The organism is Brevundimonas sp. 1080 (assembly GCF_040545985.1).
In the GTDB taxonomy this organism is placed as follows: Bacteria; Pseudomonadota; Alphaproteobacteria; order Caulobacterales; family Caulobacteraceae; genus Brevundimonas.
Genome location: NZ_JBEPMW010000001.1, coordinates 164,979 through 388,964 on the forward strand (window position 1 = coordinate 164,979; position 223,986 = coordinate 388,964).

The 223,986-nt window shown below is 66.8% G+C and carries 224 protein-coding genes, 3 tRNA genes, 1 other RNA gene, 1 pseudogene and 2 riboswitches (2 of these 231 running past the window's edge); of the genes and pseudogenes, 106 read left to right on the forward strand and 123 right to left on the reverse strand.

The genetic code is table 11. The features are described 5' to 3' along the window. On the forward strand, window positions 1–90 hold the final stretch of the coding sequence (locus ABIC32_RS00850) for an Hsp33 family molecular chaperone (protein WP_055755007.1). The gene continues 834 nt to the left of window position 1, outside the view; the window shows 90 of its 924 coding nt (coding positions 835–924); its start codon lies off the left edge, out of view; it ends in the stop codon at window positions 88–90. A gap of 37 nt (window positions 91–127) precedes the next feature. Here ABIC32_RS00850 and phoB read toward each other — a convergent pair whose 3' ends face one another. The 6 genes from phoB to ABIC32_RS00880 form a co-directional block, all read right to left on the reverse strand. Continuing rightward, complete coding sequence (gene phoB, locus ABIC32_RS00855) at window positions 128–820, reverse strand: phosphate regulon transcriptional regulator PhoB (RefSeq protein ID WP_017505977.1); 693 nt, start codon at window positions 818–820, stop codon at window positions 128–130. A gap of 20 nt (window positions 821–840) precedes the next feature. Beyond that, window positions 841–1,566: a phosphate signaling complex protein PhoU gene (phoU, locus tag ABIC32_RS00860; RefSeq protein ID WP_017505976.1), complete on the reverse strand. Its 726-nt coding sequence runs from the start codon at window positions 1,564–1,566 to the stop codon at window positions 841–843. A gap of 4 nt (window positions 1,567–1,570) precedes the next feature. Beyond that, window positions 1,571–2,371: a phosphate ABC transporter ATP-binding protein PstB gene (gene pstB / locus ABIC32_RS00865; protein ID WP_502909306.1), complete on the reverse strand. Its 801-nt coding sequence runs from the start codon at window positions 2,369–2,371 to the stop codon at window positions 1,571–1,573. A gap of 151 nt (window positions 2,372–2,522) precedes the next feature. Further along, on the reverse strand, window positions 2,523–3,827 hold the full coding sequence (gene pstA, locus ABIC32_RS00870; protein WP_284877948.1) for a phosphate ABC transporter permease PstA: 1,305 nt from the start codon (window positions 3,825–3,827) through the stop codon (window positions 2,523–2,525). Further along, window positions 3,820–5,250: a phosphate ABC transporter permease subunit PstC gene (pstC, locus tag ABIC32_RS00875; RefSeq protein WP_055755010.1), complete on the reverse strand. Its 1,431-nt coding sequence runs from the start codon at window positions 5,248–5,250 to the stop codon at window positions 3,820–3,822. The genes pstA and pstC overlap by 8 nt, the downstream gene beginning before the upstream one ends. Before the next feature lie 140 nt (window positions 5,251–5,390). Further along, complete coding sequence (locus ABIC32_RS00880; RefSeq protein WP_354071680.1) at window positions 5,391–6,788, reverse strand: ATP-binding protein; 1,398 nt, start codon at window positions 6,786–6,788, stop codon at window positions 5,391–5,393. A 144-nt stretch (window positions 6,789–6,932) separates the two neighbouring features. On the opposite strand from ABIC32_RS00880, the gene ABIC32_RS00885 reads away from it, so the two are divergent. The 8 genes from ABIC32_RS00885 (at window position 6,933) to ychF (ending at window position 16,294) form a co-directional block, all read left to right on the forward strand. Next, on the forward strand, window positions 6,933–9,221 hold the full coding sequence (locus ABIC32_RS00885; RefSeq protein ID WP_354071682.1) for an ATP-binding protein: 2,289 nt from the start codon (window positions 6,933–6,935) through the stop codon (window positions 9,219–9,221). Between the two features lie 134 nt (window positions 9,222–9,355). Next, entirely contained in the window at window positions 9,356–9,988 is a 633-nt protein-coding gene (locus ABIC32_RS00890; protein ID WP_354071684.1) for a 50S ribosomal protein L25/general stress protein Ctc, read from the forward strand. A gap of 86 nt (window positions 9,989–10,074) precedes the next feature. Next, window positions 10,075–10,683: an aminoacyl-tRNA hydrolase gene (gene pth / locus ABIC32_RS00895; RefSeq protein WP_354071686.1), complete on the forward strand. Its 609-nt coding sequence runs from the start codon at window positions 10,075–10,077 to the stop codon at window positions 10,681–10,683. Window positions 10,684–10,732: 49 nt separating this feature from the next. Then, on the forward strand, window positions 10,733–11,119 hold the full coding sequence (locus ABIC32_RS00900) for a hypothetical protein (RefSeq protein ID WP_307511985.1): 387 nt from the start codon (window positions 10,733–10,735) through the stop codon (window positions 11,117–11,119). 68 nt (window positions 11,120–11,187) lie between these two features. Further along, a complete protein-coding gene (locus ABIC32_RS00905; protein ID WP_354071688.1) occupies window positions 11,188–13,269 on the forward strand; it encodes a TonB-dependent receptor family protein in 2,082 nt (693 codons plus the stop codon). Then, a complete protein-coding gene (locus ABIC32_RS00910; protein ID WP_354071690.1) occupies window positions 13,269–14,624 on the forward strand; it encodes a PepSY-associated TM helix domain-containing protein in 1,356 nt (451 codons plus the stop codon). The genes ABIC32_RS00905 and ABIC32_RS00910 overlap by 1 nt, the downstream gene beginning before the upstream one ends. A 13-nt stretch (window positions 14,625–14,637) precedes the next feature. Further along, on the forward strand, window positions 14,638–15,129 hold the full coding sequence (locus tag ABIC32_RS00915) for a copper chaperone PCu(A)C (RefSeq protein WP_354071692.1): 492 nt from the start codon (window positions 14,638–14,640) through the stop codon (window positions 15,127–15,129). Between the two features lie 70 nt (window positions 15,130–15,199). Beyond that, complete coding sequence (gene ychF / locus ABIC32_RS00920; RefSeq protein WP_112861596.1) at window positions 15,200–16,294, forward strand: redox-regulated ATPase YchF; 1,095 nt, start codon at window positions 15,200–15,202, stop codon at window positions 16,292–16,294. Here ychF and ABIC32_RS00925 read toward each other — a convergent pair. From ABIC32_RS00925 to ABIC32_RS00935, 3 genes are all read right to left on the reverse strand, one after another. Then, window positions 16,287–16,820: a hypothetical protein gene (locus ABIC32_RS00925; protein ID WP_199061274.1), complete on the reverse strand. Its 534-nt coding sequence runs from the start codon at window positions 16,818–16,820 to the stop codon at window positions 16,287–16,289. The two genes, ychF and ABIC32_RS00925, sit on opposite strands and share 8 nt — an antisense overlap. A 68-nt stretch (window positions 16,821–16,888) precedes the next feature. Beyond that, a complete protein-coding gene (locus ABIC32_RS00930; RefSeq protein WP_354071695.1) occupies window positions 16,889–18,322 on the reverse strand; it encodes a hypothetical protein in 1,434 nt (477 codons plus the stop codon). A gap of 72 nt (window positions 18,323–18,394) precedes the next feature. Then, entirely contained in the window at window positions 18,395–19,384 is a 990-nt protein-coding gene (locus ABIC32_RS00935) for a helix-turn-helix transcriptional regulator (protein WP_199061270.1), read from the reverse strand. Between the two features lie 91 nt (window positions 19,385–19,475). On the opposite strand from ABIC32_RS00935, the gene ABIC32_RS00940 reads away from it, so the two are divergent. Then, complete coding sequence (locus ABIC32_RS00940; RefSeq protein ID WP_055755021.1) at window positions 19,476–19,700, forward strand: hypothetical protein; 225 nt, start codon at window positions 19,476–19,478, stop codon at window positions 19,698–19,700. Window positions 19,701–19,702: 2 nt separating this feature from the next. Here ABIC32_RS00940 and ABIC32_RS00945 read toward each other — a convergent pair whose 3' ends face one another. The 8 genes from ABIC32_RS00945 to ABIC32_RS00980 form a co-directional block, all read right to left on the reverse strand. Continuing rightward, complete coding sequence (locus ABIC32_RS00945) at window positions 19,703–20,809, reverse strand: acyltransferase family protein (protein ID WP_354071697.1); 1,107 nt, start codon at window positions 20,807–20,809, stop codon at window positions 19,703–19,705. A 51-nt stretch (window positions 20,810–20,860) separates the two neighbouring features. Further along, window positions 20,861–21,214: a DUF1801 domain-containing protein gene (locus tag ABIC32_RS00950; RefSeq protein ID WP_354071699.1), complete on the reverse strand. Its 354-nt coding sequence runs from the start codon at window positions 21,212–21,214 to the stop codon at window positions 20,861–20,863. 54 nt (window positions 21,215–21,268) lie between these two features. Further along, a complete protein-coding gene (locus ABIC32_RS00955; protein ID WP_354071701.1) occupies window positions 21,269–22,690 on the reverse strand; it encodes an NAD(P)(+) transhydrogenase (Re/Si-specific) subunit beta in 1,422 nt (473 codons plus the stop codon). 13 nt (window positions 22,691–22,703) lie between these two features. After that, the gene (locus ABIC32_RS00960) at window positions 22,704–22,970 is read right to left on the reverse strand and encodes a hypothetical protein (protein WP_292078562.1); all 267 of its coding nucleotides are present in this window, start codon (window positions 22,968–22,970) and stop codon (window positions 22,704–22,706) included. After that, window positions 22,967–23,314 carry an NAD(P) transhydrogenase subunit alpha part 2 gene (locus tag ABIC32_RS00965; RefSeq protein WP_292078559.1) on the reverse strand — a complete coding sequence of 116 codons (348 nt, stop codon included), beginning with the start codon at window positions 23,312–23,314 and terminating at the stop codon, window positions 22,967–22,969. The genes ABIC32_RS00960 and ABIC32_RS00965 overlap by 4 nt, the downstream gene beginning before the upstream one ends. After that, a complete protein-coding gene (locus ABIC32_RS00970; protein WP_354071704.1) occupies window positions 23,314–24,453 on the reverse strand; it encodes a Re/Si-specific NAD(P)(+) transhydrogenase subunit alpha in 1,140 nt (379 codons plus the stop codon). Before ABIC32_RS00970 ends, ABIC32_RS00965 begins: the two co-directional genes overlap by 1 nt. Before the next feature lie 130 nt (window positions 24,454–24,583). Next, entirely contained in the window at window positions 24,584–24,856 is a 273-nt protein-coding gene (locus ABIC32_RS00975) for an aa3-type cytochrome c oxidase subunit IV (protein ID WP_354071706.1), read from the reverse strand. Window positions 24,857–24,931: 75 nt separating this feature from the next. Next, window positions 24,932–26,725: a M3 family oligoendopeptidase gene (locus ABIC32_RS00980; protein ID WP_354071708.1), complete on the reverse strand. Its 1,794-nt coding sequence runs from the start codon at window positions 26,723–26,725 to the stop codon at window positions 24,932–24,934. Window positions 26,726–26,821: 96 nt separating this feature from the next. Here ABIC32_RS00980 and ABIC32_RS00985 point away from each other — a divergent pair, with 96 nt between their 5' ends. Next, window positions 26,822–28,591 (forward strand): DUF4153 domain-containing protein, encoded by a 1,770-nt coding sequence (locus ABIC32_RS00985; RefSeq protein ID WP_354071710.1) that lies wholly within the window; start codon window positions 26,822–26,824, stop codon window positions 28,589–28,591. 106 nt (window positions 28,592–28,697) lie between these two features. After that, window positions 28,698–30,149 carry a sigma-54-dependent transcriptional regulator gene (locus tag ABIC32_RS00990; protein WP_354071712.1) on the forward strand — a complete coding sequence of 484 codons (1,452 nt, stop codon included), beginning with the start codon at window positions 28,698–28,700 and terminating at the stop codon, window positions 30,147–30,149. 149 nt (window positions 30,150–30,298) lie between these two features. Here the strand turns inward: ABIC32_RS00990 and ABIC32_RS00995 are convergent, their stop codons facing one another. The 4 genes from ABIC32_RS00995 to ABIC32_RS01010 form a co-directional block, all read right to left on the reverse strand. Further along, the gene (locus ABIC32_RS00995) at window positions 30,299–30,640 is read right to left on the reverse strand and encodes a hypothetical protein (protein ID WP_373427536.1); all 342 of its coding nucleotides are present in this window, start codon (window positions 30,638–30,640) and stop codon (window positions 30,299–30,301) included. A 126-nt stretch (window positions 30,641–30,766) separates the two neighbouring features. Further along, window positions 30,767–31,042 carry a nucleoid-associated protein GapR gene (gapR, locus tag ABIC32_RS01000; RefSeq protein ID WP_017505946.1) on the reverse strand — a complete coding sequence of 92 codons (276 nt, stop codon included), beginning with the start codon at window positions 31,040–31,042 and terminating at the stop codon, window positions 30,767–30,769. A 195-nt stretch (window positions 31,043–31,237) separates the two neighbouring features. Continuing rightward, the gene (ykgO, locus tag ABIC32_RS01005) at window positions 31,238–31,363 is read right to left on the reverse strand and encodes a type B 50S ribosomal protein L36 (RefSeq protein ID WP_008263184.1); all 126 of its coding nucleotides are present in this window, start codon (window positions 31,361–31,363) and stop codon (window positions 31,238–31,240) included. A gap of 203 nt (window positions 31,364–31,566) precedes the next feature. After that, a tRNA-Ala gene (locus tag ABIC32_RS01010) sits at window positions 31,567–31,643 on the reverse strand. Between the two features lie 192 nt (window positions 31,644–31,835). Here ABIC32_RS01010 and ABIC32_RS01015 point away from each other — a divergent pair. Further along, the gene (locus tag ABIC32_RS01015) at window positions 31,836–33,119 is read left to right on the forward strand and encodes a lytic murein transglycosylase (protein ID WP_354071714.1); all 1,284 of its coding nucleotides are present in this window, start codon (window positions 31,836–31,838) and stop codon (window positions 33,117–33,119) included. Between the two features lie 49 nt (window positions 33,120–33,168). On the opposite strand, the gene cysS is transcribed toward ABIC32_RS01015, so the two are convergent. Next, window positions 33,169–34,620, reverse strand: a complete 1,452-nt coding sequence (gene cysS, locus ABIC32_RS01020; protein ID WP_354071716.1) for a cysteine--tRNA ligase — start codon at window positions 34,618–34,620, stop codon at window positions 33,169–33,171. A gap of 128 nt (window positions 34,621–34,748) precedes the next feature. Between cysS and folE the strand changes: the two genes are divergently transcribed. The 14 genes from folE to ABIC32_RS01090 all read left to right on the forward strand — a co-directional run bounded on the left by folE (window position 34,749) and on the right by ABIC32_RS01090 (window position 47,197). Beyond that, entirely contained in the window at window positions 34,749–35,363 is a 615-nt protein-coding gene (gene folE, locus ABIC32_RS01025; protein WP_354071718.1) for a GTP cyclohydrolase I FolE, read from the forward strand. 169 nt (window positions 35,364–35,532) lie between these two features. Then, window positions 35,533–35,967 carry a biopolymer transporter ExbD gene (locus ABIC32_RS01030; RefSeq protein WP_017505348.1) on the forward strand — a complete coding sequence of 145 codons (435 nt, stop codon included), beginning with the start codon at window positions 35,533–35,535 and terminating at the stop codon, window positions 35,965–35,967. A 127-nt stretch (window positions 35,968–36,094) separates the two neighbouring features. Next, window positions 36,095–37,924 carry a gamma-glutamyltransferase family protein gene (locus tag ABIC32_RS01035; protein WP_354071720.1) on the forward strand — a complete coding sequence of 610 codons (1,830 nt, stop codon included), beginning with the start codon at window positions 36,095–36,097 and terminating at the stop codon, window positions 37,922–37,924. A gap of 26 nt (window positions 37,925–37,950) precedes the next feature. Next, window positions 37,951–38,313 carry an MmcQ/YjbR family DNA-binding protein gene (locus tag ABIC32_RS01040; protein ID WP_354071722.1) on the forward strand — a complete coding sequence of 121 codons (363 nt, stop codon included), beginning with the start codon at window positions 37,951–37,953 and terminating at the stop codon, window positions 38,311–38,313. Window positions 38,314–38,351: 38 nt separating this feature from the next. Continuing rightward, a complete protein-coding gene (locus ABIC32_RS01045) occupies window positions 38,352–39,194 on the forward strand; it encodes an aldo/keto reductase (RefSeq protein ID WP_354071724.1) in 843 nt (280 codons plus the stop codon). Between the two features lie 18 nt (window positions 39,195–39,212). After that, window positions 39,213–39,875, forward strand: coding sequence for a Pr6Pr family membrane protein (locus ABIC32_RS01050; protein ID WP_354071726.1), 663 nt, complete (start codon window positions 39,213–39,215; stop codon window positions 39,873–39,875). A 10-nt stretch (window positions 39,876–39,885) separates the two neighbouring features. Next, window positions 39,886–41,415: a UbiD family decarboxylase gene (locus ABIC32_RS01055; RefSeq protein ID WP_354071728.1), complete on the forward strand. Its 1,530-nt coding sequence runs from the start codon at window positions 39,886–39,888 to the stop codon at window positions 41,413–41,415. Between the two features lie 30 nt (window positions 41,416–41,445). After that, window positions 41,446–42,078 carry a hypothetical protein gene (locus ABIC32_RS01060; RefSeq protein ID WP_295194641.1) on the forward strand — a complete coding sequence of 211 codons (633 nt, stop codon included), beginning with the start codon at window positions 41,446–41,448 and terminating at the stop codon, window positions 42,076–42,078. Window positions 42,079–42,179: 101 nt separating this feature from the next. Next, entirely contained in the window at window positions 42,180–43,949 is a 1,770-nt protein-coding gene (locus tag ABIC32_RS01065; RefSeq protein ID WP_295194644.1) for a M14 family metallopeptidase, read from the forward strand. Between the two features lie 3 nt (window positions 43,950–43,952). After that, the gene (locus ABIC32_RS01070; protein ID WP_055753303.1) at window positions 43,953–44,360 is read left to right on the forward strand and encodes an MAPEG family protein; all 408 of its coding nucleotides are present in this window, start codon (window positions 43,953–43,955) and stop codon (window positions 44,358–44,360) included. A 39-nt stretch (window positions 44,361–44,399) separates the two neighbouring features. Further along, window positions 44,400–45,755 carry a TldD/PmbA family protein gene (locus ABIC32_RS01075; RefSeq protein ID WP_354071731.1) on the forward strand — a complete coding sequence of 452 codons (1,356 nt, stop codon included), beginning with the start codon at window positions 44,400–44,402 and terminating at the stop codon, window positions 45,753–45,755. Continuing rightward, entirely contained in the window at window positions 45,752–46,549 is a 798-nt protein-coding gene (locus ABIC32_RS01080) for a 3'(2'),5'-bisphosphate nucleotidase CysQ (protein WP_354071733.1), read from the forward strand. Before ABIC32_RS01075 ends, ABIC32_RS01080 begins: the two co-directional genes overlap by 4 nt. Window positions 46,550–46,661: 112 nt before the next feature. After that, window positions 46,662–46,907, forward strand: coding sequence for a DUF4170 domain-containing protein (locus ABIC32_RS01085; RefSeq protein ID WP_045810318.1), 246 nt, complete (start codon window positions 46,662–46,664; stop codon window positions 46,905–46,907). A 77-nt stretch (window positions 46,908–46,984) separates the two neighbouring features. Then, window positions 46,985–47,197 (forward strand): hypothetical protein, encoded by a 213-nt coding sequence (locus ABIC32_RS01090; protein WP_295194652.1) that lies wholly within the window; start codon window positions 46,985–46,987, stop codon window positions 47,195–47,197. A 6-nt stretch (window positions 47,198–47,203) separates the two neighbouring features. Here ABIC32_RS01090 and ABIC32_RS01095 read toward each other — a convergent pair whose 3' ends face one another. Next, the gene (locus tag ABIC32_RS01095) at window positions 47,204–47,869 is read right to left on the reverse strand and encodes a fused DSP-PTPase phosphatase/NAD kinase-like protein (protein ID WP_295209729.1); all 666 of its coding nucleotides are present in this window, start codon (window positions 47,867–47,869) and stop codon (window positions 47,204–47,206) included. Between the two features lie 88 nt (window positions 47,870–47,957). Here ABIC32_RS01095 and ABIC32_RS01100 point away from each other — a divergent pair, with 88 nt between their 5' ends. From ABIC32_RS01100 to lpxK, 5 genes are read left to right on the forward strand one after another with little or no spacing between them, the layout of a single operon-like run. Further along, window positions 47,958–48,482 carry a COG3650 family protein gene (locus ABIC32_RS01100; protein WP_354071735.1) on the forward strand — a complete coding sequence of 175 codons (525 nt, stop codon included), beginning with the start codon at window positions 47,958–47,960 and terminating at the stop codon, window positions 48,480–48,482. Window positions 48,483–48,513: 31 nt separating this feature from the next. Continuing rightward, the gene (locus ABIC32_RS01105; RefSeq protein WP_354071737.1) at window positions 48,514–50,343 is read left to right on the forward strand and encodes an ABC transporter ATP-binding protein; all 1,830 of its coding nucleotides are present in this window, start codon (window positions 48,514–48,516) and stop codon (window positions 50,341–50,343) included. After that, on the forward strand, window positions 50,340–51,023 hold the full coding sequence (locus ABIC32_RS01110) for a lysophospholipid acyltransferase family protein (protein ID WP_292080538.1): 684 nt from the start codon (window positions 50,340–50,342) through the stop codon (window positions 51,021–51,023). Before ABIC32_RS01105 ends, ABIC32_RS01110 begins: the two co-directional genes overlap by 4 nt. Window positions 51,024–51,033: 10 nt before the next feature. Further along, window positions 51,034–52,326 (forward strand): 3-deoxy-D-manno-octulosonic acid transferase, encoded by a 1,293-nt coding sequence (locus ABIC32_RS01115; protein WP_354071740.1) that lies wholly within the window; start codon window positions 51,034–51,036, stop codon window positions 52,324–52,326. Further along, the gene (gene lpxK / locus ABIC32_RS01120; RefSeq protein WP_354072919.1) at window positions 52,323–53,339 is read left to right on the forward strand and encodes a tetraacyldisaccharide 4'-kinase; all 1,017 of its coding nucleotides are present in this window, start codon (window positions 52,323–52,325) and stop codon (window positions 53,337–53,339) included. The genes ABIC32_RS01115 and lpxK overlap by 4 nt, the downstream gene beginning before the upstream one ends. On the opposite strand, the gene ABIC32_RS01125 is transcribed toward lpxK, so the two are convergent. Beyond that, on the reverse strand, window positions 53,324–54,649 hold the full coding sequence (locus tag ABIC32_RS01125; protein ID WP_354071742.1) for a metal-dependent hydrolase family protein: 1,326 nt from the start codon (window positions 54,647–54,649) through the stop codon (window positions 53,324–53,326). The genes lpxK and ABIC32_RS01125 overlap by 16 nt on opposite strands. Window positions 54,650–54,763: 114 nt before the next feature. On the opposite strand from ABIC32_RS01125, the gene ABIC32_RS01130 reads away from it, so the two are divergent. Further along, entirely contained in the window at window positions 54,764–55,456 is a 693-nt protein-coding gene (locus ABIC32_RS01130) for a murein L,D-transpeptidase catalytic domain family protein (RefSeq protein WP_354071744.1), read from the forward strand. Between the two features lie 3 nt (window positions 55,457–55,459). Here the strand turns inward: ABIC32_RS01130 and purD are convergent, their stop codons facing one another. The 3 genes from purD to ABIC32_RS01145 form a co-directional block, all read right to left on the reverse strand. Then, window positions 55,460–56,734, reverse strand: coding sequence for a phosphoribosylamine--glycine ligase (gene purD, locus ABIC32_RS01135; protein ID WP_354071746.1), 1,275 nt, complete (start codon window positions 56,732–56,734; stop codon window positions 55,460–55,462). A 73-nt stretch (window positions 56,735–56,807) separates the two neighbouring features. Then, window positions 56,808–57,239: a hypothetical protein gene (locus ABIC32_RS01140; protein WP_354071748.1), complete on the reverse strand. Its 432-nt coding sequence runs from the start codon at window positions 57,237–57,239 to the stop codon at window positions 56,808–56,810. A 16-nt stretch (window positions 57,240–57,255) separates the two neighbouring features. Continuing rightward, window positions 57,256–57,417 (reverse strand): hypothetical protein, encoded by a 162-nt coding sequence (locus ABIC32_RS01145; protein ID WP_165115848.1) that lies wholly within the window; start codon window positions 57,415–57,417, stop codon window positions 57,256–57,258. Window positions 57,418–57,481: 64 nt separating this feature from the next. On the opposite strand from ABIC32_RS01145, the gene xseA reads away from it, so the two are divergent. The 9 genes from xseA to ABIC32_RS01190 all read left to right on the forward strand — a co-directional run bounded on the left by xseA (window position 57,482) and on the right by ABIC32_RS01190 (window position 66,381). Beyond that, the gene (gene xseA, locus ABIC32_RS01150; RefSeq protein ID WP_354071751.1) at window positions 57,482–59,077 is read left to right on the forward strand and encodes an exodeoxyribonuclease VII large subunit; all 1,596 of its coding nucleotides are present in this window, start codon (window positions 57,482–57,484) and stop codon (window positions 59,075–59,077) included. Between the two features lie 64 nt (window positions 59,078–59,141). Next, on the forward strand, window positions 59,142–59,627 hold the full coding sequence (gene lspA, locus ABIC32_RS01155) for a signal peptidase II (RefSeq protein WP_284877903.1): 486 nt from the start codon (window positions 59,142–59,144) through the stop codon (window positions 59,625–59,627). Window positions 59,628–59,796: 169 nt separating this feature from the next. After that, window positions 59,797–60,363 carry a DUF3035 domain-containing protein gene (locus ABIC32_RS01160; RefSeq protein WP_153922976.1) on the forward strand — a complete coding sequence of 189 codons (567 nt, stop codon included), beginning with the start codon at window positions 59,797–59,799 and terminating at the stop codon, window positions 60,361–60,363. 74 nt (window positions 60,364–60,437) lie between these two features. Beyond that, entirely contained in the window at window positions 60,438–60,881 is a 444-nt protein-coding gene (locus tag ABIC32_RS01165; protein ID WP_354071754.1) for a PaaI family thioesterase, read from the forward strand. 108 nt (window positions 60,882–60,989) lie between these two features. Then, window positions 60,990–61,676: a Tat pathway signal sequence domain protein gene (locus ABIC32_RS01170; RefSeq protein WP_295226189.1), complete on the forward strand. Its 687-nt coding sequence runs from the start codon at window positions 60,990–60,992 to the stop codon at window positions 61,674–61,676. Then, the gene (gene argS, locus ABIC32_RS01175; RefSeq protein ID WP_354071756.1) at window positions 61,676–63,478 is read left to right on the forward strand and encodes an arginine--tRNA ligase; all 1,803 of its coding nucleotides are present in this window, start codon (window positions 61,676–61,678) and stop codon (window positions 63,476–63,478) included. Before ABIC32_RS01170 ends, argS begins: the two co-directional genes overlap by 1 nt. A 220-nt stretch (window positions 63,479–63,698) precedes the next feature. Then, the gene (locus tag ABIC32_RS01180; protein WP_354071758.1) at window positions 63,699–64,709 is read left to right on the forward strand and encodes an adenosine deaminase; all 1,011 of its coding nucleotides are present in this window, start codon (window positions 63,699–63,701) and stop codon (window positions 64,707–64,709) included. Next, the gene (locus ABIC32_RS01185) at window positions 64,706–65,026 is read left to right on the forward strand and encodes a hypothetical protein (protein WP_354071760.1); all 321 of its coding nucleotides are present in this window, start codon (window positions 64,706–64,708) and stop codon (window positions 65,024–65,026) included. Before ABIC32_RS01180 ends, ABIC32_RS01185 begins: the two co-directional genes overlap by 4 nt. A 65-nt stretch (window positions 65,027–65,091) precedes the next feature. Further along, a complete protein-coding gene (locus tag ABIC32_RS01190; protein ID WP_354071762.1) occupies window positions 65,092–66,381 on the forward strand; it encodes a Y-family DNA polymerase in 1,290 nt (429 codons plus the stop codon). A gap of 7 nt (window positions 66,382–66,388) precedes the next feature. Here ABIC32_RS01190 and ABIC32_RS01195 read toward each other — a convergent pair whose 3' ends face one another. The 3 genes from ABIC32_RS01195 to ABIC32_RS01205 form a co-directional block, all read right to left on the reverse strand. Beyond that, window positions 66,389–67,009: a nicotinamidase gene (locus ABIC32_RS01195; protein WP_354071764.1), complete on the reverse strand. Its 621-nt coding sequence runs from the start codon at window positions 67,007–67,009 to the stop codon at window positions 66,389–66,391. Further along, entirely contained in the window at window positions 67,009–67,974 is a 966-nt protein-coding gene (locus ABIC32_RS01200; RefSeq protein ID WP_354071766.1) for a class 1 fructose-bisphosphatase, read from the reverse strand. Before ABIC32_RS01200 ends, ABIC32_RS01195 begins: the two co-directional genes overlap by 1 nt. Before the next feature lie 131 nt (window positions 67,975–68,105). Beyond that, on the reverse strand, window positions 68,106–69,143 hold the full coding sequence (locus ABIC32_RS01205) for an alpha/beta hydrolase (RefSeq protein ID WP_354071768.1): 1,038 nt from the start codon (window positions 69,141–69,143) through the stop codon (window positions 68,106–68,108). 105 nt (window positions 69,144–69,248) lie between these two features. Further along, a riboswitch (glycine riboswitch) is annotated at window positions 69,249–69,346 on the forward strand. Window positions 69,347–69,349: 3 nt separating this feature from the next. After that, a riboswitch (glycine riboswitch) is annotated at window positions 69,350–69,434 on the forward strand. A gap of 55 nt (window positions 69,435–69,489) precedes the next feature. Here ABIC32_RS01205 and gcvT point away from each other — a divergent pair. The 7 genes from gcvT (at window position 69,490) to ABIC32_RS01240 (ending at window position 76,245) form a co-directional block, all read left to right on the forward strand. Continuing rightward, window positions 69,490–70,602, forward strand: a complete 1,113-nt coding sequence (gcvT, locus tag ABIC32_RS01210; protein WP_354071770.1) for a glycine cleavage system aminomethyltransferase GcvT — start codon at window positions 69,490–69,492, stop codon at window positions 70,600–70,602. A gap of 11 nt (window positions 70,603–70,613) precedes the next feature. Beyond that, window positions 70,614–70,979: a glycine cleavage system protein GcvH gene (gcvH, locus tag ABIC32_RS01215; RefSeq protein WP_354071772.1), complete on the forward strand. Its 366-nt coding sequence runs from the start codon at window positions 70,614–70,616 to the stop codon at window positions 70,977–70,979. 135 nt (window positions 70,980–71,114) lie between these two features. Next, window positions 71,115–72,461 (forward strand): aminomethyl-transferring glycine dehydrogenase subunit GcvPA, encoded by a 1,347-nt coding sequence (gcvPA, locus tag ABIC32_RS01220; protein ID WP_295245494.1) that lies wholly within the window; start codon window positions 71,115–71,117, stop codon window positions 72,459–72,461. Between the two features lie 12 nt (window positions 72,462–72,473). Continuing rightward, entirely contained in the window at window positions 72,474–74,042 is a 1,569-nt protein-coding gene (gene gcvPB / locus ABIC32_RS01225) for an aminomethyl-transferring glycine dehydrogenase subunit GcvPB (protein WP_373427510.1), read from the forward strand. 66 nt (window positions 74,043–74,108) lie between these two features. Further along, window positions 74,109–75,026 carry an SDR family oxidoreductase gene (locus tag ABIC32_RS01230; protein ID WP_354071774.1) on the forward strand — a complete coding sequence of 306 codons (918 nt, stop codon included), beginning with the start codon at window positions 74,109–74,111 and terminating at the stop codon, window positions 75,024–75,026. A gap of 211 nt (window positions 75,027–75,237) precedes the next feature. Further along, complete coding sequence (locus ABIC32_RS01235; RefSeq protein WP_340190207.1) at window positions 75,238–75,642, forward strand: hypothetical protein; 405 nt, start codon at window positions 75,238–75,240, stop codon at window positions 75,640–75,642. Window positions 75,643–75,774: 132 nt separating this feature from the next. Further along, window positions 75,775–76,245 (forward strand): DUF6789 family protein, encoded by a 471-nt coding sequence (locus ABIC32_RS01240; RefSeq protein WP_354071777.1) that lies wholly within the window; start codon window positions 75,775–75,777, stop codon window positions 76,243–76,245. Between the two features lie 79 nt (window positions 76,246–76,324). On the opposite strand, the gene ABIC32_RS01245 is transcribed toward ABIC32_RS01240, so the two are convergent. The 5 genes from ABIC32_RS01245 to ABIC32_RS01265 form a co-directional block, all read right to left on the reverse strand. After that, window positions 76,325–76,840, reverse strand: a complete 516-nt coding sequence (locus ABIC32_RS01245) for a F0F1 ATP synthase subunit B (protein WP_017505300.1) — start codon at window positions 76,838–76,840, stop codon at window positions 76,325–76,327. Then, a complete protein-coding gene (locus tag ABIC32_RS01250; RefSeq protein WP_017505299.1) occupies window positions 76,840–77,412 on the reverse strand; it encodes a F0F1 ATP synthase subunit B family protein in 573 nt (190 codons plus the stop codon). The genes ABIC32_RS01245 and ABIC32_RS01250 overlap by 1 nt, the downstream gene beginning before the upstream one ends. Before the next feature lie 68 nt (window positions 77,413–77,480). Next, complete coding sequence (locus ABIC32_RS01255; RefSeq protein WP_017505298.1) at window positions 77,481–77,705, reverse strand: F0F1 ATP synthase subunit C; 225 nt, start codon at window positions 77,703–77,705, stop codon at window positions 77,481–77,483. A gap of 58 nt (window positions 77,706–77,763) precedes the next feature. Next, window positions 77,764–78,555: a F0F1 ATP synthase subunit A gene (locus ABIC32_RS01260; protein ID WP_354071779.1), complete on the reverse strand. Its 792-nt coding sequence runs from the start codon at window positions 78,553–78,555 to the stop codon at window positions 77,764–77,766. 6 nt (window positions 78,556–78,561) lie between these two features. Continuing rightward, window positions 78,562–78,921 (reverse strand): AtpZ/AtpI family protein, encoded by a 360-nt coding sequence (locus tag ABIC32_RS01265; protein WP_295207834.1) that lies wholly within the window; start codon window positions 78,919–78,921, stop codon window positions 78,562–78,564. Window positions 78,922–79,172: 251 nt separating this feature from the next. On the opposite strand from ABIC32_RS01265, the gene ispH reads away from it, so the two are divergent. After that, on the forward strand, window positions 79,173–80,144 hold the full coding sequence (ispH, locus tag ABIC32_RS01270; RefSeq protein ID WP_354071781.1) for a 4-hydroxy-3-methylbut-2-enyl diphosphate reductase: 972 nt from the start codon (window positions 79,173–79,175) through the stop codon (window positions 80,142–80,144). Here the strand turns inward: ispH and ABIC32_RS01275 are convergent. The 6 genes from ABIC32_RS01275 to ABIC32_RS01300 form a co-directional block, all read right to left on the reverse strand. Then, window positions 80,141–81,688 carry a sensor histidine kinase gene (locus tag ABIC32_RS01275; protein WP_354071783.1) on the reverse strand — a complete coding sequence of 516 codons (1,548 nt, stop codon included), beginning with the start codon at window positions 81,686–81,688 and terminating at the stop codon, window positions 80,141–80,143. The genes ispH and ABIC32_RS01275 overlap by 4 nt on opposite strands. Before the next feature lie 108 nt (window positions 81,689–81,796). Further along, a complete protein-coding gene (gene scpB, locus ABIC32_RS01280; RefSeq protein WP_354071785.1) occupies window positions 81,797–82,468 on the reverse strand; it encodes an SMC-Scp complex subunit ScpB in 672 nt (223 codons plus the stop codon). After that, a complete protein-coding gene (locus tag ABIC32_RS01285; protein WP_354071787.1) occupies window positions 82,465–83,283 on the reverse strand; it encodes a segregation and condensation protein A in 819 nt (272 codons plus the stop codon). Before ABIC32_RS01285 ends, scpB begins: the two co-directional genes overlap by 4 nt. Window positions 83,284–83,289: 6 nt before the next feature. After that, window positions 83,290–84,339, reverse strand: coding sequence for a beta-N-acetylhexosaminidase (gene nagZ / locus ABIC32_RS01290; RefSeq protein WP_354071789.1), 1,050 nt, complete (start codon window positions 84,337–84,339; stop codon window positions 83,290–83,292). Further along, window positions 84,336–85,118: an SPOR domain-containing protein gene (locus ABIC32_RS01295; protein WP_354071791.1), complete on the reverse strand. Its 783-nt coding sequence runs from the start codon at window positions 85,116–85,118 to the stop codon at window positions 84,336–84,338. Before ABIC32_RS01295 ends, nagZ begins: the two co-directional genes overlap by 4 nt. Before the next feature lie 76 nt (window positions 85,119–85,194). Further along, window positions 85,195–86,385, reverse strand: coding sequence for a deoxyguanosinetriphosphate triphosphohydrolase (locus ABIC32_RS01300; protein WP_354040489.1), 1,191 nt, complete (start codon window positions 86,383–86,385; stop codon window positions 85,195–85,197). 130 nt (window positions 86,386–86,515) lie between these two features. Between ABIC32_RS01300 and erpA the strand changes: the two genes are divergently transcribed. Next, on the forward strand, window positions 86,516–86,833 hold the full coding sequence (gene erpA, locus ABIC32_RS01305; RefSeq protein WP_295208609.1) for an iron-sulfur cluster insertion protein ErpA: 318 nt from the start codon (window positions 86,516–86,518) through the stop codon (window positions 86,831–86,833). Here erpA and ABIC32_RS01310 read toward each other — a convergent pair. The 3 genes and pseudogenes from ABIC32_RS01310 to ABIC32_RS01320 form a co-directional block, all read right to left on the reverse strand. Further along, window positions 86,817–87,014 (reverse strand): hypothetical protein, encoded by a 198-nt coding sequence (locus ABIC32_RS01310; RefSeq protein ID WP_354071793.1) that lies wholly within the window; start codon window positions 87,012–87,014, stop codon window positions 86,817–86,819. The genes erpA and ABIC32_RS01310 overlap by 17 nt on opposite strands. Further along, window positions 87,011–88,203: pseudogene (locus ABIC32_RS01315) on the reverse strand (PepSY-associated TM helix domain-containing protein). Before ABIC32_RS01315 ends, ABIC32_RS01310 begins: the two are co-directional and overlap by 4 nt. Beyond that, a complete protein-coding gene (locus ABIC32_RS01320; protein WP_502909301.1) occupies window positions 88,113–90,299 on the reverse strand; it encodes a TonB-dependent receptor in 2,187 nt (728 codons plus the stop codon). The pseudogene ABIC32_RS01315 and the gene ABIC32_RS01320 overlap by 91 nt, the downstream one beginning before the upstream one ends. Before the next feature lie 118 nt (window positions 90,300–90,417). Here ABIC32_RS01320 and ABIC32_RS01325 point away from each other — a divergent pair, with 118 nt between their 5' ends. Beyond that, window positions 90,418–91,359, forward strand: coding sequence for an alpha/beta hydrolase (locus ABIC32_RS01325; RefSeq protein WP_354071795.1), 942 nt, complete (start codon window positions 90,418–90,420; stop codon window positions 91,357–91,359). 77 nt (window positions 91,360–91,436) lie between these two features. On the opposite strand, the gene ABIC32_RS01330 is transcribed toward ABIC32_RS01325, so the two are convergent. The 4 genes from ABIC32_RS01330 to ABIC32_RS01345 form a co-directional block, all read right to left on the reverse strand. Continuing rightward, on the reverse strand, window positions 91,437–91,994 hold the full coding sequence (locus ABIC32_RS01330; protein WP_199061372.1) for a dihydrofolate reductase family protein: 558 nt from the start codon (window positions 91,992–91,994) through the stop codon (window positions 91,437–91,439). A gap of 41 nt (window positions 91,995–92,035) precedes the next feature. Next, window positions 92,036–92,764 (reverse strand): prephenate dehydrogenase/arogenate dehydrogenase family protein, encoded by a 729-nt coding sequence (locus ABIC32_RS01335; protein WP_354071798.1) that lies wholly within the window; start codon window positions 92,762–92,764, stop codon window positions 92,036–92,038. Beyond that, window positions 92,761–94,092 (reverse strand): dihydroorotase, encoded by a 1,332-nt coding sequence (locus ABIC32_RS01340; protein WP_354071800.1) that lies wholly within the window; start codon window positions 94,090–94,092, stop codon window positions 92,761–92,763. Before ABIC32_RS01340 ends, ABIC32_RS01335 begins: the two co-directional genes overlap by 4 nt. Window positions 94,093–94,270: 178 nt before the next feature. Next, window positions 94,271–95,236: a glycosyltransferase family 9 protein gene (locus ABIC32_RS01345; RefSeq protein WP_354071802.1), complete on the reverse strand. Its 966-nt coding sequence runs from the start codon at window positions 95,234–95,236 to the stop codon at window positions 94,271–94,273. A gap of 86 nt (window positions 95,237–95,322) precedes the next feature. Between ABIC32_RS01345 and ABIC32_RS01350 the strand changes: the two genes are divergently transcribed. The 7 genes from ABIC32_RS01350 (at window position 95,323) to rnhB (ending at window position 100,924) form a co-directional block, all read left to right on the forward strand. Then, a complete protein-coding gene (locus tag ABIC32_RS01350; RefSeq protein ID WP_039245466.1) occupies window positions 95,323–95,541 on the forward strand; it encodes a hypothetical protein in 219 nt (72 codons plus the stop codon). Then, the gene (locus ABIC32_RS01355; RefSeq protein ID WP_354071804.1) at window positions 95,538–96,104 is read left to right on the forward strand and encodes a hypothetical protein; all 567 of its coding nucleotides are present in this window, start codon (window positions 95,538–95,540) and stop codon (window positions 96,102–96,104) included. The genes ABIC32_RS01350 and ABIC32_RS01355 overlap by 4 nt, the downstream gene beginning before the upstream one ends. A 68-nt stretch (window positions 96,105–96,172) precedes the next feature. Continuing rightward, a complete protein-coding gene (locus tag ABIC32_RS01360) occupies window positions 96,173–97,567 on the forward strand; it encodes a response regulator (RefSeq protein WP_354071806.1) in 1,395 nt (464 codons plus the stop codon). A 50-nt stretch (window positions 97,568–97,617) separates the two neighbouring features. After that, window positions 97,618–98,421 (forward strand): CAF17-like 4Fe-4S cluster assembly/insertion protein YgfZ, encoded by an 804-nt coding sequence (gene ygfZ / locus ABIC32_RS01365; RefSeq protein ID WP_354071808.1) that lies wholly within the window; start codon window positions 97,618–97,620, stop codon window positions 98,419–98,421. Between the two features lie 7 nt (window positions 98,422–98,428). Beyond that, window positions 98,429–99,187 carry a 3-oxoacyl-ACP reductase gene (locus tag ABIC32_RS01370; protein ID WP_354071810.1) on the forward strand — a complete coding sequence of 253 codons (759 nt, stop codon included), beginning with the start codon at window positions 98,429–98,431 and terminating at the stop codon, window positions 99,185–99,187. A gap of 494 nt (window positions 99,188–99,681) precedes the next feature. After that, a complete protein-coding gene (locus ABIC32_RS01375; RefSeq protein WP_354071812.1) occupies window positions 99,682–100,290 on the forward strand; it encodes a DNA-3-methyladenine glycosylase I in 609 nt (202 codons plus the stop codon). After that, complete coding sequence (gene rnhB, locus ABIC32_RS01380; protein ID WP_354071814.1) at window positions 100,283–100,924, forward strand: ribonuclease HII; 642 nt, start codon at window positions 100,283–100,285, stop codon at window positions 100,922–100,924. The genes ABIC32_RS01375 and rnhB overlap by 8 nt, the downstream gene beginning before the upstream one ends. A 7-nt stretch (window positions 100,925–100,931) precedes the next feature. On the opposite strand, the gene ABIC32_RS01385 is transcribed toward rnhB, so the two are convergent. The 9 genes from ABIC32_RS01385 to ABIC32_RS01425 all read right to left on the reverse strand — a co-directional run bounded on the left by ABIC32_RS01385 (window position 100,932) and on the right by ABIC32_RS01425 (window position 107,807). Continuing rightward, entirely contained in the window at window positions 100,932–101,210 is a 279-nt protein-coding gene (locus tag ABIC32_RS01385) for a hypothetical protein (RefSeq protein ID WP_055803953.1), read from the reverse strand. A gap of 62 nt (window positions 101,211–101,272) precedes the next feature. Beyond that, the gene (locus ABIC32_RS01390) at window positions 101,273–102,310 is read right to left on the reverse strand and encodes a DNA adenine methylase (RefSeq protein ID WP_354071816.1); all 1,038 of its coding nucleotides are present in this window, start codon (window positions 102,308–102,310) and stop codon (window positions 101,273–101,275) included. A gap of 62 nt (window positions 102,311–102,372) precedes the next feature. Further along, window positions 102,373–102,459: transfer RNA gene (locus ABIC32_RS01395), tRNA-Leu, on the reverse strand. 58 nt (window positions 102,460–102,517) lie between these two features. Next, complete coding sequence (locus ABIC32_RS01400; protein WP_354071818.1) at window positions 102,518–103,963, reverse strand: M20/M25/M40 family metallo-hydrolase; 1,446 nt, start codon at window positions 103,961–103,963, stop codon at window positions 102,518–102,520. Window positions 103,964–104,006: 43 nt separating this feature from the next. Continuing rightward, window positions 104,007–104,246 (reverse strand): DUF3297 family protein, encoded by a 240-nt coding sequence (locus tag ABIC32_RS01405; RefSeq protein ID WP_045810378.1) that lies wholly within the window; start codon window positions 104,244–104,246, stop codon window positions 104,007–104,009. A 324-nt stretch (window positions 104,247–104,570) separates the two neighbouring features. Beyond that, complete coding sequence (locus ABIC32_RS01410) at window positions 104,571–105,491, reverse strand: MotE family protein (protein ID WP_354071821.1); 921 nt, start codon at window positions 105,489–105,491, stop codon at window positions 104,571–104,573. A gap of 17 nt (window positions 105,492–105,508) precedes the next feature. Beyond that, a complete protein-coding gene (locus ABIC32_RS01415) occupies window positions 105,509–106,090 on the reverse strand; it encodes a DUF6468 domain-containing protein (protein WP_354071823.1) in 582 nt (193 codons plus the stop codon). Next, window positions 106,090–107,133 (reverse strand): flagellar motor switch protein FliM, encoded by a 1,044-nt coding sequence (gene fliM / locus ABIC32_RS01420; RefSeq protein ID WP_017504455.1) that lies wholly within the window; start codon window positions 107,131–107,133, stop codon window positions 106,090–106,092. Before fliM ends, ABIC32_RS01415 begins: the two co-directional genes overlap by 1 nt. Before the next feature lie 2 nt (window positions 107,134–107,135). Beyond that, entirely contained in the window at window positions 107,136–107,807 is a 672-nt protein-coding gene (locus ABIC32_RS01425) for a flagellar basal body-associated FliL family protein (protein ID WP_174085938.1), read from the reverse strand. 179 nt (window positions 107,808–107,986) lie between these two features. Here ABIC32_RS01425 and flgF point away from each other — a divergent pair, with 179 nt between their 5' ends. The 7 genes from flgF (at window position 107,987) to ABIC32_RS01460 (ending at window position 113,804) form a co-directional block, all read left to right on the forward strand. Then, window positions 107,987–108,727 (forward strand): flagellar basal-body rod protein FlgF, encoded by a 741-nt coding sequence (flgF, locus tag ABIC32_RS01430; protein ID WP_055754136.1) that lies wholly within the window; start codon window positions 107,987–107,989, stop codon window positions 108,725–108,727. 14 nt (window positions 108,728–108,741) lie between these two features. Continuing rightward, window positions 108,742–109,530, forward strand: a complete 789-nt coding sequence (gene flgG / locus ABIC32_RS01435; RefSeq protein ID WP_174085936.1) for a flagellar basal-body rod protein FlgG — start codon at window positions 108,742–108,744, stop codon at window positions 109,528–109,530. A gap of 10 nt (window positions 109,531–109,540) precedes the next feature. Beyond that, complete coding sequence (locus ABIC32_RS01440) at window positions 109,541–110,149, forward strand: flagella basal body P-ring formation protein FlgA (protein ID WP_199061070.1); 609 nt, start codon at window positions 109,541–109,543, stop codon at window positions 110,147–110,149. A 12-nt stretch (window positions 110,150–110,161) separates the two neighbouring features. Then, window positions 110,162–110,884 (forward strand): flagellar basal body L-ring protein FlgH, encoded by a 723-nt coding sequence (flgH, locus tag ABIC32_RS01445; RefSeq protein ID WP_045810385.1) that lies wholly within the window; start codon window positions 110,162–110,164, stop codon window positions 110,882–110,884. 142 nt (window positions 110,885–111,026) lie between these two features. Further along, complete coding sequence (locus ABIC32_RS01450; protein WP_354071827.1) at window positions 111,027–111,455, forward strand: hypothetical protein; 429 nt, start codon at window positions 111,027–111,029, stop codon at window positions 111,453–111,455. Window positions 111,456–111,466: 11 nt separating this feature from the next. Then, entirely contained in the window at window positions 111,467–111,967 is a 501-nt protein-coding gene (locus ABIC32_RS01455; RefSeq protein ID WP_199061068.1) for a hypothetical protein, read from the forward strand. A gap of 49 nt (window positions 111,968–112,016) precedes the next feature. Beyond that, the gene (locus ABIC32_RS01460; RefSeq protein ID WP_354071829.1) at window positions 112,017–113,804 is read left to right on the forward strand and encodes a DUF885 domain-containing protein; all 1,788 of its coding nucleotides are present in this window, start codon (window positions 112,017–112,019) and stop codon (window positions 113,802–113,804) included. A gap of 161 nt (window positions 113,805–113,965) precedes the next feature. Here the strand turns inward: ABIC32_RS01460 and ABIC32_RS01465 are convergent, their stop codons facing one another. The 5 genes from ABIC32_RS01465 to cysG are packed head-to-tail and all read right to left on the reverse strand — an operon-like array spanning window position 113,966 to window position 119,385. Then, window positions 113,966–114,964, reverse strand: coding sequence for a cysteine synthase A (locus ABIC32_RS01465; protein ID WP_354071831.1), 999 nt, complete (start codon window positions 114,962–114,964; stop codon window positions 113,966–113,968). Window positions 114,965–115,000: 36 nt separating this feature from the next. Continuing rightward, window positions 115,001–116,077 carry a phosphoadenylyl-sulfate reductase gene (locus ABIC32_RS01470; RefSeq protein ID WP_354071833.1) on the reverse strand — a complete coding sequence of 359 codons (1,077 nt, stop codon included), beginning with the start codon at window positions 116,075–116,077 and terminating at the stop codon, window positions 115,001–115,003. Then, on the reverse strand, window positions 116,064–117,731 hold the full coding sequence (locus ABIC32_RS01475; protein ID WP_354071835.1) for a nitrite/sulfite reductase: 1,668 nt from the start codon (window positions 117,729–117,731) through the stop codon (window positions 116,064–116,066). The genes ABIC32_RS01470 and ABIC32_RS01475 overlap by 14 nt, the downstream gene beginning before the upstream one ends. Continuing rightward, window positions 117,731–118,006 (reverse strand): DUF2849 domain-containing protein, encoded by a 276-nt coding sequence (locus tag ABIC32_RS01480; RefSeq protein WP_354071837.1) that lies wholly within the window; start codon window positions 118,004–118,006, stop codon window positions 117,731–117,733. Before ABIC32_RS01480 ends, ABIC32_RS01475 begins: the two co-directional genes overlap by 1 nt. Beyond that, window positions 118,003–119,385 (reverse strand): siroheme synthase CysG, encoded by a 1,383-nt coding sequence (gene cysG / locus ABIC32_RS01485; protein WP_354071839.1) that lies wholly within the window; start codon window positions 119,383–119,385, stop codon window positions 118,003–118,005. Before cysG ends, ABIC32_RS01480 begins: the two co-directional genes overlap by 4 nt. A 124-nt stretch (window positions 119,386–119,509) precedes the next feature. Between cysG and gcvA the strand changes: the two genes are divergently transcribed. Both gcvA and ABIC32_RS01495 read left to right on the forward strand, forming a co-directional pair. Beyond that, a complete protein-coding gene (gene gcvA / locus ABIC32_RS01490; RefSeq protein WP_354071841.1) occupies window positions 119,510–120,439 on the forward strand; it encodes a transcriptional regulator GcvA in 930 nt (309 codons plus the stop codon). A 45-nt stretch (window positions 120,440–120,484) separates the two neighbouring features. Beyond that, window positions 120,485–121,216 carry an NYN domain-containing protein gene (locus tag ABIC32_RS01495; RefSeq protein WP_055754124.1) on the forward strand — a complete coding sequence of 244 codons (732 nt, stop codon included), beginning with the start codon at window positions 120,485–120,487 and terminating at the stop codon, window positions 121,214–121,216. 5 nt (window positions 121,217–121,221) lie between these two features. On the opposite strand, the gene dxs is transcribed toward ABIC32_RS01495, so the two are convergent. The 5 genes from dxs to ABIC32_RS01520 form a co-directional block, all read right to left on the reverse strand. Then, complete coding sequence (dxs, locus tag ABIC32_RS01500) at window positions 121,222–123,135, reverse strand: 1-deoxy-D-xylulose-5-phosphate synthase (protein ID WP_354072924.1); 1,914 nt, start codon at window positions 123,133–123,135, stop codon at window positions 121,222–121,224. 57 nt (window positions 123,136–123,192) lie between these two features. Further along, entirely contained in the window at window positions 123,193–124,068 is an 876-nt protein-coding gene (locus tag ABIC32_RS01505) for a polyprenyl synthetase family protein (protein WP_038293630.1), read from the reverse strand. A gap of 79 nt (window positions 124,069–124,147) precedes the next feature. After that, on the reverse strand, window positions 124,148–124,399 hold the full coding sequence (locus ABIC32_RS01510) for an exodeoxyribonuclease VII small subunit (protein WP_017504472.1): 252 nt from the start codon (window positions 124,397–124,399) through the stop codon (window positions 124,148–124,150). A 48-nt stretch (window positions 124,400–124,447) separates the two neighbouring features. After that, window positions 124,448–125,110: a histidine phosphatase family protein gene (locus ABIC32_RS01515; RefSeq protein WP_017504473.1), complete on the reverse strand. Its 663-nt coding sequence runs from the start codon at window positions 125,108–125,110 to the stop codon at window positions 124,448–124,450. Between the two features lie 41 nt (window positions 125,111–125,151). Continuing rightward, a complete protein-coding gene (locus tag ABIC32_RS01520) occupies window positions 125,152–126,072 on the reverse strand; it encodes a histone deacetylase family protein (protein ID WP_354071844.1) in 921 nt (306 codons plus the stop codon). A gap of 73 nt (window positions 126,073–126,145) precedes the next feature. Between ABIC32_RS01520 and ABIC32_RS01525 the strand changes: the two genes are divergently transcribed. From ABIC32_RS01525 to ABIC32_RS01535, 3 genes are read left to right on the forward strand one after another with little or no spacing between them, the layout of a single operon-like run. After that, window positions 126,146–126,673, forward strand: coding sequence for a GNAT family N-acetyltransferase (locus ABIC32_RS01525; protein WP_354071846.1), 528 nt, complete (start codon window positions 126,146–126,148; stop codon window positions 126,671–126,673). Between the two features lie 20 nt (window positions 126,674–126,693). Beyond that, the gene (locus tag ABIC32_RS01530; protein WP_354071848.1) at window positions 126,694–127,872 is read left to right on the forward strand and encodes a vWA domain-containing protein; all 1,179 of its coding nucleotides are present in this window, start codon (window positions 126,694–126,696) and stop codon (window positions 127,870–127,872) included. 44 nt (window positions 127,873–127,916) lie between these two features. Beyond that, window positions 127,917–128,414, forward strand: a complete 498-nt coding sequence (locus ABIC32_RS01535; protein ID WP_354071850.1) for a hypothetical protein — start codon at window positions 127,917–127,919, stop codon at window positions 128,412–128,414. A gap of 66 nt (window positions 128,415–128,480) precedes the next feature. Here ABIC32_RS01535 and ABIC32_RS01540 read toward each other — a convergent pair whose 3' ends face one another. The 3 genes from ABIC32_RS01540 to ABIC32_RS01550 all read right to left on the reverse strand — a co-directional run bounded on the left by ABIC32_RS01540 (window position 128,481) and on the right by ABIC32_RS01550 (window position 130,165). Beyond that, window positions 128,481–128,660 (reverse strand): CsbD family protein, encoded by a 180-nt coding sequence (locus ABIC32_RS01540; protein WP_055803844.1) that lies wholly within the window; start codon window positions 128,658–128,660, stop codon window positions 128,481–128,483. An 84-nt stretch (window positions 128,661–128,744) separates the two neighbouring features. Further along, entirely contained in the window at window positions 128,745–129,188 is a 444-nt protein-coding gene (locus ABIC32_RS01545; protein WP_066552285.1) for an NUDIX domain-containing protein, read from the reverse strand. Window positions 129,189–129,202: 14 nt separating this feature from the next. Further along, complete coding sequence (locus ABIC32_RS01550) at window positions 129,203–130,165, reverse strand: histidine kinase dimerization/phosphoacceptor domain -containing protein (protein WP_244878370.1); 963 nt, start codon at window positions 130,163–130,165, stop codon at window positions 129,203–129,205. On the opposite strand from ABIC32_RS01550, the gene ABIC32_RS01555 reads away from it, so the two are divergent. Continuing rightward, a complete protein-coding gene (locus tag ABIC32_RS01555) occupies window positions 130,067–130,288 on the forward strand; it encodes a hypothetical protein (protein WP_354071853.1) in 222 nt (73 codons plus the stop codon). The two genes, ABIC32_RS01550 and ABIC32_RS01555, sit on opposite strands and share 99 nt — an antisense overlap. Here ABIC32_RS01555 and ABIC32_RS01560 read toward each other — a convergent pair. From ABIC32_RS01560 to ABIC32_RS01615, 12 genes are all read right to left on the reverse strand, one after another. Beyond that, complete coding sequence (locus ABIC32_RS01560; RefSeq protein WP_231868686.1) at window positions 130,243–130,665, reverse strand: response regulator; 423 nt, start codon at window positions 130,663–130,665, stop codon at window positions 130,243–130,245. The genes ABIC32_RS01555 and ABIC32_RS01560 overlap by 46 nt on opposite strands. After that, a complete protein-coding gene (locus tag ABIC32_RS01565; RefSeq protein WP_354071855.1) occupies window positions 130,662–132,188 on the reverse strand; it encodes a sensor histidine kinase in 1,527 nt (508 codons plus the stop codon). The genes ABIC32_RS01560 and ABIC32_RS01565 overlap by 4 nt, the downstream gene beginning before the upstream one ends. A 62-nt stretch (window positions 132,189–132,250) precedes the next feature. After that, window positions 132,251–134,347 carry a flagellar biosynthesis protein FlhA gene (gene flhA, locus ABIC32_RS01570; protein ID WP_153922626.1) on the reverse strand — a complete coding sequence of 699 codons (2,097 nt, stop codon included), beginning with the start codon at window positions 134,345–134,347 and terminating at the stop codon, window positions 132,251–132,253. A 13-nt stretch (window positions 134,348–134,360) separates the two neighbouring features. Then, a complete protein-coding gene (gene bla / locus ABIC32_RS01575) occupies window positions 134,361–135,176 on the reverse strand; it encodes a class A beta-lactamase (protein ID WP_354071857.1) in 816 nt (271 codons plus the stop codon). A 94-nt stretch (window positions 135,177–135,270) separates the two neighbouring features. Then, the gene (gene flbD, locus ABIC32_RS01580; protein ID WP_055803826.1) at window positions 135,271–136,683 is read right to left on the reverse strand and encodes a sigma-54-dependent transcriptional regulator FlbD; all 1,413 of its coding nucleotides are present in this window, start codon (window positions 136,681–136,683) and stop codon (window positions 135,271–135,273) included. Between the two features lie 36 nt (window positions 136,684–136,719). Next, window positions 136,720–137,052 (reverse strand): flagellar motor switch protein FliN, encoded by a 333-nt coding sequence (gene fliN, locus ABIC32_RS01585; RefSeq protein ID WP_039246916.1) that lies wholly within the window; start codon window positions 137,050–137,052, stop codon window positions 136,720–136,722. Further along, window positions 137,052–137,714: a FliH/SctL family protein gene (locus ABIC32_RS01590; protein ID WP_295174347.1), complete on the reverse strand. Its 663-nt coding sequence runs from the start codon at window positions 137,712–137,714 to the stop codon at window positions 137,052–137,054. The genes fliN and ABIC32_RS01590 overlap by 1 nt, the downstream gene beginning before the upstream one ends. Before the next feature lies 1 nt (window position 137,715). Next, the gene (gene fliG, locus ABIC32_RS01595; protein WP_039246914.1) at window positions 137,716–138,750 is read right to left on the reverse strand and encodes a flagellar motor switch protein FliG; all 1,035 of its coding nucleotides are present in this window, start codon (window positions 138,748–138,750) and stop codon (window positions 137,716–137,718) included. Further along, the gene (gene fliF / locus ABIC32_RS01600) at window positions 138,750–140,390 is read right to left on the reverse strand and encodes a flagellar basal-body MS-ring/collar protein FliF (RefSeq protein ID WP_354071860.1); all 1,641 of its coding nucleotides are present in this window, start codon (window positions 140,388–140,390) and stop codon (window positions 138,750–138,752) included. The genes fliG and fliF overlap by 1 nt, the downstream gene beginning before the upstream one ends. 88 nt (window positions 140,391–140,478) lie before the next feature. Next, window positions 140,479–141,504: an alpha/beta fold hydrolase gene (locus ABIC32_RS01605; RefSeq protein WP_354071862.1), complete on the reverse strand. Its 1,026-nt coding sequence runs from the start codon at window positions 141,502–141,504 to the stop codon at window positions 140,479–140,481. Between the two features lie 16 nt (window positions 141,505–141,520). Then, window positions 141,521–142,162: a uracil-DNA glycosylase family protein gene (locus ABIC32_RS01610; protein WP_354071864.1), complete on the reverse strand. Its 642-nt coding sequence runs from the start codon at window positions 142,160–142,162 to the stop codon at window positions 141,521–141,523. Continuing rightward, window positions 142,152–142,454, reverse strand: a complete 303-nt coding sequence (locus ABIC32_RS01615; protein WP_354071866.1) for a DUF3253 domain-containing protein — start codon at window positions 142,452–142,454, stop codon at window positions 142,152–142,154. Before ABIC32_RS01615 ends, ABIC32_RS01610 begins: the two co-directional genes overlap by 11 nt. 47 nt (window positions 142,455–142,501) lie before the next feature. On the opposite strand from ABIC32_RS01615, the gene ABIC32_RS01620 reads away from it, so the two are divergent. Beyond that, window positions 142,502–142,933: a PaaI family thioesterase gene (locus tag ABIC32_RS01620; protein WP_354071868.1), complete on the forward strand. Its 432-nt coding sequence runs from the start codon at window positions 142,502–142,504 to the stop codon at window positions 142,931–142,933. A 7-nt stretch (window positions 142,934–142,940) separates the two neighbouring features. On the opposite strand, the gene ABIC32_RS01625 is transcribed toward ABIC32_RS01620, so the two are convergent. Both ABIC32_RS01625 and ABIC32_RS01630 read right to left on the reverse strand, forming a co-directional pair. Next, complete coding sequence (locus tag ABIC32_RS01625; protein WP_354071870.1) at window positions 142,941–144,212, reverse strand: NupC/NupG family nucleoside CNT transporter; 1,272 nt, start codon at window positions 144,210–144,212, stop codon at window positions 142,941–142,943. Window positions 144,213–144,345: 133 nt separating this feature from the next. Further along, on the reverse strand, window positions 144,346–145,224 hold the full coding sequence (locus ABIC32_RS01630; protein WP_045810405.1) for a branched-chain amino acid aminotransferase: 879 nt from the start codon (window positions 145,222–145,224) through the stop codon (window positions 144,346–144,348). Window positions 145,225–145,312: 88 nt separating this feature from the next. Between ABIC32_RS01630 and ABIC32_RS01635 the strand changes: the two genes are divergently transcribed. The 3 genes from ABIC32_RS01635 (at window position 145,313) to ABIC32_RS01645 (ending at window position 147,978) form a co-directional block, all read left to right on the forward strand. Next, complete coding sequence (locus ABIC32_RS01635) at window positions 145,313–146,044, forward strand: response regulator (RefSeq protein ID WP_369814635.1); 732 nt, start codon at window positions 145,313–145,315, stop codon at window positions 146,042–146,044. A 4-nt stretch (window positions 146,045–146,048) separates the two neighbouring features. Then, window positions 146,049–147,416 (forward strand): sensor histidine kinase, encoded by a 1,368-nt coding sequence (locus ABIC32_RS01640; protein ID WP_354071873.1) that lies wholly within the window; start codon window positions 146,049–146,051, stop codon window positions 147,414–147,416. Between the two features lie 85 nt (window positions 147,417–147,501). Next, the gene (locus ABIC32_RS01645) at window positions 147,502–147,978 is read left to right on the forward strand and encodes a hypothetical protein (RefSeq protein ID WP_354071875.1); all 477 of its coding nucleotides are present in this window, start codon (window positions 147,502–147,504) and stop codon (window positions 147,976–147,978) included. Here ABIC32_RS01645 and ABIC32_RS01650 read toward each other — a convergent pair. The 3 genes from ABIC32_RS01650 to ABIC32_RS01660 all read right to left on the reverse strand — a co-directional run bounded on the left by ABIC32_RS01650 (window position 147,975) and on the right by ABIC32_RS01660 (window position 149,645). Continuing rightward, window positions 147,975–148,763, reverse strand: coding sequence for a pyrroline-5-carboxylate reductase family protein (locus tag ABIC32_RS01650; RefSeq protein ID WP_354071877.1), 789 nt, complete (start codon window positions 148,761–148,763; stop codon window positions 147,975–147,977). The two genes, ABIC32_RS01645 and ABIC32_RS01650, sit on opposite strands and share 4 nt — an antisense overlap. A 17-nt stretch (window positions 148,764–148,780) precedes the next feature. Continuing rightward, complete coding sequence (locus tag ABIC32_RS01655; RefSeq protein ID WP_017504503.1) at window positions 148,781–149,284, reverse strand: type III secretion system chaperone family protein; 504 nt, start codon at window positions 149,282–149,284, stop codon at window positions 148,781–148,783. 73 nt (window positions 149,285–149,357) lie between these two features. Beyond that, on the reverse strand, window positions 149,358–149,645 hold the full coding sequence (locus tag ABIC32_RS01660; protein ID WP_017504504.1) for an accessory factor UbiK family protein: 288 nt from the start codon (window positions 149,643–149,645) through the stop codon (window positions 149,358–149,360). Window positions 149,646–149,818: 173 nt separating this feature from the next. Here ABIC32_RS01660 and lgt point away from each other — a divergent pair, with 173 nt between their 5' ends. The 3 genes from lgt to pgeF are packed head-to-tail and all read left to right on the forward strand — an operon-like array spanning window position 149,819 to window position 152,560. Next, window positions 149,819–150,694 carry a prolipoprotein diacylglyceryl transferase gene (gene lgt / locus ABIC32_RS01665; protein ID WP_039246902.1) on the forward strand — a complete coding sequence of 292 codons (876 nt, stop codon included), beginning with the start codon at window positions 149,819–149,821 and terminating at the stop codon, window positions 150,692–150,694. Further along, window positions 150,691–151,776, forward strand: a complete 1,086-nt coding sequence (locus tag ABIC32_RS01670) for a class I SAM-dependent methyltransferase (protein WP_354071880.1) — start codon at window positions 150,691–150,693, stop codon at window positions 151,774–151,776. The genes lgt and ABIC32_RS01670 overlap by 4 nt, the downstream gene beginning before the upstream one ends. 13 nt (window positions 151,777–151,789) lie before the next feature. Continuing rightward, window positions 151,790–152,560: a peptidoglycan editing factor PgeF gene (gene pgeF, locus ABIC32_RS01675; protein ID WP_354071882.1), complete on the forward strand. Its 771-nt coding sequence runs from the start codon at window positions 151,790–151,792 to the stop codon at window positions 152,558–152,560. Here the strand turns inward: pgeF and lpxC are convergent. From lpxC to ABIC32_RS01690, 3 genes are all read right to left on the reverse strand, one after another. After that, window positions 152,557–153,456 (reverse strand): UDP-3-O-acyl-N-acetylglucosamine deacetylase, encoded by a 900-nt coding sequence (gene lpxC, locus ABIC32_RS01680; RefSeq protein ID WP_354071884.1) that lies wholly within the window; start codon window positions 153,454–153,456, stop codon window positions 152,557–152,559. The two genes, pgeF and lpxC, sit on opposite strands and share 4 nt — an antisense overlap. Window positions 153,457–153,642: 186 nt before the next feature. Further along, entirely contained in the window at window positions 153,643–155,229 is a 1,587-nt protein-coding gene (gene ftsZ / locus ABIC32_RS01685) for a cell division protein FtsZ (protein ID WP_354071886.1), read from the reverse strand. Window positions 155,230–155,456: 227 nt separating this feature from the next. Then, complete coding sequence (locus ABIC32_RS01690; protein ID WP_199061583.1) at window positions 155,457–157,511, reverse strand: alpha/beta hydrolase family protein; 2,055 nt, start codon at window positions 157,509–157,511, stop codon at window positions 155,457–155,459. Between the two features lie 331 nt (window positions 157,512–157,842). Here ABIC32_RS01690 and ABIC32_RS01695 point away from each other — a divergent pair, with 331 nt between their 5' ends. Then, complete coding sequence (locus tag ABIC32_RS01695) at window positions 157,843–160,950, forward strand: TonB-dependent receptor plug domain-containing protein (RefSeq protein ID WP_199061585.1); 3,108 nt, start codon at window positions 157,843–157,845, stop codon at window positions 160,948–160,950. 158 nt (window positions 160,951–161,108) lie between these two features. On the opposite strand, the gene ftsA is transcribed toward ABIC32_RS01695, so the two are convergent. The 5 genes from ftsA to murC form a co-directional block, all read right to left on the reverse strand. After that, window positions 161,109–162,401, reverse strand: coding sequence for a cell division protein FtsA (ftsA, locus tag ABIC32_RS01700; protein WP_354072928.1), 1,293 nt, complete (start codon window positions 162,399–162,401; stop codon window positions 161,109–161,111). Between the two features lie 55 nt (window positions 162,402–162,456). Beyond that, window positions 162,457–163,344: a cell division protein FtsQ/DivIB gene (locus tag ABIC32_RS01705; RefSeq protein ID WP_354071889.1), complete on the reverse strand. Its 888-nt coding sequence runs from the start codon at window positions 163,342–163,344 to the stop codon at window positions 162,457–162,459. Continuing rightward, window positions 163,332–164,273, reverse strand: coding sequence for a D-alanine--D-alanine ligase (locus ABIC32_RS01710; RefSeq protein ID WP_354071891.1), 942 nt, complete (start codon window positions 164,271–164,273; stop codon window positions 163,332–163,334). The genes ABIC32_RS01705 and ABIC32_RS01710 overlap by 13 nt, the downstream gene beginning before the upstream one ends. A gap of 77 nt (window positions 164,274–164,350) precedes the next feature. Then, entirely contained in the window at window positions 164,351–165,253 is a 903-nt protein-coding gene (murB, locus tag ABIC32_RS01715; RefSeq protein ID WP_354071893.1) for a UDP-N-acetylmuramate dehydrogenase, read from the reverse strand. Continuing rightward, window positions 165,250–166,662, reverse strand: a complete 1,413-nt coding sequence (gene murC / locus ABIC32_RS01720; RefSeq protein ID WP_354071895.1) for a UDP-N-acetylmuramate--L-alanine ligase — start codon at window positions 166,660–166,662, stop codon at window positions 165,250–165,252. Before murC ends, murB begins: the two co-directional genes overlap by 4 nt. 182 nt (window positions 166,663–166,844) lie before the next feature. Between murC and ABIC32_RS01725 the strand changes: the two genes are divergently transcribed. The 5 genes from ABIC32_RS01725 (at window position 166,845) to ABIC32_RS01745 (ending at window position 175,275) form a co-directional block, all read left to right on the forward strand. Beyond that, window positions 166,845–168,932 (forward strand): catalase, encoded by a 2,088-nt coding sequence (locus ABIC32_RS01725; RefSeq protein ID WP_354071897.1) that lies wholly within the window; start codon window positions 166,845–166,847, stop codon window positions 168,930–168,932. 97 nt (window positions 168,933–169,029) lie between these two features. Next, window positions 169,030–170,121 (forward strand): site-specific DNA-methyltransferase, encoded by a 1,092-nt coding sequence (locus ABIC32_RS01730; RefSeq protein ID WP_354071899.1) that lies wholly within the window; start codon window positions 169,030–169,032, stop codon window positions 170,119–170,121. 210 nt (window positions 170,122–170,331) lie between these two features. Further along, window positions 170,332–171,444, forward strand: a complete 1,113-nt coding sequence (locus ABIC32_RS01735) for a glycosyltransferase family 4 protein (RefSeq protein ID WP_354072930.1) — start codon at window positions 170,332–170,334, stop codon at window positions 171,442–171,444. A gap of 119 nt (window positions 171,445–171,563) precedes the next feature. After that, entirely contained in the window at window positions 171,564–172,979 is a 1,416-nt protein-coding gene (locus ABIC32_RS01740; protein WP_354071901.1) for a pilus assembly protein TadG-related protein, read from the forward strand. Between the two features lie 148 nt (window positions 172,980–173,127). Next, window positions 173,128–175,275 (forward strand): amylo-alpha-1,6-glucosidase, encoded by a 2,148-nt coding sequence (locus ABIC32_RS01745; RefSeq protein WP_137722200.1) that lies wholly within the window; start codon window positions 173,128–173,130, stop codon window positions 175,273–175,275. A gap of 3 nt (window positions 175,276–175,278) precedes the next feature. Here the strand turns inward: ABIC32_RS01745 and mutY are convergent, their stop codons facing one another. After that, window positions 175,279–176,328 carry an A/G-specific adenine glycosylase gene (mutY, locus tag ABIC32_RS01750; protein ID WP_199059024.1) on the reverse strand — a complete coding sequence of 350 codons (1,050 nt, stop codon included), beginning with the start codon at window positions 176,326–176,328 and terminating at the stop codon, window positions 175,279–175,281. A 20-nt stretch (window positions 176,329–176,348) separates the two neighbouring features. Between mutY and ABIC32_RS01755 the strand changes: the two genes are divergently transcribed. From ABIC32_RS01755 to ABIC32_RS01785, 7 genes are all read left to right on the forward strand, one after another. Then, complete coding sequence (locus ABIC32_RS01755) at window positions 176,349–176,903, forward strand: DUF721 domain-containing protein (protein ID WP_199059025.1); 555 nt, start codon at window positions 176,349–176,351, stop codon at window positions 176,901–176,903. A 107-nt stretch (window positions 176,904–177,010) separates the two neighbouring features. Beyond that, a complete protein-coding gene (locus ABIC32_RS01760; RefSeq protein ID WP_354071904.1) occupies window positions 177,011–178,105 on the forward strand; it encodes a PAS domain-containing protein in 1,095 nt (364 codons plus the stop codon). After that, window positions 178,106–178,561, forward strand: coding sequence for a response regulator (locus ABIC32_RS01765; RefSeq protein WP_292078309.1), 456 nt, complete (start codon window positions 178,106–178,108; stop codon window positions 178,559–178,561). It abuts the gene before it with no gap. A gap of 107 nt (window positions 178,562–178,668) precedes the next feature. After that, a complete protein-coding gene (locus tag ABIC32_RS01770; protein ID WP_039246870.1) occupies window positions 178,669–179,313 on the forward strand; it encodes a DsbA family protein in 645 nt (214 codons plus the stop codon). A 15-nt stretch (window positions 179,314–179,328) separates the two neighbouring features. Further along, entirely contained in the window at window positions 179,329–179,940 is a 612-nt protein-coding gene (locus ABIC32_RS01775) for a thioredoxin domain-containing protein (RefSeq protein WP_153922537.1), read from the forward strand. Window positions 179,941–179,952: 12 nt separating this feature from the next. Continuing rightward, on the forward strand, window positions 179,953–183,390 hold the full coding sequence (gene smc / locus ABIC32_RS01780; RefSeq protein WP_354071907.1) for a chromosome segregation protein SMC: 3,438 nt from the start codon (window positions 179,953–179,955) through the stop codon (window positions 183,388–183,390). Continuing rightward, on the forward strand, window positions 183,387–183,800 hold the full coding sequence (locus ABIC32_RS01785) for a surface-adhesin E family protein (RefSeq protein WP_055805826.1): 414 nt from the start codon (window positions 183,387–183,389) through the stop codon (window positions 183,798–183,800). Before smc ends, ABIC32_RS01785 begins: the two co-directional genes overlap by 4 nt. Here ABIC32_RS01785 and ABIC32_RS01790 read toward each other — a convergent pair. The 15 genes from ABIC32_RS01790 to sppA all read right to left on the reverse strand — a co-directional run bounded on the left by ABIC32_RS01790 (window position 183,769) and on the right by sppA (window position 200,513). Beyond that, a complete protein-coding gene (locus ABIC32_RS01790) occupies window positions 183,769–184,914 on the reverse strand; it encodes a mechanosensitive ion channel family protein (protein ID WP_153922532.1) in 1,146 nt (381 codons plus the stop codon). The genes ABIC32_RS01785 and ABIC32_RS01790 overlap by 32 nt on opposite strands. Window positions 184,915–185,078: 164 nt before the next feature. After that, window positions 185,079–186,170: an undecaprenyldiphospho-muramoylpentapeptide beta-N-acetylglucosaminyltransferase gene (gene murG, locus ABIC32_RS01795; protein WP_354071910.1), complete on the reverse strand. Its 1,092-nt coding sequence runs from the start codon at window positions 186,168–186,170 to the stop codon at window positions 185,079–185,081. Window positions 186,171–186,455: 285 nt separating this feature from the next. After that, a complete protein-coding gene (locus tag ABIC32_RS01800; RefSeq protein WP_055805836.1) occupies window positions 186,456–187,631 on the reverse strand; it encodes a peptidoglycan glycosyltransferase FtsW in 1,176 nt (391 codons plus the stop codon). After that, complete coding sequence (gene murD, locus ABIC32_RS01805; RefSeq protein WP_354071912.1) at window positions 187,628–189,013, reverse strand: UDP-N-acetylmuramoyl-L-alanine--D-glutamate ligase; 1,386 nt, start codon at window positions 189,011–189,013, stop codon at window positions 187,628–187,630. Before murD ends, ABIC32_RS01800 begins: the two co-directional genes overlap by 4 nt. A 4-nt stretch (window positions 189,014–189,017) precedes the next feature. Then, window positions 189,018–190,127, reverse strand: a complete 1,110-nt coding sequence (gene mraY, locus ABIC32_RS01810) for a phospho-N-acetylmuramoyl-pentapeptide-transferase (protein ID WP_017504532.1) — start codon at window positions 190,125–190,127, stop codon at window positions 189,018–189,020. A 9-nt stretch (window positions 190,128–190,136) separates the two neighbouring features. Then, window positions 190,137–191,576 carry a UDP-N-acetylmuramoyl-tripeptide--D-alanyl-D-alanine ligase gene (locus tag ABIC32_RS01815; protein ID WP_354071915.1) on the reverse strand — a complete coding sequence of 480 codons (1,440 nt, stop codon included), beginning with the start codon at window positions 191,574–191,576 and terminating at the stop codon, window positions 190,137–190,139. After that, on the reverse strand, window positions 191,569–193,029 hold the full coding sequence (locus tag ABIC32_RS01820) for a UDP-N-acetylmuramoyl-L-alanyl-D-glutamate--2,6-diaminopimelate ligase (protein WP_354071917.1): 1,461 nt from the start codon (window positions 193,027–193,029) through the stop codon (window positions 191,569–191,571). Before ABIC32_RS01820 ends, ABIC32_RS01815 begins: the two co-directional genes overlap by 8 nt. After that, on the reverse strand, window positions 193,026–194,810 hold the full coding sequence (locus tag ABIC32_RS01825; RefSeq protein ID WP_354071919.1) for a peptidoglycan D,D-transpeptidase FtsI family protein: 1,785 nt from the start codon (window positions 194,808–194,810) through the stop codon (window positions 193,026–193,028). Before ABIC32_RS01825 ends, ABIC32_RS01820 begins: the two co-directional genes overlap by 4 nt. Continuing rightward, entirely contained in the window at window positions 194,807–195,256 is a 450-nt protein-coding gene (gene ftsL / locus ABIC32_RS01830) for a cell division protein FtsL (RefSeq protein ID WP_306003192.1), read from the reverse strand. Before ftsL ends, ABIC32_RS01825 begins: the two co-directional genes overlap by 4 nt. Continuing rightward, window positions 195,253–196,233: a 16S rRNA (cytosine(1402)-N(4))-methyltransferase RsmH gene (gene rsmH, locus ABIC32_RS01835; protein WP_354071922.1), complete on the reverse strand. Its 981-nt coding sequence runs from the start codon at window positions 196,231–196,233 to the stop codon at window positions 195,253–195,255. Before rsmH ends, ftsL begins: the two co-directional genes overlap by 4 nt. Continuing rightward, the gene (locus ABIC32_RS15240; RefSeq protein WP_017504538.1) at window positions 196,230–196,706 is read right to left on the reverse strand and encodes a division/cell wall cluster transcriptional repressor MraZ; all 477 of its coding nucleotides are present in this window, start codon (window positions 196,704–196,706) and stop codon (window positions 196,230–196,232) included. The genes rsmH and ABIC32_RS15240 overlap by 4 nt, the downstream gene beginning before the upstream one ends. A gap of 403 nt (window positions 196,707–197,109) precedes the next feature. Next, window positions 197,110–197,498, reverse strand: an RNA gene (gene rnpB / locus ABIC32_RS01850) — RNase P RNA component class A. Between the two features lie 32 nt (window positions 197,499–197,530). Next, complete coding sequence (locus tag ABIC32_RS01855; RefSeq protein WP_354071924.1) at window positions 197,531–198,292, reverse strand: N-acetylmuramoyl-L-alanine amidase; 762 nt, start codon at window positions 198,290–198,292, stop codon at window positions 197,531–197,533. Window positions 198,293–198,305: 13 nt separating this feature from the next. Beyond that, the gene (locus ABIC32_RS01860; RefSeq protein ID WP_017504540.1) at window positions 198,306–198,629 is read right to left on the reverse strand and encodes a hypothetical protein; all 324 of its coding nucleotides are present in this window, start codon (window positions 198,627–198,629) and stop codon (window positions 198,306–198,308) included. Window positions 198,630–198,734: 105 nt separating this feature from the next. Continuing rightward, the gene (gene sppA / locus ABIC32_RS01865; RefSeq protein ID WP_354071926.1) at window positions 198,735–200,513 is read right to left on the reverse strand and encodes a signal peptide peptidase SppA; all 1,779 of its coding nucleotides are present in this window, start codon (window positions 200,511–200,513) and stop codon (window positions 198,735–198,737) included. A gap of 227 nt (window positions 200,514–200,740) precedes the next feature. On the opposite strand from sppA, the gene panD reads away from it, so the two are divergent. Continuing rightward, window positions 200,741–201,097 (forward strand): aspartate 1-decarboxylase, encoded by a 357-nt coding sequence (gene panD, locus ABIC32_RS01870; protein WP_039246844.1) that lies wholly within the window; start codon window positions 200,741–200,743, stop codon window positions 201,095–201,097. Window positions 201,098–201,169: 72 nt separating this feature from the next. Here the strand turns inward: panD and ABIC32_RS01875 are convergent, their stop codons facing one another. Beyond that, window positions 201,170–201,961 carry an SIMPL domain-containing protein gene (locus ABIC32_RS01875; RefSeq protein ID WP_354071929.1) on the reverse strand — a complete coding sequence of 264 codons (792 nt, stop codon included), beginning with the start codon at window positions 201,959–201,961 and terminating at the stop codon, window positions 201,170–201,172. Window positions 201,962–202,173: 212 nt separating this feature from the next. Between ABIC32_RS01875 and ABIC32_RS01880 the strand changes: the two genes are divergently transcribed. Continuing rightward, window positions 202,174–202,249: transfer RNA gene (locus tag ABIC32_RS01880), tRNA-Ile, on the forward strand. Between the two features lie 64 nt (window positions 202,250–202,313). Here the strand turns inward: ABIC32_RS01880 and ABIC32_RS01885 are convergent. Both ABIC32_RS01885 and ABIC32_RS01890 read right to left on the reverse strand, forming a co-directional pair. Further along, window positions 202,314–202,955 carry an NrsF family protein gene (locus ABIC32_RS01885; RefSeq protein ID WP_354071931.1) on the reverse strand — a complete coding sequence of 214 codons (642 nt, stop codon included), beginning with the start codon at window positions 202,953–202,955 and terminating at the stop codon, window positions 202,314–202,316. Beyond that, a complete protein-coding gene (locus tag ABIC32_RS01890; protein ID WP_373427513.1) occupies window positions 202,945–203,472 on the reverse strand; it encodes a sigma-70 family RNA polymerase sigma factor in 528 nt (175 codons plus the stop codon). The genes ABIC32_RS01885 and ABIC32_RS01890 overlap by 11 nt, the downstream gene beginning before the upstream one ends. A 197-nt stretch (window positions 203,473–203,669) precedes the next feature. On the opposite strand from ABIC32_RS01890, the gene ABIC32_RS01895 reads away from it, so the two are divergent. From ABIC32_RS01895 to ABIC32_RS01910, 4 genes are read left to right on the forward strand one after another with little or no spacing between them, the layout of a single operon-like run. After that, the gene (locus tag ABIC32_RS01895) at window positions 203,670–203,960 is read left to right on the forward strand and encodes a BufA1 family periplasmic bufferin-type metallophore (RefSeq protein ID WP_066623386.1); all 291 of its coding nucleotides are present in this window, start codon (window positions 203,670–203,672) and stop codon (window positions 203,958–203,960) included. A 14-nt stretch (window positions 203,961–203,974) separates the two neighbouring features. Then, on the forward strand, window positions 203,975–204,838 hold the full coding sequence (gene bufB / locus ABIC32_RS01900) for an MNIO family bufferin maturase (RefSeq protein ID WP_354071934.1): 864 nt from the start codon (window positions 203,975–203,977) through the stop codon (window positions 204,836–204,838). Beyond that, window positions 204,819–205,604, forward strand: a complete 786-nt coding sequence (locus ABIC32_RS01905; RefSeq protein ID WP_354071936.1) for an HvfC/BufC N-terminal domain-containing protein — start codon at window positions 204,819–204,821, stop codon at window positions 205,602–205,604. Before bufB ends, ABIC32_RS01905 begins: the two co-directional genes overlap by 20 nt. Then, complete coding sequence (locus ABIC32_RS01910; protein ID WP_354071938.1) at window positions 205,601–206,062, forward strand: DoxX family protein; 462 nt, start codon at window positions 205,601–205,603, stop codon at window positions 206,060–206,062. Before ABIC32_RS01905 ends, ABIC32_RS01910 begins: the two co-directional genes overlap by 4 nt. Before the next feature lie 197 nt (window positions 206,063–206,259). Here ABIC32_RS01910 and ABIC32_RS01915 read toward each other — a convergent pair whose 3' ends face one another. The 3 genes from ABIC32_RS01915 to ABIC32_RS01925 form a co-directional block, all read right to left on the reverse strand. Further along, window positions 206,260–206,520, reverse strand: a complete 261-nt coding sequence (locus ABIC32_RS01915; protein ID WP_137722168.1) for a hypothetical protein — start codon at window positions 206,518–206,520, stop codon at window positions 206,260–206,262. Window positions 206,521–206,522: 2 nt separating this feature from the next. After that, window positions 206,523–208,133, reverse strand: coding sequence for a methyl-accepting chemotaxis protein (locus ABIC32_RS01920; protein ID WP_354071941.1), 1,611 nt, complete (start codon window positions 208,131–208,133; stop codon window positions 206,523–206,525). Between the two features lie 114 nt (window positions 208,134–208,247). Further along, the gene (locus ABIC32_RS01925) at window positions 208,248–208,706 is read right to left on the reverse strand and encodes a MarR family winged helix-turn-helix transcriptional regulator (RefSeq protein WP_055752987.1); all 459 of its coding nucleotides are present in this window, start codon (window positions 208,704–208,706) and stop codon (window positions 208,248–208,250) included. 250 nt (window positions 208,707–208,956) lie between these two features. On the opposite strand from ABIC32_RS01925, the gene ABIC32_RS01930 reads away from it, so the two are divergent. Beyond that, entirely contained in the window at window positions 208,957–210,507 is a 1,551-nt protein-coding gene (locus tag ABIC32_RS01930) for a PAS domain-containing hybrid sensor histidine kinase/response regulator (protein ID WP_354071944.1), read from the forward strand. A gap of 28 nt (window positions 210,508–210,535) precedes the next feature. On the opposite strand, the gene ABIC32_RS01935 is transcribed toward ABIC32_RS01930, so the two are convergent. After that, window positions 210,536–211,033, reverse strand: a complete 498-nt coding sequence (locus tag ABIC32_RS01935; protein WP_354071946.1) for a hypothetical protein — start codon at window positions 211,031–211,033, stop codon at window positions 210,536–210,538. A 143-nt stretch (window positions 211,034–211,176) separates the two neighbouring features. On the opposite strand from ABIC32_RS01935, the gene msrC reads away from it, so the two are divergent. The 5 genes from msrC to ABIC32_RS01960 all read left to right on the forward strand — a co-directional run bounded on the left by msrC (window position 211,177) and on the right by ABIC32_RS01960 (window position 216,583). Beyond that, window positions 211,177–211,674, forward strand: a complete 498-nt coding sequence (gene msrC, locus ABIC32_RS01940) for a free L-methionine (R)-S-oxide reductase MsrC (RefSeq protein WP_295241276.1) — start codon at window positions 211,177–211,179, stop codon at window positions 211,672–211,674. 60 nt (window positions 211,675–211,734) lie between these two features. After that, window positions 211,735–212,412: an SDR family NAD(P)-dependent oxidoreductase gene (locus ABIC32_RS01945; RefSeq protein ID WP_295241275.1), complete on the forward strand. Its 678-nt coding sequence runs from the start codon at window positions 211,735–211,737 to the stop codon at window positions 212,410–212,412. After that, a complete protein-coding gene (locus tag ABIC32_RS01950; RefSeq protein WP_354071949.1) occupies window positions 212,412–213,248 on the forward strand; it encodes an HpcH/HpaI aldolase/citrate lyase family protein in 837 nt (278 codons plus the stop codon). The genes ABIC32_RS01945 and ABIC32_RS01950 overlap by 1 nt, the downstream gene beginning before the upstream one ends. Before the next feature lie 52 nt (window positions 213,249–213,300). Beyond that, window positions 213,301–215,355, forward strand: coding sequence for a capsule polysaccharide biogenesis protein (locus ABIC32_RS01955; protein WP_354071951.1), 2,055 nt, complete (start codon window positions 213,301–213,303; stop codon window positions 215,353–215,355). A gap of 73 nt (window positions 215,356–215,428) precedes the next feature. Then, window positions 215,429–216,583, forward strand: a complete 1,155-nt coding sequence (locus ABIC32_RS01960; RefSeq protein WP_354071953.1) for a beta-ketoacyl-ACP synthase III — start codon at window positions 215,429–215,431, stop codon at window positions 216,581–216,583. A 4-nt stretch (window positions 216,584–216,587) separates the two neighbouring features. On the opposite strand, the gene ABIC32_RS01965 is transcribed toward ABIC32_RS01960, so the two are convergent. Continuing rightward, window positions 216,588–217,049, reverse strand: coding sequence for a DoxX family protein (locus ABIC32_RS01965; protein WP_055805915.1), 462 nt, complete (start codon window positions 217,047–217,049; stop codon window positions 216,588–216,590). A gap of 41 nt (window positions 217,050–217,090) precedes the next feature. Then, window positions 217,091–218,296 (reverse strand): M48 family metallopeptidase, encoded by a 1,206-nt coding sequence (locus tag ABIC32_RS01970; protein ID WP_354071955.1) that lies wholly within the window; start codon window positions 218,294–218,296, stop codon window positions 217,091–217,093. Between the two features lie 136 nt (window positions 218,297–218,432). Here ABIC32_RS01970 and ABIC32_RS01975 point away from each other — a divergent pair, with 136 nt between their 5' ends. Further along, window positions 218,433–218,702 (forward strand): hypothetical protein, encoded by a 270-nt coding sequence (locus ABIC32_RS01975; protein WP_017504786.1) that lies wholly within the window; start codon window positions 218,433–218,435, stop codon window positions 218,700–218,702. Window positions 218,703–218,774: 72 nt separating this feature from the next. Here the strand turns inward: ABIC32_RS01975 and ABIC32_RS01980 are convergent, their stop codons facing one another. Further along, on the reverse strand, window positions 218,775–219,302 hold the full coding sequence (locus ABIC32_RS01980) for a porin family protein (protein WP_354071957.1): 528 nt from the start codon (window positions 219,300–219,302) through the stop codon (window positions 218,775–218,777). 231 nt (window positions 219,303–219,533) lie between these two features. Continuing rightward, window positions 219,534–222,215 (reverse strand): pyruvate, phosphate dikinase, encoded by a 2,682-nt coding sequence (gene ppdK, locus ABIC32_RS01985; RefSeq protein ID WP_088582332.1) that lies wholly within the window; start codon window positions 222,213–222,215, stop codon window positions 219,534–219,536. Between the two features lie 209 nt (window positions 222,216–222,424). On the opposite strand from ppdK, the gene ABIC32_RS01990 reads away from it, so the two are divergent. After that, complete coding sequence (locus tag ABIC32_RS01990) at window positions 222,425–222,778, forward strand: endonuclease domain-containing protein (RefSeq protein ID WP_354071960.1); 354 nt, start codon at window positions 222,425–222,427, stop codon at window positions 222,776–222,778. A gap of 129 nt (window positions 222,779–222,907) precedes the next feature. Here the strand turns inward: ABIC32_RS01990 and glyS are convergent, their stop codons facing one another. Then, on the reverse strand, window positions 222,908–223,986 hold the 3' portion of the coding sequence (gene glyS / locus ABIC32_RS01995; RefSeq protein ID WP_354071962.1) for a glycine--tRNA ligase subunit beta. It continues 994 nt past the right edge of the window; 1,079 of the gene's 2,073 nt are visible here — the last part of the coding sequence; its start codon lies off the right edge, out of view; its stop codon occupies window positions 222,908–222,910.

The window sequence follows — 223,986 nt, forward strand, 5'->3', positions numbered from 1 at the left end:
GAGGACGACGGCAAGATTCGCGTCACCTGCGAATACTGCGCCACGGTCTATGCGCTGGACCCCGACGAAGTGGTCGCAGAGCAGATTTGAATTGCAAAGGGCGGCTCCGAGAGCCGCCCTTCTTCTTTTAGCCTTCCAGATCCAGCGAATAGCCAGCCGAGCGGACCGTGCGGATGGGATTGGCGCTTTCGTCGGCGATGGCAAGGGCCTTACGCAGCCGCCCGACGTGGACGTCGACGGTGCGCGCCTCGACATAGACGTCCGAGCCCCAAACCGCGTCCAGCAGCTGCTCGCGGCTGAACACCCGTCCGGGGTGCTGCATGAAGTGGTCCAGAAGGCGGAACTCGGTCGGGCCCAGATGGACCTCCTTGCCGTTGCGCTTCACCCGGTGCGAGACGCGATCGACAACGATGTCGCCGTGGTTCAAACGGTCGTCGGCCAGGCCTGGACGAATGCGGCGCAGGACGGCGCGGATGCGCGCGATCAGCTCGACCATCGAAAAGGGCTTGGTCAGATAGTCGTCGGCGCCGGTGTCCAGACCGCGAACCCGGTCGCTCTCTTCGCCACGCGCCGTCAGCATGATGATCGGCAGGTTGCGGGTCTCGGCCTTGCCGCGAATGCGACGGCAGACCTCGATGCCCGACAGCTTGGGCAGCATCCAGTCCAGCAACACCAGATCGGGCAGACGCTCGTCGATCTGGAGCATGCCCTCCTCGCCGTCGGCGGCGACGGCGACGTCGTAGCCTTCCTTTTCGAGATTGTACTGAAGAAGGGTCGCCAGCGCGTCCTCGTCTTCCATCACAAGGATATAGGGCTGCACGTCGGGTCTCCGGTCTCGGGTCAGTGCGTCGAAAGGTTGGGCGTCGGATCGGAATCTTCAGCCGTAGGCTGGGCGCGCGGGCGTTCGCCCACGATGTCTTCGCCCGTGATCTCGTAGTGGACGGTTTCGGCGATATTGGTCGCGTGGTCGCCGATCCGCTCCAGGTTCTTGGCCATGAACAGCAGATGGGTGCAGGCGCCGATCGTGCGCGGATCGCCCATCATGTAGGTCAGCAGTTCGCGGAACAGGGCGTTGTAGTGCTCGTCGACCTCGTCGTCGGTCTGCCAGACGGCGACAGCGCGATCGAGTTCCGAGGCCGTATAGGCGTCCAGCACATCGCGCAGGCGGGTCGAGACCAGCCGGCCCATCCGCTCGATCGAACGGGTCAGGGGCTGCATCGGCTGGGCTTCGGCCAGGATCAGCGCGCGCTTGGCGATGTTCTTGGCCAGGTCGCCTGTGCGCTCCAGATCGGTGGCGATTTTCATGGCGCCCAGGGTGCGGCGAAGGTCGCTGGCGACCGGCTGGCGCAGGGCGATCAGGCGGATCGCCTTCTTCTCGATATCGCGGTGCAGGGCATCCAGCTTCAGATCGCGTTCCACCACGGCGCGGGCCAGGGCGATGTCGCGCCGGGCGACGGAGTCGATGGCGTCCGCGACCTGGGCCTCGGCAAGGCCGCCCATGCGGGCGATCTCGGCCGTGATCTGGTTCAGTTCGTCGCCATAGGCTTTGACGGTGTGCTGGTTCATCGGATTAGCCGAAGCGTCCCGTGATGTAGTCGAGCGTGCGCCGTTCGCGCGGATTCTGGAAGATGTCTTCCGTATCCCCGGTCTCGACCAGACGGCCCATGTGGAAGAAGGCGGTGCGTTGCGACACGCGCGCGGCCTGGGCCATCGAGTGGGTGACGATGACGATGCAGAACCGCTCGCGCAGTTCGTCGATCAGCTCCTCGATCCGCGCCGTGGCGATGGGGTCCAGCGCCGAACAGGGCTCGTCCATCAGGATGACTTCGGGGTTTACGGCGATGGCGCGGGCGATGACCAGACGCTGCTGCTGACCGCCCGAAAGTCCCATGGCCGACGATTGCAGGCGGTCGGCCACCTCTTCCCACAGGCCGGCGCGCTTCAGCGCCTTTTCAACGACCTCGTCCATCTCGGCCTTGGACGACACCAGGCCGTGGATCTTGGGTCCGTAGGCGACGTTTTCGTAGATCGATTTCGGGAAGGGGTTCGGACGTTGGAACACCATGCCGACGCGGGCGCGCAGAAGCACCGGGTCGATGGAGCGGTCGTTAATGTCCTCGCCGTCCATAGCGATACGGCCCGTGACCTTGGCCCCGGCGATGGTGTCGTTCATGCGGTTCATGGTCCGCAGGAAGGTGGACTTGCCGCAGCCCGACGGGCCGATCAGAGCCGTGACGGTCTTGTCCGGAATATCCAACGAGACGTCGTAGAGCGCCTGTTTGCCCTCATAGAAGACCGAGACGTCGCGCGCGGCGATCTTGATCGGACCGACGGACGGGCTGTCGACCACGGCGGGGCCCGACCGGGGCATAGCGTCCTCGACACGCGGTTCGGCGGCTGCGCCCTTGGACGGGGCGATCTCGGGCAGGACCTGACCGCCCATGCGCGGCGCTTCGGTCGGATCGACCGAGCCGGCGCCGGTCTGGTCCTCGGCGGAGCGGAAAATACGGAATTTCATTCTCTTACCACCGACGCTCGAAGCGCCGCCTCAGGATAATGGCCGCCGCGTTCATGATGATCATGAAGACCAGCAGGACGATGATCGCCGCAGCGGTGCGTTCGTGGAAGGCCCGCTCCGAGGCGTTCTCCCAGATGTAGATCAGCGAGGGCAGCGCGCCGACAGGCTGGTCGATGGCGTGCGGCACGCCCGGCACGAAGCTGACCATGCCGATCAGCAGCAGCGGGGCGGTCTCGCCCAGGGCGTGAGCCATCGAGATGATGGCGCCGGTCATGACGCCGGGCATGGCCAGCGGCAGGACGTGGCTGAACACCGTCTGGGTCTTGGATGCGCCCATAGCCAGGGCGGCTTCGCGGATCGACGGGGGCACGGCCTTCAGCGCCGAACGGGTGGCGATGACCAGGGTCGGCAGGGCCATCAGCGCCAGGACCAGACCGCCGACGATGGGGCTGGCGCGCGGCAGATGCATCCAGTTGATGAACAGGGCCAGACCCAAGAGGCCGTAGACGATCGACGGCACGGCCGCGAGGTTGTTGATGTTGACCTCAATGATGTCGGTCAGCTTGTTCTTGGGTGCGAACTCTTCCAGCCAGATGGCCGCGCCGACGCCCAGCGGAATGGCGATCAGGGCCGTGACCATCAGCATCAGGGCCGAACCGACCACGGCGCCCAAGACGCCCGCCAGCTCCGGCTGCGTCGAATCGCCGTTGGTGAACAGGGCGGTGTTGAAGTGCGAGCCGATCACGCCCTCGGTCTGCATCCGATCCAGCCAGGCGATCTGCTGGTCGGTCAGGCGGCGCTGATCCTCGGGCGTGTCCCTGGAGATTTCGCCTTTCAGATACAGATCGGCGTCGTCGGACAGCGGCACGGCCAGGGGCACGGTCTCGCCGATGACTTCGCTGCGCTTGGCCACCAGATCGGCGGCGACGAACTTTAGCTCCGACGAGAACAACCGCTTCATCTGCGCGGCTTTGGTCCCGGCCGCGTCGTCCGCAATGCCCATGCGGGCCAGCTGCTGCTCGGCGGCCAGTTGCTCGAAATTGGAGCCCTGCGGGTAGGCGCGGTCCACACGCGCCGGGTCCATGAAGACCGGCACGGTGACGGTGTGGGTGTAGAAGGCGGTGTGGCCCTGCTCGACGATGCGGACCAGCAGCACGGCCAGGAACAACATGGCGGCCGCGATGGCCAGGCGGCCATACCATTTGAAGCGCGTTTCCTTGGCGTGGCGACGCTTCAGACCGGCCCGCAGGCGGTCGAGACGTCCCTTGGCGGCCGCGCCGTCGATCTGATCGGGGGTCGCGTCAGTCATATTGTTCCCGATAGGTCTGCACGATCCGGTGGGCGATGATGTTCAGCATCAGGGTCACAAGGAACAGGGTCAGGCCCAGGCCAAAGGCCGACAGGGTCTTGGCGCTGTTGAACTCCTGGTCGCCGGTCAGCAGGGTCACGATCTGCACGGTGACGGTGGTGACGGTGTCCAGCGGGTTGAAGGTCAGGTTGGCGGCCAGGCCCGCGGCCATGGTCACGATCATGGTCTCGCCGATGGCGCGCGACACCGCCAGCAGCAGGGCGCCGGCGATGCCCGGCAGCGCGGCGGGCAGAAGAACCCGCTTCACCGTCTCGGACTTGGTCGCGCCCATGGCGAACGAGCCGTCACGCAGCGACTGAGGCACGGCGTTCAGAATGTCGTCGGACAGGGACGACACGAACGGGATCAGCATGATGCCCATCACGGCGCCGGCCGTCAGGGCCATCTGGTTCTGAACCAGGGCCAGGTATTGACCCAGCCCGTCCAGCGGTCCGCCGATCAGGAAGAGGCCGATCTCGTTGAAGAAGACCCGCAGCAACGGCCCGACGGTCAGGGCGGCGAAGAAGCCGTAAACGACGGTCGGCACGCCGGCGAGAATCTCCAGCAGCGGCTTGATCACCGCGCGGGTCGTGCGGCCGGCGTATTCCGACAGATAGATAGCCGACAGCAGGCCGATGGGCGCAGCGACGCACATGGCGATGACCATGATTAGCAGGGTGCCGGCGAACAGCGGCACGGCCCCGAAGGCGCCCGACGACCCGACCTGATCGGCGCGGATAGCGATCTGCGGGCTCCATTGGGTGCCGAACAGGAAGTCGAGAACCGGCACCTTCTGGAAGAATCGGAAGCTGTCGAAGGCCAGGGAGGCGATGATGCCTAGGGTCGTCAGGACGGCGATGGCCGAGCAGACGAACAGGGCGCCGTAGATCCAGCCCTCGACCCGGTTGCGGGCGCGCGTCTGAGGCTTGATCTGCGTCAGGGCGAACAGGCCGCCTAGGATGGCGGCCAGGATGGCGGCGACACCGCCGCCCCACGACAGGGTGCGTTCGATGCGAACCATGCGGCGCGCCTCGACCGGCAGCTGTTCGGCCAGCGGGCGTTCCCAAATCTGGAGCGCGGCCTCTCCGCGACCCACGCGGTGGGCGTCGGCGAAGAAGGCGTCGCGGCGGAACGGCTCCAGCGCCGCGACCGCATCAGGCGTACCGACCGCGGTCAACTGACGCTGAAGCGGGGCGGCGAAGACCGAGGCCAGGATCAAGACCAGAAGAGCCGGCGCGGCGACCCAGATCAGCGCATAGGCGCCGTGCTGGCCGGGGCGGGAATGGGGTTTTGCGCCGATCGCACGACGACGCGCCAACGTGCGTCCGCCCAAGAAGGCGGCCGCACTCAAGGCGACGAGGATCAGCAGATAAATCCAGATCATTCAGAAGTCCGAAGCGCCGTGCGCGAATCGACGACGGTCCTGAACATCGGGACCAACGCGGCGCGACTACTGCCTGCGAATGGTCAGCGGATTACGACGGGTCGATGACAGTTGGGTGACAGCGACCGTCCGTCGCGGCCTCAGCGTCGCTCTACCGGCTGGGGAAACCAGGCGGTGAAGGCGGCGCCCATGCCCGGTGCGCTTTCGACCACCAGACCGCCTTGGTGACGGTTGATGATGTGTTTGACGATGGCCAGCCCCAGCCCCGTCCCCTGCCGCTCGCCGCTCTTTTGACCCTCGACCCGATAGAAGCGCTCGGTCAGGCGGGGCAGATGTTCGCGCGCCATGCCGGGCCCATGATCGCGCACCGTGACCGCAGCATAGGAGACGCCTGCTGTGCGATCCGGCGTGACCAGCGGCAGTCGTGTGGCGCCAGGCATGCGCGAGGCCCAGGCCTCATCGAACGACAGGTCCGAACGGACCGAGATTTCGACCGTGCCGTTGCGTGACGAATATTTGACGGCGTTGTCGAGCAGGTTCTGAACCACTTGCAGAATCTCGTCGCGATCGCCGCTGATCGACGCCCTCGCCTCCCCTTGATCCAGGGCGATGGCGATCTCCTTTTCGCGCGTCAGAACGCTGATGGCGTCGACCACGTCAGAGGCGGCGCGGTCCAGATCGACGCGGCCGGACGGCGGAATATGCTCGTTCAGTTCGATCCGGCTGAGCGACAGCAGATCCGCGACCAGCCGCCCCATCCGGTCCGCCTGGGCCGACATGATGTCCAGGAAGCGGTCCCGCGCGACCACGTCCTCACGGGCATGGCCCTTCAGGGTCTCGATGAAACCGCTGAGCGAGGCCAGGGGCGTGCGCAATTCGTGGCTGGCGTTGGCCAGGAAATCGACGCGCATCATTTCGATACGGCGCGAGTCCGTTTCGTCGCGCAGGATCAGCAGGGCCAGCTCCGACCCGGCCTTGCCTGACTCTTCGAGTGAGAGCGGACGGGTCCAGGCGCGCCAGCGTCGGTCGCGCTGACCGCCCGTCGCATAATCCGTTGTGCGCGCCGTCCCGCCGAACAGGGCCTCGTCCACCGCCTCCAGCACGCCCGGTTCGCGGATCACCTGAACCAGCAAGGCGCCTTGGCGCTGGATGCGAAGAAGTTCGCGCGCCGCCGCGTTCGCCATGACAATGCGTCGCCCAGCGATGTCGTCCGGCTCGCCGCCGCTGACCACCAGCACCGGATCGTCCAGCGCCTCGAACACCCGGTCGAGAAGATCGCCCGTCACCATGTCGATGGCGGGCTCGGTCGCAGCGCCTTGACTGGCCGCCGGCTCAGCCCTGGCCGCCTCGTTCATGTTCAACAGCCAGGCCGAGGCCGCCACGATCAGCGCCCCGCCGACCAGCCAGTTGGCCAGTTCGGGATGCAGGATCGCCAGCACCAGCAAGGTCACGATGGCGATGCCGATGCTGGCGCCGACCGTCCACAGCCGCGAGGTGGAGACCGGCGCGACGGGCGATGGCGAGACTTCGTAAGGCATGGGTCCAGGCGACCTCGAACTGAAGAACGATTCCGATCCTTGCACGGATTCTGTGACGGCGTGCCGACAGCCTGCGGCGCCCATAAGCTTCGCCGCACGGTTTCTTTAGAATTGTCGTCTATCGTACGCTCAAGGGGAGGCCTCGTGGACCGCATAATCCATTGTATTGCGCACGATCACGACTGGCGGATCACGCTGTTCGCTGCGCTGATCTGCATGGCCGGTCTGGGCGTCTCCACCCACGTCATGCAACGGATGGGTCGGCGCGATCCCGGGCGACGCCGCCGTTCGGTCCTGCTGGCCGTCATGATCGGCGCCCTGTCCATCTGGGCGACCCATTTCGTGGCCATGCAAGGGTTCGTGGCCGGTGTGCCGGTGCGTTACAATCCGTTCCTGACGGTCGCCTCTCTTGGGATCGCGCTGGCCATGATCGGCCTGACGATCGGCTCGACGTTGATGGGCAAGGGCCGGATGTGGCGCGTGCTTGCCGCAGTGATCGCGGTCGCCGGCGTCGGCGCCATGCATTATCTGGGTATGGCCGCCATAAGAGCGCCGGCGCACATCAGCTGGGATCCCGGCCTAGTCGCCCTGTCCATCATCGCGGCCCTGGCGATCGGCGGCGCGACGGCCTTCTTCTATCGTCGGGGCGGCCTGCTGCGCCTGCTGGCGACCACGACGGGACTGTCCGCGACCGTTATCGTTCTTCACTTCATCGGCATGTCCGCCATCACGGTGACGCCGGACACGACCGTCGCCGCCGACCAAGGGCTGTCCAGCGAGGCGATGCGACTGCTGCTGGCCGCCATTCTGCTGATGATCTGCACGGCCGCCGCCGTCCTGGGCATGATGGCCTATATTTCGCGCGCCACCGCGTTGCGCCGTATCCGCGAGGCGGTGGACGCCATGCCCGATGGTCTGGGCTTCTATGATTCCAAGGACCGGCTGGTGCTTTGGAATGCGCGCTATGCCGAGGTGAACCCCGAGCTTGAGCCGCATCTGGTCGTCGGCCTGACCTTCCGCGAAGCTCTTCGCATCGGCATCGACGAGGGCCGTTATCAGGAGGCGGCGGGCCGCGAAGAAGAATGGCTGAACGAGCGCATGCAGGCGCGTCGTCAGCTGTCATCGAACAGCGAGCAGCAGGTCGCCGGCGGGCGTTGGCTGCGTATCCAGGATCGCCGTACGTCCGAGGGCGGGACGGTCACGGTCTGCAACGACATCACCGATCTGAAGCGCGACGCCGAGGCCCTGTCCGAAGCGCGTGACGCGGCGGAGGCCGCCAATGTCGCCAAGAGCCAGTTTCTGGCGAACATGAGCCATGAGATTCGCACGCCGTTGAACGGCGTGATCGGCCTGTCCCAGGCCCTGGCGAAGACCGATCTGACATCTGAACAGCGTGAGATGCTGGATCTGATGCAGGCGTCTGGAAAGACGCTGCAAAGCCTGCTGAGCGACATCCTGGATCTGGCGCGCGTCGAATCGGGCAAGCTGGAGCTGACCGAAGACGCCTTCGAACTGGCGACGGTCGTGCGCGAGGCGGCTCAGCTCTATGCCGAGAACGCGCGTGAGAAGCATCTCGACTTCCATGTGGATATCGATCTTGAGGACGACGTCTGGATCCTGGGCGATGCGGTGCGCCTGAAGCAGGTGCTGACCAATCTGATCTCGAACGCCGTCAAGTTCACCAGCAAGGGCTTTGTCGGCCTGATCGTGCAGCGTGGCGCGGACCGCGAGGGCTCGCCCGTGCTGCGCTTCACCGTCGAGGACAGCGGCATCGGCTTCGACGCCGCGACGCGGGCGCGCCTGTTCAGTCGCTTCGAACAGGCCGACGGCGGCATCACACGCAAGTTCGGCGGTTCGGGCCTGGGCCTGTCCATCTGTCGTCAGCTGGCCGAGATGATGGGCGGCGACCTGGGCTGTGAGAGCGAACCCGGTGGCGGCGCGGCCTTTATCCTGACGTTGCCGCTGAGACAGACCCAGGCCCCGTCGCGCAAAGAACCGGCGCCGGCCCAACCCGCCGTCGTGGAGCAGGCGAGGACGATCCGCGTGCTGGTCGCCGACGACCATCCGACCAACCGCCGCGTCATCGAACTGATTCTGGCGCAGACGCCGACGCAGATCGTGATCGCCGAGAACGGCGCCCAGGCGGTGGAAAGCTTCCGGGCCGACACCTTCGACTTGGTGTTGATGGACATGCAGATGCCCATCATGGACGGGCTGACCGCGACGCAGGAGATTCGCCTGCACGAGGCGACGATGGGTCTGGATCGCACGCCGATCGTCATGCTGACCGCCAACGCCATGCCCGAACACATAGCAGCCGGACGCGCGGCTGGGGCCGACCATCACCTGGCCAAGCCTTTCAACGCCGCAGAACTGCTGGGCATCGTCGCAGCGCCGACCTCGCTGCTGAAGGATCGCGCGCGGGCGGCGTGAAGCGGAACCTTTGACGGTTGCGCCTTGGACCTGATGCGTGTAATAGCCCGCGCTCTTGAATTCGAGGGTTCATCACCCCCGCCGCGAGAGCCCCGGGTTGGCGCGGCGTTTCCGTTGTTGTTGAGGCGAGCCACATGGCCGAGATCATTCTGAACGTGGACGTCCGCGATGGCGTCGGCACCGGCGGCGCTCGCGCTGCGCGTCGCGCCGGTTTCGTGCCGGGCGTCCTTTACGGCGGCGAGCAAGCCCCCGTCGCCATTTCGGTGAACGAGAAGGACTTCCGCAAGTCGCTCTACACCGGCAAGCTGCTGGGCCACCTGGTGACCCTGAAGTACGGCGACGAGACCCAGCCGGTCATCGCCAAGGACGTGCAGTTCGACCCCGTTTCGGACCGCCCCCTGCACTTCGACCTGATGCGCGTCGACAAGAAGGCTCCGGTCAAGATCGAAGTGCCGGTGCACTTCCTGAACGCCGATGAAGCGCCCTACTCGCGTCAGGGCGGCTCGCTGGAGATCGTCCGTCACGCCGTCGAGATCCTGGTCCGCGCCGACCAGATCCCGGAAGAGCTGGTTGTCGACCTGGCCAAGGCCGAAATCGGCGACACCATCCGCATCTCGGACATCAAGCTGCCCAAGGGCGCGGAAGCCACCATCACCGACCGCGACTTCGTGATCGCCACGGTCAAGATTTCGTCGGCCGCCCTGTCGGAAGCCGCTGACGAAGCCGCCGAAGCCGAGGCCGCTCCGGCCGAGAAGACCGAAGACTGACCCTTCGTCGCTTCGACAAGATCAGGCCCCGCACGGTTCGCCGTGCGGGGCTTTTCTTTGCCTGACGTAAACGGCAAGAGGACGCCATGATCATCATCGCGGGGCTCGGCAATCCGGGCGGGAAATACGAAAAGAACCGGCACAACATCGGCTTCATGGCCGCCGACGAGATTGCGCGCCGCTGGCGCTTCGGTCCTGAACGCGCCAAGTTCCAGTCGATCGTCAGCGAGGGTCTGGTCGACGGGACCAAGGTCCTGCTGATGAAGCCCCAGACCTATATGAACGAAAGCGGTCGGGCGGTCGGCGAGGCGGCGCGGTTCTATAAGATCAAGCTGAGCGAAATCATCGTCTTCCACGACGAGATCGACCTGGCCCCCGGGCGGTTTCGTATGAAGACCGGCGGCGGCGCGGCCGGACAGAACGGCATCCGGTCGCTTATCAGTCATCTGGGCGCCGATTTCCGACGCGCGCGCATGGGCATCGGCCATCCGGGCGAAAAGGAATTGGTCATGCCGCATGTTCTGGGCGACTTCCACAAGGCCGAACAGCCCTGGCTGGACACCATGCTTCAAGCCTGCGCCGACGCCCTGCCCTTCGCGATCGCCGGCGACGACGAACGCTATCAGGGCGAGGTCATGCGCCTGGCCCCCGCGCCCAAGTTCAGCCCCCGCCAGGCGGCGCGTGGCGAGCTTTAGGACAAACCGCCGCCTTTCACGCCGTTACAAAACGCCGTAGAGGCCAGACGTGACCCGCGCCCAGGCCGACAATTGGTCGATCTCGCAATCGCTCGCCTTCCTGGCGGCGGTGTTCGCGCTCGTGCTCGGCACCCTGTTGCCGTTCGCGGCCCTAGCGGCGGTTCAGCCGGGCCACCCGCTGGTCATCTGTTCGGCGGAAGGCCCCCTGACGATCCAGACCGGCGGCACGGACGGCCCGGTCAACAAGCACGTCGGGGCCAAATGCGCCGCCTGCGTCATGCCGTTGGCCGCCGCCCTGCCCTGCCCGCCTGCGCCCGAGCCGGCGCCGGTGGTCCGCACCGTCGAGCGCGTCATCTATGTCGCCGCCAGCGTCAGCCCCCCGCCGCCCGCGCGCGCGCCGCCGCGCCCGCCGTCCACCGCGCCACCCCACGCCTGAACCAGACCCCAAGCCCGCGCCGGCCCCAGCGCCCGCGCGCCGTCTCGTTCTGATTTCAGGTTCAATCCATGTCCTTCAAGACCACCGCAGCGCCGTGCGCGCTGCTGCTCGCCGCCCTCTCCAACGCCGGTTGGACGAGCCCCGTCCTGGCCCAGCATACGCCCGAACCGGCTTTGCTGGACAGCGTCATCGTCACCGGCCGCCGCAACGCCGAGGATCCGCCCATCGTCGCAGACGCGCGACAGCGGCTGTCACGCACGCCGGGCGCCGTCGCTGTCATTTCAGCCGAATCCTATGCCGACCGGTATGCGACCAACCTCGCCGACGTGCTTCGCGATGCGCCCGGCGTCTATGCCCAGAAGAAGTGGGGCGGCGACATTCGCCTGTCGATTCGCGGATCGGGCATAGGAAATGCGGTTCACAATCGCGGCGTTCTGCTGGCTCAGGACGGCGTGCCGTTCAATGAGGCCGACGGGTTCGGTGACTTCCAGCTCATCGACCCGCTGATCGCCCGCTACACCGAGGTCTACAAGGGCGGGAATGCGCTGCGGTTCGGCGGAGCCCTGCTGGGCGGGGCGGTCAATCTGGTTACGCCGACGGGGCGCACGGCCTCGTCCAACCTGAACCTGCGCCTGGACGGCGGCTCCTATGGAACCGTGCGCGCCCATGCCGAGGTCGCGGGCGTTCGCGGCGATTGGGACGGTTTCGCCGCCGTAACGGGCCAGAGCGTCGATGGCTGGCGTCAACAGAGCGAAGGCAAGGCGCTGAACCTGTCGGGCAACATCGGGCGCAGCTTTGGTCAGGATCGCGAAGTTCGCCTGTTGGCGTCGTGGGGCGACATCCATCAGGAAATTCCGGGCAGCGTCAGTCTGTCCGACGCCCTGACAAATCCCGAGGCGGCCAATCCCGCCAATATCGCCCTCAACTATCAGCGCAATATGCGCTCGCTTCGCACCACTTTGCAGACCCGCTGGAGGCTGGACGACGCGACGGTGTTCGAGGGCGCCCTCTATGGAACCTGGAAGGATCTGGACCATCCCATCTTCCAGGTCATCGACCAGCAAAGCCGCAACTACGGCGCCTTCGGCCGGTTCGATTGGCAGGGCCGGATCGGCGGGATGCGCGCCGACGCCTTCTACGGCGCCTGGTATCGACAGGGTGATCTGGACGCCAAACAGTGGATCAATGTCGGCGGACAGCAGAACGGTTTACGCGCCCGCAGCTTCCAGAACGGCAAGGGGCTGGATGTCTTCGGCGAGGGGCGGCTGTTCGTGACCGATCGCCTGGCGCTGGTCGCGGGAGGAACCTGGGGGCGCGCCGAGCGCGAGTATCAGAGCTATGTCGTTCCCGGCGTCGTCGGCACGATCGACCTGACCACCGACAAGACCTTCGACTGGTTCGCGCCTCGCGCCGGCCTGTTGTGGGAGAGCGAGGACGGCGCCCAGGTCTTCGCCAACGTCACCCGCTCGATCGAGCCGCCCAACTTCTCGGCCCTGTCGCCGACCGCCGGCGGCTATCAGCCCCTCGTGCCGCAAGAGGCCGTGACCTGGGAAGTCGGCACGCGGGGTCGGCGGGGACCGCTGACCTGGGACGTGACCGCCTATCGCGCCGATCTGAAGCACGAACTGCTGAACTTCGCTGTAAACGCCGCCCTGGGCATACCGGCCGCGACCTTCAACGCGGGACCGACCATCCACCAGGGGATCGAGGCAGGGCTGGATTGGCGGATCGCGCCGGAATGGCGGCTACGCCAGACCTACGCCTTCTCCGACTTCTATTTCGACGGGGACAAGGTCTATGGAGACGGCCATCTGCCGGTCGTGCCGCCGCACCTGTACCGCGCGGAGCTTCGCTACGACGATCCGGCCGGCTGGTTCATCGCGCCCAGCGTGGAATGGTCGATCAAGGACGCCTGGGTCGATTACGCCAACACTCTGAAGTCGCCTTCCTACGCCGTCGCGAACCTGAACATGGGCTGGACCGTCAATCGCCGACTGACGGTGTTCGCCGATGTCCGCAACCTGTTCGACGAAGCCTATGTGTCGAACTTCGGCGCGGTCACGGACGCCCGCGTGGCCACCGTGTCCAAGGCCGTCTTCTTCCCCGGCGAAGGCCGTTCGGCCTATGTCGGCGTCAGGATGAGCTACTGATGGCGCGCAATCTCGACAAGACGACGCCGGACGACCTGTCCGGCGCCTATCGGGCGGTCTGGCGTTGGCACTTCTATGCCGGCGTCTTCGTCATGCCGGTGCTGATGCTGCTGGCCCTGACGGGGGGGCTTTATCTGTTCAAGGACGAGATCGACGGCTTTCTGTATCGCGACATGATCCGCGTACCAGCGGTTCAGGCCCAAGCGGCGCCGGATGCGTGGGTGGCTTCGGCCGCCCAGGCCGCAGGCGGGGGGCGCGTCGCCAATCTGGTCATGCCTGGGCGCGACGATCAGGCGATCCGGCTGCGGGTAGATCGGCCCGATGGCGTGCAGAAGACGGTCTTCGTCGATCCGCACACCGGCCGGGCCACCGGCGTCATTCCGGCTGGCGGATTCATGGAACTGGTCAAGAAAACGCACAGTCTGACCCTGCTGGGGCGGCCGTTTAACATTCTTGTCGAGATCGTCGCCGGCTGGACGATCATCCTGTTCGCCACAGGGCTTTATCTATGGTGGCCGCGCGGGCGGGGCGTGGCGACCTTTGCGCCGCAGACGACCGACGGCCGCCGCCGTCCGTTCTGGCGCGACCTGCATGCGTTGACGGGTGTCTATGTCGGCGGGGTCGTGCTGTTTCTGGCCGTGACCGGCATGCCGTGGTCGGCGGTCTGGGGCGATAAGGTCATGGGGGCGGTCAAGGAAACGGGGCTCGGTCGGCCGCCCGCACCCGTCGCCGGCGCCTGGCAGAGGGCGCAGCACCACGATGCGCCGGTCGGGGCCGGCTGGACCATGGAGGGGATGGTGATGACCCACGACCACGCCGGCCATGGCGGCCTGGCGCAGGTTCTGCGAGTCGCGGATCAGGCCGGTCTGGCGCGCCCCTATACGGTGAACATCCCCAAGGCCGATGACACCGCCTATACGCTGACGACCCAGGCGACACGGGTTCAGGACAGCCGGTCGCTCTATGTCGATGCGGCCTCCGGGCGGCTGCTGGGCGACATCGGCTATGACCAGTTCGGAGCCGGCGCAAAGGCCATCGAGTTCGGCATCTATACGCACCAGGGCACGCAGTTCGGACAGGCGAATCGCATCGTCATGCTGCTGGGCTGCATCGGCGTTTGGCTGCTGGCGATCAGCGGCCTCGTCATGTGGTGGAAGCGCCGCCCGCCCAATCTGTCGCGCCGGCGCCTGGGCGCGCCGCCCGCCCCGCCGGGACCGCGAGCGCGCGCCGCTGTCGTCGGCATCGTCCTGCCCCTGGCCATCCTCTATCCCCTGACAGGACTGAGCCTGATTGCGGCCGTATTGCTCGACCGAGCCCTGCGTCCGATGATCCGGCGCTGTTCCGCCGCCTCGTGAAAGACCTGACGCCATGAAGATCAAACTCGCCCTCGCCGCCGCCGCCCTGTCGCTGGCGGCCTGCAATCCGTCCGAGCCGGCCAAGGCGCCGACGGCTAAGACGCCGACGGCGACCGCCACCGTGACCGCGACCGACGCCTGGTGCCGCCCGTCGCCGCACGGGGCCAAGGCCGGCGGCTGCTACGTCACCCTGACCGCTGCGACCGACGACCGACTGACGGGCGGATCGACGCCGCGCGCCGCATCGCTTCAGGTGCACGAGATGAAGACCGAGAACGGCATGATGAAGATGGCCGAGCTGACGGCGGGCCTGCCCCTGCCCGCCGGTCAGGCCGTGGCCTTGGCGCCGGGCGGCAACCATCTGATGCTGATCGGCCTGACCGCACCTCTGGTCGCCGGCGAGACCGTGCCGCTGACCTTCCAGTTCGCCTCGGCGCCGGCGATCACGGTTCAGGCGCAGGTTCGCCAACCGGCCATGGACGGCATGGATCACGCCGCCCACTGACCTCAGTTGAAGCGCGAGCCTGACAAACGGCTCTGAACCCGCTAAAGGCTCGCGCCTCACGAGGAATACCATGGCTCTTAAAGTCGCGATCGTCGGCTTGCCCAACGTCGGCAAGTCCACCCTGTTCAACGCCCTGACCAAGACGGCGGCGGCCCAGGCGGCCAACTATCCGTTCTGCACCATCGAGCCGAACACCGGCGACGTGGCGGTGCCCGAGGCGCGTCTGAACGCCCTGGCCGAGATCGCCGGATCCAAGGAGATCATTCCGGCCCGCATCACCTTCGTCGACGTCGCCGGTCTAGTGCGCGGCGCGTCCAAGGGCGAGGGCCTGGGCAACCAGTTCCTGGCCAACATCCGCGACTGCGACGCCGTGGCCTTCGTCGCGCGCTGCTTCGTGGATGACGACATCACCCACGTCGAGGACCGCATCGATCCTATCGCCGACCTGGAGATCATCGAGACCGAACTGATGCTGGCCGACATGGAGAGCCTGGAGCGTCGCCGGCCGCAGCTCGAGAAGCGCGCCAAGGGCGGCGACAAGGAATCGGCCCTGACGCTGAAGCTGGTCGATCTGGCCCTGGCCCAGCTGAACGCCGGCAAGCCCGCCCGCACCGCCGAGGTGTCCAAGGAGGACATCAAGGCCTGGCACATGCTGCAACTGCTGACCGCGCTTCCCGCCCTCTATGTCTCCAACGTCGAGGAAGGCTCGGCCGACAAGGGCAACGACCTGTCCGACAAGGTCGCGGCCCGCGCCGCCCAGGACAACGCCAACTCGGTCGTCATCTCGGCCCAGATCGAGTCCGAGATCGCCGTGCTGGACGACGAGGAACAGAAGGAGTTCCTGGAGACCCTGGGTCTGGAAGAGCCCGGCCTGAACCGTCTGATCCGCGAGGCCTATAAGCTGCTGGGCCTGCAGACCTATTTCACGGTCGGGCCCAAGGAAGCCCGCGCCTGGACCATCAATGTCGGCGACACGGCGCCCCAGGCGGCCGGCGTGATCCACACCGACTTCGAAAAGGGCTTCATTCGCGCCGAGACCATCGCTTTCGACGACTTTGTCGCTCTGCGTGGCGAAGCCAAGGCGCGCGAGGCCGGCAAGCTTCGCGCCGAAGGCAAGTCCTATGTCGTCAAGGACGGCGACGTGATGAACTTTCTGTTCAACTAGGCGGCGCGGCAGGCGGGGTTTCGGCCCCGTCCTTCTTCATCATCTTTTCCAGCGGATTGGCGGGATCGGGCGCGCGCGGCGAACCGGGGCAGCGCGCCAGTTTCACCGTCTTCATGTCCTGATCGACATAGGTCAGGTTCATCACGTCGCCGCTCGTGCTCATATGCACCCGCTCGGTCCGAGCCCGCCCCGCGCATCTCAGAACCGCGACATAGCCGGAACCCGTCTCATCGATGCTGGCGATGTCGCAGTTACGGCCAAAGCCGTCGAAGCGCAGCGGCGTCAGGGTGATCGGACTGCGTTCGCCCTGGGGTCGGGCGCACCATTGCGGGTTCGCCGCCCAGACACCCACAAAACTGCGCGGCCCGCGTCCGGCCAGCGAAGACGGTCCAGGCGGTTCAACCGGCTGCATGGCCTCGGGCGTCCGCAGGGGCGCCGCCGGTTCGTTCGGCGGATTGACCTCGTGATCGCCGCAGGCGGCCAAAAGGGCGATCGCACACGCCATCGGGATCAAGGCTGTTTTCATCCCGCCACAACGCCACGGCCAAGGTTCGGGTTCAATCCGACTAACCGCGCCAGCGGCTGAGATCGGATTCAGCTCAAGACCACGCGGCCGTCGATCATCCGGAAGGCCACGCCGGTGCGCTGGAACAGGCGGGCGATGACGGCGGACGGATCGGCCGCGCCTTGGTCCAGCAGCCGCTCGACATCGCCGCGCAGCGACGGATCGCGCGATGTCCGGGTCAGGGCCGTCAGCCATTCCTCGCGACTGAGCACGCCGTCCGGTTGACGCAACAGGGGTCTGAGGAAGTCGAACCAGTCGCCGCCGGTCCGCTGGCGTTGCGCGCCCTCCGCCGCCAGGGCGAAGACCGCCCCGCAGGCGTAGTAGGCGCGGTGTTCGCCCCGGGCGCCGGCCTGCGCGACCGGCTGGGGGGCCAGGTTGACGCAGTCGTCCACCTCGGACTGAAGCTCGGCCCGGTCGTCATAGTTTGCATCGAGGGCCTTCAGGGCGCGCACGGCCATCAGGTCGGCCCCGCCCTCGGTGATCCAGGCCTCGTCGGCGAAGGCGTAGCGTACCGTTTGCCCCAACCAGAAATGCGCCCCCTCGTGGCCGATGAACCAGCGCGAACGCTCCACGATTTCCGGCTGAGGCGAGGTCACGCCCCTGCCCTCGAACGACATGACGATCAGGCCGGGCAGGACGCTGCCGCCCATGCTGGTCATGCTTTCTGTCGACCCGTTCCAGGCCACCATGACGATGGGCGTATCGCCGCCAGAGCCCGGCGCGCCGAGGCGGTCGCGGTAGTAGTGACCGACACGCGGCGCAAAGCCCCGGATCTCCTCGCCGATCCACGGCGGCAGATTGGGGTCCACGACGGTCGACAGGCCATCCCCCGGCGTCACCGTCGCCTCGCCCAGCAGGACATAGCTACGCTCGTCCGTCGTGGTCAGTTCGTCGCGGCGGCGCCCGTTGAACAGGACGGGTCCGTTCTCATCGCGCCACGTCACGCGCGAGGGACCGCCATCCAGCCGGATCCGGTTCAGGTCGTCCGGCACCTGTTCGGCCGCCTGTGCCGACGGCAGGGCGAAGACGTCCAGTTGCCGGGTCGGCAGCGCCACCGCGCCATTGGAGAACAGCAGGGTCGGATACTCGGCCTCAAGATCCACCGCCTGCGGTCGAACGCGGAAGCGGACTTCGCGCGGCACGGGACCGCCGTCGGTGCTGCGGATGATGTCGTAATGGCCGCGTCGCTCCATGACGACGCCGGCCGTCTCGACCGTCCATTGGCGCGGCCGCCAGGGCTGGCGCGAATCCTGTTCCAGCGCCGAATCCTGGAAGGCCCAGACCGGCACGTCGCGCCCGAAGCGATAGTCGATGTTGAGGTGATCGCCGTCGCGGGTCACCGTCACCTGGGGTCCGCCTTCCTCCTGAAGGGTCGCCGGCGCCGACATGGGCCCTGCGGCGCAGGCGCCGCTCATAAGGGCGAGGGCCAAAACGGCGGACGAGGCGAAGGCGTGGACGCGCAAGGGCGATCTCCTGAAGGGCGCTCGGCGCGAAGCCTAGCGGTCGTCAACGCGCCGCGTCAGCTTACGGTTTCGTCAGGCTGAGGCCCGTTCCAAGGCGCGCCCCGCCGCCGCCAGTTCGCCGGCCATCACGGCCTTTAGCCGCTCCGGCGCCAGGATCTGCACCTGCTCGCCCCAGGTGAACAGATGCCAGGCCAGCTCGCGCATGCCCGAGGCGCGGAACCGCACGATCACGCCGCCGTCCGACTGGTCCTCAAACGACTGGGTCGGGTGCCAGCGCCAGCCCCTGGCCTCGGCCGCGCCGTCGGGCGCGATGCGCAGCACGACGTCCTCGATCTCGTCCTGATAGATGCCGAAGGACTGGCTGGCGAAGACGCCGAGGTCGAAATCGGCGGGCGGGACGGCCATCCCCTCCTGCGGGGCGACGTGGCTCATCCGGTCCAGACGGAAGGTCTGGATGCGGCCCGTCTCGCGGTCGGCGGCGACCAGATAGTTGGCCCGGCCGAACATGACGCCGCAGGGCGCCACGCTGCGCCGACGCGGCTCGGCGCCCGGACGGGAATAGGTGAAGCCCAAGGGCTGCTGCGCCAGCACCGCCGCGCGGATAGCGGTCAGCATGGCCTCGTCGGCGGAGGGGCGCGGCCCGGCCTGGACCGCAATGGTCTCGGCCCGGACCAGGGCCTCCAGATCCGGCGCCATCCGATTCAGCGTGGTCGAACGCATCGCCGCCTTCAGCTTGCGCTCCAGCCCCTCCAGCGCCGTGGCGCGCGCCGGTTCGCCGGCAGCGCGCAGGGCGGTCGCCGCCTTGGACAGTTCCAGCATTTCGGTCGCCGTCGGGGCCTGTTCGAAGGCCGACAGACCGCCCCGGATGCGCCAGCGTTTGGACGGCGGGTCCGAGACCTCGTCCACCTGGGGAAACAGCATCAGCACGGCGTCGCGCATCCGTTCGGCGGTGCGGCGGCCGACGCGCATGTCGCGCGCGATCTCGTCCAGGCTCAGCCCTTCGGCGCTGGCGGCCATGCGGCGCGCCAGATCGATCACCATCGCCGCCTTGTCGTGTCTCAATGCTCTCGCCGATCCCTACGTCCGTTTCTGACGCAACACTGCTTCATAACGACATCATCGACAAGAGGCCCTCGCTTCAGGAGATCATCAGATGGCGCGTTTCCAACCCACCCAGACCGTCAACGCCAGCCGCTACATCATCGTGCCGTGCGAGGCCGATGGCTCGTCCGACCTCGCCGTGATCTGGGACCGGCTGGAGGAACAGGTGGTCGACGTCATTTCGGCCGCCGCCAGCAGCCGCTATTCGGACGAGGACATGCTGTGGGATGAAGGCCGCGCCGGCGACATGGCCCCCGAATGGCGGATGGCGGCCTGAGCTCAGGCCGCCCTCGGCTTGGTCCAGCGATCGATCATGCGCTGGGCCGGCTGCTCGACCAGTCGGTGCGCCACGACGGCGACCGCAACGATGAAGCCGAACATGGCGACGGCGAACAGGTCGTTCAGCCAGACAGAGCCGAAGTCGATGCGTCGCACCGGTACGAGGTCCAGCTTCCTGGCCACAATCATCATCACGGTCAGGATGAACATGTGGACCATGTAGATGGCGAACGACCACCGCCCCAGGGTGACCAGAGCCGGATGGTCCAGCACGCGTGACAGCGCCCCCTCCTCGCCGGCGAAGACCCAGATCAGCGCCACGAAGATCAGCGTGACGGCCACAGTGATCGGCCCCTGAGCGTAGCCGATGAACACGCAGGCCGCGACGATGGCCGCGATCTCCAACAGCGTCGCGGGGCCGCCCTTGAGGCGCGGAATGCGGGTCCAGAGCCCCTGCAGCAGGCAGCCCAGGAAGAAGCCATAGACCGCGCGCGGCACGGCGAAGTCATAGGTCGTGTTCATCCAGCGCCGGGCGTAGCTGAGCACCAGCACGCCGCCGATGATCGCCAGCACCAACCCGATCCAGCGGAAACGCTTGGGCGCAATCAGCACCAGACCCGCGAAGATCAGATAGCAGGCCCATTCGGCGCTGAGCGTCCACGACGGCCCGTTCCAGGTCAGATAGGGATGCATATGCCAGGCCTGGATCAGCGCCAGATTGGTGAAGATCGCCTCGATCGACCGATCCCGCGTGAACGGCGGCGCACTGTCGAAATGGAAGACAAGCCGCGCCAGCTCCAGCCCGATGAAAGCCGCCAGCATCAGGAGGTGCAGCGGCCAGATCCGCCCGAAGCGCCGCACCATGAACCGCCCTGCGTCTCGTCCTGACTGCAGTCGGTTCGCATAGGCATGGGCGATGACGAAGCCCGACAGGACGAAGAAATAGTCGACGAACAAATAGGAATGCTGAATGAAACCCCAGTCGCGCCAATGACTTGCGACCGGCATGTGAAACATCACGACAAGGATGGCGCACACACCCCGCAGGGAATCCAGAGCCTCAAAACGGCGATGGGCGGCAGGAAGAGGTCCGGACAGCGTGTTCACGGACGCGTGATAGCGCCGGTCAAGGTTGCGCGATAGGGGTCTGAAGAGGCTTCAGTGCAAGCCGGCTTTGACCGCGCGAACAGCGCGGCCGCAAAGATCGCGCAGAACCGCCTGATCGACATCTTCCAAACGCGAAACATAGAGGCAGCCCACGCCGGTCTTCACCTTGCCCAGGCGGGCGATAAGCTCGGCTCGTTCAGAGAAATCCACAGCGGCATAAAGCACCAGATTGGCTTTTCGCGGCGAGAAGCTGATCAGCGGCCAGCCGCCCTTTGGGCCGCCGTCGTTGCCGAACCCGACGATGGACGATCCCCAGAGCACGGCCGGTTCACCGGTGATCTCCGACATCAGTGCGGCGACGGCGTGAGCATCAGACCGTCGGCGTGGATCGTCGATCGCAGACAAGAAGTCATCGACAGAGGCGTCTGTGGGGCCGGTCTTGGGCTTGCTGGCCATGGCTCAAAGCCCCTTCACGATCCCTTCGACCATCTTCTTGGCGTCGGCGAACAGCATCATGGTGTTGTCGCGGAAGAAGAGTTCGTTCTCGACCCCGGCATAGCCCGAGCCCATGCCGCGCTTAATGAACAGCACCGTGCCGGCCTTTTCCACATCCAGGATCGGCATGCCGTAGATGGCGCTGGTCGGGTCGGTCTTGGCCGCCGGGTTGGTCACGTCATTGGCGCCGATGACGAAGGCGACGTCGGCGGTGGCGAACTCGGCGTTGATGTCCTCCAGTTCGAACACCTCGTCATAGGGGACGTTGGCCTCGGCCAGCAGGACGTTCATATGGCCCGGCATCCGGCCGGCGACGGGGTGGATGGCGTATTTCACTTCGACGCCCTCCTCCTTCAGCTTGTCAGCCATTTCACGCAGGGCGTGCTGGGCCTGCGCCACCGCCATGCCGTAACCGGGCACGATGATGACCTTGGACGCGTTCTTCATGATGAAGGCGGCGTCCTCGGCCGAGCCCTGTTTGACCGGGCGCGTCTCCTTGGCGCCGCCGGGACCGGCCGCCGCATCGCCGCCGCCGAAGCCGCCCAGGATGACGCTGATGAAGCTGCGGTTCATGCCCTTGCACATGATGTAGCTGAGGATCGCGCCCGACGATCCGACCAGGGCGCCGGTGATGATCAGGGCGATGTTCTCCAGCGTGAAGCCCAGCGCCGCCGCCGCCCAGCCGGAATAGGAGTTCAGCATCGACACCACCACCGGCATGTCGGCCCCGCCGATGGGGATGATCAGGGTCGCGCCCAACACCAGCGCGATCAGGAAGACGCCCCAGAAGGCCCAGGTCGCCGCGCCGTTCGTGCCGATCAGGATGCCGATCAGGAAAACCAGACCCAGCGCCAGGCCGACATTGATCAGATGCCGCGCCGGCAAGATGATCGGCGCGCCGCTCATGTTTCCGTTCAGCTTGGCGAAGGCGATGACCGAGCCGGTGAAGGTGATGGCCCCTATGGCGACGCCGAGGCTGAGTTCGATGATCGACAGCGTCTTGATGCCGTTTCCGTCGTCGGACAGGATTCCAAAGGCCTCGGGCGCATAGATCGCGCCGATGGCGACGAGGCAGGCGGCCATGCCGACCAGGCTGTGGAAGGCTGCGACCAGCTGCGGCATGTCGGTCATGGCGACCCGCTTCGCGATCAGGGCGCCCGCCCCGCCGCCGACGATGACGCCGCCCGCGATCAGGGCCAGGGTCACGGTATCCAGCGCCCCCGTCGTGCCCAGCGTCAGAAGGGTCACCCCAATGGCCAACGCCATGCCGACCATGCCGAAGGTGTTGCCCTGACGGCTGGTCTCCGGGCTGGACAGCCCCCGCAGCGAAAGGATGAACAGGACGCCCGAAACCAGATAGGCCAGTGCGGCCAAAGATGCGTTCATCACGCCCCTCCCCTCAAGACGTGCGGGCCAGCCGCCACAGGGCGGCGGCGATGAACAGCGGGCCGATGAAGAACAGGGCCCATTCGAAGACGCCCAACGGCCGATCCTGCGTCACCACGCGAACCAGAATGGCCGAAAAGACCAGGGCGATGCCGCAGTCATGCAGCCGCTGGCGCTTGATCGGAGTCTTGGCCCCGAACCAGCCGTACAGCCACAGGCCGAAGCCGATGCCGGTCGCGATCCAGGATCCGGTGATGGCGATTTGGGCGGCGTCGGTCACGAAGACGCCTCGGGAGCGGACTTAGGCGCCGGCCGCTCCTTCTTCTTGTACATGGCCAGCATTCGCCGGGTGACCATGAAGCCGCCGAAGATGTTGACGCTGGCCAGGGTGACGGCGACGACGCCGGCGCCCTTGGCGATCCAGGCGCTGGGGCCGGTCGCGTCGCCCGACACGGCCGCCGCCGCGATCAGGCCGCCGACGATGATGACGCTGGAAATGGCGTTGGTCACGGCCATCAGCGGCGTGTGCAGGGCCGGCGTCACGCTCCAGACGACGTAATAGCCGACGAAGATCGCCAGCACGAAGATGGCCAGGCGGAAGACGGTGGGATCGACGTGTTCCATCAATGTGTTCCCTTCAGACCTTCATGCACCACGGCGCCGGCATGGGTGACCACCGCCGCCTTCAGGATCTCGTCTTCGAGATCGACCGCCAGACCGCCGTCCTTGATCAACAGGCCGACGAAGGCGGTCAGGTTGCGGGCGTAGAGGGCGCTGGCGTCGGCGGCGATGCGGCCGGGCAGGTTCGACCAGCCGACGATGGTGACGCCGTTCGCGGTGGTCACGACCTCGTTTAGCCTGGAGCCCTCGACATTGCCGCCTGCCTCGACCGCCAGATCCATGATGACCGAGCCGGGCTTCATGGAGGCGACATGGCCGGCGGTCAGCAGCACCGGGGCGGCGCGGCCGGGGATCAGGGCCGTGGTGATGACCACGTCCTGCTTGACGACATGGCTGGCGGTCAGTTCGGCCTGTTTGGCCTGATACTCGGCCGACATGGGCTTTGCGTAGCCGCCGGCGGTCTGGGCGTTCTTGAATTCCTCGTCCTCGACGGCCAGGAATTTGGCGCCCAGGCTTTCGACCTGTTCCTTAGTCGCGGGGCGGACGTCGGTGGCGGTGACGACGGCGCCCAGGCGACGCGCGGTGGCGATGGCTTGCAAGCCCGCGACGCCCACCCCCATGATGAAGACCTTTGCGGCGGCGACCGTACCGGCCGCCGTCATCATCATCGGGAAGCCCTTGCCATAGGCGTAAGCCGCCTCGATCACCGCGCGGTATCCGGCCAGGTTGGCCTGGGACGACAGGACGTCCATGACCTGGGCGCGCGTGATGCGGGGTACGAACTCCATGGCGAAGGCGGTGGCGCCGGCCCCGGCCAGGGCATCGACCGCAGCCTTGTCGCGATAGGCGTCCAGCATGGCGACCACGATTGCGCCGGGCTTCAGCGCGCTGGTTTCCTGGGCCGTGAGGCCGCGCACCTTCAGCACGATGTCGGCGCCGTCCAGCACGGCGCGGGTGTCCGGCTTCACCGTCGCTCCGGCGGCGGCGTAGTCGACGTCGGGAATGGAGGAGCCCAGGCCGGTCCCGGCCTCGACCGTGACGGTCGCCCCCAGGGCGATCAGCTTCTTGACCGTTTCGGGCGTGACGGCGCAGCGCGTCTCGCCTTCGCGACGTTCACGGGTGACGGCGATAGCGACGGCCAAGCGAATCCCCTCGTTCTTTTCGTTGAACCAAGGTTAGGCCGTTCCGGCGCAAGCCGTCAAAGCACGGTTATGCCAAAGCTTGGCGAGAGCGCGTGATTTCAGACCGCCGCGAGGCGATCCGATGCAAGGCTCAGTGCGCTGCGCCCGGCTTGGACTTCAGCGCCACGAAGCCGACGCCGCCCAGAACGACCGCGCCGATGACGGCGGCCATGAAACTGCCGCCCGGGTGGAACCACAACGTCAGGAACAGCAGCAGCACCGCGATGGCCAGGCTGCCCCACTTGGCCAGGTTCAGGAACAGGCGGTAGGTCGAGATCTGTTCGCGCACTTCCATATGGCCGTGCAGATAGGCTTGCGCATCGGCGTCGGCAGGTGCGTTGGCGGTGTCGTGCAGGTCGGCCATTGTGGAATCCCCTCGTCGTTATCGCGGACTTACACCGAGGCGACCGCCCCGCTCAAGCCCGCAGTCATGCCTTGGTCAGGCCAGCGCCTCGAACTGATCGACCAGCCGCTCCAGCCTCTGACAGCCGACGCTCCAGAAAGCCGGGTCGCGCGGGTCCAGACCGAACGGCTTCAACGCCTCGACGTAGGTTCGCGATCCGCCGCCGGCCAGAAGCTCGCGATAAAGGGGCGTGAAGCCGGCCGGATCGTTGCGACGCGCCTCCATCAACGCCGCCACCAGCAGGTCGCCGAACGCGTAGGCGTAAACATAGAAGGGCGAATGGACGAAGTGGCTGACATAGGCCCACCAGTGTTCATAGCCGGGGTTCAGCTTGACCGACGGCCCCAGCGAGGCGCCCATTTCCTCAAGCCAAAGCTGGTTGATCCGCTGTTGCGAGACCTCGCCCTGCAGGCGCTCGTCATGGAAGCGAGTCTCGAACCGGTGGAAGGCGATCTGGCGCACGACGGTGTTCAGACCATCCTCGATCCGACCGGCCAGCAGACCGCGCTGCTCGGACTTTGGTGCGGTCGCCAGGAGACGATCAAACGTCAGCCCCTCGGCGAAGATCGACGCCGTCTCGGCCAGAGTCAGGGGCGTGTCGGCCAGAAGCGTGCCCTGATCGGCCGCAAGGGTCTGGTGGACGCCATGACCCAGCTCATGCGCCAGGGTAAGCACGTCGCGCCGCTCGCCCATCCAGTTCAGGAAGACATAGGGGTGACGGTCGGCGGTGACGGGGTGGGCATAGGCGCCCGACTGTTTGCCCGGCCGCGCCCGACCGTCGATCCACGGCTTGTCGAAGAAGCCGCCGGCTCTGTCGGCGAAATCGCCGCCCAAGTCCGAGAAACTGTCCAGTACGATCTCGCGCCCCTGGGTCCAGGTGAAGGCGCGCGGCGTCGTGGTTTCGATCGGGGCGTTTCGGTCCCAGTGGTCCAGGCGCGCCTTGCCCATCGCCTTGGCCTTCAGCGCATAATAGCGGTGCGACAGGCGCGGATAGGCGGCGGCGACCGCCTCGGCCATCGCATCCACGGCCTCGCCATCCACCTCGTTGCCCAGGTGACGGCTGTCGGCGGGACGTTTGAAACCGCGCCAGCGATCCTCCATCGCCTTGTCGGCGGCGACGGTGTTCAGCACCAGGGCCAGGGTCGGGGCGCGGGCGGCCAGCGCCTCAGACAGACCCTCGGCGGCGGCCTTGCGGCGTGCGGGCTTGGCGTCCGACAGGCGGTTCAGCGCCTCGGCCAGCGTCAGTTCCTCGTGGCCCGCCTTTGCGCGCAGGGCGGCCAGTTGCTCATCAAACAGGCGCGGCCATTGGGCCGTGATCGGGCCGCGCTCGGCGATGAAGGTCTCCAGTTCGGCCGACAGCTCATGCGGCTTCATCGCCCGCACGCGCCGCAGCCAAGGCCGCCAGCGCGCCGCGCCCGCATGGGCGATCAGCGCCGCTTCCAGCGCCGCATCGTCGATCTGATTGATCTCCAGCGTCAGCCAGACGGTCGGGGTGGCGATGGCGGTGATCTTCTCGCGCACATCGGCCTCGAACCCTTGCGCCGTCGCATCGTCGCGCGCGGTCGAGGCCGACAGGAAGGCGTAGGCGCCCAGCGCGCCCAGCACATCGGACGCCTGCTCATAAAGCTGAATCGCGCGGTCCAGCGCCTCGCCCAGCGCCTGGGCGTCCTGATCCGCCGCTAGCCGACCCTTCAGCCCGTTCAGAGCCGCGACCAGACCCCGCGCCTTTTCCAGATCGGCGGCGACCTTGGCGTCGTCGCGCGACGCATAGAGGTCGGTCAGGTCCCACAGCGGGGCTTCAGTGTTGGGCGTCTTGAAGGGAGCGTTCATGCCCCTGTTCTGGGGATGCGCGGCGACGGCCGCAACCGTCCCTTGCGCTTTCTCGGCGTCACGGCCCGTGCAATCCTGCCTTTCGGAGACGCGTGAATGACCGAAACCCTGCGACATGACACCGGCCGGACGGGCCTTGGCGGGGCCTCGGCCCTGTTTGCGATTCGCCTGGCGACAGGTCTGGTTCAGGGGCTGGCGCTCTATCTGCTGTATCTGGCGGCCGACAGCCGCGTCTGGCCCGAAACCCAGCCGGTGGTGTTCGGCGCTCTGGCCCTGGCGGCCGGCTATGTGCCGGTGGTGGTTCTCGCCGGCGTCGGTCGGGTCAAAGCGCTGGCCCTGATCCTGTGGGCGGCGGCCGCGGCCGGCGTGCTGGCTCTGTTGGGCGCCCACGACGTCGCCCGCCAGGTTCTGAAGCCGCATGAGGAGCCGCCTTTCCTGAGCTTCCCCGTGCTGGCCTTCGGCGCGGCGGCCCTGTTCATCGCCCACCACCTGATTGTGCCTGCGATCCGCGAACGACGCTGGATCGTCGACTATCCCGACTATTTCGACATCGCCTGGAAGGCGGGGGTCCAACTGGCCCTGTCGCTGGGCTTCACCGGCGCCTTCTGGATCCTGCTGCATCTGGGCGCGGCCCTGTTCAAGATGATCGGCCTTGGCTTTCTGCAGCACCTGCTGAGCGAGGCGTGGTTCGCCATTCCGGTCACAGCCCTGATCTTCGCCACCGCTGTCCAGCTGACCGATGTGCGCGACGGCTTGATCCGGGGCGTGCGGACCGTGGCGTTGATGCTGCTGTCCTGGCTGCTGCTGGTGATCACGGTCCTGGTCGGCGGCTTCCTTCTCGCCCTGCCCTTCACCGGATTGGATGGCCTTTGGGAGACGCGCAGCGCGACGGCCTTGGTGTTGTCGGCCGCCGCCGCCCTGATCATGCTGATCAACACGGCCTATCAGGATGGGCGCGCAGACAATCTGCCGCGGGTCGTTCTGCGATACGGCGTGCGGGCCGCGTCCGTCCTGATCGCGCCGCTGATCGTTCTGGCCGCCTGGGGCCTGGGCTTGCGGATCGGCCAGCACGGCCTGACGCCCGATCGGATCATCGCAGCCGCCTGCACCCTGGTGGGCGCGGTCTATGGCGCGGGCTATCTGTTGGCGGCCGTAAAGCCGGGCGGCTGGATGAAGCCGCTGGAACGGACCAACGTCGTCGCGGCGGTTCTGTCGGTTCTGGTCATCCTGGCCCTGTTCAGCCCGTTGGCCGATCCCGCCCGCCTCTCGGTTCAGGATCAGGTCGCACGGTTGCAGCGTGGGGCGGTGTCCGCTGACACGTTCGATTATGACTTCCTGCGGTTTGAGAGCGGCAAGGCCGGCGAGACGGCGCTCAGACGTCTGGCCGCCTCAACCGATCCACGCACCGCGCGAAACGCCCGCGCCGCCCAGGCCCGCCCGTGGCCATCCGGCGATACTGCGCAAGGACTGCAAGCGCGCAAGGCCGCCATCCGTCTGAAGGTTGTCGATGGCCAATCCGTGCCCGCCAGCTTCATCGATCAGTTGGACACGCAGGTAGACGTGCTGTTCAGTTGCAATGCGGAAACGCCCTGCGTCGTGCGATCGACGGACCTGAATGGCGACGCACGAACCGATCTGCTGGTCGCCACGGCTCGCGAAATCGTCGCCTTCGATCAGGACGCCCAGGGCCAGTGGCGCGTGACGGGCCGATACGGCTTCACCTGCGGGCGCAATGCCGAACGGATGAACGAGGGCCTGTCGAAGGGCGTCGCGACGGCGCCGGCGGCCCTGCCAGACCTGGTTGTCGACGGCCAAAGATTGCGCGCCAGCCCCGAGGTGCGATGCGACGCGACAGAGCCGCGTTAACGGGACGCTCACCACGCCGTGTCACCCGATTTTCACCTCGCCACCCTAGGAATCGTCCCGAAACGATCCATCCGTGACGGGTTGGGCGACAGTACAAGGGATTTTCATGGCCAAGACCATCCTGGTCGTTGACGACGATCCGACCCAGCGCCGGCTGATCCAGGCCGTGCTGGAGCGGGACGGCAACGCCGTGGTCCATGCCGCCAGCGGCGGCGAGGCCATCGACCGGATGACGCGCGGCGGCGGGGCCGACCTGATCCTGCTGGACATGGTCATGCCCGAGATGTCGGGGCTGGAATGCCTGGCCGAACTGCGTAGCGCCGGGATCAATGAGCCGGTCATCGTCCTGACGGCCAACGGCGGCATCGACATGGTGGTCAAGGCCATGCAGGCCGGCGCCCAGGACTTCTTCGTCAAACCGGTGGGCCCGGAACGGCTTCTGGTCGGCGTACGCAACGCCATGCAGATGAAGCGACTGACCGCCGAGGTCGGGCGCCTGACCAAGCGCGTTCAGGGCCGCACCAGCTTCGACGATATCGTGGGCGACAGCCCGCCGATGCGCATGGTCAAGGCGTTGGGCGCCCGGGCCGCCAAATCCTCCATCCCCGTCCTGATCACAGGCGAGAGCGGCGTCGGCAAGGAGGTCATAGCCCGCGCCCTGCACGGCGCCAGCGACCGGGCCGGCAAACCCTTCGTCGCCGTCAACTGCGGCGCCCTGCCCGCCAATCTGATCGAATCCATCCTGTTCGGACACGAGAAGGGCGCCTTCACCGGCGCCGTGGACAAGACGCTGGGCAAGTTCCGCGAGGCGGACGGCGGCACCCTGTTCCTGGACGAGATCGGCGAACTGCCGCTGGACATGCAGGTCAAGCTGCTGCGCGCGCTGCAAGAAGGCGAGATCGATCCGGTCGGCGGCAAACGCCCGGTCAAGATCGACGTGCGCATCGTCTCGGCGACCAATCGCGACCCGGCCCAGCAGGTCAAGGACGGCGCCTTCCGCGAGGACCTGTTCTATCGCCTGAACGTCTTCCCGATCGAGGCCCCGTCCCTGCGTGACCGACGCGAGGACATCGCGCCCCTGGTCGATCACTTCATCGCCCGGTTCAACGCCGAGGAGGGCAAGCGGATCGCCGGATGCGCGCCCGAGACCCTGGCCTTGCTTCAAGGGTTCGAGTGGCCCGGAAACGTGCGACAGCTGGAAAATGCGGTGTTCCGCGCCATCGTGCTGGCCGACGCGCCCTTCCTTCAGCCGCACGATTTCCCGGCCATCTTCGGCGTCGCCGCGCCCATGCCCGACGCCCAGCCCCTGAAGGCCGCCACAGCCGCCGGCGCTCACACCGACGCCGCCGCGCAGGTCGATCAGCCGATCCGTATCCTGGACGAGCGCGGCCATCTGCGCACGCTCGAGGACATCGAACGCGACCTGATCCAGCACGCCATCGAGGTCTATGCCGGGCACATGAGCGAGATCGCGCGCCGCCTCGGCATCGGCCGCTCGACCCTGTATCGCAAGGTCCGCGAACAGGGCCTGGAAGGTCAGCTCAAGGAAGCGGGTTGACCGTCTCCTCCCCACATCGTGGGGAGGTGGCGAGGCGCATCTTCGCGCCGAGACGGAGGGGTTCTCCGCCGCGCCAACGCAGAATGTGGGACGTCAGAAACCCCTCCACCGCTTCGCGGTCCCCCTCCCCACAAGTGGGGAGGAGACGATCACTCCGACGGCTTCCTGCCCCACCGCCGTTTCGGCTCTTCGCCATTGGCCTTGGCGGTGATCTCTTTCAGCTTGCGGCCCTGCATGGCCGAAAGAGCTTGACCCGGCGCGCCCTTTTCGGGGTCGGCGAAGGCGCGGCCGTGGGTCTTAACGCGCTCGCTGACCGAATCGATGAATTCGCCTTCCCATTCGGACAGGGAAACGCCCGCCTTGTCCGCCGCGCGGCGAGCGCGTTTCAGGGCGTTGAGCGCGGCGCGTTTGGCGGCCTCGCGCTGTTGCTCGAAGGGGCTTGGCGCGGGCTTTTTTGCAGCGGTACCGCCCTTCGGGCTGCTTGAGCGCAGGCTTGAAAGGCTACCGCTCTTCGGGCTGCTTGAGCGCAGGTTGGATGCGCCATCGCCCTTCGGGCCGCCTGATCGCGACAGCCCGCCTCCTGGCTTGAAGGGGGTGCGCTTCAAGCCGGGTCAGCCTCAGATCTCGCCGAGCGCCGACAGGTAGAGGTCCAGAATGGCGTCCTCTTCCTGACGCTTGGCCTTGTCCTGCTTTCTGATGCGGATGACCTTGCGCAGGATCTTGACGTCGTAGCCCTCGCCCTTGGCTTCGGCGAAGACCTCCTTCATGTCGGTCATGACGGCCTGCTTGTCCTCTTCGAGGCGTTCCAGGCGCTCGATGATGGTGCGAAGGCGGCCCTGCGCCGTGGCGGTGAGAACGTCGGAACCACCGTCGAACGAGGCGTCGTCAGCCATGGGGAATACTCCAGAAATCAGGCGCGGACGCTAACCATGCAGACAGGCGCGCGACAACCGCGAACACGAAAAAGGCCGCGGACAGAAATCCGCAGCCTGTGGATCGTCATCTTTCAAGCGCGCTATCGCCCTTCGGGCTGCCTGAGCGCGAACCAGCATGCGCACGCCGCCGAAGCGGCGCGCAGCGAACGCTGCTTAGCCCTGCTTCGCCTTGAAGCGCGGGTCGGTCTTGTTGATGACGAAGACGACGCCCTTGCGACGCACGACCTTGCAGTCGCGGTGGCGGGTCTTCAGCGACTTGAGCGAGCTACGGACCTTCATGGTCGGACGTCCTGAAAGAAACCAATAAGAAAGCCGCTGACCCGGTCGGATCGCGGCGGAGGCGGTCGTATAGAGAGAGGGGTTCGGAAGGTCAAGCCGCCAAAGCCCAAAACCGCAGAAAACCCAGTCTCCGTCTGCCTGGCGAACCCTTATACTTCGCGTGCTCAAGCAGCCCGAAGGGCGATAGCACACTTAGAAAACTATGGAGGCCTGACCTCCGAGTCGAACGGAGGGTTTACGGGGTTGCACGCCCGCCGCGTCGCCGCTCCGCCATCAGGCCGTCAGAGCTGGTGCGTCATTACGACACACACGTATAAGGCGTCCAATACAAAGGTGGTTAACAGCGCGCCTTACACCCAACCGGGGAATGGCGAGGCAACGCATTCGCGCCACGCGCGCTATAGGGCGTCGAATTGGCCGTTCGCGCGGATGTCATTTCGTGTCTGACCCCGGGGGCTTTAGTTTGAATCTCATGCGCTTTTCCTATCGCCTTCTCCTGATCGGCTGCGTCTCGGCCTGCGCGCCCATGCTGCCCGAGCCGCAGGTGAACCTGCCGACGCCCCATCCTCAGCCGCAGGCGGGCGCCCCTGTTACGACGCCGGCCCCCGCCCCCCAGACGCCGCCGTTGGCCGCCTATGACCAGCAGGGTTTCGAGGGCTGGAAACAGGGATTTCTGGCGCGCAAGGGCGGCGCCCGCCGCGCGGACTACGCCCGGGAACTGGAGGGCCTGACGCCCGATCCGACGGTGATCCGCCTGGATCGCAACCAGCCTGAATTCTCCAAACCCGCCGGCGCCTATGTTCAGAATGCAGTGACCCCGGTGCGAATCGCCCAAGCCAAACAGCGCATCGACCGGGTGCCGTGGTCGGTGGTTCAACGATTCGGCGTGCCCAGCGAAATCCTGGTCGGCGTCTGGGCCCAGGAGAGCGCTTTCGGTCAGGTGCAGGGCGACTATGACGTGATCCGCTCGCTGGCGACCCTGGCCTATGATGGTCGCAGACGCGATTGGGCCGAGGGGCAGCTGAAGGACGCGCTGGACATCGTCGTGGACGGCCGGCGCGAGCGCGCGGGTCTGAAGGGCAGCTGGGCCGGGGCCATGGGCCAGACCCAGTTCATGCCTGACAACTATCTGCGCCTGGGCGTGGACCAGGACGGCGACGGCAAGGTCGATATCTGGCGCGACGACGCCGACGCCCTGGCGTCCGCCGCCAACCTGCTGGCCCAGGCCGGGTGGAAGCGCGGTCAGGGCTGGGGCTATGAAGTCACCCTGCCCTCCGGCTTCGACTATGCCGAGGCGGAAGGCCCGAAGCACAACTGGGCCTATTGGGCGGCCAAGGGCGTGCGCCTGGCGCAAGGCGGCACCCCGAACGGCGCAGAGGCGCTGGAAGAGGCGACCATCCTGCTGCCGCAGGGCGCGAACGGTCCGGCCTTCCTGGCCCTGCCGAACCACTATGTAATCCGCCGCTACAACAACTCGGTATCCTACGCCCTGGCGATCGGCCTGACGGCGGACGGGATCATGGGCAAGCCGGGGCTGACCAAGGCCTGGCCCAACGATCCGTCGATGACGCGCGATCAGCGTATCGGGGCGCAGCGCGCCCTGACCCAACTGGGTTACGACACCCAGGGCGTGGATGGAGTGATCGGCTCCAACACCCGCGCGGCCCTGCGTCGCTGGCAGATCGCCAACAACAGGATCGCCGATGGCTATCTGACGCCGGCGCTGGCGGACGAACTGATCCGCCGGACGAACTGAACCGCGTCTCCCGCCCCTCGCACCGCGATGGGCGGGCGTGGATTAGACCCTACCCCTTCACGCGCCAGGTTGCGCCGTCGGGGCCGTCCATGACGACGACGTTCAGGGCGTTCAGGCGGTCCCGGATGCGGTCGGCTTCAGGCCAGTCCTTTGCGGCGCGGGCCTTGGTGCGTTGGTCCAGCAGGGCCTCGACCTCGGCCTTCAACGCGGGATCGCCGCCCTCGAACCAGGCGTCCGGCGTCAGCGACAGGACGCCGAGCAGTCCGGCCGCTTCCTTCAGGCTCCAGCGGGCCATGGCGACATCGTTGATATCGGCCTCAGCGTCGTTCAGCAGCTCGCGCAGGGCGTTCCCCAGCCCGAACAGCTGGGCGATGGCGCCCGGCGTATTGAGATCGTCCTCAAGCGCGTCCAGCACCGGATCCAGGGCGTTCTCGGCCAGCTCCATCTCGGCCTCGTCCAGCGTGGCCTCGTCGAAGTCGGTCAGGGCCGCATCGGCGTCGCGCAGGACGCCATACAGCCGGTCCAGGTTCTTGCGGCTCTGATCCAACAGCCCCTGGTTCCAGTCCAGCGGCTGGCGGTAGTGGGCGCTGAGCAGGGCCCAGCGGACGACCTCGCCCGGCATGGCCTGCACCAGATCGTGCAGCAGCAGGACGTTGCCGATCGACTTCGACATCTTCTCGGCGTCCACGGTCAGAAAGCCGTTGTGCATCCAGTAGCGGGCGTATTCGTCATGGGCCTGATCGCCATGCGCATGGCCGTGGGCGCAGACGCCCTGGGCGATCTCGTTCTCATGGTGGGGGAAGACCAGGTCGATGCCGCCGCCATGAATGTCGATGGGCAGGCCCAGGGTCTTTTCAATCATGGCCGAGCATTCGATGTGCCAGCCAGGACGACCCTCGCCCCACGGCGACGGCCAGGCCGGCTCGTCTGCCTTGGACGGCTTCCACAGAACGAAATCGTGGGGGTTCTTCTTGTAGGGCGCGACCTCGACGCGGGCGCCGGCGATCATGTCGTCCAGGTTCCGGCCCGACAGGGCGCCGTAGGCCTTATAGGACGAGACGTCGAACAGGACGTGGCCCTCGGCCGCATAGGCGCAGCCGGCGTCGACGATGGCCTGGATCTGATCGACGATGGCCGGGATGTAGTCAGTGACGTGGGGCGCGATATCGGGCGGCGAGACGTTCAGCAGGCCCATGTCGGCGAGGTAGGCGGCTTCGTAGCGGGCCGTGACTTCTCCGATCGGCACGCCCTCGCGCGCGGCCTTCTGATTGATCTTGTCGTCCACGTCGGTGACGTTGCGGGCGTAGATCACATGGTCCGCGCCATAGGTCCGGCGCAGCAGCCGCACCAGGACGTCGAACACCACCGGCGGGCGCGCATTGCCGATGTGGGCGTAGTCATAGACCGTCGGGCCGCAGACATAGAGGGTCACACGATCCCTGTTCCGGGGCTCAAACAGGCGCTTTTCACGGCGCAGGGTGTCGTGGATGTGCAGCGGCATGGATCAGTCTTTAGCGGGTTTTCTTGCGGGACGGACGGTCTGTCCCATATAGCGGCCTGATATACAGTCCCGACGGATTGTAGAAGGTAAACCGGGCGACCCGCCCGCCCCGGCCGGAAATCGAGTTCATGAGCGTCACCCCCGCCAAGCCCGTCCTCGTCAGCGACGAAACCGTGAAACGTCCGTCGCGCGAACAGGCGCTGGAGGCCGTGCGCACCCTGATCGCCTGGGCCGGCGACAATCCGAACCGTCCGGGCCTGATCGACACGCCCAAGCGGGTGGTCGACGCCTATGGCGAATGGTTCGACGGCTATGACGCCGATGCAGGCAAGGAGCTGAGCCGCACCTTCGAGGACGTGACCGGCTATGACGACATGGTCATCCTGCGCGACATCGAGGTCGAGAGCCATTGTGAGCACCACCTGGCCCCCTTCCTGGGCAAGGCCTATGTCGCCTATCTGCCTGGCGAGAAGGTGGTCGGCATCTCCAAGCTGGCGCGGGTCGTCGAGATCTATGCGCGGCGCCTTCAGAACCAGGAAACCCTGACCAACGACATCATCGACGCGATCGAATCGCACCTGCAGCCGCGCGGCGTGGCGGTGCTGGTCGACGCCGAGCATCAGTGCATGACCACGCGCGGCGTGCATCATCGGCACGTTTCGACCATCACGACCCGCTTCACCGGCGCGTTCAAGGACGATCCTGCCCTGGCGGACCGTTTTTTGAAGCTGGCCAAGGCCTGAACGCCGAACTGACGTCCCTCTGTCGTGTATAATTGACGTTCGGGAACGGCAGATCGTTTAGAACCGCTTTACAAGCCTGCATCGGGACGCCAAGAACCGATCAAGCCTTCGGGCGATCCATAGGGAAATGTCGGCGCGGAACGCAGCCGGCGAGTAACGGAGACGATGCATGGCTGCCAAGCTCGGTGGTTCCGGCGGGGACAAGCACACGATCGAACAGACGGCGGATATCAACATCACGCCGTTCATCGACATTCTGCTGGTGCTCATGATCATCTTCATGGTCGCCGCGCCTATGGCGACCGTGTCGATCCGTCTGGACCTGCCGCCCGCACAGCCGCCCACCAATCCGACCGAAGAAAAGGAACCGGTGTACATCACCATCCAGGAAAACGGTCAGCTGTTCCTGTCGGACAAGCAAACCTCGATCGACAACCTGGCCACTGACGTCTGCACCGCCTTGGGCGGCGGCGCCTGCCAGGAAGAGCGCGTCTTCGTCCGCGCCCAGCCCGAAGTGAAATATTCGCAGTTCATGGAAGTCATGAACAAGATGCAGGAGAACGGCTTCTTCAAGGTCGGCCTGCTGAACGAAGACATCGAATAGGATCTTCGTCCTTTCCAGGATTTGGGCCGCGTTCCGAAAGGGACGCGGCCTTTTTCTTTGCCGCAAGGCTTGCCGGATGGATCGACTGCACCCTTGATGCCGCATCGGTTGTTCGAGGAGTCCGCCCATGCGTCGTCGCACCTTCCTGTCCGCCCTGCCCGCCGGTGCGCTGGCGGCGACCGCAGCCCAGGCCCGGCAGGCTGCTCCCGCCGCCAGGCCGACCGAGGCGGCCCCTGCGCCGGCTCGCCCGGCCGACCCCTATGCCGGCGTCGGCATCGGCGACCGGATCTCGGGACCGAAGTTCATGGGGCGCTCGACCGTCTGGGGTGCGAACGGGGCGGCGGCGACGGCGCATCCCGCGGCCAGTCTGATCGGCATCGACATCCTGCGGCGCGGCGGATCGGCCATCGATGCGGCCATCGCCATCAATGCGGCCCTGGGCTTTCTGGAGCCGGTGGCCAACGGCATCGGCGGCGACGCCTATTGCATGCTGTGGGACCCCAAACAGAAGAAGGTCGTCGGGCTGAACGGCTCGGGCGCCAGTCCGCGGGGCCTCAGCCTGGAGATCGCGCGGTCCAAGGCCATCGACGGCTATCTGCCCCGCTATGGCGCGGTGACGGTAAACGTGCCGGGCACGGTGGACGCCTGGTGGAGCGCGCACCAGCGGTACGGCAAGCTGCCGTGGAAAGAGGTGCTGCTACCCGTCGCCGAACTGTGCGATCAGGGCGTGCCCGTGCCCCAGGTCATCGCCTACTATTTGGAACGCAACATGGCTTCGTTTGATCGGGGCCAGATCCCGATCGAGGAAAACGAGAACCGAAAGCGCATCTGGGCCGCCGGCGGCGCGACGCCGAAGGTGGGCGAAGTCTTCGCCAATCCCTATCTGGGCAAGACCCTGCGGATGATCGCAGAGGGTGGGCGCGACGCCTTCTACAACGGTGCCATCGCCGATCAGATCGAGGCCTATTTCGAGCGGATCGGCGGCTGGATGACCCGCGCCGACCTGGCCGCCCATCATACCGAATGGGTCGAGCCGATCCGAACCAACTATCGCGGCGTGGACGTGTTCGGCCTGGGTCCGAACACCCAGGGGCTTAGCACCAACCAGATCCTGAACATCTGCGAACAGTTCGACCTGAAATCCATGGGCTTCCAGTCCGCCGCCTCGCTGCACGTTCAGGCCGAGGCCAAGCGGCTGGCGTTCGAGGACCGGGCGCGCTGGTTCGCCGACGACCGATTCTCCAAAACGCCGGTCGAATGGCTGAACTCCAAGGCCTATGCGGCGGAGCGGGCCAAGCTGATCCGGCCCGATCGGGTCATGGACCGCGTCATGCCGGGCGATGCGCCGCACCACGGCGACACCACCTATTTCAGCGTCGCCGACGCGGACGGGATGATGGTCAGCTGGATTCAGTCCAACTATCGCGGCATGGGCTCGGGCTTGGCGCCCGACAACGGCTCCGAACCGCTGGGCTTCATGTTCCAGGACCGGGGAGAGCTGTTCGCCCTGAGCGACGGCCACCCCAACATCTATGCGCCCGGCAAGCGTCCGTTCCAGACGATCATTCCCGGCTTTGCGGTCAAGGACGGCGAGCCGTGGATGGCGTTCGGCGTCATGGGCGGCGCCATGCAGCCCCAGGGCCAGGCCCAGATAATCATCAACATGGTCGATTACGGGCTGGAGCCCCAGGCGGCGGGCGACGCCCCGCGCTGGCAACACTATGGCTCGTCCGAACCGACGGGCCAGCCGCAGGAAGGAACCGGCGTGCTGCATCTGGAAAGCGGCGTGCCCGAGGCGACCAAGGCCCAGCTGCGCGCGATGGGCTGGACGCTGGGTGAACCCGACGGCGGCTTCGGCGGCTATCAGAACGTCATGAAACAGATGAACCCCGGCGGACGCTGGACCTATGGCGCGGCGACCGAGATGCGCAAGGACGGCATCGCCCTGGCTTATTGAAATGGCCTAATGAGGTTGAGCGACCGATGACCCACGACGACGTCCGCGCGCTTCTGCTGTCGTTTCCCGGCGTGGAGGACGGCGTGTCCTATGGCGAGCCGTCTTTCAAGGTGGCGGGCAAGTTCTTCACCTGGATGCGCCCGGCGCTGGACGACAGCATCGTGGTGCATCTGGACAATCTGGATGAGCGCGAACTGCTGATCGAGATGAACCCGGCGACCTTTCATTTCACCGACCACTATCGCGATCACGCCATCGTCCTGGCGCGCATCGCCAGCGTCGATCCCGTCTGGCTGAGGGCGGCGCTTGAGAAGCGATGGCGTCGGATCGCGCCGAAAAAGCTGTCCAAGGTGCATCCAGACCTTATCGGAGCGGGGTCGGGCGCCTAACTACGCCCCTCAAGCGAACCCAGCCCAAGGAGCGCCCCATGGCCTATGGCGACCAACCCACGATCACCGTCGACGGTATCGAAATCCCCCTGCTCGGTTTCGGCACCTGGCAGCTGGAGCCGGACGATGCGCGGCGCATGGTCGCTGAGGCGCTGCGGATCGGATACCGCCACATCGATACCGCCTGGATTTACAAGAACGAGAAGGCGGTCGGCGAAGGCATCCGGGACTCCGGCGTGGCGCGCGATGACATCTTCCTGACCACCAAGATCTGGGTCGAGCATTTCACCCACGACGCCCTGCTGAAGCAGGCCAAGGAATCGGCCGACAGCCTGGGCACGACGCCCGACCTGCTGTTGCTGCACTGGCCCAAGACGACGCCGACGTTCGAAGAGACGCTGGGCGCCCTGAACGAGGCCAAGGACCAGGGTCTGACCAAGTCGATCGGCCTGTCCAACTTCCCCTCCAAAGAATTCCGCCAGGCGCAGAGCCTGTCGAAGGCGCGGCTGCTGACCGATCAGGTCGAGCATCACCCCTATCTGGGGGTCGATCAGCTGGTGGCGACGGCGGCCGAGTTGGGGTCGTCGATCACCGCCTGGTCGCCGCTGGCGCAAGGCAAGATCGCCGACGACGCCACGATCAGCGAACTGGCCAAGGCGCACGGCAAGACCAACGGCCAGATCACCCTGCGCTGGCTGATCCAGCACGGGGTCATCGCCATCCCGCGCACGACCAAAGAGAGCCGCGCGCGCGAGAACTTCGACATCTTCGACTTCGCCCTGACGGACGAGGAGATGCAGCGGATGGACGCCCTGGATCGCGGCGAGCGACTGGGCGACTGGCTGGACCCGGCGTTTGAATGGGACAAGACTGCCGCCTGACCGACAAGGGAGGCGCCGGTGTTTCGCAAGCGGGACCAGCCCAGGCTGTGGCGTGCGACGTTCGCCGTCGTGGGGTGGACCGCGCTGGCGCTTCAATATCTGCTGATGATCGCGCCGGCCCAGGGCTGGACCGTGCTGGAACGGACGATCAACTACTTCAGCTTCTTCACCATCCTGACCAACATCCTGGTCGCCCTGGCCTTTACCGGGCCGCTGCTCGGTGAAGGATCCCGGCTGGCCCGCTGGTCTGCCAGCGAAGGCGTCAGGGCGGCCGTCGCCATGTATATCGTGGTGGTCGGGGTGGTGTACCACTTCCTGCTGCACCCCTATTGGAACCCGACCGGCTGGTCGCTGGTGGTCAATCTGGTGCTGCACTACGTCATGCCCGCCGCCTTCGTGCTGGACTGGCTGTGGTTCACGCCAAAGGGCCGTTTGCGTTGGATCGACCCGGCGAAATGGCTGGCGTTTCCGCTCGTCTACGGCGGCTGGACCCTGGTTCATGGATTAGCGACACGCTGGTGGCCCTATGGCTTCGTCAATGTGGATCAACTGGGGCTGGTCCGGGTCGTGGTGATCTTCGGCGTGCTGCTGGTGTTTTTCCTGATCGTGGGGCTCGGCCTCGTCGGGCTGGACCGGCTGTTTGGTCGCGCGACGCGTGACAGAGGGGCCACTCCCGCCTAAGCGTCGCGGCATGGCCTACAAATCCCTGCGTGACTTCATCGACCAGCTAGAAGCCAAGGGCGAGCTGGTGCGGGTGTCCGAACCTGTCTCCACCGTGCTGGAGATGACCGAGATCCAGACCCGGTTGCTGAGGAACGGCGGTCCGGCGGTGCTGTTCGAGAAACCGGTCATGCCGGACGGCACGATCAGTCCCATCCCCTGCCTGGCCAATCTGTTCGGCACGGTGAAGCGCGTCGCCATGGGGGTGACGCTGGAAGGCAAGGACCGGACGACCGCGGGCGAACTGCGCGAGGTTGGCGAACTGCTGGCCTTCCTGCGCAATCCGACGCCGCCGCGCGGTCTGGGCGACGCGATGGAGATGCTGCCGCTGATGCAGACCGTCCTGTCGATGCGGCCCAAGACGGTGAAGAAGGCGCCGGTGCAGGAGGTGGTGCTGAAGGGCGAACAGATCGACCTGACCGCCCTGCCCGTCCAGTCGTGCTGGCCCGGCGAGCCAGCGCCCCTGATCACCTGGGGCCTGGTGGTGACCAAGGGGCCTTCGGACGACCGCGAGGACGACTTCAACCTGGGCATCTATCGGATGCAGGTGTTGGGCAAGGACAAGGCCATCATGCGCTGGCTCGCGCACCGGGGCGGGGCGCAACACTACGCTCGGCACAAGAAGGCCCGGCCCAAGGAGCCGCTGCCCTGCGCCGTCGTGCTGGGCGCCGATCCGGGGACCATCCTGGCGGCGGTGACGCCGGTGCCGGACACCCTGTCGGAATATCAGTTCGCCGGCCTGATGCGGGGCGCCAAGGCCGAGCTTGTGCCCTGCAAGACCGTGCCGCTGATGGTCCCGGCCCAGGCCGAAATCGTGCTGGAGGGCCATGTCCTGCTGGACGAGTTCGAGGACGAGGGTCCGTATGGCGACCACACCGGCTATTACAACTCGGTCGAGAAGTTCCCGGTCTTCAAGGTCAGCGCGATCACCATGCGCCGCGACCCCATCTATCTGACCACCTTCACCGGCCGGCCGCCGGACGAGCCGAGCGTGCTGGGCGAGGCGCTGAACGAGGTCTTCATCCCCCTGCTGCGCCAGCAGTTCCCGGAGATCGTCGACTTCTGGCTGCCGCCCGAAGGCTGCAGCTACCGGATCGCAGTGGTGTCGATGAAGAAGGCCTATCCGGGCCACGCCAAGCGCGTGATGCTGGGCGTCTGGAGCTATCTGCGCCAGTTCATGTACACCAAATGGGTCATCGTCGTGGACGACGACATCGACGCCCGCGACTGGAAGGACGTCATGTGGGCCATCTCGACCAAGATGGACCCGGCGCGCGACATCACCGTGATCGAGTCGACGCCCATCGACTATCTGGACTTCGCCAGCCCCGAAAGCGGACTGGGCTCCAAGATCGGTCTGGACGCCACCGACAAATGGCCGCCCGAGACCAAGCGCGAATGGGGCGAAGAGATTCGCATGGACGCGGCGGTCGTCGAACGGATCAACGACCTGTGGGATCGTCTCGGCCTGCCGGGCGACGGGACGCCGATCTGGAAGTAAGCTTGGCTTTTGGTGACGCCGGGGGGCGATGTGAGCGCGTTCGAGTTCTTCTTCAGCTTTTACGGCCTGCTGCTGGGCCTGTCCGTGGCCGAATTGGTCGGCGGGTTCGCGCGGGTGCTGCATGAGAAGCAGCGGATCCGGTTCGGCTGGCTGACGCCGATGCTGGCCCTGTTCGTGGCGATCGACATCGCCACCTTCTGGAACCAGGCCTGGGTCATCTTCCGCGGGGCGCCGTTCAACACCTTCGTGCTGCTGATCTCACTGGCCATCGCCGCAACCTTCTATGTCGCCGCCAGCGTGACCTTCCCGCGCGTTTCGGCCGAGGGCAGCGACCAAAAGATCGATCTGGACGCGCATTTCTGGTCGCATCGGCGACTGGTGTTCGGCTGCATCCTGGCGGCCAATCTGATCGTGGCGGTGATTGTGATCATCCTGGCCCAGCTCAATCCCGGCTTCGCCAAGATCGCCGACTCGGTGCGGTTGTGGGTCGGGGTCGCCATCTTCGTGATCGGCACGGCGACGGCGGCGTTCGCGCCGTGGCGCCGGGTTGCGGTCGGCGCCCTGGTCGTCGTTCTGCTCTACAGTGTCTGGCAGATGGGGAACGCGGCGGCCCTGCTGCTCAAGGCCGGCGGCTGGGCGCCCGCGCTGGGCGGCGGCGGTTGAAACCTTGTCAGGGCCGCGCAATCGGCTCACGAAAGGCCATGCAGTCCCCTCTTCTGGTTTCGGCGCTGGTCGCCGCCCTTGCCTGTAGCGTGAGCCCCGCCATGTCCCAGACGCTTCCCAACACCGCCCCATGGGATCAGGCCTTCCTGCCGCCCGCCCCCGCCTGGGACGGCGCGTCCAAGGCGCTGCTGCGCGATGCGTCTGATCCTTGGGTCACGGCGTTCGAGGCCGATCCGGCGCATGACTTCAGCCCCAACTATGTCGACACCCGCGCCTGGTTCGATCGTCTAGACGCCGCCAGCGATCTGATCCGCATTGAGCAGTTCGGCGTGTCGCCCGAGGGCCGACCCATCTATGCGGTGATCGCCTCCAAGGATGGCGCGGCCTTCGATCCGGCCAAACCGGTGCTGATGATCCAGGCCGGCATTCACCCCGGCGAGATCGACGGCAAGGACGCGGGCATGATGCTGCTGCGCGACATCGCCTTCTATGGAAAGGACGCCCTGCTGGACCGGGTCAATCTGATCCTGATCCCCATCCTGAGCGTCGACGGCCACGAGCGTTCCGGCCCCTATTCCCGGCCTAACCAGCGGGGGCCGCGCATCCAGGGCTGGCGCAATACGGCGACCAACCAGAACCTGAACCGCGACTATCTGAAGCTGGATCAGCCCGAGATGCGCGCCGTGCGCGGCCTGATCCTGAAATACCGGCCGGACCTGTACGTGGACGTCCACGTCACCGACGGCATGGATTACCAGTACGACGTCACCTACGGCTTCAACGGCGAGGACGGGACCTTCAGCCGGTCGCCGAACGCCTCGGCCTGGCTGGATTCGGTCTTCAAGCCTGCGATGAACGCCGCGCTGGAACGCGAGGGCCACATCCCCGGCGAGCTGGTGTTCGGCATCGACGACGATGAACCCAAGAAGGGCCTGTCGGACGGCGGCCTGGGCGAGCGGTTTTCCAACGGCTGGGGCGCGGCCGCCCATGTGCCGACGATCCTGATCGAGAACCACAGCCTGAAACCGCACGAACAGCGGGTGCTGGGCACCTATGTCTTCATCGAGGAGGCGATGCGTCTGCTGGCCGATCAGGGCGCCGGTCTTCGCGCCGCGACCGATAAGGACAAGGCCCTGCGTCCGGCGCAAATCCCCGCCAACTTCGAGGCCGACGACACGCCGTCGTCCACCCGGCCCTTCAAGGGCATGCTGTACGAGATGTACGACAGCGCCGCCTCGGGTCGAAAGGAGATCCGCTGGCTGGGCCGCCCCGATCCCGATCTGTGGCAGATGCCCTTCTATGGCTCCAAACCGACGCTGACCCTGACGCGGCCGACGGCCTACTGGGTGCCGGGTTATCGCACCGACATCATCGAGCGGCTGAAAACGCACGGGATCGAAATGGAGACGGTCGAGGCTGCGCGCACCGTGAACCTGTCGATGCTCCGCCTGGTCGAGCCCAAGCTGGCGACCCGCGCCAACGAAGGTCACGTGCAGGCGTCGGTGAAGACCGTCGAGGTCGAGAAGCGCGACTGGACGTATCCGACCGGCTCGGTGCGGGTGCCCACGGATCAGCCGCTGGGCGACATCGTCGTGCTGCTGCTGGAGCCGCAATCCAGCGAAAGCTTCTTCGCCTGGGGCATGTTCCCCGAGGTGATGAGCCGCGTCGAATATATCGAGGCCTACGCCATCGCCCCGCTTGCGGACAAGATGATGGGGGCGGACCCGGCATTGAAGGCCGAGTTCGAGGCCAAGGTGGCGGCCGACGCCACGTTCGCCGCCGATCCGCAGGCGCGTCTGGCCTGGTTCTATGAACGCACGCCCTTCTATGACGACCATTATCTGCTCTACCCCGTCGGGCGTGAGGACTGATCGATGACCACGCCGCTGATGTACGCCGTCCAAGCCGCCGCCCTGTGGAGCGGCCTGCTGATCCTGATGATGCTGGTCTTGTCGGGCATCGTGGTCAGCGGGCGGCGAAAACACATGGTGTCGTTCGGCGACGGCGGAAACGCGGATCTGATGGCCGCCAGCCGCGCCTTCGGAAATCTGGTGGAATATGCGACGCCGGGCATGATCGCCATGCTGCTGCTGGCCGCCGTCGGCGCGCCGGCCTGGATGATCCACGGGGTCGGCGCGACGCTGTTTGTCGGCCGGGTCGCCCATGCCCTGGGCCTGCTGCTGCAGACCGGGCCGTCGCTGGGTCGCGTCGTCGGCATGCTGCTGACCTGGGTCGCGCTGCTGACGGCGGCTGTGGGCCTGATCGCCTTCGCCGTGGTCTGACGCGGTTGCGGTGCAGCGGGGCGTCCGCCATATCAGGGCATGACTGAAACCCTGGCTGCGCCCGTTTCCACCGATATTCTCAACGACATCGTCAAGGCCGCGCTGAAGGCCGGCGCCGACGCCGCAGAGGCGGTCAGCGCCGATCGCCGATCCCTGTCGGTCGGGGTGCGCAACGGCAAGCTGGAAGATGTCGAACGCGAGGAATCGCGCGACCTGGGCCTGCGCGTGTTCGTGGGCCAACGGCAGGCGTCCGTTTCGGCCTCGGACCTTTCGCCCGCCACCCAGCAGCGCTTGGTCGAGCGGGCGGTGGCCATGGCGCGGTTGGCGCCGGAAGACCCCCACGCCGGTTTCGCGCCCGAGGATCGGCTGGCGCGCGGCCCGTTCATCGATTTGGACCTGTTCGATCCCAGCGAACGCAGCGCCCAAACTCTGGAACAGGTCTCGGCCGAGGCCGAGGCGGCGGCCCTGGCGGTCCCCGGCGTGGCGCGGTCGGAAGGCGGACACGCCGGCTGGTCGTCCACCCGCTGGCGGCTTGTCACCTCTCACGGTTTCGACGGCGCCTATGAGGGTTCGGCCTTTTCGCTGGGCGTCGGCGTCATCGCGGAAAAGGACGGCGCGATGGAGCGCGGCGGCGAGAGCCGTTCGACCCGCCATCTGTCCGACCTGCCGGGCGCAGAATTGATCGGCCGCACCGCCGGCGAGCGCGCGGTCGCCCGCGTCGGCCCGCGCAAGATCGCCTCGACCACCGCGCCCGTGATCTTCGACAACCGGATGGCGGGCCAGATCGTGTCGCCGGCCATCGGCGCCATTTCCGGCCCGTCGATCGCGCGCGGCACCTCGTTCCTGAAGGACCGCATGGGTCAGCGCGTGTTCGCCGAGGGCGTCACCCTGATCGACGATCCGTTCCGCCCGCGCGGCATGGGATCGACCCCGTTCGACGACGAGGGCGCAATAGTCCACAAGCGCGCCCTGTTCGACGACGGCGTCCTGACCACCTGGTTGCTGAACAGCGCCTCGGCCCGGCAACTGGGCCTGGAAACCACCGGCCACGCGTCGCGGGGTCTGGCCGGACCATCCGGCGTCTCGACCCACAATCTGCATATGGAGCCGGGCGAGCGGGATCTGGCGGGCCTGATGGCCGACGCCGGGACCGGCCTTCTGGTGACGTCGATGTTCGGCCCGTCGCTGAACGGCAACACCGGCGACTGGTCCGCCGGGGTGTCGGGCTTCTGGTTCGAGAACGGCGTGATCGCCTATCCGGTCAGCGAGGTCACGGTCGCGGGCAAGCTGACCGACCTTTACCTGCGCCTCGAACGCGGTTCGGACCTGGAGTTCCGGGGCGGGTTCAATGTGCCCAGCCTGATGTTCGATGCGGTGGCCATCGCGGGCAAATGATCGACTTGCATGCCGACCTCGACCTGATCCGCCAGGCGGCCATAGACGCCGGGGCGCTGGCCATCGCCGAGCGTGAGGCGGGGCTGAAAATCGAGTCCAAGGTCGGCGGTTCGCCCGTCACCAGCGGCGACCTGAAGGTCGACGCCATGTTGAAAGACCGGCTGCTTTCGGCACGACCGGACTATGGCTGGCTCTCGGAGGAGACGGCGGATACGGCCGAGCGTCTGTCCAAACGACGCATCTTCGTGGTCGATCCCATCGACGGCACCGTCGCCTATATGAAGCGGACGCCGTGGTGGTGCGTGCCCATCGCGGTGATCGAGGACGGCGAGGTCGTCGCAGCCGTCATCCATGCGCCTGAGGTGGACGAGACCTATGTGGCGACGCGCGGCGGCGGGACGCGGCGCAACGGCAAACCCATCCACGCCTCGGATATCGATACGCTGGAGGACGCCTCGATACTGGGCGATGCGCGACTGATCGAAGCGCCCTATTTTGCCGACGAACCCTGGCCGGCGATGCGGTTCGAGAAGCGCAACGCCCTGGCCTATCGGATGGCGCTGGTCGCCGCCGGCGCCTTCGACGCCGCCCTGGCCCTGACGCCGAAGTGGGACTGGGACGTCGCCGCGGGCTGGCTGATCGCGACCGAAGCCGGCGCGAGGGTCAGCGATCACCACGGGCGGCCATGGGCGTTCAACCGGCCCGATCCGCGCCAGACCAGCCTGGTCTGCGCGGCCCCGATCATCCAGCCGATGATCGTGCGGCGCTGTAAAAACGTGCCGCTTTCGACCTGAGGCGGGGACGGAAAAACCCCGGCTGACATTGATCCGAGGGCGTTCTCGGCCTATGCCGCGCGCAAACCTCCTCCCCCTCCAAAGCCTTCCGGCTCAGCCTTCAGGATTTCCGATGACCGATCAGAACGCCGTCCCGCCGCAACTTCTGCACATCGTGATCGGCGGCGAGCTTCGTCACCTGGGCGAGCCGACCTTCCGCGACCTGTCGCAGGTCGAGTTCGTCGGCGCCTTTGGCAACTATGAGGACGCCAAGAAGGCGTGGAAGGCGCGCGCCCAGGCGACCGTGGACAACGCCCACATGCGCTATTTCATCCTGCACGCCCACAAGCTGATCGATCCGCGCGGCGACGCGGCCTGAGCCGAGGACTGAGTGCGACATCGAGGAGCCGAACCGGCTCCTCGATCCGACGTTTCGATCTGTAGGCGAGGACGACGATGAACCTGGAACCGCAACAGATCTTCCAACTGGTCAGCCTGCTGGCCGTGCTGGCCCTGTTCAGCTTTTCGCTGCGCGGCCATATCGACTACGCCCGCTGGTTCAAGCGGTGGGAGGCCGATCGCAAGGCCCGTCGCGACGCCGAACTGGCCGCCGAGGCGCGCGCGGACACCGAGGCCGGCGACGAACCGAAGACCGGCCCCTGGGGCTGAAGCCCCCTACTCGCGCCGCAGCAGCTTGTCGGTCAGCAGCGTGCCCCACCAGCCGGCCTTGAACTCGGCACGTATGGCCTTGGGGTCGTAGTCGGGACTGTCGACCCAATCGATGAAGCTGATGCCCTTCGGCTCGATCTCGTTGACGTATTTCTCCAGCGTATAGTCCAGCACCCCGGTCAGCCCCTCGCGGGAGTGCAGATATTTCTTGGAGAGCTGCTTCATCGCGACCGAGATCGGCTCGCCCAGGTGAAAGTGGCGATAGAATACCGCCATCATCCCCGCTCGATCCGCGCCGGACTTGCAGTGGATCAGCACCGGATACTGGATCGTCCTGAACAGCTCGCGCGCGCGGTGGATGCGCACCGTCTCGGGCGGATCGCGCGAGTCCAGCGGCGCGTCGATCAGGGTCAGGCCCAGCCGCTCGCAAGCGTCCTTTTCCAGCCAGTAATAGCCCTCGTCCCGCGCGCCGCGCAGGTTGATGACCGTCTTGACGCCCTTCTTTTTCCAATAGGCCAGCTGGCGCGGCGACGGCTGATTGGTTCGCACCAGATCCGGGCCCAGCCAGTGGGCGTTGGAAAAGGCCACGCGCAGAAACGCGTGGTCGGCCCAGAAATAATGCCAATGCGCCCGAAAACGGCCCATCGCGGTCGAGAGGTCGAAGCGCGCCATGCCCGCCAGATAGCGATCCGACGCCGCCGCGTCATCCGATCTCGATCCTGATGCGTTGGAATGTTTGTCGAGACCGGAGAACACCCCGATGAAAACCCTCGCCGCCACCGCCGTCGTCGCCGCCGCCAGCCTGTGGGCCGGCGCGGCCGCCGCCCAGACGCCGCCGCCCGAAGACCCTGCCCTGATCGCCTATTTGCGCGACCGGACCAAGGAGGCGTTGGACACCACCCGATATACGGCCGCGATCACGCCGGACGGGGCCATGACCCTGGTCTATCTGACCGGCCCGAACTGGTGCGGCTCGGGCGGATGTCGGCTGTTGGTGCTGGACCGCACCGGCGCGACCTATCGCTCGGTCGGCGAGATCAGCGTCGCGCGCGCCCCGATCCGGCTGCTGGAGCGACAGACCCATGGCCGACGGGATTTGGGCGTCTATGTCGCGGGCGGCGGAATCACCGAGGGCTATGAGGCCGCCGTGCCGTTCGACGGGCGTCGATACGCGTCCAATCCGACGGTTCCGCCCGCCGTCAGGATCCAGGAAGCGCCCGGCGAAACCCTGATCCGCGCCGACGAGCCGGGCCGTGCGCTCGAACCGTCGCCTCACAAGCCTTGACTTGAACGGCGGCTCGGACGACCGAGAGCCGATGACCGTCGCCGCCTCCGAAACCATGCCGCTGCGCGCCTTGCTGGCGCGGATTTGGCGCGACTATCTGTCCAAGCACAAGGGATCGCTGATCCTGTCGGTCTTGTGCGCGGCGACGACGGGCCTGCTGACGGCTGCGCTGCTGAAGCTGCTGGAGCCGGCCGTCAACGGTCTGTTCCTCGGCGGGACCAGGCCGATCAGCCTGTTCGGCCTGGTGACCTTTCCGGCGGACAAGGCCGTCGTCTGGATCCCGGTCGCCATCCTGACTGTCGCCATTGCTCGGACTTTGGCGGCGCTGGGCCAGGCGGCCCTTGTCAACCGGTTGGGTCACACCATCGTCGGCGACATCCAGATCCGCCTGTTCGGCGCCATGATCCGCGCCGACCTGGCGCGCTTACGCAGCCAGCATTCGGGCGGCTTCGTCTCCTCGGTGCTGTTCGACGCCAATATGGTGCGCGAGGCCTTCACCTCGGGCGTGGTCAACTACACGCAGAACCTGCTGACCCTGGTCGCGGTGCTGATCTACATGGGGTTCATCGACTGGCAGCTGACGATCGTCGTGCTGCTGGGCGTGCCGCTGGTAGCGCTGGTGCTGCGCCGGTTCGGGCGCAAGACGCGCAAGGCCGCCGTCGGCGCCATGGCCGAGACCGAAAACCTGTCCACCGCCCTGATGGAGAACCTGGACGGGGTTCGCCTGATCAAGATCGAAAACCGCGAGGCCGCCGAACAGGACCGCGTCGCCGAGGTGGTCGCCCGTCGCCAGCGCCACGTGATCAAGGGCGCCAACGCCCGCGCCTTCGCCGGTCCGTCCAGCGATCTCGTCGCCTATATCGTCGTCGCCGCCGTCATGGCCTACGCCGGATGGCGGGCGCAGTCGGGCGACATGACGGTGGGTGGGTTCGCCGCCTTCATCGGCATGCTGCTGGCCGCCGGTCAGGCCCTGCGCCAGGTGACGAACCTGGCCACAGTGATGAGCGAGGGCTTCACCGCCGCACGCCGCCTGTTCGGCGCCCTGGACATCCAACCCGAGATTCGTGAGGCGGCCGACGCCGCCCCGCTGGCCGCCGGGCCGGTCGAAGTTGTGCTGGACAAGGTGTCCTTCGCCTACGCCGGGACCGATGCGCCGACGCTGGACGGGGTGTCCCTGCGGGTCGCGCCGGGCGAGACGGTGGCGCTGGTCGGGCCGTCGGGCGGCGGCAAGAGCACGATCCTGAGCCTGCTGCCACGCTTCTATGATGTGACGGGCGGGGCGGTGACGATCAACGGCGCGGACGTGCGGGCGCTTCGCATCCATGACCTGCGCGACCACATCGCCCTGGTGACGCAGGAGCCCTTCCTGTTCGACGACACCATCGCCGCCAACATCGCCTATGGCCGGCCGGGCGCGACGCAGGCGCAGATCGAGGACGCCGCAAGGTCCGCCGCCGCCCATGACTTCATCACCGCCTTGCCGCAAGGTTACGACACCCGCGCGGGCGAGGCGGGCCTGCGTCTGTCCGGCGGTCAGCGCCAGCGCATCGCCATCGCCCGCGCCTTCGTCAAGGATGCGCCCATCCTGCTGCTGGACGAGGCCACCAGCGCCCTGGACACCGAGAGCGAGGCCTTGGTCCAGGCGGCGCTGGAGCGGCTGATGCAGGGGCGCGCCACCCTGATGATCGCCCACCGCCTGTCCACCGTCCGGAACGCCGACCGCATCTATGTGATCGAGGCCGGCCGGGTGGTCGAGGAAGGCTCGCACGATGCCCTCGTCGCCAGAGGCGGCCTCTATTCGCGCCTGGCCCGCCAGCAGTCGCTGGACGGCGCCGCGCCCACGGTCGAGACGGTCGCGTGAGGCCGCTGCGCATTCCGGCCGTCCAGGCCAGCCTGTCCTTCATCCTGGCGCACTGGATGCAGTTCTGCTTCGCCACCATGCGCTGGACCCACGAAAACCAGGCGGTGGCCGAGGGGGTTTGGGCCCGGGGCGGCGGGGTTTTGTGCGCCTTCTGGCATTCGCGCATCGGCCTGTCGCCGGCGTGCTGGCCGCTGAACCGCGCGCAGCCGGCCAAGGCGTTGATTTCCCTGTCGGCGGACGGTCAGTTCATCGCAAAGGCCGTGGCTCGCCAGGGCTTTCCCGCCATTCGCGGTTCGTCGTCGAACAAGGACAAGGCGGACCGGGACAAGGGCGGGTCGCAGGCGCTGCGGGCGGGCCTGCGTCAATTGAAGATCGGCGCCCTGGCTATCACGCCGGACGGTCCTCGCGGCCCGGCGCGCCAGATGGCCGAGGGTCTGCCGATGATGGCCAAGATCTCAAAGGCGCCGACGCTGTTCATCGGCATGTCGTGCAATCCGGCCATCCGGCTGAGCAGTTGGGACCGCGCGATCCTGCCCCTGCCCTTCGCCAAAGGCGCCATCGTGTGGGACATCGCCGATTATCCGACCGGCGACGACCTGGATCACGTCCGCCAGGACTGGGCCGCGCGGCTGAACGCCGTCGAGGCGCGGGCCGATGCGATCACGGGTCTGAAGCCGTGAGGAAGCAGCCGTGACGCCCTTGCCGCTGATCGCCTATCGGCTGGCGACGCGCGCGCTGGAGCCGCTGGCCCCGCGCCTGCTGGATGCGCGCGCCAGGCGGGGCAAAGAAGACCCGGTGCGGGTGGACGAGCGGATGGGCTTCACTCGCACCGAGCGCCCCGCGGGCGATCTGGTCTGGCTGCACGGCGTCAGCGTGGGCGAGAGCCTGTCGCTGCTGCCCGTGGTCGAGCGGCTGGTGAAGGCGCGGCCGGACCTGACCGTTCTGGTCACCTCCAGCACCGTGACCTCGGCGCATATTCTGGCCGAACGACTGCCGGCAGGCGTGATCCACCAATATGCGCCGGTCGATGCCCCCGGCGTGGTCGAGCGGTTCCTGGACCATTGGCGGCCAGCCCTTGCGGTCTTCGTCGAAAGCGAACTGTGGCCGAACCTGCTGCTTGAGGCGAAACGGCGGGGGGTGAAACTGGCCCTGGTCAGCGCGCGGATCACGGAAAAGACGGTCGAGGGCTGGGCGCGATTTCCGGCCTCGGCGCGGGCGCTGACCGGCGCCTTTGATCTGGTCCTGCCGCAGGATGCGGTCTCGGCCCAACGGCTGGAGGGCATGGGCGCGCGGATCGACGGGCTGGTGAATCTGAAACTGTCCGGAGAGGCCCTGCCGCACGATCCTGCCGCCTTCAGTCGTTTGAGCGCCGCCATCGGCGACCGGCCGGTGATCGTCGCCGCCAGCACCCACGAGAGCGAAGAGATCGCCATCGTGCGCGCGCTGGACCATTTGAGCGAACGGGTTTGCCTGATCCTGACGCCACGCCATCCCGAGCGGGGGGCGCACATCGCTCAGGCGCTGCAACGCGACGGATACGCCTTCGCCATGCGCTCGCGCGGGGAGACGATCGGGCCGGACACCGACATCTATCTGGCCGATACGCTGAACGAGATGGGCCTGTTCCTGCGGCTGGCCGATGTCGTGGTGATGGGCGGGTCTTTCGCGCCCGCCATCGGCCTGCCGCCCGTCGGCGGGCATAATCCGCTGGAGCCCGCGCGGCTGGGCAAGCCGACGATTACGGGACCAGATGCATCCAACTGGGCGCCGGTGACGGCGGCCCTGGTGGAGGCGGGAGGCCTGGCCCTGGTTCAGGCGCCGTCCGACCTGCCCGGCGTGATCGAGCCCCTGCTGGAAGACCTGAACGCGGCCAAGGCCATGGGCGAACGCGGGCGTCGCGCGGCGGTCGAGGCTGGAGGCGGGTTGGAGCGACTGTGGGCGCTGCTGTCGCCGCTGATGCCGCAGAGGCAGGGCCGGCGATGAAGCTGAACACGCCGCGTTGGTGGTATGTGCGCGACAGCAACCACGCCCGGATGACGCGCACGGCGTTGAAACCGCTGGGCTGGATCTGGGCCGCCGTGACGGCGCGCCGGATCGCCAAGACGACGCCCGCCGACCCCGGCTGCGCGGTCATCTCGGTCGGCAATCTGACGGTCGGCGGATCGGGCAAGACGCCGGTCGCGCGCGAAACCTTGCGGCTGCTGCGCGCGGCGGGTGTCGAGGCGCAAGGTCTGTCGCGCGGCTATGGCGGGCGGCTGGAAGGGCCGATCCGGGTCGATCCTCAAATCCATACGGCCGACGATGTCGGGGACGAACCGCTGATGCTGGCGCAGGGGGCGCCGGTCTGGATCGCGCGCGATCGCGTGGCGGGCGCCAAGGCCGCCGTCACGGAGGGGGCGCAGGCCCTGGTGCTGGACGACGGCCATCAGAACCCGGCCCTGGAAAAGACCGTCAGCCTGATCGTCGTGGACGGCGAGACGCGCGGCGACGAATGGCCGTTCGGCGACGGATCGGTCTTTCCGTCCGGCCCCATGCGCGAGCCGCTGAAGGCCGGGCTGGCGCGCGCCGACGCCGTGGTGGTCATGCTGCCGACCGATGTCGAAGAGGCCGATCCCGAACTGATGGCCGTGTTCGGCGCCCTGCCCGTCTTTATCGCGCGCCTGACGCCCGAGGAGCCCCCGCCGTCGGGGCCCCAGGTCGGGTTTGCGGGCATCGCCAAGCCCTGGAAGGTCGAGCGGTCGCTGAAGGCGGCGGACTGCGACCTGGTCGACTTCGTCCCCTTCCCCGACCACGCGGCCTATAGCGCCGCCGACATGACGTTCCTGACGGACCGGGCTGCGGTGTTCGACGCCGGCCTGGTTACGACGGAAAAGGACTGGGTCCGGCTGACGCCCGAGCAGCGCAAGGCCGTCGTCGCCTGGCCGGTCGTCGCCCGGTTCGCGGACGAGGCGGCTTTCGCCGCCTTCCTGAACGACAGGATTCAGTCGGCGCGATAGACGACGCCGGACTTCATCACGAACTTCATCCGCTCCAGCTCGGTCACGTCCGTCAGCGGATCGCCCGAGACGGCGACGATGTCGGCGGGCATGCCCACGGCGATCTTGCCGGCCTCATTGGCGATGCGCAGGTGTTCGGCGGCGCCGACGGTGGCGGCCTGGATGGCCTCGAGCGGGCTCAGGCCGGCGCGGACCAGAAGCGCGAACTCCTGGGCGTTGTCGCCGTGGGCCGAAACGCCCGAGTCGGTGCCGAAGGCGATCTTGACTCCGCCCTCATGTGCGCGCCGCGCCATGTCCAGCATCTTGGGCCCGGCCTCCAGCGCCTTGGCCGTCTGGGCGGGGGTGAAGAAGTTGTCGGGTCCCGAGGCGATACGCGCCACGAAATCCCCGGCCAGCAGGGTCGGGATCAGCCAGGCGCCGTTCGACTTGAACAGGCGGATCGACTGGTCGTCCAGATAGGTGCCGTGTTCGATGGAATCGCCGCCGGCCCGCAGGAAGGCGTTGATGCCGTCCACCCCGTGGGCGTGCGCCGTCACCTGGCGGCCCATGCGGTGGGCGCTGCCGACGATGGCGGACAGTTCGTCGTCGCTGAACTGCTGATTCAGACCGGCGGCGGTGTTGGACAGCACGCCGCCCGTCGCGGTGATCTTGATGATGTCGGCGCCGGCGCGAACCTGGGTGCGCACGGCCCGCATGCAGTCCTCAGGCCCTGAGCAGATGCTCTCGGACGACAGCAGGTGCATGACGTCCTCGCGATAGCCGTTGATGTCGCCATGACCGCCGTGGATCGACACCGACGACCCCGCCGCAATGATGCGCGGTCCCGGCACGTCGCCGTTCCTGACGGCGTTCCGCAGGGCGAAGATGGCCTGGTTCGAGGCGCCCAGATCCGCCACCGTCGTAAAGCCGGCCATCAGGGTGCGACGCGCATAGCGGGCGCCGACCATCGCCTGGTCCGCGTCCGAAAGCGTCACCTCTTCAAGGCGTGAGTTCGGGTTTTGCTGGCCCGTCAGATGGACGTGGCTGTCGATCAGGCCGGGCAAGACAAAGGCCTGGCGCAGGTCCACGACCTTGCCCTGAGAGGCGTCGCCGACGAAGCCGTCGCGCACTTCGACGACCTGGTTCCCTCTGATCACGAGAGTTTTATCGCGCTGCACGACGCCGTTCGACGGATCCGCAAGCAACCTTCCGGCTTCAACGAACGTTGTGTTGGGTTGGGCCGAAACGCTTGTGGCTACGGGGATTTGCTGCGCATGGGCGCTCACCGCCGACGCCATCAGCACCGCCAGCGCGATTCCGAAACGTTTCATCGATCTCTCCCCGCGACGCGTCGGCCGCAAAAATGCCCCACAAGGCTCAGGTTGCCTCGCCCGTAACCAACTGAAACAAACACGCCTCAAGACCAACCGCAACGAGGGCGTCGCATGCGGCTATCGAGACGAGGACTTATTCTGGGTGGATCGGCCATGCTGGCGGGATGCGCCAGCGCGAGCGCTACGGCGCAGCTGACGACGGCCCAGAACGGAACTCCGATCGCCATGCCGCAAGTCGGTCTGCCCACGGTCCAGACCTCCGCCCTGACGCCGCCGCCGCTGGATCCGCGTGGTCATGTTCGCAAGGAGCTGATGGAGCGCGCCATGACCGCGCTGGACACCCACCATCACCGCCTGCCTCTGCGTGACCGGATGTATCTGGTCGATTTCCAGAAATTCTCGGGCGAGGAGCGGCTGTACGAAGTCGACCTCATCGCGGGTGCAGTAAAGGTGCTGCGCACCTGCCACGGCCGGGGATCGGACCCCAGCCACACCGGCTATGCCAAGCGCTTTTCCAATACGCCGGATTCCAACATGTCCTCGATCGGCGCCTATGCAACCGCGGGCGCCAATTGGGGCGCGCAGCAGGGGCCGAACGTCCTGCTGGACGGGCTGGAATATTCCAACGACAAGGCGCGCGAGCGGGCCATCATCGTCCACGGCGCAGACTATGCCGATCCCGACTTCCTGGCGCGCGAAGGCAAGCTGGGTCGCAGCTACGGCTGTTTCTCGGTCGCCCATACCGACCTGCCGGCCTTGCGCGAACGCATGGGCGAGGGCCGACTGCTGTTCGCGGCGGCCTAGGCTTCAGCCCCGCTCCAGCGCCCGCCAGCCGATGTCGGAGCGGTTGAAGCCGCCCGGCCAGTCGATCTTGCGGATGGCAGCATAGGCGCGTTCGCGGGCCTGGGCGATGTCGTCGCCCTCAGCGCAGACGTTTAGAACGCGCCCGCCCGAGGCGGCCAGCAAGCCGTCGTCGCGGCGCTTGGTTCCGGCGTGAAAGACCTGGACATGGGGGCCGAAGTCCTGATCGGCGCCACGGATGATCGAGCCTTCCAGCGGGCTGTCGGGATAGCCCTTGGCGGCCATGACCACGCAGATCACCGTCTGAGGCTTGAAGGCGGGTGAAGCCAGACCCGAGACGTCGCCGCGCGCGCAGCCCAGCAGATAGGGGACGATGTCGCCCGCCATCCGCATCATCAGCACCTGGCATTCCGGGTCGCCGAAACGGGCGTTGAACTCGACCACCTTGGGGCCGTCCTCCGTCGCCATCAGGCCGGCGTAGAGGACGCCGCGATAGGGCGCGCCTTCTTCGGCCATCTTGCGGATCGTCGGCTGGACGATCAGCGCGTCGGCCTGCTGCACCAAATCGGGCGTGAAGACGGGCGCGGGCGAATAGGCGCCCATGCCGCCGGTGTTGGGGCCAAGGTCGCCGTCGAAGGCGCGCTTGTGGTCCTGGGCGCCGCCGAACAGCAGGGCGCGTTGACCGTCGCACAGGGCGAACAACGACCCCTCCTCGCCGTCCATGAACTCCTCGATCACGACACGGGCGCCGGCCGCGCCGAACCGGCCGCCCAGCATCCGCTCGATTTCGGCCTCGGCGTCGGGGCGGTCGGGGCTGATGGCCACGCCCTTGCCGGCGGCCAGGCCATCGGCCTTGATCACATAGGGCGGCCGGAACACGTCCAGCGCCGCCTTTGCGTCCTTGACCGTGTCGTAGACGCCGTAGCCGGCGGTGGGGATCTCGTGGCGTTCGAGGAAGCCCTTCGAAAAGGCCTTTGAGGTTTCCAGTTGCGCCGCCTTGGCGGTCGGCCCGAAGCAGGGAATGCCGGCCGAAGCCAGACGGTCGGCGAGGCCAGCGGCCAGCGCTACCTCTGGCCCCACAACGACCAGGTCGGCCTTGATCTCTCTGGCCAGGGCGGCCAGGCCGTCGGCGTCGTCCGCCTTGACGGCGCGCAGCTCGCACAGCTTCTCGATGCCTGGGTTGCCCGGTGCGGCGACCAGGCGCGTGACCAGCGGCGACTGGGCGATCTTCCAGGCCAGGGCGTGTTCGCGGCCGCCCGATCCGACGAGAAGAATGTTCATGAGATCGGGCAATGACCGGCCGGCGCCGGCCGGTCAAGCGCCCGTCAGACTTAACGCCGCATTCAGCCTCCAATCAGCGCGCTGGCGGGGTCCACGCCGGCAGGGCCTGAAGCTGGCCGGGCGTCAGATCGGTGACCAGATCCCGGTCGCCGTTGCGGTCGATCGGAGCGACATCCCCGACCGGAACCAGCACCTTCATGTCGCCGGGCCCTTCCAGCTCGACGACCAGATGGGTGAGGGCGCCAGAGGCGTCCAGCACCAAGGTTTCCACGTCGCCCAGATCGACGTTGGCGCGCGAATATAGGTCCGCATCCTCTAGCTGATCGCGGGTCATGTTGAAGGCCAAGGCGGCGTTTGAGGCGGCGGCATCCGCCTGTTGATCCGGCAAGGCCACGGGCGCTGCGCCCGGCGCAGGGGCCTGGACCACATCGTCGTCGCGATCCGAGCAGGCGACGACGCCGCCGGTCAGGCAAAGAATGGCGGCGAGCGGGACGAAGCGGTTCATACGGCCTCCTTGGGCATTAAAGCAGGGCCGAGACGACATAGACGCCCAGGCCTAGCAGAATGATGCAGCCGATGATCAGCCACGGGCTCATGGCGCCGCCGCCCCCGGCGCGGCGCGACAGATCGCGCTCGTGCGGGTCACGGTCAGAAGGATCGGTTCCAGGCGGGTCGGCGGCCATGAAAGTCGAACGGCAGGGCGCGCGCAGCGTTCCCGGGCGGATCGACGCAGGCTAGGGTGGGCCAATGAGCGACGACTCCTACGTATTCGAAGGCCCGGCCGAGGTCCCTGCCCCGCGCGACAACAATCCGCCCCTGTCGATCTCGGAACTGTCGTTCGCGCTAAAGCGCACGCTGGAAGACCGGTTCGGCCACGTGCGGCTGCGCGGCGAGGTCTCCAAGGTCAACCGCCACGCCTCGGGCCACATCTATCTGACGCTGAAGGACGACAAGTCGGCCATCGACGGCGTGGTGTGGAAGGGGTCGGTGCGCGGCCTGGGCGTCCAGCCCGAGGCGGGGCTTGAGGTCATCGTCACCGGCAAGATCACCTCCTATCCGGCGCGGTCGTCCTATCAGATCGTGATCGAGAGCATGGAGGCGGCCGGCGCCGGCGCCTTGCTGGCCCACTTGGAGCGGCTGAAGATCCGCCTGCGTGAGGAAGGGCTGTTCGAGCCGGGTCGCAAGAAGCCCCTGCCCGCCTTTCCCGCGACCATTGGCGTGATCACCAGCCCGACCGGCGCGGTGATCCGCGACGTGCTGCACCGGATTGCCGAACGCTGGCCCTGTCGCGTCATGGTCTGGCCTGTGGTCGTTCAGGGCGATTCGGCCTGCGGGCAGGTGTCGAACGCCATTCGCGGCTTTGATGCGATGACCGCCGACGGGCCGATCCCCCGCCCGGACCTGCTGATCGTCGCGCGCGGCGGCGGGTCGGTCGAGGACCTGTGGTGCTTCAACGACGAAGGCCTGGCGCGAACCGTGGCGGCGGCGCGCATTCCGATCATCTCGGCCGTGGGGCACGAGACCGACACCACCCTGATCGACTTCGTCTCGGATCGCCGGGCGCCGACCCCGACGGGCGCCGCCGAAATGGCGACGCCGGTGCTGGCGGACCTGCGCTACGCCGTCACGGACATGGACCGGCGCATGGTGCAGGCGGGCGGGCGGCTGATCGAGGATCGACGCACGCGCCTGCGGGCCGTGGCGCGCGGCCTGCCGGCGCGGCCGGAGGACCTGCTGGCTCTGGCGCAGCAAAGGCTGGACCATGTGTCGAGCCGGCTGGGATCGGGCCTGCAACGCAATGTGGCCCTGCACGAGCGGCATCTGGCGGTGACCGGCGGCAAGCTGAGCCCGGCCCTGCTGCGCACGCGGATCGAGCGAGGTCAGGATCGGCTGCGCGGCGCGGGTGACCGCCTGGGTGCCGCGCTTCAGGCGGGCGTGGCGCGCGGCGAACGGCGGTTGTTGCAGGTCTCTGGGCGGCTGTCGCCCGAACCGCTGCATCGACGGCTGGATCAGCGTCAGGCGCGGCTTGAAGCCGTCGGCGCGCGGCTGGACGGGGGCATGCCGCGCCGGCTGGAGCGCGAAACCGATCGCCTGGCGGCGCTGTCACGGGCGCTGACGACGCTGGACCCCGGACGTCCCAAGCCCGGCTTCGCCCGCGTGGAAGATTCAGACGGCGCCTGGATCACCTCGGCCAAGGCGCTGGAGGCGGGTCAGGCCGTCAAGCTAGTGTTCGGCGATGGCGTTCAGCCGGCGACGATCGACGGCGGCGAACCCCGTCCGTCCCCGCCGCGTCCGGCGGCCAAGCCGAAGCCGTCCGCCGCCGATCAGGGCAGTCTGTTCTGACGGCGACAGATATGATCCGCGTTTTCCGCTTCGCCCCGGCGCCGCTTCCTGCTAACGGCGCCGCATGAAGATCACGCGCCTCGCCGTCACCGCCTATGTGTTCGCCCTCCTGATCATCGTCCTGGATCAGCTGACCAAGGCCTGGATCATCAGCGGCCTGTCGCTGCAGGAAGTCGGGCGCATCCCCGTCTTCCCGCCGATCTTGAACTTCAGCTGGGTCGAAAACACCGGCGTCAGCTTCGGCCTGTTCGGCGGCGGCGAAGCGCGCTGGGGCCTGGCCATCTTCTCCATCGTCGTCTCGGCCGGCCTAGCCTGGTGGGCGACGCAATCGAACCGACGCCTGCTGATCACCGCAATCGGTTTCGTCATGGGCGGGGCGCTGGGCAATGTGATCGACCGGATCCGCTTCGGCTATGTGGTCGACTTCATCGACTTCTCCGGCACCGGCGTCTTTCCCTGGGTATTCAACGTCGCCGACAGCGCCATCACCATCGGCGTCGTGCTGCTGATCATCGACAGTCTGGTGTCTGACAAACCCGTGAAAGCCTGACGGCTTTCGACGCTTTCGAGCCTGATTCACGGCCTTGGCGGGATCGCCCCCTCGACCGATCAGGCTCCGAGGTTGGCGCGGCCCCCGAAAAGTCGTAATCACCCCGTCTTCACTATGCCGACTGCGCCATCGCGGCGCTTCCTGCATCAGCCGACCAGAGCCTGAAACCATGCGTATCCGCAGTGTCGCCGTCCTGACCCTTGTCGCCTCCTCCGCGCTCGCCGTCTCGGCCTGCGGCAGCATCAAACAGGGCATCGGCCTGACCAAGGTCGTGCCGGATGAGTTCGTCACCGTCTCGACCGCCCCGCTCAGCATTCCGCCGGAATACGGCCTGCGTCCACCCGCGCCGGGCCAGCCGCGCCCGCAGGAACTGGCCCCCGAAAGCGCCGCGCGTCAGATCCTTTTGGGTCAGCGTCAGGCCGTCACCCGCACGCCGGGCGAACAGGTCCTGGTGGCCCAGGCCGGCGGCGAACAGGCCGACCCGCTGGCCCGCTATGTCGTGGACGATGAGTTCGGCGATCTGGCGCACAAGGACGAAAGCTTCGCCAACCGCCTGATGTTCTGGCGCAAGGACGACGCCTCGACCCAAGCCCCGACGGTCCGCCAGACCGCAGAAGGCCAGAAGACCATCGACGCCTCGACCGAGGCCGCGCGTCTTCAGGCTCTGACCGGCGGCCAGCAGGCCATCACGATCCAGCCGCGTCGCAGCAACGGCTTCAAACTGCCGGGCCTTTAAGGACCGCTACGACGGACGCTTGCCACGGCGGCGTCCGTCCTTATTGTAAACGGACCTGATCAGGAGCCGTTTGCATGACCGAAACCGTCGATATCGCCGCCCTATCCGGGATCGACCAACTGCGTCTGGGCATGACGGGCGGCTTCATCGCCCCCATCGCCCGCACCGTCGGTTTCGAACTGACCGAAGTGGAAGAAGGCCGGGTGGCGTTCGAGGCCATCCCCACCACCGCAGTCTATAATCCCTTGGGCACCGTCCATGGCGGCTGGATCGCGACGGTGCTCGACTCGGCCTGCGGCTGCGTCGTGCATTCCACGCTTCGGCCGGGCCAGACCTATACGACGCTGGAACTGAAGACGGTTTTTCACAAGGCGCTGACCGCCGGCACGCCCGTTCGGGCCGAGGGGCGTATCGTTCAGGCCGGTCGCCGCGCGGCCTTCTCTGAGGCCGATCTGCGCGGGCTGGACGGCAAGCTCTATGCGACCGCGACCTCGACCTGCCTGGTGATGGAGCGCTGAGGCCAGCAAGCGTTTGCCGCGCCTCGCTTTAGCCGCTATCAGCGGCGAGCGTTGATGATCGGCCGCCGATCGTCGTGCGCCCTCTCTCGCTGTCGGAAAAATAAGCTGATGCGTCGCGTGTTCACCGCCCTGGCCGCCCTCTCCATCGCGGCCTCCGTCCTGCCCGTCGCCGCCGAGGCCCAGACCTCCCAGCGTCAACGCGAGCGCAGCGGGCAACAGCAGCAGGCCTCGGGTGAAGACGCCGCGCCGTCGCGCGCGCCGCGCATCGCGCCCCTGCGTCGCCGCGCCAACGCCGGCCCCTGCCCCTATGTGAAGATTCTCTACGACGCCGCTCGCTACGTCGAACTGGAGGGCGGCCGCGCCGCCGTGGCCAATGTCGGCTACACCGGCGAGATCGAGGGCATCGCCTCGGACTGCGAATATCGCGAGGCCGATCCGATTCGCGTCGACATGGACGTGCTGTTCAACCTGGGCCGTGGTCCGCAGGCGGCGGGCGAACAGCGCACCTACCGCTACTGGATTGCGGTGACCGAGCGGAACAACGCCATCCTGTCCAAGGAATATTTCGACCTGCCGGTGAACTTCGAGGGCCAGCGCACCGCCTCAGTCACTGAAAAGCGCACCATCGTCATTCCGCGCGCCGGCATCGAAACCAGCGGCAGCAACTTCGAAATCCTGGTCGGTTTCGACGTGACGCCTGAAATGGCCGAGTTCAATCGCTCGGGCAGCCGCTTCCGCGTCAACGCCGGCACAACGCCGGCCGCCCCCGCGCCTGCCTCCGCACCGAGCCAATAATGTCTGATCTGAAGACCGTCCTCAGCGAAGCGGTCGCCGCCGCCTTCGCCGCCGAAGGCGTGGACCCGGCCCTGGCCCGCGTTACCCCGTCGGACCGCCCCGACCTGGCCGATTTCCAGTCCAATGGCGCGCTCGCCGCCGCCAAGGCGCTGAAGGCCAATCCGCGCGAACTGGCCGGCAAGATCGCCGAGCGGCTGAGCGCGGACGTGCGCTTCGCCTCGGTCGAGGTGGCGGGACCCGGCTTCATCAATCTGAAGCTCTCCGACGCGCTGCTGGCCGAACGGGCGACCGAGGTGGCGAACGACGCAGACCACGCGGGCGCCGCGACTGTGGCCGCACCGGGCCAGGTGGTCATCGACTACGGCGGTCCCAACGTCGCCAAGCCGATGCACGTCGGCCATTTGCGCAGCGCCATCATCGGCGAGAGCCTGAAGCGGTTGTTCCGCTTCCGCGGCGACCACGTCACCGGCGACGCCCACTTCGGCGACTGGGGCTTCCAGATGGGCCTGCTGATCGTCGCCTGCGGCGACGAGGGCCTGGCCGAGGCCTTCATGGCCGAAGGCGACGGCCCCTTCCCGGCCGAAAGCCCGGTCACGCTCGCCGATCTGGACCGCCTCTATCCACAGGCCGCCGGCAAGGCCAAGGAGGATCCGGCCTTCCGCGACCGCGCTCGCAAGGCGACGGCGGAGCTTCAGAACGGACGTCCCGGCTACCGCGCGCTGTGGCAGCATTTCGTGGCGGTCAGCCGCGAGGCGCTGAAGCGCGAATACGGCGACCTGTCGGTCGATTTCGACCTGTGGAACGGCGAGAGCGACGCTGATCCGCAGATGCCGGAAATGCTGGCGCACCTGAAAGAGACCGGCCTGCTGGTCGAGGACGACGGCGCCCAGGTGGTGCACGTCGCCAAGCCCGGCGAGACGCGCAAGAAGAAGTTGGCCGACGGCTCGGTGATCGAGGCCCCGTCTCCCCCGCCCCTGCTGGTCATCAGCTCGGAAGGCTCGGCCATGTACGGCACCACCGACCTGGCCACCATCCTCGACCGCAAGAAGGCCCTGTCGCCCGATCTCGCCCTCTATGTCGTTGACGAACGTCAGGCCGAGCATTTCGAGCAGGTCTTCCGCGCCGCATATCTGGCCGGTTACGCCGAAGAGGGCGCGCTGGAGCATCTCGGCTTCGGCACGATGAACGGACAGGACGGCAAGCCTTTCAAGACCCGCGCCGGCGGGGTTCTGAAACTGCGCGACCTGATCGATCAGGCGACCGAAAAGGCGCGCGAGCGCCTGCACGAGGCCAAGCTGGGCGACGACCTGTCGCCGGAAGAGTTCGAGGCCATCGCGCACAAGGTGGCCATCGCCGCCCTGAAGTTCGCCGACCTGTCGAACGCGCGCACGACCAGCTACGTCTTCGATCTCGATCGCTTCATGAGCTTCGAGGGTAAGACCGGCCCCTATCTGCTGTATCAGTCGGTCCGCATCAAATCCCTGTTGCGCAAGGGCGCCGAACAGGAACTGACTCCCGGCGCCATCGTCATCACCGAACCGGCCGAACGTGACCTGGCCCTGACGCTGGACGCCTTCTCGACGGCTGTGTCGGACGCCTACGACAAGCGAATGCCGCATCTGGTCGCCGAACACGCCTATCGCGTGGCGCAGTCCTTCTCGAAGTTCTACGCCGCCTGCCCCGTGCTGGTCGCGCCGGACGAAGCGACCAAACGCTCGCGTCTGGCCCTGTCTGCCGCGGCTCTGCGCCAGCTTGAAATCGCGTTGAATCTGCTGGGCATCGACACGCCGGAGCGGATGTAAGCAGGTCTCGATCCTCCCCCGTTCACGGGGGAGGGGGACCGCGAAGCGGTGGAGGGGGCGGATACGCCCCGCCGCCCGCCGGTCAGAACCGAGCCTGTTTTCGCCCCTCCACCATGATGCGCATGGTCCCCCTCCCCCACCATGCGGGGGAGGATCGCCGTTTCGGATGACGCCTCGAACCTGATCCTTTAGGCTAGCGGCCGTTACGGAGCCGCTCCTCATGTCTAATCTCGACGCCTACATCGCCGGCCTGCCCAAGGCCGAACTGCACCTGCACATCGAGGGCTCGCTGGAGCCCGAGCTGATGTTCGAACTGGCGCAGCGCAACGGCGTGTCCATTCCCTACGACAGCGTCGAGGCGGTGCGGGCGGCCTATGATTTCTCGAACCTGCAGGACTTCCTGGACATCTATTACGCGGGCGCCGCCGTCCTGCTGACGCGACAGGATTTCGAGGATCTGGCCTTCGCCTATTTCCAGCGCGCGGCGGCCGATAATGTGCGCCATGCCGAAATCTTCTTCGACCCCCAGACCCACACGGACCGCGGCGTGCCGTTCGGCGTGGTGGTCGAGGGTCTGATCGCAGGCATGGACCGGGCCAAGGCGGAACTGGGCGTCTCCAGCGGCCTGATCCTCAGCTTCCTGCGCCATCTTACCGAGGAGGAGGCCTTCGCCACCCTGGAGGCGGCCAAGCCCTATCTGCATCATTTCATCGGCGTGGGGCTGGATTCGTCGGAGGTCGGCCATCCGCCGTCCAAGTTCCAGCGCGTCTTCGCCGCCGCGCGTGAGCTGGGCCTGAAACTGTGCGCCCACGCGGGCGAGGAGGGGCCGCCCGCCTATGTGCATGAGGCGCTGGACCTGCTGAACATCGACCGGATGGACCACGGCAATCGCTCCATGGAGGACGAGGCCCTGGTCCAGCGGCTGGTCGCCGAGCAGATGACCCTGACCGTCTGCCCTCTGTCGAACCTGAAACTGTGCGTGGTCGATGACCTGAAGGACCATCCCGTCCCCGAGATGCTGCGGCGGGGCCTGCACGTCACCCTGAACTCCGACGACCCGTCCTATTTCGGGGGATATGTAAACGATAACTACAGCCGGCTGGCTGAGGCCGTCGGCCTGACACGCGATCAGGTGACGCAACTGGCGAAGAACAGTTTCGAAGGCTCGTTCCTGGGCGAGGCGGAGAAGGCGGCCTACCTGGCCGAGGTTGATGCCTACGCGAAGCGATGAATACCGCTCAAGCCGCTCTGGCCATCGCTGGCTGGTTCAGTTTGGCGGCAGGCATGATCAGCAGCATGGGCGCGCATTTCGCGGCCGACCACAGAAGGCGAAACGGGCTCGTTCCCCGGAAGACCCCGGATTTCTACGACTTCTCGAAAAATGTCTTTTACTTCGGCATAGGGCCGTCGTTCAGGACGATCTTTTCCGACGCACACCGTCACTATAAGAGCCGCTTCATAACGCATTGCGTCAAAGTCGCGCGGGTGGCTTTTGTTCTGGCCGCCGCCCTCCTCGCTGCATTCTTCGTAAGCCTGGTTATCTGGTGATCGACGCCCTTTAGATCACTTCGTGTTCCTGATATGTTCCGCTGATGGAGCGGACAGGATCACCGGTGGAAGACAGCGCGAACCTCCGCTGGCTGTTCGTCGATCTGAACGCCTTCTTCGCCAGCGTCGAACAGCAGATGAACCCGGACTGGCGGGGCAAGCCGGTCATCGTGCGGCCGGCGACAAGCGAATACACCGGCGCCATCGCCGCCAGCTATGAGAGCAAGGCCTGGGGGGTTCAGACCGGGATGCGGGTGTCCGAGGCGCGCAAACTGTGCCCCGACCTGATCGTCGCTGAGGCGCGCCCCGACCTCTACGTCAAAATCCATCAGCAGATCATGGCCGAGATCGACCGCCATGTGCCGGTGTGGAAGGTCGGCTCGATCGACGAATGTTCGTGCGAGTTGCTGGGTCCAGAACGGCTAGAGGCGAACGCCGTCGCCCTGGCCCGACGCATTCAGGCGGGCATCCTGCAAAACGTCGGCGATTGTCTGCGGTCGTCCGTCGGGCTGGCGCCGTCGCGGTTCCTGGCCAAGACCGCCTGCGGCATGCAGAAGCCCGCCGGGTTGACGGTGCTGCGCGCCAACGAACTGCCCGGCCCCTTGCTGGACCTGCCGCTGTCGAAATATCCGGGCATCGGCTCGCGCATGCAGATCCGGTTGCAAGCGGCGGGCGTCACCGACACGGCCGGCCTTTGGAACATGAGCGCGAAACAGGCCCGGGCGGTCTGGAACAGCATCGAGGGCGAACGCATCTGGCGCGGACTGCACGGTCTGGACAGCGAGCCGACCCCGGAAAAACCGCCCGCCTCGATCAGCCACAGCCACGTTCTGGCCCAGGCCATGCGGACCCCGGACAAGGCGCGGGCCGTGGCGCGGCGGCTGGTGGTCAAGTGCGGGGCGCGTCTGCGGCGCATGGGCCTGACCGGCGCCAGCCTGACCCTGCATTTGGACATGGGGCCGAAGGCGACGCCCCGAAGCGGTCGTCGCGGCTGGGAAACGGCGGCGATGAGTTGCCCCATCGCGCCGACGCAGGACACCTTCGCCCTGCTGGCGGCGCTCGACAGTCTGTGGCGCAAGGTCGAGCCGGAGTTGGAGGCGGGACGCCTGAGCTATGTCGGGGTCGGGGTGCACGGCCTGAAATCCCGCGACGATTTCGAGACGGACCTGTTCGCCGCCGGTCCGGATCAGGACGGCGACGCCCCGTCTCTTCGCCTGTCCCAGGCGCTGGATGCGCTGAACCGCCGCTACGGCAAGGACACCGTCAGCATCGGCCCCAAGGCCGGCCTGCCCGACTATATCGGCGCCAAGATCGCCTTCACCCGCATCCCCGAGGCCGAGGATTTCTGGGAGTGAGGCACACCTAGCTCAGCAGGGACGCGGCCGCGATCTCAGCCACGCCCAAGGCCCGGAAACTGTCTTGGGCCGCCGCCTCGGTTTGCGGCGCGATGGCCCGGCTGGCGTCGGCGATCACCATTGCTTCGATCCCCTCGCGAACCGCGTCCTGGGCCGTGAAACGGACGCAGTAGTCGAAGGCCAGACCGCACAGAAAAACGCGCGTCACGCCCAGTTCACGCAACAGGCCGGCCAGCCCCGTCGGGGTGCGGCGATCGTTCTCGAAAAAGCCGGAATAGCTGTCGACCGCCGGATTATAACCCTTGCGGATCACGGCCATGGCCTTCTCGACCGTCGGCGCTGCATCAGGATGAAAGTCGGCGCCAGGCGTGCCCTGAAGACAATGATCCGGCCACAGCATCTGGCGACCGTAGGCGACCTCGATCTCGGCAAAGGGCGCAGCGCCGGGGTGATTGGAGGCGAAAGAAATCTGGTCCGGCGTATGCCAGTCCTGGGTCACGATCACCCGGTCGAACCGAGCCGCCAGCCGGTTGATCAGCGGCATGATCCCCGCGCCGCCCGCCACCGCCAGACGGCCGCCTTCACAGAAGTCGTTCTGCGGATCGATGACCAGAAGGGCGTCGCTCATCAGACGCCTACGTAGGCGTCGATCTCGTTGGCCGAACCGAGCGCGACGGGGATGCGCTGGTGCAGATGCTCGGGCTGCACGTCCAGAATGGCCTGGCGTCCGTCCGTCGTCGCCTTGCCGCCGGCTTGTTCGACCAGGAAGGCCATGGGATTGCCTTCGTACATTAGGCGCAGCTTGCCCGGCTTGTTCGGCTCGCGCCGGTCCCAGGGATAGAGGAAGACCCCGCCGCGCATCAGGATACGGTGAACATCCGCGACCATGGCCGCGACCCAGCGCATGTTGAAGTTCTTGGCCCGAGGCCCCTCTTCGCCCTTCAGCAGGTCGCCGACATAGGTCTGCACCGGCTCGGCCCAGTGGCGCAGGTTCGACATGTTGATCGCGAACTCCCTGGTGTCCGGCGAAATGGCGATGTCGTCGTGGGTCAGGATCCAGTCGCCGTCGTTCGACAGGGTGAATCCTTTCACGCCCGCGCCGGTCGTCAGCACCAGCATGGTCTGCGGCCCATAGACGGCGTAGAGGGCGGCGACCTGATTGCGGCCGGGCTGCATGAAATCGGCCTCTATCGGGGTCGCGGTCGTGGACTTCAGCACCGAGACGATGGTGCCGACGGGCGCATTGATGTCGATGTTGGACGAGCCGTCCAGCGGGTCGAACAGAACCAGATAGTCGCCGGCCGGATTGGAGGCCGGCTGGACCTCGTCCATCTCTTCCGACGCGACGCCGGCGACGGCCGGGCTGGCCAGCAGGGCCTCGGTCAGCATGTCGTTGGTCATGACGTCGAGCTTCTTCTGCTCCTCGTCCTGCACGTTGATCTGACCCGATGCGCCCAGCGCCCCGGCCAGGGCGCCGCCCGCAACGACCTTGCTGATGTCCGCGCAGGTAGCGGCGACCACGGTCAGAACCGTCTTCAGCCCCTCGGGCGCATCCAGGGCGGCGATATGGGCGTCGAGGCGTGTGCGGGTCATGCGAGCAGTCCGGTTCTGGGCGTTGCGCCGTTTTGGCGGGGGACAGGCCCCAGGGCAAGGCGGCAGGCCGAGGCGACAACAAAAACGCCCCGGCGAAACCGGGGCGCTTCCTTATCCATCAGTGTTGTCGATCAGATCGGCAGGATCGCCGTACCGAACGCCCGCTTCAGTTCGTGGGCGGCGAAGGTCTGAGCCGCCGCCGCATCCGGCACGACCGCCGCCATGCCGAAGAACTCGTGCGTCGAGCCGTTGAAGGTCTTGTGACGCACATCGACGCCCGCCTGCTCCAGCTTCTCGGCCAGCAGTTCGCCCTCGGTGCGCAGCGGATCGATCTCGGCGCAGATCACCGTCGTCGAGGGCAGGCCCGACAGGCTCGCCTTCTCGACGATATTGATGCGCGGGTCCTGAGCATCGGCCTCGTTGGCGAAGATGTGTTTCACGAACCACTTCATCATCGGCTTGTTCAGCGGTCTGGCGTCGGCGTTCTCGACGTAGGACTCATTGTTCATGTCCACGCCGGCGACCGGGTAGACCAGCACCTGATGTTTGGGCGCCGGCAGGCCGGCGTCGCGGGCCATCATCGACACCCCGATGGCCAGGTTGCCGCCTGCGCTTTCGCCCATGACGGCCACCTTCTGCGGGTCGCCGCGGAAGGTCTGCGCATTCTCCAGCACCCAGCGATAAGCGGCCAGGGCGTCGTCGTGCGCGGCGGGGAAATGGTGTTCCGGGGCCTGGCGATAATGGACCGAGACCACGATCACATCGGCCATTTTGGACACGCCGCGCGGGCCGCCGTCATAGACGTCCAGATCCGCGATCACGAAGCCGCCGCCGTGGAAATAGACGACGACCGGGTGCAGCTTGTCTTCAGAGTGGTCATGCGGCTTGTAGATGCGCGCCTGGATCGGGCCGGCGGCGCCGGGGATGGTGATGTCGCTGGTTTTGACGCCCATGTCGTCGCTGGGGTCCTTGCCGTCCTTGCGCAACAGCGATTTCACCGCGTCAGTCGGGGTCGGTTGCTGACGAGCCTCCTCGGGCGACAGGGTCTCAATCGGCTTGCCGCCGAGAGACGCCAGTTCGTCCAACACCTTCTGCATCTGGCCGTCGGCCTTGGCGGGGGTGTCGCGCGGCTTGTCGTCGTCGCCGAACAGCTTGTCAATAATGGACATTTTCGCATTCCTGGGTCTGGTTTCGGGGTCCGGAACGACAACCCGCCGCACGCAACCTTGTTCCCGGCCCGCTTGACTTGGCGCTTGAGTCGATGCCTTAGGTCGCATGCTCTCGCGGGAGAGATCGGGCGCTGGAAACAGGGTTCGACGCCGAAGGCGCAACCGCCCCGGAAACGCTCAGGCAAACGGACCGCGAAGCATACGGACGCTGGAAAGTCGCCCATTCGGGCGCGCCGACGGAGCAAGGCGACATGATTTGGTCGCCGGAATCTCTCAGGCTTCAGGACAGCGGGGGCGCGAGGACGGCGGAGCTCCGCCACAACACGCGACCGTGAAAGCCTGAACCATGACCGACCAGACCCTGAAGACCACGCCTTTGAACGCCGCGCACCGCGCGCTGGGCGCCCGCATGGTGGGGTTCGGCGGCTATGACATGCCGGTCCAGTATGAAGGCGTTCTGGCTGAGCACCGCTGGACGCGGGAACACGCGGGTCTCTTCGACGTCTCCCATATGGGCCAATGCAAGATCACCGGCGAGGATGCGACCGCCCAGTTCGAGCGGTTCGTGCCCGGCGACTACGCGATCCTGAAAGCTGGCAAACAGAAGTATTCGCTGCTGCTGAACAAAGACGGCGGGATCATCGACGACCTGATGGCCGGACGGCCGGATCACGACGGCCTGTTCGTCGTCGTCAACGCCGGCAATAAGGACGAGGACTTCGCCTTCTGGGAAGCCAATCTGGAAGGCGACGCCAAGCTGACGGTGCTGGACCGCGCGCTGATCGCCATCCAGGGGCCGGAAGCCGCCGAGGTCATGGCCGCGCACGAGCCGATCCTGGCCGAAATGGGCTTCATGGAATGCGCCCGTCTGATGCTGTTCGGCGCCGACTGCTATGTGTCTCGCTCAGGCTACACCGGCGAAGACGGCTATGAGATTTCGGTCCCGGCCGACCAGGCCGAGCGCATCTGGAACACCATTCTGGAAGACGCCCGCGTCAAGCCGATCGGCCTTGGCGCCCGCGACAGCTTGCGTCTGGAAGCCGGCCTGCCGCTGCACGGCCACGACATCGACCCGACCACCTCGCCGGTCGAAGGCGCCCTGACCTTCGCCCTGTCCAAGTCGCGCAAGGAACGCGGGGACTTCGCCGGCGCCGACCGGATCCTCAAGGAACTGTCCGACGGCCCCTCGCGCGTTCGCGTCGGCCTGATCGTCAAGGAAGGCGCCCCGGCCCGTGAAGGCGCCGAGATCGCCGACGCCGACGGCGCCGTGATCGGCAAGGTCACCTCGGGCGGACCCTCCCCCACCTTGGGCAAGAACATCGCCATGGGCTACGTCCCGCCGGCCCATGCCACCCTGGGCACGGCGCTGAAGGTCATCGTGCGCGGCAAGGCCGCCGCCGCCGAAGTCGTCGCCATGCCCTTCGTGGCCCAACGCTATTACCGCAAACCCAAAGCCTGAGAGATCAGACCATGAAGTTCACCAAGGATCACGAGTGGGTCAGCCTTGACGGCGACATCGCCACCGTCGGCATCTCCAAACACGCCGCCGACGCCCTGGGCGACGTGGTGTTCGTCGAAGTGCCTGAAGTCGGCAAGACCGTCTCGAAGGGCGACAGCTTCGCCGTGGTCGAGAGCGTCAAGGCGGCGTCGGACGTCTACGCCCCCGTCTCGGGCGAAGTGGTCGAGGCGAACGACGCCCTGTCGACCGCCCCGGAAACCGTTAACTCGGCAGCCGAGGCCGACGGTTGGTTCGCCAAGATCAAGGTTTCGGACGCCTCGCAACTGGACGCTCTGATGGACCAGGCGGACTACGACGATTTCCTGAAAACCCTCTAACTTTAAACTCAGTCACCCTCGGGCTTGACCCGAGGGCCGGACGATCAACCACTCGTGCGAAGCCTTCGACGCACGAGCCGCACAACATCTGGTCCTCGGGTCAAGCCCGAGGATGACGGATGCAAGGAACCGGATATGCGTTACCTCCCCCTGACGCCCGACGACCGCACGGCGATGCTCGCCGCCATCGGCGCGAAATCCATCGACGATCTGTTCGTGGACGTGCCCCAGGCCGCCCGTCTGGACGGCCCCGTCGATCTGCCGCGCGTCGCGGGTGAGTTGGAGGTCGAGCGCGCCCTGTCCGCCATGGCGGCAAAGAACGCCACCGCCGGCGCCGTGCCCTTCTTCTGCGGCGCAGGGGCCTATAAGCACCACGTCCCGGCGACGGTGGACCACGTGATCCAGCGCTCGGAGTTCCTGACCAGCTACACCCCCTACCAGCCGGAAATCGCGCAGGGCACGCTGCAGTACCTGTACGAGTTCCAGACTCAGGTCGCGAACCTGACCGGCATGCCGGTCGCCAACGCCAGCCTCTATGACGGATCGACCGCCATGGCCGAGGGCGTGCTGATGGCTACCCGCGTGACCCGCCGCAACAAGGCGGTGATCTCGGGCGGCGTGCACCCGCACTACATCAAGGCGACCGAGACCGTGGTTCACGCCGTCGGCGTCGAAACCCTGGCCCTGCCCGCCGCCGTGGACGCCGAGGCCGCCGTGATCGACCAGATCGGTCCCGACACCGCCTGCGTCGTCGTCCAGACCCCCAACGTCTTCGGCACGGCCACCGACGTGACCAAGATCGCCGAGGCCGCCCACGCCGCCGGCGCCTTGCTGATCGTCGTGGTCACCGAGGCCGTGTCGATGGGCCTGTTGAAGTCGCCCGGCGAAATGGGCGCCGACATCGTCGCGGCCGAGGGCCAGTCGATCGGCAACGCCCTGAACTTCGGCGGTCCCTATGTCGGCCTGTTCGCCACGCGCGAGAAGCTGATCCGCCAGATGCCCGGCCGCCTGACCGGCGAAACCGTGGACGCCGACGGCGAACGCGGCTTCGTCCTGACCCTGTCCACGCGCGAGCAGCACATCCGCCGAGACAAGGCGACCTCGAACATCTGCACCAACTCGGGCCTGTGCACCCTGGCCTTCACCATCCACATGAGCCTGCTCGGCGAGACGGGCCTGCGCAAACTGGCCCTGCTGAACCACGAAAAGGCCGTCGCCACGCGCGACGCCCTAGCCGCCATTCCAGGCGTCGAAGTCCTGACCGACCGCTTCTTCAACGAGTTCGCGGTGCGCCTGCCCAAGAACGCGGCCGAGGTTGTGGATCAGTTGGCCGCCCATCACGTCCTGGCTGGCGTGCCCTACAGCCGCCTGGCCCCCGACGCCGGCATGGACGATGTCCTGCTGGTCGCTGCGACCGAGACGACCCTCGATGCCGACATCCAGATTCTCGCCAAGTCGCTCTCCAAAGTCCTCGGCGCGTAAGGGATACTGACCATGAGCACCATGAACACCGTCGGCCGCCCGACCGCCCCGAACCAGGTCCAGACCAAGCCCGCCACTCTGACTGGCGGCCGCGGCCTGTTGCAGAACGAAGCCCTGATCTTCGAGGGCGACGGCTGGGGCAAGACCGGCGTCGATCTGCCGGAACCCAAGACGGACGGCTCCGACCTGGGCGACCTGGTCCGCAAGGATCCGATCGGCCTGCCCGGCCTGTCCGAGCCGGAAACCATGCGCCACTATGTGCGCCTGAGCCAAAAGAACCACGCCATCGACCTGGCCATCTATCCGCTGGGTTCGTGCACGATGAAGCACAACCCGCGCCTGAACGAGAAGATGGCCCGCCTGCCCGGCTTCTCCGACATCCATCCGCTGCAGCCGATCTCGACGGTTCAGGGCGCGCTGGAGCTGATGGACACCCTGGCCCATTGGCTGAAGACCCTGACCGGCATGCCCGCCGTCGCCCTATCGCCCAAGGCCGGCGCGCACGGCGAACTGTGCGGCCTGATGGCGATCCGCGCCGCCCACGAGGCGTCGGGCCAGCATGAGAAGCGCCGCAAGGTTCTGGTGCCCACCAGCGCCCACGGCACCAACCCGGCCACCGCCGCCTTCGTCGGCTATTCGGTGGTCGAAGTGGCCCAGACCGAGGACGGCCGTGTGGACGTCGCCGACTTGGCGTCCAAGCTGGGTGACGACGTCGCCGCCATCATGGTGACCAACCCCAACACCTGCGGCCTGTTCGAGCGCGATATCCTGGAGATCAGCCGCCTGACGCATGAGGCCGGCGCCTATTTCTACTGCGACGGCGCCAACTTCAACGCCATCGTCGGCCGGGTTCGTCCCGGCGACCTCGGCGTCGATGCGATGCACATCAACCTGCACAAGACCTTCTCGACGCCCCACGGCGGCGGCGGTCCGGGCGCGGGTCCGGTGGTCCTCTCCGAAGCCTTGGCCCCCTTCGCGCCCGCCCCCTGGGTCGTGCATGACGACGGCGGCTATCGCCTGATCGAGCGCGAGGAGGACGAGGCCGAGCAAGCCTTCGGCCGTCTGTGCGCCTTCCAGGGCCAGATGGGCATGTACACCCGCGCCCTGTCCTACATGATGTCGCACGGCGCCGACGGCCTGCGTCAGGTCGCCGAGGACGCCGTCCTGAACGCCAACTACATCAAGGCCCGGCTCGGTGATTTGATGTCGGCCGCCTTCCCCGACGGCCCCTGCATGCACGAGGCCCTGTTCGACGACGAATGGCTGAAGGGCACGGACATCACCACGCTCGACTTCGCCAAGGCGATGATCGACGAGGGCTTCCACCCGATGACCATGTATTTCCCGCTTGTCGTTCACGGCGCCATGCTGATCGAGCCGACGGAAACCGAGTCCAAGGCCGAGTTGGACCGCTTCATCGAGGCGATGCGCGCCCTGGCCGGGGCCGCCAAGGCCGGCGACGTCGATCGCTTCAAGGGCGCGCCCTTCCACGCGCCGCTGAAACGTCTGGACGAAACCCGCGCCGCCCGTTCGCCGGTTCTGCGCTGGACCGCGCCGGAAGGCTCCAACAAGGCGGCCTGATCCCGAAGTCGCCCCTTCCTGCGGGAAGGGGCTGACGCGGGGCTGATCCGTCGCTAGGTCATGGCCATGACCTGGACGACGAACGACATCCCCGACCTTTCCGGCCGACTGGCCATCGTCACCGGCGCGACCGGCGGGCTGGGGCTGGAAACCGCCCTGGTGCTGGCCGGCAAGGGCGCGGAGGTCGTGCTGGCGGCCCGCAATCCCGACAAGGGGGCTGAGGCCGAACGGCTCATCCGGTCTCGTCATCCGAATGCGGCCGTGCGGTTCGATCTGCTGGACCTGGCCAGCCTGGCCTCCGTCCAGGCCTTCGCCGAGCGCAATCTGGCGACGGGACGGCCCATCGACATCCTGATCGACAATGCGGGAGTCATGGCCCTGCCGACGCGCCAGACGACCGTCGACGGGTTCGAGAAGCAGTTCGGGACCAACTACCTGTCCCACTTCGCCCTGGTCGGCCGGCTGCTGCCTTTGCTGATTGCGGCAAAGGCCCGCGTGGTCCAGTTGTCCAGCGTCGCCCACCGCAGCGGGCATATCCGCCTGGACGACCTGAACTATCAAAGCCACTACAGCCCGTGGCCGGTCTATCAGCAATCCAAGCTGGCCATGCTGATGTTCGCCTTGGAGCTTCAGCGCCGCAGCGACGCCCACGGCTGGGGCCTGACCAGCGTGGCGGCCCATCCCGGCTTCGCCCGCACCGACCTGATCGCCAACGGTCATGCCGGCAAGCCCGGCCTGTTCGCGCGCGGCGCCCGGCTGCTGGAGGCCGTGCTCAGCCATTCGGCCGCGGACGGCGCCCTGCCCATCCTGATGGCCGCGACCCTGCAGGACCCGACGCCCGGCGGATATTACGGCCCCACCGGCTTTCAGGAGATGAAGGGCCCGCCCGGCGTCGCGGTGATCAAGCGCCAGGCCAGGGACGCAGATGTGGCCAGGCGTCTGTGGTCGGAATCAGAGCGTCTGACGGGCGTGACCTACGGCTGACGGCGCGGGGCGTGTCCGCCGCGCCACGGCGCGCAGAGATCCTCCCTTCATGACCAAAGCTTCACCCGCCGGACATCCATCCGCCATGGACGCAGGGCGTTAAGGGGTCTTGTGGCAAGGTCGTCACGGTCGCCTTTTCCTTTCCCGACGAGGGATCGCGCGTCCGTGGCGATCGTTGTCATGACGATCCTCCTCCCCATCCGGCGTATTCGTGACCTCACTCCCCGTTCCCTTCGTCCGCTCTGACAAGCCGCGCGCCTCCACGCTGCGGGTCGTCAAACGCTGGGCGCTGATGATCGGGGGTCTGTTCGTCGTGCTGCTGGGCATTCTGATCGCTCCCCTGCCCGGGCCCGGCGGCATCCCCGTCATCGCCGTCGGTTTGATGTTGATCCTGAAAAGCTCGTTCTGGGCCAAGCGCCAGTTCATTCGCGCTCAATATGCGCGGCCGAAATGGGTCTATCCTTTCCGTCGCCTGATGCGAAAGAAGCCCGAGTTCGCGCCGGTCTTCTGGCAACAGGCGCTGCGGGCCGAGAAGATCGTCACCAGACGCTCAAGCCGTCGCCTCTCCCGCGGCCGCAAAAGTATTCGGCGTTATTTCCGTAAGCTCTTCCGCTAGTTAGCGCCTAATTCCGCGGTTGCGTTGCTGCAACCGCTAACCACAGGATCGTGAACACCGCTCGCCCAAGTCAGGCGTATCCTGTCTGCGCGTTATCAGAGAACCACTTAGGCGTTGGGAGGCGCTAAGGTCATGATGTCACGCGTACAAAAAGGTCTGATCGCCGGCGTTGCGGCGACCGTGGCCGTCTCATTGCTCGAAATACCCAATATGTTCCTGAACTGGTTCGATCCCTTCCAGGGGGTCATCGCCAGCATGCTTGGAATGCCTGGCAATCTAGCCGTCGGCTGGGTCGTCCATGTCATCAGCGGCGTCTTCATCCTGGGGCCGCTGTTCGCCGTCCTGTGTCCCCGCCTGCCGACGGACACGCCCGAGACCAAGGGCATCGTCTTCGCCGTCGGCGCCTGGATCCTCATGATGGCCGCCATCGTGATGTTCGGGAACTACCGCACCTTCACGGCCGGCGCGGGCTTCGGCACCTTCGCCTGGCTGCTGATCACCCACGCGGTCTTCGGCATCGTGCTGGGCAACGTCTACGCCCGACTGGTGGCGCGCGACAAACGGTTGGGCGCGACCATCATCGGCGGTGCCCACGCCCATTGATCACGGCTTGATCGCCCAAGAAAAAAAAGGCCCCCGACGGCGACGTCGGGGGCCTTGTTTTATTCAGGATAATCCCTGATCAGTTCAGGCGATCGCCGATCTGGGCGATGGCGCTGTCGAGCAGCGGATCCTTGGCGCCGCTGGCGAGGCGCGCGGCCAGAACCTGTTCCGCCGACTTGGCGGCCAGATCGGCGGCGGCGGCCTTCACCTCGGCCGAGGCCTGGGCTTCGGCTTGGGCGATGCGGGTTTCGGCCATCTTCTGGCGACGGGCCAGGGTCTCTTCCAGCTTGGCCTTGGTCTCGACTTCCAGACGACGGGCGTCGGCTTCGGCCTGAGCCATCATCTCGGCGGCCTGGGCTTCCGCCTCGGCCTTCTCCTTGCGGATCTGGGCCAGCAGGGCTTCGGCCTCGGCGCGCAGGCGCGCGGCCTCGTCCAGGTCGGCCTGGATCTTGACGGCCTTGGCGTCCAGCGCCTTGCCGGCCATCTTGGGCACGCCAGCGGCGATCAGGATGCCGAAGAAGATGATCAGGCCGATGCCGACCCAGATCTCCGCATTGGCGAAGCTCCAGATGCCGTGTTCGAAGATCAGGTTCATCAGGCGGCTCCCTTGACGGCGGCCAGCTCGGCGGCGGTCGCGGCCTTGCCGGTCAGACGTTCGACCATGGCGGCGGTCGTGTCGGAGGCAATGGTGGAGACATTGGCCATGGCGGCGTCGCGGGTCTTGCCGATCGAGGCTTCCGCCTCGGCGATGCGGGCGTTGACCACGGCTTCTTCGGCGGCCTGACGGGCGTTGGCTTCTTCGGTCACGCGCGCCTTGGCGGCGGCGGCCGTGGCGCGGGCGTCAGCGCGAGCCTTGGCGACTTCGGCCTGAGCCTGGGCGGCCTGTTCGGCGGCTTCGGCCTGGACCTGGCGTGCGGTCGCGACGGCGGTGGAAATGGTGTCGGCCCGTTCGTCCATCACCTTGCGAAGGCGTGGGGCGAAGACCTTGGAAACCAGAACATACAGAATGACGAACAGGATCAGCAGATAGCCGATCTGGCCCGCCCAGTGTTCGAACTGGAATTGCGGCAGGCCGCCCGAGCCGTGCTCGGCGGGGGTCGCCGTCTCGGCGTGCAGGTCCGCTTCGACCGAAGGCGGGACCGCGTCGATGGTGTGGGTGCTGGCCATGAACTGTCTACTGCAGGATCAGATGAAGCGGCGCGCGGGCGAACCCCGCGCGCCGTGATCGACTGATATCAGCCGAAGATCATCAGGATGCCGAGCACGAAGGCCAGGATGCCCAGGGCTTCGGCCAGAGCGGCGCCGACGAACAGGTTGCCGACTTGGCCGGCGGCGGCCGACGGGTTGCGCAGGGCGCCGGCAAGGAAGTTGCCGAAGATGTTGCCCACGCCCAGGGCCGAACCGATCATGCCCAGGGTGGCGAGACCAGCGCCGATGTACTTCGCGGCTTCAGCGTCCATGATTGTATTCCTAGATTAAAGTCGTTGGTGGTTGGGGTGAAGAGACTGGTCCGGCCCTTTAGTGGGCGTGGTCCAGGTTGACCACATCGTTCAGATAGATGCAGGTCAGAACGGCGAAGACGAAGGCCTGGAGGAAGGCCACCAGGAACTCCAGAGCGGTCAGGGCGACAACCATGCCCAGCGACAGGGCCGCGACCGGGAAGGCCAGCAGACCGATGCCGCCGCCCAGGCCCAGAAGGCCCAGCGACACGACGAAGCCGGCGAAGATCTTCAGCGCGACGTGACCGCCCAGCATGTTGCCGAACAGACGCAGCGCCAGGGTGACCGGACGGAGGAAGAAGGAGATCAGTTCAATCAGGCCGACGGCCCAACGAATCGCGAGCGGTGCGCTGGCCGGCCAGAACAGCTTGAAGAAGCCCAAGCCGTTCTTGGCGAAGCCCACCGCCAGCACAACGCCAAACGTAAGCACGGCGAAGGTGGCGGTGATCGCCAGTTGCGAGGTCGCCGTGAAGGTCAGAAACAGACCCAGCATGTTCATGCTCAGGATCAGCAGGAATACCGTAAGAACGAACGGGAAGTATTTGCGACCTTCATGGCCGATGATGGAATCAGCCAAGTTATCGATCATGCCGAACACGCCTTCACCAGCCGCTTGCAAGCGGCCGGGCACCACTTTGGCGTTCGCTGTCACAGCGGCCAGGAAGCCGACGATCAGCAGGAAGGCGACGGTCATGGCGACGTGCGAGTTCGTCACCGCCAGATGGACAGGACCAAGCACCGGCACATCGACGATGCCGAAGTCCAGACCCCGGATGGGCTGGATCTGAAACTGATGAATCGGATCGGCCATGAAGCCCTATCGTTCCCCGTCTTCGTCGGCCTCGACGTAGGGCTCGGCCGGAGCCGTCGTCCCTTGCGCCTTGGCCTGCGCCATCAGCCGGTTGGCTGTGCGACGCGCCATGTAAATCGACAAGGCGAAGCCGAGAAGGACCCCGCCGATCAAACCCCACGGACGGGTCCCGAGGGCCCAGTCTGCGATCGCTCCGAACGCCAGCCCCACGAAGACGCCGCCGAGAAGCTCGGCGATGATCTTGTAGGCCTGACCCGACACCTGTTGGCCGGTCAGTGCGGCGGATTTCTCCGCCGTGGTCCGCGCCTCCAATGCGGATGCGCTGTCTTGGAGGCGTTTGATCGCCTCTTCGCGCGATTCCGACATGGGGGATAGGACCTGTGCGTTCGGCGTCCAGACGGTGCGTCCGGACGGGTCTGAATTCGGCGCGGAAACTAATCGTGAGCGGCCTACAGGTCAAGGCGTCGTGATTATAGCCTAAGACATTGTAGAATATCGACTTTCCATTCGCGCCCGCCCGCCGTGACGATGCGCCGCTGCTGCGGGCGACAGAATCCGTCGCATCCGCCCTTCGGCTCCGATGGCGGTCAGCGCCGCAAACGACTAGGTTCGCCGCCATGAATGCGCATGTTCCTGTCCCCAACGCTCCGCTTCGCCCGCTTTCGGTGCGGTTGGCCACCCCGCGGGGCTTTTGCGCCGGGGTCGATCGCGCGATCCAGATCGTCGAGCGCGCGATCGAAAAGTTCGGCGCCCCCGTCTACGTGCGCCACGAGATCGTCCACAACAAACATGTGGTCGAGCGGCTGAAGGCCATGGGCGCCGTCTTCGTCAAGGAACTGGATGAATGCCCCGACGACCGGCCGGTCGTCTTCTCGGCCCACGGGGTGCCCAAGTCCGTGCCGGCGACGGCGCGTGCGCGCGAACTGGTGTTCCTGGACGCGACCTGCCCCCTGGTGTCCAAGGTCCACGTCGAGGCCGAACGTCATCATGCGGCCGGCCGCCACATCATCCTGATCGGCCACGCAGGCCACCCCGAGGTCGTCGGCACCCTGGGCCAGTTGCCGCCCGGCACCATCACCCTGGTCGAGACCGAGGCCGACGCCGAATCGTTCGAACGCCCCGGCGACGCGCCCCTCGCCTATGCGACCCAGACCACCCTGTCGGTGGACGACACGGCGGGCATCCTGAAGGTGCTGAAGCGCCGCTTCCCCGAACTGCCCGATCCGCACAAGGAAGACATCTGCTACGCTACGACCAATCGCCAGGACGCCGTCAAGGCGTTGGGCGAGGGCTGCGACCTCGTGCTGGTCGTCGGATCCAAGAACTCGTCCAATTCCGTGCGCCTGGTCGAGGTCGCGATGCGCGCCGGGGCCCCGGCCGCCTATCTGGTGGACGATGCGTCCCAGGTGGACTGGTCCTGGTTCGACGGCGTGAACACCGTCGGCGTCACCGCCGGCGCCTCCGCGCCCGAACCGTTGATCGAGGCCTTGGTCGACGCCATCCGTGCGCGCTTCGACGCCACGGTGACCGAAGACGACGGCGCGCGCGAAACGGTCACCTTCAAACTGCCGCGCCTGCTGACGGCCTAGACGACCGCCTTCAACGGCAGGACGACGCGGAAGGTGCTTCCGGCGCCGGGCGCGGTGACGATCTCGATCTTGCCGCCCATCAGGGCCGCCAGACCGTGCGCCGCCGTCAATCCCAGCCCCAGCCCTTCGGCCGTGCGCGTCGCGCTTTCATCGCCCTGGGTGAAGGCCTCGAACAGGCGCGCGGCCTCCGCCGGCTCCATGCCCGGCCCGGTGTCCTCGACCTCCAAGGCCAGGCCCGCGCCCGCAACGGCGCGCAGCATCACGCCGCCGGTGCGTGTGAACCGCACCGCATTGTCCGTCAGCGCCGCCATCAGCTTTTCGACATGAACCGGGTCGCCCAGCCACTCGCCTTCGGCCGCCTCGACCGAAATCTTCAGCCCCTTGGCCTCGGCCGCGCCCCGGAAGTCGTTGGCGACCCGCTGCAGCAGGTTGTCGGGCCGGAAGGGTCGGGTTTCCAGCGCCACGGCCCCGTCGCGCAGCCGCACCACGTCTAGCAGCTCCTCGACCAGCCTCAGTTGCTGACGCCCCGACGCCTTCAGGATTTCAAGCCGCTCGCGCTGCTGCGGCGTCACCAGATCGGCCCCGATGATCTCGGCCATGCCCAAAACCCCGTTCAGGGGCGTGCGCAGTTCGTGACTGACGTTGGACAGGAACCGCGTCTTGGCCCGGTTCGCCGCCTCGGCCCGCTCCAGCGCCGCGGACAGGGCGACCTCCGAGGCTTTGAGGCGCCGCACGTCGGCCGTCGTGTTCCACAGGAGCGAGCCCGTGCCGATCAGCAGCACGATGAACAGCAGCAGCAGCAGTGGCCCGGCCTTGGTGAGGATCTGATAGCCGGGCTGCTCCGGCGCCCAGACGACACGGCCCAACAGGGCGCCGCCGACGTCGCGCACATCGACGCCGACCATGCCTTTGGGCGGCTCTGCATCGCCGGGCTGGAAGTGAATCCGGTCCAGCGCCAGCCGCGTTCGCAAGAGATTGAGCTCGCCGGCGAACGGTTTGAACGATGCGACGACCGGATCGGACGCCGGCGTCGATCCGCCCGCCGTATGTCGCACGACGGTGGAGGCCCCCAGCACATAGACGTCGTCGCCAACGCGAACGAACGCCGCCTTCAGCCGCACCCCGGCATCCGCCGTGACCGATCGGTCGCGGCCAGCGGCCTCGGCCCGGAGCGCGTCGATCAGCGGCCGGGCCGGCTGACCGAATGGCTCGCCGATCTGCGGCTCGGCCGGTCGGCCCAGGGTGCTGATGCGAAATAGCCGCCCGGTCCCGTCATAGCCCAGAGTGAATTGGTGTTTGTGCTGGGCGGCGTAGAAGGCGCCGAAGTTGCGGTCGTACCAGGCCACATCGCCCGCCGTCATCCGATCGACGGCCTCGTCCCAGACCGAAGCGGTGGTCAGGTTTTCGCCAATGGTCTCCAGCGCGCGCGTCAGACGCAGCCGCACCAGACCTTCTTCCTTGCTGGCCTGGTGGGCGTCGATGCCGCGACTGACGATGGCCAGAACTCCGGCCATTCCGACGATGGACGACAGCATCAGGATCATTGCGATCCTGAACGTGCTCCACGCCCGCCAACCCGTCTTCGATGTCACGCCACTCATACGGTCTGGCTTACGGCGCGCAGACTAAGACGGCGTGAACATCACGCTGGGTCAGCTTCGTTCGCCGACGAAGTCCTGCGCAAACTCGGGCGCCTCGTCGTCCAGCGGCAGGGTGCCGTCCTCGTCGTCGGCCTCCGACGCGCGGCTGGGGTCGGGCACCTCGAATCCGACCTGCAGCGACAGGTCCAGCAGGCCCGCCGCCTTCATCTCCTGCACGCCTGGCAGGTCGTACAGGGTCGCAAGGCCGAAATGCTCCAGGAACCGGTCGGTGGTCGCATAGGTGACGGGCCGACCCGGCGTGCGCCTGCGTCCGCGCAGCCGCACGAAACCCATCTCCAGCAGCAGGTCCAGCGTGCCCTTGGAGATGCTGACGCCGCGCACGCTCTCGATCTCGGCGCGGGTGACGGGCTGGTGATAGGCGATGATCGCCAGCGTCTCCAGCGCGGCCTTGGACAGACGGCGCGGCTCCTCGCGCTCCTGCGTCATCATGAAGGCCAGGTCCGGCGCGGTGCGAAAGCGCCAGCGGTCGGCGACGCACTCCAGCTCGACCCCCCGCCCCTCATAGCGGGCGCGCAGACCCGATATGGCGCGCGCGACATTGCAATTCTCGGGCAGGCGCGCGGCGATCTCGGCCGCCGTCAACGGCCCGGCGGCGGCGAACAGCAGGGCCTCGACCCGCCGTTCGATCTCGGCCTCGTCGGGCTGGAACGACAGGTCGCTCACGGCGTCAGCTCCAGAGGCTGGCCCGCCCCCCGGCGTTTCAGATACAGGTCCGCAAACGCCTCGCTCTGCCGGATGTCCATCGCCCCCTCCTTCACCAGTTCCAGACTGGCCGAGAGGGTCGAGGCCGTAAAGCTGGCCTGGCTGGGCCCCTCCTCGTCCTCACGGTGGGGCGCCACCTGTTCCAGCGGCGTCCACTCCGCCAGCTTCGGCATGATTTCGCGCAGCCAGTCGCGTGCGGCTTCCAATGGAAAGGCCTCGACCCGCTGGCCGGGGGCATAGCGCCGGGCCTCCTCGCGCCGGCGCTGCACCACATAGGCGCTCATCAGTTCGTACAGGCTGGCGTCGATCCGATCCGACGGCACGATCACCGTCGCCTCGGGGTCGCCGCGCGTGAAGACGTCGCGCTTCAGCTGGGGCCGGGCCATCAGCTGTTCGACGGCCTTTCGCATCGCTTCCAGCTTCTGCAGCCGGAACGCCAAGGCGGCGGCCATTTCCTCAGCCGGCGGCTCTTCGGCCTTGCCCTTGTCGGTGCGCGGCAGCAGCAGGCGCGACTTCAGATAGGCCAGCCACGACGCCATCACCAGATAGTCCGCCGCTAGGGCGAAGTTGCGCCTGCGCGCCTCGTGCACGAAGGCCAGATACTGTTCCGCCAGCTGGGTGATCGACAGTTTCAGCAGATCGACCTTCTGGTTTCGCGCCAGGGCCAGCAGGACGTGCAGCGGTCCCTCATAGCCTTCCAGATCGACGACGAAGGCCTCGCGCTCCTCGACCTCCTCGGCGTTGAAATCCAGATTGGGCTGGAAAGACTCCGTCATAGGTCTTTAGGCCTGCGCCTCACCCACGTCCGGCCCCTTGGCGACGTCCATGCGACCGCCCATGGCCTTGAAGAAGCGGTCGTGCCCGGCGACGGGATCCAGCGGCTCAGGCGTGCGCACGATCCGGCCCAGCGCGGCGTCCGCCCGGCGGCGCGCCCCGCCCTTCAGCGGCCCGACGCCCTCGGCGACCTGGCGCATTTCGTCCATGTCGCCGTTCCAGTGGACGACGAGATCGCACCCCGCCTTCAGCGCCTTGTGCGCGCGCTGGGTCAACGAGCCCGAAAGGGCGTTCATCACCAGATCGTCGGACAGCAGCAGGCCGCCGAATCCCAACCGCTCGCGGATCAGGCGAATGGCCTTCTTCGACTGCGTCGCCGGATGTTTGCGATCGATCGCGGTGAAGACGATGTGCGCCGTCATGCCGATCGGCATGTCCGACAGGGCCTTGAATGGGGCAAAGTCCCAGGCGTCCAGCGTGTCCAAATCGGCGTGAACCGTTGGCAAGTCCTTGTGCGTATCCGCAAAGGCTCGGCCATGGCCCGGCATGTGCTTGATGCAGGGCAGGACCCCACCCGCCAGCAGCCCCTCCGCCGCCGCCCGGCCCAGCAAGGCGACCGTCTCGGGATCGACGCCATAGGCGCGGTCGCCGATGATGTCGTGGGCGCCGGGAACCGGCACGTCCAGCACCGGCAGCAGATCGACGGTCACCCCGACCTCGCGCAGATCGTGCGCCATCAGACGTGCGCCCAGCCGCGTCAGCTCACGCGCCTGAGCCAGCTCGTTCGTCGCCTTTAGATAGGCGTTACCCGGCGGATATTTGGGCCAGTGGGGCGGCCCCATCCGCTGGACCCGACCGCCTTCCTGGTCGATCAGGATCGGCGCCTCGGGATCGCCGATGGACGCCCGCAGTTCGTCGGTCAGGGCCCGCACCTGTTCGGGCGTGTCGATATTGCGCCGGAACAGGATGAAGCCCCAGGGTCGGACCTCGGCGAAGAAGGCCTTTTCGGCCTCCGTCAGCCGATGTCCCAGGCAGCCGTAGATGGCGGCGGACGTCACCGGACGATGCAGTCCCGGCCCGCCGCCTTCAGCGCATTGCAGAAGGCCACCGCCCGTTCGCGCGACAGGCCCGCGAAGGCTGTGCGGTACAGGGTCGATCCGCTGGACGAGGTCACTTCGGTGACCCGCTTTTCAGCGCCCGAGGCGTAAGCGCCGAAGCGGCCGGCGACGGCGGCGTACTCACGGTCCGCGATCTCGGTCGAGGAGAAGGCGCCGATCTGGACCGAGGCCGATCCGCCGGTCGCGGCCGGAGCCTTGGTCGCCGGCGCAGCGACAGGCGCGGGCGCGGGGGTCGTCGGACGCGGCGCAGGCGCGGCCGGCGTCGCCGTATTGGCGGGCGGCAGGCCCTGTCCGGTCGGTGCGGCGGTCGGCGGCGCGGCCGGACGCGGCTGGGGCGCCTCGGGCGGCGGGGTGAAGGTCACGGGCGCATCGGTCGTCTCGGTCTCGTCGCGATAGACGCGCACGCCCTCGGCCGGATCGATCGGCTGCGCGTCGATGGGCGCGGCGGTCTTCATCTCGCCGACCGGCTGACCCACGGCCGGCGGCGCGTCGGTCGAGGCGCGAAGCCCTGACCGCCCGTAAAGCCAGGCAACGGCGACTGCGATCAAGATCAAAACGACGACGCTGATGATCAGCGTCACCGGCGGCGCCTTGCCTCCGCCCGAGCCCACATTGCGGCCGCTGCGCGGGTCATAGCTGTTGCGGCGGAACGGCAGGTCGTCGTCGGTCGGCGGCGTATAGGCGCCCCGGCCGGGTTTGTTGTCGTCTTCAAAGGACATGGTCGCGCTCCGCCGTCTGTCGGCGCGAATCGGCGCGCCGAACGATCACTCTACGCCCCCGCGTGCATCTTTCGAATCACAGATCGAGGGCGAGGTCGAGGCTGAACAGCTTCTGGTGCACTTCTATGGCGTAACGGTCGGTCATGCCGGCGATATAGTCGCACACGGCGCGCGCCCGCTGCGTCTTGTCCGGGGTCATGGCCGGTTCGCCCCACTCCGGCGGCATCACCTCCGGCTCGGCCATGAACAGTTCGAACAACTGCGACAGCACGCGCCGGGCCTGGCTGCGGGTGCGATTGACGCGGTAATGGCGATACATCCGCTCGAACAGGAACTTCCTCAGCACCGCCAGGTCGACGTGCATGGCGTGCGAGAAATCCACCATCGTGCGCCTGGCCATCCGCACGTCCTCGGTCGTGACGATCCGGTCTTCCTCCAGCCGCTGCGCCGTCTCGGCCAGCACATCCTCGACCATGACGCCGATCATCCGCCGCACCGCCTCGATGCGCAGCATCCGGTCGTCGATGTCGGGATATTCGCGGCGCACCTCGGCCAACATCGGGCCGATCAGCGGCACCTGATCCAGATCGCGCAGGGTGATCAGACCCGCCTGCACACCGTCGTCCACGTCATGATTGTTATAGGCGATGTCGTCGGCGATGGCCGCGCACTGGGCCTCCAGCGAGGCGAACGTCCCCAGCCGCAGGTCCCACCCTGCCTCGCCGTCGGCTGCATAGGGACGCACGACCGACCAGGCCGGCTCGTCCAGGCGGTGCGACACCGGGCCGTTGTGCTTGATGACGCCCTCGACCGTCTCCCAGCTCAGGTTCAGCCCGTCGAACTGCGGATAGCGGTTCTCCAGTTCGGTCACGACGCGGAAACTCTGGACGTTGTGGTCGAACCCGCCGTAGTCGCGCATCTGCACCACCAGCTCGTCCTCGCCGGCATGGGCGAAGGGCGGATGGCCCAGGTCGTGGGCCAGGGCGATGGTCTCGGCCAGGTCGTCGTCCAGCCTCAGCGCATGGGCCAGCGACCGCGCGATCTGCGCAACCTCAAGCGAATGGGTCAGGCGGGTGCGGTAGTGATCGCCCTCATGGGCCACGAAGACCTGGGTCTTCTCCTTCAGCCGCCGGAACGCCGTCGCATGGATGATGCGGTCACGGTCCCGCGCAAAGGCGGTGCGCGTGCGGCTGGCAGGCTCGAAAACGCGGCGGCCCTGGGTCAGGTCGGCGCGTTCGGCGTAGGAAGCGAGATCGGTCTGGCTCAAGTCATCAACTTTAAAGCGGCGGCCCTTTGCGAACGGCCCTGCCCGCCTCATATAGACAGCCGTGAGCACCGTCCAATCCACAGAACCATCCACACCCGCCTTCACCGTCGCCACGCGCGCGCCGGAAGGCATCGTCCTGGCCGCCAGCGCCGCCAAGCGACTGGCCAAGCTGGGCGCGGCCGAGGGCAAGACCCTGATGCTGCGCGTCGCGGTGGACGGCGGCGGCTGCTCGGGCTTCCAGTATCGGTTCGAACTGGTCGAGACGGCCGAGGACGACGATCTGCGCATCCAGGCCGACGGCCAGACCGCCCTCATCGACCCCGTCTCGATTCCCTTCCTGAAGAATTCCGAGATCGCCTACGTCGATGAACTGGCCGGCGCCCAGTTCGTAGTCAGGAACCCGAACGCCGCCTCCAGCTGCGGCTGCGGCGTCAGCTTCTCGATCTGACGACGGCCCAGCCGGTCGCCAGCATGGGCGAGGCCAGCAAGGCCGCAAAGGCCCAGTCCCACACCCCATCCTGCAGCAGCGCGCCCACCAGCCCGATCAGGCTGAGCGCGAACAGGACGATGGGCGCGCGAAAGATGGCCCACAGGCTCAGGTCCCTCGGATTGTGACGGCGACGGCTCACGCCCTCCGCCTCCCCTTGCCCAGCCACAGATAAAGACCGGACCCCAAAATCACGATGGTGGCGATGTCCAGGAGCGCCCACAGGATCTTCAGCGCCAGCCCGCCGTAGTCGCCGAAATGCAGCGGCTGCGACAGCGACAGGGTCTTCACATACCAGGGCATCGGCGCCACCGCCGCCAGTTCGCCCGTCCGCGCGTCGATCAGGGCCGGCGTCGTCATATGCGTCGTCAGCGGCGTGTCGCCGTGGAAGAAGACGGCATAGTGATGGTCGGTCGAATAGTCGGTCCCCGGAAACGCCACGAACTGCAGCTTCATGCCCGGCAGCGCCGCCTTGGCCCGCTCCACCGCCGCGTCCAGCGAGGCCCGGCCCTGCGCGGGCGCCGGGGCGTCATAGGCGACCGTCAACTCCTTCAGCGCCGTCTCTTTCCAATAGGCCAGGATGGGCGTGGCCAGGGTGTTAACCACCCCCGTCAGCCCCACCACCAGCACCCAGGCCGCCGTGACCACGCCCAGCAGATTGTGATAGTCCAGCCACCGCGTCCGCGCCGCCTTTTTGACCCGCACCGTGCCGAACGGCAGCCGACGCATGAAGGGCGCATACAGCACCACGCCCGACACCACGGCGACGACCAGCAACAGCCCCATCGCGCCCAGAAACAGCATTCCCGGCAGCCCCAGGAACATGTCGGTGTGCAACTGAAGCAGGAACTCCATCACCGGATGACCGGCGACCAGCGGCGCGCCCTCGCCGCTGGTCTGATCGATGGGCTCGAAACTGTATTTGCCGGCCGGGGCGTCGGGCGCGCGACTGGTGACGTTCACCACCGGCCGATCCTCGTCGAAGCTCATGAAGGCCGGAACCTCGCCCGGATGTTTGGCCAGACCCGCGGCCAGCACCTCGTCCAGCGTCAGCAGTCGGCCGTCTGGGTTCTTGGGGGCCCACGGCTCATGCAGCAGCGCCTCGTTCAGCTCATGGCTAAACACCAGCGGCAGTCCCGTGACGCACAGCATCAGCAGGAACAGGGTCGAGATCAGGCTCGACCACTTGTGCGTCCAGGTCCAGGCGCGGATCGTCCGGGCGTGCATCGGCCGGCGCGGATCAGAACTCGGTCGAGACCGACAGACGCAAGGTCCGCGGCGCGCCCAGCGTCAGATAGTTCGATCCCGGATAGCCGCCGACGGCGACCCACTGATCCTCGTCCGCGACATTCTCGACCCGCGCGCGCAGCGTCACCGGCTTTTCGCCCGCCACGAAGGCGTAGCGCACCCCGGCGTCGAACCGGGTCCAGCTTTCCAGCTCCAGCGTATTCGTCGCATCCCCCGGCTGAGCGCCGGTATGGACCGCCCGGCCCTCGACCGTCAGGCCGCTGACCATCGGCACGTCCCACTCGACGTTCAGATTGGCCTGAAAGTCCGGCACGCCGATCGCCGACTTGCCCGCATTGGCGGCGGTCAGCGACCGATTGATCTCGGCGTCCAGCCATGTCGCGCCGCCGATCAGACGCAGTCCGGCGATCGGTTCGCCATAGACCGTCAGCTCGACGCCCTTGTTCTCCTGCTCGCCGCCGTCCGAATAGACAGCGGTATTCGGATCGAAAAAGGCGCTGGGCAGGGTCGTGCGGAAGACGCTCAGCGTGCCGCCGTACGAACCGGCGTCGTATTTGGCGCCGATCTCGGCCTGCTCGGCGCGGAACGGCGACAGCACTTCGCCGCCGTTCACCACCGTCACGCCATTGACCACCGCCGGCGCGGTCGTGCCCGGAATCAGGGCTTCGGCATAGTTGGCGTACAGCGAGATCGTGTCGCTGGGCTTGTAGACCACGGCGAAGGCCGGCGTCGTCGCGTCGCTGGAATAGCCCGACGTGAATGCGCCGTCGGCATAGGCATAGGATCGGGTTTCGATCTCCTGATAGCGGACGCCGACAGTCGCCAGCAGCCGTCCATCCAGGAAGGACAGCACATCGGCGACGGCGAAACTGGTGTTCTTGACCCGCTCGGTGACGTTGGGATCATCCAGATCGCCCGAGACGCTTGCGATGGCCGGCGCCGGCGACAACAGCGGATTGGCCAGCGTCCCCATCGCATAGCCGGCGAAGCTCGACGCCGCCCAGGCGTTCTTGGACTTGGACTGGATCTGCGAGGCCGAAGCGACCAGACGATGTTCAATCGGGCCGGTCGTCAGGTCGGCGCGCACGCCGATGTCGCCCGACCAGACCGTGTCCTCGCGGATATTGTCGAAGCGATAGCCGCGGATCGCGCCCGCCGCATCGGCGCGCGGATTGGCCAGGCTGTTGTCTTCCTCGCCCTGACGCCCGCCGAAAGCGGCCCAGGCGCTGATGCTGTCGGTCAGGTCGAGCTCGCCGCGCACGGCGCCGAACAGCTGTTCCTCGTCGGTGTAGGTCCAGCGCTGGGCGAAGTTCTTGTCGGCCGAGGGCGCGTCAGGGATGGCGGTTCCCGGCGTCACGCTGGGACGGGGCGCGTCGATCCGGTGATCCTGCCAGCCCAGATCGGCCGAAAACCGGGCGCGATCGCCTCGGCGGTCCAGTCCAAGGCCGACGACCCGCAGTTGGCCGGTCTCGTCCTCGACGGCGCTTTCGCCCGCACGGCTGGCGATGTTCAGGCGCGCGCCCCATTCGCCTTCGGTGCCAAAACGGCGAGCCAGGTCGGCGGCGGCGTAGATTTCGTCATGGCCCGACACGCCCCCGGTCAGGCGCGTCAGGGGGGCGTCCCCCGCCCGCTTCGGCGTCAGGTTGAAGGCGCCGCCGACCCCGGTTCCGCCCGGCGCGGCGCCGTTCAGGAAGGTGGAGGCCCCGCGAAACACCTCGACCCGCTCGACCAGCTCGGCCGCCACGAACTGGCGCGGCAAAACGCCATAGAGGCCGTTGTAGCTCATGTCGTCCGAATAGACCGGGAAACCGCGAACGACATACAGCTCCTGGAAATTGCCGAACCCCTTGGACACCCGCACCGTCGGATCGTTCTGCAGCACGTCGCCAATGCCGCGCGCCTGCTGATCACGCACCAGCTTTTCAGTGTAGTTGGTGGTCGAGAACGGCGTGTCCATCACGCCCAGATTGCCCAGCAGGCCGATGCGTCCCCCACGCGCCACCTGACCGCCCGCCGCCGGGGCCGTCAGCCGCACCTGCGACCCCGTCACCACAATCTCGCCCAGCTCCGCCGGGGCCGTCGCCTGCTGCGCCAAGGCCGGCGAGGCGAGCGTCAGCGCAAGGGCGCTGGCGGTCAAAAGAACGGAGGCACGGCGAAGGCAGGGCATTTTGATACGCATTCTCAAAATCAAGTTGCGCGTCCCTAGCCCGATCGGTGGGCGCAAAGCAATCCGCCGCGCCCGCGACATATTGCATTCGAGCGGTTTCTCGTCTGACCTCTCCACAAAGGAGACTGCAATGTTGACGCTGACCCAGGCCCTTGTCGCCGCCAGCCTGCTCGCCGGCCCGGTCTCGACCGACATCGCCCTGCCTGCCCAGCCCGCGGCCTTGCGTGGCACGCTGCTGACGCCCGAGGCGCCCACGGCCGTCGCCGTCATCCTGCCCGGCTCCGGCCCGACCGATCGGGACGGGAACAGCCCGATGGGCGTCGCCGCCTCCACCTATCGGCTGCTGGCCGAGGGCCTGGCGGAACAGGGGATCGCCACCGTGCGCATCGACAAGCGCGGCATCGCGGCCAGCGCCGCCGCCGGGCTCGACGAAACCAGGCTGCGTTTCGACGACTACGCCGCCGACGCCCGCGCCTGGGCCACGGAGGCTGCCTCGCGCGCCGGAAAGCCCTGCGCCTGGTTGATCGGCCACAGCGAAGGCGCCCTGGTCGCCCTGAAGGCGGTCGAGAGCGGAGACGACAAGATTTGCGGCCTGATCCTGCTGTCCGGCGCCGGTCGCCCGGCCGGCGTGGTGATCCGCGAACAGCTCCAGGCCGGCATGCCCGAACCCCTGAAGACCCAGGCCTTCGCGGTCCTGACCGAGCTTGAGGCCGGCCGCACCGTCGCCGACACGCCGCCTGCGCTGGCGGCCCTGTTCCGTCCCTCGGTCCAGCCCTATCTGATCTCGTGGCTGCCGCTGGACCCCGCCGCCCTGCTCGCCGCCTACGACGGCCCGGTCTTCATCGGCCAGGGAACCACCGATCTCCAAGTCACCGTCACGGACGCCCAAGCCCTCGCCGCCGCCGACCCCAAGGCCACGCTGATACTCTGGGACGGCGTGAACCACCTCCTCAAGACCGCCCCCGCCGACCGCGCCGCCAATCTGGCGACCTACGCCGATCCAGCGTTGCCGCTCGCGCCGGGCGTGGCGCAGGATGTGGCGGCGTTCATTCGGGCGAATGGGAAGCGCTGAGCGTCAACGAGTTCGGCCTGCGCTTGCGTCACCGGGCGAACAGATGCGACGCCGAGGCCTTTAGCCGCAGTTCGACGTCAGCCGTCACGCCTGTAATGCGTGGCGATCACCCCGTTAGTCAGCGGCGTCGCGGACACCAGTTTCAGCCGTCGCGCGCTGGGCAAGCCACTCTGATGCAGGGTCGGGCCGCGCCCGGCGATGCGGGGATGGACGAGAAACTGATACTCGTCGATCAGGTCCATCCGATCCAGTTCGGCCGCCAGTTCGCTGCTCCCGAGCAAGACGCCTTCAGGCGTTGCGTCCTTGAGCGCCTGGACGCCTGTCCGAAGGTCGCGGCCAATATGGCGGCTGTTGGTCCATGGAAAGTCCGCTCGCGTCGATGACGCCACATACTTTGGCTTGACCTCCAGTTTGAGCGCCCACTGGCGGATCATCGGCGGCGCGTCCGCCTCGCCCCGGGCGACAGCGGGCCAGTAGCTTTCCATCATTTCGTAGGTCACGCGGCCCCACAACATCGCCCCGTGTTCGTCCATCAGGCGGGTGAAGAAGGCATGTGTTTCATCATCGGCGATGCCCGCCTCATGATCGACGCAACCATCCAGGGTGACATTCAGACAGAAGGTCAGAAGTCCCATGCGCCAAGCCTCCCCTAGAGCACCCATTGTCACTCTGCGCCTCAGTTCGACGCTAAGCCACCCCGTGCTTCATCCGCCAAAGCGAAGAACCGCGCCCGCACCTCGGCCGCGAAGGGGTTGTCGCGTTCGATGGCGCGGAAGACGGCGGGGCTGTCGTGGCGGACCATGTCGATGGCCTGCATCAAGCGGTCGAAGCTGGCGGTGGTCATGCGCGTCGGCAGGGGCTCCATGGCCATCAGGACGCGGGCGATCAGATGGGTCAGGCCCTGCACCGTCGCGGCCTCGCGGTCATGGTCCTCGGGGCTGACCTGAAACACCTTCAGCCCCAGCGCCCGGCGGCAGAAGGCGGCGACGCGGCGGGCGTCTTTCGTCCCCCTCACCTCGCACACGGCGATCCGCAGGCCGGCGATTCCGTCCTTGCCGCTCTGCGGTCCGAACAGGGGATGGGTTCCGACGATCCGCACGCCCGGCGGCAGCAGGGCGTCCATCGCCTGCGCCGGCTTCACCTTCACGGAGCCCACGTCGATCACGAGGGCGTCGGGCCTCAGGTGCGGGCCGATGGCGATCAGCGTCGCCTCCAAGGCCTCGACCGGCACGGCCAGCACCACCGTGGGACAGGCCGCAGCGGTCGCCAGATCGGTCAGGGTCGCGAGGCCTTCGTCATCGCTCGCGGCCGGATCATGCGCCAGGATGTCGAACCCGGCCGACAGATGCCGCGCCGTCAGCCGCCCAAAGGCGCCGAAGCCGATCAGGCCGAGCGTTTCCCTCACAGCGTCTCCATGAACCGCACCGGCCGCCCGTGCGCCGATCCGATCAGTTCGCCGTCTTGCATCACCACCCGACCGCGCACGATGGTCGCCATCGGCCAGCCGGTCGCCTCGACGCCGTCGAACGGGGTCCAGCCGCAGCGCGTCGCCTGCTGATCGTGGGTAATCGTCCGCTTGGCCTTCAGATCGACGAGGGTCAGGTCGGCGTCATAACTGACGGCCATCCGTCCCTTGTTGGCCGTGCCGAACACCCGCTGCGCGCCCGCCGAGGTCAGGTCGATGAACCGCTCCAGCGACAGTCGCCCATTGGCCACATGGGTCAGCATCAGCGGCACCAGCGTCTGCACCCCCGGCATGCCGGACGGCGAAGCCGGATAGGGTTTGGCCTTTTCTTCCTTGGTGTGCGGCGCGTGGTCGGAGCCCAGCACATCCGCCACGCCCTGCTGCATCCCCCACAGCCACAGCGCGTCCACATGCTCCTGCGACCGGATCGGCGGGTTCATCTGCGCATAGCTGCCCAGCCGCTCATAGGCTTCCGGTCCGACCAGGGTCAGGTGCTGGGGCGTGATCTCGACGGTGGCGACATCCTTGTGGAAGCGCAGATATTCCATCTCTTCCCGGGTCGTGACGTGCAGCACATGGATGCGCGCGCCTGTCTCCTTTGCCAGGCCGACCAGGCGTCGGGTCGAGCGGATGGCGCTCTCGGCGTCGCGCACCTCGGGGTGGCTGGTCCAGTCGCCGGTGCGGGCCAGACCGCGACGCTCGACCAGCCGATATTCATCCTCGGAGTGGAAGGTGGCGCGGCGGCGCACATTGGACAGGACCTTACGCACCCCCTCGTCGTCGGCGATCAGCAGGTCGCCGGTCGAGGCGCCCATGAAGACCTTGACCCCGCAGCAGCCGGGTAGCCGCTCTAGCTCGCCTAGATAGTCCGCATTCTCATGCGTGCCGCCGACGTAGAAGGCGTGGTCCGTCCACATCCGGTCCTTCGCCCGAGCCAGCTTGTCGGCCATGGTGTCGGGATCGGTGGTGTTGGGATTGGTGTTCGGCATCTCGAACACGGCGACGACGCCGCCCAGGGCGGCCGCGCGGCTGCCCGTCTCCAGATCTTCCTTCCACTCCAGCCCCGGCTCGCGGAAATGGACCTGGGTGTCGATCACGCCGGGCAGGACGGTCAGGCCCGTCGCGTCGAAGACCTCGCCCGCCGACGCCTGAGACAGGTCGCCGATGAAGGCGATCTTGCCGTCGACCACCCCGACATCCGCCATGCCCCGCCCCGCATGGTTCGCCACCTCGCCGCCACGGACGATCAGGTCATAGGTCTGGGTCATGGGGCGGCGGTCCTGCGGGATGAGCGATGCGCTCTTACTATATCTCCGCTCATCCCCGCGAAAGCGGGGACCCAGCGCTTTGGGCGCGCTGTCGATGGGCCGCAAGCTTATCGCGGCAATATTGCGAACGAAACATCTGGGTCCCCGCTTTCGCGGGGATGAGCGGATGCAAGGGGTGCTAACCCCGCGCCTTCAACATCCGCTGCGCCGCCTTCAGCACCCGCTCCCACGGCAGATCCATCATATGCTGGATCGCCTGGTTCAGGCGCGGATCCAGCTTCTTGAACTCTTCATAGGTCCGCGGCCCGCGCACGGTCTCCCCCTTCCAGGGTCCGCGCACGGTCTCGTCCGACGGCCCGAAGGCGGCGACGACCGGCGTGCCCGAGGCCACGGCCAGCTGGGTCCAGATCGAGTCCGCCCCGATGTACAGCACCGACGTTGACAAGGCCGCCACCGTCTGCAGCCGCGTCAGCTTGCCTTGAAGCTCGATCACCCGCGCGCGCGGCACGGCGTAGCGGATCGTGTGCGCCGCCTCGCGGTCGATCTCCTCGCCCACGATCATCAGCCGCCCGCCCGCCAGCGGCCCGTCGTCGGCCAGCAGCTTGGCCGCCACCTTGGCGTAGCGTTCGGCCGGCCAGCGCTTGCCCATCCATTCCACGCCCGGCCCGACCGCCAGGATCGGCCCCTCTCCGCCCGTCGCCGGAATCAGCGCCTCGACCTGGGCCTGCGTCTCGTCCGAGACATAGAGTTTCGGCGCCGGGATCTCGTCCGGCTCCAGCTTCAGCACCGCCGCCGCCGCCTCGACCGCATGTAGGCCCGGCTGATCCTTGCCCCGCACCGCGCGTTTGTGCCGCCTCAGCTTGCCCGACAGGTCCGAGCCGCGCATGTCCACGACCAGCCCCCATTTGGTCGCCCGCACCTGGTTCCACAGGGCGATCCATTCGAAATGGCCTTCGCGCTCCAGCACGATCAACTTCGTCAGGCGCGGCGTATCGGCGAACAGCGGCGCACTGGCGGCCGATCCGACGATGGTGAAGGTCGCGTGCGGCAGGCTCTCGACCAGATGCGCCAGCACGCCGGAAGACAGCACGGCGTCCTCGGCGTCCGCCTCGGCGATGTACAGGATGGGAAACCGCCCGATCATCCGTCGACGGATACAGGGATTCTATCTGCGGTTCAGCGCCAAACGCGTGTTTCCACAGGAAGGCCCCATGCGCTACAGCGACGCGAATGAGCCAGACGCCCGATCCCGCCGCAGCAGCCGCCCTCGAACGCTTCAAGGCCCAGCGCGTCACGGCCATCTATCGACTGGACCTGATCGCCAAGGGCGCGACGATTTCCTACGAGGACGGCACGCCGATCGACATGGCCTCCGAAAAGGCCCGCCTGGAAGCGGTCGTCGCCGACATGGACCGCCGCATCGCCCGACTGGAGCGTTCAGCCGGGTGAGCCTGCCCCTCCTCCCCGACCGGACCTGCGGCGGTTGCGTCGAATGCTGCCGCGTCATTCCGCTGAACCTGCCGGAACTGGCCAAGCCGACGGGCGAGCTGTGCGCCTATTGCGTCGACGGCGCTGGCTGTTCGGTCCACGCGATCCGGCCGAACACCTGCCGCATCTGGTTCTGCCTGTGGCGTGTGGTCGAGCTGTCCGACGACTGGCGGCCCGATCGCAGCGGCGTCATCGTCCGCCCCGACGGCGTCGAGGATGGGGTCATCACCCTCTATGTCCTGCGCCGCTCGGCCTTCCTGGCCTCGCCCGACTTCTTCGTGACCGTCGCCGGCTGGGTCGCGGAAGGGATCGAGGTCGCGCTCAGCATTCCCGGCCCCGTCGGGACCTATCCGGCCCGCGCCGTCGTCACCGACTGGCTGCGTCCGGCCATCGAGGATGGCGACCCGGAGGCCTTCACGACCCGCGTTCTGATGTCCCTCGACCGGCTGGCCGAACACGATTTCCAGCCGGACGGCGTCGTCGCGCGATATGCGGTGACAACCCAGGATCGGCCGAAAGCTTAGCCGAAGCTTAAGTCCCTTGGCGCTACGATAGAATCCGTAACGCCGTCGCTGGAAAGGGCACGCCGTCGATGCAGGCCTGGGACGCGCTGAAACGACCGATCTGGATGTTCGATCCGGTCGCCTTGCGCGGCGTCTACGCTAATGCGGCCGCGCTTGACCTCTGGGGCTCCGACAATCTCGACGCCCTTCTGGCGCGTGATTTCAGCAATGTCTCGCCCGCTGTCCTGGCCCGCACCGAGCGTCTGGCCCGCGAGACGGCCAATGGCGAGACACTGACGGAAGACTGGACCTTCTATCCGCACGGGCGACCGCTGACGGTGTCGGCGGTGATCTCGACCTATCGCCTGACGGACGGCACGCCGGTCCTGCTGTTCGAGGCCGCGCCCATCATGGTGGAAAACGATGAGCGTCGCGCGGTGGAGGCCCTGCGCCACACCTCGACCCTGATCACCCTGTTCGACAGCGAAGCCCGCCCGATCTTCTCCAACCCGTCGGCCTTCGCCGCCTACGGCTCGACGGCGCACCCCTTCGAGGCCAGGTTCGCCGAACCCGAGCGCGCCCAGCCCATGCTGGCGGCCGCCCTGTCGGGGTCAGCGATTTCCGACGTCTGCGAGATTATCACGCGAGAAGGCGTGCGCTGGCACCATCTGGACATTCGTCCCGTGACCGACCCCGTCACGGGCCATCTCGGCGTGATGCTGAACGAGATCGACGTGACCGACCGCGTCGAGGCCGAACAGGCCCGCGTCGCCGCCGAGCAGAAGACATCGATGGCCGAGGCCCGGCAGAAGTTCCTGACGGACATGTCGCACGAGCTACGCACGCCGCTGAACGCGGTCATCGGCTTCTCCGACCTGTTGTCCAAGGCCGGCCTGCTCGACGAACAGGCCGATCAGGCCGCCCGCATCAATGACGCGGGCCAGCGCCTGTTGTCCGTCGTCAACGACATGATCGACCTGTCGTCCGACAACGTCGTTCCCCTGGTGCCCTCAGACAGCCCGGCCGCGGCCGAGCCCGCCCCGCCGGCCAATGAGGACGCCCCTGCCCTGCGTGTCCTCTATGTCGATGATCACGACAGCAACCGCGCCCTCGTCATGGCGGTGTTGACGGCACAGGGCATCGCCTGCGCCACCGCCAACGACGGCGAACAGGGCGTCGAGGCCGCCCGCACCGGCGACTGGGACGTGATCCTGATGGATATCCAGATGCCTGTAATGGACGGTGTCGAGGCGACCCGCGCCATCAGGGCCCTGCCCGGCGTGACAGGCCGCACGCCGATCCTGGCCCTGACCGCCAACACCCTGCCGGAGCAGCTGACCCAGTACGAACAGGCCGGCATGGACGACTGCATCGCCAAGCCGATGAACATCGTCGACCTGGTCATGCGCGTCACCGCCTGGGGCGCCAGCGACTGGCGCACCTTCGATCCCCGCCTTGAGGACGCGGCAGCCGCTGTCGCCTAAATTCGGCGCCGCGTCTTCTGAAGCCACGCCGTCGGCCCTATCTTCGCCCCATGCCCATCGCCCGTCTCGACAGCCGCGCTCTGATCTCCGTCACGGGCGAGGAGGCGAAACCCTTCCTGCACAATCTGCTGACCCAAGACGTGGAGACGCTGGCCGAAGGCGAACTGCGGTTCGGCGCCCTTCTGTCCCCGCCCGGCCGGCTGCTGTTCGACCTTTTCCTTCTGGGACAGGCTGACGGCGTTCTGCTGGATGTGGCGACTGAACGTCGCGACGCCCTGATCCAGCGCCTGTCGATGTACAAGCTGCGCGCCAAGGTTCAGGTCGCCGCCGACGACCGCCCGGTCTTCGCCGCCTGGCCCGAGGCCCCCGCCGGCTTCATCCCCGACCCCCGCACCCCCTTGATGGGCGGCCGCCTCTATGGCGAGGCGACTGCGGATGCCTCCGAAGCCGACTACGACGCCTACCGCCTGTTGATCGGCCTGCCCGATCCGACCGCCGACGCGCCCCAGGACAAGACCTATCCGATCGAGGCCGACTTCGACCTGCTGAACGGCATCGACTTCCAGAAGGGCTGTTTCGTCGGCCAGGAGACGACCTCGCGGATGAAGCGCCGGGGCACGATCAAGAACCGGATGCTCCCGTTGGACTTCGACGGCCCGCCTCCCGCCTTCGGCGCCGAGGTGCTGAAGGGCGAACTGCGCGCGGGCGAAGTCCTCTCGGGGCAGGACGGTTCGGTCATGGCCCTGCTGCGCATCGACCGCCTCGACGGCGACCTGACCGTGGACGGCCGCTCGGTGCGCTTGCGCAAACCCGCCTGGATGGGCGAGGACGTCCTCCCCTCCTCCAACGCGTGAGTCCACCATGAAGATCGCCGATCAGATCGTCCTCGTCACCGGCGGGGCGCGCGGCGTCGGCGCCGCCTGCGTCCGCGCCTTCGCCCATGAAGGCGCTCGCGTCGTCATCAACTGGAGGAACAGCGGCGAGGCCGCGAACGCTTTAGCCGCCGAGATCGGCGAGCGCGCCCTCGCTCTCCAGGCCGACGTGACCAACCGCGCTGCGGTGGACGCCATGGTCGCGGCGGCGCAAGGCCACTTCGGCGCCCCCGTCACCACCGTCGTCAACAACGCCCTGGACTACAGCTTCAACGGCGACGCCCGCTCCCAAATGACCGCCATCGGCTGGAACGAGATGGATCGCCAGTTTTCGACCGTCGTGGGCGGCGCCCTGAACCTGATCCAGGCGACCGCGCCCGGCATGGCCGCCGCCCGGTTCGGCCGCATCGTCAACATCGGCACCAACCTGTTCCAGAACCCGGTCGTGCCCTACCACGACTACACCGCCGCCAAGGCCGCCCTGCTCAGCCTGACCCGCACCGCCGCCGGCGACCTCGGCCCCGACGGCGTCACCGTCAACATGGTCTCGGGCGGTCTTCTGCGCACTACCGACGCCAGCGCCGCCACGCCCGAGGCCGTCTTCGACCTCATCGCCGGCATGACCCCGCTGCGCAGCGTCACGACCCCGCAAGAGTTCGCCGACGCGGTCCTCTTCTTCGCCTCCCCCTGGAGCCGCGCGGTAACCGGCCAGAACCTGGTCGTGGACGGCGGATTGGTCCGGGACTGAAGCCCGCGATATTCCTTCTCCCGTTGGGAGAAGGTGGCCCGCAGGGCCGGATGAGGGTCGGGCGGTGGACCAGTTCGCACGATCCGACCCTCACCCTTTCGCGCCAGAACGACGGCTATCGCCGCCGTGCGCTCAAGCCCTCTCCCAATGGGAGAGGGCTGAAACGGACGCCCGCCATCCTATCCTGGCGAAACTTCCAGCTACATTTCAGCGATCTAAAATCCACCAGCGTCAATCGACCATCCCTCATCCAAGCGCCCTTACGATGCGCAGGTTTAAGACCGGGGGAGACGAAGACTTGGACTCGTTGGACTGTTTTTTCCACCGTCCAACTTCGACCGCGAAATTGCACTTTGCACGCGTTTTTGAGGTGCAGTGCAATTGCGCCTGCGCCCCGAGATTATACGAATTAGACACTTTAGACGGTGTTTTTCCTCCGTCGCCCGACGCCAACCGCCCTTCCCTCGACAGGAACAGACTGGCAACTTCAGGCCATGATCGACTCACACGCCCCAGAGGGTCTCGGCGGCCGCTGCGGCTGGTGCGGGACCGACCCGCTCTATGTCGCCTATCACGACACCGAATGGGGCGTGCCCGAGCGCGAGCCCCGCGCCCTGTGGGAAAAGCTGGTGCTCGACGGCTTTCAGGCCGGTCTCGCCTGGATCACCATCCTCAGAAAACGCGAGGGCATCCGCGACGCCTTCGATGGTTTCGATCCTGAGATCGTCGCCCGCTATGGGGAGGCCGACATCCAGCGCCTGCTGAACGATCCGCGCATCATCCGCTCGCCCGCCAAGATCAACGCCGCCATCCGGGGCGCCCAGATCTGGCTTCAGATGCGCGATGACGGCGAGGACTTCTCCGCCTGGCTCTGGTCGTTCGTCGGCGGCGAGCCGATCCAGACCCCACACGCCGACTATCGCCAGGCCCCGACCCAAACCGAACAGTCCGTCGCCATGGCCAAGGCCCTGAAGAAGCGCGGATTCAACTTCTGCGGCCCGGTCATCGTCTATGCCTTTATGCAGGCTGTCGGCATGGTCAACGATCACCAGACGACCTGCTTCCGTCACGCCCAGGTTCGTGCGATGGCGAGCCATGGCTAAAGCCCCCGCAAATTCGAAAACCTTCCCGACCCTCGCGCTGGAAACGGTGCTGATTCAGCGCGTCAACGGTCACGTCTGCGGCGTGGACGAGGCCGGGCGCGGTCCCTGGGCCGGCCCCGTCTCGGCGGCGGCGGTCATTCTGAACCCCGACGACCTGCCGCCCGGCATCGACGATTCCAAGGCCCTGACGGAAAAGCGGCGCGCCGCCCTTGAGCCCGAGATCAAGGCCCGCGCCGTCGCCTGGGGCGTCGGCTTCGCCTCGGTGGACGAGATCGAGGAGCTGAACATCCTGCACGCCACGGGTCTGGCCATGTGCCGCGCCATCGAGGCCTTGCAGGTCCAGCCGGTCGCCGCCCTGGTCGACGGCAACTATCGCTTCAAGCTTCCCTGCGAAATCCAGACGGTCGTCGGCGGCGACGGACTGTCGCTCTCCATCGCGGCAGCCTCGATCCTGGCCAAGACCGCACGGGATCGGTTGATGATCGATCTGGACGCCCAATACCCCGGCTACGGCTTCGCCAGCCACAAGGGCTACAACGCCCCCATCCATCAAAACGCCTTGAAGACCCTAGGCCCCTGCCCCGCCCATCGGCGCAGTTGGTCGCCGATCAAGGCGCTGTTGCAGGAGGCCTGACGCCGTCTCAGATGTGCAGGAAGCCGCCCAGCAGCGCGCCCATCAGGGCCGCAACAGCCGCCCCGGCGATCGCCATCATCCAGCGCGGCGGCGGCGCCACTTCGGGCTCGACGTCGATCTGTTCGACTGGCTGAACGGCCTCGACCGGCCGAGTGTAACGCGCCGCGTTGTGGGTAAAGGTTGCATCCGCCGCTCGCGGTGCCCATGAGCGGGGCTCGGCCGCCGGGCGCACACGGTAGTCGTCGGGGCGATCGGTCTTGGGGGCGGTGTACGGGTGCGGTTGCATAGTCCCACAACGGCACGCAGCGATTCGCGTTCCGCCCTACCCTCCGTTGTTTTCATTGGTGTCTATGCGGCCACGGGCAGGGAGATCGGCCGCTCGGTGACCACGAACAGGTGCTCGACATTCTTGAGCCGCCCCACCTGCCCGACCTTCTCGCCCTTGGGATTATGGATCCCGATCCGGGCGCCGACATAGCGCGGATGCGCCACCTCCAGCACCTGCACATGGCCTCGCGCCGACAGCATCTCGACCAGGTTGGCGCGGCTCAGATACCCCTCATCGTTGAAGCTGACGATCAGGTTTGGCGCCTTGACCCGCTCGATCACGGTCCGCAGCGCCGGGCCGATGCCGGGCCGACTGTTGAAGGCGCTCTTGCGCGTCCTCACGTCCACCCGCTTGTTGGCCACCCCATAGGTCTCGGGCCGGTCCCACAGCACCAGGCTTTCCCAGCAATGGTAGTTCCCAAGATAGGAATGCTGGTTGTAGGGCGGATCCAGATAAACCAGGTCCGCCTCGACCTGTTCGGCGATCTCGACCGCATCGCCCTGCGTCGCTCGGCATGGCCCGTCCACCGCCGGAACCAGGTCCGGCGTGCGCAGCTCCAGCGTCTTCAACGCTCTCGGCGCCCACTGCTTCATATAGGCCATCTGAACCCCGGCGGTGGAATCCACCCGATCCGCCGCCTCCATCAGGCTGACCAGGGCGATGGCCTTGAGTTCCGGCTCCAGTCCCATCGCCTCGATCCGGTGGCGCATGGCGTCGATGCGAGCGCCGTTGTCGGGGTGGAAATACCGCGCATCCTGACAAAAGGCCTGGGTGAACCAGCCCGCCTCGGGCTTCACTGTCCGCAGCTCGGCCAGCACGACCTCGGCCCGCTCAAGCCACTGCTCTCGATCCGCCTGGACATAGGTCGTCGCCAGGGCGTGGGCATAGGCGTTCAGGTCGTTCGACCAGACCTGAAACCCCTGCTTCTTCAAGGCGTGCCCGACCCGCGCTGTGCCCGAGAACAGATCGCACACCCGCCCGCCCTGCGGCAGCACCCCCGCCACCGCACCCGTCACATGCCCCAGCAAGGCGCGCTTGGAGCCGATATATTTGATCATGACGCGGCCCGACTCATCGCGGCAGCATAGCGGTTTGAGGCGTCACGCGAGAGGGGCGAAGATGGTGCGGGCGGCCGGGCTTGAACCGGCAAGGACTTTCGTCCGGCAGATTTTAAGTCTGCTGCGTCTACCAGTTTCGCCACGCCCGCAGCCCGGTCTGGCCCGGTTCGGCTCCTATAGACGGAACCGGGCCGGGTCTCCAAGTCGTCAGCGTGTTGGGGTCGCCGGCGTGGTCGCGGGCTTCATCGCCCGGAAGTCCACGTCGGAGTCGGCGATCAGCCACAGCAGGCCGGCCCAGGCGGCGACGTTCTGGTTCAATTGCGCCGGGTCGATCTTGTCGAGCGTGTCGTTGGCGGTGTGGTGCAGGTCGAAATAGCGGGTTCCGTCCTGAGCGAGGCCGAAAAAGGGCACGCCCAGCGGGCCCATCGGTCCGACGTCGACGCCGCCTTCGGTCTCGACGCGATCGGAGGCCAGGACGCCGATCGGATAGAGGACGCGGGTCGCGGCCTTCTGAAAGTCTGAGCCTTGTGCGCCGGCGGGCAGGCGCAGGGCATAGACGCGATCGGCGCCGAAATCGCTCTCGCCGGCGATGATGTGCTTGTCCAGCGCTGCGCCCTGGCCGCGGGCGTAGACGCCGCCGCCGTTGCCGGTCTGGGCGGTCGGCTGGGCCACTTCTTCCGAACCGTAGAAGATGACGCGCAGGGTGCGGGCCGGACGGCGGCCGCTGTCGGCGATGGCCTTGGCGGCGGCGATAGTGATGGCGCCCCCTGCCCCGTCGTCGATGGCGCCGGTGCCCAGGTCCCAGCTATCCATGTGGGAGCCCAGGACGATGATCTCGTCGGGCCGGGTCGCGCCGGGCAGATCGCCGATGACGTTCTGGCTGTGCGTCTGATAGGTGCGGGCGGTCGAGGTCAGGCGCATGCGCACCGGCTGGCCCAGGGCGACCAGGCGGCTGACCTGATCGGCGTCGGGCGCGGCCAGGGCGAAGGCGGGAATGGTCGGCTTGCCGTCGACATAGCGGGTGGTGCCGGTGTGCGGCATCCGGTCTTCGTCAGAGCCGACCGAGCGCATGACGAAGGCCGCCGCGCCCTTGGCCGCCGCCACGCCGGGGCCGGCGCCGCGCATGCGGGTCTGAGGACCATAGCCCGAGCCGTCTTGCATCGGGTGCATCTGACCCAAGTCGACATAGACGATCTTGCCGCGGACGGTGGCCTCGGGCGCGGCCTGCAGGTCTTCGAAGGTGGAGAAGCGCACGACCTCCGCCTCAATGCCGCCCCTCGGCGTGGCCGGCGAATGACCCAGGGCGGCGGCGACCAGGGCCTGGGCGTTGTCGCCGACGATGGCGGCCGAGCTTTCGCCCCGCTCCCAGCCGACCAGTGGGAACTCTTCGATGCGGACGTTCTGGAAGCCGTTGGCGCGCAGATAGTCGGCGGCCCAGGCGGCGGCCTGTTGTTCGGAACGCGAACCCGCCGGGCGCGCGCCGAACCGCGTCGTCAGCTGGGTGACATAGTCCATGGCGATGTTCGAACGCATCGCGGCGTCGCGCACCACAATCGCCTGCTGCACCGTCGCCGCATCCTGAGCATGGGCCGCCGGGATGAACGCGACAAGACCCAGGGCGACGGCGCTGGCGGTCAGCAGACGGATGGACATAGGCAGGCTCCGGACTCAGATGAGAGCCGGACCCTAGGTAGGTTCAGTCGTTCTGGAAATAGGGTTCGACCGGACCCTGCAGTTTCACGGTCAGGGCCTTGCCCTTGCGATCCACGCGGTTGCCGAGCGCCAGACGCACCCAGCCTTCGGACACGCAATATTCCTCGACATTGGTCTTCTCTTCGCCCTTGAAGCGAATGCCGACGCCGCGTTGCAGGACCTCGGCGTCGTGATGCGGGCTGGACGGGTCGACCGAAAGGCGATCGGGGGGCGTGTCGGACATGGCGTTGGTCGGGCTCAGATCTCGGGAAGGCGCGGTGATAGACGCGCTGGTGCGCCCTGCCAATCCGAAACCGGGCGGAAAGCGGGCTCGAAGACCTTTACGGCAGCAGGTGATAGTGCTGGGCGATGGCGGCCATCATCACGGTTCCGAACGCCGGAACGGCGAGTATGATGGCCCGGCGCATGCGATGCGCGACGTAAAGCAGTTCGCCGATCATGGCGCGGATCCTCGATGTCATCGCTCTCTGACGGAGCGTTCGAAGATCATTGGTCGAACAGTGCGCGCTGTCGAGACGAAACGTCAGCGTCGAGATCACACTTAAGGTTACTGCACGGTTTGACGGGGCTGCGCGTTGGGGGCGGCTGACGGCTGGTAGGCCTGCGGGCCGGTCGCGGCGGGAGCCGCCGCAGGCGTCGCGGCGGGACGACGCGCCGGGGTTGCGGCCGGGCGCGCCGCCGGTCGCGCAGCGGGACGGTTGGCGGCCGGGCGCGGCGTCGGACGGGTCGTCGGGGCGGCGGCGGGCTGAGCTGTCGGCGTCGCAGGCGGGGTCGTGGCGGCTGGCCCAGCAGCGGCGGGCGTTGCGGCCGGAGGCGGTGTGGCCTCGGCGGCGGCGGCGCGAGCAGCCATCTGCTGGGCCTGGAACCGGGCGGCGAGCTTTTCGGTCAGTTCTTTGGCTTGCGGCGCGCTCATCTGGGCCATGATGGCGGCCAGGGTGCGCGGACGCATGGCGGCGGCGACCGGCAGGCGCACCCGGTCCTCTAGCGCGGCCATAACCGGGGCGGCCTCCTTGGGACGCATAGCGGAATAGACCTGAACCAGACGATCGATCTCGGCCTTCTCGCGCTCGTCCACCTGGCCGAGCATCTGCTTCATCTCGGCCTTCAGGGCTTCCAGCGCCTTGACCTTGGCGTCCAGCTTCTGCTCGGCGGCGACCATCAGCGGCAGGGTGGTGGCGAAGTCCTGGTCACGCGCATCCAGCGCCGCGCGGCGCTGCGACAGCGACTGGATGATCTTCAGCTCGGCCGGCGAAATCCCGGCCTGCTGGGCCAGTTGTTCGGGAGACAAGGCGGAACAGGTGCCGGGCAAGGCTGGCTTGGGCGGCGCGCCGGCCGCAGCGGGAACCGCCTCCTCGGCCCAGGCCTTGGCCCCGTCGAACAGGCCAGGCGCGACGCCGACGGCGCGCACGGCGACGACCCCGCCGATGGCGATGGCGATCAGGGGCAGGATGCGGGGAAGGCGGGCCATGAAATGGGGTTCCGAACTCAGGCGGCGAACAGGTCGTCGTCGAGATTACGACGCGCGGCGTTGAGGCTTTGTTTGGCGGAATGGTTAGCGGAGCGTCCGGCGGTCAGGGCCTGAACGATGGCGGCGACATTGTCGCGCCCGGCGGGCGCAGCCGCTTCATTGCGACGGTTCGAAGAGGGACCGGCCAGTCCCTGGATGCGTTGAGCAAGGGCCGCCATGCGCTCGGCCCGCTCCTCGTCTTCGGTCGCGGCCGGTGCCGGAGCCGGGGCGGCCGGGGGCGCGCGACGGACAGGCTCTTCCTCAACGATCCGCGCCGGCGCCATGGCCGGCGCGCGGGCGATCAGGGTCTCCAGCTGGGCCTTGACCTCACGCGCCTTGATGATCCGGTCGTGCAGCAGATCCGTTTCCTGACCCGAGGCCCGAAGAGTGGCCAGCGCGTTTTCGGCGCGGCCCGCTGCGGCGTTCAGTTCGGTGACGGCCTGGGCGAAGGCCAGCTGTCCGGCGCGCAGGGCGGCCAGCTTGCGTTCCAGCTTGATGCCGTACCCGACCGCCGCGATCAGCAGCACCATCAGCACGCCGTCCATGATCATTCCGGCCATCAGACGTTCACTCCCAGACGGGCGGCGACTTCCGGATTGACCGGTCCCTCGACGCGTATGGCGATGTGCTGGCCCTTGCGACCCATGCGGCCTGTGGTCAGCGGAATGGAGCCGGCGCGGATCGAAACCTCGGAATCCGGCGTGGCGTTCAGCATCATCGTGTCGCCGACCTTGAGGTTCAGTACGCTGGACAGGGGCATCTGCTGTTCGTCCAGGACCGCGCGGACTTCGGTCTCGGTCGTCCAGATCTCGGTGGCCAAGTGGCCTTCCCAGATGTTGTCGCGGCCGAACTTCTCGCCCATGAACTGCTGCAGCAGCATCTTGCGGATCGGCTCCAGCGTCGCATAGGGCAGCAGCAGTTCGATACGACCGCCGCGATCCTCCATGTCGATCCGCAGCTTGATCAGGATGGCGGCGTTGGCGGGACGCGCGATGGCGGCGAAGCGCGGGTTGGTCTCCAGCCTATCCAGGTTGAAGTGGACCGGGGTCAGCGGCTCGAACGCCTGCCGGGCGTCATTCAGCACGACCTCGACCATCCGCTGCACCAGCACCCGCTCGATGGTGGTGTAGGGCCGGCCTTCGATGCGCAGCGCCGCCGTGCCGCGACGACCGCCCAGCAGCACGTCGACGATCGAATAGATCAGGTTCGAATCGACCGTCAGCAGGCCGTAGTTGTCCAGCTCCTCGGCGCGAAACACCGCCAGAATGGCCGGCAGCGGAATCGAGTTCAGATAGTCGCCGAACCGGATGGAGGAGATATTGTCCAGGCTGACTTCGACGTTGTCGGAGGTGAAGTTGCGAAGGCTGGTCGTCATCAACCGCACCAGGCGGTCGAACACGATCTCCAGCATCGGCAGACGCTCGTAGCTGACGAGCGCGGAGTTGATGATGGCCCGGATGCCCGAGCGTTCGGAACCGTCGTCGTCGCCCAGGTCGAAGCCCAGCAGGCTGTCGATCTCATCCTGGTTCAGGACGCGTTCGGACAGGGCGTCGCCAGGATCGCCCAGACCGCCGAACGGATCGAGTTGCGCCGCGTCCGTCATGCCTATTGCACCAGCATTTCTTCGATCAGCACAGCGTCGACCTTGCCCGGGGCGGCGATCAGATTGACGCGGCGCAGGATCTCGGCGCGCAGCTGATAGGTGCCGGCCGAGCCGCTGAGGTCCTCGGGGCGCAGTTCGCGCACGAAGCCGGTGAACATGTCCTGCAGACGCGGCATCTCTTCCTGCAGATGGGTCGCCACCTCGGCGTCCTGCATCTCCAGGGTCAGCTTCAGCTTCAGGAAGGTCGGACGGCCGTCGGGCGACTGAATGTTCATGACCATGTCGGGCAGGGTGTAGAAGGTGACGCCATCCGGCCCCGCGGCGATGACGCCCAGCGCAGGATCGGCCTCGCCTTCCTTGCCGCCGCCGTGACCGCCGCCTTCCTTCTTCTCTTCCTTGCCCTCGGCCTTCTTGTCGGCCTTCTCTTCTCCGTGGCCGGCTTCAGCCTCGGCGCCGTGCGCTTCGGCGGGCTTGGGCTTCAGCATGAAGAAGGCCGCCGCTCCCCCGCCGCCCAGCACCAGCAATGCGACCGGCGCAATGATGAACAGCAGCGGGATTTTCTTCTTCTTGGGCGCGGCTGCGTCACCGTCGGCGGCCTCGCCTTCGGTCACGGCCGGCAGGTTGGCGTCGGCGTCGGCCGCAGGCGCACCCTTCTTCTTGCCGAACTTGAACATGCGCGCGCCCCGGAGACTCTCTCATCGCGAGGATCGTCCGGTTTGGTTAATGCGACGTTTACAATGGGCAGGATTTGCCGGGTTGGAAGCGACCCGATCCTGCTCAAACCCGCATTCCGCTTCAATTAACCTTGTTGGCACGGCCGTTGCGAGGGCTGAGGCGAAGGAGCACGCCTCTCGTGGAAAACGCCGCCTATATCGGACTGTCACGCCAGATGACGCTGCGTCGCGAACTGGACATCGTGGCCAACAACGTCGCCAACGCCAACACCACCGGCTTCAAGGTCGAGCAGCTGATGCTCGGAACCGAGATCGGTCAGCGAGCGCGCAACGACTCGATCCGCCCGTCGGCCAGCTTCGTGCTGGACAATGGCGTCGGTCGCGACTTCGGCCAGGGTTCGATGCAGCAGACCGGCCGCTCGCTGGACTTCGCCATTTCCGGCGAGGGCGCCTTCTTCACCGTGCGTGATGGCGCCAACGGCGAGGCCTACACCCGCGACGGCGCCTTCACCCTGGACCCGGAAGGGCGTCTGACCACCAAACAGGGTCAGGCCGTCCTTGGCGGCGGCGCGGAGATCGTGCTGGACCCCGCGCTTGGCGCGCCCAGCGTCGGCGCCGACGGCACCATCACCCAGAACGGGCAGGTCACTGGCCGGCTGTCGGTCGTGCGTTTCGATACGCTGGGCGTGCTCGAAAAGGGCGGCGACAGCCTCTACCGCAATAAGTCCAACGCCCAGCCGATCGAGGCCGCCGACGCCCAGGTTCATCAGGGCTCGTTGGAGTCCTCCAACGTCAATCCGTTGATCGAAATCACCAATCTCGTCGAGATCAGCCGCGCCTACGAGAGCATTTCCAAGCTGATCGAAAACACCACAGACCTGAGCCGTCGCGCCGTCGAGCGCCTCGGCAAGGCCGCTTAAGGGAGAGCCGGAACATGCGCGCTCTGAGAACCGCAGCCTCGGGCATGGCCGCCCAGCAGCTGAACGTGGAGGTCATCTCCAACAACATCGCCAACATGAACACGGTGGGCTTCAAGAAGCAGCGCGCCGAGTTCCAGGATTTGCTCTACCAGAACGTCGAACGCATGGGGGCCCAGTCCTCCGCCTCCGGCACCGTGGTTCCGACCGGCATCCAGATCGGCGCGGGCGTCAAGGCCGGGGCCGTCTATCGCGTTACCGAGCAGGGCACGCCGCAGATGACCGGCAACCCCTATGACATGGCCATCGACGGCAAGGGCTATTTCCAGATTAGCCTGCCTTCCGGCGAAAAGGCCTACACCCGCGCCGGCAATCTGCAGGTCAATCCGGAAGGTCAGATGGTGACCGACGACGGCTATCTGCTGGAGCCGGCGATCACCATCCCGCAGGACGCCACGAAGGTGTCGATCTCCAAGACCGGTCTGGTTCAGGTGACCCAGGCCGGACAGCCCGCCCCGACCACTGTCGGGCAGATCGAACTGGCCAGCTTCTTCAACGAGGCCGGTCTGGAAGCCATCGGCGACAATTTGTTGCTGGAGACCGCCGCGTCCGGCCCGGCGATCGTCGGCACGCCCGGCGACGCGGGCTATGGCCAGATCATGCAGTCCTACACCGAGGCGTCGAACGTCGATGCGGTCGCTGAAATCAGCGCCCTGATCGTGGCGCAGCGCGCCTATGAAATGAACTCCAAGGTCATCAGCACCGCTGACCAGATGCTGTCCGTCGCCTCGCAAGTGAAGGGCTAGGGCCGTGACCATGATCCGTTCCCTGCTGCTCGCCGCCGCCGTCAGCGCCTTCGCCGGCGCCGCCCTCGCCAACCCGGTCGTGCTGCGCGCCAACCCCGTGGACGACGACGGTCGCGTCACCCTGGGCGATATTTTCGAGGGCGCGGGCGCAGCGGCCAATGTCGCCGTCGCCGAGCGCGTCGGTCCCTCGGTCGTGCTGGACGCCGGCCAGCTTCAGGCCCAGGCGCGTCAGGCGGGCCTGGACTGGAGCAATCCCAATGGCCTGCGCCGCGTCGCCGTGCGCCGTTCGGCCGGACCCGTTCAGACCGTGGCCGACGCCGCGCCAACGGACGCCGTCCAGGCTGCCCAACCTATCGCCCGCGCCGCCTATCGCCCCGGCGCCGCGACGCAGGTCATCGCCCGCAACGACATGGTGCGCGTCACCTATCAGGTCGGCGGCGTGAACCTGGCCGTCATGGGCAAGGCCATGCGCAGCGCCGGTCTGGGTGAGCCGGTCGCCGTTATGAACACAGCCTCCAACCGCATCATCGATGCGGTCGCCTCCGGTCCCGGCCAGGCCATCGCCGGCCCCGGCGCCGACATGGCCCGCGCCAATCCCCAACAGTTCGCCGCCCGCTAGGGAATCCCAGTCATGCGTAAAGCCGTCCTGATCCTCGCCGCCCTCGCCCCGCTCGCCGCCTGCTCGACCGTCGCCGAAACGGTGCGCGGTCCGGAACTGGCCCCCATCGGCTATCCCGCCGCTTTGATCCCGGCGCAGCAAGCCTATCTGCCCGCGCGCGAGACCACGCCAGCCAGCGCCAACAGCCTGTGGCGCACGGGCGCCCGCACCTTCTTCGGCGACCAGCGCGCGCGCCATATCGGCGACATCCTGACGGTCAAGATCGACATCGATGATCGCGCCCAGACCCAGAACTCGACCCAGCGCTCGCGCTCCAACGAGATCAACGCCGGCGTCAGCAACCTGTTCGGCCTGGAAAGCAGCCTGGGCCGCGCCTTCCCCGGCGGCTTTGATCCGTCGAAGATGGTCGGCATGGAAGGCGATCTGAAGTCGTCGGGCAATGGTTCGGTCACCCGCGCTGAAAAGGTGTCGCTGACCATCGCCGCCGTCGTCACCGACGTCTTGGCCAACGGCAATCTGGTGATCCAGGGTCGGCAGGAAGTGCGCACCAACCGCGAGGTCCGCGAACTGACCGTCGCCGGCATCGTCCGTCCCGAGGACATCTCATCAGCCAACGCCATCAACCACACCCAGATCGCCGAGGCGCGCATCTCCTACGGCGGTCGTGGCGACGTCAGCCGCGTCCAGGCTCCGCCCGTGGGTCAGGCGCTGGCGGAACGCTTCAGCCCGTTCTGACGCGCGCCGACCCTGCGGGTTGAACTGCTGACGGATAACCGCGTTCAAAGGAAATGCGGTCGTCCGATCTCTTGCGGTCACAGCCGCGTCTGACGACATTGAAGACGACGCGGCGCTGCGCGTCGTCGGCGGGGGCTGACACATGAAGCTGATACTCTCCGCCCTGATGGCGGCCGCGATACAGACTGCGCCCGGCGCAGGCTGGACCTGGAGCCTGTACGAGGGCGAAGGACCGATGGTGCTGGCCAACGACATTCCCGACACCGCCAGCCTGCGCGCCACGCTGCAATGCCTGCCGGGTTCGGGCGCGGTCTCGGTCGCGGTTTATGGCGGGGATGCATCCGCCGGCTTTGCGCGCATCACCTCGGGCGGGTCGACGGCGACCAGCGAGGCGCGCGTCGGGCGTGGCGGCAAGCTGGAGACGGCCATCCCCGTCGATCACCCCGCCTTTTCCGCCTTCGTGGCGAACGGCCGGATGACGATCGCCGTCGGCGACGACGCCAGCACGATCACCGTCGAACGTCCGCACATGGCCAAGCTGCGTCGCTTCGCCGATCGCTGCGCCGGCTGAGGACCTCACGCATGCGTCTTCGATTGATATCAGCCTTGATCGCCGCCTCGGCCCTCGCGGCTTGTGCGACCCAGGCCCCGATGCCCACAGCCGGCTCTGCGGCGACCGCATCGGCGCCCACGCCCATGCCCGGTTACGACTGGTTCCTGAACACCGATGGGCAGGAGGCCATGCTGGCCTACGGCGTCGCCAACAGCGACGAGGTCAAGCTGAAGCTGGCCTGTCAGGCCGGGTCCAGCGCTCTTGAACTGACGGCCGCCAGCGACAAGCCGGGCCGCGAAATCTATCTGGAATCCGGCGGCGACACCGAGCGCTATCGCGCCGCATCCGAGCCGGCCGTCGTGCATGACGGCGAACTGCTGACGGCTCAGGCCAAGACCAAGGATCCGGTCTTCCAGCGCTTCCGCCGTTTGGGCTGGATCGCCGCCTGGGCTGACGACGAACGTCACGTCTACGCCGCCCATCCCGCCGCAAAGGTGCAAATCGAGCGGTTCTTCACCGTCTGCGGTTGACGCATCGGCTCTGCTCGGCTTGCGTGCCCCTCCTGACAGGAGGGGCGTCATGAAGATTTCTTATCTGGCTGTTGCAGCCATGCTTGCGGCCGGGTCGCCGATCGCGGCTGTGGCGCAGACGCCGCCCGCCGCCGTCGCAGCTGCGCCGGCAGACGCCGCGCTGAACGCCGTCATCGCCGACTACGAGACCTATCTGAAGTCCGTCGATCCCATCTCGGCCGGCGGTGAGGGCGATGTCGAGGCGATGGGCCGCGTGCCCGACCTGTCGCGCGAATTCGAACTGGCCCAGCGCGCGCCGCTGGAAGGGTTCGTGCGGCGGCTGACGGCCATCGACCCGGCAAGTCTTTCCCACGCCGGCGGCATCAACCACGCCTTTCTGCTCTACACGCTCAACCGCAGCCTGGAAGGGTTGGACTACGACACCAGCCGCCTGGCGTTCGATTCCGAAGGCGGCCCCGGAACCTGGGCGCTCTATGTCGGCGGCAGCACGCGCCTGAACTCGGTCGCGGAGGCCGAGGCCTATATCAAGCGTATCCGGGGCTTCGGCCAAATCTACGCCCAGACGACGGCCAACGCCCGGCGCGGCCTGGACACCGGCCTGGTCCAGGCCCGATCCGTGACAGAAAGCGCCCTGACGCTGGCGCGAAACGATGTGGCGATCAAGCCGGACGCCGAGCCGCTGCTGAAGCCCTTGGCCACCCTGCCGTCGACCGTGTCTCAAGCGGATAAGGATCGCCTGACCGCAGAGGCGACGGCGGCGGTTTCAGAGACGATCCTTCCCGCACGCCGGTCCTGGCTGGTTTTCCTCGAAAGCGACTATCTGCCCAAGGCGCCGGTCCAACCGGGCATCGGCAATCGGCCCGGCGGCAAGGAACTCTACGCCTATCTGGTGCGCGGCCACACCACGACCGACCTGACGCCGGACCAGATCCATCGGATCGGTCTGGACGAGGTCGCGCGCATCCGCGCCCGCATGGATTTGGAGATGAAGGCGTCGGGCTGGACCGGCGACTTCGCCGGCTTCCTGAACTTCCTGCGCACGGACCCTCAGTTCTATGCGACCAGCCGCGAGGCCCTGTTGCAGCAGGCGTCGGAGATGGCCAAGCGCGCGGATGGTGGTTTGCCGCCCCTGTTCGCCACCCTGCCCCGCCTGACCTACGACGTGCAGCCCGTGCCGCCGCAGATCGAGGAAAACTACACCACCGGCCGCTACAACGGCGGTTCGATGCAGAACGGCGTTTCGGCCCATTACATCGTCAACACGTCCAAGCTGGATCAGCGTCCGCTGTACGAGTTGCCCGCCCTGACCCTGCATGAGGCCGTTCCGGGCCACCATCTCCAGATCGCCTTGCAGCAGGAGGCGCCCGGCCAACCCTATTTCCGACGTCAGGCCAATGTCAGCGCCTACACCGAGGGCTGGGGCCTGTATGCCGAATATCTGGGTGAGGAGATGGGCTTCTATCGCACGCCTTACGAACGGTTCGGCCGCCTGTCCTATGAGATGTGGCGCGCCTGCCGACTGGTCGCGGACACTGGCCTGCACTGGATGGGCTGGACCGAAGAACAGGCCCGCGCCTGTTTCCGCGACAACTCGGCCCTCGCGCCCCACAACATCGAGACCGAGCTTCAGCGCTACATCGGCTGGCCCGGCCAGGCCACGGCCTACAAGATCGGCGAAATCCGCCTGCGCGAAATCCGCGCGCGGGCCGAGCGGGAGTTGGGGCCGAAGTTCAACATCCGCATCTTCCACGACGCCCTGCTGGTCGAGGGCCCGCTGCCGCTGGCGCTGCTGGACCAGCGGATGGACGCCTGGATCGCGGAGCAGAAGGCGAAGTAGCAGAAGCGTCGTCTCCTCCCCGCTTCGTGGGGAGGTGGCTCGGAGCGAAGCGGAGAGACGGAGGGGTTCTTAGCCGCATCACAGGCCGCTTGTGGGACTTCAAGAGCCCCTCCACCGCTTCGCGGTCCCCCTCCCCACAAGTGGGGGAGGAGACGATAGGCTTAAGCCCAGTCCGGTTCCGGCAAACCTTTCGACCGCAGGAATTCCGGGTTGAAAAGCTTGGACGCATAGCGCGAGCCGGGATCGCACAGGCAGGTCACGATGGTCTTGCCGGGCCCAAGCTCGCGCGCCAGCCGCACCGCGCCGGCGATGTTCACCCCCGCCGATCCCCCCAGCGACAGACCTTCGTACTTCACCAGGTCGAACAGGATCGGCAGAAACTCCGCGTCCTCGATCCGATAGGCGTAGTCAGGCTTGAAGCCCTCCAGATTGCCGGTGATCCGCGCCACACCGATCCCTTCGGTGATCGACGATCCCTCGCCCGTCATCTCGCCCTTGGTGAACCAGTTGAACATGGCCGCGCCCGCTGGATCGGCCAGGGCGATGGTCACATCCGGCTTCTGTTCGCGCAGATAGGCGCCGACGCCGGCGATGGTCCCGCCTGAGCCGACGGCCGAGACGAAGGCGTCGACCTGACCGTTTGTCTGCGTCCAGATTTCGGGGCCGGTCGTGTTGTAATGCGCCTCGCGGTTGGCGGTGTTGTCGAACTGATTGGCCCAGATGGCGCCGGCCTCTTCGCTGTCGTTCAGCTCGGCGGCCAGGCGCCCGGAATAGTGGACGAAGTGGTTCGGGCTGGAGAAGGGCGCGGCGTCCACCTCGACCAGCCGGGCGCCCAGCGAACGGATGGCGGACTTCTTCTCTTCCGACTGGGTACGGGGAATGACTATGACGACCGGATGACCCAAGGCGGCGCCGACTAGGGCCAGGCCGATGCCGGTGTTGCCGGCCGTGCCCTCAACGATCGTCCCGCCGGGTTTCAGCGCGCCCGACGCCCGCGCGCCCTGCACGATCGACAAAGCGGCGCGATCCTTGATCGAACCGCCGGGATTCAGAAACTCGGCCTTGCCCAGGATTTCGCAGCCCGTCGCGTCGGACAGGCGGTTCAGGCGCACCAGCGGCGTATTGCCGATCAGGTCGATGACGGATGACGTAGCGGACAAGGTCAGGCTTTCAGGCGAAGGTCGAAACAGGGCGGATCAGGCGGCGGCTTGGCGTTGCCCTAAGTGGATGCCGCACTCAACCTTGTCTATGCCCGACCAACGTCCGGCGCGGGCGTCTTCGCCGTCCTGGACCGCGCGGGTGCAGGGCCAGCAGCCGATGGATCGGTAGCCTTGCTCGACCAGCGGATGACGCGGCAGATCGTTCTCCTCCAGCCAGGCCTCCACGTCGTCGGCGTCCCAGTTCGCCAGGGGATTGATCCGCAGCACCCCGTCCAGCACCTCGAACGGCTTCAGCTTTGCCCGCGTCGCGGCCTGATAGCGTTTGCGCCCGGTGATCAGAGCATTGAACTCAGCTGTCGCACGCGCCAGCGGCCGCACCTTCCTAAGATCGCAGCAGGCGTCGGCGTCGGTCTTCCACAGGTCGTCGCGCGCATCCAACGTCGCCTTCTCGCCCGCATCCGGCGTCACCAGCCGCACATCAGTCAGGCCCAGCGCCTTGGTCAGTTGCGTGCGATAGGACAGGGTCTGGAGAAAATGCTGCCCCGTCTCCAGAAAAACTACCGGCACGGTCTTGTCCTCGCCAGCGATGATGTCCAGCAGGGCGGCGGACTCGGCCCCGAACGATGAGATGGCGCCGACCCGCAGGCCCAACGCCGGATCCAACGCCGACTTCAGGATTTTGGACGCGTCTTGCCCCTCGGTCTCGCGGTTCAGCCGTTCGGCCAGCGCGTCCAGGTCGCGGTCGTTCGACGCCGCACGCCGACGCTGCCAGATCGTCGGCGCAGGATCGACCGCCGGCTGATAGGCGGCGCTGAACGCCCGGTCCATCCGGTCCCAGGCCGCCTTGTCCGCGCCCTCGGTCAGTTCCACCGCGTCGAAGCCCGAGCGCCGAAGGTGTCGCGCCTGATCCGGCAGGACCTTGCCCGCCGCGATCAGCCGCCCGGCGTAACCGCGCTCTCGCAGCACCGCCGCCAGCGAGAAGCCGCGTCCGTCGCGGAAGGCGTCGAAGTCCAGCACCAGCGTGTCTTCGTTTGCGGCGGCCGCCTCAACCTCCTCCAGCGGGGTCGTCACCGACAGGCGCAGCCCGTTCTGTATGCCCTCAAGCCGTTGCATCGAGCGTCTCATAGATGGCGTCGCGGAAGGGATCGGGTCCGACGCGGCGCACCGTGTCAATGAACCGCTCGCCGTCCGTGCGGATTTGCAGATAGCGGTCGAGGGTCCGCTGGATGGCGGGCGCGACGTCATCGGCCGGCAGGCTCTTGCCGACAATGTCGCCCAGCGCCGCCTGTTCGTCGGGAGAGCCGCCGACGGTGATCTGATAGTATTCCTCGCCCTTGCGATCGACGCCCAGCACGCCGATGTGGCCGACGTGGTGGTGGCCGCAGGCGTTGATGCAGCCGCTCATATTGATGCGGACCGGCCCCAGCTTCTCCTGATAGTCCATGTCCGCCAGCCGCTTCGACAGGGCCTGGGCCACCGGAATCGAGCGGGCGTTGGCGAGGCTGCAATAGTCCAGGCCCGGGCAGGCGATCACGTCGGTCGCCAGATCGGCGTTGGCCGTCGCCAGCCCCGCCTCTCGCAGCGCTCGCCACAGAGTCGGCACATCGTCCAGCTTCACATGCGGCAGGACCAGATTCTGCTCATAGGCGGCGCGCAGTTCGTCGAACGAATAGTGCTCGGCCAGGTCCGCGACCGCGTCCATCTGGTCCGCCGTGATGTCGCCCGGCACCCCGCCGACCGGCTTCAACGACACCACCACCGAGGCGTAACCCGGTTGACGGTGACGACGGACGTTGTTCCTCGCAAATCGAGCGAAGTCCGGATCGGCCAGTAGGGCGCGGTCGAACGGGCCGCTGGCCTTCGGCAGGTCCTCGAACGGCGGCGGGGCGAAATAGGCCTTGATCCGCTCGGCCTCGTCCTCGGGGATGCGCAGATCCTCGTGGCGCAGGGTGGCGTAGTGCTTGTCCACCTCCTCGCGGAAGGCCTCAATCCCCAGCGAGGCGACCAGTATCTTGATCCGCGCCTTGTGGATGTTATCGCGCCGCCCCAGCAGGTTCCACGCGCGCAGGATGGCGGTCAGATAGGCCAGAAGGTCCGCCGCAGGCACGGCCGGGGCGATCTCCTGCGCGATATGCGGCAGACGTCCCTGCCCGCCGCCGACGAAGACGCGGAAGGCGGTTCCGCCATCCTCGCCCTTGAAGATCTGAAGGCCGACATCGTGGGTGCGGATCGCCGCCCGATCCTTCTCGGCCCCGATCACCGCGATCTTGAACTTGCGCGGCAGGAAGGAGAATTCGGGGTGGATGGTGGACCACTGGCGGATGATCTCGCACCAGGGACGCGGATCCTCGATCTCGTCGTCGGCGGCCCCGGCGAAGACGTCGGTGGTGGTGTTGCGGATGCAGTTGCCCGAGGTCTGGATGGCGTGCATCTCGACATCGGCCAGATCGCTCAGGATCGCCGGCAGGTCGGTCAGGGCCGGCCAGTTGTACTGGATGTTGCAGCGGGTGGTGAAGTGACCGTAGCCCTTGTCATAGGTCCGCGCGATATGGGCCAGCCGGCGCATCTGACGACTGCTCATCACCCCATAGGGAATGGCGACGCGCAGCATATAGGCGTGCAGTTGCAGATAGACGCCGTTCATCAGCCGCAGCGGCTTGAACTCGTCTTCGGTCAGGGCGCCGGATGCGCGCCGCGCCACCTGGTCTGAGAATTCCTCAACCCGCTCACGCACCAAGGCGTGGTCGAACTCGTCATAGCGATACATCAGCCCACGCCTCCGACGACGCTGTGACCGACGGTCGGCCCGGCCGAGCGGATGCGCTCTTTGAGTCGGTCGCGGCCTGACGGCGTGCGGTCCTGAACGTCGAACAGATAGGGATTCACGAAGACGTCCGGCCGCCCGGCGACATCAGCCAGCACGACCTGGGCCGCCGTCTCGTCCAGCATCGAAGCCTGGTCGATGTGCTGGACCGGCTGGTTGTCGACGCCTGCATATATGACGCGACCGTCCGACAGGCGGTTTGCGGTCACGATCTTCACGCCGCCGCCCCCGTCCGCGTCTCGACCGACGCCGAGAAGGCCGCCGTCTCGCCGACGAACAACAGAGCCGGGCCGGCGAGGTTCGCGCCGCGCACCAAGGCGCCCAGCCCGTCCAGTCGCCCGCTCAGGACCCGCTCGTCCGGGCGACTGCCGTTCTCGACAATGGCGACGGGGGTCGAGGGTGAGCGACCCGCCGCAATCAGGCGCGCAGCCGTCTCCTCGGCTCGGTCCGTGCCCATATAGATGGCCAGGGTGTGGTTCGTTCCGGCCAGCCGCGTCCAGTCGGCCTCGACGCCGCCCGGTTTGGCCTGGGCCGTCACGAAGGTCACTGCCTGAGCGTGGTCGCGGTGGGTCAGGGGGATGCCCGCCGAGGCCGCGCAGGCCAGGGCCGCCGTCACACCGGGCACCACGAAGACCGGCACGCCGGCCGCCCGCATGGCCTCCAGCTCCTCGCCGCCGCGACCGAAGACGAAGGGATCGCCGCCCTTCAGTCGCACGACCCGATGACCGGCGCGGGCCTCCTCGATCATCAGGGCCTCGATCTGATTCTGAGGCACCGAATGCTCGCCGCGCGCCTTGCCCACATACAGACGCTTGGCGTCGCGCCGCGCCCGCTCCAGCACCGCCTCGGGCACTAGACGGTCGTGGATGATGACGTCGGCGTCCTGCAAGACCCGCAGCGCCTTCAGCGTCAGCAGTTCGGGATCGCCCGGCCCGGCGCCGACGATATGAACCACACCCTGTTCGGGTGCGGCCGAGTTCAACAGGCGCAGCATCTCGCGCCGGGCCTCGGCCGTCCGACCTTCCGCCGCCAGCGTCGCGGCCGGACCGCGGAAGGCTTTCTCCCAGAAGCGACGGCGCGCCATGAAGTCCGGCACGCTGGCCTTGACCGTATCGCGCAACTCGCGCGCCAGCCGCGCCACATTCGCCAGTCCGGCGGGCAGCACGCCCTCGATGGCCGTGCGGATATCCCGCGCCAGAATGGGCGCCGATCCGCCGGTCGCCACGCCGATCACCACCTCGTCGCGGTCGATCAGGGCCGGGGTTTGGAAATCGCTCAGATGCGGCTTGTCCACCACATTGACCTGAGCCCCCGCCGCCCGCGCCAGGGCGCCCAACCGCGTCAGCTCATCAGCGTCGTCCAACGCCATGAACACCAGACGCGCGCCCGCCAGGTCGCCAGCCTCCGGCGCGCGCAGCATCGGCTCGGGCGACGTCAAAGGCGTCTCGATCTTCGGCGGCGCGCCGTCCGGTGCGAACCAGACCACCTCGGCCGGCGTGTTCAGGAACAGTCGCAGCTTGGCCAACGCCGGCTCGCCGCCGCCGATGATCACGATCTTTGCGGCCTCCAGCGGAATGGAGGCGAGGAATACACGCATCGTCTTGCTTTCTGGGCCGTCGGGAGAGGAAACAGGGACGACGGCAGGGCGCGAACCTTCGTCTTCCCCGTCCAGAGCCGCAAACCAGATTGCCTTTGTCTCGCTGATAGGATTTCTATCCGCGATGGCCCGTCCCCTGCTCCCGCTCAACGCCTTGCGCGCCTTTGAGGCCGCCGCGCGGCATCTGAACTTCTCGCGCGCCGCCGACGAGCTGTCGGTCACGCCCGGCGCGGTCAGCCAGCAAATCCGTCTGCTGGAAGACTTCGTCGGCGGGCCGCTGTTCGTGCGCGAGGCGCGGGGCCTGCAACTGACCGATCTGGGCCGTTCCTCCGTGCCGCTCCTGCGCGAGGGGTTCGAGCGGCTGATGGACGCCTCGGCCCTGTTGCGCGAACCCCCGCGTCGCAAACAGGTGTCGATCAGCGTAGCGCCCGGCTTCGCCTCCAAATGGCTGATGCCGCGCATGGACGACTTCCATACCGCCCATCCCGAGATCGAACTGTGGATCTCGGCCGACATGGAGCCGGCGGACTTGAGCGAGGGCAAGGTGGATCTGGCGGTTCGCTACGGTCCCGGCGACTATCCCGGCCTGACGGTCGATCGGCTGATGACCGAGACGGTGCTGCCTGTCTGCGCCCCATCGCTGATGGATGGCGACAAGCCAATCCGCAAACCCGCCGACCTGATTGGACACACCCTGCTGCATGACATGTCCAACGACGGCGATCCCAGCCGCCCGGACTGGGCCATGTGGTTGAAGGCGCGGGGCATTCGTCACCCCGACCCGCGTCGAGGCTCGCGTTTCAACCAGTCGGGTCTGTTGATCGAGGCCGCCATATCGGGGCGCGGCGTGGCCCTGGCCAAACGCACCCTGGCCCAGGCGGACTTGGCGTCAGGGCGACTGGTCGCGCCCTTCCCTGACGGGTCCGAGGCGGTCGGCTTCGCCTATTACGTCGTCCAGCCCCGCGACCGGCCGCCCTCGCCCAGCGCGACCGCTTTTGTCGGCTGGCTGAAGAAGCAGGCCGTGGATCACGACAATACGATGGGTCAGTTGTAGGGTTCTTCCACCGCAGATTGGCGGCGCAGGAAAAGGACATCCGCCATGGCTGACGACAAGGCCCCTCGCCTCGCGGTCCTGATCGATGCGGAGAACGCTTCCGCCCGCATCGCAGAAGCGCTCTTCAGCGAAATCGCCACCTTGGGCGAGGCCTCGGCGCGGCGCATATACGGCGACTTCGCCAGCCCGCAGATCGCCGGCTGGACGCGGGTCCTGGCTCGTTTCGCCATCCAGCCGCAGCAGAACTTCGCCAACACCAAGGGCAAGAACTCGGGCGACATCGCCTTGGTCATCGATGCGATGGACCTGCTGCATTCAGGGCGATTCGACGGTTTCTGCCTGGTGTCGTCGGACGCTGACTTCACCCGACTGGCGGCTCGCATCCGCGAGGAAGGCGTCGATGTCTATGGTTTCGGCGAGCAGAAGACGCCCGAAAGCTTCCGTCAGGCCTGCACCCGGTTCATCTATACAGAGAACCTGATCGCGCCGGTTCCGGTCGACGCCGGCGCCAAGTCGCCCGTCGCTGAAGCGCCGGCGACCAAGCGCAAGCCGTCCGAGGCCGCGCGCCTGATCGCGGCCATCATCGCCGACATGGACGAGGACGGCGACGGATGGGTCGCGGTGGGCGGTATCGGCAATCGGCTGCGCAACGCCCATCCCGACTTCGACCAGCGCACCTATGGCTACGCCAAGCTGTCAGACCTGATCCGCGCGACCGGCCGGTTCGAGGTCGAGACCGGCGAACGCGGCGCGATGCGAATTCGCGACCGCGCCTGACGCGTTTACGCGCGGACGGCTTGGCTCGCGGAAACGCCGAGGGCCTGAAGCGCGGCGGCGGTGATGTGTTCGGCGTTCAGGCCGGCCTGGGCGTACATCGCCATGGGCGCATCCTGGTCCTGGAAGACGTCGGGCAGGTTCAGGGTGCGGATCTTGAGCCCGCCGTCCAGCGCGCCCTTCTCGGCCAGCAGTTGCAGCACGAAGGCGCCGAAGCCGCCCATGGCGCCTTCTTCGACCGTGATCAGGGCCTCGTGCTCGCGCGCCAGACGCAGGATCAGATCGGCGTCCAGCGGCTTGGCGAAGCGGGCGTCGGCGACAGTGGCCGACACGCCCTTGGCGGCCAGCATGTCCGCCGCCTTCAGCGATTCCTGCAGACGGGTGCCCAGGCTAAGGATGGCGACTGTAGTCCCCTCGCGCACGATCCGGCCCTTGCCAATCTCAAGCGGCGCAGCGAGTTCCGGGATCTCCACGCCCACGCCGTCGCCGCGCGGATATCGGAAGGCGCTGGGCCGGTCGTCGATGGCCAGGGACGTCGAGATCATCGCCGCCAGTTCGGCCTCATCCGCCGCCGCCATCAGCACCATGCCAGGCAACGCGCCCATGAAGCCGATGTCGAACGATCCCGCGTGCGTGGCGCCGTCCGATCCAACCAGGCCCGCCCGATCCATGGCGAAACGCACCGGCAGCGACTGGATCGCCACGTCGTGGACCACCTGGTCGTAACCGCGCTGAAGGAAGGTCGAATAGATCGCGCAGACCGGCTTCATGCCGTCCGCCGCCAAACCGGCCGCGAAGGTCACCGCGTGCTGTTCGGCGATGCCGACGTCATACGTCCGCTCAGGGAAGGCCTGGCCGAACAGGTCCAGACCCGTGCCGGACGGCATGGCCGCCGTGATCGCCACGATCGACGGATCGACCTTGGCGTGTTTGATCAGCTCAGTTCCGAACACCTTGGTATAGCTGGGCGCGTTGGAGATGGCCTTGGCCTGCTTGCCTGAGACCACGTCGAACTTGACGACCGCATGCAGTTTGTCGGCGCTGCTTTCGGCGGGGGCATAGCCCTTGCCCTTCTGCGTCACGACGTGAACCAGAACCGGGCGGTCCTCGATGGCGGCCGCCTTTTTCAGGATCGGCACCAAATTGTCCATGTCGTGGCCGTCGATCGGACCGACGTAATAGAAGCCCAGCTCCTCGAAGAAGGTGCCGCCGGTGACCATGCCGCGGGCATACTCCTCGGCCTTCTTGGCCGCCTTGCGGAAGGGGCGCGGCAGGTGCTGGGCCACCGTCTTGCCCAGGCGGCGGACGTTCTGATAGGCACCGCCCGACACCAGGCCGGCCAGATAGGCGCTCATTCCGCCAACCGGCGGCGCGATCGACATGTCGTTGTCGTTCAGGATGACCATCAGCTGGCCGCTGGTCGCCTCGGCCGCGTTGTTCATCGCCTCATAGGCCATGCCGGCCGACATAGAGCCGTCGCCGATGACGGCCACCACGCGGTTCTTCTCGCCCTTCTGATCGCGCGCGGCGGCGAAGCCCAGGGCGGCGCTGATCGAGGTCGAGGCGTGGGCGGCGCCGAACGGATCGTATTCGCTCTCGCTGCGCTTGGTGAAGCCCGACAGGCCGCCGCCTTGGCGCAGGGTGCGGATGCGGTCGCGCCGTCCGGTCAGGATCTTGTGCGGATAGCACTGATGCCCGACGTCCCAGATCAGGATGTCCTTGGGCGTCTCGAACACATGGTGCAGCGCCGTGGTCAGTTCGACCACGCCCAGCCCCGCGCCGAGATGGCCGCCGGTCACGGATACGGCGTCGATCGTTTCGGCCCGCACCTCCTGCGCCAGTTGTTTCAACTGGGCGATATCGAAGTCCCGCGTGTCGGCGGGCGTCTTGACGGTGTCGAGTAGCGGGGTGTCGGGCATCAGCCGTAAAACCTTGGAAAGTCTGGTCGATCAACCCGCAGGTCGTTTCAACGTTTCGTATCAGGACCGGCGCTTTAGCACAAAGTCCACGCTGGCCCTGAGGATTTCGGCCTCGTCGCCGAACGGCTCCAGATGCGAACGGGCTTGGTTTGCGAGATGCGCGACCCTTTGCCGCGCCGCTTCCAGACCCAGCAGGGTGACGAAATTGGTCTTGCCGAGAGCCGCATCCTTGCCCCCGGCCGCCTTGCCCATTTCCTCGGCCGAGCCTTCGGCATCCAGCAGGTCGTCGACGATCTGATAGGCCAGGCCGACATCGTGGGCGAAGCTGATCAGAGCGTGGCGATGTTGGGCCGAGGCGTCGGCGATGATCAGAGGAATTTCGAAGGCATAGGCGAACAGGGCGCCGGTCTTCAGGCGCTGCATCCGCGCCACGCCGCCCAGGTCGTCGCGCACGCCCAGCAGGTCGATCATCTGACCGCCCGCCATGCCCCGCGCGCCGGACGCCAGCGACAGCCGCGCCGCCAGTTCGCAACGCACGGCCGCGTCCTCGTGGGTGTCTTCGTGCAGGATGATGTCGAAGGCGGCCGTCTGCAGCGCATCGCCGGCCAGCACCGCCGTCGCCTCGTCGTAAGCTCGGTGAACGGTCGGCCGCCCCCGGCGCACGTCGTCGTCGTCCATGCAGGGCAGGTCGTCGTGAACCAGGCTGTAGGCGTGCACGCATTCCAAAGCGCAGGCGGCGCGGAGCACCGACCGCTCATCGATGTCGAACAGGCGTGCGGCCTCCAACGCGAAGAACGGCCGCAAGCGTTTGCCAGGGCCCAACGCGGCATAGCGCATCGCCTCGGTCAGACGGGATTCGGGGCCCTCGGCGCGCGGCAGCAGCTCATCCAGCGCGACCGTGACCAGATCCGCGACCTCAGCCACGCGATCGATCACCGCCTGTTCCGGCGAGTTCGCGGCGATAACGCGGTTCACGAGAACCGGCTCCAGACCAGGCTCGAAAACGATGCAGGGATCATTCGAACGACGCCGCCTCGACGCCCTTGGCCTGGCCGTCGGGGCCGACGACGATCTTTTCCACACGCAGTTGAGCCGCCTTCAGCCGCGCCTCGCAATGCGCCTTCAGCTTGGCGCCCTCTTCATAGAGGGCGATCGATTCTTCCAGCGGCGCCTGGCCGGATTCCAGGCGAGACACGATGGTCTCCAGGCGCTTCAGGGCGTCTTCGAAGCTGAGATCGGCGGGGATGGCGGCGGCGGTATCGGTCATGGCGCGGACCCTAGAGGCGAGCGCGGGGCGCATCAACGTCAGAAGCGGCTATCGCTTCTCGTAGCGACGCTGCGACCAATATTTGAAGCCCTGGTTCTGAACCAGTTTCCAACCGTCGGCCTTCAGCGCGCGGCCGACCATGTGGTTGAAATAGCCGTGGGCGAAAACCAGCACGTCCTGCCCGCCTTCGGCGCGCGCAATCAGCTTTTGCGCCGCCTGATCGGCGCGCGCCTCGGCCTGGGCGCGGGTTTCCTGGCCGCCGTGGTGATCGAAAGCGTGCCACCAGAAGCGCGACACCACGCCCCACCATTTGGGCGACAGCTTGATCCATTCGGGAATCGGCGGCGGCGGCAGAGGCGCCTCGATGAACATGACGTCGGCCATGACCTCGCGCCCCGCCGCGACCGCAGCGGCGGTTTCCTGGGCGCGCTGACGGGTCGAGGCGTAGATGGCCCCAGCCCCTTGGGCCGCCGCAACCAGTTCGGGCGGCGGGGTCTGGCCGGCCAGCAGGCCGCCGATCTCATATTTCGCCCACCAGTCGCCGTACTGGCGCGCAGAGATCAGACATTTGCGCGAAAGGGCCGGCTCGCCGTGACGCGTTAGAATGATGGCGCCGGGACGGACAGCGACAAGCGCGCCGACGGATGGTGCAGCGTCAGGCGGGGACACGGACGGTTCGGTCGAATCGAGGGACAGGGCGGGGGCTGACATGACAAACGGACGGGCCTTTGGTTTCAAGGCGTTAAGCGTCCTCAGTCCTCCCCGAGCGCAGCGACGTGGGCGACCGCAGAGCGGCCTAGTCCTTCAAGGTCGTAACCGCCCTCAAGCGCCGACACAACCTTGCCCGAACAGGTCCGACGCGCGACCTCCAGAATCGCACGCGTCGCCCAGGCGAAATCCCCAGCCTCCAGCGACTGATGCGCCAGCGGATCGCGCCGGTGGGCATCGAAACCGGCCGAGATCAGGATCAGGTCTGGCCGGAACGATTCCAGTGCCGGCATCAATCCGCCGGCGAAGATCGCACGCCAGTTCTCGCGCGCCGCATGGGGCGCGACGGGAGCGTTGACGATATTGCCGACGCCCGTCTCGGACGCCGCGCCCGTGCCGGGATAGAGCGGCATCTGATGGATGGAGGCCAGGAACAGGCTGTCGTCGTCTTCGAACGCCGCCTGGGTGCCATTGCCGTGGTGAACGTCGAAATCGACCACCGCCACCCGCGCCATCCCTTCGGATTGAGCCGCGCGCGCCGCGACGGCGACGGAGGAGAACAGGCAAAATCCCATCGCGCGGTCCGGCTCGGCGTGGTGGCCCGGCGGGCGCACGGCGGCGAAGGCGCGGTCCATCTCGCCCCGCGCCACGGCCCTTACCGCATTGATCGCCGCCCCCGCCGCCAGCCGCGCCGCCGGCACGCTGCCGGGCGAAAGGACGGTGTCGGCATCCAGCTGGATCATGCCGGCGACCGGCGAGGCGTCCAGCAGGCGTGCGACATAGGCGGCGGGATGCACCCGCTCCAGATCCACAACCTCGGCCTGGGTCGCGGCGCGCCGGTCGCGGGCCAGGCCTGCGTCATCCAGAGCATCCAGCACCGCCTTCAGCCGCTCGGGACTTTCGGGATGGCCCGCGCCCGGCGTGTGGGACAGCATGGACGGATGGGTGAAGATCGGCAGAGACATTGAAGCGACGATACGACGGGCTTTCGGACTTGTCGCCCGTGACGCGCACCAAGGCGCGCGCTAGAGCCGGCGCATGACCGAAATCGTGATCCGCCATGCCCGCCCCGAAGACGCCGCCGCGCTGGGCGCCCTGGGGCGCCAGACCTTTATCGACACCTTCGTCGAGGGGTTCGGCATCCCCTACCCGAAAGCCGACCTGAACGCGTTTCTGGACGCCAATTTCGATCTGGAACCGACGCTGAAGAAGTTGGTGGAGCCCGACTGCGCCTGGTGGGTGGCCGACCGCGACGGCGAGCTGCTGGCCTTCGCCAACGCCGGGCCCAATGGCCTCCCCCACCCCGAGGCCAAACCGTCGCACATGGAACTGCGCCGGCTCTATGTGTCGAAGGCGGCGCAAGGTCTGGGCCTTGGAACCCGACTGCTGAAGCTGTCTCTGGACTGGATGGAAACCCACACGGACGGACCGCTGTGGATCGGCGTCTGGAGCGGCAACGACAAGGCCCAGCGCCTCTATGCCGCCTATGGTTTCGAGAAGGCGGGAGAATACGACTATCCCGTCGGCGCCTGGCGCGACCACGAGTTCATCTTGCGGCGCGGCTGATCCGGGTTCACATCCCTCTCATGCTCCTGCCCTTCTTCACTGCCCTGCGTGACGCCAAGGTTCCGGTGTCGATGAAGGAATGGCTCCATCTGATGGAGGCCATGGATCGCGACGTGGCGGGGCGCGAGGTCGAGGCCTTTTATCACCTGTCGCGCGCCATCCTGGTCAAGGACGAGAAACACTATGACCGGTTCGATCAGGTGTTCGGGACGGTATTCAAGGGCGTCGAATCGGTCGGGAGGGGCGAAGACCTGACCACCGACATTCCCGAGGACTGGCTGCGGCTGCTGAACGAAGAATATCTAACCGACGAGGAGAAGGCCCAGATCGAGGCGCTGGGCGGATTCGACAAGCTGATGGAGACGCTGAAGCAGCGACTGGAAGAGCAGAAGGAGCGTCATTCCGGCGGCTCGAAATGGATCGGGACGGGCGGGACCAGCCCCTTCGGACACGGCGGCTATAACCCCGAGGGCGTTCGCATCGGCGGTCCGGCCAAGCAGGGTCGGGCGGTCAAGGTCTGGGAAAAGCGCGAGTTCAAGAACCTTGACGACACGGTCGAACTGGGCACCCGCAACATCAAGGTGGCGCTACGTCGTCTGCGCCGTTTCGCCCGACAAGGGGCGCCCGACGAACTGGATATCGACGGCACCATCGACGGCACGGCTCGTCAGGGCTGGCTGGACATCCAGATGCGGCCCGAGCGGCGCAATACGATCAAGGTGCTGCTGTTCCTCGACATCGGCGGGTCGATGGACGGTCACATCAAGCTGGTTGAGGAGCTGTTCTCGGCGGCCAAGACCGAGTTCAAGAACCTGGAGTTCTTCTACTTCCACAACTGCCTCTACGAAGGCGTCTGGAAGGACAATCGCCGGCGCCACACCGAGCGGATCCCGACGTGGGATCTGCTGCATAAATACCCTGGCGACTGGCGCGCCATCTTCGTCGGCGATGCGACGATGAGCCCCTATGAGATCACCATGCCCGGCGGCTCCGTCGAGCACTGGAACGAGGAGGCCGGCGCCGTATGGATGAAGCGGGCGCGCCAGCAGTGGGAGAAGTCGGTCTGGCTCAATCCCGTTCAGGAGCGGTACTGGGATTATACCGCTTCCGTCGGCCTGTTGCGCGAGGTGATGGAGCAGCAGATGTTCCCGCTGACGCTCGAAGGCCTCGACAAGGCAATGCGGGCCCTGACAAGGTAGGAGACGTTCGGGCGACCGTCTGCAACTTCACGAAGGGTCCGACCATGATCGCCGCCGCCTTCGCCTTGCTGATCCTCCAACAAGCTGCGCCGACCGTCGTGTGGGATGCGACCGCGCCGGAGGCGGTCGTTGAAATGCCGGCACCGCCGCTCGATCACAACGTGCCTGCCTGGGGCCTTGCCGATCCGTTCGGCTTCGAGCGCGCTCGGTGCAGCCCGCTGGTGCGAGGCCAGAAGTCCATGGCCGAGTGTCAGACCGAGGTGCGCGAACAACTGGGCATCGCCATGGGGGCGGACCTGCCTGACGCTCTGCGTCCGAGCGGCATGGCCGGCGACTGCCAGATGATCCGGGCCAGCGCCGCAGGCTCGGACTATGCGGTCCAGTGCGGCCAGCAGTCTCGCACGGCGGCCGCGCCCTCGAGCCTGCGAGAAATGGATTGTCGTCCGCGTCCGGTCGAGGGCGGGTTCAGCTCTGAGTGCCTCCCGGTCGATGGAGCCGACGAGAAGGGGCTATCGCTGACCCTGTGGGGCGACAAGGACTGATCGGAAAGAAAAGCGCCGCCCGCTTTCGCGGACGGCGCTTCGCATCGTCGCGCATTCGAGGGAAGCTTAGGCCTTGTCGCGCAAGCTGTCCTTGACGCCGCCAACAGTATTCTGGACCTTGCCTTCGACCTGATCGGCCTTGCCTTCAGCCTGCATCTTGGTGTCGCCGGTCACTTTGCCGACGCCTTCTTTGATCTTGCCACCGATGTTCTTGGCGGCGCCTTCGATACGGTCATGGTCAGCCATGGAAATCTCCTAATTTTCATCGCCGCGACGTAACGTTGCGGTTCGAAAAATAAACGACTTCGCTAATGGCCTGTTCCGTAAGGCTCAGCTTGGACGACGTAGCCAGACGGCGACAGCCCAAGCGTGAGAATCGTGACGCAAGCGCGAGATGGCGAAGGTCGGATCCAGCCACACCAGCGTGTGATCGTCCTCACATTTCGCATCGGGATTTTCGGCCGCCACGGTCGCCGTCCAGAAGCCGCCGACATTGTTCACCGGCTCGCGCGTCGAACGCACGAAATACTGGCTGGCCTCGGCGATGCGGTTCAGCGGCGCGACCGTCAAGCCGGTTTCCTCGACGAATTCGCGGATCAGCGCCTGAACCTCGGTCTCTTCCAAATCCAAGCCGCCGCCGGGAAGATCGAAATAAGGACCGGCCTCGCGTTCGACGCGCACACAGGCGATCAGGCCATCGCGCTCGACGATGCCGAACGCGGTGGCGCGGTGACGATAATCCGAAGCGGGTTTGCGAACGCCGAACTGCAACATGATGAAAACCGACCCTAGAGGTCGAACGACAACCTGGCGCGCACGCCCTTGTGGGCGCCGTCGAACTCGACCGCCGACCGCAGGCCAGACGCCATGGCGGAAATGATCTTGCCACCGAGCCCCGTGCCTTTTGGCGTTCCATCGCCCATGCCAGGGCCATCGTCCTCAACCGTCAGCATCACGCGATGGTCCGTCTCGCGGCGCAGATGGATGCGAATCTCGCCGCCCTGCCCCGGCGCATAGGCGTATTTGACCGCGTTGGTGACCAGTTCGGTGACGATGACGCCGATGGAGACGGCCTGATCGGTCGTGACCGACAAGGGCTCAGCGTCCAGCGTCAGTTTGGGCGATCCTTCGTCTGGCCCGATGGACTTGGACAGTTCGTCCATCAGCCCGACCAGATATTCGTCCATCGCCACGTGGCTCATGTCGCCGGACGTGTAGAGGCGGCGGTGAACATGGGCGACGGCCTCGATGCGCGCCTGCGATTCGCGCAGCGCGTCCTTGGCGCCCTGATCGGTGACGTGGCGCATCTGCAACGACATGAAGCTGGACACCAGCTGCAGCGAGTTGCCGACGCGGTGGTTCACCTCACGCAGCATCGCCTCGGCCCGATCGCGCGCTCGGCGGATTTCTTCCTGCGCCAGTTCGTTCTCGCGCTCCAGCCGACGGCGCGACAGGGCGTCCTCGAGCGCCGAGCGCAACAGGGAGGTGAAATCCTCCGAGACATCCTTGATTACGTAGTCCGCCGCGCCCGCTCGAAGGGCGGCGACGGCGATCCGCCCATCCTGCGCACCCGTCACATAGACGACGGGGGGCGGCGCCGTCAGGGCCAGAATGTCCGGCAGGACGTCCAGCCCGTCTCGCGTCGGCATATAATGGTCGAGCGCGCAGACGTCGAACTCGTCCTGCTGCAACAGATCCAGCCCCGCATCGCCGTCGGGCGCGCAGGTGACGGCGTAGCCGTGACGCCCCAGTTCCTTCTCGACCAGCCGGGACAGACCCCGATCATCGTCGATGTAGAGCAGGCGGATGGGCTGGGACGCGTCGATCGTCAGATCTCCGGCGCCTGGATCACCGACAGGAACAGACCCAACTGACGGATCGCGCCGGCGAAGGATTCATAATCCACCGGCTTGGTGATGTAGACGTTGCAGCCCAGGTCGTAGCAACGCTGGATTTCGACCTTGTCGTCCGTAGTCGTCAGCACCACGACCGGAGCCCGCTTCAGACGGTCGTTGGCCTTCACCTTTTCCAGAATGTCCGTGCCCGACATATCGGGCAGGTTGAGGTCGAGCAGGATCAGCAGCGGGCCATTGGCGAGGATTTCGTCGCTGAACAGATAGTCGAGCGCCGCACCACCCTCATCGAAATGCTTGATCTCGTTGTTGATGTTGGCCCGGCGGATGTTCTTTTCGATCAGCTTGGCGTGGCCGTGGTCGTCTTCGACCATGATGATTTTGACGGGTTGCGTCACAGCGCGGCTCCGGGTTCAGACAGGATCAGTCGTTTGGGGAATTTGAGCAGGAAAGTCGAGCCTTTACCCAGCTCGGACTCGACGTCGATCGTGCCGCCCAGGCGGCGCACGCTGTTTCTGACGAACGCCAGCCCCAGACCTTCGCCGGAACGGTCCTGTTTTCCGGAGCGGCGGAAGAGTTCGAAGATCCGCTCGTGGTCGCGCGGGGCGATGCCCCGGCCGTTGTCCGCGATCCGGTAGACGACCCAGCCGCCCGGCACATCCTCGCCCGATACGACAATCTCGCCCGGCCGGTCGTGATCCAGATATTTGACGGCGTTGTCGATCAGATTGCCGACGATCTGCTCCATCGAAATGCGGTCGCTTTCAATCTCCGGCAGCGACTGCACCTCGATGCGGGCGCCCGAGGCTTCGGTCTGGTGATGGACGCTGTTAGCGATATTCTGGGCCATCGTCGTCATGTCCAGCGGTTCTGGAAGCAGGTTGCGGCGACCTTCGCGCGACAGCTTCAGAATGGCGTTGATCAGCCGATCCATCTTCTCGGTCGAGGCGCGGATAAAGCCGATGGCCTCGGGCATTTCCTCGCGCACGGCGGTGACGATCTCGGGATCGACCACGCGCGTCTTTTCCGCCTCATAGATTGCCTTGTCGACGATCTTGCCTGCCTGCTCCAGTTCGGAGGTGTAGCCCATCACGTTGACCAGCGGCGCGCGCAGGTCGTGGCTGACGATGTAGGCGAAGCGCTGGATTTCCTCGTTCGCGCGCATCAGGTCGCCGGTGCGCTCGCGGACCTTGTCTTCCAGGCTGGCGTTGGCGGCGTCCAGGGTCGCGCGGGCGGACTGGATCTCGGCCACGTAACGCCGCACCAGCCAGGCTGACAGCAGAGCCAGAACGAGGACCAGAAGCCCCGCGATGGCGTTCATCGTGACGGTCAGGAAGCCAAAACGCTCCGAGGCCCGGCGTCGGCTGTCGATTCTGTCAGACTTCAGCTTGTCGAACTTGTCGATGGCGGCTCGGAGCTCGTCCATATACTGCTTGCCTTCGCCAGACCGCACGGCCTGGATCGACTGCCCGATCCGACCCTGCCGCGCCAAGGCGACGGTGCGCTCCATCTCGTCCCATTTCTTGTCACCCAGACGGTGAATAGGTTCGACGGTGTCTTTCAACGTCGGGTCGAGGGCCGCGCCCTCATCCAGAAACGCCAGAGCGGGCTCCATGTCGGCCCTGGAGTCACGATAGGGCTGTAGAAAATCGCTTCGTCCCGTCAGCAGAAAACCGCGTTGCGACGTTTCGGCGTTCAGGCTCGCAATGAGAACCGTGCGCGCGGCGCGCCGCATCTGCTGAGCATGCTCGATGGTCTTGTTCAACGCGACGGTGCGCTGGATCATCACGAAGGTCGTCGCATTGACCACGATCAGCAGTCCGAACGCCAGGATCAGCATGGCCGAGATCGACCGGGCCAACGACGGTGTACGCATGAAGTCGCGCAGGCGCGACCATTGGGATCGGGGGTTCGGACTCATGACGGCGGAGCTTTAGCGGGGTGCGTCGCCGCGTCAAACGTCAAACTGCCAAGTCGGCGGGATCAGACCTGGCCGAGGGTCCGCAACCGGGCCTTGGGGTGGATCTCGTTCTGGCTCATCACGACGGTCTGGCCGCGGAAGCGTTCGATGATCGAGCGCACATAGGGCCGCGTCATCGGGCCGGTCAGCAGGACCGGGTTCTCGCCCGTCATGGCGATACGCTCGAAGGTGTCGCGCACGGCGCGAATGAAGTCCTGAAGGCGCGACGGCGCCATGGCCAGCTGCTTGTCCTCGCCATTGCCGATCAGGCTTTCGGCGAAAGCGTTTTCCCATTCCGGCGACAGGGTGACGATGGGCAGGGCCCCTTCGCCGTCCTTGTTCTGCCAGCACAGTTGGCGGCCCAGGCGCGCGCGGACGTGTTCGACCAGGGTCGTGACGCTGGAACTGTGCGGGGCGGCCTCGGCCAGGCCTTCCAGGATCGCCGGCAGGTCGCGGATCGACACCTTCTCGCGCAGCAGAGACTGCAGCACCCGCTGCAGCGTCGTGACGGTGACCACGCTGGGCACCAGTTCCTCGACCAGCTTCTTCTCTTCGGCGCCCAGTTCCTTCAGCAGCTTCTGCACCTCTGCGTAGGACAGAAGATCGGCCATATTGTCTTTCAGGATCTCGGTCAGATGGGTCGTCAGGACCGTCGACGGATCGACCAGCGTATAGCCCCGGAACGTCGCCTCCTCGCGCAGCCCCTCCTCGATCCAGGTCGCCGGCAGGCCGAAGGCGGGTTCGCGCATATGCTCGCCCGGAAGCTCGACCTGACGACCCGCCGGATCCATCGCCATCAGGTGGCCCAGCCGCACCTCGCCCGCGCCCGTCTCCATCTCCTTGATGCGAATGGCGTAGCCCTGGGTCGGCAGGCGCATGTTGTCGAGGATGCGCACCTGGGGAATGACGAAGCCGTATTCCTGGGCCAGCGATCGGCGCAGGGCGCGAATCTGATCGGTCAGGCGGCGCCCTTCAAGATCGTTGATCAGGCTGAGCAGCGAATAGCCGAGTTCGATCTTCACCTCGTCGATGGTGAGCACATTGGCGATCGGCTCTTCGACGTCTTCCTTGGGTTTTGCGGCCGCTGCCGCCGCCGCGATCTCCGCCTCTGTCGGCTGAGGCTTTAAGCGATTGCGGCCCAGTCGCCAGGCCATGAAGCCCGAGCCGATGGCGAGGGCCGCGAACGGGATCAGCGGCATGCCGGGGATCAGGCCGATCAGACCGGCCGCGCCCGAGACCACGCCCAGCGACACCGGATTGGTCGCCAGCTGCGTCACCATCGCCTTGTCCGCCGTGCCCTCGACGCCCGCCTTCGACACCAGGAAGCCGGCGGCGATCGAGATGATGATGGCTGGCACCTGCGTCACCAGACCATCGCCGATGGTCAGTTGCACATAGGTGTTGGCGGCCTCCATCGCCGGCATGCCGTGTTGCAGTGTGCCGATCAGTATGCCGCCGATGGCGTTGATGAAGGTGATGATCAGACCGGCGACGGCGTCGCCGCGCACGAATTTGGAGGCGCCGTCCATGGCGCCGAAGAAGGTCGATTCCTGCTCCAGCTCCTTGCGGCGCAGCTTGGCCTGGTCCTCGGTGATCAGACCCGACGACAGATCGGCGTCAATGGCCATCTGCTTGCCCGGCATGGAGTCCAAGGTGAAGCGGGCGGACACTTCGGCGATCCGGGTCGAACCCTTGGTGATGACGACGAAGTTCACCACCAGAATGATCGCGAAGATGATCACCCCGATGATGAAGTTGCCGCCCATCATCAGCTGACCGAAGGCGTTGATGACCTGACCGGCCGCATCGTGGCCCTCCTGGCCGTGGGTCAGGATCAAACGCGTGGAGGCCAGGTTCAGACCGAGACGGAACAGGGTCGAGACCAGCAGCACCGTCGGGAAAATGGCGAAGTCCAGCGGCCGCTTCATCATCACGGCGGTCATCAGGATCAGCACGCTGGACACCAGCGAGAAGGCCAGCAGCAGATCCAGCAGGAACTTGGGCACCGGCAGGATCAGCAGCATGATCACGCCGATCACGCCCACCGCCATCAGGACTTCGCCGCGGTTCAGCCAGCCGATTACGTCGCGTCCCGTCGGGCGCGCCATGCCGTCCTTCATCAGGATCGGCGCATCAGCCACGACCCAAGACCTTCAGTGCGCGACGGGTCGCCTCGGCGATCACGGCCGCGTTCGCGTCGTCCGACATCGCCCCGGTCGCATGGTAATAGGCGGCGACGATCACGGGTTGGCCGTTCGGCGGATACAGCAGGCCGATGTCATTGGTCGGTCCATAGCCCCCCGTCCCCGTCTTGTGCGCCACCCGCCAGTCCGCAGGCGTCCCAGCCCTAAGACGATTCTGACCCGTGGGCGTATCGGTCATCCACTGCAGCAACAGGTCGCGTGACGCCGCGGTCAGGGGCGAGGCCGGATCCAGAAAAAGACGCCGGAGATTGGCGACCGACTGGTTGGGAAGGATGGTGTCCTTATCGCCGTCCAGGCGATTCATCTCCGGCTCGAAACGATCCGAGCGGGTGCTGTCGTCGCCGATGCCGCGATAGAAGGTCTGCATCACCGACGGGCCGCCCATGGCCTTCAGCAACAGATTGGCGGCGGGGTTGTCGCTGACCTCCACCGCGCCCTTCATCAACTGCTCGACCGTCAGGCTGGCGCCGACGGCGGGCTCGGTCACCGGAGCGTGGTTGATCATGTCCGCCGCCGTGATCGGGATGCGGCGATCCAAGCGCTCCTGCCCGGCCTGCACCCGCAAAAGGTTGGCGGCGGCCAGATACATCTTGAAGGTCGAGCAATAGACGAAGCGTTCGTCGCCGCGCCAAACCAGCTTACGCCCTGTCGCCGCGTCCTGAACGACGAAGCCGAGACGGCCGCCATTGCGCGTTTCCAGGTCGGACAGGTCAATGACCTCGTCTGACACAGGGGCGGGTGCCACAGCTCGTGCTTCCGTGCGCGGCGAACAGCCGACCGCGCTCAAGGCGGCCAGCCCCGTCAGGACGCGTCGGCGCTCCACGGGTGCTCGCATGGGTTCAGGCCGCGTAGCCCGAGGCGGAGACGCCGCTCATCGGCGCCGGAATGGCCGTGCCCTCGTCGGCGTATTCGTTCAACTTGTTGCGCAGGGTGCGGATCGAGATGCCCAGGATGTTAGCCGCGTGGGTGCGGTTGCCCAGGCAGTGGGTCAGGGTGTCCAGGATCAGCGTCTTCTCCATCGCCGCCACGGTTTGGCCCACGAAGCTGCGGGTCACGGCGTCGGCCGCCTGGGCGGCGCGGGCGGCCACCCCGGCTTGCGGCGCCTCATAGGCCTGTCCCGCCATCATGCCCGCGCCCATGCCGCCCAGCGGCTGACCGTCCGGCAAACGGATGGCGTCGACATCGATCTCGGGGCCGGTGGCCAGCAGCACCGCGCGGTGCATGGCGTTTTCAAGCTCGCGGACGTTGCCCGGCCAGCGATGGGCCGAAATGGCCTGACGCGCGGCGGCCGAGATCGGACGCACCGGCACACCGTTGGCGGCGGCGTATTTCTTGATGAAATGGTCGGCCAAAACCACGATGTCGCCGGGCCGCTCCCGCAAGGATGGCAGGCGCAGGTTCACCACGTTCAGGCGATACAGCAGGTCCTCGCGGAATGTGCCTTCCGCCACGGCCTTGGCCAGATCGCGGTTCGAGGTGGCGATGATGCGGATGTTGACCGAGACCGGCTTGGAGCCGCCGACGCGGTCGATGACGCGCTCCTGGATGGCGCGCAGCAGCTTGGCCTGAAGCCGGGCGTCCATCTCGGAGATTTCATCCAGCAGTAGCGTGCCGCCGTCGGCCTCTTCGAACTTGCCGATGCGGCGCGCGACGGCGCCGGTGAAGGCGCCCTTCTCGTGGCCGAACAGTTCGGATTCCAGCAGATTGTCGGGAATGGCGGCGCAGTTGACGCTGATGAAGGGGCGCTCGGACCGGCGCGAATGCTCGTGCAGATAGCGCGCCATCACCTCCTTGCCGACGCCGCTTTCGCCGGTGATCAGGATCGAGGCTTCCGAGCGCGCGACCTGATCGGCCAGTTGCAGCACCGCCTTCATCGACGGGTCGGCCGAGATCATCGGCTTTTCGTCGTCGGCGACGGCCGACAGGACGGCGGCGATCAGTTCGGCGTCGGGCGGAAGCGGGATGAACTCCTTGGCCCCGGCCTTGATCGCGGCGGCCGCCTCTCGCGCATCGGCGTCGACGCCGAAGGCCACGACCGGAATGGTGATCCGCTCGGCCTCGTTGGCGGCGATCAGGGCGGCGATGTCCAGCTGATAGTCGACCATCAGCAAGTCGGCGCCCTGCCCCCGGCGCAGTTGTTCGGTCGCCTGGTCGGCGCGCTCGACGTGATTGACCTTGGCGCCGTGCGCCATGGCCATCTTCACCGCCGAAGCGAGCTGGCCGCTCAGTCTGCCTACCACCAGAAGACGCATCGTTCTTCTCCTCTAATCTCTAAAGCCGGTCGCCAATCAGGCGCCCGAATCCTCGGTCTTGATGATTTCCGTCATGGTCACGCCCAGCCGGTCGTCGACGACGACGACCTCGCCGCGCGCGATCAGGCGGTTGTTGACGAAGATGTCGATCGCCTCGCCGACCTTGCGGTCCAGCTCCAGCACCGAGCCCTTGTTCAGCTTCAGCAGTTGGGCCACCGACATGTGCGATTTGCCCAGAACGGCCGAGATGTTGACCGGCACGTCAAAGACGGTCGCCAGGTCGGCGGCGCTCTTTTCGCCGCTGTCGTCCAGGGGCGGCAGGCCCGAAAGGCCGGAGAATTCCTCCAGCGCCAGGTCGTCGGATGCCATCAGAACATGCTCCTTTCGACGGGAAGGGTTTCGGCGTGTCCGGCCTCGGCGGCCAGGGCGGCGGTCAGGGCCTCAGCGACGCGGTCGGCCGAGCCTTGCGGATCGTGATCAGCGCGCCCGTCGGCCCATTCCAGCTGGAAGGCGGCCTGGGCCATGCCCGGTTCATCGCGGAAGGCGACCACGCCGGTAAAGCCGCTGTCGGCGCAGGCGCGCTCGATCAGGCCGCGCGCCTCGTCATCCAGGCCTGAGGCGCGAACGACCAGACGCGGCGAGGCGTCGATTTCCTGCGCTAACAGTTCCAAAGCGGCTTTCAGCGGCGCATGCGGAAACCGGTCCAGAGCGGCCCCGGCGATGGTGCGCGCAGCAGCCAGGGCCAGGTCAGCGGCCTGTTCGCGGTGCGCCTGGGCCACAGCCTTCAGGGTCGGCATGGCCGATGCGACGGCCTGGGCGATATTGCTCAGGGCCATGGCGCGGATGTTCTCGACCTCGCTAAGGGCCTGTTCGCGCGCTTCCAGACGCCCCTGGGCGACCAGGGCCTCGACCTCGGCCGGCAGATAGGAGCGCTTGGCCGGCGTCCAGGCGCCGGGGCGCACGACCGTGCCGTCCGCGTCGAACTCTGTATCGAAGGCGAAGAGGCGCCGGATCTCAGGGGACTGGGTCATGTCAGTAGATCAACTCGTCGTCGGCGCCCTGACCGGCCAGCATGATGTCGCCCTTGGCGGCCAGATCCTTGGCGACCTGGACCATGGCCATCTGAGCGGCGTCCACGTCCTTCAGACGCACCGGCCCCATCGACTCCATGTCTTCGCGCATGATCTTGGACGCGCGTTCTGACATGTTGGAGAAGAACATCTCGCGCAGCCCTTCCGACGCGCCCTTCATCGCCAGGCCCAGCGAATCCTTATCCACGGCGCGCAGCAAGGTCTGCACCCCGCCCGGATCCAGCTTGGACAGATCCTCGAAGACGAACATCAGGGCGCGGATGCGTTCGGCCGATTCACGATTGCGCTCTTCCAGGGCGCCGATGAAGCGGGCCTCAGTCTGGCGGTCGAAGCTGTTGAAGATGTCGGCCATCATTTCGTGGCTGTCGCGCTTGGAGGTCCGCGCCAGGTTCGACATGAACTCGGTGCGCAGCGTGGCCTCGATTTTGTCCAGGATCTCGCGCTGCACCGGCTCCATGCGCAGCATCCGCTGAACGCATTCCAAGGCGAAGTCTTCCGGTAGGCTGGTCAGGACGCGGGCGGCGTGGTCCGAGCGCACCTTGGACAGGATCACGGCGACGGTCTGGGGGTATTCGTTCTTCAGATAGTTGGCGAGAACGGCCTCGTTCACATTGCCCAGCTTGTCCCACATGGTGCGACCAGCCGGACCCCGGATTTCCTCCATCAGGCCATCGACGCGATCCTTGGGCAGGAAGGCGGCCAGCAGCTTTTGCGTCTGCTCATAGCTGCCCATGACCGAACCCGAACCGGACAGGCCCGAGACGAACTCGATCATCAGGGCCTCGACGGCCTCAGCGCTGACGTTGCCCAGGGTCGCCATGGCCTGGGAGATTTCCTTGACCTCGTCGTCGTCCAGCCGCTCCCACAGTGCGGTATGCTCTTCGCCCAGCGCCAGCAGGATGACGGCGGCCTTCTCCGGCCCCGACAGCTTGTTGGGATCGTCGATCGAGGCTTTCTTGTTGACCAGCTTCGCCATCAGCCTTCGGCCACCCAGGTCCGCAGGATGCCGGCCGCGTCATCGGGATGCGACTGAACGAAGTCAGCGACCTTCTTGACCGACGACGCCTTCACCTGACCCTCGATGCGGGCGATGTCGATCTTCTGTTCCATCTCGCTGGGCGCCGGCAGCTGAACCAACTGAGGCTGGCCGTCCGGGCCGATCACCGTGGTCGCCACGGTGGTGACCGGCACGCCGTTGGCGCCCGCCAGCGCCGGCAGATTGGCCCCGCCGCCCGCCGCCGTCTTCAGCAGAGGACGCAGCACGAAGAAGATCAGCAGCAGGGCGACGACCGTCAGAATGCCCAGCTCGACGAAACGCATGATGTCGTTCTTGGAGAAGTCCAGCAGCGACGACTTGCCGTCCAGACCGCCCTCGATGCCCGTGTCGTGGTTGAAGCGGACGTTGATGACCTCGATCTTGTCGCCGCGTGCCTCGTCGATGCCGGCGGCGGCCGCGACCAGCGACTTGATCTGGGCGATCTCCTCAGCCGTGCGCGGCGCATAGGTCGGCTCGCCCTTGCCGTCCTTGGCCGGCGTCCATTTACCGTCGACCGCGACGGCGACGGCCAGTTTCTTCACCTCGCCCGGCTCCTTGGTCGTGGTCGTCGTGGTCTTGGAGATTTCGTAGTTGGTCGTCTCGGCATTCTCCGAGTTGGTCGAACCGGCCGGCGTCGCGCCGGGCGCAGCTCCTCCGGGGATGTTGTTCGTCGCGGTCACGCCGCCGTCGGGCTGGGCGCTGTTGTCTGCGGATTGCGAGCCGTTGGTCGTGGTCGAGCGCACGACCTGACCATCGGGATCGAACTTTTCTTCCTGGGTCGTTGCGCGGCTCTGGTCGATGTCGGCCGTCACCTGGACGCGAGCGGTGCCGGCGCCGACGACGCCTTCGACGATGTCCTTGATGCGGGCCTGAAGCTGGCTCTCGGTATTGCCCTTGGCCTCGGCGGCGGAGGCCGAGGTGAAGGTTCCGTCGTCGCTGCCGGCCGCCAGGGTGCGGTTCGTCTGGTCCGCCACGGTGACGCGGTCGGGCTTCAGGTTCGGCACGGATGAGGCCACCAGGTTGCGGATCGCCCGCACCTGATCGCTCGTGAGATCGCGCCCGCCCAAGCCCACCAGCACGGCGGCGGTCGGTTCGCCGGCGGCCGAGGTGAACATCTCGCGGCGCGGCATGGTGATGTGGACGCGGGCGGCTGTGATGCCGCGCATGGACATTATGGTGCGCGACAGTTCGCCCTGCAGGGCGCGCTGTTCGTTCAACTGCTGCTGGAACTCGGTCTGGCCTAGCACCGACTGGCTGTCGAACAGCTCGTAACCAACCGATCCGGACGTGACCAAGCCCTTGCCCGCGACCAGCATCCGCGCCGTGCCGACCTCGTCGCGGTTGACCATGATGGTCGAACCGTCGCCCTTGGAGGAATATTTGATGCCGGCCTGATCCAGGGCGGCGCTGATCTCGCTGGCCTCGCGCAGATCCAGGTTGGAATAGAGAAGCGCGTCGGGCGCTTGGCCCATGCGCAGCATGACGGCGACCAGCACGGCGGCCACGCCTGCGGCGACGCCGAGGACCGCAGCCAGACGGCCGATCCCGAACTTCTGCAACGCCGCTGTGAAGCCGCCCACGCGTCCCCGCCCCCTACTCGCGGGAGACACGAACGCCCCGCTAGGCAGAAAATGCCGCCTGGATGGTAAACGTCGCGTTAAGACCCGCCTAAGGGCGCGCCCTGCCCGCCTGAAGCTGCGGCAAAACCGCCGGCGCACCGGACGGCAGAGGGGCTTTCGGGTCTCTCAACCACGAGACGACGTCGCGATAGACGATCTCGGCGTCCAGATCGCGGTTCAGCAGATGCCAGCCGTTCGGATACCAGGCGGTCCGCAGCGTTCCGCCCTCCCGCTCGGCCCGCTCAAGCGCCGCCTTCATCGGCCCCTTCTTCACCACCTCGTCGTGGGCGCCGTACATCAGGATGGCGTCGCCCCGAATGCTGCCCAGGCTGCGCGATGAGGCCTCCATCCGGTCGACCAGCCCATAGACGGTGTCGAACCGCGTCGCGAGGATGCTCATCGGATCGCGCCCGTTGCGGATCAGCTCCAACGTATTCGAAGAGGCGTGGATGTCGCGCGTGATGAACTCCGGCGGCTCCAGCGCCACGTCGCCCAGCGCCCGCGCCGCAATGTTCAGCGCCGTGCTGTTCAACGGTCCTTGCGTCGACCAACCCCACACGCCGGGGGCAAGCAGCACGATCCGGTCCGCATCCGGCGGATTGTCGGAGCCGAAAGCCGCCGCCGTCACCGACCCGCCCATGCTCTCGCCCACCACGGCGATGACGGCATGGGGATAGCGGGCGCGCGCCATCGCGGTGATCTCGCGCAGATCATCCGTCATCCGCTGCTGCCCGGCCCATTCGCCCCGCCCCGGCGCCCCGCCGAAGCCACGCTGGTCGTAGGACCAGGTCTCGATCCCCTGCTCGGCCCACCAGGGTCCGGCCAAGCGGAAGCTGGCGTCGTGATCGTTCATGCCGTGAAGGGCCACGATCACCGCCCAAGGCGCCCCATCCTTTGGCCCCCAGTGCAGATACGGCAGGCGCGCGCCGTCCGACATGACCAGCGCCCGATCCTCGACATGGGCGCCGACAAAGCCCGGCGGCGGCGTCAACGGCGGCTGAATGTGGGGTGCGGCGCAGGCCGACAGAATGAGCGCGGCGGTCAGCGGCATAAGTCTGGAGGCGATCAAGGCCATGTGTCCCAAGCAGCGCTCATGATACCACCGGCGAGTCCTTCTCGCTGGAGCGAATGGCCGCCGGATTTGCAGAAGTCAGAATGCGCTGAACCCGTTCCCGGAGATAGGGAAGCACCTCCGCCTCGAACCACGGATTCTTCTTCAGCCAGGCCGTATTGCGCCACGACGGATGCGGCAGCACCAGCAGATCCGGTGCATACTCCCGCCACGCCTGCACCGTCTCGGTCATGGTCCGCTTGGCCCTGTCGCCCAGCGCCCACGCCTGGGCATAGCCGCCGACCAGCAGGGTCAGTTCCATCTGTGGCAGGGCGTCCAGCAACTGTGGTCGCCACAGTTCCGCACAGCGTGTCGGCGGTGGATAGTCGCCGCCTTTCGGCGCGGTGCCTGGATAGCAGAAGGCCTGGGCCGCCACCCCGATGCGCGGGTCGGCGTAGAAGGTCTCATAGTCCACGCCCATCCAATCACGAAGACGATCGCCCGAGGGATCCGTGAACGGCAGGCCGCTCTCGTGGACGCGTCGTCCCGGCGCCTGGCCGCAGATCAGCAGCCGCGTTTCGGGAAAGACCCGCACCACCGGGCGCGGCGTGTGCGGCAGGACGCCCGCGCAGGCGCGGCAGGCGCGGATGTCGCTCAGGATCTCGTCGAGATCAGTCGTCATCGCCCTCGACGACCGGCGGACGGCGGCTCAACGCCAGGGCCGTTTCTTCCTTGGTCGCCTGACGAAGGCGCGTGACGCCGCGGAAGTTATCCGGATCGACCGCCTTGCCCTTCTTCGTGATGGTCAGCTTGCCCTGGCGCATCAGGCCCAAAGCGGTCGCGCGAACCTTGGGCAGCATGCGCTGCCACTGCTCGGGCTGTAGCTCTTTGGCCACTTCCGCCGGCTCAATGCTCTTGCCGGGCTCAAGCGCGGCAATTTTGTTCAGGATTGCGGTTTCGATCGGGTCGCTCATTGCGCCTATATGCTGCAACGCACGCCCATAAGTAAGGCCGAGTCTGCATGCCCAAGAAAATCACCATCACCGAGGGCGAGTTCGCCGGCTGGCAGACCTACGATCTGCACGACACATTCGACACGGTGGTCGGCCCCTTCTTCGGCAAGCCGGATCCCGACGGGCACATGCGCTGCGCCTTCCGCGCCGAGCAGAAGCACATGAATGCAGGCGGGCGGATGCACGGCGGCTGCCTGATGACCTTTGCCGACATCGCCATGTTCCAGATCGCCTATCAGGAGATGGAGGGGGCCTCGGGCGTCACGGTCCAGCTGGACTCCACCTTCATCGACGGGGGCTATGTCGGCGAACTGATCGAGGCCACAGGCCAGGTGACCAAGGCGGGCAAGAGCCTGATCTTCGTGCGAGGTCAGATCAATACCGGCGAGCGTCTGCTGATGACCTTCTCCGGCGTCATCCGCAAATTCACGCCGCGCTGAGCGTGTTCTAGCCGAAGACGACGCTGGGCATCGCGCCGACGATGGCCGCGGTCATCAAGGTGGCCAGGAAACCGGCGAACAGACCCTTCCAGACCATGCCCAGCACCTCTTCGCGGCGTTCGGGCATCAGGACCGACAGGCCGGTGACGGTGATGCCGACCGAGCCGATATTGGCGAAGCCGCACAGGGCGTAGGTCATCAGCATGCGCGTGCGCTCGGTCATGTCTGCGGCCGGCACCTTGCCCAGGTCGATGAAGGCGACGAACTCGGTCAGGGTCAGTTTGACGCCCAGCAGCCAGCCGGCGACGTCGGCGTCCTTCCACTCTACCCCGGTCAGCCAAGCGACCGGCGCGAAGATCCATCCCAGCATCCGCTCAACGGTCAGGGGCGCATCGAACATGACGAACCCGCCCAGCATGACGTTGACCAGCGCGACCAAGGCCACGAACACGATCAGTACGGCCGAGATATTCAGCACGACCATCAGGCCGTCGGACGTGCCCTTCACGATGGCGTCGATGGCGCTGTCGTATTTCAGGGCCGAATCATAGTCGGCGACTGCGCCGCCCATACCTTCTTTCTCGGGGATGATGATCCGCGCCAGCAGCACGCCGGCCGGCGCCGACACGATCGAAGCCACCAGCACGTGCCCCGCCGCATTGGGCAGCACCGGCGACAGGATGGTCGCATAGGCCACCATGGTCGAACCGGCGACTGTCGCCAGGCCCACCACCATCATCAGGAAGATTTCGGACCGCGTCAGCTTGTCCAGATAGGCGCGGATCACGATCGGGCTTTCGATCATGCCCAGGAAGATGTTGGCCGCGACCGCCAGGGCCGATGCGCCGCCCAGACCCATCGTCTTCTGAAACAGGAAGCCGAAGCCCAGGGTGATCCACTTCAGAATCTTCCAGTGCCACAGCAGGGCCGACAGGGCGGAAATCACCAGGATCAGCGGCAGAACCTGGAAGGCGAATGTGAAAAGCGCGCCTTGGTTGGACACTGCATAGGGTTGGTCCCCGCCGGCCAGATAGCCGAAGACGAACTTGGTCCCCTCGGTCGTGGCGACCGCAAGACCGTCCACCGCGCCCGTCACCGCAGCCAGCACCGCCTGCGAGCCCGGAATGGCGAACAGGGCCAGCACCAGCCCGGCCTGCACCAGGATCGCGCCGATGGTCAGCCGCCAGGGGAAGGCCTTGCGGTTCTCCGAGATCGCCCAGCAGACCGCAACGATGACGACCAGACCCAGAAGGCTCTGGAGGTTCAGGAGGCTGAACATGGAAAACGATCCCCGCACCCGGCGCGCCTGCCGGTCTGTATTCGCTTCAAGGACAAAGTGACGCGGCTGGCAAGAGAAACGAAAAAGGGCGGCCCCTTAACGGACCGCCCTCCTCCTGTCGTCGCGCCTCGGCTTACAGTTGGCCGCGCACCAGCTTGCCGTAGTGATCCATCAGATCCAGCGACAGGGCGCCGGGGGTGAAGCGGTATTCGCCCACCTCGGCGACCGGGGTCACCTCGACCGCCGTGCCGGTCAGGAAGCATTCGGTGAAGTCCGAAAGCTCTTCCGGCTTGATCTCGCGCACCACGACCTCGATGCCCTTCTCGCGGGCGATCTCGATCACCGTCTGGCGGGTGATGCCGTCCAGGATGTGCTCGACGTTCGGCGTATGGATGACGCCGTCCTTGACGAAGAAGACGTTGGCGCCGGTCGCCTCGGCGACATAACCGCGCCAGTCCAGCATTAGGGCGTCGGCGAAACCGCGACGCTCTGCGGCGTTCTTCGACATGGTGCAGATCATATACAGACCCGCCGCCTTGGCCGTCGTCGGGGCCGTCGCCGGATCGGGACGACGCCACTTGGACCATTCCAGACGCAGGCCGCGCGCCTTGACCTCCGGGTCGAAATAGCTGGGCCAGTCCCACACGGCGATGGCCAGGTGGACCTTGTTGTTCAGGGCCGAAACGCTGGTCTGTTCCGGGCCCAGGTAGGCGACGGGACGCACATAGCAGTCCGTCAGACCGTTCTTGGCGCAGGTTTCCTTACAGAAGGCGTCGATTTCAGCGACGCTGTAGGGTATCTCGAAATCGAGCAGGTTGGCGGACCGCTTCAGGCGCTCGGAATGTTGCGTCAGCTTGAATATTTCGCCGCCGTACATACGCTCACCCTCAAAGACCGACGAGCCGTAGTGAAGGGCATGGGTCAGAACGTGCGTTTTCGCTTCCCTCCAGGGGACGAAATCGCCATTCACCCAGATGAAGCCGTCACGATCGTCGAAAGGAACGAAGGCCATTGAAATACGTCTCCCGCGAAACTGACGGTCTTAGAGCCGCACGAATCGCTCAGGTCAACGCCGCAAGCGGGGGAAACGTCGCATGAGCATGACGGAATCGCGTTCGCATGGCCGCTCAGGCCCCATCGCCGGCCCCGGCGTCGGCCGCCATCTGCTGATTGTCGACGACGACGATCGCATCCGCGAACTGCTGAAGGAATTCCTGGCGCGCGAAGGCTATCGCGTGACGGGCGCCGCGCACGCGGCCGCCGCCAAGCGGATGATGGAGCTGATCGAGTTCGACCTGGTCGTGCTGGACGTCATGATGCCGGGCGAAAGCGGCCTGGACCTGACCAGTTGGGTCCGCAACAAAGCCGAACTGTCCAAAACGCCGGTCCTGCTGCTGACCGCGCGCGGCGATCCTGAAGACCGTATCGAAGGTCTTTCGCGCGGCGCCGACGACTATATGTCCAAGCCGTTCGAACCGCGCGAACTGGTGCTCCGCATCGACGCCATCCTGCGTCGCACCGGCGGCAAGCCGATCGGTCCGAAGGAGATCAAGCTGGGCACCGCCGTCTTCGACATGGAACGGCTGGAGTTGAGCCGTGACGGCGCGCCCCAGCGCCTGACCGAAGCCGAGGCGCAGTTGCTCAAGACCCTGGCGCTTCATGCCCATGCTCCGGTCGAGCGGATGAGCCTGTCGCCCGACACCGCCGACATCACTGGCCGCGCCGTGGACGTCCAGGTGACGCGCCTGCGCCGCAAGCTGGAGGTCGATCCCAAGAACCCGCGCTATCTCCAGACCGTGCGCGGCGTCGGCTATATGCTGGCTCCCGACTGAGCCGATGCGGCTTCTGCCCGCCTATCTGTGGCCGCGATTTCTGAAGCGGCGCCTGCCGACCTCGCTGTGGGGTCGGTCGTTGCTGATCATCGTCCTGCCGGTGCTGGTGATGCAGATGGCGGTGACCTGGGTCTTCTTCGACGCCCACTGGCAAACGGTGACCGCGCGCCTGTCCGAAGGCCTGGCCGGCGACATCGCCTGGGCCGTCGAAAGCTATGAGGACGACCCCAGCCCGGCGAACCTGGACAAGCTGGCCAATCGCGCCGAGCGATCCATGTCCCTGTCCATCGTGCTTCAGGATGGGCGCACCCTTCCGACGGAAGAACGCCGCGGCGCTATCGGCGTGGTGGACCGGGTGCTGGACAAGGCCTTGGACGCGCGTCTCGACCGCCCCTACTGGTTCGACACCACCCGCTATCCCGCCTACGTCGACATTCAGGTGCAGGAGCCGCAAGGGGTGCTGCGCATCATCGCCCCACGCGAGCGCGCGGTGGCGACCCAGGCCCATATCTTCGTCCTGTGGTTGGCGGTGGCCACCGTTCTGTTGATGGGCGTCGCCATTCTGTTCATTCGTAATCAGGTCCGCGCCATCGAGCGTCTGGCCGACGCCGCCGAGGCCTTCGGGCGTGGCGAGACCGTGCCTCGGTTCAAGCCGCACGGTGCACGCGAGGTTCGCGCCGCCGCCGTCGCCTTCATGGCCATGCGAGACCGCATCCAGCGCCACATCGATCAGCGCACCGCCCTTCTCGCCTCGGTCAGCCACGACCTGCGCACGCCCCTGACCCGTTTGCGTCTCGAACTGGCTCTGGCTCCGCCGTTCAAGCGGCAGTCCGCCATGCGGGGCGACCTGGACGAGATGGAGCATATGATCGACGAATACCTCGACTTCGCCCGTGGCGAAGCGGGCGAACCGCCCAAGCCTGTGTCGATTTCCGACCTGCTGAAGGCGGCAGGCGAGGATGCAAAACGCGCCGGCGCCGAGGTCGAGGTTGTCGTGGCTGATGGCCTGACCGCCTCCGTTCGCCCCCTCGCCTTCAAGCGCGCCCTGGTGAACCTGGCCGGCAACGCCGCCTCGCATGGCGAGAATGTGCGCCTGTCGGCCCGCGCCCTGGCGTCAGGCGGGCTGGAAATCATCGTCGAGGACGACGGACCCGGCATTCCCGAAGCCATGTACGACGAGGCCTTCCGGCCCTTCTCGCGCCTGGACGACTCTCGCAACCAGAACCGCAAGGGCGTCGGTCTGGGCCTGGCCATCGCGCGCGACGTGGCGCGCGGCCACGGGGGCGACGTCACCCTGGATCGTAGCGAACTGGGCGGATTGAAAGCGACCATCCGCATCCCCGGCGCGGTCACCGTGGCTGAATCCGCCTAAGGCTTTAAAGCTTTCGTCAGCAGGGTCTGGCGAAACAACGCTGCAAGGGTCATCTTGATGGCGACAGGGCTTGGAGATGATTTCGATGCGTAAATTCGCCTTCTTTGCACCTCTGGCCGCGACACTCGCCGTCGCCGCCATGGCTCAGGCTCAAGCGCCGACGGTGAACGTCACGGTCGGGCCGCAGCTTCAGCGCGAGGTCGAAAAGCTCGGCGACCGCGAGGTCAACGAACAGATCGCCGGCCTTCAGGCCGAGGTCGGAAAGGCCTTGGCCCAGCGTTATCCGGGCGCGACCGCCAATCTGGTCCTGGTCGACCTGAAGCCCAACCGTCCGACGTTCGAACAGGTCCGTCAGACGCCCGGCCTCGACCCGATCCGCAGCGTGTCGATCGGCGGCGCGGCCATCAAGGGTGAGATTGTGATGGCGGACGGGGCGACGCGGCCCGTGGACTATTCTTATTTCACGCCCAGCATCAACGACGTCTGGGGCTACAGCGTCTGGCGCGACGCCGACCGCGCGTTCGAGCGCTTCGGCGATCAGATCGAGCGCGGACGCTTCTAGCCCATCTCACGGTTGCGCCTGACCGCCGCCGCGACCGTCTCGTCCAGCATCGCCGTGAGGCGGCCGTCCTTCGCTATGGCGTCAAGCCCGGCGCGGGTCGAGCCGCCAGGCGAGGCGATGCGGCCTATCAGGGCTTCCAGCGCGTCGTCACCCATGGAGTCGGCTGCGGACCTCAGGGTCGCGCGCGCCAGCACATCCGCCGTCGCCGCATCCAGACCCGCCGCCTCCCCGGCCCGCGCCAGCGCTTCGGTGAAGGCGTAGAAATAGGCTGCGCCTGACCCGGCCACCGCTGTCGCCGCATCCATCAGCGCCTCGTCGGCCAGCACGACCGTCTCGGCCATCGGCTCAAACAACGCCCGCCCGATGCCCTCAGCGCGCCGGTCCGCCGACCAGACAGAGGCAACGCCGCGCCCGCGCGACACGCCGGTCGTCGGCATCACCCGCACGATGGGCCAGCCTCCTAGACCTTCGGCCAAGGTCGGCGCCGTCACGCCCGCCATGACCGACAGAATGACGGCTCGGTCATTCATGAACGGCGCCAGCGGAGCCATGACCTCGCGCCACAGCGCCGGTTTAACCGCCAGAACGATGATCGCCGCCTCGGTCAGGACCTCCAGCGGCGGATTGATCCGCGCGCCCTTGGCCCGCGCCGTCTCGGCCGCCGGCTTTTCCGAGGGGGTGAGAATGATCAGGTCGGACGCCGCCACCGTCTCGGTCAGCAGCCAGCCTTCCAGAATGGCGGACCCCAGCCGGCCGCAGCCGACCAGGACGACGGGCCCCGCCACGGATTCCGCGCTTGGCATCAGGCGGTGCCGACGGTCTCGAACAGGCAGGCGTCGATCGCCTCCTGCGGCTTCTTGTTCCCGCGCACCATGAAGTCGAAGGCGGGGTAGTAGCGATCCGAAGCCTCGATGGCCGCGTCGATCATCGACGCCGCCTGGGCCAAGGTCGGGCGCTCGCCCATCGGCAAGGCCAGCGAATGGCGGAAGACGATCTCCCCGTCCTCGGCCCAGACCTCGAAATGACCCATCCAGGTGCGCTGGTTGATCAGGCCGACCAGTTCATAGGCGGCCGTTTTGCGGCTCTTGGCCACCTTCAGATCCAGCGCGCAGCACAGCTGAAGACAGTCGCCTTCGGGACGCCAGGCGAACCACAGTTCATAGTCCTTCCAGTCGCCGGCCAGAGCAAAGGCGAGGTCGCCATCGTCGGTGCGGTCGAACGGAAGATTCTCGGCCGTGAGCACATGCTCGACGACCTCAAGCGGGTCGAAGGGCACGTCCACTTCCTCGGGCCGGGCGATGTCCATCAAGTGTCTTTCACGCTGCGTCCGCGAGAATCGCGGGCGTTAACAGAACGGTAAGCCTGTTCGCAGATTCGGCTCAACCGGCTGCGTCCCCGGGTTGAGTTCCATCTGTGGACGTTCCCTTCACGGGCTTTGCAGCCGGCTTTTGGGCGGCCTTCAGCTCTGCGATCTCAGCTCGCAGAGCCGCGATCTCGTCCTTCAGAACATCAAACTCGTCGCGACGGACCAGGTCCATTTCGGCGGCGATCCGGTCAGCCTGGGCGCGCCAGGCGGTCTTGGCCTCTTCGCCTGCGGCCTGGGCCAGGCCCATGGCGCCGGTCGTCAGCTTGGCGAACTCGTCCAGAATGGGATTGCGGGTCTGCATGGCGGCTCCGACCTCAACGTCGTTAACGAAGGTTCACCGACTATGGTGAACGAAACCTTTCTTTCTGCTGCTTCGCGGGCGCCATCAAGGCGTCGTGATGCGTCTTCACAGGCGACGACGGCGGCGACGCTTGCTAAACCGCTGTCAAAGACAGTCCCGCACAGGAACGCCCATTGCCCTTTCCCGAATTCGATCCGGTCCTGATCCACCTCGGACCGCTTCCGATCCGCTGGTACGCCCTGGCCTATGTCGCCGGCATCGTGCTGGGCTGGTGGTACGCCGCGCGCCTGGCCAAGACCCAGCGGCTATGGGCGCCCGGCAAGCCGCCTGTCACCACGACGCAACTGGACGACCTGGTGCTGTGGATCGTGCTGGGCATCATCCTGGGCGGCCGCCTCGGCTACGCCCTCTTCTACAAGCCGGCCATGTACGGCCAGCTGTTCACCGGCCAGACGCTGGGCGAGCGGTTCGAACTGTTCCAGCTGTGGACCGGCGGCATGAGCTTCCACGGCGGCTTCCTGGGCGTCTGCCTGGCCATCGTCCTCTATGCCCGGTCGCAGAAGATCGACATGCTGCGCCTCGGCGATCTGGTCGCGCCCGTCGTGCCGATCGGCCTGATGTTCGGTCGTCTGGCCAACTTCATCAACGGCGAGCTGTGGGGCCGCGAGACGACCGTCCCCTGGGCCGTGCGCTTCTGCAACGCCCGCATCGAACAGATGTACGGCTTCTGCCCCGCGGGCGATGCGCCCCGCCATCCCAGCCAGCTCTATGAGGCGGGTCTTGAGGGGATCGTCCTCTTCTCCGTCCTTTCCATTGCGATCTGGAAGTTCGGCTTGCTGAAGAAGCCCGGCTATATCACCGGCCTGTTCCTGGTCGGTTATGGCGTCTGCCGCGCGGCGCTGGAGAATGTGCGCGAGCCGGATATCGGCATGCCAGATTTCCCGTTCGGCCTGACCATGGGAATGATGCTGTCGATCCCGATGATCCTGGTCGGCGCCTGGCTGATCTGGCGCGCGTGGAAGCGTCCGCCGGCTGCCGCTGAGGCATGAGCGAGACCGAAACCCTCAAGGCCCGTCTGGCGCGCGAGATCGCTTTGACGGCTCCGATGACGGTCGCCGACTACGTGACCCGCTGCCTGCACGATCCCAAGGGCGGCTACTATGCGTCGCGTCCAGATTTGGGCGCGCGTGGCGACTTCATCACCGCCCCCCTGGTCAGCCAGATGTTCGGCGAGCTGATCGGCCTGTGGGCGGTCGAAACCTGGAACCGGCTGGGCGCGCCAGAGCGATTCCGCCTGGTCGAGGTCGGCCCCGGCGACGGCACGTTGATGAGCGACGCCTTGCGCGCCGCCCGCCTGGTCCCGGGCTTTCTTGAAGCCTGCGATCTGATCCTGATCGAACCCAGCGCCCCCTTGCGCGATCTCCAGGCCAAGGCCCTTGCTGGCGCCGACCTGTCGCCGCGGTGGGTCCGAAGCCTGACGGCGATCGAGACCGACGCCCCGGTCATCCTGATCGCCAATGAGGTGCTGGACTGCATGCCCGCCCGTCAGTTCGTCCGCACCGACGGCGGCTGGGCCGAGCGCCGCATCGGCGTCACAGACGATGGCGACCTGATCTTCGGCCTGACCGCCATTTCCGGCGGTTTTCAGAAGCCGGACTTCGAGATCGCGCCGGGCGGCATTCTGGAAATTTCGGACCAGCAGGCGGCCTTTGGCCGCGACGTCGGCCTGTTGATGAAGGCCGCCTCGGGCGCCGCTCTGCTGATCGACTATGGCCGCGCCCGCCCCGAAGCCGGCGACACGCTCCAGGCCTTGCGTCGTCACCAGAAGGTCGATCCCCTCGCAACACCAGGCGAAGCCGACCTGACCCAATGGGCCGACTTCCCCCTGGTGCTGGAAGGCGCGGTGCGAACCGGCGCCGACGTCACCGGCAGCCTGCCCCAAGGCGAGTTCCTGCGCCGGCTGGGCATCGAGGCGCGCGCCGAGGCGCTGAAAGCCGGCCGGCCCGCCGCCGCCGACGTCATTGCGCGCCAGTTGGATCGGCTGACCGGCGACGACCAGATGGGAACCCTGTTCAAGGCCGCCGCCATCTTCGCCCCCCGATCCCTGGTCGTGCCCGGCTGGGACGCCTGATATAGGTGGGGGCATGAGCGACCTGTCTCCCATCACCCACCCGCTTCTGACCGCCGCCGGCATCGCCCACGGCTTCTTCACCCGTGCGGGCGGCGTCTCGACCGGCATCTATGAAGGGTTGAACGCCGGCGTCGGCTCCAAGGACGAACCGGCCGCCGTCGCCGAAAACCGCCGGCGCGTCGCGGCCCATTTCAATGCCGACGCCAATCATCTGAACGGCTGCTACCAGATCCATTCCGCCGTGGCGCGTGTGGCCGAAGGTCCCTGGCATGGCGACCGGCCGGAAGGCGACGCCGTCGTCTCGGCCGAGCCGGGCCTGTTGTGTTCAGTCCTGACCGCCGACTGCGCGCCGATCCTGATGGCCGATCCCGAGACCCGCATCGTCGCTGCCGTCCACGGCGGCTGGAAGGGCGCCCTGGGCGGCGTCATCCACTCCGCCGTTTCCGCCATGCAGGCTCTGGGCGCCGAGCCTCGCCGGGTGGTCGCCGTCGTCGGCCCCTGCATCGCGCCCGCCAGCTATGAGGTCGGCGTCGATTTCGAAGATCGCTTCACCCACCACGATCCTGGCAGCGACCGCTTCTTCCACCCCGGAGAGTCCGACGACAAACGCCAGTTCGACCTGCCCGGCTTTGTCCTGTGGCGGCTGCAGCAGGCGGGGGTCGGCCAGGCCGTCTGGACCGGCCACGACACCTGCGCGGACGCAGAGCGGTTCTATTCGAACCGCCGCGCCTTCCAGCACGGCGAGCCGGACTTCGGTCGATTGATTGCGGTGATCGGGGCTTAGCCCGCGCGCGCCAGCTCCGGCACGCGGGTCACTTCACGCCAGGCGTGCGGGGCGGCCAACAGGGCGCGGACCAACTTATTGTTCAGGGCGTGACCGGCCTTGTAGCCTTCGTAGCGACCCAGCAGCGGCGCGCCCAGGACATACAGGTCGCCGATGGCGTCCAGCGCCTTGTGACGGACGAACTCGCGTTCCATGCGCAGGCCGCCGGGATTCAAAATCTCGTCGCCGTCGATGACTACGGCGTTCTCCAGCGAGCCGCCCCGCGCCAGGCCCGCCTTGCGCAACGCCTCGACCTCATGGGCGAAACCGAAGGTGCGGCAGGCCATGATCTCCTTGCGGAAGGTCGGTTCGTCCACGACGAAGTCGATCACTTGATTGCCGATCACGGCCGAGGGGAAGTCGATCTCGAACCGCATCTCATAGCGGTCGCACGGCAACAGGGCCGCATGCTTGTCGCCCTCGACGACATGGACCGTTTCCAGGATCTCGATATAGCGCTGCGGCGTCGGCTGCGGTCGGAAACCTGCCCGATCCAGCAGCTTCACGAACTCCAGCGCCGAACCGTCCAGGATCGGCAGCTCCGGTCCGTCTACCTCGACCACGGCGTTCGACACGCCCAGGGCGGCGAAAGCGGCCATCAGATGCTCGATCGTCGACAGGCGAACACCCGCGCCGTTCTCGATCATGGTGTTCAGGCGGGCGTCAACCACGGCCTCGCCCGACACCGGAATGCGGTTGTCGCGGTCGGTGATGTCGGTACGCACGAAGACGATGCCCGTGCCAGATGGCGCAGGCCGAACCGCCAGCCGCACCCGGCGGCCGGTGTGCACCCCGACCCCGGCGATGATGGCCGGGGCGACGATGGTGCGTTCGTGATGGTCGCTTCTGACCGACAAACCTGAACTCGCTCTTTCCTTTGCGCGCCGCACGCCGTGCGGATTGCGCCCTGGGTTTCATCTAGCGGTCATGCCGCAAGCGCGAAATCAAAGTCCGGTTTCGGATTGTTTCGGTCTGAGACACATCCGAGAACGAGAAACGCCCCGGAGGCGGGCTCCGGGGCGTTTCATCGTCATTTGGGACGTTTAGTTGGCCAGACGGCGGAGAAAGGATGGGATTTCCAGGTCGTCATCGGCCTGTCCCGCCTCCGGTTCTGGATGTTGGACCGGTTGAGCCGAAGAGCGTGCCTGATGCGACGATTGCGGCGCATAGGACATGTCGTGCTGAGGCTGGGTGCGCTTGCCGCGACCAAACAGGCTCCAGCCGCTGCGGCGGTGGTCACGGTCGTCGTAACCCTCGTCGGCTTGGGGCTGCTGGGCCGCAGGCGCGGCGCGCTCATAGAGATCGCCTTGCGGCGCGACGCGCGGGGCCGGCGCGCGGGTCTCATATTCCTCGACCCAGGGATCAACGATAGGGTCCAGAGCGCGCGGCTGCGGCTCGGCGACGCGGATCACCGGCTCGGGGCGCGGTTCCGGTTCGCGAGCGGCAGGGGCCTGAAAGGTCGGCACAACCGGCGCCGCATCGATGCGGGGCTCAGGCGCGCGCGGGGCTTCTGCGCGGACCGGCTCGCGGTAGGCGTCGCGGGTCGGTTCCGGGGCGCGCGAGGCTTGCGTGCCATACAGACCACCAGCCGAGCGGCGAGCGTCATGACCAGCCAGCGGCGCGCTGGCGGCCGGCGGCGCGATGGGTTCGATGCGACGCACTTCGCCCTCGTCCATGCCGGTCGCGACGACCGAGACGCGGATCTTGCCATCCAGGGCCGGGTCGAAAGCGGCGCCGAAGATGATGTTGGCGTCGCCGTCCACTTCCGCGCTGATGGCGTTGGCGGCTTCGTCGACTTCCAGCAGGGTCATGTCCAGACCGCCGGTGATGTTCACCAGCACGGCCTTGGCGCCCTTCAGACTGGTCTCGTCCAGCAGCGGGTTGGCGATGGCGTTCTGGGCCGCCAGCAGGGCGCGGTCGTCGCCCGTGGCCTCGCCCGTGCCCATCATCGCCTTGCCCATCTCGGACATGACGGCGCGCACGTCGGCGAAGTCCAGGTTGATCAGGCCAGGCAGGATCATCAGGTCGGTGATCGAGCGCACGCCCGAGTGCAGGACCTGATCGGCCATGCCGAAGGCGTCGGCGAAGGTCGTGCGCTCATTGGCGACGCGGAACAGGTTCTGGTTCGGGATGACGATCAGGGTGTCGACATAGCGTTGCAGCTCGGCGACGCCCGCGTCGGCCAGACGCATGCGGTGACGACCTTCAAAGGTGAAGGGCTTGGTAACGACGCCGACGGTCAGGATGCCGCGATCACGCGCGCATTTGGCGATGACAGGGGCCGCGCCGGTGCCGGTGCCGCCGCCCATGCCGCAGGTGATGAAGACCATGTGCGCACCTTCTAGGTGCTGATGGATCTCGTCAGCGGACTCCTCGGCGGCGTTCATGCCGACTTCGGGGTGGGCGCCGGCGCCCAGACCCTGGGTGATGGTTTCGCCCAGTTGGATGCGGCGATCGGTTTTGGCGAAGCTGAGGTGCTGCGCGTCGGTGTTGGCCACGACGAACTCGACCCCTTCGAGACCGGCGTCGATCATGTTGTTCACGGCGTTGCCGCCGGCGCCGCCGACGCCGAACACGACGATGCGGGGCTTCAGTTCAGTGTGTTGCGGCTTGACCAATGAGAGCGACATTTTCTGTTTCCGACCTGCTGACCCGCCCCTTCAAACCAACCGACCGCCCCGCCGAATCGCTTTGGTTATGAGCGCGTTAAGGATTGCGCCCATGAAGGTTAAGAGAAGGTTACGGCGATAATGTGAGTCGGACTGTGCGAAAGCATAAAAGCCAGCTTTGCTGGAGCTTTACACAAAAAAAAAGGGTAGCCCCGGGGCTACCCCTTAGCCTTACCATGATCGGACGATCAAAGCCCGCCCGGGCCGCAGTCGTTTTTCATGAAGTCCTCGACACTAGTGAGGATGCTAGCGAAGTTGGCCGGAGTCCACGTGTTCAACGTGTGTTCCATATCAGGCAGGATCGTCAGCTTGACCGGCTTGCCAGCCGCACGCATGGCCGCAGCCATGGCCTCCGATTCAGCCGGCAGCACTCTTGTATCGCGGTCGCCGGTGTAGAGAAACAGGGGCACATTGATCTCGTTCACCCGACGCAGGGGATCCTCTCCATCCGCCGTCGGATGCTGGAATTCTCGCAGGAAGCGGCTGTTATACGTGCCCTTCTTGAATAGCGCGATCGTGGCGGGCCCGGCCCCTGCTGCAGCGCACTGATAGATATTGTTCGAGCGCACAGCCGCCATCATCGACGCATAGCCGCCATAGGAATAGCCGTGCATAGCAATCCGGTCTGGCGCGGCAACGCCTTGAGCGATCAGATAACGGGCGCCGTCGTCGTTGTCGTCTTGCATTTTGCGACCCCATTCGCGGTCACCGGCACGCCACAGCCGCTCTCCCCAACCTTGCGAACCGCGAAACTGCGGTTGCAAAACGGCGTAGCCTCGCGCCGCAAAATATTGCGTCCAACCGGAGACATCCCACGCAAGATTGTCTCGCGCCCAAGGTCCGCCATGTGGGGTGATGATTGTTGGATATGGTCCGGCGCCATAAATCGCCGGATCCGGCTTGGTCAGGAACGCTGGTATCATCAGTCCGTCACGCGCCTCGTACTGAATCAGCGTAGTTTCACCCAGCGGCGCACCCTGCAGTTCAGGATAGGCGCGGCCCAACAACCGCACGCGACCACCTATCAGGATGTAGTATTCTGGTGGGACGCGCGGTCCCGACTTCGAAATGATAATTGTTGAGCGATCATCGGACGTCGCCGACAGCGAAATGTCCGCGCCATCACCAACCGAGAAACGACTACGCTCACCTGTCTCGATATCCGTCCACGATACCGGCACGGTTGTAATGTTCAGGGCCTGGCGGAGATCTTTGTACGCTTGGTCCAGCGCCGGATCTGTATAGAAACTGCGCGATCGTTCTCCATCATATGTAAAGCCTACGACCTCGCCGAAATCCGCTGGTGATCTCGAACGTATGACCCCCCCAGCGTCGAACAATGGGTGAGCAAAGGCTACTTCTCCGAACTGACGTTCGCGAATTTTGTACTCGTAGATCGCAGAACGGTCACGCCCCTCAGTCTTATTGACAAACACGATGTTTGGATCGTTCGAAAAACCGACAATCTCGACAGGTTGGCGATCACGGGCATAATAACGGAAATGCTCAGCCCACTCGCCAGTGTCAGGATTCTTTAGCCACTGACCGATGTAAGCGGCGCCATTGTCAAAGTCGAACTGCGACTTGGCCCGAATTTCCCCGTTCAGATCAGCGGTTTCACCACTAAAGCGATCGGAGCCTCGCTCAACGCGCTCCGCACGTCCTGTATAGAGGTTCAACTTGTATTTGTCGCCTCTGATAGGATCGGCGACAATGATATTTTGCGGATCGCGCGGCAGGTCGCTGATCAAGCGTCCAACGCCCACAACTGCCTGTTGCGTGGCGTCCAGGCCATCGAACTGCAACGAGTTGCGGGCCGGCTGACCGTCTAACGTCAGCACCAATGACCGCTGGAGAAAGCTGCGCTCTCGCTGGCCGCTAAAAGGGTTGAAGTCCCTGAGCTGCTGCGTCGTGACGAAAATTCTGTCGTTCTTGATGAACTGCACCCCGACGACGTCTGCGCGTTCATTGTCAGAGCCGATAATAAAAGGCGCCTTGTCCAGTTCCGCCGTGGTCCATAAGGCCACCACACGCTTCACCCCGTCGGGCGAAATTACGGCGACAACGTGCTTGCCGTCAGGCGAAACGTCCACCGAAGCGATCGCCGGCCGCCGGGCAAACGCCGTCGCGGCGGGCGGCGTAGCGCCAGAGAGCTGCACTTTCGCATAGCTCGGCGCGGGTACGCCGCTCAAAACGACTGCAGTCATGACCCCGCAGACCACTGCTTTAATAGCTGATTTCATTATTCTAACACGCGAAAAAGCGCGGCCCCCACGACCTGAAACTTCGTTATCCAAGCACCTGACAGCCCGACAGCGCAAGAGCGTTTGCTCGATACGCTGACGGTGCTCGACGCATGTCAGATTTAACACCGCCGCGTGATATCGATGTAACATAAGCCGTTAACTTGACACCACCTCGCCACATTCGGCTTGGTTTGGACGGTGTTTACGGGCAGATAACGTTGTCCGTTGATGCGTGATCGGCGTGTCGGAATTTGTTGGGGAATCTTGAAATATGAAGTCTAGTAGGAAAAACCTGCTCGCAACTACGGTCATAGCCGGCATCGCCGTCATGGCTCCATCGTTCGCGGTGGCGCAGGCCCAAACCACTCAGGCACAGCGTCAGCAGCAGCAACAACGCGAGGAAGAAGCCGCTCAGGTCGACGAAGTCGTCGTCACCGGTTCGCGGATCCGTCGTAACGAGTTCACCAGCTCGCAGCCGATCCAGGTCATCACCTCCGAACAATCGACGCTTGAGGGCTTGGTCGACACGACGGAGATCCTGCAGGGATCGACGGCCGCGAACACCGCGACCCAGATCAATAACTTCTTCACCGGCTTCGTCACCACCGGCGGTCCTGGCGTAAACACCGTGTCGCTTCGCGGCTTGGGTGCGCAGCGGACGCTCGTCCTGATTAACGGTCGTCGCGCCGGTCCCGCCGGCGTACGTGGCACGGTCGGCCCGACCGACCTGAACACCATCCCGGGCTCGCTCATTGAGCGTGTTGAGGTCCTGACAGACGGCGCTTCGTCGATCTACGGCTCAGACGCCGTCGCCGGCGTCATCAACATCATCACCAAGACCAATCTGGACGGCGGCGCGCTCGAAGTTTACGCTAATGCGCCGTTCGAAGGCGGCGGCGAGCAGTACCGCATCAGCGGCTCTTTTGGTAAGGCGTTCGACCGTGGCTACGCCAACATCGGAGTCGATTATTACGAGCGCCAAGCCCTGTTGTTTGGAGATCGTGAGCACTTCAAGTGCCCGCAGGACCGAGTCTTCGCAGACCCTGATCTGACGATCCGCCGCGACGTTCTCGAAAACGGCGACTTCAAATGCGATTTCGTAGTCAACTCCATCTTCCGTACGCAGCTGGCTGGCAGCGCCGGCCCGGTTCTCGCGCGCAATCGTCGTGATGGCGATTATGTATTCAATTCGACCGCGGTGCAGGGCGGCGGCTTCACGGGCTGCGACATGCCCGGATTCCAACTGACGGCAGGCGGTTTCAACACGCCTGGCGTAACTGCTGCGACGGCGACGCCCACAAATACCTGCTCGATCGCCAACCAATCGACGGCGCTGCGTAGAGCCGCATACTCGGTCTATCCGCTGTACAATGACCGCTATGAATCCCGCACTGCGGTCTCGCCCGTCAAGCGCTACTCGATCACCAGCTTCGGTGGATATGACATCACGCCGAACATCGAGTTGTTCACAGAACTGCTTTGGAACCGTCGCGAGTCAGAGCAAGTCAGCTGGCGCCAACTCTTCCCGACAGTTTCACCCAACCACTCTCGCAACCCCTTCGGCGGTCCTTTCAACGGGACGACCAACACCTTCAACGGCGGCTACTATGTGACGCCAGTTGCTTTGGTCGACAGCTACAACGAGCAGACCGTCGATTACGCCCGTGGCGTTCTCGGGTTGCGAGGTGACGTCTCACTGTTCGGCAAGAGCTGGGATTGGGAAGTGGCCGGTCAGTACAGCAAGTCGGACGGCACCTACGGTGGCAACTTCTTCTACAACGACCGCGTCGAGGCTACGGCCGGCTACTATGCGCTATTCGGCGTGGACGCGCGCGGCCGCGCTTTCGATGCTAACAAGGACGGTGTGATCAACGCCGCCGATCAGGTTGCTCGTCCGTTCGGCGCCGCAAACGGCAACTGCGACGTAGCAATCCTGATCTCCGCGACCAGCTGCCCGGCTGGCGGGGTGAACTGGTTCACACAGAACTTCCTTGAAAACGGTCAACTGTCTCCCGAAGAAGCTGCGTTCATCACCGGCTACGAAGAAGGCAAGACGGAATACATTCACCAGTACATCGAAGGTGTCATTTCGGGTGAAGCCTTCAACCTGCCCGCAGGCCCCTTGGGCGTGGCGCTTGGCTTCCACATCCGTAAGGAAGAAATCGACGACCAACCTGGTCCGGAACAACAGCGTAATAACCTGTGGGGTTCGACCGCCGCCGGTCGCACCAAGGGTTCGGACACCGTCAAGGAAGTCTTCGCCGAGCTGGATATTCCGGTGATCAAGGATGTCTTCCTGATCGACCAACTGACCGCTAACGTATCGGGTCGATATTCTGACTACGACTCGTACGGTGAGAACTCGACCTATAAGGTCGGCCTGAACTGGCGCATCACGCCGGAATGGCGCATTCGCTCGTCTTATGGCACGTCGTTCCGCGCACCTGCGCTTTACGAACTGTATCTGGCCAATCAGACCAGCTTCCTGGGCCAAGCCAACATCGACCCGTGCCGCAACTACGGCACAAGCACCAACGAACGTCTTCGCACGAACTGCGCCTCGCAAGGCATTCCGGACAACTTCAATGATCCGGGCTCGTCGGCGGTTGTCGTTACGGGTGGTGGCGTTGGCATCCTGAATCCCGAAACGGCTGACTCCTTGTCTGTTGGTCTGATCTGGACGCCGACCTTCGCCGACCTGAGCATCGCGGTGGACTATTTCGACATCACCGTGAAGGACCAAGTCGCCCAATTCGGCGCTGCCAACATCGTGTCGGCCTGCTACAACTCGGAAAACTTCCCGAACGACGCGCTCTGCACCCTGTTCACGCGTGACCTCACGGCTGGTTCGGCTCGCCGCTATCAGATCCTGACCGTCAACGACAGCTACGTGAATATTTCGCAGCAGCAGAACAAGGGTCTGGACATCAATGTTCGCTACAAGAAGGAACTGTCGTTCGTCGACGTAACCTTCAACGGACGCGTGAGCCACATCCTCGACTGGACTCAGCAGGTGTTCAATGCTTCGGCGCCAACTCTGCTGAACAGCCGGATTGGCAGCCCTGAAACCGTCGGTAACTTCTCGGTCCGCTTCGACCGGGGTGACTGGACTGTCTTCTACGGCGTAGATTACGTGGGCGAATCCGACAACCAGTTCCTGTTCCCGCTCGCTGCGAACGCCAACGGCGCCACCACCTTCCTTGGTGAGCCGGTCTTCGTGGAACGCGGCACTGACGCCTACCTCAACCATACGATTTCGGTGCGTAAGCGCATTGACAAGTGGACGATCCAGGCCGGCATTCAGAACCTGTTCGACGAAAACCCTCCTTACTTGGGTATCTCGAGCGGCGCGAGCGTCATCGGCAACACCCCGTTGGCCAGTCAGTACGACTGGGTGGGTCGTTCGGGCTTCATCAATATCCAGCGCACCTTCTAAAGGCGCGGAACCAACAAAACTCGGGGCGGCTGGGAAACCAGCCGCCCTTCTTCTTTGGAGCATCAATCCGAACCGCGAAGATCAGCAGGCGTCCACGCAACCGTATTCCCCTACTGGGGATCAGGGTGCGAGGCGTCTCTTCGACGATAGCGAAGGTGTTAGAGGTTGTCGCGGAGCCAGCCGGCCACACGCCCCACCACATTCCCGCGGTGAATGCGCGGCGCATCCGCAGCCGTGATCTGGCGCGCCATCAGCTTTCTCGCCGACACCGCCTCGCGCGGTCCGTAGGCGGCGCGGAGGAGGACGCCGGCGGTGGCGCAGAAGGCGGGGCCGGAGGCGGCGTCGGCCAAATGTGGCGCTCGTTGGGGTTTTCCGAGGCGGACAGGACGGTCGAAGACCCGCACGGCCAGCTCGCGCACGCCGTTCAGCTGGCTGGCGCCGCCGGTCAGGACAAGGCCTGCACCGGGCTCCAGGCCCACGCCCGCGTTTTTCAGCCGATCACGGAGCAGTTCGAAGGTTTCCTCGACGCGGGGGGCGATGACGGTCTTCAGCATGGCGCGCGGGACGATGACAGGGCCGGCCGAGGCGTCCTCGCCGCGCGGCGGAGCCTCCAGCATTTCGCGGTCCTCGTTGGCGCTGGCCATGGCCGAGCCGTGCAGGGTCTTGAGCCGTTCGGCGCCGGCCTTGGACGTGGACAGGCCGCGCGCGATGTCCGAGGTGACGTGGTCGCCGCCGACATTCAGGCTTTCGATATGCAGCAGGGACCGGCCGCCCCACACGGCGGCGCTGGTCGAGCCGCCGCCCATGTCGATGCAGACGGCGCCCAGATCCATCTCGTCTTCTTCCAGCGCGGCCAGAGACGAGACGACCGGTGCGGCGGCGACGCCTTGCAGATCCAAGTGCGCCAGCTCCAGGCAGTGGCTGAGGGTCGTGAAGACGTTCTCGGCCATCGAGACGACCAACAGATCCAGCCCCAGCGAGCCGCCCCGCATCGAGCGCGGATCATGCACGCCACGCGCGCCGTCGACCGACCAGGCAATAGGCAGGACGTGGATCGGGCGACGGTTGGGCAGGCGAATCTGGGCCAGGGCCATGCCGATGGCGCGCGCCAGATCGGCATCGCCGACCGGATTGGCGCCTAGCGAGACCCGGGCCTGCACCCGGTGGCTGGCCATCTGGCCGATGGCGGTCGTGACGACGACGCCGGACACCGGGCTCTGGGCGGCGCGCTCGGCGCGTTCGACGGCGTGGCCGATGGCCTGGGCCGCCTCATCCATATTGATGATGGCCCCGCCCCTGACGCCCTTGGACTGGACGTGGCTGGCGCCTGCGACGCGGATGGTGCGGTCGGCGTGACGGACGCCGTCCGGCTTCATGATGAAGCACGAGACCTTGGATTGCCCGATGTCCAACGCAGCGACCACGGGCGCACGTCCGGCGCGAGAATCCATGCCCCGACCGTGATCATTCGCCGCGCCGCGTTGCTTGGTCATGTCTCTACGGTCCTTAGGCGTCGCCGGCGGGTCGCACGGCGACCTCGTCGGGGGTTCTGAGATCGACGCGGGCGAAGCCCAGGTCGAGCAGGCGTTCGCGCTGGTCCAGCGCATCGAGGCGGATCAAAGCCGCCTCCTGTTCGGTGGCGGGAAGCTGGATCAGGCTGCCGTCTTTGAGACGCAGGTCCCAGCGGCGCTCATCCACGCGCACCAAGGCGTCCACCATCCCCATCAGTCGCGGGCGCTGGGCCAGCAGAGGCAGGATTTCGCCCGCCGCCACGTCGGCGCCCTTGCCCACAACCAGCGGCAGCGTCGGATAGCGACGCGCGTCGGCGCCGTCGATGACCTGGCCCCGGTTGTCGATCACCTTGATCTGACCGGCTTCCTGCCAGACGGCGAGGCGGTCGTGTTCCTTGACCTCGACGATCAGGGTGTCGGGCAACAGGCGCACCACGCGCGCCTCCTTGACCCAACCCACGCCCTGAACCCGCGTGCGGATGGCGTCCAGATCCAGGCTTGTGATCGGCTGACCGGAATACAGGCCCAGCGCGCGCTGGATCGCCGGCTCAGCTTCCGGCGAGGCGCCGGTGATGTGCACCCGCTTCAGCGTCAGGCCCATACCGGCCGTCACACTGTCCAGGCCATGCGAAACCGAGGCGCCGATACGCTCCGCGCGAGCGCCCGTGGCCAGAATTCCGACCAGCAGCAGCGCACCGGCGCCCAGCGCGATCACGGCGGTGCGCGGCGAAATATCGACACGGCCGATGGCGGCCATCTTGCCGGGAACGGCGGACGCGTTCTGGGCCGCGCTACGCGACCGTCCCCCGCCTTTGGAAGCCGAACCGCGCTGTGGAGCCTGATTAGAACCCTGTCGCCGGCCGCCGCGAACTACCGCGGGCATGAGGCGTCCTCCACCATCCACCGAACCAGATCGTCATAGCTCATCCCGGTATGGGCGGCCTGCTCGGGCGCGAGCGAAGTCGGGGTCATGCCGGGCTGGGTATTGACCTCCAACAGGACCAGATCGTCCTTAACATCATCATAACGGAAGTCGGATCGCGACACGCCGCGGCACCCCATGGCCACGTGCGCCGCCTCGGCCTGACGCAGCGCCTTGTCGAACACGTGCGGCGGCAGGACGGCCGGCAGGACGTGCACCGATCCGCCCGGCGCATATTTGGCCTCGTAGTCGTAGAAGCCCTTGGTCGGGGTGATGTCGGTGACCGTCAGGGCGCGCGGCCCGGCCGGTTCGCCCAGCACGGTGACGCACAGCTCCTTGCCGGCGATATAGGGCTCGACGACGACCTGCTCGCCGTAAGCCCAGCCCGGCTCGCCCACTTCGGAAACCGGACGGTTGGCGCCTTCGCGCACCAGGAAGACGCCGACCGACGAGCCTTCGGCATTCGGCTTGACCACATAGGGCGGGTCGATGACGTGACGGCTGGCGACCTCGTGACGATCGTAAAGACCGCCGCCCGGCACCTTGATGCCCGCCGCCCGCAGCACGGCCTTGGACTTGTCCTTGTCCATCGCCAGGGCCGAGGCCAGCACGCCGGAATGAGTGTAGGGAATCCGCAGGGTTTCCAGCACGCCCTGAACGCAGCCGTCCTCACCCCAGGCGCCGTGCAGGCAGTTCAGGACCACGTCCGGCTTGATCAGGCCCGAAAGCACATTGGCCAGGTCACGCCCGGCGTCCACGCGGCTGACGCGCACGCCCTGCCGCTCCAGCGCGCGCGCGCACTGCTCGCCTGACGAGAGGGACACCTCCCGCTCTGCGGAAAGGCCGCCCATCAGGACGGCGACGTGAAGGTCTTTGAAAGCGCGGGCCATGACGCCCTGGATTGGGGCCTACATGTTTAACAGGCCGTCAACCATTCGCGTCCGCCGACCATTTTTGCGCGGGTTTTTTATCCCGCTCGGCCGATCCGCTTGATTTCCCACTCCAGCTGAACGCCGGTCTTCGCCAGGACATCGGCGCGAACCGCCTCGCCCAGGCCTTCGATGTCTGCGGCTGTCGCCTCGCCGGGATTGATCATGAAGTTGGAATGCAGTTCGCTGAACTTGGCCCCACCGCCCGTCTCGGCGTGCAGCTTGCCGCGCCAGCCGGCCTCATCCACCAGCTTCCACGACGAATGGCCCTCGGGGTTCTTGAACGTCGAACCGCCCGTCTTCTCACGGATGGGCTGGGTCGTCTCGCGACGGCTGGTGATCTCGGAGATCCGGGCCGCCACCGCCTCGGGTTCGTCAGCCGCGCCGCGATAGGTCGCCTCGATCCAGATGATGTCGGCCGGCGCCCGGGAATGGCGATAGGTGTAGCCGAAGTCGGCCAGATCGTAATGGACCCGCTCGCCCGCCCGCGTCAGGCCCCAGGCCGACACCAGCACGTCCTTGGTCTCGGAGCCGTAGCAACCGGCGTTCATGGTCAGGGCGCCGCCGATCGTGCCCGGAATGCCGGCGTAGAATTCCAGCCCGGCGATCCCCGCCTTGGCGCTGGCCTTGGCGACCATCGAATCCAGCGCGCCCGCGCCGGCCGTGACCGTGTCGCCGTCCGTCGTGATCTGCGCCCACGGGCGGCCCGCCAGGCGGATCACCACGCCCTCGACCCCGCCGTCACGGACGATGACGTTCGATCCGACGCCCAGAACCGCCACCGGCACGGCCGGGTCCAGCGCCTTCAGGAAATCCGCTAGATCCTCGGCGTCCGCCGGAATGAACAGGGCCTCGGCCGCGCCGCCCACCCGGAACCAGGTATAAGGAGCCAGCGGCTCGTTCCGCAGCAGCTTGCCGCGCACTTCGGGCAGAGCGATCACGCCAGGGTCTCCAGCTGCGCCGGCAGGCCATAGGCCCAGCTGGTGATGTCGCCGGCCCCCAGCAGCACGACGACGTCGCCGGATTTGGCCTCATCCTTGATCAGGCGCGGCAGCACAGCGGCGTTTTCCAAGGCCTGGACGTGACGGTGACCGTAACGGCGCACCCCGTCGGCCAGGGCGTGCTTGTCCACCCCCTCGATCGGCTGTTCGCCTGCGGGATAGACATCGGCGACGATCACGCTGTCCGCGTCCGAGAAGCAGGTCGAGAACTCGTCCATCAGGTCGCGCAGGCGCGTGTAGCGGTGCGGTTGAACCACGGCGATGACCCGACCCTCCGTTACCTGACGCGCGGCCTTCAGCACGGCGGCGATCTCGACCGGGTGGTGGCCGTAGTCGTCGACGATGCGGACGCCGCCCACGACGCCGGTGGTGGTGAAGCGTCGCTTGACCCCGCCGAAGCCGGCAAGGCCCGCGCGGATCGCGTCGTCAGACACATCCAGCTCGCGGGCCACGGCGATCGCAGCCAAGGCGTTCGACACATTGTGCCAGCCGGCCATCGGCAGATGAACGCCCGAGATCACATGGGTTTCGCCATTCTGAATGACGACGTCGAAGCGACAGCCGTCCGGCCCCATCTCGACATTGTCGGCCCGCACCATCGCCTGCGGATTGACGCCGTAGGTCACGAGCCGCCGGTTATCGATGGCCGCGACCAGCTTCTGCACCTCCGGATGGTCCAGGCAGACAGCGGCGAACCCGTAGAAGGGGATGTTCTCGACAAAGTCCACGAACGCCTTCCGCACCCCGTCGAAGTCGCCGTAGTGGTCCAAATGTTCAGGATCGATGTTGGTGACGATGGCCACCGTCGATTTCAGGCGCAGGAAACTGCCGTCCGACTCGTCCGCCTCCACCACGATCCAGTCGCCGTCGCCGACCTTGGCGTTGGTGCCATAGGCGTTGATGATGCCGCCGTTGACCACCGTCGGATCCAGGCCCGCCGCATCCAGCAGGGCCGCCACCATCGAGGTCGTCGTCGTCTTGCCGTGCGTGCCGCCCACAGCGATCGAGAACTGCAGCCGCATCAGCTCGGCCAGCATCTCGGCCCGGCGCACCAGCGGGATGCGGCGCTCGCGGGCCGCCTTCATCTCGGGATTGTCAGCCTTGACCGCCGTAGAATAGACCACGGCTGAGACCCCCTCGCCCACATGGGCGGCGTCGTGGCCGATGAAGATCTTGGCGCCAAGCTGCTCCAGCCGCTCGGTATTGGCGCTGGCCTTGGCGTCAGAGCCCTGCACCGAATAGCCGATCTTCAGCATGATCTCGGCGATGCCGCTCATGCCGATGCCGCCGATGCCGACGAAATGAACGGGACCGAGGTCGAACGGGACGGGGCGAAGGCGTGCGATCATTTTCGCCTCATAAACGCCGCCTCGCCTCCTGCGAAGTGCGCGCCGCATACGGAGCGAACTTTTCTAAGGACGATCGGGCGCCGCTGTGCGCGAACTCGCACAGAACTATTGCGCCTCCACCGAGTTGTCTTCGGGAACGCGCGCGGCTCCCGCTTGCGCCGCTGCCCCAAAGGACTCTCAAGATGGCCAAGAACGCAAAGCCGGCCGGCGCGCCGACAATCGGCAACGCCGGCGAGGTGCACCAGACCGCCTCGACGCCTGAGACCCGCCTGACCACAAATCACGGGACGCCGATCAGCGACAATCAGAACTCGCTCAAGGCCGGGCCGCGCGGCTCGACCCTGCTGGAAGACTTCATCCTCCGCGAGAAGATCCAGCATTTCGACCACGAGCGTATCCCTGAGCGGATCGTCCATGCCCGCGGCTCGGCCGCCCACGGCTTCTTTGAACTGACCGACAGTCTGTCGGAGTTCACCACGGCCAAGATCCTGACCGAGGTCGGAAACAAGACCGAGCTGTTCACCCGCTTCTCGACCGTCGCCGGCGGCGCGGGCTCGGTCGATACGCCGCGCGATGTGCGCGGCTTTGCGGTCAAATTCTATACGACCGAGGGCAACTGGGATCTGGTTGGCAACAACATCCCCGTCTTCTTCATCCAGGACGCAATCAAGTTCCCGGACCTGATCCATTCGGTGAAGATGGAGGCCGACAAGGGCTATCCCCAGGCGGCCAGCGCCCACGACACCTTCTGGGACTTCATCGGCCTGATGCCCGAGAGCATGCATATGGTCATGTGGGCCATGTCGGATCGCGGCATCCCGCGCAGCCTGCGCATGATGGAAGGTTTCGGCGTCAATACCTTCCGGCTGATCAATGCCGAAGGCGAGGCGACCCTGGTCAAGTTCCACTGGCGGCCCAAGTTGGGCACGCAATCCACCTGCTGGGACGAGGCGGTGAAGATCGCCGGCGCCGACCCCGACTATCACCGCCGCGACCTGTATGAGGCCATCGATCAGGGCGACTTCCCCGAATGGGAGTTCGGCGTGCAGTTGTTCACCCAGGAACAGGCCGACGCCCTGCCCTTCGACATTCTGGATGCCACGAAGCTGGTGCCGGAAGAAGACCATCCGATCCGCATGATCGGCCGCATGGTGCTGGACCGCAACCCGGACAACTTCTTCGCCGAGACCGAACAGGTCGCTTTCCTGCCGACCAACATCGTGCCGGGCATCGACTTTTCGGAGGACCCACTGCTGCAGGGCCGGCTGTTCTCCTATCAGGACACCCAGCTGTCGCGCTTGGGCACGGTCAACTTCCACCAGATCCCGATCAACCAGGCCAAGGGCTGCCCCTTCCAGAACTTCCAGCGCGACGGCCATATGCAGATGGCTGTGCCGAAGGGCCGCGCCAACTATGAGCCCAACAGCCTGTCCGAGGCGGGCGAGGACGGCGGCCCGCGCGAAGATTCTAAGGGCGGTTTCCGCACCGCGCCCATCCCGGTCGAGGGCGAAAAGGTCCGGCTGCGCGCCGAAAGCTTCGCCGACCACTACAGTCAGGCGCGGCTGTTCTTCCGCTCCCAGACCGAGATCGAACAGGCCCACCTGGCCAGCGCCATCGTGTTCGAACTGTCCAAGGTGTCGCTCGCCTACGTTCGCGAGCGCGTTTTGGCCAATCTGCAAAACGTCGATGAGACCCTGGCCCAGCGGGTCGCAGACGGCCTGAACCTGCCCCTGCCCCAGGCGTCCGACCCCGGTGTGGCGCCCATCGATCTGGACGCCTCGCCCGCCTTGCGCATCGTCGGCAAATATCCCGACACCCTGAAGGGCCGAAAGGTCGCCATCCTGGTCGCCGACGGTTCGGACGGCGCGGTCGTCGACGCCGTCAAGGCGGCGGTTGAAGGCGACGGCGGCTCGGTCTTCATCGTCGCGCCCAAGATCGGCGGCGCCAAGCTGAAGGACGGCAAGACGCTCGCGGCCGACGGTCAACTGGCCGGCAGTCCGTCGGTCCTTTTCGACGCCGTGGCGATCGTTCTGTCCGAGGATGGCTGCGCCCAGATGCTGAAAGAAGGCGCCGCAGTCGATTTCGCCAAGGACGCCTTCGGCCACCTCAAGGCCATCGGCCACACGCCCGAGGCCCAGCCCCTGCTGGACAAAGCGGGCGTCGAGCCGGACCCCGGCGTGATCGATCTGTCCAAGGACGCCACAGGCTTCCTCGCCCCCGCCCGCACCCGGCAGTGGCAGCGCGAGCCCAAGGTGCGCATGCTGGCGTAAGGTGAGGGGTAACCGGCGTGAACGCTTCGCGCCGGTTACTCGACCTTAACCACAAGGATTCACCATAGCGGTCTCACTGTTGCGGGGCCGCGTTTCCATGTCCGATCTGAAGACCCCTGTCCTCGCCAAGGACGTCATTTATCGTGGCGACTGCATCGAGGTGCTGAAGAGCCTGCCCGACGCCTCGGTGGAAATGGTCTTCGCCGATCCGCCCTATAATCTGCAGCTGGGCGGCGACCTGCTGCGTCCCGACAACTCCAAGGTCGATGCGGTCGACGACGACTGGGACAAGTTCGCCAGCTTCGCCGAATACGACGCCTTCACCCGCGCCTGGCTGGCGGAATGCCGCCGCGTCCTGAAGCCCGAGGGCTCGATCTGGGTGATCGGCAGCTACCACAACGTCTTCCGCCTGGGATCGGCGATCCAGGATCTGGGCTTCTGGGTGCTGAACGACATCATCTGGCGCAAGTCCAACCCGATGCCGAACTTCAAGGGCACTCGGTTCACCAACGCCCACGAAACCCTGATCTGGGCCGCCAAGTCGCGGGATCAGAAGCGCTATACCTTCAACTATGATGCGCTGAAGGCTTTCAACGAAGACACCCAGATGCGCTCGGACTGGACCTTCGCCTTGTGCACGGGCGAGGAGCGGATCAAGGACGCCGACGGCAAGAAGGCCCATCCGACCCAGAAGCCCGAAGCCCTGCTGCACCGCGTCCTGCTGTCGGCGACCCGGCCCGGCGACGTAATCCTGGATCCCTTCTTCGGCACCGGCACCACCGGCGCCGCCGCCAAACGCCTCGGCCGCCATTACATCGGCATCGAGCGTGACGAGACCTATGCCGAGGTCGCCGAAACCCGCATCGCCTCGGTCATCCCTGCCCGCCCCGAAGACCTGATGGTCACAGGCTCCAAGCGCGCCGAGCCCAAGGTGCCGTTCGGCGCCCTGGTCGAGGCCGGCCTGCTGCAACCCGGCGACCGTCTGTATTGCCCAAAGGGTGAGCGCGAGGCGCGTGTTCGTGCGGACGGTTCGCTGGTTCACGGTTCGCTCAGCGGCTCGATACACAAGCTAGGCGCGCTGCTGGAGAATGCGCCGGCCTGCAACGGCTGGACCTACTGGCGGTTCAAGACCGACCAGGGGCTGAAATCCATCGACGCCCTCCGCTCGGAAGTTCGCGCCGCGATGTAAGCCGCTGCGACCGCGCGTCGCGTAAGCCACATCAATCACTTAGCCGGCAATCCGCCGCCAATACGTACGATTTCGCACACTCAATATGGGTCAGCTTCGCTGTAACCCCGCGAAACCTATGTGAAAATTCATCAGCTGCGACGGAACTTCGCAGTTGCGAGACCATTGATGTCAACGGCCCGCCAGGATGCGGTGTCGGAGCACATCACCATGAAAATCGCGCAGATCACCCCGTTGTACGAGGCTGTGCCTCCCAAGCTGTACGGCGGTACGGAGCGTGTGGTCGCGCATCTGACCGACGCCCTGGTCGAGCTGGGCCACGACGTGACGTTGTTCGCCAGCGCTGACGCCCAGACCAAGGCGCGTCTTGTGCCCGTGCGTGATCAGGCGATCCGTCTGGATCCGGCGCCGTTGAAATCCGACCTCGCCGCCCACCTGTCGATGCTGGGCGAAGTTCTGGACCGCGCCGACGAGTTCGACGTCATCCACTTCCACACCGACATGGTCCACTTCCCGCTGTTCCAGAAATATGCGGACAAGACCCTGACGACCCTGCACGGCCGTCTGGATATGAAGGACCTGCCCGGCGTCTATGCGCGTTGGAGCGAGTTCGGGCTGGTCTCCATCTCCGACGATCAGCGTAAGCCGCTGCATTTCGCCAACTGGAAAGCCACCGTCCATCACGGCATGCCGGGCGAACAGTACATCTTCTCCCCGAAGTCCGAGGGCTATCTAGCCTTCCTGGGTCGCATCTCGCCCGAGAAACGCCCTGACCGCGCCATCGAGATCGCCACCAAACTGGGCAAGCGTCTGAAGATGGCCGCCAAGGTGGACGCCGCCGACAAACGCTATTGGGAAGAAGCGATCCGCCCATTGGTTGAGGGCAATCCGCTGATCGAGTTCATCGGCGAGATCGGCGACCATCAGAAGTCCGCCTTCCTCGGCGGCGCCGAAGCCCTGCTCTTCCCCATCGACTGGCCGGAGCCGTTCGGTCTGGTGATGATCGAGGCCATGGCTTGCGGTACGCCGGTGATCGCCTTCCGTTGCGGCTCGACGCCAGAGGTTATCGAAGACGGCGCCACCGGCTTCCTGGTCGACACGATGGAGCAGGCGATCGCTGCGGCCGGGCGCGTCCATCTGCTGGACCGCGAGGCCGTGCGCGCGCGCTTCGATCTGCGCTTCTCCGCCACGGCCATGGCGCGCCGGTATCTGGACGTTTACGGCGACCTGCTGGCGCGCCGTCCGTTTGCGGAGACTGCGCTGGACAATGTGGTCACCCCGCTGCGTCCGCGTGAAGACCGCAGCTTCGCCGCCATCGCCTGAAGCAATACCTTGCCGAGGCGCCGTCGCAATCCTGAGTCTGTAACGGCGTTCACCTAAAAGTTAAGCTTATCCATATACGGTCGTCCCAAATCGGGGCGACCACTATGCATTGGACAGCGATGAGGCGGCGGCTGGCGCATCTGCGCCGGAATACCGCAGGCAACATTGCGACCTTCTTCGCCCTGTCCGCCATGGGCCTGACACTGATGGTCGGCCTGGCCATCGACATCAATCGCTATGTCTCGGTCAGGAACCAGGTGCAAGAAGCGCTCGATGCAGCAGCGTTGGGCGCTGCGGCCTCCCGCGCCCAGACGGTCAAGGAGTTGAAAGCGGTCAGCGATCCCTATCTGGAGGCCAATCTGAAGACCGGCCAACTGATCGACGGCTGGAAGACCGGCACCCAATATGTCGATGGCAAAATCGTCAGGGTGACGTTCAAGGGCGGGGTCAAGCCCATCTTCGCGGGTCTGGCCGGCGTCAAACAGTTCGATATCAACGCACTGTCCGAGGCGACGCGTGGCGTGGCGCAGAAGATCGAGACTGTTCTGGTGCTCGATAACACTTGGTCCATGAGCGAAAAGGACAGCCGGTCGATCAAGCGGATCGATGCGCTGAAGACCTCGGCCAGTTTGCTGGTCAACGAGTTGATGGCGACCGAAAGCGACGAGGTCTCGATCGGCGTCGTGCCTTATGCGGACTACGTCAATGTCGGGATTGCCAATCGCAAGGCCCCGTGGATTTCCGTGCCCGACGACTATGTTCAGGAGCGCACCTGCACGACCAAGACGACCTATAGCGGCGGCACCCCCTACCCTTGCACCACCGTGCGTGACGGCGTCAGCGAGACCGGCACCTGCTACAAGGATCAGGTGGTCAAGACGGTCACCGTCCCGCCCTATGCTTGCAACGTCAGCTACAAGTGGTTCGGCTGCGTTTATTCGCGAAACGTCGGCACGACGCGGCTGAACGACCAGTCGCCGGCGACGCCCTACAAGGGTTTCCTGACGACAGGCCAGAGTTGCCTGAATGCGGTCAGCCCCCTGTCCAAGAGCAAATCCAGCGTCCTGAACGCGATCAAAAACCTTGTCATCAATGTCGGCGGCTACAAGCCCGAGACGCACATTCCATCCGGCCTGATCTGGGGCATCAATCTGCTGTCGCCCACCGCGCCGTTCCAGGAAGCCGGGGCCTACGATCCCGCAAACCGCACGCCGCGCAAAATACTGGTGCTTATGACCGACGGTGTGAACACCCTGCGCTACCGCTCGTCCGACGGAGCGCACGTCGCCACGGTCAAACCCAATGAGCTGGCGGCGACGGATGCCGATTTCGGTTCGATCTGCACCTATGCCAAGTCGAACAAGATCGAGGTCTTCACCGTCGGCCTCAACGTGCCCACGCAGAACGGACGCAATCTGCTGAGGACCTGCGCCACCGATTCCGACCATGCCTTCCTGGCTGAGGACAGCGCCGCTCTGGAAGCCGCCTTCCGCGACATCGCGCGGTCCATCGGCGTCGTGCGGCTGATAAAGTAAGTCTCTCGGGTCGTTTGGCGATGAAAAAGCACAGGTTCGCCTGAACCCGTCGGCGACTTGCCCATTAAAGTCTGCAAGCGGCCCCTGAGCGCCGCATTCGGGTGCGACACGTTCGGCCGAGGCCTCACAACGACGGGGAAGAGACCGCATGGACGACGCCTATTCCACTCAACTGACCGCCGGTGAATCGGTCGAGGCCACGGGTCTCGAACAGCTGATGGCGCTGAAGGAAGGCGATACCTTCCTGGTCGCCGACGGATGGGGCGACATGAAGGGCGGCGCCGACGGCCTGTTCGCAGGCGACACCCGCGTCCTGTCGCGTTGGGCGATGACCGTCGGCCTGCTGAAGCCGTCGCGCCTGTCGTCCGGCGTCAGCCAGGACAACGTCTTCTTCTCCTGCCACACCACCAATCGTCCCCTGCCCCCGATGGGCGGCCGATCGGCGCCGGCCGGCGTCCTGCATATCGAGCGCCGGCGCTTCCTGTGGAACCGGCGGATGTTCGAGCGCATCCGCATGGTCAACCACGGGGTGGAGGACATCTTGCTGCCGCTGGCCTTCGATTTCGGGGCGGACTTCTTCGATATCTTCCAGGTGCGCGGCACGCCGCGAGCCAAGCGCGGAACGATCCACACGCCGACCACCGATGGTCGCCGCGTCACCTTCCGCTACACCGGCCTGGACGACGTGGACCGGTCCAGCTGCATCGCCTTTTCCGAACCGCCCGCGCGCCTGACGCATCAACGCGCCGAGTTCATGTTCAGCCTGCCCAAGGGCCGCTCGCTGGACCTCTTCATCGAGTGCGGCGTCGACGCCTGCGAGACGCCGGACGCCGATCGCTGGCGCCAGAACGCCATCCAGGCCCGCCTGGCCATGCGCGCCAAACGCCGGCGCGGCGCCTCGGTGCGCGGCCCGCGCAGCCCGCGCTTCAACGACTGGCTGGACCAGTCGCGCGCCGACATGGCGCTGTTGACCACAGACCTGCCGACCGGCCCCTATCCCTATGCGGGCACGCCGTGGTTCTCGACACCGTTCGGACGCGACGGCATCATCTCGGCCTGGCAAATGCTGTGGCTGGACCCGTCCTTGGCCAAGGGCGTGCTGACCTATCTGGCCTCGCGCCAGGCGACCGAGACCTCGCTCTATCGGGACAGCCAGCCCGGCAAGATCATGCACGAAACCCGCGGCGGCGAGATGAGCGCCCTGCACGAGGTGCCGTTCGGTCTCTACTATGGCGGGGTCGATACCACCTGCCTGTTCGTGGCCTTGGCCGGCGCCTACGCCAACCGCACCGGCGATCTGGATCTGATTCGCAAGCTCTGGCCCAATCTGATCGCGGCCGCCGACTGGATGCGCGACTATGGCGACAGCAACAATGACGGCCTGATCGACTATCAGCGCGGGGCCGACACCGGCCTGTCCAACCAGGGCTGGAAGGACTCCGAGGATTCCATCTTCCACGCCGACGGTCGCTTCCCCAAGGGTCCGATCGCGCTTCTGGAAGTTCAGGGTTACGCCTTCGCCGCCTGGAAGGCGCTGGGCGATCTGGGCGAGCGCCTGCACGACGACCGCACGACCGAATGGCGGATGCGCGCCGAACAGGTCCGCTCTCTGGTCGAGGAAAAGTTCTGGATGGAGGACGAGGGCTTCTACGCCGTGGCCCTCGACGGCGACGGACAGCAATGTCGCGCCATCGCCTCCAACGCCGGGCACCTGCTGTTCACCGGCCTGCCGTCGCTTGAACGCGCGCGACGCGTCACCAAACGCCTGCTGACCGCCGAGTTCCGCACCGGGTGGGGCATCCGCACCCTGGAGGTCGGACAGGCTCGCTTCAATCCGATGAGCTATCACAACGGCTCGGTCTGGCCGCATGATACTGCCATGGCCGCCGCCGGCATGGCGGCTTACGGTGAGCGCGATGCGGTCGCGGAAATCCTGGCCGAGATCTACGCTGCGGCCGCCCATTTCCACCTGCGGCTGCCCGAACTGTTCTGCGGCTTCCCGCGTGAGCCGGGCGAGCCGCCGATCGCCTACCCGGTCGCCTGTCTGCCTCAGGCCTGGGCGGCCGGATCGGTCTTCCTGATGCTTCAGGCGACGCTTGGCCTATCGATCGACGCCTGGACCGAGACGGTCGATCTGGCCGATCCGGTCCTGCCGGCCGGCTTGGACCGTCTGAAGATCACCGGGCTGGAAGTTGGCGGCGCCGTCGTGGATCTGAACATCCAGCACGCCGACGGTCGCGCGGTGGTCATCCCGCATCACAAGCGGGGCAAGGTTTCGATCCGCACGTTGCGCTAGGCCTCAGCCGAACAGATCAGGCGCGCTCGCCCGGTCCAGCGCCTTGGCGAAGACCGTCGGCAGGGCGGCCCGCGCCGCCTCGATCGGCATCCAGCGATAGTCACCGTCCGCATCGACGCGCGCGGTCATCACCGCCAGCGTCAGGCCGAAGTGGGTAAAGACGTGCTCCACAGCCCCCGCGTCGCGCCAGTCGGCCTCGACCGGCGCTGCGGCAGCAGGCTCGCCTATCGCCCAGTCGCTGGTCGGCAGGCCCAGCATTCCGCCCAGCAGCCCCTTTTCGGGCCGCGTCTCGACCGCGACACGCCCCTGGTCGTCAACCAGCACATAGGCGATGCCCCGCCGGTGCGGCCGCTCCGCCTTCTTCGTCTTCATCGGAAACCGAGCCGGGTCGCCCGTGGCCAGACCCAGGCATTCGCTGGCTGCCGGACAGGTCCCGCACGACGGTGACTTGGGCCGGCAAACCGTCGCGCCCAAATCCATCAGCGCCTGAGCCCAGTCTCCAGGCCGCTCGTCGGCGACGAACAGGCCGGCCAGCCGCCTCAGCTCGGGCCGGGCGGCGGGGACCGGCGTCTCGACCGCGAACAGCCGCGCCATCACCCGCTCGACGTTGCCGTCCACGACATTGGCCGCCCGGTCGAAGGCGATGGAGGCGACGGCTGCGGCCGTATACGCGCCGACGCCCGGCAGGGCGAGCAGCGCCGCCTCGGTGTCCGGAAACACACCGCCATGCTCGCCCGCCACCGCCCGCGCACAGGCCAGCAGATTGCGGGCACGCGCATAGTAGCCCAACCCGGCCCAGGCCCCCATCACCTCCGCATCCTCGGCCGCCGCCAAGTCCGAGACCGTCGGCCAGCGCGTCGTGAAGGCGTGGAAATACGGCGTCGCATGCGGCACGGTCGTCTGCTGCAGCATGACCTCCGACAACCAGACGCGGTACGGCTCGGTCCGCGGCGCGCCGACGGCGGCTCGCCACGGCAGGGTGCGCGCGTTGGCGTCGTACCAAGCCAGCAGCCGTGAGCGGATCAGGTCTATGTCGGGAGAGACGTCAGGCATTGGTCGAGTTATATAGACCCATGCGCCGCACGCTGCCCACAGACGCCGAGGCCCGCGAGATCCTGTCTCGCCGCCGCACCCGTCCGGTCCCCCGACCGGCGCCGCGCGCGGGCAAGGCGCTGACGCCCCTGATCAAGAAGCTGGACGAGCAGTTCGGACGCGGGGCCGGTGCGCTGGAGCCCCGCTGGCGCGAGATCGTCGGCGATCGCCTGGCGCGCGTCACCCGCCCGCAGAAACTGACCAAGGGCAAGGGCGGCCAGCCCGGCGTGCTGGAGCTGCGCGTCGCCGGCGCCGCCGCCCTGCTGATCCAGCACCAGTCCGAGGACATTCTGGCTCGCGTCAATCTATTCCTGGGCGCCGGGACGGTGGATCGGCTGCGCATCGCCCAGGGTCCGGTCGCCCCTTTGAAGGAGGCCGCCGCCCGTCCCAAACTCAGCGCCAAGCCGCCGCCCCTGGCCGCCAAGGCCGAGGCCGATTTGGCCGCATCGATCGCTTCAGCCCCCGACGATCTGCGCGCCGCCCTGGCCCGGCTGGGCCGCGTCGCCCTGTCGCGCTCAGACATCAAGTCCGACTGAGCGCCGCGCCTTGGTTGGCAGTCGCCCCCCGGTGCTGTAGGAAGAGGTTGTAAAGCGACAAATATCCGCACGGCGCTTCCGGTCGCGCGCCTGTATTCCGAGTCCCGATGAAGCAGCAAGACGACTGGCGACTTACCGATGTCGTCGAACACGAAATCGGGCGTGGAGATCCGTTCGCCGCCGCCATACGCGGCACGCGCATGCCGATGGTCATCACCGACCCGCGTCGCGACGACAATCCGATCGTCTTCGCCAACAAGGCCTTCCAGGATCTGACCGGCTACGAGCGCGACGAGATCATCGGCCAGAACTGTCGGTTCCTTCAGGGGCCGAAATCCGACAAGGCCGCCGTCGCCAAGATCCGCGAAGCTCTTGAGGCCGGCGCCGACATCCACATCGATCTGCTGAACTATCGCAAGGACGGCAGCACCTTCTGGAACGCCCTGTTCATCAGCCCGGTGCGCAACGCCCAAGGGGAGATCGAATATTTCTTCGCCTCGCAGCTGAATGTGACCGAGCGGATTGAGGCCCAGGCCTATGTCGAAAAGCAAAAGGCCCTGGTCGAACGCGAAGTCGCCGCTCGCACCGCCGATCTGCAAGAGGCGCTCGCCGCCAAGACCCTGCTGCTCCACGAGGTCGATCACAGGGTCAAGAACAACCTGACCATGATCGGCTCGCTGCTGCGGCTGCAATCGCGCTCGCTGTCCGATCCGGCCCTGACCGCCACCCTCGACTCCATGCTGGAGCGGGTGGACGCCTTGGCGACCGTTCACCGCAAACTCTATCAGTCCGAAGACGTCACCCAGTTCGACGTCGGCGCCTTTACCAACACTCTGGTCGCCGATGTGATTGGCTCGACAGGACGCACCGATATCGAGGTGTCCGTCGATGTGGAGCCGATGTTCATTCCCTCGACCCATGCCTCGTCGATCGGACTGATCATCAACGAACTGCTGACCAATGCGATCAAGCACGGCTTCCCCGAGGATCGCGGCGGCCGATTGATCGTCTCTGCCAAAAGAACGGAACAAGGCGGCCAGGTCGTTGTTCAGGACGACGGCCCCGGCATTCCCGGCGCTGCGCATCAGGGATTGGGCAAGACTTTGATCGGTCGTCTTTCAAAGCAGATCGGCGGCAAGACGCTGTGGCTGCCAGCCGACCCCGGAACGCGCGCGGTCCTCGACTTCCCCGTGAGCGGCTAGGTGCGCGTCGCCGGGCCTCACTTCGACATCCTGGTCGTCGAGGACGAGGCCCTGCTTGTGATGGACCTCGAGGCGATGCTTGAGGACGAAGGCCACCGGCTGGTCGGCGAGGCTATGTCCCTGAGCGAGGTCGAGTCGCTGTCGCTCGACGCGCCGCCCGACATCGCCTTCGTCGACATCCAGCTGGCGGATAACTCCAGCGGTCTGGACGTGTGTCGCCTGATCAAGCATCGCTGGCCGTCCACAGCCGTCGTCTTTCTGACGGCAAACCCCAAGATGATCCCCGAGGACTTCCTGGGCGCGCACGGCGTGATCCCCAAGCCCTTCTCACGGTCCGGCCTGCTGTCGGCGATGCGCTTCATTCAGCAGGGCATAAGCGATCCGCCGCCCCGCCAGGACAGGCCGCAAAGTTTCATCCCCGCACCGGCGATCGTTAGGGCCTGGGCGCGCGGATAGGGCGCTGTTGACAAAACTTCGCCGCACCTGTTCCAGACTAGTTCAGGGTTGCGCCATTCCCAGGGAATCGCGCGATCATCGCCAACGATCCGATCCGAGGAACTTTCATGGCCGACACTGAATCCCGCTTCGCCCGCATGAGCCGTCGTGCGGCCATCACCGGCGCCGCACTGGCGACCATGGCCCTGGCGGCCTGCGGCGGCGGCGCCAAGGGTGCGGCCGAGGGCGACATGGGTCTGGGCGCGCCCGAAGGCGCCAAGGTCACCGTGGTTGAATACGCCTCCGTCACCTGCCCCCACTGCGCCCTGTGGCAGAAGAACACCTGGCCGGCGTTCAAGGCCAAATACGTCGACACCAACAAGGTCCGCTACGTCTTCCGCGAACTGCCGACCCCGCCGGTCGACGCCGCCACCGCCGGCTTCCTGGTCGCGCGCTGCGCCGGTCCGGACAAGTATTTCGACGTGGTCCACCAGCTGATGGCGACGCAGCAGGAGATGCTGACGTCCTCGCCGCGCGACTGGCTGCTGCGCACCGCCCAGGCCGCTGGCCTGTCCGAGCAGCAGTTCAACGACTGCGTCACCGACAAGGACGCCGTCGCCGCCATGGAGAAGCGCGTGCAGGCCGCCCGCGCCCAGGGCGTAACCGGCACCCCCGCCTTCTACGTCAACGAGACGCAGGTCATCTCGCCCGGCGGCGAAGGCGCCAGCCTGGCCGACCTGTCCACCGCCATCGACGCGGCCCTGGCCAAGTAACCGAGGCCAGATCAGATGATGCGACGCGCCTTCATCGCCGCCGGTTTCGCCCTCGCCGCCCTGACCGGCGGTTTGGCGACGCCGGCGCTCGCCGCCGATGCGCCCCCGCCCGTCACGGCCCAGGATCATATCCTGGGTCGGGCGAATGCGCCGGTCACGGTGATTGAATACGCGTCCTTCACCTGCTCGCACTGTGCGGACTTCCACAACACCGTGCTGCCGGCCTTCAAGGCCAAATACATCGACACCGGCAAGGTCCGGCTGGTTCACCGCAACCTGCCGACCGCGCCCGCCAATGTCGCCGCCGCCGCGGCTGCGGTCGCCCTGTGCGCCGCGCCCGAACGCTATTTCGACGTGGCGTCCGTCTTCATGCGAGATCAGGCTAATCTGCAGACGACCGGCGCCCAACCCTGGTTCGCCGCCGGCATCGCCGCCAGCGGCAAGACCCGCGAGCAGATCGAAGCCTGCTTGAACGGCCCCACCATCCGTACGGCCCTCGACGCCCAGATCGAAGGCGCGCGCGCCGCCGGCGTCACCGGCACGCCCACCTTCTTCGTCAACGGGACGATGGTGATGGAGCATTCGCTGGAGGCCCTGTCGGCCGCCATCGATCCGCTGCTTCGGTAGTCCGCCAGGACGATGCAGTTCCAGCGCCTCCGGCTCGTCGGCTTTAAGTCGTTCGTCGATCCGGCGGAGGTGCACATCGAATCCGGTCTGACCGGCGTGGTCGGCCCCAACGGCTGCGGCAAGTCCAACGTCCTTGAAAGCCTGCGATGGGTCATGGGCGCCAACTCGGCCAAGGCCATGCGCGGCCAAGGCATGGACGACGTCATCTTCGCCGGCGCAGCGGGCCGTCCCCCGCGCAGCCACGCCGAAGTCAGCCTGACCATCGACAATGCGCAGCGCCGCGCGCCCCAACCCTTTACCGACAGCCCCGTGCTGGAGGTGTCGCGCCGCATCGACCGGGGCCAGGGCTCGACCTACCGCATCAACGGCAAGGAGGTGCGCGCGCGCGATGTGCAGCTGCTGTTCGCCGACGCCTCGACCGGCGCCAACTCGCCCGCCCTGGTGCGTCAGGGCCAGATCTCGGAACTGATCGCCGCCAAGCCGCAGAACCGCAGGCGCATCCTGGAAGAGGCGGGCGGCGTCGCCGGTCTGCACACCCGTCGGCACGAGGCCGAGCTGCGCCTCAAGGCCGCCGAGACCAATCTGGACCGGCTGGACGACATCGGCCGCGAGTTGGAGACGGCGCTGAACCGGCTGAAGCGCGAAGCCCGTCAGGCCGAGAAATACAAGAAGATCTCAGCAGAGATCCGCGCCCTTCAGGCCGCCCTGCTCTATGTGCGCTGGAACGACGCGCGCCTGGCCGCAGAGGCCGCCGCCGCCGAACTGCGCGAGGCCGACCGGGCGGTGGCCGACACCACGACCGCCGCCGCCGCCGCCCAGACGGCCGCCCTGTCCGCCCAGGAAGCCCTGAAGCCCGCGCGGGAAGAAGACGCCGTCGCCTCCGCGCTGCTGCATCGCGCCAGCCTGGAGCGCGATCGGCTGGACATGGCTGAACAGGCCGCCCGCGCGGAAGTGGATCGCCTCAAGGCCGAGGCCGTCCGCATCGCCGCCGACGCCGCGCGCGAAGACGGCATGGCCGCCGACGCCCAGCGCGAACTGGACCGGCTCGACAACGAACTGGCCCGGCTGAAGGCCGAGATCGCCGGCGCCCCCGAACGTGGTCCCGAACTGGACAAGGCTCTGACCGCCGCTGAGGACGCCCGCAAGGCCGCCGACGGCGAGGTCGAACGGCTGGCGGGTATGCTGGCCGCCGTCGAGGCCCGCGCCAACGCCGAGACAGCCCGCAAACGCGACGCCGAGACTCGACTGGCCCGCGTCATCGCCCAGCATGATCAGGCCCGCCGCGAACGCGAGGCTCTAGGGCCGCTGGAAACGCTAGAGCTGGAAGCCGCCCGCCAGGCGCTGGAAGCGGCGCAGGCCGACCTTGTCGCGGCGCGCGACGCCGTCGAGGCGGCCGAGGCGACACGCGGCGACCTGGCCCGCGCCGAACAAGAGGCCCGCACCGCCGCCCGCGCCGCAGAGGACCGGCTGGGCCGACTTCAGACCGAGGCGCGGGGTCTGGCCCAACTGCTGGTCACCGGAAAGCGCGACCATCCCCCCGCCTTGGACAAGGTGCGGGCCGACAAGGGATTCGAGGCCGCCTTGGCGGCCGCGCTGGGCGACGATCTGGACGCGGCCTTGGACGCCAAGGCCGCCGCCTACTGGGGCGGGGCGGACGCGCCCTCCCCGTCCTGGCCCGCCGGGATCACGCCGCTTTCGGATCATGTTCAAGCGCCGGAACAGCTGACCGCGCGGCTCGCTCTTTGCGGTGTGGCGCCGAAGGCCGAGGCGGCCCGGCTGGCGGGGCTTCTGCCGCCCGGCGCGCGCCTGGTGACGGTCGAGGGCGACCTCTATCGCTGGGACGGGTTCGTCAGCCGCGCCGAGGCGCCGCGTCCGGCCGCCGTGCGGCTGGGACAGCGCACGCGACTGGCCGAGCTTGAAGCCGAGATCGACAAGGGCAGACCAGCGCTGGATCAGGCGCAGGCGGCCCAGAAGTCGGCGACGGAAGCCTTCCGCGCCGCCGAAGAGACGGTCAAGGCCGCACGCCTGAAGCCCTTCGCCGCCGAAAAGACCGTGACCACCGCCCGCAACCGCGTGGAAACCCTGGCCCGCGAACAGGTCCGCCGCGAGGCCCGCGCCCAGGCGCTGGACGACACCGTGACCCGGCTGGCGGCCGACGCAGCCGAGGCGCAAGCGGCCCTGGAAGCCGCCCAGACCACCGACGCCCCGTCCGAGACGATCGCCGACCTGCGCGACGAACTGACCGCCGCCCGCGCCACGGCCGACGCCGCCCGCACCGCCGCCCAGACCGCCCGGTCGGACCGCGATGCCGAAGCCCGCGATCGTCAGGGCCGCGAGCAGCGGCTGGGCAGCCTGACCCGCGCGCGCGAAGGCTGGGTCACGCGGTCCAGGGACAGCGCCGGCCGCGTCGCCGCCCTGGCCAAGGACGCCGACCGGACGGCCGCCCTGCTGAAGCAGGCCGAGGTCGCGCCTCAGGGCTTCGCCGAACAGCGCGGCAAGCTGCTGGACACGCTGGTCGCCGCCGAACAGAGGAAACAAGCGGCGTCGGACGCCGTGGCTGTCGCCGAGACCGAGGCGACCGAGGCCGACCGCGCATCGCGCGCCGCCGAGACCGCCGCGTCGCAGGCCCGCGAGGCGCGCGCCGGCCTGTCCGCCCGCGCCGAGGCCGCAGCCGAGAAGCTGGCCGAGGCGGAGGCCACCCTGCGCGAGACGGCGCAGATGTCGCCGCAGGATCTGGGTCAGAAGCTGACCGACGACGCCATCGCCCGCCCGCCCGACGCCGCCGGCGCCGAGAGCCTGCTCTATGGGCTGGAGCGCGAACGCGAGGCCCTGGGGGCCGTCAACCTGCGCGCCGAGGACGAGGCGGTCGAATACGGCGAGCGGCTGGACAGCATGAAGTCGGAGCGCATCGACCTGACCCAGGCGATCGCCAAGCTGCGCGACGGCATCGACGAGCTGAACGCCGAGGGCCGTGAGCGGCTGGTGGCGGCGTTCGACGTGATCAACGCCAACTTCAAGACCCTGTTCGAAGCTTTGTTCGGCGGGGGCCAGGCGGAGCTGAAGCTGGTCGAGAGCGACGATCCGCTGGAGGCGGGGCTGGAGATCTACGCCTGCCCGCCCGGCAAACGGTTGTCGGTCATGAGCCTGATGAGCGGGGGCGAGCAGGCGCTGACGGCGGCAGCCCTGATCTTCGGCGTCTTCTTGGCCAACCCAGCGCCGGTTTGCGTGCTGGACGAGGTGGACGCGCCGCTGGACGACGCCAACGTGGACCGCTTCTGCCGGATGCTGCACGAGATGCGCAGCCGCACCGACACCCGCTTCATCGTCATCACCCACAACCCCGTGACCATGAGCCGGATGGACCGGCTGTACGGCGTCACCATGCCCGAACGCGGCATGAGCCAGTTGGTCAGCGTGGACCTGAAACAGGCGGAGACCCTGGTCGCATGATCGCCCTGCTGCTCGCGCTCGCCGATCCGCAGCTGGTCCCGACCGGCGTGGGGCGGTTCGCCATCTATGCCGACGTGGCCTCGATCGAACGCGAGGGCGACGTGGCGCGGATGCGGGAGCTGCAGGTCACCGAGGCCGGGTTCAAGGTCGGAGATGTGACCTATGTCGGGGGCTGGTCGCGGTGGGCGTTCGACTGCCGCGCGAGGACGGCGGATCGGTTGGACTTCTCCTCTTTGAAGGCGGATGGGACGGAAGGGCCGGCGACGCCCGACGCCGCCCCCGCCTATGACGCCGCGCCGGGCGGGGATGCAGCCGAGCTGCTGGCTATCGCCTGCGGAGCCGAACGGCCGGCCCAGGCGCTGACGCTGGAGCAGGCCATCAGCCAGGGACAAAGGGCGCTGGCGGACTAACGGCCCCCTCGGCGGGCTTGTCCGACCCTTGTGGCCATTCGATCCGGTCGCGCGGCAGGGCCCCGCGGCATTCGTCGCGCATGAAGGCCATCAGCTTCTCGCGGATCTCGCAGCGCAGGTCGAAGGCGACCGGGGCCGAGCGGGCGCTGGCCAGGCAGCGCACCTGAAGCACGCGTTCGGTGATGTCGGTGACCTGCATCACCTGCACGTCGCCGTCCCAGTGTTTCGACGCCTTGACGATGCCCTCGAAGGCGGTGCGCAGCCGGTCGATGGGCGCTTCGTAATCGACGTAGAAGAAGGCGACGCCGATCAGGCGGGCGTTCTCGCGCGTCCAGTTCTGGAAGGGCTTGGTGATGAAGTAGGACAGGGGCAGCACCATCCGGCGCCAGTCCCACAGCTTGACCACCACATAGGTCGAGGTGATTTCCTCGACATTGCCCCACTCGTTCTCGACGATGACGGCGTCGTCCAGGCGGATGGGCTGGGTCAGGGCGATCTGGATGCCGGCGACCATGTTCGTCAGGATCGGCTGAAGCGCCAGACCGGCGATGATGCCGACCACGCCGGCCGAGGCCAGCAGGCTGACGCCCCACTGACGGAAGCCGGCGATGGTCATCAGAGCCAGGCCCACGGTGACGATGAACAGCACGACCTTGGCGACCCGCTGCAGGATGCGGGTCTGGGTCAGGTGCTTCCTGGCCAGCAGATTGTCCTCGACGGCGATATTGTACCGCTTGAGATGCATGACCGACCACATGTCGAGCACGCCCGACGCCATCCAGCCGAGGGTGAGGATGAACAGGAACAGCAGAGCGCTGCGGATATCCTCGGAAGGGCCGGGATCCATGGGCGAGACGGTCACGCCGATGCCGATGCCGATGATGATGATTAGGACGCGCAGCTTGACCCGGGCGCGTTCGACCACGCCGCGCCAGAAGAGATCCTTGTTCCGAACGACGCGACGCAGGATGGCGAAGACGATCTTGTGCGTCAGCCAGCCGCCGCCGACGAAGACCAACAAGACCAGGCCGATGACCGCCCATTCGGGCAGCCAGTCGAACCGGTGCCACAGGGCGCGGATCTGGCGAGTGACGGCGATGATTTCGGGAGGCATGGGCTTCCTAACGCGTCAGGGCCGAGAGGGTTGATGTCTCCTCCCTGTCGCGAAGCGATGGGGAGGTGGCGGCGCGCCCTTTGCGCCGTGACGGAGGGGTTCCTTCGGCGCGAAAACCCCTCCACCGCTACGCGGTCCCCCTCCCCACACGTGGGGAGGAGACATTATGCACGGCCTGCCGTCGCCTCGACGAGGTCGGCCAGGCGTTGGGCGGCGTCGGCGATGGCGACGCTGCGGGCGGCGGCGGACATGGCCGACAGGCGCGCCGGATCGGACAGGACGCCGGTCAGGGTCGAGGCCAGGCGATCGACGGTCAGGTCGTCTTCCAGGATGACCTCGGCCGCGCCCGCATCGGTCAGGGCCTTGGCGTTCAGGCGCTGGTGGTCGTCGGTGGCGATCTTCAGCGGGATCAGAACGGACGGCAGGGCCGCGACCGCCAGTTCGGCGCAGGTCGAGGCGCCGGAGCGGCCGACAACAAGATGCGCCTTGGACAGCCGTTCAGCCATGTCGCGGAAGAAGGGGGCGACCTCGGCCTCAATCCCGGCCTCCAGATAGATCTGGCGCGCGGCCTCCAGCGTCTCGGGGCGTGACTGCTGCTGCACCTTCAGGCGACGGCGAAGGGCTTCCGGCAGGGCGGCCAGGGCGCGGGGCGTAGTCTCGGACAGGATGCGGGCGCCCTGGCTGCCGCCGGTGACCAGTAGATGGATCGGGCCATCGGCGGCGGGCGCGACATAGGGGCGGTCGAACAGGGCGCGGATCTCAGCCCTCACCGGCGAGCCGACGACGTGCGAGCGGCCCTGGACCTTGGCCGGCGCGCGTTCCAGCGTCGGGAAGGACGAGGCGACCTGACCGACATAAGGGGCCAGGATGCGGTTGGTGCGGCCCAGAACCGCATTCTGTTCATGGATCACCGTCGGGCGCTGGGACGTGATGGCGGCGACCAGGGCCGGGGCGGACGGATAGCCGCCGAAGCCGACGACGATGTCGGCGCCCAGCCGGTCGAAGGCCGTTCGCGCCTGGACCACGCCCTTGAAGATGGCGACGCCCGCCTTGATCAGGCCCAGCGGGCCGGAGCCGGTGGCGGCGTCCAACGCCAGCCGTTCCTCGGCCGGAAAGGCGTGGGCGTATTGTTCGCCCCGGTGATCGGTCGCCAGGACCACGCGCCAGCCGCGCGCCGCCATCTCGCGCGCCAGCGCCTCGGCCGGGAACATATGGCCGCCGGTGCCGCCGGCGGCGACGACGCAGAGCTTGGTCATGGGCGAGGCTCCGAAAAAGAGGGTCTGAATAGTCTGAAGTTCAGACGGTGGGCAGGCAAAAACACCGTCTAATTCGTCTAATCTGTCTAATGCCGGCGGGGAATGGTGCGGCGAGGAATGGGGCGGCGACAGGATCGCACGGTTTTACAGCGTGGGCAGGAGACGGTCGATCGCGAGCGGTAAGCGACGGAAATCGTCCGGATGTTTTCGTCAAAGAAGGCTGGCTAACCGCTCTTTCGTCCTCCTCCGACTGGCGTAGCGAGATCAAGCGACGACGAAAGAGAACTACAGCAACCGCCGGCCCATGGTCAGGCTGGCGCCGGGTTCGTAGGCGCCGGGTCTGCGCCGCGTCAGGGCTAGGGCAAAGCCCATGGTCAGGCCCATGGCCAGCATGGAGGAGCCGCCATAGCTGATGAAGGGCAGGGTCATGCCCTTGGTCGGGATCAGGTTCAGGTTCACCGCGACGTTGATGCAGGCCTGAAGCCCGATCAGCATGAACAGGCCCGCCGCCGCCGTCTGCTCGAACGGATCGGTCAGCTTCATGGCCCGGCGCATGCCGCGAATGACGATGAAGGCATAGAGGCTGATCATGATCAGGCTGAGGATCAGGCCGAACTCCTCGGCGCCGACGGAATAGATGAAATCGGTGTGCAGGTCGGGCACGCGACGCTTCATCACGCCCTCGCCGATGCCGCGTCCAAGCAGGCCGCCGGCGCGGATGGCCTCGGACGCGCTGTCGATCTGGTGGGTGTCGGTCGTCTCGGGCGAGAAGAAGCGGCTGAGGCGGTCGCGCATATGGCCGAAGACGAAATACAGCGACACCAGCCCCGCCATACCCAAGCTGGCCAGAACCGCCATCCATTTGAACGGCACGCCCGCCATGAAGAAGACGGCCATGAAGGTGGTGGTGATCAGAAGCGTTTGGCCGATGTCGGGCTGGATCAGCAGCAGCGAGACGGTCAGGGCATAGAAACCAAACGCGATGGTGACGCCGGGCACCCCCTGCCCCTTTTGCGCCTCGGCGAACATCCAGGCGGCGAAGACGATCAGGCCCGGCTTGGCGAACTCGGACGGTTGCAGGCTGAAGGGGCCGAAGTTGACCCAGCGGGCGGCACCCTTCACCGTGTCGCCGATGAAGGGCAGAGCCATCATCACGACGATGGCGCCGAACAGGGCCAGGACCGCGATGCGTCGCACGCCGCGCGGCGACATCAGCGAGGTCGTCAGCATGATGCTGAGCCCCACGCCCGAGAAGACCATCATCCGCCACGAATAGTGGAAGGGGTCGGTGATCGATTCATCGGCCAGGATGGCGGCGGGGCTGGAGGCGAAGCTGAGCGCCACGCCAAGGGCCATCAGCGCGAGCGCCGCGCCCAGCAGGCCGCGATCCACGGTCCAGAACCACTGGGCCACATGGCTCTGATCGTTACGGGAAAAGGCGGGGGTGTAGGGAGCGCTCATGACGCGGTTTCCGGGACGGCGCCGAGGGCCAGGACGGCGGCGCGGAAGGCCTCGCCGCGCGCCTCGAAGTCCTTGAACTGATCGAAGCTGGCGCAGGCGGGGGACAGAAGGACGATCTGGTCGCCGCCGGCCGAGGCCGCATCGGCGGCGGCGGCGGCGACGGCGGCGTCGAGGGTGTGGGCTATGACGTGGGGCGTGTCAGTCAGTGTGGCGGCGAAGGCCGCGGCTGCGTCGCCGATCAGATAGGCCTTGGCGATGCGGGGGAAGAGGTCGGCCAGGTCGGCGATGCCGCCGGTCTTGGGCACGCCGCCGGCGATCCAGAAGACGGACGGATAGGAGGCCAGGGCCTGACGCGCGGCGTCGGCGTTGGTGGCCTTGGAATCGTTGATGAAGCGCACGGAGCCGAGGCGGCCGACCGCCTCCATACGGTGCGCCAGGCCGGGGAAGGACAGCAGGCCGGCGAGGGCGGCGTCATGATCCAGACCAAGGGCGCGCGCGGTCGCATAGGCGAAGGCGGCGTTCTGGGCGTTGTGGCGGCCGGGAAGCGAGCGCGCGGCGGTGAGATCGGCGACCAGTTCGCTATCCTTCAGAACAGCGCCCGACTGCGCGACATAGCCTTCTGCTCTCTGTGAGGGGTGGGTCGAGATGACGGTGGCGCGATCTGACAGGTCACTCGCAATCTGCTGCCCCCAGGTATCGTCCACGCCCACCAGGGCCACACCATCCGGTCCATGATTGGCGAAGATGCGCGCCTTGGCCGCGACATAGCCGTCCATGCCGCCGTGGCGGTCCAGGTGGTCGGGGCTGATGTTGGTCAGGATGGCGACGTCGGGGGCGAATGTCGTGGTGAGGTCCAGCTGATAGCTGGAGACCTCGATCACATAGACGGCGTCGGGCGTCGGTTCGGGCAAGGCCAGGACGCCGACGCCGATATTGCCGCCGACGTGGACCGTCAGGCCCGCCGACTTCAGCACCCAGCCGATCAGCGTGGTGGTGGTGGACTTGCCGTTGGTGCCGGTGATGGCGACGACGCGCGGCCGCTGATCCTTCGGCCGGTCGGCCAGGGCGCGGGCGAACAGTTCGATGTCGCCGAGGACGGGCACGCCGGCCGCGCGGGCCAGGTCCACGGTCCAGTGCGGCCTGGGATGGGTCAGGGGCGCGCCGGGCGACAGGACCAGGGCGGCGAAGTCGGACCAGTCGGCGGCGGTCAGGTCCTCGACCGTGAAGCCCTCGCCTTTCGCCTGCGCCCGGCCGGCCTCGCCGTCGTCCCAAAGGATCGGGATCGCGCCCCCGGCCTGGAGGGCGCGCGCGGCCGTGATCCCCGACCGTCCCAGGCCGAAGACCGCGACCCGCCTGCCTTCAAAGCCGGGAACGGGGATCATCGGATCAGCGCAGCTTCAGCGTCGACAGGCCCAGCAGGGCCAGGGCGCCGGCGATGATCCAGAAGCGGATGACGACGGTGGATTCCGGCCAGCCCATCTTCTCGAAATGGTGGTGAACCGGCGCCATGAGGAAGATGCGCTTCTTGGTCAGCTTGTAATAGCCGACCTGGATCATGACCGAGGCGGCCTCCATGACGAACAGGCCGCCGACGATGCCCAGGACCAGTTCGTGCTTGGTGGTGACGGCGATGGCGCCCAGGGCGCCGCCCAGAGCCAGCGAACCGGTGTCGCCCATGAAGATCTTGGCCGGGGGGGCGTTGTACCACAGGAAGCCCGCGCCGCCGCCGATCATGGCCGCGCAGAAGATGGCCAGTTCGCCCGCTCCAGGCACGTGGTGGACCTGAAGATACTGGGCGAAAACGAAGTTGCCCGCGAGGTAGCTGATCACGCCGAACGCGCCCGCCGCCATCATCACCGGCACGGTCGCCAGGCCGTCCAGACCGTCCGTCAGGTTCACCGCATTCGAGAAGCCGACGATGGTGAAGGCCGCGAACGCCACATAGAACCAGCCGATGTTCAGCAGCACGGCCTTGAAGAAGGGGAAGGCGATCGACGTCTCAAGCCCCGGCGAGGTCGGCGACACCGTCATCCAAAGCACGGTCAGGACGCCGGCGACGACGGCGACGACGGTCTGGGCCAGGAGCTTCTGCTTGGAGGTCAGGCCGGCCGAGGTCTGTTTGGTCACCTTGGCGTAGTCGTCGATGAAGCCCAGCACGCCGAAGGCCGCCGTCACGAAGCTGACGATCCAGATGTAGGGATTTGTCAGGTCGCCCCAGAGCAGCACCGCCACGCCGATGCCGGCCAGGATCATCAGACCGCCCATGGTCGGGGTGCCGACCTTGGACAGGTGGGACACCGGGCCGTCGTCGCGGATCGGCTGGCCCCGGCCCTGTTTGGCGCGGATCCAGTTGATGAAGCGGCTGCCCATGGCGACGGCGACGATCATGGCGGTGGCCATGGCGAGCGCCACGCGCACCGTCTGGTACTGAACCAGGTTCAGCAGCGGATACTGGTGCGCCACGTCGGCGTAGTAGAGATAGAGCAGGTAAAACATGTTTCTTCCCTACCGCGACGCCCGCGGGGCGTCACTGCTTGAGGGGACGCCTTCGGCGCTACTGAGGTTCGCGAGCGCCTTGGCCACCAGCGAGGCCTTGGAGCCGTTCGAGCCCTTGACCATGACGATGTCGCCGGGCGCGACCAGCAGGGCCGCCTCGGCCGCCAGTTCCGCCGCCGTCGCGCGCCAGACGCCGCGTCGAGAAACCGGAAGCGCGTCGTAGAGCCAGCGCATCTCGGGCCCGGCGGCGTGGACCAGGTCGAGGCCGGCGGCGTCGATGGGGCCGGCGAGGCCTTCATGCAGGTCGCGGCTCTGCTCGCCCAGCTCCAGCATGTCGGTCAGCACCACCACGCGGCGGCCCGAGGTCGAGCGCGCGCCCAGGGTCTTGAACCCGGCGGCCATGGACAGCGGATTGGCGTTGTAACTTTCGTCGATCAGGGTGAAGGCGCCGTCCGGCGTCGTGACCGTGCGCGTCTGGCCGCGCCCAGCCAGCGGCTGGAACCCCGCCAGGGCTTCAAGACCCGTCTCCAACGTCACGTCTAGCGCGTCGAGCATCAAGAGGACGCACAGGCTGTTCAGGCCCCAGTGGGCGCCGGACTGGGCCAGGCGATAGTCGATGCGTCGCCCGAACAGTTCGGCGACGACCGCCGCGCCCTCGGCGTCCGGCCGGAAGTCCAGCAGGCGGGCGTCATGGCCGGCGTCGGATCCGAACGTCAGCAGGCGCGCGCCGACCGCCTTGGCCGCGTCGCACAGGACAGCCGAGAAGGCGACGTCGCCGTTCGCCACCGCCGCACCGCCCGGGACCAGACCCTGAAAGATGGTCGCCTTTTCACGCGCGACCCCGGCCTCGCCGTCCGCGAAGGCCTCGATATGGACCGGACCGACCGTGGTGACGCAGGCGGCGTGGGGGGCGACGAAGCGCGACAGGGGCGCGATCTCGCCCGGCGCATTCATGCCGATCTCGAACACGGCGCGCTGGGTCTCGACCGGCATCCGGGCCAGCGTCAGGGGCACGCCAATGTGGTTGTTGTAGCTCTTGATCGAGCCGTGGGCGCGACCGGCGAGGTCGAGGCCCGCCTTGATCGCCTGGGTGACGCTGGTCTTGCCGACGCTGCCGGTCACGGCTCCGCGCCTTACATGGGGCGCGCGCTCGCGAGCGGCGACGCCCAAGGCTTCGAGGCCGCGCAAGGTGTCGGGCACGACGACGCAAGGGCCGCCCTCGACCGGATGTTCGACCAGGGCGGCTGCGGCGCCCGATGCGAAGGCGCCGCTGGTGAACTGATGCCCGTCGCGTGCGCCCTTGAGCGCCAGGAACAGATCGCCGGGGACGATCTCGCGGCTGTTGTAGGTCAGGCCCGTAATCGGGCGGTCGTCGCCGTGCAGCACGCCGCCCGTGGCGGCGGCGACTTCGGCGGCCGACCAGAGCGGGCGGGCGGAGTTTTCAGGCATAGAGAGACAGGGCCTCGGACGCGACAGTGGCGTCGTCGAAGGGGTGGGTGACGCCCGCGACGATCTGACCCTGTTCATGCCCTTTTCCGGCGATGACCACCACATCCCCGTCACGCATCATTTCGACGGCGGCCTCGATGGCGGCGCGGCGGTCGCCGATCTCGATCCCGTCCGGGCAGCCGGCGCGGACTTGGGCGCGGATGGCGGCGGCGTCTTCGGACCGCGGATTGTCGTCGGTGACGATGGCGATGTCGGCCAGACGCCCGGCGATCTCGCCCATCAGGGGGCGCTTCCCACGGTCGCGGTCGCCGCCGGCGCCGAAGACGACGATCAGTCGGCCAGTCGCGTGCGGACGCAGCGCGTTCAGCACCGTCTCAAGCCCGTCGGGCGTGTGGGCGTAGTCGACATAGACCTCGCCCCGGCCTTCTAGGCCCCCGTCTATGCGCTGCAGGCGGCCTTGCGCCCCGGTCAGGCCTTCCAGCGCGCCGATGACGGCGTCGGCAGGATCGCCGGCGGCGATGCACAGACCGGCCGCCACCAGGGCGTTGGACGCCTGAAACGCGCCGGCCAGGGGCAGCAGGATTTCGCGAATGTCGCCGCGCACGTCGATGGTCAGACGCTGGCCCTCAGGCGTCGCGCGACGGCCGATCAGGGTCAGGTCGCGACCGCGCTCGCCCACGCCCATGACGCCCAGGCCCGCCATGATCGAGGCGGAGGCGAAGACCGAATAGGCGTCGGAATCGGCGTTCAGCACGGCGGTGCGGCCGCGCGGCAGCAGGGTCTCGAACAGCCGCATCTTGGCGGAGCGGTAGTCCGCCATGGTGCCGTGATAGTCGAGGTGGTCCTGGGTCAGGTTGGTGAACGCGGCGGCCTTCAACGCGACCCCGTCCAGGCGGCGCTGATCGATGCCGTGAGACGAGGCCTCCAGCGCGACGTGGGTCACGTCCTTGGCGGCCAGTTCGGCCATCAGGCGCGCGGCCTCGGCGGCGTCGGGGCTGGTCAGGCCGGGGCCGGTCAGGGCGTAGGTCTTGACGCCCTTCTGGCCGATGACGCCTAGCGTGCCCATGCTGGCGGACTTGTGGCCGATCCCGGCCCAGATCTGGCGGCAGAAGGTGGCGACCGACGTCTTGCCGTTGGTGCCGGTGACGGCGACGCAGGTCTTGGGCTGGGCGCCGTAGAAGCCGCGCGCGGCGATGGCGTAGGCCCGGCGCACGTCGCCCGAGGTGACCAGAACGGGCGCCGCACCATCCGGCGTGTCAGTCGGCGCCAGAACCGCAGCGGCCCCTTGCGCCAGGGCCTGGGGGATGAAGGCGCGGCCGTCGGCGGCCGTGCCCGGCAGGGCGACGAACAGGGCGCCGGGCGAGACCTTGCGGCTGTCGGCGGTGACGCCGGTGATGACGGGGTCCGAGGACACGTCGCGGCGCAGCAGGTCGGACAGGTGAAGCGCGCTCAAAGCCCGTCCCCCGCCACGTCCTGATATTGCGGGATCTTCTCGCCCGAGGCCGTGCGCCAGCGGTCGTCGCGGCGTTCGACGCCCAAGAAGCCGGCAATGCGGTCGGCGATATTGTGCACGGCCGGCGCAGCGACATAGGCGCCGGTCTTGGGATAGGTCCCCGGCTCGTCCATCACGATCAGGATGGCGTAGCGTTTGCCGTTCAGCGGGCCATCGACGGGGAAGACCGCCGCGAAGGAGCCCAGGGCGTGGCTGGGGTCGTAGCGACCCCCGACCAGTTTGTTGGCCGAGCCCGTCTTGCCGCCGACCCGCAGGCCCGGCGCGTCGGCGAAACCGCCCGAACCCTTGACGACGTTGCGACGCAGCAGGTCGAGAATGGCGCGCGAGGTCTCTTCGGTGACGACCTGTTGCGGCTGGACGTTGCGGGCGCCGCCCTTGCGCAGCGACAGCGGGATCATCCGACCGCCGTTGGTCAGGGCGCCCATGGCCTGAACCATCTGGGCCGGGGTGATCATGATGCCGTAGCCGAAGGACAGCGACGCCAGGGTCGAGTTGTCCCAACGACGCGGCACGACGGGCTTGGCCGATTCCTTCAGCTCAATCTTTGCGGCATCCAGCAGGCCCAGGCGGCGGAAATAGTCGCGCATGGTGTTGGGGCCCATCTGCACCGCCAGCTGCGACGTGCCGATGTTGGAGGAGTGCAGATAGACCTCTTCCAGGGTCATCACCCGGTTCTGGGCGTGGAAGTCCTTGATCTTGCGATCGCCGATCTGGAAGGCCTGGGAGGCGTCGAACAGGGTGTTCATGTCGGCCCGGCCGGTGTCGAGGCCGGCGGCGACGGTGAAGGTCTTGAACACCGATCCCATTTCGTAGTGGCCCGAAACCGCGCGGTTCAGGGTGGCGCCGTCGGGCGCCGCGCCGCGATCGGCCGAGTTGAAGGTCGGCCAGGACGCCATGCCCAGCACCTCGCCGGTCTGGACGTCGGTGACGATGCCGACCGCGCCCTTGGCCTGGTTCTTGATCGCGGCGGCGGCGAGTTCGTTTTCCAGAACGCCCTGCACGCGCAGGTCGATGGACAGGGGGAAGGCCTCGCCGCGCTGACCGGCCGCGCGGATCTCGTCGTTGAAGGCCAGTTCGGCGCCCGAGACGCCCTGCCCGCCCGTGTCGGCGTCGCCGATCAGATGGACGGCCGACGTTCCCAGCGGATAGGCGCGACGGTCCTCGGGCTCGAAGGTGACGCCGCCCAGCGCCAGGTCGTGGACGGCAGCCTTTTCCTGAGGCGTCAGGCCGGTCAGGGCGATCAAACGACGGTCACCGCCCAGCACCTTCTTCAGACGCTCGGCCGAGATGCGCGGCAAGGCGCGGCGGATCTGGCGATAGGCCAGGTCGCGATCCCAGATCTCGGCCGGGTCGATGTAGAGGCCGTAGTGGACGATGTTGGTGGCCAGCAGCTCGCCATTGCGGTCCGTCAGGTCGCCGCGCACCAGGGCGTTCGGATTGACGCCGCGGCCCACGCCGTTGGCCGGGGCGAACAGGGCCTTATAAGATGCGCCGATGGCCAGGCCGCCGAAGACGCAGGAAAAGACGATCAGGATCAGGAAGATGCGGACGCGCGTGTCCTCTTCCGGGCGGGCGTCGGCGCGGGCGCGCTCGAAGCCGTGCTCCAGCCGCCAGACCAGTTCCGTCAGCCAGCGCCAGAAGGGAGACAGACGGCCTTGCAGTCGTTCCTGGAAATCGGCGCCCGGCGCGGGGCGATGATAGCGATGATCCTGAACGCTCATTGCGCCGGCTCCGGCGAGGGCGTTGGGACGGGCGCGTCATCGGCGACGGCGGCCGGCGCCGGCGCGGCTGCAGGCGCGGACGCGGCGGGTTGAGCGGCGACGGGCTTCAGGGCGGTCAGCTGACCTTCCTTGGCCTGACGGGCGACGGCGACGGGAGCCATGCCGATCTGGCGAGACAGGCTTTCCAGACGCGCGGGCTGCTCCAGCCGGGCGACCTCGGCGCGCAGCAGGCGGACGCGCTGTCCGTTCTCGCGGATGTCCTGTTCGATCTGGGCGATGCGGCTGCTTTCGCGCGCCGCGGCGGCCTTGGCCGCATAGACCGAGACGATCATGATCGCGACCAGGGCCACGCCGATGATCTCGACCCACCGCACGCCGCGCACCTTCCAGTCGAACAGACGCTGAAGGGCGGTGCGGGAATAGGTGAAGAAGGGCGCCGTGGTCATCCCGCCGCTCTCCCATCGATCCGACCCCAGGCCGGGGCGTCGGTGCGCACGGCGGCGCGCAGCTTGGCCGAGCGGGCGCGGGGGTTAGTGGAACGCTCTTCGTCGCCCGCCTCGCGCGCGCCCTTGAACTGAAGCGTGAAGCTGGGCTTGCGCGGATCGACGGCCATGGGGGCGTGACGCGAACCGGCGGGGCTGTTGCCCGTGCGCTCGGTCAGGAAGGCCTTGACGATGCGGTCTTCCAGCGAATGGAAGGTGACGACGGCGAGGCGTCCACCGGGGGCGAGCGTCGCCTCGGCGGCCTCCAGACCGCGCTCCAGTTCGCCCAGCTCGTCGTTGACCGCGATGCGCAGGGCCTGGAACACCCGCGTCGCCGGATGAATGGGCGCGCCGCGACGGCCGCCCAGAGCCTTTTCGACCACCTCGGCCAAATCCAGGGTGCGGGTGAACGGCTGTTCGGCGCGGCGACGCAGGATGGCGGTGGCGACGCGGCCCGACTGGCGCTCTTCGCCATACAGTTTGAAGATGTGAGCCAAGGGACCGTGGTCCCAGGTATTGACGATGTCGGCGGCGGTCGCGCCTTCATCGGACATGCGCATGTCCAGCGGACCGTCGCGCATGAAGGAGAAGCCGCGCTCGGCCTGATCCAGCTGCATCGAAGAGACGCCGATGTCGAAGACCGCGCCGTCCAGCTTCGCCTTGCCGCTGTCGGCGAACGCCCCGGCCAGACCCGAGAAGGGCGTGCGGATCAGCTGAAACTGGCCGGGGAAGTCGTCAGCGACGGCGTCGGCGTGCGGTTGGACCGTCGGGTCGCGATCCAGGGCGACGACCTGGGCGCCCGTTTTCAGGATGGCGCGAGTATAGCCGCCCGCGCCGAAGGTGGCGTCGATCACGACATCGCCGGGCGCGGGCGCCAGGGCCTCGATCACCTCGGCCAGCAGGACGGGGGCGTGGGGAGAATTGGGGGAAGCGTCAGTCACGATCCGCCTCCCGCCAGCTTCATCTGGGCCGCCAGCTTCAGGGCGCCGATCTGGGCCATGCCGGCCTTGGCCAGAGCGCGCTGCTCGGCGCGGCGCGCCGCCCATTTCTCGCGCGACCAGATCTGGAAACGGTCGTTCAGGCCGACGATGACGACGGTGTCGCCCAAACCCGCCTCGGCGCACAGCGCCTCAGGCAAGGTGATCCGACCGCCGGAATCGTAGGCCAGACGCACCTGCTCGCCCATCACCTGCCACTCCAGCGCCGAACGCTCCTCGGAGCCGAACGGCAGGGCTTCGATCATTTCGGCATAGACGGCGAACAGGCGGTCGCCGCCCGCTTCCAGACAGTCGGCCTCGATCGAAGGGAAGATGAACACGCCGCCAGCGGCGCCGTTTTCGGTCGTGCGGAAATCGTTGGGGATGAGGAGACGGCGCTTGCCGTCCAGCTGCTTCTCATAGGTCGAGAGAAACACGCCCTGTCCAATCGAGCCCTTCGGCCCGTCCCTAGATGCCCTGACGAACGCCCGCCGCGCCCGCCTCTCAGCCCCAAATCATGGCGCTGGGATAGCATGGGATGAAATGGGCCTCAATGGGATCAAGGCCAAGATTTAACCATGTTTTGACGTGTGACGACTTAAGCACGCTCGAACAGCCGGAACATACACGGAACAAACAAAGTATTCACAGGCTGTGAGGCGTTCTAACCTTCCATTGCCAGACAATAGGTTAACGCGCGCGAAAACGCGGGACCGCCGCCAGAACGCTGAAATGCGGGGATAATCCAAACTCGGATTAGGCGACGCGCTTAGGGAGGGCACCAACGCCCGAACCTCCGGGCCTCAAGTAGGCCGAAAGCCGATCAGCCTAGAGAAAAAGTATGCCAGACGGCCTGTAAGCCGGGTTTTGTTCCGCTCCGAAGCCGAGGCCCGGATCGGCGACGATCATTCCTCTGGACCGACCATTGCTGATCGGTTCTCGCGACCTACCCGGACATCTGAGGCGGTGAGCCCCGCGAGCGAGCCCGCGCGATGTCCCTATTTGGTCTTGCTCCAGGCGGGGCTTGCCATGCCGTCCCTGTTGCCAGGTCCGCGGTGGGCTCTTACCCCACCCTTTCACCCTTACCGGCCTCGCAAGGCCGGAGGTTTGCTTTCTGTGGCGCTATCCCTCGGGTCACCCCGGGCGGAAGTTATCCGCCGCCTTTTCACCGTGGAGCCCGGACTTTCCTCGACGGACGCGAAGTCCGCCGCGACCGCCCAGCCGTCTGGCGCGCGCTAGATGCGCGTTAGCGGCGCGAACGTCAATTCAATACGCCCGTGACACTCTCGGCGCTGACCAGTTGGAGCAGGCCGACCAGGCGGGCGCGGGTTTCGCCGTCGGCGACGCCGTCGACGCGGGCCGGGCGCCAATGACGCTGGAAGGCGCGGACGGCGGTTTCGACGGCGGCGTCGTAGTCGCCGCTGGCTTTCAGGCCGTAGCCCAGCCGATGCAGGCCGGCGCTGAGCACCATCGGGCCGATGCCCTGATCGCCCTTCTGCAGCAGGCCGCCCAAGGCCTGCACCCGTTCGGCCGCCGGTTCGAACCACAGGCCGTGCCCGGCCTCGGCCAAGCGTTTCCAGGGGAAAAGCTCGCCCGGATCTTCCTTGCGATCCGGCGCCAGGTCGGAATGGGCGATGATGCGGTTGTCGGCGATGGTCCAGCGACTGCGAATATCGGAGATCAGGGCGATGACGGCTGCGATCTGCGCTTCGGGGAAGGCGCGGTAGCCAAACTCATGGCCGGGATTGACGATCTCGATGCCGATGGAGGCGGCGTTGCAGTCGTCCTCGCCCTGCCAGACGCCGCAGCCGGCGTGCCAGGCGCGGCGCTCCTCGGGCACCAGCTGAAAGACGCGGCCGTCTTCCTCGACCAGATAGTGGGCCGAAACCTTGGCCTCCGGGTCGCGCAGGCGGGCCAGAGCGGCCTCGCCGGTCTGCATGCCGGTGTAGTGCAACACCAGCATGTCCGGCGGCGCACGGCGCGCGTCGAAGTTGGGCGAAGGCGCGTCGATGTAGGATGTCATGGGCGGCGTCGGCTCAGCGGCCGTTGCGCTCCCAGCCATAGGCGACCCAGGCGCCGTCCACCTTGTGGGCCTCGATCAGGTCGGGATCGCTGTTGCGGCGACGCGGCGCGATATTGCGGCGGGTGCGCATGACCAGACCGACCAGAAAGACCAGAACGCCGGCGAACAGGGCGATGACCGCCACGGCCGCAGCGGTGAAGACGGCGAGGACGGCGCCGACCGCCATGGCGCAGACGGCGGCGATCATACCGGCGACCCACATGACCGACGCCACCAGGCCGTTGGGACGGCGGCGGGCGGCATGGCCGATGGCGGCGAGACGTTCAGGCTGGAACATGGATCATCCTTTCAGGCGATCCGGGGAACGCCTGACACGCAATGTCGGTCCATCGGGGCCTGCGGTCAATGGACCGCGACGCACGGTCGCGTGCGCCGTGCTCCGTCAAAAGATCGGCTGATCGGCCAGAACCACCGCGCCCTGGCTGCGCATGCGGTCGCTGTCGATCCGGCGCATCACGGCCTGGGCCTGGGGATCGGCCATGACCCCGCCCAGCATGACCAGGGCCTTGGCGGCCTCGGTCTGGACGCCGAACATTTCCGACAGGGCCTCGAACGGCGACTGCTGCTTGGGGAAATGCTTCAAGCGGACGGGCTCATTGTCGGGAATTTTGGCGAGTTGGCGGGCCTTGTTCACCGCCTCGGTCACGCCGCCCAGCTGGTCGACGAGACCCAGCGGCAGGGCCTGGGCGCCGGTCCAGACGCGTCCCTTGGCGATTTCGCGCACCCGGTCCGGCGACAGTTTGCGGCCCGTCGCCACACGGGTGATGAAGTCGTCGTAGATCCGGTCCATCGAACCGGCGAAGGCCGCGCGCTGCTGGGGCGTGAACTCCTGCGTCGGCGAGAAGGCGTCGGCGTAGTCCCCGCCCACCGTCAGCTCACGCATGTCGACGCCGAACCGGCCCAGCGCATCGGCCAGCACGAACTTGCCGCCGAACACGCCGATCGAGCCGGTCAGGGTCGTGGGCTGGGCCACGATCCAGTCGGCCTCGGAACTGATCCAGTAACCGCCCGAGGCCGCATAGGCGCCCATGGACACCACCACCGGCTTGCCCGCCGCCCGCGCCGCGCGCACGGCGGCCAGGATCTGCTCGGACGCTTCAGGCGAACCGCCCGGCGATGAGACGCGGAAGACGATCGCCTTGACGCTCTTGTCCTCGATCGCGTCGTAGATGGCCTCGGCCGTGTCGTCGGAATGGATGGACGAGCCCCCGCCGAAGCTGGCGCCGCCGCCGCGCCCGGTGACGATGGCCCCCTCCCCGCCGACGATGGCGATGGCGTTCTTGCCCGAACCCGTGCGTTCGCCCTTCTGGCTGGCGTATTTGCCGAACTCGACGATCTCGGCGCCTTTGCCGGCGCGGGTCTTGATGGCGATCTCGGCCTCTTCGACCTGGCCCACCTTGTCGATCAGCCGATTGCTGAGCGCCTGTTCCGCCGAATAGGGGCCGGCCTCGATCACCGTCTTCAGCGCCGGGGCCGTCGTCTTGCGGTCCCTGGCCGCGTTGGCCAGGGCGGTGTCGTAGATCGACGTCATCCAGGCCGTCATCGCCTCGCGGTGCGGGCCGGTGTAATCGCTCTGGGTGTATTCGTTGACGGCGTTCTTGTACTCGTAGCGCTGTTCAAACTCGGGTTTGACGCCGTATTTCTGGAAGGCGCGGCCCAGGAACAGGCTGTCGGCCGAGAAGCCCGTGGCCTGGAAGCCGGCGGTGTTCTGCATCCACAGCTCCGACGCCGAGGCCCCGACCATATAGGTGGACATCACCGCGCCCGACGGGGCGAAGCCCTGGCTGTGGGCGATGACCGGCTTGCCTGCGTTGCGGAAGCGATGGATGGCCTGGCGCAGTTCGTCGGCCGTGGCGGGCGTCATGCCGCTTTCCGGAAGGCGGATCAGCAGAGCCTTGACGCTGCTGTCGCTCTGGGCCTGATGCAGGCCATCGACCACGTCCGTCAGGGCCAGGCCGGAACTGCCGAAGGCCGCGAACGGATTGGACGACGGCTGGTCGCTGACGCCGCCGCGCAGGTCCAGCTCAAGCACGGTGGTCGCCGGCGTCGTCGGCTTGGACGACGAGGCGACAGCGACCGTCAGCAGCACCACGGGAATGACGACGACGAACAGGATCAGCCCGGTGAAGACACCAAGGACCGTCAGGAAGAATTGCTTCATCGGAGGGAAAACGCGCGCTCGCAGGCCGGAAATGGCGTCGCCAGCATAGGGGGACGCGGGCCGTCGTCAAATGAAGCGCGTGCAATCCGTCGGTCGACGTCGCGTTCGCAGCCGCACCCGATTGCTGCGACGCAGCGTGCGGATTGATGCGAGGCCCGGAAATCCCTATATGAGCCGCCTGTGAGCGAGGGCCTGCGCCCCGCGTTTTTCTTGCTGGAGACCGCACGATGCTGGTCACCCTGATGAAGTCCAAGCTGCACCGCGCCACGGTGACCCAGGCCGATCTCGATTACGAGGGATCGATCGCCATCGACATGGACCTGCTGGACGCCGCCGGCATCTATCCCCACGAGCAGGTCGATGTGCTCAACATCACCAATGGCGCGCGCTTCACCACCTATGCGATCGAGGCGCCGCGCGGCTCCAAGGTCATCGGCGTCAACGGCGCCGCCGCCCGCCTGGTGCAGAAGAACGACAAGGTGATCGTGGTCACCTATGGCCAGCTGCCGCAGGAAGAGGCGCGCCAGTGGAACCCGAACGTGGTCCTGCTGGACGACGCCAACGCGATCAAGACCGCCGGCTAAGGCGCTTCGCCTCTCAGAATGCAAAAAGGCCCGCCGGCGACGGCGGGCCTTTTCTTTATCCGATCGATGCGATCAGCGGGCGATGTCGTAGACGCCCGTGATGTCGATCCGCACCGTCAGTTCGCCGGCGGAAACCGGCGTGCTCTCGGCCCGGTCCATCGACACGGCGCGGGCGGCGAACATCGGCATCGGCGGCTGGGGCGCATAGCCGCCGCCCTCGGTCAGGTTGCGAATGCCCGACAGTTGGACGTTCAGCGACTGGGCGTACAGCTGGGCCTTGGCCTGCAGGTTGCGCACGGCCAGCTGGCGCGCCTGGTTTTCGGCGGCGGTCGGATCCTTCAGGCCGAAGCTGATGCCGTCGATCTGGTTGACGCCGGCGGCGACCACGGCGTCGGCCGTCGTACCGACCTTGCTCAGGTCGTTGATGACCACCGTCACACGGTTCACAGCCTGGTAGCCGCGCAGCTTGGGCGGCTCGTTCTGGACGTAGTCGTATTGCGCCGACAGGTTCAGACCCGAGGTCTGGATGTCGCGTTCAGCGACGCCCGCGCGGCGCAGGGCGGCGACCACGCGCGTCATTTGCGCAGCATTATCGCGCATAGCGGCCTGGGCAGTCGTTGCCTCGGTCTGGACGCCGAAGGTGATGGTGGCCATGTCCGGCGCGGCCTTCACCTCGCCGTAGGCCGACAGGTTCAGCGACGGCGCGGGTTGCATCATGTGCATGGCTCCCATGGGTTCGGCCGTCTGAGCCATGGCGCGCGGCGTGGCGGCGGCCAGGAAGGCGGCGGCGGCGACGGCGCCGCCCAGGGCGACGGTCTTCAACGACAGGGTCTTCAGGGGGGCGGCGGCCAGGGTGCGGGTCATGCAGTCTTCTCCGTAAGCGATCCGGGACCGGCGCATTCGCCGATCCGTTGCAACGACCTTGGCCGTTCTCGCCTGAACCAACGCCCGTGCGCCTTGGCAGTTTCCGTTCATCTTCGTGAAATCGCCGAAAGATCGCCTTCTTGCCCGCCCCCGCTTGGCAAGCCGCGCCCGCGCCTGCTAGGCGAAACCCCTACCGCCGAGGCGCGCCTTGGGGGCCTGTAGCTCAATGGTTAGAGCCGACCGCTCATAACGGTCTGGTTGGGGGTTCGAGTCCCTCCGGGCCTACCACTCTGTTTGTCGAAACCACTCGGAAGCGCCTCAAGACCGCTCAACTGCAGTGTCGCGCACATGCTCACCAGCGGAGGGCGAAACGACCCAGAGCAGCGCCCAGGGCCGCGACGAGGCCCATGCCCAAGGTGTACCAGACCGCCACAAAGGCGGCCGTGTGCTCGGGGCAATGCAGGCCATAGGCGGTCGCGGCCAGCCCTGCGGTCAAAAGACCGGCGGCGGCGCCGGCGAAAGCGGGTTTCACAGGGGCGAATCGTCTCGCAGCGAAGAAGATGAACGGCGCCGCTAGAGCGCCGAGCGACAGGATGTTGGTCGGACAGACCCTGGCGGATCGACCCATGACCATGTCCATTCGCGCGTCAGGCGCAGCGCCCAGCAACTCCACGACAGCCCATCCCGCAGCGACGGCCAAAATGGCTGCTAACAGGATTGTGGGACGGCGCGTCGAAGCCCCCGGCCGCCCCAGTCGATCCAGGAGCCAGAAGCCGGCGGCGCACAGGGCGGCCGTATAGGCCGCCTTGGCCCAGAAGGTCGGTCCGGCGACGGCCGACATCAGATCCGGCCTCAGTCCCAGCCACCACACAACACCGGAAAGGGCGACGCCCGCCGCCGGCAGCATGAACAGCAGAACACGACGGTCCACGTCGCTTTGAGACGTGGGCGGCAAGTCCAGCGCCAGGCTGGTGATCAGGTCGTCAGTCTTCATCGTTGGACCCTGCTGCTCCAGCCGCAAAGCGCGCGGTCAAAGCCTTGAAGCTGCGATGGATGCTGACCTTGGCGGCGGCGACGGAATAGCCGTGACGCTCGGCCGCCTCGGCCACGCTCAGCCCGGTGACTTTCACATCATGGATCAGGGCGCGCTGTCGCGCCGGCAGGATCGACAGGGCGCGGGTCAAATCGCGTCGCATGACCCCGTCCTCGACCGTGTGCTCGGCCAGCAGCACGCTTGCGTCGTCCAGCGGCTCAGTGAGGCGTCGGCCCTGGCGGCGCAGGTGGTCGATCAGCTTGTGGCGGGCGATCGTGAAGGCCCAGGCCGTGAACGACTGGTTGCGATCCCATGTGGCGCGCTTGGCGTGAATGGCGATCAGGGTCTCTTGCACGAGGTCCTCCGCGTCGCTTTCTCCGTTGAAAAGACGGCGCTTGAAAAAGGGCCGCAGGTGCGCGGCCAGGTCCGACAGCAGCACGCGCCAAGCCTGCGCGTCACCGTCCAGGCCTTTGAGCATCAAGGCTTTGAGTTGTGATTCCCGGTCAAGCACGTGCGACTGCGACCTACGCTGCGGAGACCGCGACGGTTACATGGCGTCTCGCAAAATGATGCACGAAAAATAGTTGGCTCGAAAATGTAACGCGCGGCGGGTCGTCGGCGAAAGGCGGATTCAGCGGCCACGAACGGCCGTGCCTTTTGAGAAGGACCTCTTGCATGACCCGCACCAAGATCGCCGCCGCAACCCTTGTCGCCCTTACCGCCGGCGCCGGCATGGCGCACGCCCAATCGACCAGGAACGCCGAGGCCAAACCGGCCGCCATGGAAAAATGCTACGGCATCGCTCTGGCCGGCAAGAACGACTGCGCCGCCGGCCCCGGCACGACCTGCGCCGGCACCTCGGTGCGCGACTATCAGGGCAACGCCTGGAAGCACACGCCCGCCGGCACCTGCACCAGCATCCGCACCCCGCGCGGCAACGGCTCGCTGACGCCCGTCTCGCGCTGATCGGAACTGGACTGATGAACCATGGATCGACCGCCACGACGCCTGTCCCCACTGTGGGACTGGGCCTCAAGGCCCGCCATTACGACGAGGCTCTGGCGTCTCCGGCGGCCGGTCTGTGGTTCGAGGTCCATCCCGAGAACTATATGATCGATGGCGGCCCTCGCTTGAAATGGCTGGAGGCCATCCGCCGAGAAAAGTCTCTGTCCCTTCATGGTGTCGGGTTGTCGCTCGGCGGAGACGAGGCGCCGGACCCGGAGCATCTGGCGCGGCTCAAGACGCTCGCTGACCGGTTCGAGCCGTTTCTGATGTCCGAGCATCTGGCCTGGTCGCGGGGCGGCGGCGTCTATCATCCTGATCTGCTCCCGTTTCCGCGCACCCGACAGATGTTGAAGCGGGTCAGCGACAACGTCGGGCGCGCGCAGGACGCACTGGGCCGACGCCTGCTGATCGAGAATCCGTCCCTCTACCTTGACCTGAAAGGCCACGAGATGGGGGAGGTTGACTTCCTGGTCGAACTGGCCGCCGCGACAGGCTGTGGCCTGCTGCTCGATCTGAACAATGTGCACATCAGCGCCAACAATCTGGGCGCAGACCCGTCGGACTATCTGGCGGCCGTTCCGGCTGATCTCATCGGCGAGATCCATCTGGCCGGTTTCGCGCCCGATCCCGTCCACGCAGAGGCGCTGTTGATCGATACCCACGACGCGCCGGTCAGCGACACGGTCTGGTCCCTTTATGCCCAGACCCTTGCCCGGATCGGGCCGCGTCCCACGCTGATCGAGCGCGACGACAACATTCCCGACTTCGCCGAGTTGATCGCCGAACGCGATCAAGCCGTCGCCATAATGGAGGCCTGCCATGTCCAGTGCGCCGCGTGACGATCAGATGCTGTCGTTTCATGCGAGCTTCTCCCTGGCCCTGCAGGGGCAGGGCTCCGTGCTCACACCGTGGCTGGCGGATCCAAATGCGCCCGGACTGGCGGTTTATCGAAACACGGTGGCCAAGGGGCGGGCCGACGCCCTGGCGGGTCTCTATCCGACTGTCGAACGGTTGGTCGGTCCGGACTGGTTTCGCGACGCCGCTCTGATCTACGCCGACAGCGCGCCTCCCTCATCCCCGGTTCTCGATGCCTATGGCGAGGGCTTCCCGGAGTGGCTGGCGACGTTTCCGCCCGCGTTTGAATTTCAGTTTCTGCCGCCTGTCGCCCGTCTTGATCGCGCATGGAGCCGCGCGCACCGCGCCGCTGACGCACCGACCCTGCCCCCTGGGACGGTCGCCGCCCTGTCGCACGCTGCTCTCAACGCCGGCTACGCGGTCCTGCATCCGTCTGCGCAAGTCTTTTGGTTCGACTGGACCGCGCCATCGATCTGGCTGGCCAATCGCCTGGCTACGCCTCCGGACGACATGGTGTGGGACCAGTCCCCCGAGGGCGTGTTGATCGTGCGTCCGGAAATGGAGGTCCAGACCCATCGGTTGAACCGGCCCCAGTTCGCCTTCCTCGACGCCTGCCGGCACGGCCACACCGTCGGAGCGGCGGCGCTCGCCGCCCTCGCCGCCGATCCCGCAGCCAATCTGTCCGAGCTGTTCAGAGATCTGCTTCTGAGCGGCGCCTTCACCCGTATCGAAACCGGAGCGCCACAATGACCGAACTGACCGCCGTATCGTCGCCGCGCCCCTCCTTGGCGGTCCTCCCACGCCTGGCCCAGGCTGCGATCCCCCTGCCGGTGCTCAGCCTGATCGCGCGTGTATCGATCGCGGCCGTCTTTTTCCTCTCCGGCCGGACAAAGGTGGAGGGCCTGCTGACCGTCACCGACAGCACCTATGCTCTGTTCGCCCAGGAATACCGACTGCCTTTGATCCCCAGCGATATCGCCGCCCACCTGGCGACCTATTCAGAACATCTGTTCCCGATCCTGCTGGTGCTCGGCCTCGGCGCCCGCTTCGCCGCGCTCGCGCTTCTGGGCATGACCATAGTGATCGAGGTTTTCGTCTATCCCCTCGGTTGGCCGACCCACCTGCTCTGGGCGACGGTGCTGCTCTACATCATCAGGTTCGGCGCCGGGCCGATCAGCCTGGATCATTGGTTGAGCCGGAGAAGCTGATCCGCCAAGCTTGTTTAGTGTGCTTTCCGGCGCCCCTAGCTGCATGCCGTCAACGCAAACCCAGAACAAACGGAGGCGCCATCACAGGCTGCATTAATCAGCAGCCGGAAAGATTAGGTGCTTTTCGCGTGGTGCTTGGGAGACTCTCGAGTGGTCCCGGCGCACTGGGTCGTCAGAACGCGGTCTGAGCAATCGCTTCAGCCGTTGTCGTTGCCGGCGCTTTGGCAGCGGTGTTCGAGCGATAGTCGGCGGACGTCGGCGGCGTTCTGGAAGACGGCGCGGCTGATGAAGGCGCCCATGTCGCGCCAGGCGTTGGATATTGTCTGGAAGGTCTGTTCGTCGGTCTGGCTGGCGGCCAGGGCTTCGTTCCAGCGCGACGTCAGCGCATTGATCTCGTCGAGCATCAAAAGCCGCCCGCAGGCGAGGGTCATCCGGTAGCTTGCGCTTCCTTGGCTCATTTTCAGAACTCCTCCCAGCCGGCCGTATCCGCCTCCTCCACGACGGCCAGCGCGGCCGAGCCGGAGGATCGCAGGGCGGCCGGACGCGTAGGCCGGGGCGCGCTCGGCTTGCGCGGCGGCGGGGCGGCGAGGGCTCGGCTGCTCAGCGCGGCTTCGCGTGTCAGGCTGAAGCGCTGGACCAGATCCGACAACTGACGGCTTTCAGAGGTCAGGCTGTGGCTGGCCGCCGTCGATTGTTCGACCATGGCGGCGTTCTGCTGGGTTACCTGGTCCATCTGGTTGACGGCGGTATTGACCTCTTCCAGCGCCGTCGACTGCTCGCGCGTCGAGGCCGTAATCTCGTTCATCAGCTCGTCGATTTCGGCGACGCGCTTGACAATGGACGACAGCGCCTCGCCCGTTTCCGCGACCAGTGTGACGCCGGACTTCACCTGGACGGACGAGGTGGTGATCAGCGACTTGATCTCCTTGGCCGCCTCGGCGGAGCGCTGCGCCAGGGCCCGAACCTCGGAGGCCACCACGGCGAACCCTCGTCCCGCGTCACCCGCGCGCGCGGCCTCGACGCCAGCGTTCAAGGCCAGAAGGTTGGTTTGGAAGGCGATCTCGTCGATGACGCCGATGATCTGGTTGATCTGCGACGACGACTGTTCGATCGCGGTCATGGCCTCGACGGCGCGGCTGACCACCTCGCGCGACTGCTCGGCGGATTGACGCGAGGTTTCGACGACCGCGGCGGCGCGACTGGCGCCCTCGGCCGCCCGCTTCACCGTGGCGGTGATCTCGTCCAGCGCGGCCGCCGTTTCCTCCAGCGTCGCCGCCTGATGCTCGGTGCGCCGCGACAGGTCGTCGGCGGCTTCGCTGATTTCGGCGGCGCCCAGCTGCATGGCGCCCGTATTGCCGGCGATCTCGGCCATGGCGTCGTCCAGACGCTGCATGGCGGTGTTAAAGTCGGTCTTCAGGCGCGCATAGCCGCCGGTGAAGTCGGACGCGATGCGGGTTCGCAGGTCGCCCTGCGCCAGAGCTGCCAGAGCCGCCGCCGTATCCTCCACCACCCGCGTCTGTTCGGCCTCGGCCTCTGCGCGCTTCTGGTCCGCCTCCAGGCGCTTGGTCTCGGCGGCTTCCAGATACAGCGAAATGACGAAATCCATGTCGAGCATGGCGGCCTTCACGACGCTGGCCAGCGTCGCGGACAGAGCCTTGCCGTCGTCGCGCTTCGAAAACAGCGACCGCGTCTTGGCGTGGGATGTGACGATCGCCTCGATCAGCCCTTCCAGGACCAGGGCGTAGCCGCCGATATACCAGCGCGGCTCCAGGCCGATCCGGGCGTGGGTCTGGCCGATGCGGCGCACGCCCTCGACATAGGCCGGATCAAAGGCGCCCGAGGCGATCAAGCCCCAGTGTCGCGCCTGGGCGTCCTTCGCCCCCGCGATCTGGCTTTCCGCGCCGAAGAAGCGGGCCACGTCCGGCGTCGCGCGAACCTGGGCGTAAAAGGCTTCAAGGCTGGGCTGAAGCGCCGCCTCGATCACGGGTCTGGCGTCAGAAAGACGGGACCTCGCGGCCTTGTCCAGCTTCAAGAAGCGAAGTCTTTGGTCCAGATTCATTGCGTCCGACATGACGGCCCCCTTGCATGGCGGTCAGTTGGACGAGGTTCGATCTAAGGGCCGGTTGAAGTCTCTTCAGCCTGTAGACTGTTTCACAGCGGAAGCATTGTTTGTGCCGGTCTGACGTCAGGTCGCGGCGTGACCGACGTCCTTCGCCATGGCCTGCAGCAGCGGGATCAGCTGAGCGGCGGTCTTCAGACCCTCGCTGGTCAACAGTCCGGCCAGACGACCGTATTGCGACCGCCGATCGTCCAGAACGGCGCGGCCTGCCTCGGTGATTTCCAGCATGGTGACACGCCGGTCGTTCGGATGGGGCGAACGCTTGACGAGATCGGCGCGAACCAGATGATCAACCAGACGCGACAGCGAGGCCGGCGGCGCCTGAAGCGTCGATCCCAGAGCGCATTGTTTGACACCGCGACGGCCCTCGCCGGCGATCAGGCTCAAGGCGCGGACGGCGGCATTGCTTTGACCATCGGCGCGCAGGACGCGATCAAGCTGGCGATCGAGTTCGAGTAAGGCGGTGTCAAGCGCATAGAGCGCCATCGCGGGATCATCGAACTCCCGCACGGTGAACTCATCCATCGTCCCCCGAACACCCATAGGTCCGGTGTGCCAGGATTGGCCGCAACCTGCAAGATAGACGAAGGTCAACCCTTAGGGCTACCGAACCCCTAACAGCGCATCCAGAAGGAAATCATTCCATCCCGGCGCAATCTTAGATTGCCGCGCAAGCCTTTGGGAACAGAGTGGGTGAGGCAACAACCGGAAAGAGCCGATGGCGTCGGTCAGAAGACATCCCGCCCACCCAGTCACGGCGACACGATCGCTGGGGATGAGCACGGGAGGCGCGCTCGATGCCGAGCTTCGAAGAGCGCTCGAAGTCGCGGCTATTCTGGTGACGACCGATCGACATGGGGTCATCACCGACTGCAACGAGAAGTTCGTGGCGGTCAGCGGCTACAGCCGAGAGGAGTTGATCGGCTCAACCCATCGGATCGTGAACTCCGGCCTGCATTCCAAGGCCTTCTTCCAGGATCTGTATCGCACGATCCGCAGCGGCAAGGTGTGGACCGGCACGTTGCGGAACCGTCGCAAGGACGGCACCCTCTACTGGGTCGACACGACCATCGTGCCGGCGCTCAGCGGTCCCGAGGGCCCGGCGTCCTACACGGCCATCCGTTTCGAGGTGACCGAACATGTGCTGGCTCTGGAGGCCCTTTCGGAAGCGCGGCTCGTCGCCGAACGCGCCGCGGCTCTGCGCGACACCTTCCTCGCGACGATGAGCCATGAGGTTCGCACACCGTTGAACGGCGTCCTGGGCTTGGCGCAGTCCCTGTCAGGCGCCGACCTGCCCGACGATGCGCGTCAGAAGGTCGATCTGATCATCAAGTCCGGCGAGACGCTGAGGCGCATTCTGGACGATGTGCTCGACCTGTCCAAAATCCAGGCCGGCGAGATGAACCTGGTCAACGAACCCTTTGCGCCGTCCGACACCATCTCCGGCGCGGTCGATCTGATGCAGCCGCTTGCCAGCGAAAAGGGACTTCAGCTGATCTCCCGGTTCGACGGTCTTCCGCCCCATCTCTTGGGCGACGCGGCCCGCCTGCGTCAGATCGTGCTGAACCTGGTCTCCAACGCCATCAAGTTCACTGCAGTCGGCCAGGTGCTGGTCGATGGGCGCTACTCTAAGCCGTCCGGGCGTCTTCGCATCCGCGTCGCCGATACCGGCATGGGCTTTGATCGATCGACGGCCAAACTGCTGTTCTCGCCGTTCAGCCAGGCCGACGACTCCATCTCGCGGCGGTTCGGCGGCACGGGCCTTGGCCTATCCATCAGTCGTCGTCTGGCGGAGCTGATGAGCGGCGGCCTCAGGGTGCGTTCAAAGCCGGGTCGGGGAACCCTCTTCGTTCTCGACTTGCCGATGGATCTCAGCGGCGAGATCAAAAGCGAAAGTGAAAGCCATGCGGAAGAGCTGGATCGACTCTATGGCGCGCGGATTCTTCTGGCGGAGGACAATCTCGTCAACCAGCAGGTCGTCCAGGCGCTCCTCAGCGGCTTCGGCTGTCAGATCGATGTCGCCGAAAACGGCCAGGAAGCCGTCGATCTGTGGTCAGCGCACGCCTACGACCTGATCATGATGGACATGCAGATGCCGGTCATGGACGGCGTCGAGGCCATCCGCAGCATCCGCAGAGGCGAACAGCAGCGCGAGGTCAACAGGCTGCCGATCGCCATGCTGACCGCCAACGCCTCGTCCAACCATCGCGATCTGGCCTCACGCGCCGGCGCCGACGTCGTCATACCCAAGCCCCTGTCCGCCGATCACCTGATCTTCGAATCCGCCCGCCTTCTCAACAACGCCGCCCGCTGTCACTGGATATGAAGGCGGGCCACGGGCTTCGAAACGAGGGTCACCGCACGCAGATGCGCGCGCGGTCATTCGTCCAGCAGTCGCCGTCCAGGCGGACCGTTCCAAGCGGATCGCCGGCCTTGTCGTCGTCGGGGTCGGCGTTCCAGTTGGCGTCGGCCGTGCCGTCGGCCATGAGGACCACGACGGCGAAATGGGAGTTCTTGGGCTTGCCCTCGGACCAGGCGTTCATCGTGTAGCCGCCGTCGCCGAACGGATAGACGAGGCAGGGCTCGTCGAGCAGAACCTTGCCGTCGACCGAGAGATAGCAGGACTTGCGCGACGCCGTCGGCGTCGCGGATGTCGACGACGAGGGAGCAAGGCTTGCGCCGTTCTTGGCCGGTTCCGGGGGCGGTGCTGTCGGCTCTGGCGCGGACGGCGCGGGGGTCTGCGTCGTGTCAGCTGGCCCAGGCGCGCCGGCGTCCTGACCGCAGGCGGCCGCGGCGGCCGACAGCATCAGGGCGGCGATCAGGCTGAGCGATCGTGAAGGGGTGGATGTCACGCGAGCCTCCGTCGTTGTCTCCCAGCGCCAACACGGGGGCGCATGGAAGCGTTCCCGGCCAGGCGGCGGCGATTGACGGCGCCCCTCCCCTTCGGCCGGTCGCTCGCCTATATCGCCAGCCTGTTCTGCTCCGGAGTTTTTCCATGGCCTATGTCGCCCGCACCGATCGTCCCGCCGACAAGGCGGCGCGCTATCTGGAGGTCGAGGCGGAAGTCCTGGCCGTGCTGGACGGCGAGCCGAATGTGACGGCGCGAATGGCGACGGTGGCGTCGATGCTGGCTGACGCGTTCGAGCACTATTTCTGGACCGGCTTCTATGTCGTGGCGCCGGACAAGGCGGACGAACTGGTGGTCGGGCCGTATCAGGGGACGCTGGGGTGCCTGCGCATCGCGTTCGGGCGCGGGGTGTGCGGCGCGGCGGCGGCGACGGGCCAGACGCAGTTGGTCGAGGACGTGCACGCCTTCCCCGGCCACATCGCCTGCGACAGCCGTTCGGCCAGCGAGATCGTGGTGCCCGTGCGCGACGCATCCGGCGCTCTGATCGCAGTGTTCGACGTGGATGCGACGACGCCGGCCGCCTTCGACACGGACGATCAGGAGGCCCTTGAGCGGCTGATGGCGAAGGTGTTCGCCGACGCTTGATCGGGGCCGGTTGATCCGGGCGCAGCCGGCTCTATGGTCCCCGGCGACATGGAGGATCGGATGATGCAGCGGACAGTCGCAATCACGGGCGGACACGGCGTCCTGGGCCGGGCGGTGCTGGAGGCGGCGCTGAAAGGCGGCTGGCAGGTCGCTGTCATCGACCATGCCTCGGGCCATGCCGTGCCCGACGGCGTGCTGGAAGTCGGCGGGGTCGATCTGACGGACGCTGGCCAGGCGCAGAAGGCCGTCGATGCCGTGATCGCCCGGTTCGGGCGGCTGGACGCCCTGCTGAACATCGCCGGCGGCTTCGTCTGGCAGACGACCGACGATGCGGAACCGGCCTGGGACCGGATGCATGCGCTGAACATCACGACCGCCGTCAACGCCAGCCGCGCGGCGCTGGATGCGCTGAAGGCCTCGCCCGAGGGTCGGATCGTCAATGTCGGCTCGGCCGCCGCGTTGAAGGCCGGGGCCGGCATGGGGGCCTATGGGGCGGCCAAGGCCGGGGTCCACGCCCTGACCCAGGCACTGGCGGAGGAGTTGAAGACGACAAAGGTGACGGTCAACGCCGTCCTGCCGTCGATTATCGACACGCCGGCGAACCGCAAGGACATGCCCGACGCCGATCCGGCGACCTGGGTCGCGCCGGCCGATCTGGCGGCGGTGATCCTGTTCCTGGCCTCGCCCGAGAGCCGGGCCATGACCGGCGCCCTGATCCCCGTGACGGGCCGCGTCTGATGCGAAGCGACCGGGTCCGCAGCGTCCTTTATCTGCCGGCCTCCAATGCACGGGCGATCGAGAAGGCGCGGACGCTGGATTGCGATGTCGCCGTGCTGGACCTGGAAGACGCCGTGGCGCCAGAGGCCAAGGCTGACGCCCGCGACGCCGCCGTCGCGGCGGTTCGGGACGGCGGGTTTGGGCCGCGCCTGGGCGTGCGGATCAATGGGCTGGACACCGACTGGGGGTTGGACGATCTGGCGGCGATGAAGGCGGCGGGGGCCACGCTGGTCGTCGCACCCAAGGTGGAGACGCCGCAAGCCGTGCACGCCCTGTCCGCCGGCCTGGCCAAGGGTTGCGCCCTGTGGGCGATGATCGAGACGCCGCGCGCGCTGATGGCCCTGGCCGACATCGCCACGTCGGATGGGGCGCTGGACGGGCTGATGCTGGGGGTCAACGACCTCGCCAAGGCGTTGGGGACGGGGGCGTCGCCGGATCGCGAACCGTTCAAGCCGTGGCTGGCGATGCTGGTCGCCGCCGCGCGGGCCAATGGCTTGCTGGCCATCGACGGGGTGTTCAACCGGATCGACGATGCCGAAGGCCTGGCGGCCGAGGCACTGCAAGGGCGACTGTACGGATTCGACGGCAAGAGCCTGATCCACCCGTCGCAGATCGCGGCCGCCAACGCCGCCTTCTCGCCGTCCGAAGCCGAGATCGCCGATGCGCGAGCGATCGTCGCCGCCTTCGATGCGCCAGAGGCCGAGGGGCGGGGCGCGATCCGCGTGAACGGGGCGATGGTCGAGCGGCTGCATCTGGAGCAGGCGAAGACCTTTCTGGCGCGGGTGGATGGGGCCTAGTCGCGTCGACGCAACCGCCCTAAAGCTCGCGTCGAACCTCAGCGGACCCGCCTTGCCCCTACCCTCCGACACGCCTTTGAAAATCCCGGCCTGGGTCTGTGCGCCCGGCGTGCTGAAGGTGCCTTTCCTCGACGTGTTTCTGGCCGACTACGATCTGCGTCGGTTGCCGGGCAAGGACGTGCAGGCGGTGCTGGGCTGGGGGATGAAGCCGACGGCGGCGGCGGGGCGACGGTGGGCCGAGCGGAACGGGCGACCCTATGTGGCGCTGGAGGACGGGTTTTTGCGTTCCGTCGGCATCGGCGAGGCGGGCGCGACGAGCCTCAGCCTGATCGTCGATGGTCTGGGCGTCTATTATGATGCGACGCGGCCCAGTCGATTGGAGCAACTGATCCAGACGGCGGACGACTGGTGCGACGCGGCCATGATCGGGAGGGCGCGCGGTCTGATCGACCGGATCGTGGCTTCGGGCGTGTCCAAAACCAATATGGGCGGGCCGCTGGATCCGGGTGTGCTGAAGCCTGGTCGGCGCGTGCTGATCGTGGACCAGACGTTCGGCGACGCGTCGATCGCCTGTGGCCTCGCGACGGCCCAGAGCTTCGACGAGATGATCGCCGCCGCCCGGCGCGACGAACCGGACGCCCAGCTGATCGTCAAACGCCATCCAGCGGTGGCGGCGGGGCGAAAGCGCGGCTGCGTGACGGACCTGGTCGGCGTCACCCTGGTCGATACGGATGTGCGGCCCGCCGACCTTCTGGCGGCGGTGGATGCGGTCTATTGCGTCACCTCGGCCTTGGGGTTCGAGGCGCTGTTACGCGGCCTGCCGGTGCGGTGTTTCGGGGCCCCCTTCTATTCCGGCTGGGGTCTGACAACCGATGCGGTCGAGACGGGGCGGCGCGGCGTCGCGCGGTCGATCGAACAGGTCGCCGCCGCCGCCCTGATCGCCTACAGCCGCTATGTCGATCCGGTGACGGGAGACAGGTGCGAGGCCGAACAGGCGCTGGAGCGGTTGATCGCCCTTCGTGACCGCGCCGACCGTCTGGCGGGCTCGTGGTCGGCGGTGGGGTTCGCGCCGGCCAAGCGTCCGCCGGTGTGTCGCCTGCTGAACTCGCCCAAGGCGTCGATGCGCTATTTCATGTCGCCCTCGCGCGCCGCCGCCCATGCCAAGGCGACCGATGGGCGGCTGATCTGGTGGGCGGGCAAGGAGAGCGAGGCGACGCGTCAGGCGGCGGCGGCTTTTAGCGGCCCGACCGTGCGGATGGAGGACGGCTTCATCCGTTCGCGGGGCCTGGGGTCCGATTTCGTCGGGGCCCTGTCGGTCGCCCTGGACGATCAGGGAGTCTATTACGATCCGTCGCGGCCCTCGCGGCTGGAAACCCTGATCGAGACCTCGGACCTGTCGCCGATGCAGTTGGCGCGGGCCGCCGCCCTGCGAACGCGCGTGGTCGATGCCGGCCTGTCGAAATACAATTTGCGGGGCCAGGCGCCGACGGATTGGCCCGTTGATCGCGACATCCTGCTGGTCGTCGGCCAAGTCGAGAACGACAAGTCGATTTTGCTGGGTTGTGCGCCCGATCTAAACACCAACTCGGCCCTGGTGGAGGCGGCGCGGCGCGATCATCCGGACGCCTTTCTGGTCTATCGCAATCACCCCGACGTGCTGGCGGGCAACCGGCCGGGGCGGCTGGACGCCGGGGCCATGGCCTCAGTCGATGCCGTGGGCGACGGGCTGGATATCGTGGACTGTCTGAACGCCTGTCGCCGGGTGGCGACCCTGACCTCCCTGACGGGCTTCGAGGCCCTGATGCGGGGCAAGGCGGTGTCGGTCTATGGCCGGCCCTTCTATGCCGGATGGGGACTGACCGACGATCGGCTGGCGTTCGAGCGCCGCAGCCGCCGCGCCGGGGTCGATAACCTGGTCCACGCCGCCCTGATCGCCTATCCCCTGTATGTCACGCCCGAGGGCTGGCCCTGCGAGGCCGAGGATCTGGTGGACCGGCTGATCGCCGCGCGCGACCAGCCGACGCCCAAGGCGCCGCGTGGTCAGGTGCAGCGCTGGGCCGCCGGGATCATCGCCAGTCTCGACCGCAGGCCGCCGCCGTCCTATTGACGCGTTCTGATAGGAAACGGACTGTCCTCAAGCAGCGAGGCCCCAAGGGCCGAGCGATAGGAACAAAACCAAAGTGACCCACGCCGTCATCGCCTCAACCGGCCTCTTCACCCCTGAACAATCGGTCTCCAACGCCGAACTGGTCGACAGCTACAACACCTGGGCCGACGGCTGGAACGCCCGCCACGCCGCCCAGATCGAAGCCGGCGAGCTGGAGGCCAAGTCGCACTCCTCGCCCGAGTTCATCGAAAAGGCCTCCGGCATCAAGAGCCGGTTCGTGCTGGACAAGGCCGGGATCATCGACCCCGAGCGGATGGCGCCGAACCTGGCCGAACGCTCCAACGACGAAATCTCGATCCTGGCCGAGATGGCGGTCAAGGCCGCGCGTCAGGCGATCGAGGCCTGGGGCAAGCCGGTTTCGGAAATCGGCGCCGTCCTGTGCGCCGCGTCGAACATGCAGCGCGCCTATCCGGCCATGGCCATCGAGGTTCAGCAGGCCCTGGGCATCGAGGGCTTCGCCTTCGACATGAATGTGGCGTGCAGCTCGGCGACCTTCGGCATCAAGACGGCGGCGGATTTCATCGCCGGCGGCTCGGTCAAGGCGGTGCTGATGGTCAATCCGGAGGTCTGTTCGGCCCACCTGAACTTCACCGATCGCGACAGCCATTTCATCTTCGGCGATGTGGCGACGGCGGTGATCGTGGAGTCGTCGGATACGGCGGGACCCGGCGGCTGGGACGTGCTGGGCACGCGGCTGAAGACGACCTTCTCGAACAACATCCGCAACAACTTCGGCTTCTTGAACCGAAACGCGCGCGACACCGCGCATCTGGACAGCCCCGAAGCCGACGACAGCGTCCAGAACGACAAGCTTTTCATCCAACAGGGCCGCAAGGTCTTCCGCGACGTGGTGCCGATGGTGTCGGACATGATCGTGAATCACGCCGGCGAACTGGGCCTGGATCCGCACGAGCTAAAGCGGCTTTGGCTGCACCAGGCCAACATCAACATGAACACGATGATCGGCAAGAAGGTGCTGGGTCGCGAACCCTCGGCGGATGAGAACGTCATCATCCTGGACGAATACGCCAACACCTCCTCGGCCGGGTCGATCATCGCCTTCCACCTGCACAACGACGGGTTCGAGGCGGGCGATACGGGCCTGATCTGCAGCTTCGGCGCCGGCTATTCGGCCGGGACGGTGTTCGTCAGGAAGCGCGCCGCCTGAAGCCCTAAAGCCGGGGCAGAAACAGGACGAAGTCCAGGCTCCACAGCCCCGGTCCATTGGCGATCAGCCAGATCAGAATGACCATCAGCAGGGTCTCGGGCAGATCGAAATAGCTGGAGAGGCGATAGCCGAGGCTGGTCCCCTCCACCGACTTTGACGCCACGGTCACCAGGGCGACCAGGCTGATGATCAGCAGCACCAAGGCCGCCAGGCTGGTGAACAGGCCCATGATCAGCAGGGCGCCGAAGGCGAACTCGCACACCGAGACGAACTTCGCGGTCTGGCGAGGGGCGGCGATGCCGGCTTCGACCATCGTCTTGCTCATCTTCTCGGCCTGGGCCGGGGTGAACAGCTTGTAGAAGCCGGACAGGAAGAACATTCCTCCGACCACGACCCGCGCGATCAGGGGCGCGATGTCCATCAGGGCCGGAACGCCCAGGCCGAGGCCGCGATAAAGGTCGATCATGGGGCGAAGGCTCCGCTTGGAATGGCGAAGCCTTCAATGCCCTAGCGACGCGTCGGTTGCCCTGCCGAGGCTTGGGCGGGATGCGTCGCCTTCCATTCCATGGCGCGGCGGATGCGGTTCTCCACGCTGGGGTGATCGTAGAACAGGAACTCCTCGATCGCCGACGGCGACGGGGCGCGGTATTCGGCGGTCTTGATCAGGGCCTTGGACAGGCCGTCCGGCGCATTGGCGTGAACCAGCGAGAAGTGGTCGGCGTCCTCCTCCATCGTGCGGGTCATGGTGGCGAAGACCGGGGTGCCCAGCACGCCCAGGAAAGCCAGCACCAGGGCCAGGACCGGCAGATCCGCAGGGTCGGCGATGTCGCCTACGCGATCCGCCTTCAGCAGACGATGCGCCACCGGATACAGCCGGTCGGTCAGCCAGAAGGCCAGCACCGACAGGAGGACCAGAATGCCGACGGTCCAGAGAATGTGCGCCCGGACATAGTGGCCCATCTCGTGGCCGACCACGCCGCGCACCTCGGCCAGATCCGCGCCCTGTTTGAACATGGTGTCGCTCATCGCCACCCGCGCCGTACCGAACAGGCCCGAGACATTGGCGGTGTAGCGATCGGACTGTTTGGAGCCGTTGTAGATGAAGATCTTGTCCGACGGCGTACCCGTCTGTTTGGCGAGGGTCACGACGGCGTCGCGCACCGGCCCGTTCGGCGCGGGCGTATAGGTGTTGAAGATCGGCTCGATCACCAGGGGCGCGAGCACCAGGCCGATGACGATGAAGGCCGCCGTCACGCCGGTCGCCCAGGCCCACCAGAACCGACGCGCACGCCGGATCAGGGCATAGATGGCCACCAGCAGCAGCGCGGTCGCCACGACCGAGATGGCTGCGCCGATCACAGCCTCGCCCAGCCAGCCGCCCAGGGCCTGGCTGGTCAGTCCGTACTGTTTCTCTCGCCACCAGCCCTGATAGATCGCCCACGGCAGGGTCAGCGCCCAGCTCATGGCCGAATAGACCAGGGCGACGGCGAAACTGGCCAGGATCGGCCGACGACGGCGACGTTCGATCCGGCTGCGGATCGCGACCAGCAGGCCGGTGCGCACGATGATCCAGGCGACCAGGGCCGAGACCAGGAAGCTCCACAGGATCAGCCAATGCGAGCCGTGGGTATAGGCGATCGCGCGGGCCGTTTCCTGGGGCGACAAGGTCGCCAGCCATAGGGCCGTCGCGGCCGCCGGATCGAAATTCGTCATGGTTTTCTCCCTTGAGAGAACCAAACCGTGCGACCCGCGTTATGTCAGGTTAATTCGCATCCATGATGATTCTCGCCCGGCCACGCTTGAATCTTTCACGACTTTTTGTCACGCATTCTCCTGTCGAGAACAGGGGATGTCCCAGATGGCTCACAAGACGCCCAAGCAGGTCCTGGAAAGCTTGGCTCATGATATCGCCACCGTGTTGAAGAGCATGGGTGGCTCGGCGCATCAGAACATGGTGGTCGATTGCGTGGCGGCGATGAAGCGCCAGCGTGGCGAGGCGGTCAACCCGCCCGATCTTCGACAAAAGATCATCGAAACCTTTGAATACTATCGCGACTGGTTCGTTCGCCCGTTCGGCGAAGGCTCGCAGCGTTGGGCCCTGGCCGGCGACTTCGGCTGATTTCACTGTCCTGAACGAAAAAGGCGCGCTCCCTGCGGAGCGCGCCTTCGTCGTTAGGACTGATCGATCAGATCAGAAGCGACGGATGTAGCTGACCGAATAGGCGTCGGCTTCACCACCGTTGTCGCGGTAGTCGCGACGGGTCCAGTCGGCGCGCACGCCGTTGACGCCGTCCAGATAGTAGTTGGCGCCCGCGCCGTAGTTCCAGCTGTCGCCGCCCACGTCGGTGTTCGCGCCCGGGAACTTCTGCTTCAGCTCGGTGTGGCCGTAGCCGCCGCGTGCGAACAGTTCCAGCTTGTCAGAGACCGGCACCTTGCCGACCACGTAGCCGGCGGCGTCCCACTCGTGTTTGATCTCGCCATCGACGCCCGCGACGGTGAAGTCGTCATGCTTCACGCCGACCGAGGCTTCAGTTTCCACAGCGATGTAACGGTTGAGGTTGACGCCAAGACGACCGGTGACAGCGCCCGTCGTTGCATTGTCGCCTTCAAGATGAGTGTAGCCCAGCGAGCCGTAACCACGCGGCTCAGGATTGATTTGAGCAAAGGCCGGAGCGGCGATTGCGGAAACGGCGACAGCAGCGAGAAGAATGTTACGCATTGTTTCTTATTAACTCCTAGATGTGATGACCGAGCCGATCATCAGCCCCATCCAGCGAGTGCTTAAATAGGTCACAGCGTCATCTGTTCCAGATGCCCGAAAACACGACGAATGCCTGTGGATGCCGGGACACATACAGCGTTCCGTCAAGATTGGCGACTTTGTGGCGCCGCAGCAAAAAGGGCGGCCTCGACCGAGACCGCCCTCTTGGGTTCGTCCGGCTGAGAAGACCTAGCGGTCCTTCTCGCGCTCCACGTTCAGGGCAGCCTGGGCCGCCGCCAGACGGGCGATCGGCACGCGGTAGGGCGAGCAGGAGACGTAATCCAGCCCGGCCTGTTCGCAGAAGGCGATCGACGACGGGTCGCCGCCATGTTCGCCGCAGATGCCCAGCTTGACCTCGGGCCGGACCTTGCGCCCGCGCTCGGCGGCGATCTCGATCAGGCCGCCCACGCCGTCCTGGTCCAGCCGTACGAAGGGATCGGTCTCGAAGATGCCCTTGTCCAGATAGGCCTGAAGGAACCGGCCGGAATCGTCGCGCGAAATGCCGAACGTCGTCTGGGTCAGGTCGTTGGTGCCGAAGCTGAAGAACTGGGCGTATTCGGCCAGGTCGCCGGCGCGGATGGCGGCGCGCGGCAGTTCGATCATCGTGCCGACCAGATAGTCGATGCTCTGGCCCGTCTCCTCGAACACGGCCTTGGCCGTGCGGTCGGTCAGTTCGCGCAGATATTTCATCTCCAGGCCCAGGGCGACTAGCGGGTGCATGATCTCCGGCAGGGGCGCGGCGCCCGACTTCTGCTTGACCTCCAGCGCCGCCTCGATGATGGCGCGGACCTGCATCTCGTAGATTTCGGGATAGGCGACGCCCAGCCGGCAACCGCGGTGGCCCAGCATGGGGTTGGTCTCGTGCAGCTCCTTGGCGCGACGCTTCAGCTTCTCGGCGTCGATGCCGGACGAAGCAGCCAGGGCGTCGATGTCTTCCTCGGTGTGGGGGATGAACTCGTGCAGCGGCGGGTCCAGCAGGCGCACCGTCACCGGCAGGCCGGCCATGATCTCGAACAGTTCGACGAAGTCCGACTTCTGGAACGGCGCGATCTTGGCCAAGGCCGCGCGACGGCCCTTTTCGTCGTCGGCCAGGATCATCTCGCGCACGGCGGCGATCCGGGTGTCGTCGAAGAACATGTGCTCGGTCCGGCACAGGCCGATGCCCTCGGCGCCGAAGCCGCGCGCGGTCTTGGCGTCCAGCGGGGTCTCGGCGTTGGCGCGAACCTTCAGGCGGCGCACCTTGTCGGCCCAACCCATCAGGGTCTGGAAGTCGCCGGTCAGTTCCGGCTCGATCATCGGCACGGCGCCGTCCAGCACCTCGCCCTTGGAGCCGTCGATGGTGATGACCTCGCCGGCCTTGAAGGTGCGGCCGCGCGCGGTGAAGGTGCCCTTGGCCTCGTCGATGTGGATCTCGCCGGCGCCGGAGACGCAGGCCCGGCCCATGCCGCGCGCCACGACGGCGGCGTGGCTGGTCATGCCCCCGCGGGCGGTGACGATACCGCGCGCCGCATGCATGCCGTGGATGTCTTCGGGGCTGGTCTCTTCGCGCACCAGGATGACCGCTTCGCCCAGACCCGACATGCGCTCGGCCTCGTCGGCGTCGAAGACGATCTTGCCGGTCGCGGCGCCGGGCGAGGCCGGCAGGCCGGCGGCGACCACGGTGCGCGCCGCATCGGGGTCCAGCGTCGGGTGCAGCAGCTGGTCCAGCGCCGACGGCTCGACCCGACTGATGGCCTCTTCCTGAGAGATCACGCCCTCGGCGGCGAGGTCCACGGCGACCTTCAACGCCGACTTGGCGGTGCGCTTGCCGTTGCGGGTCTGCAGCATCCACAGACGGCCCTGTTCGACCGTGAACTCGATGTCCTGCATGTCGCGGTAGTGGCTTTCCAGCTTGCCGACGACGTCGACGAACTGGGCGAACACCTCAGGCATGGCCTCTTCCATCGAGGGGGCGGTCTCGCCCATCTCCTCGCGGCCGATCTTGGTCAGGGACTGCGGCGTGCGGATGCCGGCGACCACGTCCTCGCCCTGGGCGTTGATCAGGAACTCGCCGTACAGGCGCGCCTCGCCGGTCGAGGGGTTGCGGGTGAAGGCCACGCCGGTCGCCGAGGTCTCGCCCATATTGCCGAACACCATCGACTGGACGTTGACGGCCGTGCCCCAACTTTCGGGAATGTCGTGCATGCGGCGATAGAATTTCGCCCGGTCGTTCATCCAGCTTTCGAACACGGCGCCCACGGCGCCCCACAGCTGGTCCTTGGGATCCTGCGGGAAGGCGTGACCCAGTTCGCGCTCGACCACGGCCTTGTAGTCGGCGACCACCTTCTCCCAGTCGGCGGCGGTCAGGTCGGTATCGACCGTGACGCCCAGGCGATCCTTGTGCTGGTCCAGCACCTCTTCGAAATCGTCGTGGCTGAGGCCCAGCACGACGTTGGAATACATGGTGATGAAGCGGCGATAGCTGTCGAAGGCGAAGCGACGGTCGCCCGACAGCTTGGCCAAGCCTTCGACCGTCTGGTCGTTCAGGCCCAGGTTAAGCACCGTGTCCATCATACCCGGCATGGACGCCCGCGCGCCCGACCGCACCGACACCAGCAGCGGGTTATCGACATCGCCGAAGGTCTTGCCGACCACGCCCTCGACCTTGGCCAAGGCGGCCTGGACCTGGGCGTCCAGATCGGCCGGATAGGTCTCGTTGTTGGCGTAATAGTGGGTGCAGACCTCAGTGGTGACGGTGAAGCCCGGGGGAACCGGCAGACCCAGCGACGACATTTCCGCCAGATTGGCGCCCTTGCCGCCAAGAAGGTTCTTCATCGACGCGTCGCCGTCGGCGGAGCCTCCGCCGAAGCCGTACACCCACTGAGTCATCATGCAGTCCCTGAGCTTTTCGGATCGTCCGGCGGGTTGGCCCCGCTCGCACATGCAGCATGATCTAGCGCGTGAGAGCGGCCTTGACCATTGCGGATGTAACAATGCGTGAGGGGGTGTGCGGTTTCCAGTCGACGTGCGCGCACAACCTTGACGTCATCGTCTCCTCCCCATGAAATGAGGAGGGGGACCGCGAAGCGGTGGAGGGGTTCTTGACGCACGAAGGCTCCGTCTCGCGCGCCCGCATCCTGCGCCGCGCCCTGACCCCGCCCGAAGCCCGACTGTGGGTCCACCTGCGCCGCCGCACGCTGGACGGTCTGAAATTCCGACGTCAGCATCCAGCGGGCGTCTATGTGCTCGACTTCTATTGCGCCGAGGCGATGCTGGCCGTCGAGGTGGATGGCGAAAGCCACGAAGGCCGAGGCGAACACGACGCCCGACGCACGCGCTGGCTTGCGACCCAGGGCATTGCCGTCATCCGCGTCTCGGCCGAGCAGGTGCGGGTGGACTTAGGTGACGTGCTCGATTTCATCGCCGACAGGGCGAGAGACCGAACCCGGGGCTAAGAGCCCCTCCACCGCTACGCGGTCCCCCTCCCCACGCGTGGGGAGGAGACGATGCGGCGAAGTTCCGTCTCCTCCCCATTCCATGGGGAGGTGGCTCGGAGCGCAGCGGAGAGACGGAGGGGTTCTGCCCTACCCCGCGATCTGGCCGAAATCGGCGACCTGGCCCATCACGTCGCGGACCTGGCCCAGCAGTTTCAGCCGGTTCTCGCGTTCTGTGGGGATGTCGGAGTTGACCATAACGTCGTCGAAGAAGCGGTCCACCGGCGCGCGCAGGCGCGCCAGGGCCGTCATGGCGGCGGCGAAGTCCTCGGTCTGCAGCGCGGCCTCGACCGCGGTGCGGGCGGCACCGACGGCGAAGGCCAGGGTGGTCTCGGCCTCGGGCTGGTTTGCTCTGCCGGTCTGAACCATGCCGGTCGGCAGCGGTCCCTTCTTCTCCTCGGCGCGCAAGATGTTGGAGGCGCGCTTGTAGCCGGCCAGCAGATTGGCCCCGTCGTCCGTGGCGAGGAAGGCGGCCAGCGCCTCCACCCGCCGCACGATGCGAACGAGATCGTCATCGCCCAGAGCGAAGACGGCGGCGACGAGGTCGTGGCGCTGGCCTTGGTCGCGGAGGAGGACAGTCAGGCGGTCGGCGAAGAAGGACGCCAGCTCTGACGACAAAGAAAGCCTGTCGACTTGACGTTCGACCTTGCCCTGCTTGGTGATCAATGCGGTCGCGGGTGCGAACGCGTCGTTCGTCAAGCCAAGACGGATTTCATTGTTCAAGATCAGCCGAAGGATGCCCAGCGCCGCCCGGCGCAGCGCGAACGGGTCCTTCGAGCCCGTAGGCTTTTCATCGATGGCGAAGAAGCCGACCAGGGTGTCCAGCTTGTCGGCCAGGGCGACGGCGACAGTGACGGGCGCGGTCGGGACCGTGTCGGCGGGGCCTTGCGGCTTGTAGTGGTCGCGAACGGCGTCGGCGATCGCGTCGGAATGGCCGGCGAGACGGGCGTAGTAGCCGCCCATGATCCCCTGCAGTTCCGGGAACTCGCTGACCATGCCTGACAGCAGGTCGGCCTTTGACAGGCGGGCGGCGGTTTCGGCCTCGTCGGCGTCGGCGTCGACCAGCGGCGCGATCTCGCGCGCCAGGGCGGCGATGCGCTCGACCCGCTCGGCCAGGGTGCCCAGTTTGGCGTGGAAGGTGACGCCGGACAGTTTGGCGTTCCAGGCGT

Bases quoted from the DNA above. Each gene is read 5' to 3' on its own strand.
- gcvPA (WP_295245494.1), top strand. From the start codon at position 71,115: ATGCGTTACCTCCCCCTGACGCCCGACGACCGCACGGCGATGCTCGCC.
- ftsA (WP_354072928.1), bottom strand. From the start codon at position 162,401: ATGGATTCTCGCGCCGGACGTGCGCCCGTGGTCGCTGCGTTGGACATC.
- ABIC32_RS01145 (WP_165115848.1), bottom strand. From the start codon at position 57,417: ATGGCCGCCGACCCGCCTGGAACCGATCCTTCTGACCGTGACCCGCAC.
- ABIC32_RS01360 (WP_354071806.1), top strand. From the start codon at position 96,173: ATGCAGGCCTGGGACGCGCTGAAACGACCGATCTGGATGTTCGATCCG.
- ABIC32_RS01045 (WP_354071724.1), top strand. From the start codon at position 38,352: ATGGCCTATGGCGACCAACCCACGATCACCGTCGACGGTATCGAAATC.
- ABIC32_RS01070 (WP_055753303.1), top strand. From the start codon at position 43,953: ATGACCACGCCGCTGATGTACGCCGTCCAAGCCGCCGCCCTGTGGAGC.
- ABIC32_RS00990 (WP_354071712.1), top strand. From the start codon at position 28,698: ATGGCCAAGACCATCCTGGTCGTTGACGACGATCCGACCCAGCGCCGG.
- lpxK (WP_354072919.1), top strand. From the start codon at position 52,323: ATGAAGCTGAACACGCCGCGTTGGTGGTATGTGCGCGACAGCAACCAC.
- ABIC32_RS01165 (WP_354071754.1), top strand. From the start codon at position 60,438: ATGACCGAAACCGTCGATATCGCCGCCCTATCCGGGATCGACCAACTG.
- ABIC32_RS01760 (WP_354071904.1), top strand. From the start codon at position 177,011: ATGAAGCAGCAAGACGACTGGCGACTTACCGATGTCGTCGAACACGAA.
- ykgO (WP_008263184.1), bottom strand. From the start codon at position 31,363: ATGAAGGTCCGTAGCTCGCTCAAGTCGCTGAAGACCCGCCACCGCGAC.
- ABIC32_RS01250 (WP_017505299.1), bottom strand. From the start codon at position 77,412: ATGGCCAGCACCCACACCATCGACGCGGTCCCGCCTTCGGTCGAAGCG.
- ABIC32_RS01615 (WP_354071866.1), bottom strand. From the start codon at position 142,454: ATGAGCGACCCGATCGAAACCGCAATCCTGAACAAAATTGCCGCGCTT.
- ABIC32_RS01740 (WP_354071901.1), top strand. From the start codon at position 171,564: ATGAGGCGGCGGCTGGCGCATCTGCGCCGGAATACCGCAGGCAACATT.
- ABIC32_RS01815 (WP_354071915.1), bottom strand. From the start codon at position 191,576: ATGCCTGAAAACTCCGCCCGCCCGCTCTGGTCGGCCGCCGAAGTCGCC.
- ABIC32_RS01390 (WP_354071816.1), bottom strand. From the start codon at position 102,310: ATGATCAAATATATCGGCTCCAAGCGCGCCTTGCTGGGGCATGTGACG.
- murG (WP_354071910.1), bottom strand. From the start codon at position 186,170: ATGACCAAGCTCTGCGTCGTCGCCGCCGGCGGCACCGGCGGCCATATG.
- flgG (WP_174085936.1), top strand. From the start codon at position 108,742: ATGCGCGCTCTGAGAACCGCAGCCTCGGGCATGGCCGCCCAGCAGCTG.
- ftsZ (WP_354071886.1), bottom strand. From the start codon at position 155,229: ATGTCGCTCTCATTGGTCAAGCCGCAACACACTGAACTGAAGCCCCGC.
- ABIC32_RS01540 (WP_055803844.1), bottom strand. From the start codon at position 128,660: ATGGCTGACCATGACCGTATCGAAGGCGCCGCCAAGAACATCGGTGGC.
- fliN (WP_039246916.1), bottom strand. From the start codon at position 137,052: ATGGCATCCGACGACCTGGCGCTGGAGGAATTCTCCGGCCTTTCGGGC.
- ABIC32_RS01975 (WP_017504786.1), top strand. From the start codon at position 218,433: ATGTCCCAGATGGCTCACAAGACGCCCAAGCAGGTCCTGGAAAGCTTG.
- ABIC32_RS01910 (WP_354071938.1), top strand. From the start codon at position 205,601: ATGACCGAACTGACCGCCGTATCGTCGCCGCGCCCCTCCTTGGCGGTC.
- argS (WP_354071756.1), top strand. From the start codon at position 61,676: ATGTCTGATCTGAAGACCGTCCTCAGCGAAGCGGTCGCCGCCGCCTTC.
- flhA (WP_153922626.1), bottom strand. From the start codon at position 134,347: ATGAAGGACGGCATGGCGCGCCCGACGGGACGCGACGTAATCGGCTGG.
- ABIC32_RS01375 (WP_354071812.1), top strand. From the start codon at position 99,682: ATGATCGACTCACACGCCCCAGAGGGTCTCGGCGGCCGCTGCGGCTGG.
- ABIC32_RS01980 (WP_354071957.1), bottom strand. From the start codon at position 219,302: ATGCGTAACATTCTTCTCGCTGCTGTCGCCGTTTCCGCAATCGCCGCT.
- ABIC32_RS01275 (WP_354071783.1), bottom strand. From the start codon at position 81,688: ATGATCCTGATGCTGTCGTCCATCGTCGGAATGGCCGGAGTTCTGGCC.
- ABIC32_RS01340 (WP_354071800.1), bottom strand. From the start codon at position 94,092: ATGACCCAGACCTATGACCTGATCGTCCGTGGCGGCGAGGTGGCGAAC.
- ABIC32_RS01160 (WP_153922976.1), top strand. From the start codon at position 59,797: ATGCGTATCCGCAGTGTCGCCGTCCTGACCCTTGTCGCCTCCTCCGCG.
- ABIC32_RS01970 (WP_354071955.1), bottom strand. From the start codon at position 218,296: ATGACGAATTTCGATCCGGCGGCCGCGACGGCCCTATGGCTGGCGACC.
- pstA (WP_284877948.1), bottom strand. From the start codon at position 3,827: ATGACTGACGCGACCCCCGATCAGATCGACGGCGCGGCCGCCAAGGGA.
- ABIC32_RS01730 (WP_354071899.1), top strand. From the start codon at position 169,030: ATGTCCGATCTGAAGACCCCTGTCCTCGCCAAGGACGTCATTTATCGT.
- ABIC32_RS01450 (WP_354071827.1), top strand. From the start codon at position 111,027: ATGAAGCTGATACTCTCCGCCCTGATGGCGGCCGCGATACAGACTGCG.
- ABIC32_RS01105 (WP_354071737.1), top strand. From the start codon at position 48,514: ATGACCGTCGCCGCCTCCGAAACCATGCCGCTGCGCGCCTTGCTGGCG.
- ABIC32_RS01035 (WP_354071720.1), top strand. From the start codon at position 36,095: ATGCGTCGTCGCACCTTCCTGTCCGCCCTGCCCGCCGGTGCGCTGGCG.
- ABIC32_RS01240 (WP_354071777.1), top strand. From the start codon at position 75,775: ATGATGTCACGCGTACAAAAAGGTCTGATCGCCGGCGTTGCGGCGACC.
- ABIC32_RS01670 (WP_354071880.1), top strand. From the start codon at position 150,691: ATGAGCGAGACCGAAACCCTCAAGGCCCGTCTGGCGCGCGAGATCGCT.
- ABIC32_RS01775 (WP_153922537.1), top strand. From the start codon at position 179,329: ATGATGCGACGCGCCTTCATCGCCGCCGGTTTCGCCCTCGCCGCCCTG.
- ABIC32_RS00985 (WP_354071710.1), top strand. From the start codon at position 26,822: ATGACCGAAACCCTGCGACATGACACCGGCCGGACGGGCCTTGGCGGG.
- ABIC32_RS01735 (WP_354072930.1), top strand. From the start codon at position 170,332: ATGAAAATCGCGCAGATCACCCCGTTGTACGAGGCTGTGCCTCCCAAG.
- ABIC32_RS00905 (WP_354071688.1), top strand. From the start codon at position 11,188: ATGTCCTTCAAGACCACCGCAGCGCCGTGCGCGCTGCTGCTCGCCGCC.
- ABIC32_RS01185 (WP_354071760.1), top strand. From the start codon at position 64,706: ATGAATACCGCTCAAGCCGCTCTGGCCATCGCTGGCTGGTTCAGTTTG.
- ABIC32_RS01930 (WP_354071944.1), top strand. From the start codon at position 208,957: ATGAGCACGGGAGGCGCGCTCGATGCCGAGCTTCGAAGAGCGCTCGAA.
- ABIC32_RS01440 (WP_199061070.1), top strand. From the start codon at position 109,541: ATGATCCGTTCCCTGCTGCTCGCCGCCGCCGTCAGCGCCTTCGCCGGC.
- lspA (WP_284877903.1), top strand. From the start codon at position 59,142: ATGAAGATCACGCGCCTCGCCGTCACCGCCTATGTGTTCGCCCTCCTG.
- ABIC32_RS00910 (WP_354071690.1), top strand. From the start codon at position 13,269: ATGGCGCGCAATCTCGACAAGACGACGCCGGACGACCTGTCCGGCGCC.
- ABIC32_RS01590 (WP_295174347.1), bottom strand. From the start codon at position 137,714: ATGACCCAGTCCCCTGAGATCCGGCGCCTCTTCGCCTTCGATACAGAG.
- ABIC32_RS00980 (WP_354071708.1), bottom strand. From the start codon at position 26,725: ATGAACGCTCCCTTCAAGACGCCCAACACTGAAGCCCCGCTGTGGGAC.
- panD (WP_039246844.1), top strand. From the start codon at position 200,741: ATGCTGGTCACCCTGATGAAGTCCAAGCTGCACCGCGCCACGGTGACC.
- ABIC32_RS01125 (WP_354071742.1), bottom strand. From the start codon at position 54,649: ATGAAACGTTTCGGAATCGCGCTGGCGGTGCTGATGGCGTCGGCGGTG.
- ABIC32_RS01655 (WP_017504503.1), bottom strand. From the start codon at position 149,284: ATGGACATCGCCCGGCCCGAGGAAGTGGACGTGCCCTTCGACCCGCTT.
- ABIC32_RS01285 (WP_354071787.1), bottom strand. From the start codon at position 83,283: ATGACGGAGTCTTTCCAGCCCAATCTGGATTTCAACGCCGAGGAGGTC.
- gcvA (WP_354071841.1), top strand. From the start codon at position 119,510: ATGGCCCGTCCCCTGCTCCCGCTCAACGCCTTGCGCGCCTTTGAGGCC.
- fliM (WP_017504455.1), bottom strand. From the start codon at position 107,133: ATGACGGACGCGGCGCAACTCGATCCGTTCGGCGGTCTGGGCGATCCT.
- ABIC32_RS00975 (WP_354071706.1), bottom strand. From the start codon at position 24,856: ATGGCCGACCTGCACGACACCGCCAACGCACCTGCCGACGCCGATGCG.
- ABIC32_RS01200 (WP_354071766.1), bottom strand. From the start codon at position 67,974: ATGACCCGCACACGCCTCGACGCCCATATCGCCGCCCTGGATGCGCCC.
- ABIC32_RS01180 (WP_354071758.1), top strand. From the start codon at position 63,699: ATGTCTAATCTCGACGCCTACATCGCCGGCCTGCCCAAGGCCGAACTG.
- ABIC32_RS01510 (WP_017504472.1), bottom strand. From the start codon at position 124,399: ATGACCGATACCGCCGCCGCCATCCCCGCCGATCTCAGCTTCGAAGAC.
- ABIC32_RS01495 (WP_055754124.1), top strand. From the start codon at position 120,485: ATGGCTGACGACAAGGCCCCTCGCCTCGCGGTCCTGATCGATGCGGAG.
- cysS (WP_354071716.1), bottom strand. From the start codon at position 34,620: ATGCCGCTGCACATCCACGACACCCTGCGCCGTGAAAAGCGCCTGTTT.
- ABIC32_RS01265 (WP_295207834.1), bottom strand. From the start codon at position 78,921: ATGTCGGAATCGCGCGAAGAGGCGATCAAACGCCTCCAAGACAGCGCA.
- folE (WP_354071718.1), top strand. From the start codon at position 34,749: ATGAGCGTCACCCCCGCCAAGCCCGTCCTCGTCAGCGACGAAACCGTG.
- ABIC32_RS01245 (WP_017505300.1), bottom strand. From the start codon at position 76,840: ATGAACCTGATCTTCGAACACGGCATCTGGAGCTTCGCCAATGCGGAG.
- ABIC32_RS01325 (WP_354071795.1), top strand. From the start codon at position 90,418: ATGTTGACGCTGACCCAGGCCCTTGTCGCCGCCAGCCTGCTCGCCGGC.
- ABIC32_RS01385 (WP_055803953.1), bottom strand. From the start codon at position 101,210: ATGCAACCGCACCCGTACACCGCCCCCAAGACCGATCGCCCCGACGAC.
- ABIC32_RS01100 (WP_354071735.1), top strand. From the start codon at position 47,958: ATGAAAACCCTCGCCGCCACCGCCGTCGTCGCCGCCGCCAGCCTGTGG.
- ABIC32_RS01030 (WP_017505348.1), top strand. From the start codon at position 35,533: ATGGCTGCCAAGCTCGGTGGTTCCGGCGGGGACAAGCACACGATCGAA.
- phoU (WP_017505976.1), bottom strand. From the start codon at position 1,566: ATGAACCAGCACACCGTCAAAGCCTATGGCGACGAACTGAACCAGATC.
- ABIC32_RS01915 (WP_137722168.1), bottom strand. From the start codon at position 206,520: ATGAGCCAAGGAAGCGCAAGCTACCGGATGACCCTCGCCTGCGGGCGG.
- ABIC32_RS01535 (WP_354071850.1), top strand. From the start codon at position 127,917: ATGATCGCCGCCGCCTTCGCCTTGCTGATCCTCCAACAAGCTGCGCCG.
- murC (WP_354071895.1), bottom strand. From the start codon at position 166,662: ATGATCGCACGCCTTCGCCCCGTCCCGTTCGACCTCGGTCCCGTTCAT.
- ABIC32_RS01620 (WP_354071868.1), top strand. From the start codon at position 142,502: ATGCCCAAGAAAATCACCATCACCGAGGGCGAGTTCGCCGGCTGGCAG.
- ABIC32_RS01565 (WP_354071855.1), bottom strand. From the start codon at position 132,188: ATGAGTCCGAACCCCCGATCCCAATGGTCGCGCCTGCGCGACTTCATG.
- ABIC32_RS01785 (WP_055805826.1), top strand. From the start codon at position 183,387: ATGATCGCCCTGCTGCTCGCGCTCGCCGATCCGCAGCTGGTCCCGACC.
- ABIC32_RS01515 (WP_017504473.1), bottom strand. From the start codon at position 125,110: ATGTCAGCCCCCGCCCTGTCCCTCGATTCGACCGAACCGTCCGTGTCC.
- ABIC32_RS01630 (WP_045810405.1), bottom strand. From the start codon at position 145,224: ATGGCCTTCGTTCCTTTCGACGATCGTGACGGCTTCATCTGGGTGAAT.
- gcvT (WP_354071770.1), top strand. From the start codon at position 69,490: ATGACCGACCAGACCCTGAAGACCACGCCTTTGAACGCCGCGCACCGC.
- ABIC32_RS01860 (WP_017504540.1), bottom strand. From the start codon at position 198,629: ATGTTCCAGCCTGAACGTCTCGCCGCCATCGGCCATGCCGCCCGCCGC.
- ABIC32_RS01350 (WP_039245466.1), top strand. From the start codon at position 95,323: ATGAGCCAGACGCCCGATCCCGCCGCAGCAGCCGCCCTCGAACGCTTC.
- ABIC32_RS01755 (WP_199059025.1), top strand. From the start codon at position 176,349: ATGCGCCGCACGCTGCCCACAGACGCCGAGGCCCGCGAGATCCTGTCT.
- ABIC32_RS01075 (WP_354071731.1), top strand. From the start codon at position 44,400: ATGACTGAAACCCTGGCTGCGCCCGTTTCCACCGATATTCTCAACGAC.
- ABIC32_RS01530 (WP_354071848.1), top strand. From the start codon at position 126,694: ATGCTCCTGCCCTTCTTCACTGCCCTGCGTGACGCCAAGGTTCCGGTG.
- pstB (WP_502909306.1), bottom strand. From the start codon at position 2,371: ATGCCCCGGTCGGGCCCCGCCGTGGTCGACAGCCCGTCCGTCGGTCCG.
- ABIC32_RS01345 (WP_354071802.1), bottom strand. From the start codon at position 95,236: ATGATCGGGCGGTTTCCCATCCTGTACATCGCCGAGGCGGACGCCGAG.
- ABIC32_RS01890 (WP_373427513.1), bottom strand. From the start codon at position 203,472: ATGCTCAAAGGCCTGGACGGTGACGCGCAGGCTTGGCGCGTGCTGCTG.
- purD (WP_354071746.1), bottom strand. From the start codon at position 56,734: ATGAACATTCTTCTCGTCGGATCGGGCGGCCGCGAACACGCCCTGGCC.
- ABIC32_RS00915 (WP_354071692.1), top strand. From the start codon at position 14,638: ATGAAGATCAAACTCGCCCTCGCCGCCGCCGCCCTGTCGCTGGCGGCC.
- ABIC32_RS00965 (WP_292078559.1), bottom strand. From the start codon at position 23,314: ATGGAACACGTCGATCCCACCGTCTTCCGCCTGGCCATCTTCGTGCTG.
- ABIC32_RS01710 (WP_354071891.1), bottom strand. From the start codon at position 164,273: ATGGCCCGCGCTTTCAAAGACCTTCACGTCGCCGTCCTGATGGGCGGC.
- ABIC32_RS01295 (WP_354071791.1), bottom strand. From the start codon at position 85,118: ATGTCCTTTGAAGACGACAACAAACCCGGCCGGGGCGCCTATACGCCG.
- ABIC32_RS01725 (WP_354071897.1), top strand. From the start codon at position 166,845: ATGGCCAAGAACGCAAAGCCGGCCGGCGCGCCGACAATCGGCAACGCC.
- ychF (WP_112861596.1), top strand. From the start codon at position 15,200: ATGGCTCTTAAAGTCGCGATCGTCGGCTTGCCCAACGTCGGCAAGTCC.
- mutY (WP_199059024.1), bottom strand. From the start codon at position 176,328: ATGCCTGACGTCTCTCCCGACATAGACCTGATCCGCTCACGGCTGCTG.
- smc (WP_354071907.1), top strand. From the start codon at position 179,953: ATGCAGTTCCAGCGCCTCCGGCTCGTCGGCTTTAAGTCGTTCGTCGAT.
- gcvH (WP_354071772.1), top strand. From the start codon at position 70,614: ATGAAGTTCACCAAGGATCACGAGTGGGTCAGCCTTGACGGCGACATC.
- ABIC32_RS01460 (WP_354071829.1), top strand. From the start codon at position 112,017: ATGAAGATTTCTTATCTGGCTGTTGCAGCCATGCTTGCGGCCGGGTCG.
- ABIC32_RS01095 (WP_295209729.1), bottom strand. From the start codon at position 47,869: ATGGCGCGCTTCGACCTCTCGACCGCGATGGGCCGTTTTCGGGCGCAT.
- ABIC32_RS01800 (WP_055805836.1), bottom strand. From the start codon at position 187,631: ATGAGCGCTCCCTACACCCCCGCCTTTTCCCGTAACGATCAGAGCCAT.
- ABIC32_RS01015 (WP_354071714.1), top strand. From the start codon at position 31,836: ATGCGCTTTTCCTATCGCCTTCTCCTGATCGGCTGCGTCTCGGCCTGC.
- mraY (WP_017504532.1), bottom strand. From the start codon at position 190,127: ATGTTTTACCTGCTCTATCTCTACTACGCCGACGTGGCGCACCAGTAT.
- ABIC32_RS01230 (WP_354071774.1), top strand. From the start codon at position 74,109: ATGACCTGGACGACGAACGACATCCCCGACCTTTCCGGCCGACTGGCC.
- murD (WP_354071912.1), bottom strand. From the start codon at position 189,013: ATGATCCCCGTTCCCGGCTTTGAAGGCAGGCGGGTCGCGGTCTTCGGC.
- ABIC32_RS01170 (WP_295226189.1), top strand. From the start codon at position 60,990: ATGCGTCGCGTGTTCACCGCCCTGGCCGCCCTCTCCATCGCGGCCTCC.
- ABIC32_RS01950 (WP_354071949.1), top strand. From the start codon at position 212,412: ATGCGAAGCGACCGGGTCCGCAGCGTCCTTTATCTGCCGGCCTCCAAT.
- ABIC32_RS01400 (WP_354071818.1), bottom strand. From the start codon at position 103,963: ATGTCCATCCGTCTGCTGACCGCCAGCGCCGTCGCCCTGGGTCTTGTC.
- xseA (WP_354071751.1), top strand. From the start codon at position 57,482: ATGAGCGACGACTCCTACGTATTCGAAGGCCCGGCCGAGGTCCCTGCC.
- ABIC32_RS01660 (WP_017504504.1), bottom strand. From the start codon at position 149,645: ATGCAGACCCGCAATCCCATTCTGGACGAGTTCGCCAAGCTGACGACC.
- ABIC32_RS01855 (WP_354071924.1), bottom strand. From the start codon at position 198,292: ATGACATCCTACATCGACGCGCCTTCGCCCAACTTCGACGCGCGCCGT.
- ABIC32_RS01425 (WP_174085938.1), bottom strand. From the start codon at position 107,807: ATGTTCAAGTTCGGCAAGAAGAAGGGTGCGCCTGCGGCCGACGCCGAC.
- ABIC32_RS01695 (WP_199061585.1), top strand. From the start codon at position 157,843: ATGGCTCCATCGTTCGCGGTGGCGCAGGCCCAAACCACTCAGGCACAG.
- ABIC32_RS01455 (WP_199061068.1), top strand. From the start codon at position 111,467: ATGCGTCTTCGATTGATATCAGCCTTGATCGCCGCCTCGGCCCTCGCG.
- sppA (WP_354071926.1), bottom strand. From the start codon at position 200,513: ATGAAGCAATTCTTCCTGACGGTCCTTGGTGTCTTCACCGGGCTGATC.
- ABIC32_RS01405 (WP_045810378.1), bottom strand. From the start codon at position 104,246: ATGTCCGACACGCCCCCCGATCGCCTTTCGGTCGACCCGTCCAGCCCG.
- ABIC32_RS01610 (WP_354071864.1), bottom strand. From the start codon at position 142,162: ATGACGACTGATCTCGACGAGATCCTGAGCGACATCCGCGCCTGCCGC.
- ABIC32_RS01470 (WP_354071833.1), bottom strand. From the start codon at position 116,077: ATGCAACGGCTTGAGGGCATACAGAACGGGCTGCGCCTGTCGGTGACG.
- ABIC32_RS01895 (WP_066623386.1), top strand. From the start codon at position 203,670: ATGACCCGCACCAAGATCGCCGCCGCAACCCTTGTCGCCCTTACCGCC.
- ABIC32_RS01875 (WP_354071929.1), bottom strand. From the start codon at position 201,961: ATGACCCGCACCCTGGCCGCCGCCCCCCTGAAGACCCTGTCGTTGAAG.
- ABIC32_RS01555 (WP_354071853.1), top strand. From the start codon at position 130,067: ATGGTCGAGCGCGCAGACGTCGAACTCGTCCTGCTGCAACAGATCCAG.
- ABIC32_RS01885 (WP_354071931.1), bottom strand. From the start codon at position 202,955: ATGAAGACTGACGACCTGATCACCAGCCTGGCGCTGGACTTGCCGCCC.
- ABIC32_RS01625 (WP_354071870.1), bottom strand. From the start codon at position 144,212: ATGTTCAGCCTCCTGAACCTCCAGAGCCTTCTGGGTCTGGTCGTCATC.
- ABIC32_RS01605 (WP_354071862.1), bottom strand. From the start codon at position 141,504: ATGGCCTTGATCGCCTCCAGACTTATGCCGCTGACCGCCGCGCTCATT.
- ABIC32_RS01330 (WP_199061372.1), bottom strand. From the start codon at position 91,994: ATGGGACTTCTGACCTTCTGTCTGAATGTCACCCTGGATGGTTGCGTC.
- ABIC32_RS01635 (WP_369814635.1), top strand. From the start codon at position 145,313: ATGACGGAATCGCGTTCGCATGGCCGCTCAGGCCCCATCGCCGGCCCC.
- ABIC32_RS01415 (WP_354071823.1), bottom strand. From the start codon at position 106,090: ATGGCCGGAATGATCATGGACGGCGTGCTGATGGTGCTGCTGATCGCG.
- ABIC32_RS01745 (WP_137722200.1), top strand. From the start codon at position 173,128: ATGGACGACGCCTATTCCACTCAACTGACCGCCGGTGAATCGGTCGAG.
- ABIC32_RS01790 (WP_153922532.1), bottom strand. From the start codon at position 184,914: ATGCCTCCCGAAATCATCGCCGTCACTCGCCAGATCCGCGCCCTGTGG.
- ABIC32_RS01925 (WP_055752987.1), bottom strand. From the start codon at position 208,706: ATGGATGAGTTCACCGTGCGGGAGTTCGATGATCCCGCGATGGCGCTC.
- ABIC32_RS01965 (WP_055805915.1), bottom strand. From the start codon at position 217,049: ATGATCGACCTTTATCGCGGCCTCGGCCTGGGCGTTCCGGCCCTGATG.
- fliG (WP_039246914.1), bottom strand. From the start codon at position 138,750: ATGGCGAAGCTGGTCAACAAGAAAGCCTCGATCGACGATCCCAACAAG.
- ABIC32_RS01260 (WP_354071779.1), bottom strand. From the start codon at position 78,555: ATGGCCGATCCGATTCATCAGTTTCAGATCCAGCCCATCCGGGGTCTG.
- flbD (WP_055803826.1), bottom strand. From the start codon at position 136,683: ATGCGTCTTCTGGTGGTAGGCAGACTGAGCGGCCAGCTCGCTTCGGCG.
- gcvPB (WP_373427510.1), top strand. From the start codon at position 72,474: ATGAGCACCATGAACACCGTCGGCCGCCCGACCGCCCCGAACCAGGTC.
- msrC (WP_295241276.1), top strand. From the start codon at position 211,177: ATGGCCTATGTCGCCCGCACCGATCGTCCCGCCGACAAGGCGGCGCGC.
- ftsL (WP_306003192.1), bottom strand. From the start codon at position 195,256: ATGACCACGGCGCCCTTCTTCACCTATTCCCGCACCGCCCTTCAGCGT.
- ABIC32_RS01080 (WP_354071733.1), top strand. From the start codon at position 45,752: ATGATCGACTTGCATGCCGACCTCGACCTGATCCGCCAGGCGGCCATA.
- ABIC32_RS01320 (WP_502909301.1), bottom strand. From the start codon at position 90,299: ATGCGTATCAAAATGCCCTGCCTTCGCCGTGCCTCCGTTCTTTTGACC.
- ABIC32_RS01645 (WP_354071875.1), top strand. From the start codon at position 147,502: ATGCGTAAATTCGCCTTCTTTGCACCTCTGGCCGCGACACTCGCCGTC.
- ABIC32_RS01140 (WP_354071748.1), bottom strand. From the start codon at position 57,239: ATGAACCGCTTCGTCCCGCTCGCCGCCATTCTTTGCCTGACCGGCGGC.
- ABIC32_RS01040 (WP_354071722.1), top strand. From the start codon at position 37,951: ATGACCCACGACGACGTCCGCGCGCTTCTGCTGTCGTTTCCCGGCGTG.
- ABIC32_RS01825 (WP_354071919.1), bottom strand. From the start codon at position 194,810: ATGAGCGTTCAGGATCATCGCTATCATCGCCCCGCGCCGGGCGCCGAT.
- ppdK (WP_088582332.1), bottom strand. From the start codon at position 222,215: ATGATGACTCAGTGGGTGTACGGCTTCGGCGGAGGCTCCGCCGACGGC.
- ABIC32_RS01195 (WP_354071764.1), bottom strand. From the start codon at position 67,009: ATGAGCGACGCCCTTCTGGTCATCGATCCGCAGAACGACTTCTGTGAA.
- ABIC32_RS01640 (WP_354071873.1), top strand. From the start codon at position 146,049: ATGCGGCTTCTGCCCGCCTATCTGTGGCCGCGATTTCTGAAGCGGCGC.
- ABIC32_RS01475 (WP_354071835.1), bottom strand. From the start codon at position 117,731: ATGTATCGCTATGACGAGTTCGACCACGCCTTGGTGCGTGAGCGGGTT.
- ABIC32_RS01690 (WP_199061583.1), bottom strand. From the start codon at position 157,511: ATGAAATCAGCTATTAAAGCAGTGGTCTGCGGGGTCATGACTGCAGTC.
- ABIC32_RS01130 (WP_354071744.1), top strand. From the start codon at position 54,764: ATGCGGCTATCGAGACGAGGACTTATTCTGGGTGGATCGGCCATGCTG.
- ABIC32_RS01065 (WP_295194644.1), top strand. From the start codon at position 42,180: ATGTCCCAGACGCTTCCCAACACCGCCCCATGGGATCAGGCCTTCCTG.
- ABIC32_RS01920 (WP_354071941.1), bottom strand. From the start codon at position 208,133: ATGTCGGACGCAATGAATCTGGACCAAAGACTTCGCTTCTTGAAGCTG.
- pgeF (WP_354071882.1), top strand. From the start codon at position 151,790: ATGAGCGACCTGTCTCCCATCACCCACCCGCTTCTGACCGCCGCCGGC.
- ABIC32_RS00890 (WP_354071684.1), top strand. From the start codon at position 9,356: ATGGCCGAGATCATTCTGAACGTGGACGTCCGCGATGGCGTCGGCACC.
- ABIC32_RS00880 (WP_354071680.1), bottom strand. From the start codon at position 6,788: ATGCCTTACGAAGTCTCGCCATCGCCCGTCGCGCCGGTCTCCACCTCG.
- ispH (WP_354071781.1), top strand. From the start codon at position 79,173: ATGAATGCGCATGTTCCTGTCCCCAACGCTCCGCTTCGCCCGCTTTCG.
- ABIC32_RS01705 (WP_354071889.1), bottom strand. From the start codon at position 163,344: ATGCCCGCGGTAGTTCGCGGCGGCCGGCGACAGGGTTCTAATCAGGCT.
- ABIC32_RS01205 (WP_354071768.1), bottom strand. From the start codon at position 69,143: ATGTCCATTATTGACAAGCTGTTCGGCGACGACGACAAGCCGCGCGAC.
- ABIC32_RS01945 (WP_295241275.1), top strand. From the start codon at position 211,735: ATGATGCAGCGGACAGTCGCAATCACGGGCGGACACGGCGTCCTGGGC.
- ABIC32_RS00955 (WP_354071701.1), bottom strand. From the start codon at position 22,690: ATGAACGCATCTTTGGCCGCACTGGCCTATCTGGTTTCGGGCGTCCTG.
- flgH (WP_045810385.1), top strand. From the start codon at position 110,162: ATGCGTAAAGCCGTCCTGATCCTCGCCGCCCTCGCCCCGCTCGCCGCC.
- gapR (WP_017505946.1), bottom strand. From the start codon at position 31,042: ATGGCTGACGACGCCTCGTTCGACGGTGGTTCCGACGTTCTCACCGCC.
- ygfZ (WP_354071808.1), top strand. From the start codon at position 97,618: ATGCCCATCGCCCGTCTCGACAGCCGCGCTCTGATCTCCGTCACGGGC.
- bufB (WP_354071934.1), top strand. From the start codon at position 203,975: ATGAACCATGGATCGACCGCCACGACGCCTGTCCCCACTGTGGGACTG.
- ABIC32_RS01905 (WP_354071936.1), top strand. From the start codon at position 204,819: ATGTCCAGTGCGCCGCGTGACGATCAGATGCTGTCGTTTCATGCGAGC.
- ABIC32_RS01085 (WP_045810318.1), top strand. From the start codon at position 46,662: ATGACCGATCAGAACGCCGTCCCGCCGCAACTTCTGCACATCGTGATC.
- rnhB (WP_354071814.1), top strand. From the start codon at position 100,283: ATGGCTAAAGCCCCCGCAAATTCGAAAACCTTCCCGACCCTCGCGCTG.
- ABIC32_RS01410 (WP_354071821.1), bottom strand. From the start codon at position 105,491: ATGGCCCGCCTTCCCCGCATCCTGCCCCTGATCGCCATCGCCATCGGC.
- ABIC32_RS01370 (WP_354071810.1), top strand. From the start codon at position 98,429: ATGAAGATCGCCGATCAGATCGTCCTCGTCACCGGCGGGGCGCGCGGC.
- ABIC32_RS01520 (WP_354071844.1), bottom strand. From the start codon at position 126,072: ATGTCTCTGCCGATCTTCACCCATCCGTCCATGCTGTCCCACACGCCG.
- ABIC32_RS01770 (WP_039246870.1), top strand. From the start codon at position 178,669: ATGGCCGACACTGAATCCCGCTTCGCCCGCATGAGCCGTCGTGCGGCC.
- ABIC32_RS00925 (WP_199061274.1), bottom strand. From the start codon at position 16,820: ATGAAAACAGCCTTGATCCCGATGGCGTGTGCGATCGCCCTTTTGGCC.
- cysG (WP_354071839.1), bottom strand. From the start codon at position 119,385: ATGCGTGTATTCCTCGCCTCCATTCCGCTGGAGGCCGCAAAGATCGTG.
- ABIC32_RS00940 (WP_055755021.1), top strand. From the start codon at position 19,476: ATGGCGCGTTTCCAACCCACCCAGACCGTCAACGCCAGCCGCTACATC.
- ABIC32_RS01090 (WP_295194652.1), top strand. From the start codon at position 46,985: ATGAACCTGGAACCGCAACAGATCTTCCAACTGGTCAGCCTGCTGGCC.
- ABIC32_RS01255 (WP_017505298.1), bottom strand. From the start codon at position 77,705: ATGGACGCTGAAGCCGCGAAGTACATCGGCGCTGGTCTCGCCACCCTG.
- ABIC32_RS01055 (WP_354071728.1), top strand. From the start codon at position 39,886: ATGGCCTACAAATCCCTGCGTGACTTCATCGACCAGCTAGAAGCCAAG.
- ABIC32_RS01545 (WP_066552285.1), bottom strand. From the start codon at position 129,188: ATGTTGCAGTTCGGCGTTCGCAAACCCGCTTCGGATTATCGTCACCGC.
- pstC (WP_055755010.1), bottom strand. From the start codon at position 5,250: ATGATCTGGATTTATCTGCTGATCCTCGTCGCCTTGAGTGCGGCCGCC.
- pth (WP_354071686.1), top strand. From the start codon at position 10,075: ATGATCATCATCGCGGGGCTCGGCAATCCGGGCGGGAAATACGAAAAG.
- ABIC32_RS01525 (WP_354071846.1), top strand. From the start codon at position 126,146: ATGACCGAAATCGTGATCCGCCATGCCCGCCCCGAAGACGCCGCCGCG.